The 226918-nt window shown below is 61.6% G+C and carries 211 protein-coding genes and 2 tRNA genes (2 of these 213 running past the window's edge); 100 read left to right on the top strand and 113 right to left on the bottom strand.

Translation table 11 applies throughout. From position 1 onward, the window contains the following. Positions 1-54, top strand: the end of a protein-coding gene (locus ACX3M4_RS19055) for a hypothetical protein (RefSeq protein ID WP_459354565.1). 432 nt of this gene lie to the left of the window's left edge; the window shows 54 of its 486 coding nt (coding positions 433-486); its start codon lies beyond the left edge, outside the window; it ends in the stop codon at positions 52-54. Positions 55-302: 248 nt separating this feature from the next. Here the strand turns inward: ACX3M4_RS19055 and ACX3M4_RS19060 are convergent, their stop codons facing one another. Next, on the bottom strand, positions 303-842 hold the full coding sequence (locus ACX3M4_RS19060; RefSeq protein WP_459354566.1) for a L,D-transpeptidase family protein: 540 nt from the start codon (positions 840-842) through the stop codon (positions 303-305). Between the two features lie 193 nt (positions 843-1035). Between ACX3M4_RS19060 and ACX3M4_RS19065 the strand changes: the two genes are divergently transcribed. Together ACX3M4_RS19065 and ACX3M4_RS19070 are read left to right on the top strand one after the other, a co-directional pair. Continuing rightward, the gene (locus tag ACX3M4_RS19065; RefSeq protein ID WP_459354567.1) at positions 1036-1719 is read left to right on the top strand and encodes a response regulator transcription factor; all 684 of its coding nucleotides are present in this window, start codon (positions 1036-1038) and stop codon (positions 1717-1719) included. Positions 1720-1744: 25 nt separating this feature from the next. Next, entirely contained in the window at positions 1745-2251 is a 507-nt protein-coding gene (locus ACX3M4_RS19070; RefSeq protein WP_459354568.1) for a Crp/Fnr family transcriptional regulator, read from the top strand. A 197-nt stretch (positions 2252-2448) separates the two neighbouring features. Here the strand turns inward: ACX3M4_RS19070 and ACX3M4_RS19075 are convergent, their stop codons facing one another. The 5 genes from ACX3M4_RS19075 to ACX3M4_RS19095 form a co-directional block, all read right to left on the bottom strand. Further along, complete coding sequence (locus tag ACX3M4_RS19075) at positions 2449-3318, bottom strand: protein-methionine-sulfoxide reductase heme-binding subunit MsrQ (protein WP_459354569.1); 870 nt, start codon at positions 3316-3318, stop codon at positions 2449-2451. Between the two features lie 161 nt (positions 3319-3479). Next, positions 3480-4379 (bottom strand): cupin-like domain-containing protein, encoded by a 900-nt coding sequence (locus tag ACX3M4_RS19080; protein ID WP_459354570.1) that lies wholly within the window; start codon positions 4377-4379, stop codon positions 3480-3482. A 240-nt stretch (positions 4380-4619) separates the two neighbouring features. Next, a complete protein-coding gene (gene leuD, locus ACX3M4_RS19085) occupies positions 4620-5225 on the bottom strand; it encodes a 3-isopropylmalate dehydratase small subunit (protein ID WP_459354571.1) in 606 nt (201 codons plus the stop codon). A 22-nt stretch (positions 5226-5247) separates the two neighbouring features. Then, positions 5248-6198 carry an N-acetyl-gamma-glutamyl-phosphate reductase gene (argC, locus tag ACX3M4_RS19090; RefSeq protein WP_459354572.1) on the bottom strand — a complete coding sequence of 317 codons (951 nt, stop codon included), beginning with the start codon at positions 6196-6198 and terminating at the stop codon, positions 5248-5250. An 83-nt stretch (positions 6199-6281) separates the two neighbouring features. Further along, positions 6282-6848 carry a peroxidase-related enzyme gene (locus ACX3M4_RS19095; protein ID WP_459354573.1) on the bottom strand — a complete coding sequence of 189 codons (567 nt, stop codon included), beginning with the start codon at positions 6846-6848 and terminating at the stop codon, positions 6282-6284. 107 nt (positions 6849-6955) lie between these two features. Here ACX3M4_RS19095 and ACX3M4_RS19100 point away from each other — a divergent pair, with 107 nt between their 5' ends. Together ACX3M4_RS19100 and ACX3M4_RS19105 are read left to right on the top strand one after the other, a co-directional pair. Continuing rightward, positions 6956-11767, top strand: coding sequence for an NAD-glutamate dehydrogenase (locus tag ACX3M4_RS19100; RefSeq protein WP_459354574.1), 4812 nt, complete (start codon positions 6956-6958; stop codon positions 11765-11767). Positions 11768-12011: 244 nt separating this feature from the next. Continuing rightward, a complete protein-coding gene (locus tag ACX3M4_RS19105) occupies positions 12012-13388 on the top strand; it encodes an MFS transporter (protein ID WP_459354575.1) in 1377 nt (458 codons plus the stop codon). Between the two features lie 665 nt (positions 13389-14053). Here ACX3M4_RS19105 and ACX3M4_RS19110 read toward each other — a convergent pair. The 5 genes from ACX3M4_RS19110 to htpX form a co-directional block, all read right to left on the bottom strand. Then, a complete protein-coding gene (locus tag ACX3M4_RS19110) occupies positions 14054-16165 on the bottom strand; it encodes a methyl-accepting chemotaxis protein (protein WP_459354576.1) in 2112 nt (703 codons plus the stop codon). A gap of 269 nt (positions 16166-16434) precedes the next feature. Then, on the bottom strand, positions 16435-18051 hold the full coding sequence (purH, locus tag ACX3M4_RS19115) for a bifunctional phosphoribosylaminoimidazolecarboxamide formyltransferase/IMP cyclohydrolase (protein WP_459354577.1): 1617 nt from the start codon (positions 18049-18051) through the stop codon (positions 16435-16437). Between the two features lie 197 nt (positions 18052-18248). Further along, on the bottom strand, positions 18249-19934 hold the full coding sequence (locus ACX3M4_RS19120; protein WP_459359462.1) for a heparinase II/III family protein: 1686 nt from the start codon (positions 19932-19934) through the stop codon (positions 18249-18251). 209 nt (positions 19935-20143) lie between these two features. Then, positions 20144-21520, bottom strand: coding sequence for an RsmB/NOP family class I SAM-dependent RNA methyltransferase (locus tag ACX3M4_RS19125; protein WP_459354578.1), 1377 nt, complete (start codon positions 21518-21520; stop codon positions 20144-20146). 505 nt (positions 21521-22025) lie between these two features. Next, positions 22026-22988, bottom strand: a complete 963-nt coding sequence (gene htpX, locus ACX3M4_RS19130) for a zinc metalloprotease HtpX (RefSeq protein ID WP_459354579.1) — start codon at positions 22986-22988, stop codon at positions 22026-22028. Positions 22989-23140: 152 nt separating this feature from the next. Between htpX and ACX3M4_RS19135 the strand changes: the two genes are divergently transcribed. Continuing rightward, entirely contained in the window at positions 23141-23404 is a 264-nt protein-coding gene (locus ACX3M4_RS19135) for a DUF1674 domain-containing protein (protein ID WP_459354580.1), read from the top strand. 9 nt (positions 23405-23413) lie between these two features. Then, positions 23414-23935, top strand: a complete 522-nt coding sequence (locus ACX3M4_RS19140) for a hypothetical protein (RefSeq protein ID WP_459354581.1) — start codon at positions 23414-23416, stop codon at positions 23933-23935. Here ACX3M4_RS19140 and ACX3M4_RS19145 read toward each other — a convergent pair. Beyond that, positions 23928-24584 carry an SGNH/GDSL hydrolase family protein gene (locus ACX3M4_RS19145; protein ID WP_459354582.1) on the bottom strand — a complete coding sequence of 219 codons (657 nt, stop codon included), beginning with the start codon at positions 24582-24584 and terminating at the stop codon, positions 23928-23930. The genes ACX3M4_RS19140 and ACX3M4_RS19145 overlap by 8 nt on opposite strands. Positions 24585-24644: 60 nt before the next feature. Continuing rightward, positions 24645-25175 carry a DUF922 domain-containing protein gene (locus ACX3M4_RS19150; RefSeq protein WP_459354583.1) on the bottom strand — a complete coding sequence of 177 codons (531 nt, stop codon included), beginning with the start codon at positions 25173-25175 and terminating at the stop codon, positions 24645-24647. 209 nt (positions 25176-25384) lie between these two features. On the opposite strand from ACX3M4_RS19150, the gene ACX3M4_RS19155 reads away from it, so the two are divergent. The 8 genes from ACX3M4_RS19155 (at position 25385) to ACX3M4_RS19190 (ending at position 35503) form a co-directional block, all read left to right on the top strand. After that, positions 25385-26608, top strand: a complete 1224-nt coding sequence (locus tag ACX3M4_RS19155) for an aminotransferase class I/II-fold pyridoxal phosphate-dependent enzyme (RefSeq protein WP_459359463.1) — start codon at positions 25385-25387, stop codon at positions 26606-26608. Further along, on the top strand, positions 26605-29400 hold the full coding sequence (locus ACX3M4_RS19160; RefSeq protein WP_459354584.1) for a DNA translocase FtsK: 2796 nt from the start codon (positions 26605-26607) through the stop codon (positions 29398-29400). The genes ACX3M4_RS19155 and ACX3M4_RS19160 overlap by 4 nt, the downstream gene beginning before the upstream one ends. Positions 29401-29528: 128 nt before the next feature. Further along, complete coding sequence (locus ACX3M4_RS19165) at positions 29529-30182, top strand: outer-membrane lipoprotein carrier protein LolA (RefSeq protein ID WP_459354585.1); 654 nt, start codon at positions 29529-29531, stop codon at positions 30180-30182. Further along, entirely contained in the window at positions 30179-31159 is a 981-nt protein-coding gene (locus ACX3M4_RS19170) for an ATP-dependent carboxylate-amine ligase (protein ID WP_459354586.1), read from the top strand. Before ACX3M4_RS19165 ends, ACX3M4_RS19170 begins: the two co-directional genes overlap by 4 nt. A 377-nt stretch (positions 31160-31536) precedes the next feature. Next, the gene (locus tag ACX3M4_RS19175; protein WP_459354587.1) at positions 31537-32361 is read left to right on the top strand and encodes a hypothetical protein; all 825 of its coding nucleotides are present in this window, start codon (positions 31537-31539) and stop codon (positions 32359-32361) included. 14 nt (positions 32362-32375) lie between these two features. Beyond that, positions 32376-34358: a vWA domain-containing protein gene (locus ACX3M4_RS19180; RefSeq protein ID WP_459354588.1), complete on the top strand. Its 1983-nt coding sequence runs from the start codon at positions 32376-32378 to the stop codon at positions 34356-34358. Continuing rightward, the gene (locus ACX3M4_RS19185) at positions 34355-34984 is read left to right on the top strand and encodes a hypothetical protein (RefSeq protein ID WP_459354589.1); all 630 of its coding nucleotides are present in this window, start codon (positions 34355-34357) and stop codon (positions 34982-34984) included. Before ACX3M4_RS19180 ends, ACX3M4_RS19185 begins: the two co-directional genes overlap by 4 nt. A gap of 111 nt (positions 34985-35095) precedes the next feature. Further along, entirely contained in the window at positions 35096-35503 is a 408-nt protein-coding gene (locus ACX3M4_RS19190; protein ID WP_459354590.1) for a hypothetical protein, read from the top strand. A 49-nt stretch (positions 35504-35552) separates the two neighbouring features. Here the strand turns inward: ACX3M4_RS19190 and ACX3M4_RS19195 are convergent, their stop codons facing one another. From ACX3M4_RS19195 to ACX3M4_RS19210, 4 genes are all read right to left on the bottom strand, one after another. Then, complete coding sequence (locus ACX3M4_RS19195) at positions 35553-37358, bottom strand: serine aminopeptidase domain-containing protein (protein WP_459354591.1); 1806 nt, start codon at positions 37356-37358, stop codon at positions 35553-35555. Between the two features lie 152 nt (positions 37359-37510). After that, positions 37511-38536, bottom strand: a complete 1026-nt coding sequence (locus tag ACX3M4_RS19200) for a hypothetical protein (protein ID WP_459354592.1) — start codon at positions 38534-38536, stop codon at positions 37511-37513. Next, on the bottom strand, positions 38533-39108 hold the full coding sequence (locus ACX3M4_RS19205; protein ID WP_459354593.1) for a LemA family protein: 576 nt from the start codon (positions 39106-39108) through the stop codon (positions 38533-38535). Before ACX3M4_RS19205 ends, ACX3M4_RS19200 begins: the two co-directional genes overlap by 4 nt. Before the next feature lie 117 nt (positions 39109-39225). Continuing rightward, positions 39226-39936, bottom strand: coding sequence for a helix-turn-helix transcriptional regulator (locus tag ACX3M4_RS19210; protein WP_459354594.1), 711 nt, complete (start codon positions 39934-39936; stop codon positions 39226-39228). A 151-nt stretch (positions 39937-40087) separates the two neighbouring features. On the opposite strand from ACX3M4_RS19210, the gene ACX3M4_RS19215 reads away from it, so the two are divergent. Together ACX3M4_RS19215 and ACX3M4_RS19220 are read left to right on the top strand one after the other, a co-directional pair. Beyond that, complete coding sequence (locus ACX3M4_RS19215; RefSeq protein ID WP_459354595.1) at positions 40088-41413, top strand: SLC5/6 family protein; 1326 nt, start codon at positions 40088-40090, stop codon at positions 41411-41413. Positions 41414-41527: 114 nt separating this feature from the next. Beyond that, positions 41528-41995: a hypothetical protein gene (locus ACX3M4_RS19220; protein ID WP_459354596.1), complete on the top strand. Its 468-nt coding sequence runs from the start codon at positions 41528-41530 to the stop codon at positions 41993-41995. Between the two features lie 144 nt (positions 41996-42139). On the opposite strand, the gene ACX3M4_RS19225 is transcribed toward ACX3M4_RS19220, so the two are convergent. Further along, complete coding sequence (locus tag ACX3M4_RS19225) at positions 42140-42673, bottom strand: hypothetical protein (RefSeq protein ID WP_459354597.1); 534 nt, start codon at positions 42671-42673, stop codon at positions 42140-42142. Positions 42674-43020: 347 nt separating this feature from the next. After that, positions 43021-43893, bottom strand: a complete 873-nt coding sequence (locus tag ACX3M4_RS19230; protein WP_459354598.1) for a LysR family transcriptional regulator — start codon at positions 43891-43893, stop codon at positions 43021-43023. 158 nt (positions 43894-44051) lie between these two features. Here ACX3M4_RS19230 and ACX3M4_RS19235 point away from each other — a divergent pair, with 158 nt between their 5' ends. The 8 genes from ACX3M4_RS19235 to ACX3M4_RS19270 all read left to right on the top strand — a co-directional run bounded on the left by ACX3M4_RS19235 (position 44052) and on the right by ACX3M4_RS19270 (position 51354). Continuing rightward, on the top strand, positions 44052-45269 hold the full coding sequence (locus ACX3M4_RS19235; protein WP_459354599.1) for an aminotransferase: 1218 nt from the start codon (positions 44052-44054) through the stop codon (positions 45267-45269). Then, positions 45256-46314 carry an agmatinase gene (gene speB, locus ACX3M4_RS19240; protein WP_459359464.1) on the top strand — a complete coding sequence of 353 codons (1059 nt, stop codon included), beginning with the start codon at positions 45256-45258 and terminating at the stop codon, positions 46312-46314. The genes ACX3M4_RS19235 and speB overlap by 14 nt, the downstream gene beginning before the upstream one ends. A 91-nt stretch (positions 46315-46405) precedes the next feature. Next, the gene (locus ACX3M4_RS19245) at positions 46406-47494 is read left to right on the top strand and encodes an extracellular solute-binding protein (RefSeq protein ID WP_459354600.1); all 1089 of its coding nucleotides are present in this window, start codon (positions 46406-46408) and stop codon (positions 47492-47494) included. A gap of 63 nt (positions 47495-47557) precedes the next feature. Further along, a complete protein-coding gene (locus tag ACX3M4_RS19250) occupies positions 47558-48601 on the top strand; it encodes an ABC transporter ATP-binding protein (protein ID WP_459354601.1) in 1044 nt (347 codons plus the stop codon). Next, complete coding sequence (locus tag ACX3M4_RS19255; protein WP_459354602.1) at positions 48601-49461, top strand: ABC transporter permease; 861 nt, start codon at positions 48601-48603, stop codon at positions 49459-49461. Before ACX3M4_RS19250 ends, ACX3M4_RS19255 begins: the two co-directional genes overlap by 1 nt. Then, positions 49458-50255 carry an ABC transporter permease gene (locus ACX3M4_RS19260; protein ID WP_459354603.1) on the top strand — a complete coding sequence of 266 codons (798 nt, stop codon included), beginning with the start codon at positions 49458-49460 and terminating at the stop codon, positions 50253-50255. The genes ACX3M4_RS19255 and ACX3M4_RS19260 overlap by 4 nt, the downstream gene beginning before the upstream one ends. Further along, positions 50252-51067, top strand: coding sequence for a nitrilase-related carbon-nitrogen hydrolase (locus tag ACX3M4_RS19265; RefSeq protein ID WP_459354604.1), 816 nt, complete (start codon positions 50252-50254; stop codon positions 51065-51067). Before ACX3M4_RS19260 ends, ACX3M4_RS19265 begins: the two co-directional genes overlap by 4 nt. A 98-nt stretch (positions 51068-51165) precedes the next feature. Then, positions 51166-51354 (top strand): hypothetical protein, encoded by a 189-nt coding sequence (locus ACX3M4_RS19270; protein ID WP_459354605.1) that lies wholly within the window; start codon positions 51166-51168, stop codon positions 51352-51354. A gap of 273 nt (positions 51355-51627) precedes the next feature. Here ACX3M4_RS19270 and ACX3M4_RS19275 read toward each other — a convergent pair whose 3' ends face one another. Then, on the bottom strand, positions 51628-52158 hold the full coding sequence (locus ACX3M4_RS19275) for an invasion associated locus B family protein (RefSeq protein WP_459354606.1): 531 nt from the start codon (positions 52156-52158) through the stop codon (positions 51628-51630). A 118-nt stretch (positions 52159-52276) separates the two neighbouring features. Beyond that, entirely contained in the window at positions 52277-63412 is an 11136-nt protein-coding gene (locus ACX3M4_RS19280; RefSeq protein ID WP_459354607.1) for an autotransporter-associated beta strand repeat-containing protein, read from the bottom strand. A gap of 264 nt (positions 63413-63676) precedes the next feature. Between ACX3M4_RS19280 and ACX3M4_RS19285 the strand changes: the two genes are divergently transcribed. After that, complete coding sequence (locus ACX3M4_RS19285; protein WP_459354608.1) at positions 63677-65392, top strand: tetratricopeptide repeat protein; 1716 nt, start codon at positions 63677-63679, stop codon at positions 65390-65392. A gap of 159 nt (positions 65393-65551) precedes the next feature. On the opposite strand, the gene ACX3M4_RS19290 is transcribed toward ACX3M4_RS19285, so the two are convergent. Then, positions 65552-65773 carry a dodecin gene (locus ACX3M4_RS19290; RefSeq protein ID WP_459354609.1) on the bottom strand — a complete coding sequence of 74 codons (222 nt, stop codon included), beginning with the start codon at positions 65771-65773 and terminating at the stop codon, positions 65552-65554. Positions 65774-66133: 360 nt separating this feature from the next. Between ACX3M4_RS19290 and ACX3M4_RS19295 the strand changes: the two genes are divergently transcribed. Next, positions 66134-66976 (top strand): alpha/beta fold hydrolase, encoded by an 843-nt coding sequence (locus ACX3M4_RS19295; protein WP_459359465.1) that lies wholly within the window; start codon positions 66134-66136, stop codon positions 66974-66976. A gap of 47 nt (positions 66977-67023) precedes the next feature. On the opposite strand, the gene ACX3M4_RS19300 is transcribed toward ACX3M4_RS19295, so the two are convergent. The 3 genes from ACX3M4_RS19300 to ACX3M4_RS19310 are packed head-to-tail and all read right to left on the bottom strand — an operon-like array spanning position 67024 to position 70157. Further along, positions 67024-69120 carry a PAS domain S-box protein gene (locus tag ACX3M4_RS19300; RefSeq protein ID WP_459354610.1) on the bottom strand — a complete coding sequence of 699 codons (2097 nt, stop codon included), beginning with the start codon at positions 69118-69120 and terminating at the stop codon, positions 67024-67026. Positions 69121-69133: 13 nt separating this feature from the next. After that, a complete protein-coding gene (locus tag ACX3M4_RS19305) occupies positions 69134-69484 on the bottom strand; it encodes a response regulator transcription factor (RefSeq protein ID WP_459354611.1) in 351 nt (116 codons plus the stop codon). Positions 69485-69494: 10 nt separating this feature from the next. Beyond that, a complete protein-coding gene (locus ACX3M4_RS19310) occupies positions 69495-70157 on the bottom strand; it encodes a response regulator transcription factor (protein ID WP_459354612.1) in 663 nt (220 codons plus the stop codon). A gap of 162 nt (positions 70158-70319) precedes the next feature. On the opposite strand from ACX3M4_RS19310, the gene ACX3M4_RS19315 reads away from it, so the two are divergent. Beyond that, the gene (locus tag ACX3M4_RS19315) at positions 70320-71180 is read left to right on the top strand and encodes an alpha/beta fold hydrolase (protein WP_459354613.1); all 861 of its coding nucleotides are present in this window, start codon (positions 70320-70322) and stop codon (positions 71178-71180) included. 225 nt (positions 71181-71405) lie between these two features. After that, positions 71406-71858, top strand: coding sequence for a DoxX family protein (locus ACX3M4_RS19320; RefSeq protein WP_459354614.1), 453 nt, complete (start codon positions 71406-71408; stop codon positions 71856-71858). Between the two features lie 89 nt (positions 71859-71947). On the opposite strand, the gene ACX3M4_RS19325 is transcribed toward ACX3M4_RS19320, so the two are convergent. Next, entirely contained in the window at positions 71948-72340 is a 393-nt protein-coding gene (locus ACX3M4_RS19325) for a VOC family protein (protein ID WP_459354615.1), read from the bottom strand. A gap of 87 nt (positions 72341-72427) precedes the next feature. Then, positions 72428-73432 carry a GlxA family transcriptional regulator gene (locus tag ACX3M4_RS19330; RefSeq protein WP_459354616.1) on the bottom strand — a complete coding sequence of 335 codons (1005 nt, stop codon included), beginning with the start codon at positions 73430-73432 and terminating at the stop codon, positions 72428-72430. A 66-nt stretch (positions 73433-73498) separates the two neighbouring features. Between ACX3M4_RS19330 and ACX3M4_RS19335 the strand changes: the two genes are divergently transcribed. Both ACX3M4_RS19335 and ACX3M4_RS19340 read left to right on the top strand, forming a co-directional pair. Then, a complete protein-coding gene (locus tag ACX3M4_RS19335; RefSeq protein ID WP_459354617.1) occupies positions 73499-73813 on the top strand; it encodes a DUF1272 domain-containing protein in 315 nt (104 codons plus the stop codon). A gap of 72 nt (positions 73814-73885) precedes the next feature. Next, positions 73886-74920, top strand: coding sequence for an LLM class flavin-dependent oxidoreductase (locus ACX3M4_RS19340; RefSeq protein ID WP_459354618.1), 1035 nt, complete (start codon positions 73886-73888; stop codon positions 74918-74920). 23 nt (positions 74921-74943) lie between these two features. On the opposite strand, the gene ACX3M4_RS19345 is transcribed toward ACX3M4_RS19340, so the two are convergent. Beyond that, positions 74944-75144 carry a hypothetical protein gene (locus ACX3M4_RS19345; RefSeq protein ID WP_459354619.1) on the bottom strand — a complete coding sequence of 67 codons (201 nt, stop codon included), beginning with the start codon at positions 75142-75144 and terminating at the stop codon, positions 74944-74946. 330 nt (positions 75145-75474) lie between these two features. On the opposite strand from ACX3M4_RS19345, the gene ACX3M4_RS19350 reads away from it, so the two are divergent. Continuing rightward, the gene (locus ACX3M4_RS19350; protein WP_459354620.1) at positions 75475-76146 is read left to right on the top strand and encodes an exopolysaccharide biosynthesis protein; all 672 of its coding nucleotides are present in this window, start codon (positions 75475-75477) and stop codon (positions 76144-76146) included. Positions 76147-76268: 122 nt separating this feature from the next. Here the strand turns inward: ACX3M4_RS19350 and ACX3M4_RS19355 are convergent, their stop codons facing one another. Beyond that, a complete protein-coding gene (locus ACX3M4_RS19355) occupies positions 76269-77270 on the bottom strand; it encodes a TerC family protein (RefSeq protein ID WP_459354621.1) in 1002 nt (333 codons plus the stop codon). 209 nt (positions 77271-77479) lie between these two features. Next, positions 77480-78040 (bottom strand): hypothetical protein, encoded by a 561-nt coding sequence (locus ACX3M4_RS19360; RefSeq protein WP_459354622.1) that lies wholly within the window; start codon positions 78038-78040, stop codon positions 77480-77482. On the opposite strand from ACX3M4_RS19360, the gene ACX3M4_RS19365 reads away from it, so the two are divergent. Both ACX3M4_RS19365 and ACX3M4_RS19370 read left to right on the top strand, forming a co-directional pair. Continuing rightward, positions 78039-78335 (top strand): hypothetical protein, encoded by a 297-nt coding sequence (locus tag ACX3M4_RS19365; protein WP_459354623.1) that lies wholly within the window; start codon positions 78039-78041, stop codon positions 78333-78335. The genes ACX3M4_RS19360 and ACX3M4_RS19365 overlap by 2 nt on opposite strands. Positions 78336-78646: 311 nt before the next feature. Beyond that, complete coding sequence (locus tag ACX3M4_RS19370) at positions 78647-79327, top strand: hypothetical protein (RefSeq protein WP_459354624.1); 681 nt, start codon at positions 78647-78649, stop codon at positions 79325-79327. An 89-nt stretch (positions 79328-79416) separates the two neighbouring features. Here ACX3M4_RS19370 and ACX3M4_RS19375 read toward each other — a convergent pair whose 3' ends face one another. The 3 genes from ACX3M4_RS19375 to yddG all read right to left on the bottom strand — a co-directional run bounded on the left by ACX3M4_RS19375 (position 79417) and on the right by yddG (position 81571). Then, on the bottom strand, positions 79417-79623 hold the full coding sequence (locus ACX3M4_RS19375) for a DUF1737 domain-containing protein (protein WP_459354625.1): 207 nt from the start codon (positions 79621-79623) through the stop codon (positions 79417-79419). An 18-nt stretch (positions 79624-79641) separates the two neighbouring features. Continuing rightward, positions 79642-80526: an HpcH/HpaI aldolase/citrate lyase family protein gene (locus ACX3M4_RS19380; protein WP_459354626.1), complete on the bottom strand. Its 885-nt coding sequence runs from the start codon at positions 80524-80526 to the stop codon at positions 79642-79644. Positions 80527-80623: 97 nt separating this feature from the next. Further along, positions 80624-81571 (bottom strand): aromatic amino acid exporter YddG, encoded by a 948-nt coding sequence (yddG, locus tag ACX3M4_RS19385; RefSeq protein WP_459354627.1) that lies wholly within the window; start codon positions 81569-81571, stop codon positions 80624-80626. A gap of 165 nt (positions 81572-81736) precedes the next feature. Here yddG and ACX3M4_RS19390 point away from each other — a divergent pair, with 165 nt between their 5' ends. Beyond that, positions 81737-82198: a GNAT family N-acetyltransferase gene (locus tag ACX3M4_RS19390; protein ID WP_459354628.1), complete on the top strand. Its 462-nt coding sequence runs from the start codon at positions 81737-81739 to the stop codon at positions 82196-82198. A 12-nt stretch (positions 82199-82210) separates the two neighbouring features. Here the strand turns inward: ACX3M4_RS19390 and ACX3M4_RS19395 are convergent, their stop codons facing one another. After that, positions 82211-83299 (bottom strand): DUF2125 domain-containing protein, encoded by a 1089-nt coding sequence (locus ACX3M4_RS19395; protein ID WP_459354629.1) that lies wholly within the window; start codon positions 83297-83299, stop codon positions 82211-82213. A 139-nt stretch (positions 83300-83438) separates the two neighbouring features. On the opposite strand from ACX3M4_RS19395, the gene ACX3M4_RS19400 reads away from it, so the two are divergent. Then, complete coding sequence (locus ACX3M4_RS19400; RefSeq protein ID WP_459354630.1) at positions 83439-83969, top strand: gamma-glutamylcyclotransferase; 531 nt, start codon at positions 83439-83441, stop codon at positions 83967-83969. Positions 83970-83993: 24 nt separating this feature from the next. Here ACX3M4_RS19400 and ACX3M4_RS19405 read toward each other — a convergent pair whose 3' ends face one another. Beyond that, the gene (locus ACX3M4_RS19405) at positions 83994-84899 is read right to left on the bottom strand and encodes a polyprenyl synthetase family protein (protein WP_459354631.1); all 906 of its coding nucleotides are present in this window, start codon (positions 84897-84899) and stop codon (positions 83994-83996) included. 148 nt (positions 84900-85047) lie between these two features. Here ACX3M4_RS19405 and ACX3M4_RS19410 point away from each other — a divergent pair, with 148 nt between their 5' ends. The 4 genes from ACX3M4_RS19410 to ACX3M4_RS19425 all read left to right on the top strand — a co-directional run bounded on the left by ACX3M4_RS19410 (position 85048) and on the right by ACX3M4_RS19425 (position 87986). Beyond that, on the top strand, positions 85048-86268 hold the full coding sequence (locus ACX3M4_RS19410) for a class I SAM-dependent methyltransferase (protein WP_459354632.1): 1221 nt from the start codon (positions 85048-85050) through the stop codon (positions 86266-86268). Beyond that, positions 86255-86998 carry a monofunctional biosynthetic peptidoglycan transglycosylase gene (mtgA, locus tag ACX3M4_RS19415; RefSeq protein ID WP_459354633.1) on the top strand — a complete coding sequence of 248 codons (744 nt, stop codon included), beginning with the start codon at positions 86255-86257 and terminating at the stop codon, positions 86996-86998. The genes ACX3M4_RS19410 and mtgA overlap by 14 nt, the downstream gene beginning before the upstream one ends. A gap of 181 nt (positions 86999-87179) precedes the next feature. Then, positions 87180-87365 carry a 50S ribosomal protein L32 gene (rpmF, locus tag ACX3M4_RS19420; RefSeq protein ID WP_094072957.1) on the top strand — a complete coding sequence of 62 codons (186 nt, stop codon included), beginning with the start codon at positions 87180-87182 and terminating at the stop codon, positions 87363-87365. Positions 87366-87563: 198 nt separating this feature from the next. Continuing rightward, on the top strand, positions 87564-87986 hold the full coding sequence (locus tag ACX3M4_RS19425) for a hypothetical protein (RefSeq protein WP_459354634.1): 423 nt from the start codon (positions 87564-87566) through the stop codon (positions 87984-87986). 215 nt (positions 87987-88201) lie between these two features. Here ACX3M4_RS19425 and ACX3M4_RS19430 read toward each other — a convergent pair whose 3' ends face one another. After that, positions 88202-88843, bottom strand: coding sequence for a septation protein A (locus ACX3M4_RS19430; RefSeq protein WP_459354635.1), 642 nt, complete (start codon positions 88841-88843; stop codon positions 88202-88204). A gap of 158 nt (positions 88844-89001) precedes the next feature. Here ACX3M4_RS19430 and ACX3M4_RS19435 point away from each other — a divergent pair, with 158 nt between their 5' ends. Further along, positions 89002-89745: a DUF3299 domain-containing protein gene (locus ACX3M4_RS19435; RefSeq protein ID WP_459354636.1), complete on the top strand. Its 744-nt coding sequence runs from the start codon at positions 89002-89004 to the stop codon at positions 89743-89745. A gap of 45 nt (positions 89746-89790) precedes the next feature. Here ACX3M4_RS19435 and phbB read toward each other — a convergent pair whose 3' ends face one another. Both phbB and ACX3M4_RS19445 read right to left on the bottom strand, forming a co-directional pair. Next, positions 89791-90519, bottom strand: a complete 729-nt coding sequence (gene phbB, locus ACX3M4_RS19440) for an acetoacetyl-CoA reductase (RefSeq protein WP_459354637.1) — start codon at positions 90517-90519, stop codon at positions 89791-89793. Positions 90520-90640: 121 nt separating this feature from the next. After that, positions 90641-91822, bottom strand: coding sequence for an acetyl-CoA C-acetyltransferase (locus ACX3M4_RS19445; protein WP_459354638.1), 1182 nt, complete (start codon positions 91820-91822; stop codon positions 90641-90643). A gap of 296 nt (positions 91823-92118) precedes the next feature. On the opposite strand from ACX3M4_RS19445, the gene phaR reads away from it, so the two are divergent. Further along, entirely contained in the window at positions 92119-92703 is a 585-nt protein-coding gene (gene phaR, locus ACX3M4_RS19450) for a polyhydroxyalkanoate synthesis repressor PhaR (protein ID WP_459354639.1), read from the top strand. Between the two features lie 18 nt (positions 92704-92721). Further along, entirely contained in the window at positions 92722-93225 is a 504-nt protein-coding gene (locus ACX3M4_RS19455; protein WP_459354640.1) for a GNAT family N-acetyltransferase, read from the top strand. Between the two features lie 698 nt (positions 93226-93923). Here the strand turns inward: ACX3M4_RS19455 and ACX3M4_RS19460 are convergent. Further along, a complete protein-coding gene (locus tag ACX3M4_RS19460; RefSeq protein ID WP_459354641.1) occupies positions 93924-94358 on the bottom strand; it encodes a GlcG/HbpS family heme-binding protein in 435 nt (144 codons plus the stop codon). 225 nt (positions 94359-94583) lie between these two features. On the opposite strand from ACX3M4_RS19460, the gene ggt reads away from it, so the two are divergent. Both ggt and ACX3M4_RS19470 read left to right on the top strand, forming a co-directional pair. Further along, on the top strand, positions 94584-96179 hold the full coding sequence (ggt, locus tag ACX3M4_RS19465; protein ID WP_459354642.1) for a gamma-glutamyltransferase: 1596 nt from the start codon (positions 94584-94586) through the stop codon (positions 96177-96179). A gap of 99 nt (positions 96180-96278) precedes the next feature. After that, on the top strand, positions 96279-97664 hold the full coding sequence (locus ACX3M4_RS19470) for a multicopper oxidase family protein (protein WP_459354643.1): 1386 nt from the start codon (positions 96279-96281) through the stop codon (positions 97662-97664). A gap of 13 nt (positions 97665-97677) precedes the next feature. On the opposite strand, the gene ACX3M4_RS19475 is transcribed toward ACX3M4_RS19470, so the two are convergent. The 6 genes from ACX3M4_RS19475 to ACX3M4_RS19500 all read right to left on the bottom strand — a co-directional run bounded on the left by ACX3M4_RS19475 (position 97678) and on the right by ACX3M4_RS19500 (position 102688). Further along, the gene (locus tag ACX3M4_RS19475; RefSeq protein ID WP_459354644.1) at positions 97678-97992 is read right to left on the bottom strand and encodes a hypothetical protein; all 315 of its coding nucleotides are present in this window, start codon (positions 97990-97992) and stop codon (positions 97678-97680) included. Between the two features lie 249 nt (positions 97993-98241). Beyond that, on the bottom strand, positions 98242-98574 hold the full coding sequence (locus ACX3M4_RS19480; RefSeq protein WP_459354645.1) for a hypothetical protein: 333 nt from the start codon (positions 98572-98574) through the stop codon (positions 98242-98244). 245 nt (positions 98575-98819) lie between these two features. Then, a complete protein-coding gene (locus ACX3M4_RS19485; RefSeq protein WP_459354646.1) occupies positions 98820-99461 on the bottom strand; it encodes a 3'-5' exonuclease in 642 nt (213 codons plus the stop codon). 18 nt (positions 99462-99479) lie between these two features. Then, the gene (locus ACX3M4_RS19490; protein WP_459354647.1) at positions 99480-100007 is read right to left on the bottom strand and encodes an MAPEG family protein; all 528 of its coding nucleotides are present in this window, start codon (positions 100005-100007) and stop codon (positions 99480-99482) included. Positions 100008-100182: 175 nt separating this feature from the next. Then, a complete protein-coding gene (locus tag ACX3M4_RS19495; RefSeq protein ID WP_459354648.1) occupies positions 100183-101721 on the bottom strand; it encodes a M48 family metalloprotease in 1539 nt (512 codons plus the stop codon). Beyond that, a complete protein-coding gene (locus ACX3M4_RS19500; RefSeq protein WP_459354649.1) occupies positions 101714-102688 on the bottom strand; it encodes a hypothetical protein in 975 nt (324 codons plus the stop codon). Before ACX3M4_RS19500 ends, ACX3M4_RS19495 begins: the two co-directional genes overlap by 8 nt. 316 nt (positions 102689-103004) lie before the next feature. On the opposite strand from ACX3M4_RS19500, the gene ACX3M4_RS19505 reads away from it, so the two are divergent. Both ACX3M4_RS19505 and ACX3M4_RS19510 read left to right on the top strand, forming a co-directional pair. After that, positions 103005-103081 (top strand) — tRNA-Arg (locus ACX3M4_RS19505). A 261-nt stretch (positions 103082-103342) separates the two neighbouring features. After that, on the top strand, positions 103343-105697 hold the full coding sequence (locus ACX3M4_RS19510) for a P-loop ATPase, Sll1717 family (RefSeq protein WP_459354650.1): 2355 nt from the start codon (positions 103343-103345) through the stop codon (positions 105695-105697). A 241-nt stretch (positions 105698-105938) separates the two neighbouring features. Here the strand turns inward: ACX3M4_RS19510 and ACX3M4_RS19515 are convergent, their stop codons facing one another. Further along, positions 105939-106085, bottom strand: a complete 147-nt coding sequence (locus ACX3M4_RS19515; RefSeq protein WP_459354651.1) for a hypothetical protein — start codon at positions 106083-106085, stop codon at positions 105939-105941. Between the two features lie 350 nt (positions 106086-106435). After that, complete coding sequence (locus tag ACX3M4_RS19520) at positions 106436-107167, bottom strand: FadR/GntR family transcriptional regulator (protein ID WP_459354652.1); 732 nt, start codon at positions 107165-107167, stop codon at positions 106436-106438. Positions 107168-107305: 138 nt separating this feature from the next. On the opposite strand from ACX3M4_RS19520, the gene ACX3M4_RS19525 reads away from it, so the two are divergent. Genes ACX3M4_RS19525 through acuI form a run of 5 tightly spaced genes read left to right on the top strand, consistent with a single transcriptional unit; the run spans position 107306 to position 112526 of the window. Further along, positions 107306-108106, top strand: coding sequence for a DUF2182 domain-containing protein (locus ACX3M4_RS19525; protein ID WP_459354653.1), 801 nt, complete (start codon positions 107306-107308; stop codon positions 108104-108106). A gap of 12 nt (positions 108107-108118) precedes the next feature. Then, complete coding sequence (locus ACX3M4_RS19530) at positions 108119-108745, top strand: DUF1326 domain-containing protein (protein WP_459354654.1); 627 nt, start codon at positions 108119-108121, stop codon at positions 108743-108745. A 16-nt stretch (positions 108746-108761) separates the two neighbouring features. Beyond that, positions 108762-109883: a dimethylsulfoniopropionate demethylase gene (locus ACX3M4_RS19535; RefSeq protein WP_459354655.1), complete on the top strand. Its 1122-nt coding sequence runs from the start codon at positions 108762-108764 to the stop codon at positions 109881-109883. 1 nt (position 109884) lies between these two features. Then, the gene (locus tag ACX3M4_RS19540; protein WP_459354656.1) at positions 109885-111519 is read left to right on the top strand and encodes an acyl-CoA synthetase; all 1635 of its coding nucleotides are present in this window, start codon (positions 109885-109887) and stop codon (positions 111517-111519) included. A gap of 14 nt (positions 111520-111533) precedes the next feature. Beyond that, the gene (gene acuI, locus ACX3M4_RS19545) at positions 111534-112526 is read left to right on the top strand and encodes an acryloyl-CoA reductase (RefSeq protein WP_459354657.1); all 993 of its coding nucleotides are present in this window, start codon (positions 111534-111536) and stop codon (positions 112524-112526) included. A 27-nt stretch (positions 112527-112553) separates the two neighbouring features. Here the strand turns inward: acuI and ACX3M4_RS19550 are convergent, their stop codons facing one another. Further along, on the bottom strand, positions 112554-113462 hold the full coding sequence (locus tag ACX3M4_RS19550; protein WP_459354658.1) for a LysR family transcriptional regulator: 909 nt from the start codon (positions 113460-113462) through the stop codon (positions 112554-112556). A gap of 98 nt (positions 113463-113560) precedes the next feature. On the opposite strand from ACX3M4_RS19550, the gene ACX3M4_RS19555 reads away from it, so the two are divergent. The 4 genes from ACX3M4_RS19555 (at position 113561) to ACX3M4_RS19570 (ending at position 116661) form a co-directional block, all read left to right on the top strand. Then, a complete protein-coding gene (locus tag ACX3M4_RS19555) occupies positions 113561-114178 on the top strand; it encodes an FMN-dependent NADH-azoreductase (RefSeq protein WP_459354659.1) in 618 nt (205 codons plus the stop codon). Positions 114179-114436: 258 nt separating this feature from the next. Beyond that, complete coding sequence (gene rpmI / locus ACX3M4_RS19560; RefSeq protein WP_459354660.1) at positions 114437-114634, top strand: 50S ribosomal protein L35; 198 nt, start codon at positions 114437-114439, stop codon at positions 114632-114634. A gap of 26 nt (positions 114635-114660) precedes the next feature. Beyond that, entirely contained in the window at positions 114661-115020 is a 360-nt protein-coding gene (rplT, locus tag ACX3M4_RS19565; RefSeq protein ID WP_459354661.1) for a 50S ribosomal protein L20, read from the top strand. Between the two features lie 210 nt (positions 115021-115230). Then, the gene (locus ACX3M4_RS19570) at positions 115231-116661 is read left to right on the top strand and encodes an alanine/glycine:cation symporter family protein (RefSeq protein ID WP_459354662.1); all 1431 of its coding nucleotides are present in this window, start codon (positions 115231-115233) and stop codon (positions 116659-116661) included. Between the two features lie 381 nt (positions 116662-117042). On the opposite strand, the gene ACX3M4_RS19575 is transcribed toward ACX3M4_RS19570, so the two are convergent. The 5 genes from ACX3M4_RS19575 to ACX3M4_RS19595 form a co-directional block, all read right to left on the bottom strand. Beyond that, entirely contained in the window at positions 117043-117906 is an 864-nt protein-coding gene (locus ACX3M4_RS19575; protein ID WP_459354663.1) for an RNA polymerase factor sigma-32, read from the bottom strand. 282 nt (positions 117907-118188) lie between these two features. Next, positions 118189-118773 (bottom strand): CarD family transcriptional regulator, encoded by a 585-nt coding sequence (locus tag ACX3M4_RS19580; RefSeq protein ID WP_459354664.1) that lies wholly within the window; start codon positions 118771-118773, stop codon positions 118189-118191. A gap of 457 nt (positions 118774-119230) precedes the next feature. Continuing rightward, entirely contained in the window at positions 119231-119563 is a 333-nt protein-coding gene (gene fdxA / locus ACX3M4_RS19585; RefSeq protein WP_459354665.1) for a ferredoxin FdxA, read from the bottom strand. A gap of 222 nt (positions 119564-119785) precedes the next feature. After that, positions 119786-120187 carry an RNA-binding S4 domain-containing protein gene (locus ACX3M4_RS19590; RefSeq protein WP_459359466.1) on the bottom strand — a complete coding sequence of 134 codons (402 nt, stop codon included), beginning with the start codon at positions 120185-120187 and terminating at the stop codon, positions 119786-119788. Beyond that, positions 120187-123321, bottom strand: coding sequence for a helicase-related protein (locus ACX3M4_RS19595; protein ID WP_459354666.1), 3135 nt, complete (start codon positions 123319-123321; stop codon positions 120187-120189). Before ACX3M4_RS19595 ends, ACX3M4_RS19590 begins: the two co-directional genes overlap by 1 nt. A gap of 800 nt (positions 123322-124121) precedes the next feature. Here ACX3M4_RS19595 and pyc point away from each other — a divergent pair. Beyond that, a complete protein-coding gene (gene pyc, locus ACX3M4_RS19600; protein WP_459354667.1) occupies positions 124122-127562 on the top strand; it encodes a pyruvate carboxylase in 3441 nt (1146 codons plus the stop codon). Positions 127563-127998: 436 nt separating this feature from the next. On the opposite strand, the gene ACX3M4_RS19605 is transcribed toward pyc, so the two are convergent. From ACX3M4_RS19605 to ACX3M4_RS19615, 3 genes are all read right to left on the bottom strand, one after another. Further along, positions 127999-128517, bottom strand: a complete 519-nt coding sequence (locus ACX3M4_RS19605; protein WP_459354668.1) for a DUF1697 domain-containing protein — start codon at positions 128515-128517, stop codon at positions 127999-128001. Positions 128518-128884: 367 nt separating this feature from the next. After that, entirely contained in the window at positions 128885-129640 is a 756-nt protein-coding gene (locus tag ACX3M4_RS19610) for a glutamine amidotransferase (RefSeq protein ID WP_459354669.1), read from the bottom strand. Positions 129641-129757: 117 nt separating this feature from the next. Further along, positions 129758-130234 carry a tellurite resistance TerB family protein gene (locus ACX3M4_RS19615; protein WP_459354670.1) on the bottom strand — a complete coding sequence of 159 codons (477 nt, stop codon included), beginning with the start codon at positions 130232-130234 and terminating at the stop codon, positions 129758-129760. Positions 130235-130540: 306 nt separating this feature from the next. On the opposite strand from ACX3M4_RS19615, the gene ACX3M4_RS19620 reads away from it, so the two are divergent. The 5 genes from ACX3M4_RS19620 to ACX3M4_RS19640 all read left to right on the top strand — a co-directional run bounded on the left by ACX3M4_RS19620 (position 130541) and on the right by ACX3M4_RS19640 (position 138664). After that, positions 130541-131803, top strand: a complete 1263-nt coding sequence (locus tag ACX3M4_RS19620; protein WP_459354671.1) for an imelysin family protein — start codon at positions 130541-130543, stop codon at positions 131801-131803. Positions 131804-131886: 83 nt separating this feature from the next. Next, positions 131887-133416: a di-heme oxidoreductase family protein gene (locus ACX3M4_RS19625; protein ID WP_459354672.1), complete on the top strand. Its 1530-nt coding sequence runs from the start codon at positions 131887-131889 to the stop codon at positions 133414-133416. Next, positions 133416-134489: an imelysin family protein gene (locus ACX3M4_RS19630; protein WP_459354673.1), complete on the top strand. Its 1074-nt coding sequence runs from the start codon at positions 133416-133418 to the stop codon at positions 134487-134489. The genes ACX3M4_RS19625 and ACX3M4_RS19630 overlap by 1 nt, the downstream gene beginning before the upstream one ends. Next, a complete protein-coding gene (locus ACX3M4_RS19635) occupies positions 134479-135645 on the top strand; it encodes a DUF1513 domain-containing protein (protein ID WP_459354674.1) in 1167 nt (388 codons plus the stop codon). The genes ACX3M4_RS19630 and ACX3M4_RS19635 overlap by 11 nt, the downstream gene beginning before the upstream one ends. Before the next feature lie 127 nt (positions 135646-135772). Continuing rightward, complete coding sequence (locus ACX3M4_RS19640; RefSeq protein WP_459354675.1) at positions 135773-138664, top strand: AsmA family protein; 2892 nt, start codon at positions 135773-135775, stop codon at positions 138662-138664. 62 nt (positions 138665-138726) lie between these two features. On the opposite strand, the gene ACX3M4_RS19645 is transcribed toward ACX3M4_RS19640, so the two are convergent. From ACX3M4_RS19645 to phnG, 10 genes are all read right to left on the bottom strand, one after another. Beyond that, positions 138727-139548, bottom strand: a complete 822-nt coding sequence (locus tag ACX3M4_RS19645) for a hypothetical protein (protein ID WP_459354676.1) — start codon at positions 139546-139548, stop codon at positions 138727-138729. 341 nt (positions 139549-139889) lie between these two features. Further along, the gene (gene phnN, locus ACX3M4_RS19650; RefSeq protein ID WP_459354677.1) at positions 139890-140468 is read right to left on the bottom strand and encodes a phosphonate metabolism protein/1,5-bisphosphokinase (PRPP-forming) PhnN; all 579 of its coding nucleotides are present in this window, start codon (positions 140466-140468) and stop codon (positions 139890-139892) included. Further along, positions 140461-141606, bottom strand: coding sequence for an alpha-D-ribose 1-methylphosphonate 5-triphosphate diphosphatase (locus ACX3M4_RS19655; RefSeq protein WP_459354678.1), 1146 nt, complete (start codon positions 141604-141606; stop codon positions 140461-140463). The genes phnN and ACX3M4_RS19655 overlap by 8 nt, the downstream gene beginning before the upstream one ends. Then, on the bottom strand, positions 141603-142352 hold the full coding sequence (locus tag ACX3M4_RS19660; RefSeq protein ID WP_459354679.1) for a DUF1045 domain-containing protein: 750 nt from the start codon (positions 142350-142352) through the stop codon (positions 141603-141605). The genes ACX3M4_RS19655 and ACX3M4_RS19660 overlap by 4 nt, the downstream gene beginning before the upstream one ends. A gap of 105 nt (positions 142353-142457) precedes the next feature. After that, complete coding sequence (gene phnL, locus ACX3M4_RS19665) at positions 142458-143162, bottom strand: phosphonate C-P lyase system protein PhnL (protein WP_459354680.1); 705 nt, start codon at positions 143160-143162, stop codon at positions 142458-142460. An 8-nt stretch (positions 143163-143170) separates the two neighbouring features. Then, positions 143171-143959 (bottom strand): phosphonate C-P lyase system protein PhnK, encoded by a 789-nt coding sequence (gene phnK / locus ACX3M4_RS19670; RefSeq protein ID WP_459354681.1) that lies wholly within the window; start codon positions 143957-143959, stop codon positions 143171-143173. Beyond that, complete coding sequence (locus tag ACX3M4_RS19675; RefSeq protein ID WP_459354682.1) at positions 143956-144876, bottom strand: alpha-D-ribose 1-methylphosphonate 5-phosphate C-P-lyase PhnJ; 921 nt, start codon at positions 144874-144876, stop codon at positions 143956-143958. Before ACX3M4_RS19675 ends, phnK begins: the two co-directional genes overlap by 4 nt. Continuing rightward, on the bottom strand, positions 144873-145997 hold the full coding sequence (locus tag ACX3M4_RS19680) for a carbon-phosphorus lyase complex subunit (protein WP_459354683.1): 1125 nt from the start codon (positions 145995-145997) through the stop codon (positions 144873-144875). Before ACX3M4_RS19680 ends, ACX3M4_RS19675 begins: the two co-directional genes overlap by 4 nt. 4 nt (positions 145998-146001) lie before the next feature. Then, on the bottom strand, positions 146002-146643 hold the full coding sequence (phnH, locus tag ACX3M4_RS19685) for a phosphonate C-P lyase system protein PhnH (protein WP_459354684.1): 642 nt from the start codon (positions 146641-146643) through the stop codon (positions 146002-146004). Continuing rightward, positions 146643-147131, bottom strand: coding sequence for a phosphonate C-P lyase system protein PhnG (gene phnG / locus ACX3M4_RS19690; RefSeq protein ID WP_459354685.1), 489 nt, complete (start codon positions 147129-147131; stop codon positions 146643-146645). Before phnG ends, phnH begins: the two co-directional genes overlap by 1 nt. Before the next feature lie 134 nt (positions 147132-147265). Between phnG and phnF the strand changes: the two genes are divergently transcribed. After that, positions 147266-148003, top strand: coding sequence for a phosphonate metabolism transcriptional regulator PhnF (gene phnF, locus ACX3M4_RS19695; protein WP_459354686.1), 738 nt, complete (start codon positions 147266-147268; stop codon positions 148001-148003). A 362-nt stretch (positions 148004-148365) separates the two neighbouring features. After that, entirely contained in the window at positions 148366-148716 is a 351-nt protein-coding gene (locus tag ACX3M4_RS19700) for a hypothetical protein (protein WP_459354687.1), read from the top strand. Between the two features lie 24 nt (positions 148717-148740). Here the strand turns inward: ACX3M4_RS19700 and ACX3M4_RS19705 are convergent, their stop codons facing one another. The 3 genes from ACX3M4_RS19705 to ACX3M4_RS19715 form a co-directional block, all read right to left on the bottom strand. Next, positions 148741-149784, bottom strand: a complete 1044-nt coding sequence (locus ACX3M4_RS19705) for a fatty acid desaturase (protein WP_459354688.1) — start codon at positions 149782-149784, stop codon at positions 148741-148743. A 76-nt stretch (positions 149785-149860) separates the two neighbouring features. Then, positions 149861-150097 (bottom strand): hypothetical protein, encoded by a 237-nt coding sequence (locus tag ACX3M4_RS19710; protein WP_459354689.1) that lies wholly within the window; start codon positions 150095-150097, stop codon positions 149861-149863. A gap of 116 nt (positions 150098-150213) precedes the next feature. Continuing rightward, positions 150214-150423 (bottom strand): cold-shock protein, encoded by a 210-nt coding sequence (locus tag ACX3M4_RS19715; protein WP_459354690.1) that lies wholly within the window; start codon positions 150421-150423, stop codon positions 150214-150216. 371 nt (positions 150424-150794) lie between these two features. On the opposite strand from ACX3M4_RS19715, the gene ACX3M4_RS19720 reads away from it, so the two are divergent. Beyond that, complete coding sequence (locus tag ACX3M4_RS19720) at positions 150795-151751, top strand: phosphoribosylaminoimidazolesuccinocarboxamide synthase (protein ID WP_459354691.1); 957 nt, start codon at positions 150795-150797, stop codon at positions 151749-151751. 248 nt (positions 151752-151999) lie between these two features. Here the strand turns inward: ACX3M4_RS19720 and ACX3M4_RS19725 are convergent, their stop codons facing one another. Beyond that, positions 152000-152887, bottom strand: coding sequence for a hypothetical protein (locus ACX3M4_RS19725; protein WP_459354692.1), 888 nt, complete (start codon positions 152885-152887; stop codon positions 152000-152002). Between the two features lie 961 nt (positions 152888-153848). Here ACX3M4_RS19725 and ACX3M4_RS19730 point away from each other — a divergent pair. Continuing rightward, positions 153849-154607, top strand: coding sequence for an isocitrate lyase/PEP mutase family protein (locus ACX3M4_RS19730; protein ID WP_459354693.1), 759 nt, complete (start codon positions 153849-153851; stop codon positions 154605-154607). Positions 154608-154832: 225 nt separating this feature from the next. Here ACX3M4_RS19730 and ACX3M4_RS19735 read toward each other — a convergent pair whose 3' ends face one another. The 3 genes from ACX3M4_RS19735 to ACX3M4_RS19745 all read right to left on the bottom strand — a co-directional run bounded on the left by ACX3M4_RS19735 (position 154833) and on the right by ACX3M4_RS19745 (position 157516). Further along, positions 154833-155957 carry a helix-turn-helix transcriptional regulator gene (locus ACX3M4_RS19735; RefSeq protein ID WP_459354694.1) on the bottom strand — a complete coding sequence of 375 codons (1125 nt, stop codon included), beginning with the start codon at positions 155955-155957 and terminating at the stop codon, positions 154833-154835. A gap of 106 nt (positions 155958-156063) precedes the next feature. Then, a complete protein-coding gene (locus ACX3M4_RS19740; RefSeq protein ID WP_459354695.1) occupies positions 156064-156426 on the bottom strand; it encodes a MerR family transcriptional regulator in 363 nt (120 codons plus the stop codon). Positions 156427-156751: 325 nt separating this feature from the next. Continuing rightward, positions 156752-157516: an SDR family NAD(P)-dependent oxidoreductase gene (locus ACX3M4_RS19745; RefSeq protein ID WP_459354696.1), complete on the bottom strand. Its 765-nt coding sequence runs from the start codon at positions 157514-157516 to the stop codon at positions 156752-156754. A gap of 268 nt (positions 157517-157784) precedes the next feature. Here ACX3M4_RS19745 and ACX3M4_RS19750 point away from each other — a divergent pair, with 268 nt between their 5' ends. The 6 genes from ACX3M4_RS19750 to ACX3M4_RS19775 all read left to right on the top strand — a co-directional run bounded on the left by ACX3M4_RS19750 (position 157785) and on the right by ACX3M4_RS19775 (position 163053). Next, positions 157785-158603 carry a DeoR/GlpR family DNA-binding transcription regulator gene (locus tag ACX3M4_RS19750; RefSeq protein WP_459354697.1) on the top strand — a complete coding sequence of 273 codons (819 nt, stop codon included), beginning with the start codon at positions 157785-157787 and terminating at the stop codon, positions 158601-158603. Positions 158604-158664: 61 nt separating this feature from the next. Further along, positions 158665-159636, top strand: a complete 972-nt coding sequence (phnD, locus tag ACX3M4_RS19755; protein ID WP_459354698.1) for a phosphate/phosphite/phosphonate ABC transporter substrate-binding protein — start codon at positions 158665-158667, stop codon at positions 159634-159636. 60 nt (positions 159637-159696) lie between these two features. Then, complete coding sequence (gene phnC / locus ACX3M4_RS19760) at positions 159697-160512, top strand: phosphonate ABC transporter ATP-binding protein (protein WP_459354699.1); 816 nt, start codon at positions 159697-159699, stop codon at positions 160510-160512. 29 nt (positions 160513-160541) lie between these two features. Then, positions 160542-161333, top strand: coding sequence for a phosphonate ABC transporter, permease protein PhnE (gene phnE, locus ACX3M4_RS19765; RefSeq protein WP_459359467.1), 792 nt, complete (start codon positions 160542-160544; stop codon positions 161331-161333). Continuing rightward, on the top strand, positions 161333-162148 hold the full coding sequence (gene phnE, locus ACX3M4_RS19770; RefSeq protein WP_459354700.1) for a phosphonate ABC transporter, permease protein PhnE: 816 nt from the start codon (positions 161333-161335) through the stop codon (positions 162146-162148). The genes phnE (ACX3M4_RS19765) and phnE (ACX3M4_RS19770) overlap by 1 nt, the downstream gene beginning before the upstream one ends. Then, a complete protein-coding gene (locus ACX3M4_RS19775) occupies positions 162145-163053 on the top strand; it encodes an HAD-IIA family hydrolase (RefSeq protein ID WP_459354701.1) in 909 nt (302 codons plus the stop codon). Before phnE (ACX3M4_RS19770) ends, ACX3M4_RS19775 begins: the two co-directional genes overlap by 4 nt. A gap of 11 nt (positions 163054-163064) precedes the next feature. Here ACX3M4_RS19775 and ACX3M4_RS19780 read toward each other — a convergent pair whose 3' ends face one another. Continuing rightward, positions 163065-163928 (bottom strand): LysR family transcriptional regulator, encoded by an 864-nt coding sequence (locus ACX3M4_RS19780; protein ID WP_459354702.1) that lies wholly within the window; start codon positions 163926-163928, stop codon positions 163065-163067. A gap of 128 nt (positions 163929-164056) precedes the next feature. On the opposite strand from ACX3M4_RS19780, the gene ACX3M4_RS19785 reads away from it, so the two are divergent. The 3 genes from ACX3M4_RS19785 (at position 164057) to ACX3M4_RS19795 (ending at position 167036) form a co-directional block, all read left to right on the top strand. Further along, the gene (locus tag ACX3M4_RS19785) at positions 164057-165379 is read left to right on the top strand and encodes an aspartate aminotransferase family protein (RefSeq protein ID WP_459354703.1); all 1323 of its coding nucleotides are present in this window, start codon (positions 164057-164059) and stop codon (positions 165377-165379) included. A 221-nt stretch (positions 165380-165600) separates the two neighbouring features. After that, positions 165601-166221: a phytanoyl-CoA dioxygenase family protein gene (locus tag ACX3M4_RS19790; protein WP_459354704.1), complete on the top strand. Its 621-nt coding sequence runs from the start codon at positions 165601-165603 to the stop codon at positions 166219-166221. Beyond that, positions 166218-167036 (top strand): methyltransferase domain-containing protein, encoded by an 819-nt coding sequence (locus ACX3M4_RS19795; RefSeq protein ID WP_459354705.1) that lies wholly within the window; start codon positions 166218-166220, stop codon positions 167034-167036. Before ACX3M4_RS19790 ends, ACX3M4_RS19795 begins: the two co-directional genes overlap by 4 nt. Here the strand turns inward: ACX3M4_RS19795 and ACX3M4_RS19800 are convergent. From ACX3M4_RS19800 to ACX3M4_RS19810, 3 genes are all read right to left on the bottom strand, one after another. Then, positions 167016-168065 carry a hypothetical protein gene (locus ACX3M4_RS19800; RefSeq protein ID WP_459354706.1) on the bottom strand — a complete coding sequence of 350 codons (1050 nt, stop codon included), beginning with the start codon at positions 168063-168065 and terminating at the stop codon, positions 167016-167018. The genes ACX3M4_RS19795 and ACX3M4_RS19800 overlap by 21 nt on opposite strands. Then, on the bottom strand, positions 168062-169411 hold the full coding sequence (locus ACX3M4_RS19805; RefSeq protein WP_459354707.1) for a B12-binding domain-containing radical SAM protein: 1350 nt from the start codon (positions 169409-169411) through the stop codon (positions 168062-168064). Before ACX3M4_RS19805 ends, ACX3M4_RS19800 begins: the two co-directional genes overlap by 4 nt. 238 nt (positions 169412-169649) lie before the next feature. Beyond that, on the bottom strand, positions 169650-170495 hold the full coding sequence (locus tag ACX3M4_RS19810; RefSeq protein WP_459354708.1) for an SMP-30/gluconolactonase/LRE family protein: 846 nt from the start codon (positions 170493-170495) through the stop codon (positions 169650-169652). A 124-nt stretch (positions 170496-170619) separates the two neighbouring features. Between ACX3M4_RS19810 and ACX3M4_RS19815 the strand changes: the two genes are divergently transcribed. Next, a complete protein-coding gene (locus tag ACX3M4_RS19815) occupies positions 170620-171360 on the top strand; it encodes a helix-turn-helix domain-containing protein (protein ID WP_459354709.1) in 741 nt (246 codons plus the stop codon). 7 nt (positions 171361-171367) lie between these two features. Here ACX3M4_RS19815 and ACX3M4_RS19820 read toward each other — a convergent pair whose 3' ends face one another. Beyond that, a complete protein-coding gene (locus ACX3M4_RS19820; protein WP_459354710.1) occupies positions 171368-171745 on the bottom strand; it encodes a nuclear transport factor 2 family protein in 378 nt (125 codons plus the stop codon). After that, entirely contained in the window at positions 171720-172724 is a 1005-nt protein-coding gene (locus ACX3M4_RS19825; protein WP_459354711.1) for a DMT family transporter, read from the bottom strand. Before ACX3M4_RS19825 ends, ACX3M4_RS19820 begins: the two co-directional genes overlap by 26 nt. A 105-nt stretch (positions 172725-172829) precedes the next feature. Between ACX3M4_RS19825 and ACX3M4_RS19830 the strand changes: the two genes are divergently transcribed. After that, a complete protein-coding gene (locus ACX3M4_RS19830) occupies positions 172830-173762 on the top strand; it encodes a LysR family transcriptional regulator (protein WP_459354712.1) in 933 nt (310 codons plus the stop codon). A gap of 60 nt (positions 173763-173822) precedes the next feature. Here the strand turns inward: ACX3M4_RS19830 and ACX3M4_RS19835 are convergent, their stop codons facing one another. Continuing rightward, complete coding sequence (locus tag ACX3M4_RS19835) at positions 173823-175388, bottom strand: CYTH and CHAD domain-containing protein (RefSeq protein WP_459354713.1); 1566 nt, start codon at positions 175386-175388, stop codon at positions 173823-173825. A 116-nt stretch (positions 175389-175504) separates the two neighbouring features. Next, the gene (locus ACX3M4_RS19840) at positions 175505-176038 is read right to left on the bottom strand and encodes a cupin domain-containing protein (RefSeq protein WP_459354714.1); all 534 of its coding nucleotides are present in this window, start codon (positions 176036-176038) and stop codon (positions 175505-175507) included. A 279-nt stretch (positions 176039-176317) separates the two neighbouring features. Between ACX3M4_RS19840 and ACX3M4_RS19845 the strand changes: the two genes are divergently transcribed. The 5 genes from ACX3M4_RS19845 to ACX3M4_RS19865 all read left to right on the top strand — a co-directional run bounded on the left by ACX3M4_RS19845 (position 176318) and on the right by ACX3M4_RS19865 (position 178514). Next, a tRNA-Leu gene (locus ACX3M4_RS19845) sits at positions 176318-176402 on the top strand. Positions 176403-176583: 181 nt separating this feature from the next. Beyond that, positions 176584-177162, top strand: coding sequence for a YqaA family protein (locus ACX3M4_RS19850; RefSeq protein ID WP_459354715.1), 579 nt, complete (start codon positions 176584-176586; stop codon positions 177160-177162). 15 nt (positions 177163-177177) lie between these two features. After that, positions 177178-177702, top strand: a complete 525-nt coding sequence (locus ACX3M4_RS19855) for a disulfide bond formation protein B (RefSeq protein WP_459354716.1) — start codon at positions 177178-177180, stop codon at positions 177700-177702. Continuing rightward, entirely contained in the window at positions 177699-177965 is a 267-nt protein-coding gene (locus tag ACX3M4_RS19860; RefSeq protein ID WP_459354717.1) for a hypothetical protein, read from the top strand. The genes ACX3M4_RS19855 and ACX3M4_RS19860 overlap by 4 nt, the downstream gene beginning before the upstream one ends. Positions 177966-178079: 114 nt before the next feature. After that, positions 178080-178514 carry a metallopeptidase family protein gene (locus ACX3M4_RS19865; protein WP_459354718.1) on the top strand — a complete coding sequence of 145 codons (435 nt, stop codon included), beginning with the start codon at positions 178080-178082 and terminating at the stop codon, positions 178512-178514. 239 nt (positions 178515-178753) lie between these two features. Here ACX3M4_RS19865 and ppa read toward each other — a convergent pair whose 3' ends face one another. After that, a complete protein-coding gene (gene ppa, locus ACX3M4_RS19870; protein ID WP_459354719.1) occupies positions 178754-179293 on the bottom strand; it encodes an inorganic diphosphatase in 540 nt (179 codons plus the stop codon). 340 nt (positions 179294-179633) lie between these two features. On the opposite strand from ppa, the gene ACX3M4_RS19875 reads away from it, so the two are divergent. Then, on the top strand, positions 179634-180200 hold the full coding sequence (locus tag ACX3M4_RS19875) for a hypothetical protein (protein WP_459354720.1): 567 nt from the start codon (positions 179634-179636) through the stop codon (positions 180198-180200). 434 nt (positions 180201-180634) lie between these two features. On the opposite strand, the gene ACX3M4_RS19880 is transcribed toward ACX3M4_RS19875, so the two are convergent. After that, the gene (locus tag ACX3M4_RS19880) at positions 180635-181153 is read right to left on the bottom strand and encodes a GNAT family N-acetyltransferase (RefSeq protein WP_459354721.1); all 519 of its coding nucleotides are present in this window, start codon (positions 181151-181153) and stop codon (positions 180635-180637) included. Positions 181154-181699: 546 nt separating this feature from the next. Here ACX3M4_RS19880 and ACX3M4_RS19885 point away from each other — a divergent pair. Then, the gene (locus tag ACX3M4_RS19885) at positions 181700-182089 is read left to right on the top strand and encodes a DUF2794 domain-containing protein (protein ID WP_459354722.1); all 390 of its coding nucleotides are present in this window, start codon (positions 181700-181702) and stop codon (positions 182087-182089) included. Positions 182090-182221: 132 nt separating this feature from the next. Here the strand turns inward: ACX3M4_RS19885 and ACX3M4_RS19890 are convergent, their stop codons facing one another. From ACX3M4_RS19890 to ACX3M4_RS19905, 4 genes are all read right to left on the bottom strand, one after another. Continuing rightward, the gene (locus ACX3M4_RS19890) at positions 182222-183004 is read right to left on the bottom strand and encodes a Bax inhibitor-1/YccA family protein (protein ID WP_459354723.1); all 783 of its coding nucleotides are present in this window, start codon (positions 183002-183004) and stop codon (positions 182222-182224) included. 170 nt (positions 183005-183174) lie between these two features. After that, on the bottom strand, positions 183175-183948 hold the full coding sequence (locus ACX3M4_RS19895) for a hypothetical protein (protein ID WP_459354724.1): 774 nt from the start codon (positions 183946-183948) through the stop codon (positions 183175-183177). A 167-nt stretch (positions 183949-184115) separates the two neighbouring features. Further along, positions 184116-186698 (bottom strand): ABC transporter permease, encoded by a 2583-nt coding sequence (locus tag ACX3M4_RS19900; RefSeq protein ID WP_459354725.1) that lies wholly within the window; start codon positions 186696-186698, stop codon positions 184116-184118. Then, positions 186695-187411 (bottom strand): ABC transporter ATP-binding protein, encoded by a 717-nt coding sequence (locus ACX3M4_RS19905; protein ID WP_459354726.1) that lies wholly within the window; start codon positions 187409-187411, stop codon positions 186695-186697. The genes ACX3M4_RS19900 and ACX3M4_RS19905 overlap by 4 nt, the downstream gene beginning before the upstream one ends. 122 nt (positions 187412-187533) lie before the next feature. Here ACX3M4_RS19905 and ACX3M4_RS19910 point away from each other — a divergent pair, with 122 nt between their 5' ends. The 3 genes from ACX3M4_RS19910 to thpR all read left to right on the top strand — a co-directional run bounded on the left by ACX3M4_RS19910 (position 187534) and on the right by thpR (position 190127). After that, positions 187534-188163 (top strand): arylesterase, encoded by a 630-nt coding sequence (locus tag ACX3M4_RS19910; protein ID WP_459354727.1) that lies wholly within the window; start codon positions 187534-187536, stop codon positions 188161-188163. Positions 188164-188236: 73 nt separating this feature from the next. Next, the gene (locus tag ACX3M4_RS19915; protein ID WP_459354728.1) at positions 188237-189289 is read left to right on the top strand and encodes an aldo/keto reductase; all 1053 of its coding nucleotides are present in this window, start codon (positions 188237-188239) and stop codon (positions 189287-189289) included. A 301-nt stretch (positions 189290-189590) separates the two neighbouring features. Next, positions 189591-190127: an RNA 2',3'-cyclic phosphodiesterase gene (gene thpR, locus ACX3M4_RS19920; RefSeq protein ID WP_459354729.1), complete on the top strand. Its 537-nt coding sequence runs from the start codon at positions 189591-189593 to the stop codon at positions 190125-190127. A gap of 227 nt (positions 190128-190354) precedes the next feature. On the opposite strand, the gene ACX3M4_RS19925 is transcribed toward thpR, so the two are convergent. Continuing rightward, a complete protein-coding gene (locus ACX3M4_RS19925) occupies positions 190355-191014 on the bottom strand; it encodes a DUF922 domain-containing protein (protein WP_459354730.1) in 660 nt (219 codons plus the stop codon). Between the two features lie 290 nt (positions 191015-191304). Between ACX3M4_RS19925 and ACX3M4_RS19930 the strand changes: the two genes are divergently transcribed. After that, positions 191305-191793 (top strand): CHASE3 domain-containing protein, encoded by a 489-nt coding sequence (locus ACX3M4_RS19930; RefSeq protein ID WP_459354731.1) that lies wholly within the window; start codon positions 191305-191307, stop codon positions 191791-191793. Next, complete coding sequence (locus tag ACX3M4_RS19935; protein ID WP_459354732.1) at positions 191754-193259, top strand: methyl-accepting chemotaxis protein; 1506 nt, start codon at positions 191754-191756, stop codon at positions 193257-193259. The genes ACX3M4_RS19930 and ACX3M4_RS19935 overlap by 40 nt, the downstream gene beginning before the upstream one ends. On the opposite strand, the gene ACX3M4_RS19940 is transcribed toward ACX3M4_RS19935, so the two are convergent. Further along, positions 193256-194491: a glycosyltransferase family 4 protein gene (locus ACX3M4_RS19940; RefSeq protein ID WP_459354733.1), complete on the bottom strand. Its 1236-nt coding sequence runs from the start codon at positions 194489-194491 to the stop codon at positions 193256-193258. The genes ACX3M4_RS19935 and ACX3M4_RS19940 overlap by 4 nt on opposite strands. Before the next feature lie 41 nt (positions 194492-194532). Between ACX3M4_RS19940 and ACX3M4_RS19945 the strand changes: the two genes are divergently transcribed. Beyond that, positions 194533-195306, top strand: coding sequence for an alpha/beta hydrolase (locus tag ACX3M4_RS19945; RefSeq protein WP_459354734.1), 774 nt, complete (start codon positions 194533-194535; stop codon positions 195304-195306). A 54-nt stretch (positions 195307-195360) separates the two neighbouring features. Here ACX3M4_RS19945 and ACX3M4_RS19950 read toward each other — a convergent pair whose 3' ends face one another. Further along, positions 195361-196002, bottom strand: a complete 642-nt coding sequence (locus ACX3M4_RS19950) for a DNA-3-methyladenine glycosylase family protein (RefSeq protein ID WP_459354735.1) — start codon at positions 196000-196002, stop codon at positions 195361-195363. A 121-nt stretch (positions 196003-196123) separates the two neighbouring features. Here ACX3M4_RS19950 and gluQRS point away from each other — a divergent pair, with 121 nt between their 5' ends. Then, on the top strand, positions 196124-197008 hold the full coding sequence (gluQRS, locus tag ACX3M4_RS19955) for a tRNA glutamyl-Q(34) synthetase GluQRS (protein WP_459354736.1): 885 nt from the start codon (positions 196124-196126) through the stop codon (positions 197006-197008). A 9-nt stretch (positions 197009-197017) separates the two neighbouring features. Here the strand turns inward: gluQRS and ACX3M4_RS19960 are convergent, their stop codons facing one another. Then, a complete protein-coding gene (locus ACX3M4_RS19960) occupies positions 197018-197992 on the bottom strand; it encodes an AEC family transporter (RefSeq protein WP_459354737.1) in 975 nt (324 codons plus the stop codon). A 171-nt stretch (positions 197993-198163) separates the two neighbouring features. Here ACX3M4_RS19960 and ACX3M4_RS19965 point away from each other — a divergent pair, with 171 nt between their 5' ends. Continuing rightward, positions 198164-199297, top strand: a complete 1134-nt coding sequence (locus ACX3M4_RS19965; protein ID WP_459354738.1) for a hybrid sensor histidine kinase/response regulator — start codon at positions 198164-198166, stop codon at positions 199295-199297. 9 nt (positions 199298-199306) lie between these two features. Here the strand turns inward: ACX3M4_RS19965 and ACX3M4_RS19970 are convergent, their stop codons facing one another. Further along, entirely contained in the window at positions 199307-199858 is a 552-nt protein-coding gene (locus ACX3M4_RS19970; RefSeq protein ID WP_459359468.1) for a DsbA family protein, read from the bottom strand. A 205-nt stretch (positions 199859-200063) separates the two neighbouring features. On the opposite strand from ACX3M4_RS19970, the gene ACX3M4_RS19975 reads away from it, so the two are divergent. Next, positions 200064-200921 carry a phosphatase PAP2 family protein gene (locus ACX3M4_RS19975; protein ID WP_459354739.1) on the top strand — a complete coding sequence of 286 codons (858 nt, stop codon included), beginning with the start codon at positions 200064-200066 and terminating at the stop codon, positions 200919-200921. 104 nt (positions 200922-201025) lie between these two features. Here ACX3M4_RS19975 and ACX3M4_RS19980 read toward each other — a convergent pair whose 3' ends face one another. Beyond that, positions 201026-201286, bottom strand: a complete 261-nt coding sequence (locus ACX3M4_RS19980; protein ID WP_459354740.1) for a hypothetical protein — start codon at positions 201284-201286, stop codon at positions 201026-201028. Between the two features lie 56 nt (positions 201287-201342). Then, complete coding sequence (locus ACX3M4_RS19985; RefSeq protein WP_459354741.1) at positions 201343-201831, bottom strand: low molecular weight protein-tyrosine-phosphatase; 489 nt, start codon at positions 201829-201831, stop codon at positions 201343-201345. Between the two features lie 116 nt (positions 201832-201947). On the opposite strand from ACX3M4_RS19985, the gene ACX3M4_RS19990 reads away from it, so the two are divergent. Beyond that, positions 201948-202238 (top strand): 4a-hydroxytetrahydrobiopterin dehydratase, encoded by a 291-nt coding sequence (locus tag ACX3M4_RS19990; RefSeq protein ID WP_459354742.1) that lies wholly within the window; start codon positions 201948-201950, stop codon positions 202236-202238. 15 nt (positions 202239-202253) lie between these two features. Here ACX3M4_RS19990 and ACX3M4_RS19995 read toward each other — a convergent pair whose 3' ends face one another. Next, positions 202254-202484 (bottom strand): sulfurtransferase TusA family protein, encoded by a 231-nt coding sequence (locus ACX3M4_RS19995; protein WP_459354743.1) that lies wholly within the window; start codon positions 202482-202484, stop codon positions 202254-202256. 304 nt (positions 202485-202788) lie between these two features. On the opposite strand from ACX3M4_RS19995, the gene ACX3M4_RS20000 reads away from it, so the two are divergent. From ACX3M4_RS20000 to ACX3M4_RS20020, 5 genes are all read left to right on the top strand, one after another. Further along, the gene (locus ACX3M4_RS20000; RefSeq protein ID WP_459354744.1) at positions 202789-203613 is read left to right on the top strand and encodes a substrate-binding periplasmic protein; all 825 of its coding nucleotides are present in this window, start codon (positions 202789-202791) and stop codon (positions 203611-203613) included. Between the two features lie 54 nt (positions 203614-203667). Next, positions 203668-204219 (top strand): DUF924 family protein, encoded by a 552-nt coding sequence (locus tag ACX3M4_RS20005; protein WP_459354745.1) that lies wholly within the window; start codon positions 203668-203670, stop codon positions 204217-204219. 538 nt (positions 204220-204757) lie between these two features. Beyond that, positions 204758-205096: a P-II family nitrogen regulator gene (locus tag ACX3M4_RS20010; protein WP_459354746.1), complete on the top strand. Its 339-nt coding sequence runs from the start codon at positions 204758-204760 to the stop codon at positions 205094-205096. A gap of 20 nt (positions 205097-205116) precedes the next feature. Beyond that, complete coding sequence (locus tag ACX3M4_RS20015) at positions 205117-206478, top strand: ammonium transporter (RefSeq protein WP_459354747.1); 1362 nt, start codon at positions 205117-205119, stop codon at positions 206476-206478. Positions 206479-206787: 309 nt separating this feature from the next. Continuing rightward, on the top strand, positions 206788-208008 hold the full coding sequence (locus ACX3M4_RS20020) for an ammonium transporter (protein ID WP_459354748.1): 1221 nt from the start codon (positions 206788-206790) through the stop codon (positions 208006-208008). Positions 208009-208080: 72 nt separating this feature from the next. Here ACX3M4_RS20020 and ACX3M4_RS20025 read toward each other — a convergent pair whose 3' ends face one another. The 18 genes from ACX3M4_RS20025 to ACX3M4_RS20110 all read right to left on the bottom strand — a co-directional run bounded on the left by ACX3M4_RS20025 (position 208081) and on the right by ACX3M4_RS20110 (position 225994). Further along, positions 208081-208764, bottom strand: coding sequence for an HAD family hydrolase (locus ACX3M4_RS20025; protein ID WP_459354749.1), 684 nt, complete (start codon positions 208762-208764; stop codon positions 208081-208083). A 64-nt stretch (positions 208765-208828) separates the two neighbouring features. Further along, positions 208829-209653 carry an ABC transporter permease subunit gene (locus ACX3M4_RS20030; RefSeq protein WP_459354750.1) on the bottom strand — a complete coding sequence of 275 codons (825 nt, stop codon included), beginning with the start codon at positions 209651-209653 and terminating at the stop codon, positions 208829-208831. 25 nt (positions 209654-209678) lie between these two features. Beyond that, positions 209679-210572, bottom strand: coding sequence for a cation diffusion facilitator family transporter (locus ACX3M4_RS20035; RefSeq protein ID WP_459354751.1), 894 nt, complete (start codon positions 210570-210572; stop codon positions 209679-209681). A gap of 241 nt (positions 210573-210813) precedes the next feature. Continuing rightward, entirely contained in the window at positions 210814-211587 is a 774-nt protein-coding gene (locus ACX3M4_RS20040) for a DUF1223 domain-containing protein (RefSeq protein ID WP_459354752.1), read from the bottom strand. Between the two features lie 154 nt (positions 211588-211741). Continuing rightward, a complete protein-coding gene (locus ACX3M4_RS20045; RefSeq protein ID WP_459354753.1) occupies positions 211742-212347 on the bottom strand; it encodes a DsbE family thiol:disulfide interchange protein in 606 nt (201 codons plus the stop codon). Then, a complete protein-coding gene (gene ccmD / locus ACX3M4_RS20050) occupies positions 212344-212523 on the bottom strand; it encodes a heme exporter protein CcmD (RefSeq protein WP_459354754.1) in 180 nt (59 codons plus the stop codon). The genes ACX3M4_RS20045 and ccmD overlap by 4 nt, the downstream gene beginning before the upstream one ends. A 4-nt stretch (positions 212524-212527) precedes the next feature. Next, on the bottom strand, positions 212528-213295 hold the full coding sequence (locus ACX3M4_RS20055; RefSeq protein WP_459354755.1) for a heme ABC transporter permease: 768 nt from the start codon (positions 213293-213295) through the stop codon (positions 212528-212530). Positions 213296-213376: 81 nt separating this feature from the next. Continuing rightward, positions 213377-214048, bottom strand: a complete 672-nt coding sequence (ccmB, locus tag ACX3M4_RS20060) for a heme exporter protein CcmB (protein WP_459354756.1) — start codon at positions 214046-214048, stop codon at positions 213377-213379. After that, a complete protein-coding gene (ccmA, locus tag ACX3M4_RS20065) occupies positions 214045-214707 on the bottom strand; it encodes a heme ABC exporter ATP-binding protein CcmA (RefSeq protein WP_459359469.1) in 663 nt (220 codons plus the stop codon). Before ccmA ends, ccmB begins: the two co-directional genes overlap by 4 nt. Before the next feature lie 247 nt (positions 214708-214954). Further along, positions 214955-215737, bottom strand: coding sequence for a hypothetical protein (locus ACX3M4_RS20070; protein ID WP_459354757.1), 783 nt, complete (start codon positions 215735-215737; stop codon positions 214955-214957). Between the two features lie 224 nt (positions 215738-215961). Beyond that, positions 215962-216819, bottom strand: a complete 858-nt coding sequence (locus ACX3M4_RS20075) for a hypothetical protein (protein ID WP_459354758.1) — start codon at positions 216817-216819, stop codon at positions 215962-215964. Beyond that, positions 216794-217717, bottom strand: a complete 924-nt coding sequence (locus ACX3M4_RS20080; protein ID WP_459354759.1) for an RDD family protein — start codon at positions 217715-217717, stop codon at positions 216794-216796. The genes ACX3M4_RS20075 and ACX3M4_RS20080 overlap by 26 nt, the downstream gene beginning before the upstream one ends. Next, on the bottom strand, positions 217714-218724 hold the full coding sequence (locus ACX3M4_RS20085; RefSeq protein WP_459354760.1) for a stage II sporulation protein M: 1011 nt from the start codon (positions 218722-218724) through the stop codon (positions 217714-217716). Before ACX3M4_RS20085 ends, ACX3M4_RS20080 begins: the two co-directional genes overlap by 4 nt. Continuing rightward, entirely contained in the window at positions 218724-219920 is a 1197-nt protein-coding gene (locus ACX3M4_RS20090) for a DUF58 domain-containing protein (RefSeq protein ID WP_459354761.1), read from the bottom strand. Before ACX3M4_RS20090 ends, ACX3M4_RS20085 begins: the two co-directional genes overlap by 1 nt. Before the next feature lie 98 nt (positions 219921-220018). After that, positions 220019-220975: an AAA family ATPase gene (locus ACX3M4_RS20095; RefSeq protein WP_459354762.1), complete on the bottom strand. Its 957-nt coding sequence runs from the start codon at positions 220973-220975 to the stop codon at positions 220019-220021. After that, positions 220965-222290 carry a hypothetical protein gene (locus ACX3M4_RS20100; protein WP_459354763.1) on the bottom strand — a complete coding sequence of 442 codons (1326 nt, stop codon included), beginning with the start codon at positions 222288-222290 and terminating at the stop codon, positions 220965-220967. The genes ACX3M4_RS20095 and ACX3M4_RS20100 overlap by 11 nt, the downstream gene beginning before the upstream one ends. After that, a complete protein-coding gene (locus tag ACX3M4_RS20105) occupies positions 222287-223003 on the bottom strand; it encodes a DUF4129 domain-containing protein (RefSeq protein ID WP_459354764.1) in 717 nt (238 codons plus the stop codon). The genes ACX3M4_RS20100 and ACX3M4_RS20105 overlap by 4 nt, the downstream gene beginning before the upstream one ends. A gap of 198 nt (positions 223004-223201) precedes the next feature. Then, complete coding sequence (locus ACX3M4_RS20110) at positions 223202-225994, bottom strand: bifunctional aconitate hydratase 2/2-methylisocitrate dehydratase (protein WP_459354765.1); 2793 nt, start codon at positions 225992-225994, stop codon at positions 223202-223204. 675 nt (positions 225995-226669) lie between these two features. Between ACX3M4_RS20110 and acnA the strand changes: the two genes are divergently transcribed. Next, positions 226670-226918, top strand: partial view of an aconitate hydratase AcnA gene (gene acnA, locus ACX3M4_RS20115; protein ID WP_459354766.1) — the beginning only. 2427 nt of this gene lie beyond the right edge of the window; the window shows 249 of its 2676 coding nt (coding positions 1-249); it begins with the start codon at positions 226670-226672; the stop codon falls past the right edge of the window.

Raw genomic sequence — 226918 nt, forward strand, 5'->3', positions numbered from 1 at the left:
ACGGTCAGCGGTAGCTTCATCATCTACCGGCCGCAGGTCGCCGCCAATCCGTGATCGGAAATGGAAATACGGTGTCACCCCGGACAAGCGAAGCGCCGATCCGGGGCCTACTCGCGACGCAACTTGCCGCAGCAGAAGATTGTCTATTGCGTCGATGGCTGCTGACAAGGTCTCTGGAAACGAGTGGGCCCCGGGTCTCCCTATGGTCGCCCGGGGTGACGCCGGCTTCCAGGCAAGCAACTGCCAAATCCGATAGGCTCGACTGACAGCGACGCAGCCAAGGTTCAGACCGAGGGTTGGGCTCAGGCGCGGATCACCATGTCCGCGCCGGTGCCGATTTTCTGAAGAATCAATCGCATGTGTTCCGGCGAGACGGCGACACAGCCTTCCGTCGGACTGTAGCCTTCGCGGGCGATGTGAAAGAAGATGGCGCTGCCGCGTCCCTTCACGGCGGGGTACAGATTGCAGTCCAGCACCACCACGACATCATAGAGCCGGTCGTCGCGCCACATCTTCTCGTGGCCGGCGGCGAAAGGCAGGCGCACGGGCCGGTTATAGAGCGGATGGGCCGGGTCGTCGCACCAGCCGGCATCGGGCGTCAGCGGTTCGATCGGCAGCAAGGTCGGCGGCGGCAAGCCCCTGTCCGGCCGGTAATAGACATAGAGCAGCGCAAACCGGCCTGCCGGTGTGCCGCCATCGCCCTCACGCTTGCGCGTCACGATGCCGGACCGGCCAAGTGCGCACGGAAGCGTGATCTGCCCGAGACGCAGGATGCCCTTGCGCCTGTCCGAGGGGCAGGCACGAACTTCCAGCATTCCCGCGGGTTTTCCGGTCGATTTCATGGTGTCTCCGTCGCTGCCGCCGCATCTTTTCAGAAGTTCTTGATAAACCAGCCCTAAACCCCGCGTGAAGAAGAATTGACGGAACGGTGCTTGTGCGGGAACAATTTCCCCCGCACATAAGGCAGGAACAGGCTTGTGTTCCTTTCACAAGTTGACGTGATCCGGTTTGAGGCATTTGGCGAGGACCCCAACGATGACCGCCCGCACACTTTTGATTGTCGACGACGATACCGAACTGCGCGAGGCGCTGGTCGAACAGCTGTCGCTCTATGACGAGTTCGAGACGATCCAGGCGGATTCGGCGACGACCGGCATTGCCATGGCCCGGGAAGAACATGTCGACTTGCTTCTGATGGATGTCGGACTGCCGGATATCGACGGCCGGGAGGCGGTCAAGCTCCTGCGCAAGGGCGGGTTCAAGGCACCGATCATCATGCTGACCGGCCATGACGGCGACAGCGACACGATCCTGGGGCTGGAAGCCGGCGCGAACGACTATGTCACCAAGCCGTTCAAGTTTGCCGTCCTGCTCGCCCGTGTGCGCGCGCATCTGCGCCAGCACGAACAGAGCGAGGACGCGACCTTCGCCATCGGCCGTTATTCCTTCCGCCCCGCCGCCAAGGTGATGCAGGACGATGCCGGTTCCAAGGTGCGGCTGACGGAAAAGGAAACCTCGATCCTCAAATTCCTCTACCGCGCCGGTGAAAAACCGGTGACGCGCGACGTGCTGCTGCACGAGGTCTGGGGCTACAATTCCGGCGTCACCACGCACACTCTGGAGACCCATATCTACCGGCTCCGGCAGAAAATCGAGCGGGACCCCTCCAATGCCGAGCTTCTTGTCACAGAAGCCGGTGGATATAAGCTTGTGCCCTAACCGGGAATTCGCGTAAATCTGGGGCATGAGCCTTGCCCAAGACATTGCGATTCTCAAACAAATCCCGATGCTTTCGGACTTTCAGGACGATCAGCTCCGCCTGCTCGCCTTCAGTGCCGAAAGCATGGACTATAGCCGTGGCCAGCGCCTGTTCGATCAGGGCGAGCGCGCCGACGGCGGTCTTGTGATCACCAGCGGCACGGTCAGCCTGCAGACCAAGGGCAAGGACGGCTACGAGGAGATCGAGCGGGTCGGCCAGGGGACGCTGCTGGGCGAAACGGCGCTTCTGGCGGAAAACAAGCGCCCCTGCCGGGCAGAGGCCGTCGAGGCCGTGCGCATCATCCGCATCCGCCGCGCCCTCTTCAAACGCATGATCCAGGAATATCCGGAACTGGCGCAGCGCATGCTCGACCAGCGCGTCAGCCGCTTCCGCCACACCGTCGCGGCGCTCAAGCCCATTGGCGACAAGATGGCCGAGCTTGAACAGCTCAATGCCGAACGCCGCGTGCGAAACGACAAGAAGCAGACTTAAAGCGCATCCATTTTCGTTCAGCCGTGATTCCGGACAAGCGCAGAAACTGCGCAGCCATGTCCACTTGGTGTCATCCTGGGCGGAGCGCAGACCCGGGACCCAGGACTCCCGGGCGAAAATTGTTTAAATCCTGAAACAGCTTATGAAGTTTCCTGGGTCCACGCTTTTGCGGGGATGACACCGGGGAGAGTCGGGTCTTACACCCGCTTCACCCTCAATTTCGGACCCACCAGCCCGCCGACAAGCTGCAACAGCGCCGCCGCGGCAACGCCGAGCCCGACAATCCCGACCCAGATCGCCGGTCGGATGGTGAGGGAAACATCGAAATTCGCCAGAAACACCCGGTCGGCCGGAATGCCGGTGGCAATGGCGTACCAGGCATATTCGATGCCTGCGGTGGCTGCCGCACCGAAAGCCGCGCAGACCGCAAGCACAAGCGGATTTGCGAGCGAAAAGCCAGCCTTGACTGCAAGCCGGTAGAGCATCAGCAGGAAAAAGCACCCCGACATCAGCGTTGCCTGGGTGACGTCCGATTTCGACTGTAGGAAGAAATGGAAGAGCGCCAGCACGCCGACGGCATAGACAAGGCTGTGCAGCCGCTGCCAGTTGCGGCCAAGCCTGCGGATCGCCGCATCGAAGGAGGTTGCGCCCAGTATCGCAAGGCCAAGAAGGGCGACAAAGCCTATGGTCAGATAAAAGCGCAGCACGATTTCCGAACCGACCTTCAGAAGGTCCCAGTGCTCCTGTGCCGTGTAAAGACCAAGATGCAGCAGGGCATAACAAAGCACCGAGACACCCAGCATGCGGCGGACGCCGAGTATGCGGTTCCAGGAGAAGATCCGCCTGAGCGGCGTCACCGCCAGAGTGATCAGCAGCAGCCGCACGGTCCACTCGCCGGCCATGTGCAGTTCCCGTTCGAACGGGTCGGCCTGCTTGGGGCCGAAGGCTAGGCTGTAGAATATGGAGGCCGCGGGCAGCAGCAGGGCTATGAAAACGCCAAGTCGCAACGGGCTGAGCATGCCGCGCCGGTCGGTCCAGGGGAGGTAGGAAGCAATCGCGTTCATCATTCCGGACTATCGCACGGATCGCCGCAAGGCACTGAAAAGCTTTTCAAGCCTACGTGAAGTGGTGGAGCGCGATGGCGCGACAAGGTGTTGCCGGATCGATTTCCGGACGGAGCCTGGCGCCGGTCTGCCTTTGCAAGGTCAATGCTGACCTTAAACGCTCGTCACGTCTTGTCGACTTTCCGGAGCGTGGCGCGCACCGCGGGAAGCGTCATCAGCGTTCCCGGGATCTTCGACAGTTCAACGAAGAAACGCCTGACCATGGCGAACCGGCCAGGTTTGTAGGGCGAATCGATGAACGACTTGAGCCCCCAGCCGATCCCGCCCACCTTGGGCAGGGCGTCGATCACCTTCTTGTAGCAGGAGCGAACCAGCGACGACTTGCTGTGTTTGAACGTGTCCAGCAGTTCGCAGCGCTCGACTTCCCGTCGGAACTCGCGGGACACCACGGAGGTCCGCTTTTTCGTGAACGTCCAGTTGATGTTTATGTTCTCTTCTTCCCTGGCGACCGCGCGGTGATACCAGAACGGCGGCACATAGAGCAGATCGCCTTCTTCCAGGTCGAATTTGTAATAGTCCTTGTTCCGCAACAGCTTTTCTTCAGGTCTCAGCAGCGCGAAATTGGTGAAGGGATAGCAGGGCAGCGGTGAGTTGGGTGAGACGAGAACCCACTCCTTGCGCCCCTTCACCTGAACGGTGATGACGTTTTCCGCATTGGTGTCGAAGTGGAATTCCGTCCGGTTGTGCTTCTTGTTGATCCAGAACCGCCAGGCGACGGAATCTTTCATGATCTGATCCGAAGTCAGGATTTCCTGAAGGAAGGCCGGAACCTGGATGTCCTGCTCGAGCACCGGCTTGCGACTGAGGAAGAAGACGCCTCTATCCTTGACGTCGGGATTTCCATGCAGGTCCGACCGCAAGCTTTCCCGGCTCCACCTCCGGTTTGCAGGCCAGTGTTTCGCCAGTCCCTTGATGAGCAGAGGACGCTCCGGATCAACATGTTCTTCGAGAAACGCGGTCCGGCCCGGAATATGTCTGACGGTGGGTATGGTTGCATTTTTCACGAAGTCCCCACCTCATTTCCAAGACTTGTATAGTCTTTTGAGTAGCCGGCCCGATCAATAAATTACGTTTGGTAAACTCACGCTAACCGGCAAGTTGCCGGGTATCAACCCAAAGGACCTGGTAACTCCAGTCACCTCAGTCTGGTCCGAATGAACAACCTGTTGAGAGCTCACATCCAGGTCTTGAAACAAAAAAGCCGGATCGATTGACCCGGCCTTTGATGCATCTGACATTGAACCTCAGACCCAGGGGCGGCTTTCGCCCATCTTGCCTTCGAACGAGTCGATCTGCTCGGCCTTTGCCATGGTGAGGCCGATGTCGTCGAGACCGTTGATCAGGCAATGCTTGCGGAAGTGGTCGATCTTGAAGGCGATGTCGCCGCTCTCCAGGCCCTTGATCTCCTGGTTTTCCAGGTCGATCGTCAGGGTGAAGTTGGCGCCGCGCTCGGCCGCGTGCATCAGCGTGTCCAGCTCGTCCTGCGAGACCTGGATCGGCAGGATGCCGTTCTTGAAGCAGTTGTTGTAGAAGATGTCGGCAAAGGACGTGGAGATCACGCAGCGGATGCCGAAGTCGAGCAGCGCCCACGGCGCGTGTTCGCGCGAGGAGCCGCAACCGAAATTGTCACCGGCGACCAGGATCTTGGCATCGCGATAGGCGGCCTTGTTCAGAACGAAGTTTTCATTCTCTGAACCGTCGTCGTTGGTGCGCATTTCGTGAAACAGCGCCGTGCCGAGACCGGTGCGCTTGATCGTCTTCAGGAACTGCTTCGGAATGATCATGTCCGTGTCGATGTTGACGATCGGCAACGGAGCGGCAACGCCGGTCAGGGTCTCGAATTTTTCCATTTTTTTCTCCTGAAAGCGGGTCTCAAGCGGCCAGGCTTGTGGTCTGGTCGACGCCGAGCATCAGATTGAGGTTCTGCACGGCGGCGCCCGACGCGCCCTTGCCCAGATTGTCGTAGACCGCGATGAGCGCGGCCTGTGCCCGGGCGTCATTGGCAAAGACATGCAGACGCAGCTTGTTGGTGTCGTTGAGGGCCTGAGGATTGAGGCTGTCTGCGCGCTCGAGTGCTTCCAGCGGTGCGATCTCGACGAAACCGTTGCCGGCATCGGCAAAATGATCGGCGATCGCCGCATGCAGCTCTTCCCCTGTCGGCACCTTGGCAAGGCCGGCGAGGTTCAGCGGCACCACAGTCAGCATGCCCTTGTAGAAGTTGCCCACCGTCGGCGTGAACAGCGGCGCTGCATCGAGCAGGCCGTATTCGGTCATTTCCGGCAGATGCTTGTGGTTGAAGCCGAGGCCGTAGGGCGCAAATTCGTTGGCGTCGGTGCCGGAAGCTTCATAATCGGCGATCATGCCCTTGCCGCCACCGGAATAGCCGGAGATGCCGAAATAGGTCAGGTTGAAGTCCGCAGGCAGCAGTTCGGCCGCGATCAGCGGCCGGACGGCGGCAATCAGACCCTGCGGCCAGCAGCCCGGATTGGCAACGCGCATCGCGGCGGCAATGATGTCGCCCTGATCGGGGTCCATTTCCGCAAAACCATAGGCCCAGCCTTCGGCGACCCGGTGCGCGCTGGAGGCGTCGATGACACGGGTGGTGTCGTTCTCGATCAGGGCAACGCTTTCCTTGGCCGCCGCATCGGGCAGGCAGAGGATGGCAATGTCGGCCTTGTTGAGATAGTCGGCGCGGGCAGCCGGGTCCTTGCGGCTTTCGTCCGGAATGGAGATCAGTTCCAGGTCGCGGCGCATGGCGAGACGCTCGCGGATCTGCAGACCCGTCGTACCGGCTTCACCATCGATAAATACGCGCGCGGCCATTGCCCGCTCCTCTCCTTTGAAATTTCGAATGCGTCATACACCCAATCGCCGGGCTTGTCACCGCCGCGCCGCATGGCAAGAGCTCAACGCGCTCTTGAGTGATACTCATCATTCGGGCGCATGTCGGAGGCCGCCGCCACCCGGTTCGACATGTTGTAGAAGCCTGTCACCGAGGCGATGTCCCAGATGTCGCGGTCGGAAAAACCGGCGTCGCGCAATGCCTGCCGGTCGCTTTCCAGGATCTCAGCGGGCTTCTCGGTCAACTTGACGGCAAAGTCCAGCATGGCCCGCTGGCGCTCGGAGAGGTCGGCCACCCGGTAGTTCATCACCATCAGTTCGCCGAGCACCGGATCGCCGGAGAGCTCGCGTACGGCTGCGCCGTGGGCGGTAAGGCAATAAAAACAACGGTTGACCGCCGATACCGCAACGGCAATCATCTCCCTCTCAAGCTTGGAGAGCCCACACTCCCCCAGCATGAGGTCGTTATACATGTCGGTGAAGGCACGCAGCTTCGTTTCGTCGAAGGCATAGGCCTTGAGCACGTTGGGCACCAGACCCAGCTTCTCCTGGCACAAATCGAAATAGGCCTGCGTTTTTTCACTCAATGTTACATTTGAATCGATTTGCAAGGCCGTGACTTTACTTGACAATTTTCGCCTCCCGTCATGAAACCGTCTATGTCGCGCAAATATGAACTTAAGTCTAAAACCAATGGTGCGACAGAGCCAAACCATACGATCGCCTAAGGGGATGGAAAATGCCGGACAAACACGACGTCGAGAAACTGAAACTCATCGACGCGGTCCAAGCAACCCTGGCAAAGGAAGATCCGGCGCTCGCCGAATTCTCCCGCGCCTTCTATGACCGGGGGGCCGCGGAAGACCTCGTGGCCTATACGGCCGAAGAGCTCACCGGCTTCGTCCGGGATGCCTGGCAGGATTTTCAGACCCACGACCTCGGCACGCACCGTGTCAGCATCGCCGACCCCGCCTTCAAGGCGCAGGGCAGCAAGGTCAAGGGCGTGACGGTCATCGAGATCGTCAACGACAACATGCCCTTCCTGGTCGATTCGGTGATGGACGAGTTGCAGGAGAGCAAGATCGAGGTGCATCTGGTCCTGCACCCGATCTTCATCGTCGAGCGCGACGGCAAGGGCAAGCTCACCTCCTCGACAGCGCGCAAGAAGCCGCCGAAACGCACCGACCGCCAGGAAAGCCTGATCCATATCCATGTCACGCGGATCGATGCGGACGAGGCGCGGGAGGCCTTGAAGGCGCGGCTCGACAAGGTCCTGACCGACGTCCGCTCCGTTGTCGCCGACTTCAAGCCGATGCAGGAGCGCCTGGCGGAAGCCATCGACACCTACAAGACGACGCAGATCCCCGGCAGCAGCGACGAATTGTGGGAGGCGATCCACTTCCTGGAATGGATGGAAAACGACAACTTCATCTTCCTCGGCATGCGGGAATACACCTTCAAGGGGGGCGTTGAAGAAGGCGAGCTGTCGCCGCATGAAGGCACCGGCCTTGGACTGCTCTCCGATCCGGATGTGCGCGTCCTGCGCCGCGGCGCCGAGTTCGTGCAGATCACGCCGGAAATCCGCGAGTTCCTGAAGAAACCCGAACCCCTCATCATTGCCAAGGCCAACGTCAAGAGCACGGTGCACCGGCGTGTCCACATGGATTATGTCGGTGCCAAGCTTTATGACGACGAGGGCAACATGGTCGGCGAGCTGCGCATTGTCGGCCTCTTTGCCTCCACCGCCTATACCGAGCCGACCAGCACAATTCCGTTCCTGCGCCGCAAGGTTGCCAGCGTTCTGGCCCGCGCCGGCTATGGGTCCGAAAGCCATTCCGGCCGGGCGTTGCGCAACGTGCTGGAGGCCTTCCCGCGCGACGAGCTGTTCCAGATCGAGCGCGATCGGCTCTACGACTTTGCCATCGCCATTCTGCAGCTGGACGAGCGCCCGCGTATCCGCGTCCTGTCCCGTCCGGACAAGTTCGACCGCTATGTCTCGATCCTGGTGTTCGTGCCGCGCGACCGTTATTCGACCGAGGTCCGGCTGAACGTCGGCACATACCTTGCCTCCGTCTACGAAGGACGCCTGTCCGCCTGGTACGTGACCTATCCGGAAGGCCCGCTGGCACGGGTGCATTACATCATCGGCCGCGACAAGGGCGAAACGCCCAAGCCCGCCCAGGAAGAACTGGAAGCCGCCGTTGCCGACATGGTGCGCACCTGGTCCGACAGCGTGCGCGACGCGCTGAACCATGAGTTTACCCCGGCCCAGGCCCGCAAGCTTGCCGACCGTTATGCGCTGTCCTTCCATGGCGGCTACAAGGAGGTCTACAACGCCCAGTCGGCGCTGTTCGACATCGTCAAGCTGGAAACCCTGTCGGACAAGAACGAGACCACCATCACCTTCCACCACAGTACCGGGTCCAAGGACAACCGGCTGTCGCTGAAGGTCTACCACCGTGGCTCGCCCATCCCGCTGTCGGCCCGCGTGCCGCTTCTGGAAAACATGGGCTTCCGGGTCATCAACGAACGCACCTACCGGATCACCCCGGCCGATGCGCCGCTGTCCTATCTCCACGAAATGACGCTGGAATCGCGCGGTGGCGAGGACATTGCCTTTTCCGACCAGCTGCAGTCGCGGCTGGAAAGCATGTTCATGGCGATCTGGACCGGCAAGGCCGAGGACGACGGCTATAACCGGCTGGTGCTGACGGCGGATCTCGCCTGGCGCGATGTCGCCGTGGTCCGTGCGCTGTCGAAATACCTGCGTCAGGCCGGCATCCGTTTCTCCGAAGACTATATGTGGACGACGCTGAACAACTATCCGGCGATCACCGCGCGGCTGGTGGAGCTGTTCCACCTGCGCTTCAACCCGGATGTCACCGAAAAGGATCGCGTCAGCGGCACGGAGCGTCTGGAGGGCGAACTCACCGCCAGGCTGGAAGATGTCGCCAGCCTCGACGACGACCGCATCCTGCGGCGCTTCCAGAACGTCATCGAGTCGATCCTCAGAACCAACTTCTACCAGCTCGACAAGAAGGGTCAGCCGAAGCCGACCTTCGCGTTCAAGATCAACAGCCGTCAGATCGACGATCTGCCGCAGCCGCGCCCATTCCGCGAGATTTCCGTCTATAGCCCCAGGGTGGAAGGCGTGCATCTGCGCTTCGGCATGGTCGCCCGCGGCGGCCTGCGCTGGTCCGACCGGCCGCAGGATTTCCGCACCGAGGTGCTGGGCCTCGTCAAGGCGCAGCAGGTCAAAAACGCGGTGATCGTGCCGGTCGGTTCCAAGGGCGGCTTCGTACCGAAGAACCTGCCGCCGATGAGCGACCGTGACGCCTGGTTCAAGGAAGGCACGGAAAGCTACAAGATCTTCATAAACGCCTTGCTCGATGTCACCGACAATCTGGACGAGGACAAGATCCTGCCGCCGGAACGGGTGCAGCGCTTCGACGGCGACGACCCCTATCTGGTGGTCGCGGCCGACAAGGGCACGGCAACCTTCTCCGACACCGCCAACGGTATCTCGGAAAGCCGGCATTTCTGGCTGGGCGATGCATTTGCGTCCGGTGGATCGGCCGGCTACGACCACAAGAAGATGGGCATCACCGCCCGCGGTGCCTGGGAGGCGGTCAAGCGGCATTTCCGCGAGATGAACCGCGATATCCAGACCGAACCCTTCACAGCCGCCGGTGTCGGCGACATGTCGGGCGATGTCTTCGGCAACGGCATGCTTTTGTCCAAGGCAACGAAACTGGTGGCCGCCTTCGACCACCGCGACATCTTCCTCGACCCGGATCCGGACCCGGCCAAGACCTGGGTGGAGCGCAAGCGCGTCTTCGATCTCGGACGTTCGTCGTGGAAGGACTATGACGAGAAGCTGATTTCCAAGGGCGGCGGCATCTTCTCGCGCCAGCTGAAATCCATTCCGCTGTCGGCGGAAATCCAGACGATGCTGAAGCTTTCCAAGTCCAGCGCCACGCCGCAGGAAGTCATGACCGCCATCCTGAAGATGGATGTCGACCTGATGTGGTTCGGCGGTATCGGCACCTATATCCGGGCAAAGTCGCAGAGCGACGCGGATGTGGGCGACCGTGCCAATGATCCGATCCGCATCACCGCGTCCGAAGTCGGCGCGAAGGTGATCGGTGAGGGCGCCAATCTCGGTCTGACCCAACAGGCCCGTATCGAGTTCAACAAGAAGGGTGGCCGCAGCAACTCCGATGCGATCGACAATTCCGCCGGGGTGAATTCCTCGGACATGGAGGTCAACATCAAGATTGCGCTGGGCGCGGCTGTCAAATCCGGCCGGCTCACCATTGAAGAGCGCAACGTGCTGCTGGCGGAAATGACCGACGAGGTTGCCGAGCTGGTTTTGCGGAACAACTACCTGCAGACCCTCGCCATTTCCATCACCGAGCTGCGCGGCATGGAGGATTTCGGCTACCAGGTGCGCATGATGCGCCAGCTGGAACAGGCGGGCCTGCTCGACCGCGTGGTCGAACAGCTGCCGGACGAGGCGACGCTCGACGAAATGCGGAAAGCAGGCCAGATCCTGACCCGTGCCGAACTCGGCGTGCTGCTGGCCTATGCCAAGATCACGCTCTATGACGCGCTCCTGGAAAGCTCGGTGCCGGACGACGACTATCTCGCCCGCGAGCTCTTCCGCTATTTCCCCGACCAGATGGCGGAGGCCTACAAGGACGAGATCAGCGGCCACAGGCTGCGCCGCGAGATCATCGCCACCATGCTGGCCAATTCCATGATCAACCGGGGCGGGGCGACCTTCATCACCCGTCTGCGTGACCAGACAGATGCAACCGCGACTGAAATCGCGCAAGGTTTCGTTGCCGTGCGCAACAGTTTCGATCTGACTGACCTCAATACCGAGATCGACGAGCTCGACACCAAGATCGACGGCGCCCTGCAACTGGAACTCTACGCCGAGATCCAGTCACTGCTGCTGGAGCGGGTGGTCTGGTTCAAGCGCAACGTTTCCTTCGACAAGGGCCTGTCTGCGGTGGTCGAGCGGTTCCGCACCGGCATCGCGGCACTGCGCGGCCGGCTGGAAACGGTTCTGCCGGAAGAACCCGCTGCGGTCCTTGCTGAACGCACCGTCGCCTTCGTTGCTCAAGGCGTTCCGGAGGCGCTCGCCCGGCGCATCGCCTGGCTGCCCGCCGAGCGGGCCATTCCGGATGTCGTCATCGTGTCGGAGGAAACCGGCGCGGATCTCGACACGGCGGCTAAGGCCTATTTCGAGGTTGCGCATCACTTCCAGCTCGGTGCGATCCTGGAACTCGCCAACGATCTCGATGTGCGCGACTACTACGACGGTCTCGCCCTCGACCGGGCCCGGGCAACGCTGGTCTCCGCGCAGCGGGCACTGGCGATCGCGGCGGTCCGCTCCGGCGGATTTGCTGCCTGGCTGGAGGAGCACGACGCGGAAGTCGGCCGGCGCAAGCGCTCGGTTTCCGAAATCCTCGACGGCGGCCTCAGCGTCTCGAAGTTCTCCGTCGCAGCCAGCCTGCTGGCGGAGATCTGCGGCACGGCGTGAGGCCAGCAGATCGAAACAGTTGCGAGGGCCGGCATCCGTTGCCGGCCCTCGTGCAATTCTGGCCGTCGCCCCTTACTCTTCCCTCATCCTGAGGAGGGCAAAGCCCGTCTCGAAGGATGGGCCCCAAGTCCGGGAGTTTGCAGCCGATCCTTCGAGACAGCGCTACGCGCTTCCTCAGGATGAGGCCGAAGAGGTGGAAAGCCCAGATCAACCCCATTTCCGCTCCCTGGAAGGGCTATCGAGAATGACATCCATCGCCAGCGCTCTTCCTAAGAAAACCGACCGCCGCGCCGTCCTGTCCTGGGCGTTGTTCGACTGGGCGGCACAGCCGTTTTTCACGCTGATCACCACGTTCGTCTTCGCGCCCTATTTCGCCTCCGCACTGGCGGCTACTCCGGCGGCAGGCCAGTCGCTCTGGGGCTTTGCGACGGCGGCGGCCGGGCTCGGCATTGCGGTGGCCGCGCCGGTCCTGGGGTCGGTTGCGGATGCGACCGGCCGGCGCAAGCTGTGGATCTTCGCCTGTTCGGTCCCTTTCGTGATCTGCTGCTGGGCCTTCTGGTTTGCGGCCCCCGGAAACCCGCATGGTATCGCCATCGCGCTTGTCGCCTTTGCTATCGGCACGCTGTCCATTGAAATCGCGACCGTCTTCAACAACGCGATGATGCCGTCCCTTGTGCGGCCGGAGCAGATCGGCCGGCTGTCCAGTTTCGGCTGGGCACTCGGCTATGTCAGCGGCCTGGTGACCCTGGTAATCGCGCTGGGCTTCCTGGCTGCAAGCCCGGAAACCGGCGAGACGCTGCTGGGCTTCAAACCCATCCTCGGACTTGATCCGGCAACAGGGGAAGGCGATCGGGCGACCGGTCCATTCTCCGTGCTCTGGTATCTCATCTTCGTGCTGCCGATGTTCCTTTTCGTGCCTGACGTACCGCGTCAGGCAAAGCTCGGGCCGGCGATCGTTTCCGGCCTCAAGACCCTTCTGGCGAGTCTGTCGCAGGCGCGGGCCAACCGGAACATCTTCCGGTTTCTGCTGGCGAACATGATCTTCAAGGACGGTCTGGTCGCGCTTTTTGCCTTTGGCGGTATCTATTCCGCCGGTCAGCTCGACTGGGGTTCCATCGAAATCGGCACGTTCGGCATCATCCTGACCATCACCGGCACGCTCGGGCTTCTGCTCGGCGGCCCGATGGACGACCGCTTCGGCGCCAAGCCGGTCATCGTGGTCTCACTGATTGTCCTGATGATCTGCGGCCTCGGCATGATCTCCGTCGACCGGACCACGGTCTTCTTCGTGGTCAAGACCGCTGCTGCCCCTGAAGGCAAGCTTTTTGCCTCCCTGCCCGAACAGGTCTTCATCGGCCTTGGCGCGGTCATCGGCGCCGTCTCCGGACCGCTCCAGGCCGCCTGCCGCAGTCTTCTGGTGCGCCTCGCCCCGGCCGATCACATGACCCAGTATTTCGGCCTGCTGGCGCTCTCGGGCAAGGTCACCAGCTTCCTTGCCCCGCTCTCGGTCGGTCTCGTCACCGCCGTCACCGCCAGCCAGTCAGCGGGCATGTCGGTCATTCTGGTATTCTTCGGGCTGGGGCTGGTGCTGCTGCTGAAGGTGCGGGAACGGGGCGTTTGAACACTGTTCGCATGACAGTTTTGCCCTCAAGTCAAATATCTGCGTTGGAACAGGCTGGGCATCGGCTTCGCGTAGCTTCCCTCCTCCTTGAGGGCAGAGCGATCGCATATAGAATTTTTCCTTAGAGCGTGTCGCGTTTAACTGGAAATGTCTTGCATCGCTTTTTGCGTTGAAATCTCTGATTTCAGACAGCGAAAAGCGATTCCGATAAAACGCGATTTGCTCTAATCGGTGCGTTTGACAGATCACAACGGTGTCACCCCGGACAAGCGAAGCGCAGATCCGGGGCCTACTCGCAAAGCCACTTGCCGAAGCAAGCAAGGCTTCATGAAGTAGTTGCCACCATTCCAGCTCTCTGGAAACGAGTGGGCCCCGGGTCTCGCGTTGCTCGCCCGGGGTGACACCAGTGTTTTCTTTGTCACTGTTCCAAATGCGATTGCCCCGCCCTTGTAGGGAGGGGATGGGGTGGGGGTAACCTAATTCCTCTGAATGTGTAACGGCTTCGCCGTGTACCCCCATCCCTAGCCCTTCCCCACAAGGGGGAAGGGGACTTGCCGTGTCGACCGTGAGTTTGATCCGCATAAAAAGAGCTTTCCTGCGCCGCCCAAACAAAAACGCGCCGGAGATGCTCCGGCGCGTTTGATTTGAAGTCCTGCGATAGAGGGTCAGGCGACCTGGCGAACGTTGGCGAGGAAGCCTTCGACTTCCTGTTTCAGCCGGTCGGCTTCCTGCTGCAGCACGTTGGCGGAGGCGGAGACCTGGCGGGCGGCATTGCCGGTGTCGTCGGCGGACGCCGCAACCTTGACGATGTTCTGCGCCACTTCCTGGGTGCCGTTGGAGGCTTCCTGGATGTTGCGGGCGATTTCGTCCGTGGCAAGGCCCTGCTGCTCGACGGAGACCTGGATGGAAGAGGAGATCTCGTTCATCCGCTCGATGGTTTCCGAAATGCCCTTGATGGCCTCGACGGAGCCGGCGGTTTCGGTCTGCACCGACTGGATCTGCAGCGAGATTTCCTCTGTCGCCTTGGCGGTCTGCGTGGCCAGTTCCTTCACTTCCGCGGCAACCACCGCAAAGCCCTTGCCGGCTTCTCCGGCACGTGCCGCTTCGATGGTGGCGTTGAGGGCAAGCAGGTTGGTCTGTTCGGCGATGTCGGTGATGAGCTTGACCACTTCGCTGATGCGGTGCGCGGCCTTGGCCAGTCCTTCGATCTTGTTGTTCGTGGACTGGGCCTGCTCGACGGCATGGGAGGCGATTTCCGTCGACTGGGTCATCTGGCGGGAAATCTCGCCCACCGAGGCCATCAGTTCTTCGGCGGCCGAAGCGACGGTCTCGACGTTCGAGGAGGCTTCTTCGGATGCAGCGGCGACCGCGGTGCTCTTCTCGCTGGTGTCGTCGGCGCCGGCCGTCAGCGTCATGGAGGCGGTGTTCAGATCCTGCACCTGGTTCATGACCGTCTGGGTCAGTTCGGAAATCTGGCGGTCGAAATTCTGCGACAGGTGGCTGATCCGCTCCGCCCGCGCCAGCTGCTGGCGCTGGGTCTCTTCCTGCTCGGCGGCCAGCGCCTCGGCCTGGCGGGCCTTGTCGCGGAAGACTTCCAGCGCCTTGCTGATCTCGCCGATTTCGTCGTGCCGATCCGTGTCGTGGATCGGCTCGTCATAGCGGCGGTCTATCAGCGCCTGGATGCTGTGCACCGCCCGCTCCAGCGGCCGGCGGACGATGGTGTTGCCGACAACGTAGATCGAGAGCGCCACCACGATCAGCAGCACGATACCGACACCGATGATCAGCGAGGTGATCTGCCTGGAAGCCGCGTTCATGGTGTCGAGCGGAACGTTGACGACAACGGCGAGCTTGGCATCGGTTCCGGTGACGGTCACCGGCATGACGATGCGATGGACACCGGTGCCGAGCGTGTTGGAGTAGCCGTCATATTCGAAGGGCTTGCCCTCCTTTACCGCGGCCAGAAGCTTCTCCTGAACGGCAAGGTCCGCTTCGGAGCGGCCTTCTGCCCAGGGCTTGCCAAGAACGGCCGGATCCGCGTGAGCGATCCAGACACCGTTCTGGGAAAGAAGATGCACGGAGCCGGTGTCCAGCGGCTTCTGCTTGGCCAGTTCGTCGGAGAGCGGGGTCAGCAGGATGTCGCCGCCGGCTACACCAATCACCTTGCCGCTGTGGCGGATCGGCACGGAGAAGGAAACGCCGGTTACCGTCTTGCCGTCAGCTTCCCAGCTATAGGGCTCGGTCATGTAGTCCTTGCCGGAGACATAGGCGCCGTTGAACCAGAGCTCGTCGGTCGCCGACATGTCGCCGATGGAAATCTTCTCGATCGGACGGTAGGCGAGCGTGCCGTCGGCCTTGCGGAAGTAGTAGGGCTGCCATTCGCCGTCCTCGGCCCATTTGGCGTCACCCTTGAGTTCTGCGTCTTTGCCGTCGAGCTGGTTTTCGGTGACAACGCCCCAGGCGCCGGAGAGATCCTTGTTGGTGAGCGCGAGGTTCTCGACAACGGCATTCCAGGCCTCGCGGTCGACCGCCTCGGCTTTCTTCATTCCGCCGAGCGTGCTTGCCAGTGCCTGGGCGGATTTGAGACCCTTTTCCAGGCCACGCTGCACGAATTGTGCCTGTTCACGGGCCACCGTCGCAGCTTCCGTCCGGGCGAGATCTCCCGTGATCCGGGAAGCTTCCCAGCCGATGAAACTGATGCCGACGACGAGGGCGGCCGTCAGGGCAATCGCGCTAGCCCCGATGAGCTTTGTAGTGACCTTCGCTCTCTTAAACACCGAGTAATCTCCGCAAATCGCAAGTCAATGGCAGGGGAATATCTGCCTCAGGTTGCGCAAGACTATCTTCGGGGCGTTAACAAGGTCTTCAATGGGTGAATTTTTTCTAAACCTATCATGTCAGTTTTTACAATAATCGCAGCAAGTTAACTCGCTAATCTTTGGCGCGTCCCGCTGAACGCCCGCAGGAGGAAAGCAATACCCTCCCGCGATTGCCGGATTGCGGGAGGGTTCGGTATGCCTCAAAAGGTTATCGGGCAAAGGGCAGGTCAGTGGCGGAAGTGGCGCATGCCGGTCAGGACCATGGCAAGCCCCGCTTCGTCGGCGGCGGCGATGACATCGTCGTCGCGCATGGAACCGCCCGGCTGGATGACCGCCGTCGCACCGGCTTCGGCGGCCGACAGAAGACCATCCGCAAACGGGAAGAAAGCGTCGGAGGCGACCACGCAGCCCTTGGTCAGCGGCTCGGAAAGGCCAGCTGCTTCAGTCGCGTCGAGAGCCTTGCGCGCGGCAATGCGGGACGAATCCACCCGGCTCATCTGGCCCGCACCGACACCGACCGTCGCACCGTCCTTTGCATAGACGATGGCGTTGGACTTCACGTGCTTGGCGACGCGGAAGGCAAACTTGAGATCGGCCAGTTCCTGCGCGCTCGGCGCCCGCCTGGTGACGACCTTCAGGTCGAGATCATCGACGACGCCGTTGTCGCGGGACTGGACCAGAAGACCGCCGGCGACGGACTTGACGAAAAGTCCCCTGGAGCGCGGATCCGCGAGGCCGCCGGTCACCAGCAGGCGCAGGTTCTTCTTGGCCGCGATGATTTCCCTGGCGTCTTCGTCCGCATCCGGCGCGATGATCACTTCGGTGAAGATCTTGACGATTTCCTCAGCCGCTGCGGCGTCGAGCTTCTGGTTGAGCGCGACGATGCCGCCAAAGGCGGAAACCGGGTCGCAGCGCAGGGCCAGTTCATAGGCTTCCTTCAGGCTGGTCCCTTCAGCAACGCCGCAGGGGTTGGCGTGCTTGATGATGGCGACGGCGCTGGTGCGTGCCGGGTCGAACTCGCTCACCAGCTCAAAGGCGGCATCGGTGTCGTTGATGTTGTTGTAGGAAAGCGTCTTGCCCTGCAGCTGCTTTGCCGTTGCCACGCCCGGACGGTTTTCGCCGGTCTTGTAGAACCCGGCGGTCTGGTGCGGGTTTTCGCCGTAGCGCATGACTTCGGCCAGTTGCCCGCCGACGGCGCGGTGGGCGGGCGTCGCCTCGTCCAGCTGATCGGCCATCCAGTTGGAGACCGCCGCGTCATAGGCGGCCGTGCGGGCAAAGGCCTTCAGGGCCAGCTTCTTGCGCAGCGCCAGCGGTGCCTTGCCGTCATTGGCATCAAGCTCGGCGACAACCGTCTCATAGTCGGCCGGATCGGTGACGACGGTCACGTAGGCGTGGTTCTTGGCAGCCGCGCGGGTCATGGCCGGGCCGCCGATATCGATGTTCTCGATGCCGGTGGCGTAATCGGCGCCGGAAGCAATCACCTGTTCGAACGGATAAAGATTGCCGCAGAAGAGGTCGATACCGACGATGCCGTGATCGCGCATGGCCACCTGGTGATCGGCGTCGTCGCGGATCGACAGAAGACCGCCATGGACCTTCGGATGCAGCGTCTTGACGCGGCCATCCATGATCTCAGGAAAGTCCGTGACTTCGGAAATGTCCAGAACCGTCAGCCCTGCATCCTTCAGGGCCTTGTAGGACCCGCCGGTGGAGACAAGCTCGACACCTCGCTCGGAAAGCGCCTTTGCAAAGTCGACAAGACCGGTCTTGTCGAAGACGGAAAGAAGTGCGCGTTTGACGGGAACAAGGTCGGGAACGGGTACGGCTTTGGACACAATGGCCATGGATTTGCCTCGCGAAGTAGACGGTCCGGAACATCGTGCGTTCTGAAGAACGCGCATAAGATGCTCCAGCACCTAAGGGCCGATCAGCATCTGGCGGTTCAACAGGTTCCAGCCGGGCCGCCGCTGATCTGGAAGAATCGCGCTCGCCCTATCACGTCTGCCGGCAAATCGGAAGATACCGCGCCCTGAGAGAGTGCCTATTCTTCGAGCGGGAGCTCGTTCGGCTCGTCCATTTCGTCGAAATCGCTGGTGCCGCGGCGGCTGAGCTTGGCCGTGGCGGTCTTGCGGAACTGCCAGCCGACATGGGGCGTCTCCAGCAGTGAGCCCGAGATGACGATCTGTTCCGTCTTGCGGTGGCCGTAGACGTCGGAGAGGTAAATGCTCTCCTCCAGCATCAGGTCGAGGCCCGGCGCATCGAATTCCCAGGCCTCTCCGTCCCGGCACACCAGCAGCACTGCAGCGCCGCCGCGGATAAGCGAGGAGCGCAGACCCGGATGCAGATGAAACCGGATCGCGTAGCGGTGTTCCGGATTGATCTCTCCGGTTGCCTTGAACGTGTCGACCCCGTCCAGCACGGTGCCGTCACCGGCCAGCCGCAGGTCGCGTTCGTGCAGGACGTGGAATTCATGCGCATAGCCGTCGTGCGACGCGGTGATGCGGCTGCCGGTGGCATCGTCCTCCCGCTCCAGCGGAACGTGCGCCGGGCCGGAAAGAATGGGTGCGCCGAGGATATGGCCGAAGGGCTTGTCTGACAGGAAGTGGCAGGAGGACGTATCCTCGATCGTCGCCGTGGAATGGGCCGCCGTCGAGCGGCTGACGCGGCGCCAGGCCGGATTGGATTTCGGCGACACGCCGCAATTGACGACGATGCGGTTGCTGCCGGAGGAAAATTCCAGCGACAGGCAGCCCGCATGGGCATCCCGGGAGATACCGAGGGCAGGTGCCGGGCCGGTGTCCACAAGCACCACCGAGGCACCGCAGTTGAGGCGCTGATAACCGGAATGGGGCGCATTCACCGGGGGTGCACCGCGGGCATCGTCATAGGCCAGGATCGTCGCGACCAGATCGCTCGGGGTGGAACCCATGCCGTTGAAATGGGCGAGCGCTCCGTCGCCGTGACGGAAGAAGCGCAACAGCGGCATCATCCTGTCGACCGATTGCAGCATGGCGGGCGGGATCTCCAGCCCCTGCGCGACAAAGGCCTGCCGGATCGGCAAAAGGTCGGCAAGGATGTCGATCAGCGCCCTCGGATTGCGCGAGATATGGCCGCCGTCGGGCAGGATCTGGCGGGTCAGTTCCTGGTCGAGGCGGCGAATGCTCTGGCGGGCGAAGCGGCCCTGGCCGGCCATGGAGATGCAGGCCGAGGCCATGGCGAGCGCCGCATGCAGCCGCTCGACGCCGTCCTCGGTCTCGTTGATGGTCTGGCGCAGGTAGCGCACCTGGCGGGCAAGCGAGCGGACGAAACTGCGGTAGAAGTCGTGGTCGCCGTCCTGAAGGATGAAGGGCGAATGGGCGAGCCAGGAGAGGATGCGGCGGGTGACGACGTCGGCTTCCCAGCCGATGTCATGCCAGCGGCCGCAATACCGGATCCAGTCGTCGACCAGAGCGCGGGCGTTCTGCCGGGCAATCTGGCTGTCGGAGGCGCGCAAATCGCGCAGCCAGCCGAACCCGTGCAGCTCGCGCTGCCAGTCCTCGTGCACGGCTTTCAGCTCGAAGGGCGACCTGCCCTGCGTTTCCACCAGGTGACCGGAAAAGAGAAACCGTCCGCCGTAGATATCGGCCGCATTGGTGGCGTCGGCCGTGCGCAGATCCTGCGGCGCGATCAGGAGACGCGCCGGCACAGCCGAAAACGGCTGCATGCGGAACAGGGGGCCGCCATGCATCCATTTCAGGGATCGTTGCCAAACATGCAGGGCCAAAAGCCGCCAGATCCGGCTTCTTTCACTCAGGCTTGCACTATTCACCAAACCATCCCCAACACCGATGGTTTCTGCGCGTTTATTGGAGGTCTCCGGTCGTTAATTCAGGAAACGAAGCATTAAGGTTAGCATTTCATTTAAAGAATCATTGCAAGTGAACAGTTTATGCCGCGTTAAAACCGGCGGAATCTTGCGGCGAAAAAGCCGTCCATGCCGCCGGCCCCGTCTCCCAGGCTGGCATCATGGCAGGGCAGACAGCGAAGATAACCCTCTTCGGTGACCGTTTCGGTAAGGCGGCCGACCTCTTCAGCCATCACCGGAACCAGCTCCACCTTGTCTGCCTGCCGGTCCAGGAAGTCACGGGCCTGGGCTTCCCCTTCCGCTGCCTCCAGCGAACAGGTGCAATAGACAATGAGCCCGCCGGGTTTCACCCAGCCAAGCACCCTGTCGAGCAGCTCGCGCTGGATTTCGGACAGTTTTTCAATGTCGTAGGCCTGCTTGATCCAGGGTACGTCCGGATGGCGGCGGATGGTGCCGGTGGCGCTGCACGGCGCATCCAGAAGGATCGCGTCGAAGGGCTCAATCGGCGTAAATTCCCGGAGGTCCGACGTAACGGTGCGCACGCTCAGCCCAAGGCGGGTCATGTTTTCTTCAAGCCGTTTCAGACGGCTGCCGGAAATATCGACCGCCGTAACGTCGGCGCCGGCTGCCGCCAGCTGGGCCGTCTTGCCGCCGGGCGCGGCACAAAGGTCTGCGACTTTCAGACCGCTGACATCGCCCAGAAGCCGCGCCGGCAGGGCGGCCGCCACATCCTGAACCCACCAGGCGCCGTCGCCGAAGCCTTCCAGTGCCTCGACGGCACCTTTTTTGACCAGCCGTACGCTGCCGGCACCGACGACCCGGCCGTCAAGCTTCGCGGCCCAGCCTTCAGGGTCCGCCTTGACGGAGAGATCGAGCGCGGCCTCGTGCTTGTGGGCGGCGGCAATGGCCCGGGCCGTCCCGGGCCCGTAAGCCCCTTGCCAGCTTTCCATCAGCCAGGCGGGCGTGTTGAGGAGATCGGGATCGAGATCGCCGGTGACGTCGTCGCGTTCGCGGCCGAGGCGGCGTAGCACGCCGTTGACGAGGCCCTTGTAGGGACGGGCGCGCCGGTCGAGCCCTGCATGATCGACGGCAAGCGACACCGCCGCGCGGTCCGGAATATCCAGAAACAGCATCTGGGCGATCGCCACATGCAGGATATCGAGCACACGGCCGGTCTTTTCCGGGATCGGCCGGTCGAGCAGACGTTCCAGGATCTCGCCAATCTCGCCGCGATGCCTCAGGGCCGCGCCGACGATTGCCCGAACAAGAGCACGGTCGTTGGCGGCAAGGGCCCGGAACCCGGAATGACCGGCGCCGGCCTCCAGCTCGCCGTCAAGCGGCCGGCGCTTGTGCACCACATTGCCTAGAATGTCGGCAGCAACTTTGCGCGCGGCAAAGCCGGGCTTTTCGGTTCTTTCCGCGTCCGGTTTGCCTTTGGCGTCCGGTTTTTTGTTCGCCCGTTTGGTCAAGCGCTGGTCCAATCGCATCGCCGGTTCGCTGCTCCGGCAGGTATCAAAATCAAGCGCCGCAGACCGGGCCTCCGGTCGCGGCGCATCTGGTCAGTGTAAAGCCGGGCGATTGTCCGGCAAAGCGGATTCTGCCCTGTACCCTTTGGGGCTGATCTCAATCCACGTCCGAACCACTATTCTTCCGGACCTTACCGCTTGCTCCCCTCTCCCCCTTCCCGGCACGGTAACCGCATTTGGAATAGGCCCGCAAAAAACACGCCGGTGTCACCCCGGGCGAGCATCGCGAGACCCGGGGCCCACTCGCTTCCAGAGAGCTGGCGTGGTGGCGACTTCTTCATGGAACCTTGCGCGTTTCGGCAAGTGGCTCTGCGAGTAGGCCCCGGATCTGCGCTTCGCTTGTCCGGGGTGACGCCATAGTGATCTGTCAAACGCACCGAACAGGAAATGTTTCTGTTTTTCCAAGCTCCTGTGAGCTTTCAAATCGATAAAGACGTGTTACAGCCATTTATCCCCAGGGACCCTTGGGGTGGCGCGGCATGCCGGTGGACGACGGGCGGGCGGTGCCGCCCCAGGGACCGGAAGACGGGGAAGGGGCCGTGCGGCCGGCGGTGGCGCGGCCTCCGGTGCCGAGACCCGCGTCCGACAGCTTGCGCAGTTCGTTGATACGGTTCTGCGTGTCCGGGTGGGTGGAGAAGAGATTGTCCATACGCTCGCCCGACAGCGGGTTCATGATGAACATGTGCGCGGTTGCCGGATTGGCTTCCGCATCCGGGTTGTGGATCTGTTCCACGCCGCGGGAAATCTTGGCAAGCGCCGAGGCCAGCCACATCGGTTCGCCGCAGATCTGCGCGCCCATGCGGTCGGCGGCATATTCGCGTGTCCGGGAAATCGCCATCTGCACGATCATTGCGGCCATCGGCGCGACGATCATCATCAGGATGACGCCGACAATGCCGAGCGGATTGTTGCGGTTGCCGCCGAAGAAGAACGCGAAATTCGCCAGCATGGAGATGGCACCGGCAATGGTCGCCGTGATCGTCATGATCAAGGTGTCGTGGTTCTTCACATGGGCCAGCTCATGCGCCATCACCCCGGCGATTTCTTCCTGCGTCAGCAGGTTGAGCAAGCCGGTCGTCGCCGCAACGGCGGCATTTTCCGGATTGCGGCCGGTGGCAAAGGCGTTCGGCTGCGGATTGTCGATCAGGTAGACCTTGGGCATCGGCAGGCCGGCATTTTGTGCCAGCCGTTGCACCATGCGGTAAAACTCGGGCGCAGTGCGTTCATCCACCTCGCGCGCATGGTGCATGCGCAGCACCATCTTGTCGGCGTTCCAGTAGCTGAAGAGGTTCATGGCAGCGGCAACGGCAAGGGCAATCAACATGCCCGACTGTCCGCCGATCATGAAGCCGATACCCATGAAAAGGGCGGTCATCGCCGCCAGAAGCATTGCCGTGCGGATGTAGTTCATCGCAGCTCTGTTCCGTTTCGTCCTGTGTCGTTAGGCCTATCAGAGGCCTTGAAAGCCTCCGGTTCCGTCTGAAAGATGGGGAGTGCTGCCATTCTTGGCAAGATTGGCCTATATACGTGACAAACCTGTAATCTCTCAAAATCCGAAGAGCCATGACCGACAAGCCGGACAGCCCGACCAACGCCTACAGCCAGAGCGAAGCCCCGTCCCTGAAGACGGAGATCGCGGATGTTCCGAAGAAGAAGTTCGAGGATCTGCCGCCGGCTGCCCAACGTGCTTTGCTTGAAGCCGAAGAACGCCGCCGCGAGATCGACGCACGCCAGAAAGAGATGCCCGAGGAAGTCAACGGCCGCGGCGGGCTGGAGCCGACGCGCTACGACGACTGGGAGATCAAGGGTCTGACGGTGGATTTCTGAGGTAGGGCCATGACCGGCACGCTGCGCGAAGTTCTTTCCGGCTGGGACGGCAGGGACACCGGCGTTCTGGAACAGCTCTTCGAGAGCGAGTGTTCTTCTCCCGTCTTTCTGGATCAGCTCGTTGCGCTTTCAGCCCTGCCCGATTGCCAGCGCAGCGCCACCTGGCTGCTGAAGCACCATTTCGACGGCAAGGGTCAGACGTTATCGGAGACCCAGACACGGGACCATCTGGCGCACCTGGCGCAGGTCACCGACTGGCAGGCCCGCCTGCATGTGCTGCAATACCTGGAGCACCTTGCCCTGCCACAGGATGCGGAAATCGTGCTCTCAGCTTTTGTCGATGATGCGATTGCCTCGAAGAACAAGCTTGTCCGTGCCTGGGCATATTACGCCCTTGCCCTGCTTGCGTGCCGGTACCCGGAACGGAAACATCAGGCTCTCACGGTCCTGCGGCAGGCCGGGGAGATGGAAACGGCCGGGTCGGTCAAGGTCCGGCTTCGCAAGGCGCTGGAGAAGCTGGAGCTCAGCTGATCTCCACAGATAGCCTGCGGACCTCCTCCGCGATTGCCTTGGCCAGATCCGCCTGAGGTTCCGGATCGAAATGGACGGCGTCAACCGGGCTTGAGGAAATGACCGTACCCGTATCGAAAAAGGCAACGCCGTATTCGGCGGCCTTTGCCTTGTAACAGGCTGCAAGCTTGTGGGATTCCGCCTCGGCACTGGGGCCGAACTGGGCCTCGTAGATTGTGCCTGCCAATGGCGCCAAGGGAGGAGGTGACATCAGCAGGACTTTCGGTGCCCTTCCCTCGACGTCGTCGGTCGGCCGGCGGGCGAATTCCAGAAGCCGGCCCATCGCAACTGCGATCGTTTCGGCATTCATGGCGAAGCGGCCCTGCAGGTCGTTGGTGCCGAGCATGATGATCAGGATATCGATCGGCATGTTCGTCTTGCGCACGGTCGCCAGGTGCTGAAGTCCGTTCTTGTCGCCCTTGACCGGGTCTTCGAAAACGGTCGTACGCCCGTTGACACCTTCCTCGACCACATAGAAGTCCGGCCCGAGCTCCTTCTGCAGGCGCCGGGTCCAGCGGACGTCATGGCCGTAGCGGGACTTGTCGGTGGGATTGAAGCCCCAGGTCAGGGAATCGCCGAAACAGACGACGGTCAAAGGCAGGCGTGTCACATATTCCTCCGTACAGGTTCTCGCGTTGCCGCGCTGACCCTACACAAAGGTGCAATTTGCTCAGTCGCGCAAGGCCGGGATTTCATCTGCCTTGCGCAAGGCCTCCTCATTCCTGCTCTGCAGTTCCTTCACGAGGGCGTTTCCGATCCTGTTGGCATCGGCTTTCAAACGCTCGCAGCTGATAATGGCAACCATGTTCGTCAGCGCGCGGTCAATCTTCCTCGCGGTTTCGATCGCCATCTCCGATCGCGCCTGTTCGCGGGCTTCCAGGGCGCGCATGGCAGCGCCCCAGGACGACCGTAGCGCCGGAGTGGCTCCAGACTTTTCCGTCCACAGGGGATAGACGACCTCAAGCTTGAGGTCGGTCCACACCTCCGACATGTCGCAGCCGTCCAGTCCCCGGTTTCTGTAGCGGAATTGCCATGAGATCAGCCAATTCGTCATGGCGCGGTATCTTTTCGACGTGCCGCCCGGCGATGGACCGAACTCGCTCATCTGGTTTTCCAGCTCCCAGGCGCTGGCGCCGCGGACCTCGTAGGTCACCGTCTTCCGCTTGACGCTCACAGCGGCAAAACCGGGCATCGATGTCATAACAAGGGCCAGAAATAGTCCGATCGGAAGGCAGGGCCGAATCGCAAGCCGCATGAAATTTCCCGTTCTGATTGTGCGGCTTCCAGAAAACAGGTTCGGCCTGTGGACGCAACCGGGAAATTGTACGCGGGCGCCCTTGGTTAATAAGGGATTTACCAAGGCGGGGATAGGTTCGGGGCAAAGTTATGCGTAACGATGCCGGAATGTTCATGGTGGCCAGCCAAAAAGCCTATCAGCGCGGTGTGTCCCTGCCGGGCTCCAATCCCTTTCAACGCCTTGCCGAGCTTCTTGCCGGCGAGACCCCCGGTCTCGATCCGATCATCATGACGATCGGCGAGCCGCAGCACGCAATTCCCGATTTTACCGCTGCCGTCCTGGCCGAGAACATGGCCGGTTTCCGCCGCTATCCGCCGATCGAAGGCACGCCGGAGTTTCGTGCGGCCATCGCCGCGTGGCTGGACCGGCGCTATTCCCTTGGCGGCTCGATCGATGCCGATCACGGGGTTCTGCCCTTGAACGGGTCGCGCGAAGGCCTTTCCTTCGGCGCCATCGCCGCGCGCGATCAACTGGACAAGGGGATCGACCACCCGGTGGTGATTCTGCCCAATCCGTTCTACCAGACCTATGCGGCCGCAGCCCATGTCGCGGATTGCGAGGCGGTGCTGCTTGATGCGGTCGCTGGCAACAACTTCCTGCCCGACCTCGACAGCCTCGATGCGGATCTGTTGTCCCGAACCGTCGCCTTCTATGTCGCCTCACCGACCAATCCGGAAGGTTTCGTCGCCGGTATGGACTATTGGCAGCGGCTGATCGGCCTTGCCCGCCGCTACAACTTCTTCATTTTCGCCGACGAGTGTTATTCGGAGATCTACCGCGACACGCCGCCTGTCGGCATCCTGGAAGCTGCAAAGGCGATGGACGGGGATTTTTCCAACATCATCGTGCTCAACTCGCTTTCCAAACGCTCCAATCTCGCCGGCCTGCGCTGCGGTTTTGCCGCCGGTGATCCGGTTTTCCTTAAAAAATGGTCCAAGTTCCGCGGCCTGGCCGCGCCGCAGGTGCCGCTCCCGGCCCAGGCCGTGGCGGTCCGCGCCTATCAGGACGAAGCGCATGTGGCGGAAAACCGCCGCCTCTATAACGAAAAATTCGCAGCAGCCGAACGCCGGCTCGGACCGATCCTCGGCAAGGTCACGCCGGAAGCGGGTTTTTTCCTTTGGCTCGATGTCAGCCGCTGGGGTGACGGTGTTTCGGTGACCAGGGCGCTCTGGCGCGATGCCGGGGTCAAGGTGCTGCCGGGCAGTTTCCTCGCCTCCGACCAGTCCGACGGCAGCAACCCGGGCCGGTCCTATATTCGTATCAGCCTGACCGCTCCGCTGGAGCAGGCGGAAATCGCCCTCGACCGTTTGGCAAACTGGATGGGAGACAAAGCATGAGGCGGGCCAGCGCGGTTCGCGGCAATGGCCGCAGGGGCTCGGTCGATCTTCTCGACACGGAAACCCCGCTCAAACGTTTCCTCCGCCGCAATCTGGTCGGCGCGTCGGGCCTTGCCATCATCGCCGTCGCGGCCATGCTGGCGGCGGCGCTCGCCACCTGGTCGGTCAGTGACCCGAGCTTCAACCATGCCACCGGCGAGCCGGTGCGCAATGCCCTTGGTGCTCCAGGTGCCATCCTCGCCGATATCCTCATGCAGACGATCGGCCTGGCAACCGCCGTCTTCCTGGTGCCGCTGGTGCTGTGGGGCTGGCGGTTGCTGACCGGCCACGCCCTCGGTATCGGCCGCAAGCGGCTGCTCTTCTGGCTGGCCGGCACGAGCCTTGCCGCCGGTGCCCTCGCTTCCCTGCCGTTGCCCGAGAGCTGGCCGCTGCCGACCGGTCTCGGCGGCTTCTTCGGTGATACGGTTCATCGCATTCCGGCGCTGATCACCGGCAACATGACCGAAGGCGCCGCCACCATTGTCGGCGGCCTCGGTCTCGGCGTTCCCTCCGTTGTCCTGCTGCTGGCCGCGGCCGGCTGGCTGGGTTCCGTCGGTGCACCGGCCCCGCGCATCGAACCCGTCGCCGGCCCAAGCGGTCACGGCAAGTCCATCGAGGACGATCTCGGCCTTGATGACGAGGAAGGCGAATCGCGCCTCGGCCTCTTTGCCAGTGCCCTTGTCGGCCAGGTTGCCCATGTCGCCCTGCAGGGCGGCGCGCAGCTGCGCCGCCTGACGGGGTTCAGGCGCAGTCGCGCAGAGGCTGACGAAGAGGCCTGGTATGAGGACGACGAGGACGGCGATTTTGATGCCGACGACGAGACCGACTACGAGGCAGGTGGCCAAGCTGCCCGCAAGCAAAGCCGGTTCAAGTCCATCGGCAAGGCGCTGACCGGTCGCCTGATGGCCGGTCATGACGACGACGACGGTCTCGATGAATTCTACCAGCGCGGCCGCACCGGTGACGCCGACGACCACGACGGTCCCTATATCGACGATCCTTACGATGAAGAAGGCGAAGGCTTCGAGCCGGATGAACTGATGATCGACAAGGGTCCGGTTTCCGGCCGGCCGGCGGTTCCCGTCGGCATCGCTTCTCCGGAACCTGCCCGTGCCGCTCCAGAGCCACAGTCTCCTTCCGCGACAGGCCGGGTGATCCCGCAGGCACCACGACCGAAACAGAGCAAACGGGCGATCGAGGAAGCGCAGCCGTCGTTCCTCGGCGCGCCGGAAGAATACGAGCTGCCGCCGTTGCGGCTTCTGTCCGAGCCGAAGACCGTTGGCAAGGTGCCGGGTCTTTCCGCCGATGCGCTGGAACAGAATGCCCGCATCCTGGAAGGGGTTCTGGAAGATTTCGGTGTGCGCGGCGAGATTATCGAGGTGCGCCCGGGTCCGGTCGTCACGCTTTACGAGCTGGAGCCCGCGCCGGGCATCAAATCCTCCCGCGTCATTGGCCTCGCCGACGATATCGCCCGCTCCATGAGCGCGATTTCCGCCCGCGTTGCCGTGATCCCGGGGAAGAACGCCATCGGCATCGAACTGCCGAATGCCCGCCGCGAGACCGTCTACCTGCGTGAACTTCTTGCGGCCCAGAATTTCGAGAAATCCAAGTGCAAGCTGGCGCTGGGACTGGGCAAGACCATCAACGGCGAAAGCGTCGTCGAAGATCTGGCCCGCATGCCGCACCTGCTCGTCGCGGGAACGACCGGCTCGGGCAAATCCGTCGCGATCAACACCATGATCCTGTCGCTGCTTTACCGGCTGAACCCGGAGCAGTGCAAGATGATCATGATCGACCCGAAGATGCTGGAACTGTCCATCTACGACGGCATTCCGCACCTGCTGACGCCGGTGGTGACAGACCCGAAAAAGGCCGTTGTCGCGCTGAAGTGGGCCGTCCGGGAGATGGAGGACCGCTACCGCAAGATGTCCAAGATGGGCGTCCGGAACATCGACGGCTACAACACCCGCGTCAAGCAGGCGCTGGAAAAGGGCGAGAGCTTCACCCGCACCGTCCAGACCGGTTTCGACCGCCACACAGGCCAGCCGATCTACGAGGAAGAGGAACTGCCGCTCGAAGCCATGCCCTACATCGTCGTCATCGTCGACGAAATGGCCGATCTGATGATGGTGGCCGGCAAGGACATCGAGGGCGCGATCCAGCGTCTGGCGCAGATGGCGCGTGCCGCAGGCATCCATCTGATCATGGCCACCCAGCGTCCGTCCGTGGACGTCATCACCGGTACCATCAAGGCGAACTTCCCGACCCGTATTTCCTTCCAGGTAACGTCGAAGATCGACAGCCGCACGATCCTGGGCGAAATGGGCGCCGAGCAGCTGCTCGGCATGGGCGACATGCTCTACATGGCCGGTGGCGGCCGCATCCAGCGTGTGCACGGGCCCTTCGTGTCGGACGACGAGGTCGAGGAAATCGTCAAGCACCTGAAGGTCCAGGGCACGCCGCAATATCTGGAAGCCGTGACCGAGGAAGAGGACGACGTCGGCGACAGTCCCTATGACGGCGGCGGCCTGGCGAGCGGCGACGAGGGCAACGACCTCTACGACCGGGCGGTGGCGATCGTGCTCAAGGACAAGAAGGCCTCGACCTCCTATGTCCAGCGGCGTCTTTCCATCGGCTACAACCGCGCCGCTTCCCTGATCGAGCGCATGGAGAACGAGGGGCTGATCAGCTCTGCCAACCATGCCGGAAAACGGGAAATTCTCGTGCAGAACGGCAATGACGAGGACTTTTGATACGCCTTCCCCGGTTTTTATGGAATGATGGCCCGGGATGCCAAAGCTTTGCCACACACGGTCCCTAGCTAGGGACTGACGCTCCAGAGAGACCGTGTCACAGAGATAACGACTTGGGACATTGCATCATGCTGAAACGCCTCGCCCATCGTCTGGTCAAACCCCTGCTGGCGGCAGGCCTTGCCGCCGCCTTCACGGTTGCGGCACTCGCCCCGGCCCAGGCCTTGACCGACCAGGAGCAGACGACACTCAAGAAGCTGAACACCTACTTCAACTCGGTGAAGACCATGAATGGCGACTTCATCCAGTTCGGTCCGGACGGCAGCCAGTCTGACGGCAAATTCTACATGGCCCGCCCGGGCAAGGTGCGCTTCTACTACAACAAGCCCTCGGTGCTGGACATCGTCGCCGACGGCAAGTCCGTTTCCGTGCGCGACCGCAAGCTCAACACCCAGGACATCTGGCCTCTCGGCCAGACGCCGCTGCGCTTCCTGCTGTCCGACGATATCGACCTGCAGAAGGACACCAACGTCACCAACGTGCTGGTGGAAGAGGACCTGATCACCGTCACCATCTTCGACAAGACCAAGTTCAATTCCGGTACGCTGACGCTGATTTTCGATGCCGAGGATTTTGCCCTGAAGCAGTGGACCGTCACCGACCAGCAGGGCTACGACACATCCGTCGCCGTCTACAACGTCGTCTCCAACGGTCCGACCAATCCGGATCTTTTCAAGATCGACTACCTGGCAAACCAGCGTCAGACCGAAGGCAAGAATTGACTGCTTCCGGCGGGGTGCCCGGCTCCGCGAAGCGGGCGATCGCCTTCGAGCTGCTTGAAAGATACTGCGGGCAGAGGGGCTTCCGCCTGACCGCCGGCGACACCCACGGCCATGCCGGCTGCGTTGAAAGCCCCGGCGGCCGGCGCTGGTTCTTCAAGGGCACGCGCTTCGATCTCAACACGCTTGGCGCGACGGAAATCGCCAATGACAAGGCCTATGCCGGTTTTTTCCTGAAAGAAGCCGGTTTCGCCGTCCCCGCCGGGCACCTTGTCTTTTCGTCAGATATCCGCGACGGCAAACGCCCGCCGGACCCCGTGCTGGACTTTGCCGAGGAGCAGGGCTTCCCGCTCTTCGTCAAACCCAATTGCGGACGCGAAGGCCGCGACGTGATGAGGGTCGACACCTATCACACCCTGCAGAATGCGCTGCATCTTCTGGCCAAGCGCAACGACCAGATGCTGGTACAGGAAGAGGTCAGGGGCACCGAGTTGCGTGTGCTCGTGCTGGACGGCGGCATCCTCTGTGCCATCGAACGACGCCCTCCACAAATAATTGGCGACGGCGTGCGCAGCCTCGCGGAAATTATCGATGCCGACCCGCGCATCGATGCCACGGAACCCCGCCTCGATTTCGAATTGTCGCAACAGGGCCTGATGCTGGAGACGGTTCCTGCCGCCGGCCAGACCGTCACGCTCCTCCCCGTCGCCAACCTCTCCGTCGGCGGCACCGCGCGCATCGTCACGGCAACGCTTCCGGAAAACCTTGCCACCCTCGCCCGTCTCACAGCCAAGACCCTGTCCCTCCGCTACGCCGCCGTCGACCTGATCCTGCCCGAGACCCCGCGCGCGGACGCCGAAGCCGTCGTGCTGGAAGTCAACGCCGCGCCGGGGCTGGGCAACCTCTACCGCCAGGGACCGGAGGAAGCTCGGGTGGTGGAAGAGGTGTATGAGCGGGTGTTCGGGGCGATGTTCGGCTGAGGAGCGGCACTTTTATTGCCGCAGCGAATGACTGAAAGGGGCCGGGAGGAGACTGACGGGTTGTGGCGGTGAGATGTGGAACAACCACATCAAATTCTCGATCAAAACCAACCCGACCAGCAGGTGTAGAGAATAAAGTAATTACGCCGAAACCTGTCCAACGAATGGGGAGGCGCTCTGAGGCTCTTTATTTCAGGCATCTCTCCCATTTGAGGGAGGGCTGATCCTCTGTCTCCCGATACTTTTCCAGCCATCGACCACGGTTGGAGCATTTTCAAATGGCCGGATGCACGAGGGCTTCGTCACCCTGGCGGGAGCTGCTGCTAATTTCAGAGAAATCGGGACGCACGTTTCTTCAGGCAACCGCTGTTTTTCTGGTGAGCACATTTTCCCTGCAGGCCCAGACGGGTTTGTCGGCCGAGGAACAAGCGAGGCTCGCTGCCGCCGACAATGGTGAGGAAACGCTCGCCCAGGCAGTCGATCTGCCCTTTGAAGAGCCGTTTGACGGCAAGGACCTTGCCGCACACTGGCAACTCCTAAATGGGGACAAGGACACGTTCGTCATCGAGGACGGGATTCTGCTGGCACTCACGAGCGGCGGCAAGAACACTCTCCTCAACCCGGCTGCGAGCAACATTTTCGAACTTCAAGCGCTGCCGCCGGAGGGGGATTTCGATCTTTCGATCAAGGCCAAGCTCGATCCGAAGACCGGCTACGATGACGTCTGGCTCGGGCTTCGGGAAAGCCCGGATAATTTCATTGCGGCGCATCTCTACGTTTTGACCAAGGGCTGCGGCCCCGCGCTGTTCCTGCGAACGGTTGCCACTCAGCCGGTCATGCCGGAAGGTGATCCGGTCACGACCGCCGCCAATCACAGTCTGTTCGACGGCCCCATCATCGGCACGATCTGCGACAAGGCCGGGGCTCCCCTCGGCCAACAGATCCTGTCTGATCTGTTTGCCGAGGGCTTCGTTCTGACGCTTTCCAGGCGAGGTCTGCGTTACCGGACCTCTCTAACATTGAACGTTCCGGACAGAGGGGCGGACAAGCCTGCCGGTCTTGAAACCGTGCACACAGACTGGCTTGCCCGCATGGCGCCCTTCGGAAAGCCGGTCTTCCTGCTTGGCCAGGGGAGCCGCGCCGGAAATGGCGAAACGCTCGCCGAGTTCGACCACTTCAGCATCCGCCGCCCGCAACAATGAGCCCGGAGGTTCCCATGACTGCTCATCTTCTTCGGGCGCGCGTGCTGCGGCTCGTGGTTCCTGTCGCCATTGCCCTCGGAGCGGCGGTCCCATCTCATGCACAGCAAGCCGATACCGGTGCTGCGGAGAACCTGGTGCGCCTGTTCTTCGCCGAACATTCCAGAAGGTTCAACGACGGCAGCACACCGCTTTTGAACGATGTCCCGGCCGCCAAGGAGTTCCTGGTCGATGGTCTTGTGCAGGACGAGCTTCAGGGCCTGCTGCAGTTCGACCCCGTTTACGATGCCCAGGACGCGAATATTTCGAACTTGAGCATCAAACCGGACCCGGAAGTTCCGATCCTGCGTGGAGCGGCTCAGATCCGCGTGTCTTTCAGGAATTTCGGAACGCCGATCAACCATGTCTACACGCTGGTAACCGTTGAGGACGGCTCATGGCAGATCAGCGATATCTATTCCGAGACTAACGATTGGTCACTGGCCGATCTCCTGCAATCAAGCGGATTGAATATCAGGACGGATCCCGGGGCTGAAATCACGCTTCAGGGCAACGCGCCGGGGGGCGGAGCCCAGACACAGGTTGCGGAAGGTGGACAATCGGGCAACGAGACCATCGTCCCGGGAATGGAAGAGGGCGACCTCCCCGGAAACGGACTTTCCGCAAATGGCAGCGATCTTCTGTTCATTCTTGACGGATCCGGCTCCATGTGGGGGCAGGTTGACGGTGTCGCGAAGATTGCAACTGCTAAGCAAACGCTTGCCGGACTGATCGGAGACCTGCCGCCCGAGACCAATGTCGGCTTGATGGCCTATGGGCACCGCAGGGAGGGCGACTGTGGCGACACGGAAATCCTCTACCCTGTCTCGAACTTCGACACCGAACTCCTGAAGCCGGTCATCGAGGCGATCACACCGCGTGGAAAGACCCCCATTGCGGCCGCGCTTCAACAGGCCGCTACCGCAATGCCGGTTTCCGACCGGCCGGCAAATGTGCTGTTGATTTCGGATGGGCTGGAGACCTGCGGGGGCGACCCGTGTGCTGCCGCCAAGGCTCTGGGGGACCTGGGCATCGATACGCGCGTCCATGTGGTCGGCTTCGATCTGACGCAGGAAGAAAACGAGGCTCTCCAATGCATTGCTGAAAACGGTGGCGGCAACTACTACGCTGCCAACGACGCCGAGAGCTTTACGGATGCCGTCAAACAGGCTGTCGCGGATGCCGGTACCCGGGAAGAGCCGACGGCACCGACACCCGAACCGGAGGGGGTCCCGGCGACCTCCGTGGTCTTCGAGGAAAATTTCGACGGTCCGGACCTTGCCGGCGCTTGGCAGACATTGAATGCGGCTGATCGCCTGGCACAGTTCACCGGCAACGGCACCCTCTTCGTTTCAGCCCTGGAAGGGGAAACGATCTATGACAACAAGAATGCGCTGAACCGCCTTGTTCTCGATGAGGCCTTGCCCGAGGTTGATTTCGACCTCAGTCTTGAGTTCAAGCTGCACGTCCAAAGCGGCCGGGAAAGCGTGATGCTGTCGCTTTTCGAGGATCCGCATAACCAGATCGTCGCGATGGCCTGGATCGGGACCAAAGGATGCGGCTCCTACCTGAACCTCTCTCTCGTCCGGGTCTCGGGAGATCCTGAGGGCAAGCCGGAGGAGTCTCGTTTCGACGTCAACCTGTTCGACAAGAAGATCGTCAAACGCCTGTGCGACAAGGCTGGTCGTGCCTATGGCAGCCAGGTGCTGGAAACGCTTTCAACAGATGGCGCCTTACTGCGGTTGAAGCGGCGCGGACGCGCCATATCCGCAGCCATCGAAATGGACCTGCCTGCCTCGGATAAGCAGGACGGTGGGGACTACGTCTACGAGACCGATCCGATCACCGTGCTGCGCCTTTCCGGAAAACCGAGTGTTCTTGGCGGTCAGTGGAGCAAGGCGAAACCCAAGGAAAGCCATTTCGAATTCGACAGGTTTGCTATCGAAACGGTAACGCAATGAAGCTCCTTCTCCTGAACGCATTCCTTGGAACACTCGTCACGGCCGTCCTCGCGACCTCAGTGATCGCGCAGGAACCCGAGATTGCACATCTGCAATGTGCGGCTGGTTATGGCTGTCAGGATACGGGGTCATCGCAGTGCGAGATGCTTGATCTACTCGGTTTGGCAAATGGCGGCCAGGCCAGGGACCGGTTCGCGGAGGTTTACCCGGCCGAATTTGTCGAAGCCGCCCGCGCTTCCACCCGCCCTCCTGTCGAATGCCTCCGGGCCGCTGCGGGATCAGGCGGCGCGAACGACGTTGCATCGCCGGAGGGAAATGGGGGAACCCCCTTGCCCGAATTTGCTGGCCTCGACGGCTATGCGGAAGCGCCCTGCCCCGGGAAACTGGCTGTTGACCCGATCTTCGTTCAGGGGGCGCCGGACATCCGGGTTCTGGCCTGTTTCAAGGGCGCCGACAATCTCTACCAGGAATGCGGGGCGGCACCGGCGAGAGCTTATTGCCTCAAGTTCGGCAATCCGGACGTTGCCTGTTTCGGCGACATCAAGCCTGCCGCGAAGGCTGCCAACATAGATGCGTACTGTGAGACCGGCGAGTGCCCCGCATTCGGCTTCATCGTGTGCAAATAGACGCCGTTTCAGCGCGATACGCCAAGTTTCTCACCCAAATGGGAGAGGCATTAAGCAAACCTGCAAGCCACTCTTCGATCATCACTTTTTCTCCTGATGGAAGGGAATACAATGCGTATGATTAGGATGGTCTTCTTGTTGGCGCTGGGTGCGGCCTTCATGATCCCCTCGCTGTCCGCCGAGGCTGCGACAATCTGCACGATCAAGGCCCAGAGCGCTTTCAGCACCGGCCACAAGACCAGAGCCGGGGCCGAGGCGAGGGCCTGGGCAAACTGGCAGGGCACGATGAGAAACAGCCATGGCCGCCGCTTTGCCGTTTCCATGGCACGCACGACCAAGGGGTATCCGAAATTCGGAGGAACGCGATTCAATAACAGGGTCGTCGTGAGGGCACAGGGCTGCTACGTCAAGGGCGTGTCCTGCGTCACCGGTTCCGGCATCACGCCCACTTGCGAATGCCAGACAGACCGCCGTGCAGCCTTGCAGCAGGGCTGTTCCGTCTATGCCGCGGGCCGCTGACAGGTCTTCGCACGTTCAGACCTGCGATGGGCAAAGAAAAGGAAGGCACTTACTTCAACCAGCCGATCGGTCCGGCCATCAGCCGGGCCGCCAGTTCCGACTGGCTGTGAACACCGATTTTCTGAAAACTCTTTTTGAGATGCCCGCGCGCGGTGCTCACCAGGATACCCATCTTGTCCGCGATGTCGTCAAGGGAGCGTCCCTCGGCGATTTCCAGCGCAATTTCCGCTTCCTTGCCGGTCAGGCCATAGGCCAGTTCAATCAGTGTCCTGCGGGTCTCGGACGTGTCTTCGCCCATCTGCACCCGAAGCAGCAACAAGCTGGCAGGGCCCTGCCGTTGCAGGCTGGTTTGTTTGAGCGCGGCGGGAAAAAACTGAAATCCGACCGGCCTGCCGTCATGAACGATCAGTCTTTCCCCATTCCCGCGCGCAACTTCCGCAGCTTCATTCTCCTTGAGCAGTTGATGGACATTTGCCTTCGGGGATGTTTGTCCCTCCGCAGTGGCATCTTGCGGAAACAAGCCGGCAAGCGCGGCCTCGAAGGCACCGTTGGAATGCAGTAGATCATTCTGCCGATCCAGCAGAGCAACGCCGATTTGCAAACGCTCGATGACACTTTCAAGCAGCACGCCGAGCGTGGCACTCATCATGACCTGCTTGTTCAGATTGAATGCCCGTTCCCAGTGGGGCATCAGCCGGCTGATGCGCTCGTGCAATTCCTCTTCGTTGACGTCGCCGGAGCGCTCAGCCTCGTGGATCATCCGGTAGATGATTTCGGTCCAGCGGCTGTCATCCTCGATCGCGTTGTAACAGAGTTCGACGAGTTCATCGGGTTCCAGCTGCCGGGCTCCGGTTTCGCTGATCCGGTTGAGAATGTCCGAGGCAAGTTCCTCAACCCCGACCTCGCTGATTTCTGTTTCAGGGCGCCGGTCTTTCTGAACCCAGTCCAGAATGCGTTTGCTGATCGAGAACTTCTCTTCTTCCAGGAAAAGCGCCGATCGGGCACCATCAACGCGTTCGGACGCGATATCTTCGATACCGATCCTGGAGAGGAACCTCTGGATAGGTGGGAAGAAGCCGCCGTCGCGAAGCATCGCGTCTTCGCCGCCGAAAACCACGAGGCACCGGGTGCCCGGTTTCATGACGGTTTCTCGCGGCCATAACCATGAACTCAGCATGCCCTCGAATATCTGTTTCCAGTAGGCAGGTGTCGGTGTCGGCCAGCCGTGCGGGTCCTCCAGAACCTGCTGAATGACGCGATGATCCGTGCTCATGACATCAGCAAGGTGTCTGCGATCCTTCAGGTGAGCACCGAGAAAGGAATAGAGATGATGCAGGATCTGCTCGTCTGGAGTGTCCGCGCCTTTCAGCCGGATGCGAACCTCGGCAAAGGTATTTCCGAAAAGCGCCAGTGTCTTCTGATTGGGAGGCGGTGAAATGAAGACGATGTGCTGGGCAAGGTCCGGCCAGGTCTTCATCACCTCCAGCGTGAGCAGGGCGGTGATGTTCGGCACGACGATCAGGCGGTCCTGCCAGGGTATGTCGGCGAAACTTCGCTCGAAAAGATGGCGCATATCCTCGACAGCCGATTTCCAGCCATCTCGAGGATCCAGATGGCCGGCGGCGGAGTTCCTGTCGAAGCTTCTGCCGTGTCCCCGAATGTCACCGGAATGAACGTCCCATCCGCAGGCCCGAAATCCCGCGGCGAGGGGCTGAAGCATTCCGGAATGCGTTGGCTGGCTATGGCCGAGGAATACCGATTTCTTTGCCGAAGAGAGGCGGCGCGTCATGTTGACGGGCCAATGACGATAGTAGAGCGAAGGCCCGTCCGGTCTCGGTAGATATTTGGCTTCCATGCGCAGATCTCGTCTCAGAACCACATCTGCCCAATGTGCGAATACTCCCTTTGCAGACGCCCGAAGGGAGACTGCAGCAGAAATCTGCCGCTGCAAACCTATGAAAATCCATAGGGTTTGACGCGAAAAGCGATGGCGCACGCCTGCTCTCCCTATTCGACACGTTCCTTCAAGGAGAATTTTGCGGCTTCGAACTCGGCCAGGATGCCAGCAAGAAGCATATCGATCCGGTCCGGATGGGCATTTGCACCGACGAGCTCGTCCTGGGCCATGAAGAAGAGAACATCGTCTTCCACAACGAAACCGACGGTGTGGTAACGCTCCCGGAGATCGAGGAGGGTGACCTGGGCGGCTGGCGTCAGGATCCTCAGGACTGCGAGTTCAGGTTCGTCGCCTTGAGGCGTCGTCGCTGTGCCGGAGACATGAAACGCCTCGTTGAAGGAAATGGATTCAGTCTTGATATCCCTGTCCAGCGGTCCGGTATTGAAGAGGTTTTCCGGCCGGATAACCGCACGAACACCGGTTTTGCGGCCGATCCTGTAGGCTCCCAGCAGGGAAAAGAATACGCCGAAGCCGCCGGCACCGCCGCGCGCGTCCCGCCGCAAGGCCGCGTTGGCCGCCACTCCGGCCTCCATGTCCATCGCTCCGATCGCGACCCAGAAGGGCAGTCCGTCCTTGCTGCTTGTTCCCCAGAACTCGCCATCAAATTGCGCACCGACAAATGATCCGACCTGGAGCCTGGTAAGCTCCGGCACCTGCTTCTCGACGGCAAGGGCCCTTTCGGATTTCACCAGATGTGTCCGGCGATCGGCACCATCCGATGTCCTGACAGTGCCGAATTCCCGTACGCGCTCCATCAGCTTGCCGGTGTAGCTCCAGCCGTTCTTGCGGGCGAGTTCGACCCTTCGCTTCGTCTGCCGGCCGTCCCGGTTCTCAAGTTCTCCGGCAATGAAGAACAGTGCGAACATGACAGTCGTGACCGCTACCGGAACGAAGGGAAAGGCGTCGGTCCAGATCGCCTGCACCATGGTCCAGAGCAGTGCAGCGATCGCTCCGATCGGCAGGAAACGCCGAACCGGAGCCGGTAGCACGACGCCGGCCCGAATGTCCGAAACATCGGGGGTATCTATGGAAATTTCGCCCTTGATCGGGTCCCAATGTGTTGCAGAAGCGTTCATGTTCCGGCTCCCGGCAGGTCAATGAGCGGTGCGGTTTCAGCCGATTTCAGTTGATCCGCGTCGAGGGCGAAGAAATCCGCCCGTTCGAACTTCAGCAGTGAGCCGATCCAGTTGGAAGGAATGGAATCCAGGAGCGTGTTGTAGCGGTCGACATTGCCGTTGTAGAGCCGGCGGGCGGCACTGATCTGGTCTTCGGTTTTCTCCAGCTGTTGTTGCAGCTGAAGGATGTTTCCTGTCGAGGTGACATCGGGATGGTCTTCCGTGTAGCCGAGAAAGGTGCTTAGTCCCGCGGTCAGTTTCCGTTCGGCGTCTTCGATATCTTCAAGACTGCCCTGCCGAACCGAAATCGCCCTCTCCCGCACGTCCAGCAGATGATCGAAGATGCGGTTTTCCTGACTAATGGCCGAGCGGACCGCGCTTACAAGCCCCGGCACCAGGTCATGCCTGCGCTTGAGCTGCACCTGAATTCCCGAGCGCCCGTTCCGAACGGCATTTCTGGCGGCCGCCAGCCGGTTCTGCAGGTAGATGAACCCGCCAAGTCCGATGAGGAGGATAATGATAGCTGTGGTCATGCCTGTTCCCGAAAACGAAATTCAGGCGACAGGAAATCAGGCAGCACGACTATCGGCCTCTCCCATTTAAGGGAGCTGGCACAAGCCGGTGTCGACCAGAGGAACCGAAGTTCTCGATTACGGGGAAATAAGACCGTTGAGCAACGCGATGGCGATTGCCTGCTCGCGGGTCGACGCCCGAAGTTTGGTACGGGCGTTCTTCAGATGGAGCTCAACGGTGACAGGCTTCAGTCCGAGTTTTCCCGCGATCTGCTTGCTGCGAAGACCTTGCGCAACCCACAGCAGGCATTCCGTTTCGCGTGGACTGAGCTCGATATCCCGTTGCTCGACTTCAAGCGCGGCCTGAAGCTTTTCATGTGCGAAGAAAGCCGCAAGCCGAAGAAGATCGCCATGCTCTGAAAAGATCTTTTCAATGTCGGTGCGCGGCAAGCTGGACCCGAAGTTCCAGCCTCCGGCGCCACTGGCGCCGGCCTTTCGGACAGTACATGTCATGCCGGCCCGCATGCCGGTTTCGCCCGCCTCATGAATAAGCCGGCGCTCGGGAGCAGACAGGAAAGGATAGTCTGAAAGAAAGTCGACACCCGTCCCCATCGGCATGGACGTTGCGCAACAATAGGCGAAGAACGGGTCGATCTTTTCGTAGCCGGAGGCCCGGTAATGCGACGTCCAGCTTTCCGGAAATGTCGTGAACATGGACAAACCGGCTAACGACTGATCGATATAGATTAGTTTGTCGAAGCCGAAGGACTCGAAGAAACGCGAACTACCGACCCAGGCATCGCCTGAAGAAATTCCGTCCGGCAATTTCTCAATCAAACTGGCTGGCACTGCAGAGATCCAAGCAAAAACTATGGTTTTTCATATATTGGAAATCATAGTGCGCTGCGTTACGTCAGACAACGGTTAGAGTTCATCTGGATTTTGTCTGGGCATTTCAACCGGAAAATCGAACCGGTCTGCCGGAAGGAATATTTCAGCGGTGACAAACACGGGAATTCAGGCGTTTGCCGTCGGCGCTCTCCTGATCGGACCTCTTGTTTATGCATTTTGGAGAAGTCGAAAGGCGACGCGGGCCGACTACCTGTTCAACTCCGGCCGGACCGGTCTTGTCGCAACGGTGGCCGGGATTGTCTGCGGCAATATCGGTATCGGCACCTTTGTCGCACTTGTGCTGTTTTCCGCGGCGAGCCCCGTTATCGGCCTGTCGCTTGCCCTTGCCTATGGCACGGGGCTGCTGATCTGCGCCCTTGTCGCGCCCAAAGTCCATAGACTGTCGCGCCAACATGGCGTCAGAGGCCTGATCGACCTCCTCGTGGTGACGCACAGGGTGCAGCATCCGTTGTTGATCTGGGCGCCGATTGCCTTCGTCTTTCTGCTGCGGGCGTCCGTACAGCTGATCGCGCTGTCGGTCATACTCGCCGCGATCCTTCCGGTCCCGCCGACGGTCGCGGTCATCTTGGCGACGGTTTTTGCCGGGGCTTATACGGCAATAGGCGGCTACCGGGTCGCAACGGAAACCGATATCCCGCAGGCGGCCGTGATCCTGGCCGGCCTCGCAACGCTCGGTCTGGCCAACTGGCAGGCTCTTCCGGGCGACCTGGTTTTTTTCGACCTCGGTCCCTACCGTTTTCCGATCCTGATCGGCATCTGGCTTTTCATTCCGGCAAGCGCGGTGCTGGCCGTCGACAACTGGCAAAGAATGGCAACCGCACAGCAACCGTCGGTCGCCCGGCGTGCCTTTCTGTTCGGAGCCCCTTTGTGCCTTGCCTGTTATCTTGTCATCGTCTGGCTGGGACTTCATGGGCCTGAGGGTGACGATGTCTTGCAGATCCTGCATGCATCGGTGCCTAGGCCCTGGACATGGCTGATCAACCTGATGCTGATCGCGGTGGTGATGTCGACGATGGACACATTTGTCATGCCGCTGATGACCGGGCTGGAGCGCACCGGCATTCCGCTTGCAAGAATTCAGCTCGCCGTCGCCATGCTGTTTACGGCGCTCGGCCTGTCGGCGGCGCTGTTCGCGGATGTCCTGAATTCGATAATCGCTGCCTTCAGTTCCCTGGCTGTTTTCCTGCCCGTTGTCTGGGCTGCCGTGCGCGGCAGAGGCATCAGCGCACCGGCGGCAATTGTCTCCCTGAATGCCGGCATCGCGGTGACCCTTCTGCTGACGGCCGTGGACATGAATTCAGCAGCGTTGTTTGGGTGCCTGTTGTCGTTCGTGCTGTACCAGACGGTGTCACGGATTGTTCCCGATAGCGCCTTCGCCAGCCAGGGAGCCGGCGACCGCGACAGGAGCGCCTGAGGCGAGGCGAAGACGTTCCCAAGCGCATCAGATCGAGAAGCTCCCCCAAATGGGACATTCGGAACCTGTCTCGCTCGTCTAGATCATCCCTTTCTGCACTAAGGAGATGATTTCATGAAATACACGCTAGCTCTTTCAGCCTGCCTTCTTCTCGGCCTCGGCGCCGACCTTGCGACGGCACAATCCAGTTCCAATCGCGGCGCGACCGGTCAGCCGCAAGCATGCCCCTTCAACCATCCGATAGGCTGCTTCATCAAGACGGGCTCCAAGGGACCGGTGAAGTACGTGTATTTTTTCAACGACTACAACAAGAACAGATGCGGGTCGCATACGCAGATCTGCCCTGAAGGCCGCAAGTGCTTTACCCGCACGGAAAAGCTTTCGTTGAACAACGCGACAGGCGAGTTCTATGCGAACCGGATCAATGGCACGGTTACGGTGACGACCAGCTACGGCTTTTCCACCAAGACGCTCGGCGGCGGTATCCCTGCCTTCATGCGGGCGAAAGTCAAATATGTCGGCAAAAACGGCAAGGCCAGAACCAGCACGTTGTCCTTCAAGGCGTCGTCCGAAGGGTGCTGACGACAATTGCAGAATGGTGAGTTCTGGAACGGAGCTGCGCAGCGCCATTTTTGGCGCAGCGCGCTGGCTCCTCAGTCCGGCTTGATCGGGGGTGCCGGGTCCCAGCTTGTTGTCACGACAGAACCCGCCGCGATCCGGAACAGGTCATATGTTCCAGATCAATGAGACGCCGGAGCTGGACAGCTTTCCGCTCCTGTCCAGAACGGCCAGGAAAGTGCCTGTTTTGGTCTTGCTCCTCACAATATCCGCTGCCGCCACTTTTGCGATCGTGAGTTCAAAGGGTTTGGTTGCCGCGAATGACCGGCCCGGCATCAGATTTTCACCTGGTGAGAAACTGTCGCCGGGAAAGAAACTGTCACCGGGGAAAAAGCTGTCGCCGGGAAAACGCGATTTTCCTTGGGCGAGGGAAAAGGGATTGGACAGGAAAATCGATTCCGTCCGCCTGTTCACGACACGCGCCGCTGCAAACTGCACTTCCGCAGGTCCGGCTGCTTCCGAGTAGAGGATAATCGATTTCATAATCGCACCCGGCAGCTCAGGCCCTCCCGCCTTCAGCAGCGCTTCCGTGTTCTCAAACCCGATATGGAAGGATGGACTGCCTTGAGCAAATACGTTCGATGTGGCTGCAACAAGTGCCGTCGCCGTCAACGATAGTCCAAATTCTCTGCGGTTGAGCATAGGTCTCTCCTCAAGCTAAGGGTCTTCCTGACACTCGCGCGCATTCCTGGATCATCGCCTCACCCATTTGGGAGAGAAGATCGCACTTGCCGGAGACGTGTCTGATCCGCTGTGGATGTGCTTCTTCAGCACAAAATCCAGCACGGAGCTGCAACGTCTGCTTTCAAAATTTGATTGAGGACAGGTGGACGTCCGAAATGGGAGCGCGAAATCGAGTAAACTAAAGCGTGTCGCGTTCATTTGAATTCATGCGACACGCTTTATCTCCTTTTTGGCGCACGTCTTTTTGCGAAAAACCGGAACCCACTTTTTCGCGACGTGCTCCAGTTTGATCTTCGCCAGGGCACTCAGGGCAGCTTCCATGCGTTACGGACAGCCTGGATCAGAGCCGTGACCAGGCTGGAGTTCCGGTTGTCCCGAGCCGTGAACAGAAAGAACTGAGCGGAATAGGTGAAATCAGGCAGCTCGAAACGGCGCAGTTCACCTTTTTCGCACCAACGCTCGGCCAAATGGTCAGGAAGGAAACCCACATACTGACCCGAGCGAATGAGCAGAAGCTGAGGTTCAATTTGAATCACGGTTGCGGCAACATCCCGGAAGGCGTTTTGACGGGAGGTTTTGTTTCGCAAGTACCCCCGTTGCACAAACGGCAACTCCAGAACTTCCGCTTGAACAAGCTCCGTCGAAACTGTCCTGAACAGGGGGTGCGTGCGGCCGCAATACAAGCTATGCGTTTCCGTGTATAACGGTATCTGATCGAGACCGTCGACAGGCGACAGGTCGACGCCGATCCCGCAATGATAGGTTCCTTCACGGACCTTCTGCTGAAGATCTTGCGCAGGTTCTTGCGCAACCACAACCTTCACGTCGGTGGCAACCGCGCGAAATCTTGCCAGAGCTTCTGGCAGCAGGTTTTGAGGATCGTCGGACACCGCATCCAGGATGCCGACACGAAGCTCACCGCTGATCTTCCCCTTGACCGTGCCGACGTCCGCCGAAAAGTCATTGAGGGCGGCGTTAAGCCGGAATGCGGCCTCATGAACGGCCCGCCCTTCGTCCGTCAGCTGAAATCCGCCGCGCCCGCGCCGGCACAAAACGAGGCCCAGGCGGTCCTCCAGCGCCGACATGTGGTTGGAGATTGTCGATTGGCTGAGGTTGAGCTCCGCCTCGGCAGCGGAAAAACCGCCGTGACGCACCACGGCATCAAAGACTTGCAGCAATCGGAGGTCAGCTCCAGAGGGGCGCATATGCATTCCATTACATGGATATTTCTCAATGTTTTGATTGATAAGTTTCTATTTTACAAGTTTACGCGAACGCTATGATCATTTTTTGCGCGTGCACAATCGATAGGCGCGCCATTCGTTCCGAGGCGAGCGTGGCATATTCGAAGTTGAACCGGAACCTGGTCGATACGGGCACACCGCCAATTCCTGAGGCGGCGAACTGGCTCTCTGCCTACGATGGCCGGCTTGGGCCTGCGCTGAACCTCAGTCAGGCGGTTCCCGGCGATCCGCCTCCCCCGAAATTCCTTGAACGCATCGCTTTTGCCGCCCGGTCTGCGGACGCAACCCGGTATGGCGACATCTTCGGCGACGAAGGCCTTCGCACTGCCTACGCCGCCGAATGTTCGAAGGTCTATCAAGCGCCGATCGCCTTTGACGAGGTCGCAATAACCGCGGGATGCAATCAGGCCTTTTTTGTCTCCGTCATGGCTTTGGCGGCCGCTGGAGATGCCATCCTTTTGCCGTCACCCTGGTACTTCAATCACAAGATGACCCTCGACATGCTGGGGATTGAAGCCCGGCCCCTGCCGCTGCATGCGGAGAAGGGGTTTGTTCCGGCGGCGGCCGATGCGGCAGCGTTGCTGGACGCCAAGGTCAAGGCGATCGTGCTGGTAACGCCCAACAACCCGACCGGCGCGGTCTATCCGCCCGAGGTAATCAGCTCGTTTCTGGACCTTGCCCACAATCATGGCATCCATCTGATCGTCGATGAGACCTATCGCGATTTCCGCCTTGATGAGGCCGCGCCGCACGGACTTTTCAAGGATCCCAGGTGGCGCGAAACTGCCGTCAGTCTTTACAGTTTCTCCAAAAGCTATGCCATTCCAGGCCACCGGCTCGGGGCGCTGATCGCCTCCGAAGCCGTCGTGCAGGAGATCGGCAAGGTTCTGGACTGCCTTCAGATCTGCCCGGCGCGGCCCGCTCAAATGGCCCTTCCGTGGGCCCTGGAAAATCTGCGCAACTGGCGTCTGGAGACCGGAGCAGAGATCGCCATAAGGGCGGAAGCTTTCCGTGACGCGCTCTCGCCGTTTCCGGCGTGGCGGATCGATCAGATTGGCGCTTACTTCGCTTATGTGCGGCACCCCTATCCAGGGGTGAAAGCTTCCGGGGTGGCGGAGCGCCTTGCAAAGGAATGCGGCCTGCTGGCGCTGCCCGGTACCTATTTCGGACCTGGACAGGAGCAGCATTTGAGACTGGCCTTCGCCAATGTCGGCCGCAGCACAATTGAACAGATCCCGGATCGCCTTGCAGCTTTTCCGCAAACGGCCTTCGGCAATGATTTCGAACGGAAAGACTATCGACATGGATAAGGACAAACTGGCAGCCATCCGCGCCAAATTCGGCGGCGAAAACGAAAGCGTCATCTACGATCCCGAATTCCGGGCGGTGGCGGACAAGTTGTTCGATCCGGCCGGAACGCGGGTCGCTCCCTATGCCGGTCTTCCAACTTTCCTGGACTTGCCCTACAGGCCGACGGACTGGAAGAACCCGGATTTTTCCGGCCTCGACGTTGCCCTTGTCGGCGTGCCCATGGATCTTGGCATCACCAACCGCAACGGCTGCCGTTTCGGCCCGCGGGCAATCCGCGCCATGGAGCGGGTCGGTCCGTTCAATCACGTGCTCAAGTGCATGCCCGGATCGGACCTGAGCGCCGCGGACATCGGCGATGTCGCTTTCCGCAGCCGGTTCGATCTTCAAAAATCGCATGAGGATATCGAGTCAGCGATTTCAATACTGATGGCGGCAGGGGTCGTGCCGCTTTCGGTCGGCGGCGACCACTCCATTTCGCTGCCCATTCTGAGAGCGCTTGGCCGCAACAAGCCGGTCGGCATGATCCATATCGATGCCCATTGCGACACGTCCGGCCCGTTCGACGGCAGCCGTTTCCACCACGGCGGACCGTTTCGCCAGGCCGTGCTGGAAGGTGTTCTCGACCCGGAGCGCACGATCCAGATCGGCATAAGAGGTTCTTCCGACTATCTCTGGGAGTTTTCCGAGGAGACCGGCATGACCGTGATCCATGCGGAGGAAATCTCCGGGCTCGGATGTGAGAAAATCGCTGAGCTCGCGCGTGCAAAAGTCGGCGAAGGCGCCGTCTACCTGTCCTTCGACATCGACAGTCTCGATCCGGCCTACGCACCAGGAACCGGCACGCCGGAAATCGGCGGGCTCACGACGCGCGAAGCACAGGAAATATTGCGCGCGCTCAAGGGAGTGAACCTGATCGGCGGGGATGTCGTGGAGGTCGCCCCGCAATATGACGCAACCACGAACACTGCTCACGCGGGCGCACAGATGCTGTTTGAAATCCTGTCGCTCATGGTGTTCAGCCCCGCGCTGAAAACCGGCAGCTAGCGCTCAATCGGCAGGCGAGCCCCATCAAGAACGGGCAGCCTGCGATGTCTCTGACCGTTTCAGGAACGGTCAGCAAAAGAGGGGAATTGCAATGACTGACAAAATGAACTTCACGATCTCGAGACGTTCCGTCCTGGCGGCCGGCCTCGCCGGCGCTTCTGCATTGGCAATGCCAACCGTGTTGCGCGCGCAGGACCGTTCCCTGAAGGTTGGCGTCTATGGCGGCTACTTCAAGGACAGCTTCGACAAGCACGTTTTCCCGGAGTTCACCAGCGCGACCGGAATTGCGGTTGAATCGATCGCCGAGCCGACCGGGGAAGCCTGGCTGGTTCAGCTGGAACAAGCTGCCCGCGCGGGTGCTGCCCCGGCCGATCTTTCCATGATGTCTCAGGTCGCCATGCTCAAGGGCCAGTCGACCGACCTCTGGGCGCCACTCGATCTTTCCAAGATCGCCGACGCGGACAAGGTCCTGCCGCAGTTCATCAACAGCTACGCGGACGGCAGAGTGGCGGGTGTCGGGGCCGTTGCCTGGTACATCACTCTTGTTTCCAACACCGAGAGCTATCCGGATGCGCCTGATAGCTGGGCGTTCCTGTGGGATACGGTCAACGCGGACAAGCTTGGTCTGCTGGCTCTTGTCTCCAACTCATTCCTGCTGGAGGTCACCGCCAAGACTTTCTTCGGCGGCACCGAAATCCTGGATACCGAAGAAGGCATCCTGAAGGTGATGGAGAAACTGGCGGAACTGAAACCCAACGTCCGGCTGTGGTACCGCGATGAGGCTCAATTCGAGCAGGCCTTGAAATCGGGCGAAATCCCGATGGGCCAGTATTATCATGACGTGACGGGCCTTGCTGCCGCCGATGGTTTCCCGGTGCGCTCCACTTTCCCGAAAGAGGGTGGCATCCTGGATTCAGGTTGCTGGGCGCTGTCCCGTGCATCGGACAAGAGCGACGAAGCGCATGAATTCATCAGCTACATGACGCAGCCGTCCATGCAGAAGCTGATGTCGCTGAAAGTGGGGACCGCGCCGACGTTGAAGCGCGACACGCTCGATATGACCGACGCCGAATTCGCGTCCGTTTCGTCGGACATCGATCCGGTCATTCCGCGATACGATCTCTATACCAGCAAGTCCGACTGGCTGAACCAGAAGTGGACGGAACTGATCGTCGGCTAAGCTCCAATTCCGGGCCGGAAGTAATCGTGTTTCCGGTCCGGCGTTCAGGTTCAGGAAGTACATATGTCCGGTCTTCAACTGATTGACATCACCAAACGCTACGGGGCGGTAACGGCTGTCGACGGCATCTCGCTCGATGTAGACGACGGCACGTTCGTCTGCCTGCTGGGCCCGTCGGGCTGCGGGAAAACAACCCTCCTGCGTATGATCGCGGGCCTTGAGGACCCGACTGCGGGAGAGATCCGCCTGCAGGGCGACCGCATCAACGAAACGCCCGCGCACAAGCGCAATCTGGGTATGGTTTTCCAGTCCCTGGCCTTGTTCCCGCATCTTTCCATCGGCGAGAACATTTCCTATCCTCTCAGGATCCGCGGCACCAGCCGCGCCGATTGCGAGGCCCGGGTGCGCGAATTGCTCGACATGGTCCAGCTTCCCGGCGTCGAGAACCGTGCCATCACCCAGCTCTCCGGCGGCCAGCGCCAGCGTGTGGCCATCGCCCGGGCGCTTGCAGTCTCGCCGCAACTGTTTCTGCTTGATGAACCGCTTTCCGCGCTGGACGCCAAGCTGCGGGAAGCCATGCAGGTGGAGCTGCGCCAGCTGCAGCAGCGCCTCGGCATCACCACGATCGTCGTCACCCACGACCAGCGCGAGGCCATGTCGATGTCCGACCAGATCGTCGTGATGTCCAACGGCAAGGTCGAGCAGATGGCGACGCCGATCGAGGCCTATAAGAGACCGGCCAGCCCGTTCGTGGCCGACTTCCTCGGCCAGGCAAACCTGATCCGCGTGCAAGGATCTGAAGCGGGTGCCGCTTTTTCCGGCGGCCACATCCCGGGACTTGCCCTCCCTGACAGCGGTCAGACGCTCATTTCCATCCGGCCGGAAGACATTATCGTGACTGCCGATGAAAGCGGACCTGTGAAAGCCGGTATCGTCTTCATTCGCGAGATGGGGTCGACCATCGAGATCCATCTTGACGCGGGCAACGAGCGTATCATCGCGCTGGCGCCGCCAAAATCGCATTGCGATCTGCGTGTCGGATCGTCGGTCTCACTCACCTTGCCGCCCGAAGCCTGCGTCGTTTTCGACGCAGATGGAGCGAGCTGATGCGACGGAGCCCCCCTCAAAGACTCGCCGACTATCTGCCGATTGCCTTCCCGGCGGCCATGCTGGGGCTGTTCTTTGTCATCCCGTTCGGCATCATGGTGGCGATTTCCGTCTTCAAGCGGGTTCAGGGCGGATTTTACGAACCCTCTTTCACACTCGCCAATTACGCCCGGTTCCTGACGCCGTTTTTTGGTGAGGTTCTTTCCTTTTCGCTCGCCCTTGCCGCACTCGTTTCGGCCCTTTGCCTGCTTATCGGTGTTCCCTTCACCTATATGCTCACCCGGCTTGGCCGCCGTGCCCAGGTGTTCTGGCTGATCGCGCTTCTTGGCGTGCTTTCTCTGTCCGAAGTCATTATCGGCTTCGCCTGGTCGACCCTCTTGAGCCGCACGGCCGGTCTCAGCAATCTCTTCGTGTGGCTGGGCCTGATGGAGAAACCGGAAGCCTGGGCGCCAGGGCTCGGCGCGGTTCTGACCGGCCTCGTCTACCAGGCGTTTCCCTATACGGTTCTTGTGCTTTATCCGGCATTTTCGAGATTGGACCCGTCGCTGATGGAAGCCGCACAAACGCTTGGCTGTTCCCCGCGGCGCGCCTTTTTGAACGTCGTGCTGCCGGTCATGCGCAAGACGTTGCTGGCGACCTTCATCATCGTCTTCATTTTTGCGCTTGGCGCCTATCTGCTGCCCCAGATCCTCGGACGGCCGCAGCATTGGACCTTGTCGGTTCTGGTGACAGATCAGGCGATCTACCAATCCAACATGCCCTTTGCCGCTGCCATGGCCGTGTTCCTGGTCATAGCCAGCCTGCTGCTGGTCGGGTTGTCGGTGATGATTTCGGGCCGGAAAGGGGTCGGTGAACAATGAACAAGGCCGCCGGAAGATTGTTCTTTGCCTGTGTGGCGCTTTTTCTGGCCCTGCCGGTGATCGTCGTCGCCGGCGTTGCGCTCAACGCCAAGAAGACGCTCGCCTTTCCGCCTCAAGGCCTGTCGGTGGACTGGTATCTGAGTGTTCTGACCGATCCCGCCTGGCGCTCCGCCCTGACCAACTCGGTGATGGTTGCCCTGGCTGCCTCCACGATCAGCGTCGCGATTGCGCTGCCATTGTCCTGGTTTCTTTGGCGCAGGGTTGCGCCCTGGGCCCGGCTGGTCCAGATGCTCGGCTTCTCGCCCTTCGTCCTGCCACCGGTCATCACCGCGCTTGGAGCGTTGAGTTTCTGGGCGACGACCGGCTTTTACGGTCAGGTCTGGACGGTTGTCATCAGCCACGGAATATTCTTCGTCAGCTTGCCTCTGGTCACGATCACGCTCGGCTTTGCGACCATCGACCGCGAGATCATTGAAGCGGGCATGACCATGGGCGCCGACGATAAAACGCTGATGAAAACGGTGATCTTTCCGCTGATCCGGCCCTATGTGATTTCCGGCTTCGCCTTTGCCTTCGTCCTGTCGCTGAACGAATACATCGTTGCCTACATGACAGTAGGCTTCACCCTGGAAACCATCCCGATCAAGGTGTTCAACGCGCTGCGCTACGGCTATACGCCCACAATGGCGGCGGTCTCGGTGTTCTTCATTCTGATCGCGGTCCTCGTGTTCGGCACTGTCGCCCGTTTCGGCGACCTACCAAAGCTGATGGGCGCCTGGAGCAAGGGTGAATGACGATGCGGATCGCCGTTGCGCAGATCGACGCGGCTCTGACCGTCCCTGAGGAGCGAAAGGCCGCAATTGCGGCGGCGGTTGAAGACGCGGCAAAGCAAGGAAGTGAATTGACTGTCCTGCCGGAACTGGCGCTGACCGGCTACGGCGCCGGACCGGGTATTCCGGCGAACGCCGATGGACCGGATGGAACGGAAGTTCGCTGGCTGAAGGATCTTTCCGCGCGAACAGACTGCGCCCTGGTTGCGGGACTGGCGCTGAAACTGGGTGAGGACGTCTTCAATTCGGCACTTTTCGCCGCGCCGGATGGCCAAAGCGCCAGTTATAACAAGATCCACCTTTATGGCGAATACGAGAAAGCCCTCTTTTCCCGGGGAAGAGCGCGGCCGCCCATAATCCGGTTCCGCGGCCTCAAGCTGGGGCTGCTGGTTTGTTTCGATGTGGAATTTCCGGAAAGGGTGCGGGATCTGGCTATACGCGGTGCCGACGCCGTTCTCGTGCCAACGGCACTTCCCAGGAGCGATGGCGGTTCGTTCATCGCGCAAAACGTCGTGCCTGTACGTGCCTTTGAAAACCAGCTTTTCCTGGCCTATGCCAATCACTGCGGGATGGACGAACGCTTCACCTACCAGGGACACTCCTGCATCGCGTCTCCAGACGGAAGCCTCCTGGCGCAAGCTTCCCGCGACCATGCCGGCCTGATCCTGGCCGATATCGATCCGGACGCGTTTGCAGGCTGTCGCGAGCAAAATCCCTATCTGGAAGAAGTGCAACTCACGCAGTATCTGGAAGACGCCACCATGGCGAAACTTTAGGGGTCTCAGCTCGTCGCGACATTCCGGTTTCGTTCCGAGTGCAATCTTAGATCCAAACTTGAGGTAAATGTTGGCGGCTGGTTCTTCGGAAAAGTTGCTTGACCTATCACAACAGCAGCCTGGTGGACGTTGCAGCCTTTGAACATTTGAACGTCAAAACCGGTTGTTTGTCTTATGCACCTTTCAATCTGGAGCGAATTGAAGGTCTGCTTCTGGAAAAAGGGTTTGCATGGCTGAACGTCCGAAACGAGGGTGCAATTCCGCCGGTTGGCGGCATTCATAAGTAAGCTCCGTTCACGGTGTGATCTTTGTTGGACTGGGTTGCAAATTCGAATGGGGTGCGCCCGTCAAACTCGTATGCGACCGGTTCAGATTGTAGTCCATCCTCCAGTTTTCGATGATGTCCCGGGTCTGGCGATTGCTTCGGAACAGGTACACTCCAAAACCCTTGGTCAAAGGCTCCGGCACAAGCGTCACCCAAGGCTCGGGCACGAGTTTGCGGGCTGGAAGAATGCCTAACACTGTCATTCATCCAACACTGAAGATGACAATCTGAGCTGCTAATTTACCAGCATTTGCATGCGGTCGAGGGCGAGAGAAAAGCCTTTGAGGGGGACCGTGAGGTTCACGGCCCTGGCATCGATTGACTGAGTCTTCAGGTGAAGGACAATGCCGTTGCGAAGAGCGGAGACCATCGCCGCGTCGAATTTCAGCGGCACGATGCAGCCGGCAAGCATGCAGGTCGAAAACTCCCAGGGTTCGCTTAGCGCTTCCTCGTCGATCTGCGACATGACGCCTGCGTTGAGCTTCAGACCGAAAGGCAACAGCAGCGTTCCCATAAGCGCATCGCTGCCGTCTCTTCTGATTTCTATCGCCATCAGACGCTGTCCGTTCTGCTGGTTTTGCACCTGTTCAACGGCACAGATGGTACTGGCGGCTTCACTGCGGCAATTCAGGCGCCAATCCTGATAAGTCTCCTGGAGCGAGGACGCACCGCCCGGTAACATTGAAACATTCTCCTGAGCAACCAGCGAGCCGGCTGCAACAAGCGAAAGCGTCGCAACAAGCATCATGGTGGGGATGTATTTCATGAAATTCTCCTGTTACGCGATGAATCTGGCGAACCCGGCGGCTCATCGCATTGCACTAAACAATCGAGCCGCCGCGGCCCACTCATCGCGTTGCTGCGCAGACTGCCGCCACGCCGGGTCACCAGTTGAAACCGACCCTTGCATTTCCCGACAGGCTCTGCAGATTTCCGGATAGTTCGCTGTGAATGACGGCCGTGGCAAAGAAACCCGTAGGCGCCCGGTATTCGAGACCTGCGTTGAGCAGTGCGGAGAAACGGTCCGGTTCGGCCCCCAAGATCGTGAAACTGCTTCCCGGCAGGGTCTGAAACGCGGCGTTGAATCGTGGCGCGCCGCCGCCATTGATCGCCAGCTCCGCACCGCCCCGCACGGCCAAGACAGAACCGTCGGCAAGGTGAGCGATGCGTTCCAGCCTGGCCCCCAGAGAGGTCTGCAGGGCGGTCGTGGTGCCGTCCTCATAACTGAGCGCGAAGGAGCCGCTACCGGTTTCGTCGTAAGACGGCAGACGATAGCCGGTCGCCTGGAAGGACGCGAAGGGCGTGACCGTGGCGAGGGACGTGGCAATGCGATATCCCGCCTCGATACGGCCGGCGATCGAGTGTCCGTCGAAGTCGGCCGACAGGGAGTTCCCGAAAACGTCACGGCCGGTTTTCACGGCATGGTAGCCGTAGGCGGCGGCCCCCAGCAGATAGGCATCGCCAATGTCCTGGTGCGCGAACGCACCGGCGTTGAGCGTATCGGCGCTGCCGCTGCCAAGGCCATTTGAGAGCGAGAAATTGGATGAGCCTATCCCGAGGGCCATGCCGAGGGCGGTTCCGTCCCACCGCCGGCCGATGCCGCCAACGGTGCCGAATATGTCGGCGCTGACGTCATGCGATCCGGTATCCGCGTCGCCTTCGATGTCGGCCAGACGCCCATAGGCGGAACCCCAGAGCTGCCAGCGAGCCTCTATCACGCGGTCGACATCGCCCTGCCCAAACGCTGTTTCCCCATTGCTGGATCCGGAAAGCGCCTGATCTGAAACCACTTCCAGGAACTGATCCGTGCTTTCGATCCCCGCCCTGATGGCGCCGGCCGCGATTTCACCGGAAACTGCAGTCAACCCATTTGCATCAAGAGCGGCAAACTCCGCCGGAAGTCCGCCATTGGTGTCGAAATAAGTAACGATGGCATCAGCGACGCTTTGCTGATTACGATTGAGATTGCTGAAGGAAGGTCCGCGCAGCTCAAGATCCAGTACGAGGGAAACCTCTCCGGAATTATAGTCGAGGCTTTGGGTGAAGCCCGTTGGAACCGTACCGGTCAGGCCGGCAAACGTCGTGCCGCCAAGTCCGCCGTCCGCGCTGACGATCGTGTAGCTGCGCTCGATATAGCTGCCGGCTTCATAGCTCAAGGCCACAGTGGCACCTGTCAGATCCGCAACACCGGTAACATTGGTGCGATCGGCTCCGCTGGAAGAAACTTCCACCAAATAGGTCGAGCCTGCTCCAAAGGTGAGATTGCCCGAGACGGTGACCGTACCGATGGAATTGCCCGGAGCAAGCGTTCCGCCATTGACAACGATTGATGGCAAAACCCCCGAACCGCCCAGAGTTCCGCCCGTCCTTACCGTCAACAGCGACGATGACGATAGATCTCCATTCACCGACAGCAGCCCGCCATCCACGAAGGTTTGACCAGTATAAGTGCTGGTTCCGGAGAGAATGAGCTGGCCGGATCCGGTCTTGGCCAGCGATCCGCCACCGGATATCACTCCCTGAAACGCCGTTGTAACGGTTTGATCCACCGTCAGCCCCGCCGAGCCCAAGGCGACCTCCCCCCCATTTCCCGAGAGCGAAGACATCGTCAGGTCGAAACCATTGAGATCGAGCGTGCCGCCGTTCACCACATAACCGGTGTTGTCGACGAAGGCACCATCTGCTCCTGCCCGTAGCGTACCGGCGGAGACCGTTGTACCACCGGAGTAGGAGTTGTTCCCGGAGAGAACGAGTGTTCCGTCCCGGAATTTCGCCAGTCCGCCTGTTCCGGAGATGCCCCCGGCATAGGTGGTGTCGACTTTCTGTATGAGCGTCAGTAGCGCGTCACCGAGAACAACTTCGCCTCCCGCGCCTGACAGCGAAGCCATCGCCACATCGAAACCGCCAAGATCCAGCGTGCCGCCGTTCACCGTGAAGGCACTGTTCGAGGAGAACGCGCCCTCCGCCCCGGCCTTCAACACACCGGCTGCGACCGTCGTACCACCAGACATGTTGAGCAAACCGGTAATCGTAAGCTGGCCGCTACCTGTTTTGACGAGACCGCCAAACCCGCCGACATCGCCCGCGAAACTTGTGTGCGTGTCCTGATCCACGGTGAGGGTCGCGGTGCCGAGCGACACAACGCCGCCACTTCCGGATAGGCTTGACATGGTCAGGTCGAAACCATTGAGATCGAGCGCGCCGCCGTTTACCGAATAGGCGGTGTCGGCGACCAAGGCACCGTTCCCCCCTGCCCGGAGCGCACCGGCCGTGACCGTGGTGCCGCCGGTATAGCTGTTGGAACCGGAGAGCGTAAGGACGCCTGTTCCTGTAACGTTGAGCGATCCGGCGCCGGTGATTGCACCGGCGAAGCTCGTTACGTCGCTCTGGCTGACCGTGAGGGCGGCAGATCCGAGCCTTATCTCTCCGCCGTTTCCTGAAAGCGAGGAGATTGTCAGGTCGAAGCTGTTGAGGTCGAGGATACCGCCCGCCACCGCATAGGTCGTGTTGGCAGCGAAGCCTCCTGAGGCACCGGCTTGCAGGGTACCGGCAGAGACTGTTGTACCGCCGGTATAGCTGTTGTTTCCCGAGAGGATCGTGGCCCCGGAACCAATCTGCTGCACAGAACCGGTTCCCGAAATGTTAGCCTTCAGCTGGAAATTGTTGGCCCGGTTGAACGCCAGGATGCCGTCGTTGACCACATCGCCCTGGATAGAGCCGGAGGAACCGCCGTCACCAAGTTGAAGCGTGCCACCGGAAATCGTCGTGGTGCCGTCGTAAATGTTGTTGCCGGTCAGCACCAGTGTCCCCGCGCCCAGTTTGTCGAGACCGATCCCTGATCCTGTAAGCACGGCTTCGATCGTCACTCCAGCATCCGCAGTGACAAAGCTTGCTGCGGTGTTGCCATAGGCGTCGCCGGTGAGCGTCAGCGCATCGCCGGTTACGACATACCCGTCCGTTGAAAATTGCAGCCCCTGAAATGCGATCGGGCCGCTGACCGTCACGGTCCCGGCGGTCCCGGCGAAAACGCCGACCTCGCCCTGCCAATCGCCATTGATCTCCGCCTGACCGGGGGCATCGGTCCAGTTGGTTGCTCCTGCGGTCCAAGTAGCGGTACCGCCGTCGACAGTACCGTTTCCGGCCGTATCGGTGCCGTCCCAGAATTGCAGCAGTTGGCCGTTGTTGCGGACGAGTAGATCGACCTGGCTGGCGACGCCTGTCAGCAAGGTCGCATCCGTCGGCATGGTGTCGAATGCGCCGCTTACCGAGCCGCCCACCGTGAACAGGCGGTAGTATCCGGACGTGGCGCCGGGCGTCTGCAATGTCCCACCCAGGGTGAGATCGCCGGTGACGTTGACCAGGTCGTTTGAGGCACCGCCAACCACACCCGGCCGGCCAAGCTCGAAAAGGCTGACGGACGTGGAACCGAGCGTCAGGTTGCCGTCGACCGTCAGTGTGCCGGGGCTGTTGCCCGCCGACAGGGTGCCGTTGACGATGGTTCTGGAGATCGTTCCTGTACCGCCGATCGTTGCTCCTGTGTCCACCGTGACGCCTGAAGACGAAGCGATCGAACCGTTGACCAGCAGTGTGCCTGCTTCAACGAGGGTCTCGCCCGTATAGGTGTTTGTGCCAGACAGGGTCAGAGTGCCGGTCCCGGTCTTGCGCAAGTCACCGGCATCGCCGCCGTCGGCGATATCACCGCTGATCGACATGGTATGGCCGTTGCTGTCGAACGTTCCGACAGTCGGGCCCACGCTGAAGTTGTTGCTGAAAATGAGTCCGTCGGTACCGGCCTGCAGGACACCACTTCCATTGAACGAAACCGTTCCCGTGCCCAGTGCGCTGCTGTTTCCCACGACCAAGGTCGCAGCGCCAGGCATCGAGAAGTTGCCGATGGTCGTGCCGCCGGTATAGGTGTTAGCGCCGCTCAGCGTCAGCGTACCGCTGTCAAGGGTCAGGCGGCCACCGGTTCCGCCCCCATAACAGGAATATCCGCCGCTGCCGCAGTCGCTGACCGTGCCCGAAAAGGAACCGCCGCCGGAAAGGCGCATCTCCCGGCCGCCCAGCCAGACCTCGCCGCTGCCGGTCAGCGTCTTGATCGATGCGCTGACCCCGCTGGTCAGCCCCGATATATCGAAGATACCATTGGTCGAGATGCCGCTTGAAGCCGCCAGACTGCCGGCGTCTGCCAGGATCAGTTCGCCCCCCGCGTTGATCGTCGTCGATCCCGTAAAACTGTTGTAACCGTGAAGCTGCTGCGACGCGCCGTTGGCGATCACCAGACTGCCCCCGGTACCCCCGCCGATGCCGCCATCCTGGATAGACCCGGCAAAATACGATCCGCTGGTGATCGTCAGCGTCTTGCTGCCGAGCGCGACGACAGCTGAGCCGAACGGCTCGTACAGGCCGCCGACGCTCGCGCCATCGGTTGTCTGGGAAATGTCCAGGGTGCCGTCCAAATAGAAGCCGACATAGCCCGAGTTCGCGATCGAGCCGCCGTCCTTCAGCGCGAGCGTCGCCCCGCTGTTGATCTGCGTGCCACCGGTATAGGTGTTGACGCCCGACAAGGTCTGCGTGCCGCCTGAGATTGTGAGGCCGCCCGATCCGCCGCCATCGACGATCGACCCGGCGAAGTCTGTGGATCCGGAGTCGATCTGCAGGAGGTAGGAGCCCAATCGGACCGTCCCGGAAGAATTCCCGGCCAGGGTCGCAAATTGCTGGTAACTCGTCGGTGACAGATCCAGCGTAGCGTCGTTTACGGTCACAGCGCCGGACAAGGACAATGAAGACCCGAGCGCCAGTGTCCCGCCGGTGATCGTCGTTCCGCCGGAGTGGCTGGCGTAGCCATCCAGGGTGAACGTGCCGCTGCCGGACTTGACCAGGGCGCCATCGCCCCACATCCCGCCCGAGAGCGTCGTGTCTGTCGCCTGGTTGATGGTGAGGGTCCCGGTCCCGAGACTGACGTATCCGCTCGTTCCGGACAGTTCGGACACCGTCAGGTCGAAACCGTTGAGATCGAGCCTGCCACCCCCGTTGACCGAGTAAGCGGTATCGTCGACCAGCGCTCCGGCGCTTCCCGCCTGCAAGGTGCCCCAGGTGATGGTGGTGCCGCCGGTGTAACTGTTGTTCCCGGTCAGCGTCGTTGTCCCCGAACCAACCACCTGGAGGTTGCCGGTTCCGGAGATATCGCCGGAGAGGGTATTGTTATTGGAGCGGTTGAAGGTGAGCGTGCCGGTGTTGACGACATCGCCGGCGATCGAACCGGAATTTCCACCATTGCCGAGTTGCAGCGTCCCGCCGCCGATCGTCGTCACGCCGTCGTAGGTGTTGTTGCCCGTCAGCACCAGCGTGCCGGCGCCGATCTTGTCGAGGCCGATGCCCGAAGCGCCCGTAAGCACGGAGGAAATTTCAACACTCACGCCGTTATTGACGTTGACGAAACTCGCGGACGTATTCCCGGCGCTGTCGCCGCTCAAGTTCAGGCCGCCGCCGGAGATAACATAACCGTCGCTGGAGAATTGCAGGCCCTCGAAAGCCACCGGTCCGCTGACTGTCACCGTTCCGGCTGTCCCTGCGAAAACGCCGACTTCACCGAGCCATTGGTCGTTGATACCGGCAGCGCCGGGTGCTCCGGTCCAGTTCGTGGCGGACGCATCCCAAACGGCCGAGCCGCCGTCCACGGAACCATTGCCCGAAGTGTCTGCACCATCCCAGAACTGAATGGCCTGACCACCAGTTGAAACCAGCAGATTGACCTGGTTAGCCACGTTGGTCAGCACGGCCGTATCGGTGGGAATGATCGCGAAACTGCCCGAGGTCGTGCCGCCCACATTGAAGAGCCGGTAGTAGCCGGACACCGCATCCGTGACCTGCAGCTCTCCGCCGAGCGTCAGATTGCCGGTGACGTTGACAAGATCGTTCCCCGATCCGCCAGCCACCCCGGCGCTTGTCAGTTCGAAGAGGCTGATTGAACTCGCTCCGAGGGTCAGGTCTCCGTTGATCGTCAGCGTGCCCGGGCTGTTGCCGGCCGAAAGGGTGCCGTTGATGATCATGCCGGGCAGCGTTCCGGTCCCGCTGATCGTCGCGCCCGCCTCCACCGTCAGGAGCGACGGGGAGGCAATCGAGCCGTTGACCACCAGCATACCGCCGCTGACCGTCGTCGCGCCGGTATAGGTGTTGGTTCCCGACAGAGTGGTGGTACCGGACTGGAACTCGAGCGAGCCGGCGCCGGTGATGTTCGAGGCGAACTCATAGTCTGTTTCGGTGTGATTGAAGACGATCTTGCTTCCGCCGGCGACATTTACTGAAGACACATCGAGCGTGCCGGCGCCCGTCGCGGTTTCTCCCGCAGCCGCACCGATGTTGAGGGTGCCAATGCCATAGAAACCCACATTCACGGAGCCGGCGGCGACGGTCCCGCCATCGGCGATAGTGAGTGTCCCTCCTCCGGCATTGTATCCGATGTACAGGGCGCCGGTGTTCTGCCACTCTGACCCTGTGCCGGTGACGACCGCCGTCCCTGATCCGGTATTGGTGCTCAGGAAAGCAATGGTGCTGTTGACAGTCCCGCCGTCTTCGACGCGCAGGCTGCCTGCGCCATCGGTGCCGATCGTGAGTTCGCCGATGCCTGTCCAGGCCGACCCCGCTCCCGAAACGGTCGCAGTCCCATTCCAGGACGTTCCGATACTGCCCAATTGAGCATCCTGTCCGGAATTGTCGGCGGTTCCTCCGCTCTCGACCGTTAACGCACCATCACCGAACAAGCCGATATAGAAATCCTGGCTGGTACTGAAGCGTGCCCCTTCCTTGACGATCATGACGCCACTGTTGATGGCGCCGCCGCCGCTGACGAGCTCACCGTGATCGGCGATGGTGAGCGTGCCCGTGCCGCCAGAGTAATTGCCGACGTGAAAATACGTTGTATTGACCCAGCGCGACCCTTCGCCGGTCAGAAGCATTTCGCCCGAGCTTCCGGAATTCCCTCCGGCATTAAAAGAATCGGTGTGGACAGCGGCGCCGTTCTCGACCGTCAGACGACCGGCTCCGATATATCCGACATAGAGTCCGTTCCGTGCCGTCCAGGCCGCATCCGGGCCGCTGACGGTCACCTCGGCGCCGTTGTCCACCTCCGCACCGCCACCGATGACACCGGTGAGGGCAATGCTTCCGCCCCGCGCGAAGAAATAGCCATCGAAGGAGCTGCTGTCGCCGTCGATCGTCAGAGTGCCAGCACCCGTTTTTGTCAAGAGACTCGAACCGGAAATGCCCTGCGAAAGAGTGGTTGAAAATCCGTTCGTGTCGAGTGTGCTATTCTGTTCGATCCTGACTGCCCGCTCCGCCATGTCGAACGACGCACCGAGGCGCAGCGTGCCGCCATTGAACGCCAGTCCGCCGGAAGCGGCGCCGAGACTGGCGTCGCTCGACACCTCCAGCGTGCCGCCAGAAACCGTCGTACCGCCGGAATAGATGTTGGTGCCGGTGAGCGTCAGCGTGCCGTCGCCGGTCTTGGTCAGACCGCCGCTGCCCGAAACGGCCTGCGCCAGAGTGGTATCGAAGCCATTGGTGTCGATGGTGCCGGCGGACGCCAGCGTGACCGCACGTGTTGCCGAGAGATCGAACGACGCGCCGAAGCGGAGCGTGCCGTCATCGAGGGTGAGGCTGCCTGAGGTATCGCCCAGGTTGGCATCGCTCGCTACGGCCAGCGCACCGCCGGAAATCGTCGTGCCGCCGGAATAGATGTTGCTTCCTGCGAGCGTCAGCGTGCCGCCGCCGGATTTGGTCAGACCGCCGCTGCCCGAAACGACCTGCGCCAGTGTCGTATCGAAGCCGTTGATGTCAATGGTGCCGCCGGAGGCCAGCGTGACCGCACGTGTTGCCGAGAGATCGAACGACGCGCCGAAGCGGAGCGTGCCGTCATCGAGGGTGAGGCTGCCTGAGGTATCGCCCAGGTTGGCGTCGCTCGAAGTGGCCAGCACGCCGCCGGAAATCGTTGTGCCGCCGGAATAGGTGTTGCTTCCTGTGAGCGTCAGCGTGCCGCCGCCGGTCTTGGTCAGCCCGCCGCTGCCCGAAACGACCTGCGCCAGTGTCGTATCGAAACCGTTGGTGTCGATGCTGCCATCGGATGCCAGGGTGAACGCGCGCGTCTCTGCGAGGTCGAACGCGGCGCCGAACTGGAGCGTGCCGCCATCGAGGGTCAGGCCACCAGAGGCGTCACCAAGACTGGCATCGCTCGAGGCGGCCAGCACGCCGCCGGAAATCGTCGTGCCCCCGGAATAGGTGTTGCTTCCGGTCAGCGTCAACACGCCCTCGCCGATCTTGGATAGACCGCCACTGCCCACAATCGCCGAAGCAAGTGTCGTATCGAAGCCGTTGGTGTCGATGATGCCACCGGACGCCAGCGTCACCACGCGCGTCGCGGCGAGATCGAATGCGGCGCCGAACCGGAGCGTGCCGCCATCGAGGGTGAGGCCGCCAGAGGCATCGCCGAGATTGGCGTCGCTCGAGGCGGCCAGCACGCCGCTGGAGACCCTCGTCCCGCCGCTGTAGGTATTCGTCCCGGACAGCGTCAGCGTGCCGGCGCCGACCTGTGAGACTGCGCCGCTGCCGGAGATCACGCTGCCGAAGGTGACGTCGTCCGAACTGCCGAAGGCGAGCGTTCCGGCCGAAATAGACGTGCCACCGGTAAAGGTGTTGCTTCCAGAGAGGGTCAGCGTGCCGAGGCCCGTCTTGACCAGTCCACCCGTACCGCCAATGGCGCCGGAGAAGGTCGAGGTGGCATCGCCGTTACCGGCGGTCAGCGTGCCGCTGCCGAGCGTCACGATACCCGCTCCCGAAAGCGCGCCGACGGTTTGGTCGTTGCCGTTGAGGTCGAAGGTCCCGCTTGAACCAATCGTCACGTCGCCGCTGGCGTCGAGACTTCCTCCACCGCCGAGCCGCAACGTGCCGGCGCTGATTGTCGTGCCGCCGCTATAGGTATTCGCGCCGGTGAGCGTTGTCGTGCCGGCGCCGAGATGGCTCACGGCACCGCTCCCCGAGATGATCCCGCCGAACGTCACATCGTCGGACCGGTTGAAAGCGAGCGTGCCGCTGTTGTCGACGTCACCGGCGATGGAACCACTTGTTCCGCCCGCGCCGATCTCAAGAGTTCCGGCGGAGATCACGGTGCCGCCGGAATAGGTATTCTCGCCGCTGAGCGTCAGCGTGCCGGAACCGAGCTGCCTGAGCGATCCTGATCCGGAAGTACTTCCACTGAAGGTGCTGTCGTCCGAACGGTTGAAGGCGAGGATGCCGTCGTTCGTCACAACGCCGAGCATGACGCCGCGGGTTCCGCCGTCGCCGATCTGCAACGTACCGGCCGAGATGGTCGTGCCGCCAGAAAAAGTGTTTTCGCCGGTCAGCACCAATGCATCGCTACCGGTCTTGGTCAGCGCGCCCGTTCCGACCAGCGTCAGACCGATCGTGCCGGACGACAGGTTGAACGCCGCCGAGGCGTCGATCGCGCCCTCGCCGGTCAAGGTACCTCCGGTCACGGTCAACGTGTCGACACCGAGCGTATAGCCTGAAGAAATACTGATCGATGCGTTGTTCTGGTTGAGCAGCGTGCCGATTCCGGACATGTTGCCGCCAGACAGCAACAGCGTACTGTCGTAGCGGTTGGTCACGTTTCCGGAGACGGCGACGTCGCCGGCCAGGACGTTCATTTGGCCGTCATTGTAGATATTTCCGCTTCCCGAACTGAGCGTCGCGGTACCGTCCGGACCGATGAAATTGAAGGTGGCGCCGATAATGTTTTCGATGTCGCCAGCGCTCTGCAGCGTCGCGCCGCCACCAAAGTCGATCGTTCCGGCATTGTAGACAGAGTCCACGGAAAGGATCCGGTCCGTACCGATCGAAACCGTGCCGCTGTTCGTCAACGCGGTGATACCTGTGACATCCTCGTCGGAAGTGGCGCCGCTAATGGTAGCAGTGGCGCCGGCATAGACAGTCAGCGCGCCGGTAATTGCCCCCGCGAGCGCTGTGACGCCGCCGCCGAGCACGATCGAGCCGGTCGTGCCGCCGGCAAGCGTGGTGATGCTGTTGGTGCCACCGTCGATCAGGATCGCGGCGTTCGTCCCGCCCGAGGGCGTCAAGCCTCCGGCGATGATGCCGCTGTTGACAATGGTGAGGTTCCCCCCGGCCACGCCGTAACCGCCGCTGCCTTCAGTGCCCACTATCGTGTAGATGGCGCCATTCATCACCCCACCAAGGCCACCATCTCCGCCGCGGATCGTGCCCTGGTTCAGGATTGTCGTGCCCGTGGAGCTGAAAGCGGAAATGCCAGAACCGCCCTGGCCACCATAACCGTTGGCTGTGTTCGACAAGCTGGATTCAAAGAATAATTGTGTATCCGCCGCGCCGCCTTGCCCGCCCTGTCCGCCGGTGACAGTAACGCCCGCCTCTATGGTGACCACCTGATCCGGCTGAGATCCGAGCACGATACCGCTGCCCCCGCCGCCGCCGCCGCCGCCGCCTCCAATGAAGGGGCCGAAGGTGTCTTTTTTCGCCAGCCCGTCTCCACCGTAGCCGCCAGCACCGCCGGTGATATCGGACGTGACCGATTGGGTGGCATTGATCACCGTGCCCGCACCACCCGCACCGCCGCCGCCGCCGCCCTCTCCCGAAAAGGGCTCGAGGTTAAGGTAAAAGGTGGAGGAGCCCCCCTGTCCGCCGGAATCGGCCTCGCCACCCACGCCGCCGATGCTGCCAAAACGGTCTCCCCCGTCCTGGCCATATGTGCCGGTCGTCGACCCATCGCCCGCAAGACCTGGTGCTCCGCCCAGGCCGGGTGCAAGCACAGCACCTGAAAAGACGTAGGCATCGCCGCCATTGCCGCCTGCGCCGCCGACGGTCTGGGCGAGTGCCGGGACAGGGGCGAGCGGCAGCGCGACCGGTGCCACCAACGCCGTACAGGCCAGCAAGGCGATCCGCAGCCGCCGATGCGAGATCGACGTCTTCCGCGAACGGTCTAAAACCGAACCCACTCCGGCACCCGTTACTGCCAATTGGCCGTTGCCGCAAAAAAGCACCCAACACCCCGCCACGAATCTGCAGGCCCGCTCAGCTTTCCCGTGCGGTCCTGAATCCCCTCAACTGCACTAATCCTTGTCAGTTCCTGCAGTCGAAGTCCTGACGGGGGGATGATGACTTTCTGAAAGTTTTCTGATATCCGCGTGGTTTGAAGGGGCTACGGGGATTTTCGACGCCAATGCGGGAAGGCGGCGGACCGGGCCGGGGATGGTGGTGTGATGCTGCGGTTCGCGGGTTTCGAGCTCGACGAGGATCGTGCCGAGTTGCGCAGCCCGGAGGGGCATTCGCTGCGCTTACGGCCGAAAACCTTCGAACTTCTCCGCGTGTTTGCGGCAACGCCCGGGAAAGTTCTCTCAAAACACGAGTTGATGACGGCGGTCTGGCCCAACGTTCATGTCGGCGATGACAGTCTGTTTCAATGCGTGAAGGAACTGCGGTCCGCGCTCGGCGACGAGACCCGCCAGCTGATCAAGGTCGTCTCCGGCCGGGGCTACATGTTCGACGCGGACGTTTCGGAGGCGGAACCGGTAAAGGACGAGACGGCGTCTCCTCAATCGACTTCATCCGTTTCGCCGGCGGCCCCCTCAGACACCGCATCGGCCCAGTCCGCGCAGGTACAGTCCGCGCAGGTACAGTCCGCGATAGATAGAAATCGGTCGTGGTCCGCGGGCTGGCCTGTCGCTACGATCGCATTGTTTCTGATTGCAATTGTCGTCGCAGCCGGCGTTTTCGATCTTTTGCCAAGGCGCCTGTTCGAACGGCCCCTACCGTCGGTAACCCTCCAAGTCGCCGCCAATGACAGCGACGATCCGCAAGCCAAACGGATGGCCGAACGCGTCGCAGAAGTCTTGACCGATGGGCTGGCGTCGATCGGCACGATCCGGGTGGTCGCGCCGTCTGTCTCCAATCGGCCGGCCGACTATGTCGTCAAAGCCGATCTTGCCGGAGACGACCGGGCCTGGACGCTGAGAGCGCGCCTGACCGATACAATTGCCGGAGAAATCAAATGGACGACATCGCTGACGATCGACCGCGGCGGCAGCGACGCTGAACGGCAACCTTTTCGCCTCGCCGCCGGGTTGGGACATGATCTGGCGCTGACGCTCAACGCCCTTCTGAACGGGCCATCCCGCAGCCCTGACGACCTGCCGACTGGAAGCGCACGTGTCGCGATCGAACAAGCGACCGCCGCCATCAACCAGACCTCCAAGGAACGTTTTCGAGATGCGCAACGCATGCTCGAACGCGCGCTCGCCGAGGATAGCGACAGTGTCGAAATTCAAGTTGCCCTCGCCGCGCTGAAACTCCGGGGCGTTCAGATGGTCTGGTACGACCCCGGTGAACTGGCTGCCGCGCAGGCGAGCGCCCGGGCAGTGCTGGACAGCGCCCTCAAGTCCCGGCCGGACTATATTCCGACGCACGAGGCCTATTGCCGGCTGTTGAACGCCATGAACGAGTTCAATGAAAGCCTGGTCACCTGCGCCAGAACGCTGACCTTCGACCCCTGGAACGGTATCGCCCGCTATCACATCGGCCTTGCCCAGCTCCAGCTCGGACGTTTTGAGGACGCGCTCGGCTCTTTCGAAAAGGCAGAACTCTTTGACACGCCGCAAGTCTCGCGGTGGACCTGGCGCATCGGTGCCGGATGGGCTCTTCTGCTGCTGGACCGGCCGCAAGAGGCAATACCCTGGCTGGAATCCTCGATCGCAATCACTCCAGGCAGCGGGCGCACGCACATGCTGCTTGCCGCTGCCCTTCAACAGCTAGGCCATACGGACGATGCACGCACCGCCATGGCAAAAGGCCTTGAGCTCCGGCCGGGATCGACAGTTCAGAACGTGCCGCCGCCAATGAAGAATTCCAGCCCCCTTATGCTGGAGGCCACCATGCGCATCATGCAACTCATGGCCGATGCCGGTCTGCCCGAGACCTGACCTGCAACGCCAAACCGCGAGTCTTCCGGATGAGCCTGCAATCGCTCAACATCCGAAATGGGGAACCGCAAAGCTGTCACGTCGGCACAACCTGTCTGGTGGCCGGCAAGAGCTGCATTCCTGCATGTGTCAATCAGAGTTTCCCGCTTCTTGCCAGTGTCACTCCGATCCACCCCGCTCCAGCCGGAACCCAAGCTTCACCCCGACCTGGAAATGCCCGACTTCGCCGTCGGAGTTCACATGGCCGCGGATTTCGGTCACCTCGAACCATTCCAGATTGCGGATACTCTTGCCAGCGGCGCTGATGGCGTTGCGGACGGCCTGGTCGATGGAGTCCGGCGAGGAGCCGTAGACTTCGGTGACGGGATAAACGTGATCCATGGTTACCTCCCTTGGCTTTTACAGGCTTCAGCTTAAGCCGGATTCCGGAGGGATGCACCGGTTCGAGCCCAAAAAGGGTCAAATCCGTCCGCTCCCACACGCAAGTCTGAAACGGCCCATACCGAGGTATGAACTGCCGGACCGGACGTACAATGGTTCCCCGTTCCCCTTTCCCGCAGGCTGAAACCGTCACCGCAGGCACCGCCTGCATCAGCAACGGGGAACATCATGTCCATGAAATCAGTCACGCGACGCTTTGTCCTTGAAGGGCTGGCATCGGCCCCCGCGATCGGCGGGGCCGTATCCATCGCAATGCAACCGACACCCGCCGTGGCGGAAGACACCAGGGAAACCATCCAGATGACCGAGCAATTCGTTACCACTGCAGACGGCACCGAGATCTTCTACAAGGACTGGGGCCCGAAAACCGCGCAGCCGATCCTGTTCCACCACGGCTGGCCCCTTTCCGCCGACGACTGGGACGCCCAGATGATGTACTTCCTGGCGAAGGGCTACCGGGTGCTGGCTCATGACCGGCGTGGCCATGGCCGCTCCACCCAGACCTGGCACGGCAACGAGATGGACACCTATGCCGACGACGTGAAGGCTCTCGTCGAGGCACTGGACCTGCAGAACGTCATCCATGTCGGCCACAGCACCGGTGGCGGCGAGGTTGCCCGCTATCTTGGCCGTCACGGCACGGCCCGCGCGTTCAAGGCCGTGCTGCTCGGCGCCGTGCCGCCGCTGATGGTGAAGACCGGCGCCAATCCGGGTGGGCTGCCGATCGAGGTCTTCGACGGCTTCCGGGAGATTTTTCTCGCCAACCGCTCGCAGTTCTTCCACGACATTCCGGCAGGCCCCTTCTACGGCTTCAACCGGCCGGGCGCGTCCGTCAGTCAGGGTATCGTCGATAATTGGTGGCGCCAGGGCATGATGGGCGGTGCAAAAGCCCACTACGACTGCATCAAGGCCTTCTCGGAGACGGACTTTACCCAGGATCTGAAGGCAATCGATATCCCGGTTCTGGTGATGCATGGCGACGACGACCAGATCGTGCCGATCGGAGCGTCCGCGCTGGAAAGCATCAAATTGCTGCCGAACGGCACCCTGAAGGTTTATGAGGGCCTGCCGCACGGACTTGCAACGACCCATCCGGAGATCGTCAATCCGGATCTCCTGGCCTTCTTCACCAAGCCGGCCTGAGTATCAGGTTTCTGCCAATGACGGGGAGGGCGGAAGCGTCCTCCCGGTCAGGCCTGTGCTTCTCCGACGCCTGCCGGCAGCTCCACCTGGAACCGCGCCCCGCCGAGCGGGGAGCCATCGGCGAAGATCCTGCCCCCGTGGCCTTCGACAATGTTGCGGCAGATCGCGAGGCCGATGCCGAGACCGGTCTGCTTGGTGGTGTAGAAGCTTTCGAAAACCTGCTCCCGCATATCGGCAGGAATGCCCGGGCCGGTATCTTCCACCCTTATGACGACGCTGTCGCCCACATGGGAAGTCGTGACTTCGACCAGCGGGAAAGAGATGTTCTTGCGGGCGAGTTCCTGGGCGGCATTGAGTATGAGATTGACCAGCACCTGCTGGATTTGCACCCGGTCGACGACGACATCCGGCAGGCGCTCCTTGAGCGCGGTCCGGGTGTTCGTGCCATGTGCCTGCAGCTCGTGGGACAGGAAGCTCAGCGCCTCCTTGATGATCCGGTTGACGGATGCGCTTGCCTGACGGCTGTCGCGCTTGGCGGCCATGGACCGGATCCGGGCGACAATATCTGCTGCGCGCCGGGCATCGGCAACGATCGCCTCATTAATGGCCATGAGTTCGCCAAGATCCGGCTCGGGCCGCTTGAGCCAGCGGCCGGCAGCAGATCCGTTTGCACCGATGGCGGCCAGCGGCTGGTTGACTTCATGGGCAATGGAGGCGGCCAGTTCCCCAAGGACGGAAAGACGCGATGCATGGGCGTAGTCCGCCTGCAGCTTCTGCAGGGCGGTCCTGGCCTCGACTTCGTCGGAGATATCGACCAGGCCGACAAGTGTCATTTTCTTTTCCCGCAGGACCGGCGATGCGTTGACCATGAAAAGACTGTCGAATTCCGATCCGTCGAGGCGGCAGTTGCGGGCGCGGGTCTCATAGGCGCTGGCCGACAGGTAGCTGTGCTGCAACACGGCGCGGAAGGCCTCTTCTCCGGCGGGCGGCCAGAAGCGGGAGACCGTCTGGCCGATCAGATCCTCCGGCGTTTCCGCCCCGAAAACCTTCAAGGCAGCGGCATTGACCTCGACGATGACGCAGCCTTCCATCGCCCGCCTCAGGTCTTGCGGATGGCCGTCGAGATAATCGCCCATGTCGGTGACGCCGTCGGCGTGCAGGCAATCGTAGAAGGCGAGCAAACCGGTTGTGTCGAGCTGGAAGAGGGCCGTCGACATGGCCTGGAACAGGTCGCGGAACCGCAGCTCCGACTGGCGCAGTTCTTCCTCCGCCCTCACCCGGTCGGTAAGGTCGATGACGCCGACCAGGACCGATCCTCTTCCATGGTGTCCTTCGGGCCAGCAGACGGTGAACAGCGCGTCGATCAGCTGTCCGTCAAGTGTCGACAGGCGGGTTTCTGTCTGAAGGTTCGGTTCGCGCCGCAGGGCGGCCAGCAGGGAACGGGCATAGATGTGACGGCTTTCGGGCGGCCAGAAAGGGGAAACATTCCGGCCGATCATCGCAGCCCGGTCCGTTCCACCGAATAGCCGTACGGTCGCGTCGTTGACGTCGAGGATGGTGGTGCGGGAGATCGCCTCGTCGATGAACTCCGGATGATCCCGGAAGTAGGTGGCAAAATCCGTGACGCCGGATTGCAGCAGTCCGCCGATCATCTGGCGCACAATCGTAAAATCCAGCTCCCAGAACGAGGCAGCCATGGCCTGGAAGACGTTGGTGTATTGATGGGTGAGTGCCCGGACGGAGATTTCGGCGTCGCTGAGGGCCGTGATGTCGCGGCCATATTCGACAATCCATTCCGGCAGGCCGCCGCCGGCAGGCGCCCGCGCCCAGCTGGTTTCGACGGTCAGGGTGCAGCCGGAAGCCGTGGTGCGTTCCAGATCGCCATCCCAGGTACGATGCTCGGCGAATGTCTTCTGCAGGGCCGGAACCGGCTGGGCATGCCGGCTTTGAAGCAGCGCGTTCAGATCCTGCCCAAGCGCCTGGGCGGCGGTCCAGCCGTAAAGCGCTTCGCTGGCCCGGTTCCAATAAACGATGCGCCAGGATCCATCACAGAGCACGACACTTTGCGGCGCATGGTCCAGAAGGGCCGTTGCCGCCAAGTCAGGGCGCGGCACATCTGACAGGGGAACCGTTCCTTCCAGCATGCGGCATCCCTCCTCAGCCGGCCAGCGCCTGCTCGATCGTGTTGAGTAAGTCCTCGGTATCAAAAGGTTTCCGGTAGACGGAGTAAGCTCCCGAGGCCTCGGCCCGGTCAAGCAGATTCTTCTCCGTTTTGGCGGTGATCATGATGACGGGCACCCGGCAATCCAGACTGTCGAGCCGGTCCTTCAGCTCGATGCCGGACATGCCGGGCATTTGGATGTCGGTGATGATCAGATCGGTTTCGCCAAGCACCGCACCGCTGAGAAACAGGTCGGCGGTGGCGAAGGTCGAAACACGTATCCCGGCTGAACGCAGCAGGGAGGATATGGCGTTGCGCAGGGATTCATCGTCGTCGATGACCGCCACGCATGCCGTCTCACAGGTCATGATGGTCGAGCCTCGCCAATCCGGAGGCATCCACGAATGGGTCCTTCAGACCGAGGATCTGGGCCATGCGCACAAGGTCGGCCAGGGTTCTGGCTCTCATTTTTTTCATCATGGTACCACGATGGATCTTCACGGTGATTTCGCTGAGGTCGAGATCCGCTGCGACCTGTTTGTTGAGGCGTCCGGCGCACACGCGCGTCATCACCTGACGTTCGCGCCGGGTCAGGCTCTCGAACAGAACCTGCAAATGGTCTTTCTCCCGATTGTCGGTCCGGTTGCGCCCGTCGCGTTCGATGGCAAGCGCCACCGCGTCCAGAAGGTCCTGGTCCCGGAAAGGCTTGGGCAGAAAGTCGACCGCTCCCGCCTTCATTGCACTGACGGACATCGGAATGTCCCCGTGGCCGGTCATCATCACCGCCGGCATCCTGATGCCGAGGTCTTCCAGCTGGCGCTGGAAGTCGAGGCCGCTCATGCCGGGCAGACGCACATCGAGCAGCAGACATCCCGGCGCGTCGGCAATGCCGGCCTCCAGGAAAGCTGCAACGGACGCATAGGGTCTTGCCTCAAGGCCGACGGACCGGAACAGCCGGACCAGGGCCTCGCGAAGGGAAGCGTCGTCGTCGATGATGTGAACGATCGGGTCTTCGGTCATGATCCTGTCCTCGCACGCTGGCGCTTCCCCTACAATCATACGCCAGTATGAGCGCCGCACACCGGCGGATAATGGTTCTGCGCTTCGTTTCACCTCATCTTTCGGTCATCGGCCGGGAGGGCAATTCCCCTGGCTCAGACGGAAAGAGCTAAGGAGACGGACATGCTCGAGAAGACAGCAGACTACGACGCCCTGACGGCCCCGACCCAATTCATCGAGACCGGTGGCAGAACACTCGCTTATCGCTCCATCGGCGAAGGCAAACCGATCCTTCTGGCGACGCGCTTCCGAGGCACACTGGACCTCTGGGATCCGGCCTTCCTGAACGCGCTCGCAAGCAACGGTTTTCGGGTCATCACCTTCGATTATTCCGGCCTTGGTCAGTCGACCGGCACCCCCAGCTATAATCCGCTGGAGATGGCGGCCGATCCCCGCGACCTCATCCAGGCGCTTGGCCTTAAGGATGTGACGTTGCTTGGCTGGTCCATCGGCGGCATGGCGGCCCAGGTGGCGTTGACGCTCTATCCGCAGGAGATCACCAGTCTCGTGCTGGTCGGCTCAACGCCTCCCGGCGATCTCGTCAAGCCGGCCGAGCAGCTTTTCTATGACCTTGCCGGCAAGGAGGTGAATGACTTCGAGGATGTGGTCGCCCTGTTCTTCGAACCGAAATCCGCGGCCAGCCGCGCGGCAGCCAGCCGGTCTCAAACCCGCATCGAAGCGCGCAAGGGCGATGTCAGCGCGTCCGTTCCGGTCGACTTCGCCCGCAGGCGGATCGCAGGCGGCCCGGCCAATCCGGCGTTTCCGGCCCCGCCAGTGCTCGACATGCTGAAGACGACGAGTGTGCCGATCCTGCATATCGGCGGCGACCACGACATCATCTTCCCGGTCGAGAACTGGTACGCGCTGAACGAAGTCCTGCCGACGGTAACCCTGGTGACCTACCCCAGCGCCGGTCACGGACCGCAGCATCAGCACCCGGAGATGACCGCCGACATCATCGCCAGCTTCGTCCGCAACGGCTGAGCGTCATGGTAAGGCGCGTGAAGGCGATATTCCTTCACGCGCCCCAAGAAACGATCCTGCAGTTCTCCAGAATCGCCAGGTTGTAAGCAGACGCAAGACCATATTGTTCATGAATATCGAACAATATGGTCTTAGATCTCTGACTTATCACTATCTGAATAAACGTTATCTTGTACTCATCACCGGGCCACAAAGGAAACGGCCCGAACTCAAGGAGACTTTGAAATGGCAAATCTCGATGTAACTCATGCCGCGAATTCGGTCGGCACTTCACTCACCCGCAGCCTTGACGGCGCTGTGCCGCTGGCCGCCCGTCTGTTGATCGCGCCGCTGTTCCTGCTGTCCGGCATTTCCAAGCTGGGGTCTGCGGAAGCCACCATCGGCTGGATCGATGCGGCGGGCCTCCCCTTCGCAACGCTCGCCTATCTGGGCGCAGTGACGGTCGAAATTCTCGGCAGCCTGGCGCTGATCGCCGGTTTCCAGACCCGTCTTGTGGCAGCAGTCATGGCGCTCTTTACGATTGCCGCCGCGCTGGCATTTCATAACCAGCTGGGCGACCAGAACCAGTTCATCCACTTCTTCAAGAACATCTCGATCGCCGGCGGCCTGCTGCAGATCGTGGCTTTCGGCGCCGGCCGCTACAGCCTCGATGCGCTGATCGGACGGTCCCGCACGTAAGCCAGCACGACAACATCCAGACCAAACGCTTCACGGCCTCCGCTCATCCCGGAGGCCGTGCGCGTTTTCGGTCGGGAATTTGGCTGAGATCAACCGCCTGTCCGCGTCTTGATCGGCACGGAGACATTCAGTTTGTTTCCGTCAGGATCGCGCACATAGGCGCCGTAATAGTCCGGGTGATAATCGCGCGGTCCCGGCGCCCCTTCGTCGGTGCCGCCACAGCGCAGTGCGGTGGCGTGAAAAGCGTTCACCGCTTCGGCGTCAGCCGCATGGAACATCACCTGGGTGCCGTTGCCGAAGGTGGCCTTGCCGTCGTCATAGGGGATCAGCACGAACAGCGTGATGCGTCCGTCAGGCCCCGCATAGCCGCGTTCGCGCGGCTCGACAAAGACGCAGGTCATGCCGATGGTGGCTAGCACTGCGTCATAAAACGCGGCGGCGGCTTCAAGGTCGTTGGTGCCGATGCAAACTCCGGACAGCATTTTTGATTTTCACCTGCTGGGTTGGCCACCCCTGATCAGGGCGGCAGCGCGGTCAGGCGCCGCTCTTAGCACGGCCGGCCGCAGCCGCTAAGGCCTTTCCGCTGCCGGGCCGAAGCGGGTCTGATAGCCGGAGGGCGGGATGCCTCGGTTGCGCTGGAAAGCCCGGCGCATCTGTTCGGCATTGGAAAAGCCGGCAAGGTAAGGCAGTTCGGCCAGAGGCGCATCGCCGCGCTGCAGGATCTCGCAGGCATGGTCGACCCGCAGCCGCTCGACGAACCTTGCCGGGCTCATCGAAAAGCTGGCGGTGAAGACCCGCGAAAAATTGCGCTCACTCATGCAGGCCATCGCCGCAAGCCTTGGCACCGACAGATCCTGGGTGAGATCCTCCAGCATGCGCGTGACGAGACCGGAAAACCTGCCGTCTCCGGTCTTCATCTGGGTCTTGAGCGCGGCGCTGAACTGGCTCTGGCCGCCCGTGCGGCGAACCGGAAGCACCAGCGAGCGGGCGATGCGCAGGGCTTCCGTCCGGCCGAGGTCTTCTTCCACCATCGCCAGTGCCATGTCGATCCCGGCGGTAACACCCGCCGAGGTCCAGATGCCGCCGTCTTCGGCATAGATCGCGTTTTCCTGCACATCGACCTGCGGATGCGCTCTGGCGAGATGCCGGCAGCCCTCCCAATGGGTCGTCGCGCGCCGTCCGTCCAGAAACCCGCCGGCGGCGAGGATGAAGGCACCGAGGCAAATGGAGCCGACGCGCCGGCTCTTGCCGGCATTCTCCTTGAGAAAGTTCAGCATCTGCGGCGAGCGGGCAGCCTCCAGCGCGCTGTCGCCGCCCGAGACGAGCAGCGTGTCTGCAGGCCCTTTCGCGTAGTCGATAAAGGATACTGTTTCCAGGGAAACGCCTGTGTCGGTCACGACAGGTCCGCCCAGCTCCGAGACCAGGTCCGTGACATAAGCCTTTGCACCATCGGTCGTGCGGGCGTCGTTGAAAACCTGAAGCGGGCCGCAGACATCGAGCAGCTTTGTCCGGTTGAAGAGAACAAATGCGATCCGGATCGGGGTTTGGGAAGACTTGGCATAAAACGAGGGCATAAAGGCATTTATGCCAAAGGCGATCGCATGCATCAATAGCGGCGGACCATTTCCGGGAGTTGAGACATGCTCGAGCTGCGCCCCAATTGCGAACTCTGCGACTGTGACCTGCCGCCCAGTTCGCCGGAGGCCATGATCTGTACCTATGAATGCACCTATTGCACCACCTGTGTGGAGACCGTGCTGCACGATGTCTGCCCGAAATGCGGCGGCAATTTCGTGCCCCGGCCACTCCGGCCTGTAACGGCATGGCGCCCGGACCGGCGCCTGGGTCTCGGGCATCACCCGGCCGGTACAAATCGGGTGCACACCCCCTTCACCCTGGAAGAGATCAAGGCCTTTGTGGACCGCCTGCGCGTTCTGCCGCCGCAGGAGCGATAGCAGGGAGCTTGCGGCGCGGAGGCCTTGGCTGCAGCGGCTGCAGTTCCTAAATGGGGAGCAACGGAGATCCCCATGCAACGCTATTCCCTTCTCGATCTGTCACCGGTGCCGGAGGGCGGAACCGCCGCGGATGCCCTTGCCAACGCGGCCGATCTGGCGCGTGCCGCGGAAAAGGCCGGCTATCACCGCTACTGGCTTGCCGAGCATCACAACATGCCCGGCATTGCCAGTGCGGCAACCTCTGTCGTCATCGGCCAGGTTGCCGCTGCGACCCAAAGGATGCGCGTCGGTGCGGGCGGCATCATGCTGCCCAACCACGCGCCACTGGTGATTGCAGAACAGTTCGGCACGCTGGCGACGCTGTTTCCGGGCCGGATCGATCTCGGGCTCGGACGCGCGCCCGGCACCGACATGGCAACGGCAAGGGCCCTGCGCCGTCACCTTGCCGGAGAGGACAACTTTCCGCAGGACGTTCAGGAACTGATGGCCTATTTCGGCGATCGCCGTGAGGATACGCGCGTTCGCGCCTTTCCGGGCGAAGGCACTCATGTTCCGGTGTGGATCCTCGGCTCCAGCCTCTACGGGGCGCAGCTCGCTGCAGCCCTCGGCCTGCCATACGCCTTCGCGTCGCACTTTGCGCCGCAGATGCTGGGTGAAGCGCTCGACATCTACCGCAGCACCTTCCGGCCCTCCGCAGCATTGCCGGAGCCCTATGCGATGATCGCCGCCGGGGTCTTTGTGGCCGATACGGATGAAGAGGCGCGGTTCCTGCGGTCCTCGCAGATCCTGGCCTTTGCCCGGCTACGCCTGGGCAATCCCGGCAAATTGCCCCATCCGGTGAGGGATGTGAGCGCCGAGATCCCGCCGCAGGTGCTGTCCCAGGTGGACCTTGCCCTCTCCTGTTCGGCGACCGGGTCGCCTGCGACAGTCCGTGAGCAACTGAAAGGGATCGTCGGCCGCTACCAGCCGGACGAGCTGATGATCACGGGCATGATCCACGATCACAGTGCCCGCGTTCGCTCGTTCGAGCTTGCCGCAGGGGTGCTGAGAGACCTGGTGGAAGAGCAGGGAAATTCTTCGCAAGTCCGGCCGCAGGTGCTTGCGTGATGCACAACCGTGCCGCTCGTCTCCTAGATGCGCACAGGGTGCGGCGATGCTGAATCGGGCGGGGCGGACTGAAGCTTGAGCTCGGTCTCCAGATACCAGTCCCGAAGGTCGGTGGTGAGACTGCCGAGAGACAGGATCCGGACCAGCCCCTCGAAGAGGCAGATCAGGCCGAGCGCCAGGGCATGGCGCAGATGCCGCTGACGCGAGCGACGCAGTAGTTTCATGGTAGTGGGCTTGGTGACCTTTCTCAGCCCGACGAACCGGCCTTTGACTGCCGGCTTTGACTTCGTGAGCCTGACGCGATGAGATATGGCGATGGCAAAACCGACTTCAAGACGGACAACAACCCGACTGTAAATTTTTTTTCGATGCGGAAAAGGGTTGCCTTCCAGGAACTTAAGACAGCAAACGGGTGGCGGGAAATGAAGGGCGCTGCAGCAAAATCCGGCTCATAACCACAAAGCAGCAATTGAAAAGCCACAAACCTTCAGTATCTCTGGAGGTGACGGCGATGTGTTGCCGTCTCTAATTGGAGGCGGGCCTGGCCCCCTGACATGGACAACGTCAACGACAAGTCCCTTAGTCCCATCTCTATCCTGTTCCCGGAAAATGGACGCCGGTTGTCACGGATACTTGCCGACTTGCTTGAAGACGGCAGCCGAGAACGCGTTTCGGTTGGGGATATTCTGGCAGGGTGTGGGCAGCGCGCCTTCGGCGCGATGATATTCCTGTTTGCCGTTCCCAACCTGCTACCGGTCACTATCCCGGGGGTCTCGGCCCTGTTCGGGGCACCGCTCCTGTTTATCACATGGCAGCTGGCATATGGACGCGGGACCGTGTGGCTCCCGGCCTTTATCTCGAAGAGATCGTTCGCACGCAAGGACTTCGAGAAAATCGTCAATGCGACCCTGCCTTTCCTGAAGAGAATTGAAAAAGTCGCCAGACCCCGTCTGGCCCTGTTGACCACGCCAACCTGTGAGCGGTTCATCGGCCTCGTCGGCCTCCTGCTGGCGATGATAATCTTTTTGCCCATTCCCTTTGGCAACATGTTGCCGGGCCTGGCACTTGCGCTGCTGGCCCTTGGAATACTGGAGCGCGACGGCCTGGCGGTACTTGCCGGTCTGGTTGCCGCTCTGGCGGGCTTCGTCCTGGTTTCAGGCGTGGTCTACGGTCTCGTCTGGGCAGCGTTTTACCTGTTGCAGGATATTCTTTTGAAGTTTGCCTAGGGCGCTTCAATCGAACGGCGGCAAGTGCCGGTTCTGCATGCCTTGCCGGTTCTGCACGCCTTGCCGGGCGGGCGAAACCGCGCAAACGGCAAGCAGCAAGGACGTTTTGTACGGGTACCGGGTCAGTGCAGAGGGTCCGGATCGGGCCCCGCCTGGGTATTGGCAGCGTCAACTGGTCTGACCTTTCTGGACGACCAGAGAGAAACGAGTATTCCTCCGCCAATCAGCGTGAGCGTCACAGTCAGCGAAAGGGCCGGCGGGAATTTCTCCAGGCCAAACAGATCCGCGACGAATATCTTGCTGCCGATGAAGATCAGGACAAGCGACAGGGCGTATTTGAGATAATCGAAACGGTCGATCATCACGAGAAGCACGAAGTAAAGCGCGCGCAGTCCGAGAATTGCGAAAATGTTCGAGGTGTAGACCAGATAGGGTTCTGTGGTGATCGAGAAGATTGCGGGAATGGAATCGACGGCAAAGATAAGGTCGGCGATTTCCACCATGCAAAGGGTCAGAAACAAAGGTGTTGCGACGAGACGGCCGTCCAGGCGGACGAAGAACCTGCATTCATGCAGCCGGTCACTCAGAGGAAGCCATCGGCGCAGAAGCTTCAATGCCGGGTTGCACGCGACATCATAGTGTTCGCCTTGTCCCATGAGCATCTTTATGCCCGTGGCCACGAGAAAGGCCGCAAAGAGATAAAGCACCCATTCGAATTGGGTCACAACCGCGGTTCCCGCGCCAATCATTATGCCGCGCAGAACGATGACCCCAAGAATGCCGTAGACCAGGACCCTGTGCTGATAGGCCTGCGGAATGGCAAAGTAGGAAAAGATGCAGGCGATCACGAAGACGTTGTCGAGTGACAGGCTCTTTTCGACCACGAAACCCGTCAGGTACAACATGGCGGCCTGGGGCCCGATCATCTGCCAGATCCAGAGGCTGAAGAGAAGGCCGAGGCCGATATAGAAGCCGGAAAGCAGCAAGCTTTCCTTCAGGGTGGGTTTGTGCGGACGCCGATGGAGCACACCGAGGTCAAACGCCAGCAATGCCAGGACGAGGGTCAGGAACAACCCCCACATCCACACTGGCTCCCCCATCACTTTGATAAGCAACAGGTCCATTCGAGATATCCTAAAGCGCCGCCGTCGACACCTGGCACGGAAGGGCTGAGAGCGCGTGCAGGGTGCTCGCAGTGCGAGCCGACATCACATGGGAACTCGAAATCCTCTATGCAAGCCGCTCTTAAGAAAAATCTAGAGATCTATTTGCTTGATCTAAGTTAAGTCTCATGGATCTGCGGCGTATTCTTCTGAATCGCGTGCGCGTTTAACTAAATAGCGGCAAAATAGCGGCGGCGGATGCCGTGCCTTAAATATTTTTCGTCTAATTGCAAAGCGATATGGCGAAAAATATCTCTTGAGCAGGCGACGAAAACACAGGTGGAACAGTGTTTCGGCTCGCTTTCAAACATTCGGCAAAACGCTCGGATGTACTTCGGATTTAAACCATGCTTCCTGAACATCAAGGTGCAGTGATCGCACGCCAAACGCGTTTGATCACTTTCGGCAGTGTGTTCGCTGCCGTGTCGGCAACTGTCCTCATCGATACACTGATCCTGACTTTTGCTTTCCTCATCCTTTGGTCGCTCGGCGGGTACCTTGTCTTGTCCCTGTTGCCGTTCGCTGTCTTGAGCCTCCTGATCCTGGTTCCGACAGTCTGGGCCTGCGTCAAGGTTGCCATGCTCGCCTTCGACGCCGAAACCGACCCGGCCAATCACTGATGGGAGATCCGGCACGGGTCCCTGAGTCAGGTTGAAACGATCGCCTTGTGCACCGCAGGCGAGCCGGCAATGCCGGTTCGCTACCCCCGCAGAAAGATCAGGTGAAATCATGCACGCACTGCTCGGAACCTTTTTCATTGTCACGAGCGCGATCTATTTCGGTCTCGCGCTGCTGCTTCTTCGGAAGACCCGCATCGGGACAGGCGGTTTTAGCGAACCGGTCTCGACATTTCTTGCGTTGACCTGGACATTGCTCACAGCCTTTGCGCTCGCCGAGGTGACGCAGTTCGGGCTCGACTGGAAAATCGAGCTTGGCACTCTTGGTGCAAGCGTCCTCGCAGGGCTCGGTGCAACCTGTGTTGCGGCTTTCGCAGCGACGGGTTGGCTCGTCCGGCGGGCGCATTAGCTTGCGACAGTGGCGAATTGACTTCCCTGTGTCTTGCTCGGGCGGGTTCGTCCGTTCGAAAACCCGGCTCTCGTAAGGTGACGATTGTAAGTAGTCTCACTAATGTACGAGTGTCTCTTTGGATACTGTTGATGCAAAAATGCAACCCCGGAGGAGTAATTGTGGAGAATTTGGTGTAAAATTAAGTGTAATATTTCTTGTATCAACCTTTGGTTTTTAATGCAATTTCCCGCTCGGATTTGAGAGATCCTGATAAATCGGATATAATACTTGCCGATTAGAACCACTTCACGGATCGTCCGAGGTCGATCATGCTCCGGTTTGCAATTCTCATCGTCGTGACTGGGATGCTGGCGCCTGCTGCCTCCGCAGCTTCCTATTGCCCCGGTGCCATCGCGACGGTTACCGGTGCGGGCCTGAATTCAATCTTGCTTCCCAAACTGGAAACCCTCTATCGGCAGCTGGGATGCGAGCTGACCGTTCTGCCCTTTCCTGGCAGGCGCGGTGTCGTGGAATTCAACGCCGGCAACGTCAGCGGAGAACTTTATCGCCTTCCCGTAATCGAAGGATCCTATACGGTCGACTTCGTGCGTTCGGCAGTGCCGGTTCTGGAAGTTCAGCAATCCATCTGGACGCATCCGAAAAGGGAGCTGAGCGAAGACAGCGTCATCGGATACACGATCGGCAGGAAGTGGCAGGAAGATGTCGCCGCCAGTGAAAGTGATCGCTACCGGTTCGTCGAATATTCAACGAGCGGGGAAATGCTCGATGATTTTACCCGCTTTGGGCTGGACGGTTTTCTGGCAAGTCTGCTGGCGGTCGACGCGCTTGTGAAGGATGGCAACCTCTCGGAGATGCCGGTGATGGCACGGCTTATCGGGGTTACGCAGGTCTACCATTATCTCGAGGCCGGCCACACGCCCTTCATGACGGATCTGTCCGGCCTGATCGGGAACGGGTCCTCGGCCCTGAATACCGCCTCTACCAACTGATCGGCTTCGCAGGCACTTTCTGCAAGCGCACGCCCGGCCGGAGCCGGACGTGCGATGTTGTGGATCCTTTTCTGCCCCTCGGGACCGGCTCAGTATTCGCCGAGCTTGATGTCGCGTGAATATTCAGCGCCTTCGACTTCCTTCGTCACCGCCTGGCCGCAGATGGTCGCGCCACGCGTGGCGTCATAGGTGAGCGAAGGCGAACCGGCCAGCTGCCAGCCCTTGTTCAGCGCCTGGGTGACCCGGTGGCAGAATTCGCTGTCGTCGATGCCGGTGATGAAGCGGTAGAGTTTCATGAAGGTCTCTCGTAAATCTCAGGTTCGGGCGGCAATGGCATCGGCAATAGCGATGACCCGCTTGCCCATCTCAGCATGTAGCCTTTCCACCATCTTGCCGTCCACCTGGATTGCACCCTTGCCGGCATTCTCAGGCTCGTCGAAAAGCGCGTTGATGCGGCGGGCCCAGTTTACCTCGTCTTCCGAGGGGCTGAAGGCCGCGTGGCAGGGTGCGATCTGCTTCGGGTGGATCAGCGTCTTGCCGTCCATTCCCATCTCCGCACCTTGCGCGCACTCACTGGCAAAGCCTTCCTCGTCCTGAAAGGCGTTGTAGACCCCGTCGAGGATGTCGATGCCGCCGGCGCGGGCCGCGGCAACGCAGGTCATCAGCCAGGGCATCATCACCGCGCGGCCGGGGGTAAGCCTGGCACGGGTTTCCTTGGCAAGGTCGTTTGTGCCCATGACGAAGCAGGAAAGGCGCACGGCAGGGTCTTGTCCGCAGGCGCCGATGGCGCCGGCATTCAGCATTGCCAGCGGCGTTTCCATCATCGCCCAGATCTTCAGCTTGGGCGACGCGCCGAGAAGCGACAGTTTATGGGCGACGAGCTGCAGATCCGCCGGAGCATTCACCTTGGGCACCAGGATGGCATCGGGGTCCGCCTTGACCGCCGCGGCCAGATCGTCCTCGCCCCAGGGGGTCTCCATGCCGTTGATGCGGATGACCACCTCGCGTTCGCCATAACCGCCTGCGGTCACCGCGTCGACGATCTGCGTCCGTGCCAGATCCTTGGCATCGGGGGCGACCGCGTCCTCAAGGTCGAGCAGCAGGCAGTCCACATCCAGCGTCCGCGCCTTTTCCAATGCCCTGGCATTGGAGCCGGGCATGTAGAGGGCGGAGCGGCGGGGTCTGAGAGGTGCGGTCATGGAACGGTCCTGAGCTTCGGCGAAACGGAATTCCGGTTAAGCTAATGGAAGGGAGCGACAAGGGGAATTCGCCGAAGGGGGGAGGCCTGCGCTTCATTCAAGCAGGTTCCGTTTCCTTGCGGGCTTTTCCAGCGGACGGTCTGAACAGCATGTCCTTGGCCGCAATCACCGCGCCGAGCGTGATGGCAAGGCAGGCAATGCCGACTGAGATCGTCAGCGCGCCGAAGCCGAAGGCGATCAGCAGCAGGGTGGAGAGCAGAGGCGCGGAATATGCGGCCGCGCCCAGAACTTGGATGTCGCCACGCTTGACACCGATGTCCCAGGTAAAAAACGCCAGTCCGATCGGAAACACCGCAAGCGCCAGGACCGAAGCCCATTCCAGCGGCGCGGCGGGCCAGACCGTTTCCTCCAGGAATATGTGGCAGATACCGGAGAGCAGCGCCGTCATCAGGCAGAATCCGGCGACGGCTTCGGTCGGCACCTTGCCGAGGCGGCGCGAGAGAACCGAATAGCTGGACCAGAACAGCGACGAGGCGACAGCCGCGCCATAGCCGAGCGCTGAACCGCCGGAAAAGGAGAGGCCCTTGTCGCCGGCAATCAGCAGTGCCGCACCGGCAAGGCCGAGCACCGTACCGATAACGTGATGAAGGCGCAGCCGCTCGCCGGGCAGAAGTGCCGAGAACAGCACGATCAGCAGCGGCCAGGTGTAGTTGATGAGGTTCGCCTGCACCGGCGGCGCATTGCGGATCGCGGTGAAATAGAAGAAGTGGAAGCCGAAGAGGCCGATGGTGCCGAAGGCCCAGACGCCGATCGGCTGGCGCAGAAGCCTTGTCCGGCCGGTCGCCACAAGCCAGACCAGGGCGGCGGTTCCGGAGAAACCGAAGCAGAGCGTGTTCATGAGGAAAGGGGGAACGTTGCCCGATCCGGCTCCGAAAAGCCCGAGCGTTGCCCACATCAGCACCGCTGTCAGCCCAATCAGGGTCGCCCTCAACCTTTGCCTGTCCGCCATGACCTCTGCCTGTTTGTCGTTGCTGCTGTCGCTCATGGCATGAATAGCGGGTCCGCGAAAGGCCGGAAAACGAAAGTTCCGGCCGGAAGCCGCAGGCGAAGTCATGTCGCAGCCCGCCAGGAATTGAAGTCCTTGATCCGTTCACCGTTTTCGGGACATGGTGGGGAGAACACCTCAATCGATTTGCTTTCCGGGGACTTCATGACGACACCGCAAATCAGAGCCCTAAGGCTGGATGATGCCCATCAGCTTGCGCCGCTTATCGCCGAAAACGCCCAGGCGCTGAAACGCGGTGCGCCCCGCCGGCCGGACGACTATTATGCCGAGCGCATTCTCAGCGACAAGATTGCGGAAGTTCTGGGCGCTTTCGACGGCGACAAGCTGATCGGTTTCGCGGTCTTCTTCGACCTGCCGGAACTCATCACGGGCCTCAGGATCGGCCAGATGGACGATATCTATGTCCATCCGGACCACCGCAACCAGGGCATCGCCCGCAAGATGATCGAGACGCTGACCACCATGGGCAAGAACCGCGGCTGGCTGCATCTGCGCTGGATCGTGCCGGGCAAGAACACGCCGGCGGTCGCGCTTTACGAAAAGATCGCCGAGCCCGACCACCGCAAGAGCTATATCATCCCGATTGACCGCATCGCCGGCGACTGACGCCGGCTGGCATCAGATCCCGGCAGCAAATAGCGGCGGGATCTGGCCGACCGGCAGGAAACCGACTCGAACGAGGCCACGGTCGATGGCGACGGGCAGGGTAATCGTCTTGATGCCGTCGACCTCCGTTGCCGCCGGCTCGAGGCTCTTCACGATGTTTTCAAGCAGCGAATAGGTCCGCTCGTCCCGCGGCAGGAGCGGCTTCAGCGTTTGCAGCAGCTTGTCCGCATTGCCGATGTCGAGCTTGAGCGACCCGGTCAAGAGGCCGTCGCCGGCAAGCACCAGATCGCCACTCGCCACCAGGCGGCCGTCGCCGACAATTGTCTCCAGCAGAACCAGCTGAATCGGCACTTCTCCTCTTGCGAAGACCAGCGAGGCGAGGTTCGTTCCCGCCAACAGCGCCGTGCCGCCCTCGATGCGGGTGTGGCCGCGCAAGGAAATCGTCTGCTGCAGCTCGGGCAGGGACTTGAGGGCAAGATCCTCTACCGTCAGGAAGCCTTCCAGGGTCTCCGGCGCGTCCGGCACCGCGCGCAGGTGCAACTCTGTCTTTTCCGCCGCGAAGAGCCCTGCGGACACCTCGGTTTCGAAGGCCGCCTCGGGTTTTTCGATCACCGCAACCAGTGTGCCAAGGGCCGTGCTGCTGAATTTGACGCTTGCCCGGGCAGTCTCCCAGGTGAGGTCGCCCGCAATGCCGTTCACCGGAACCGTGAGCGAAGCCGGCGAGCCGGCCTCCAGGATGACGTGCCAGGGATTATAGATGAGCGCGACCGCCGCGATGCCTCCGAGCGACCCGCCGGCCCCCCAGCGGTCGGCCGATTGCAGACCGTCGCATCTGACCTCGAAGCGGAAGGGGTAGCCGGCAATGGCAAGATCGGTGCAGGTCACCTTGAGGCCCTGCGCCTCCAGCCGGATCATCTGCCGGTTGATTTCTTCTTCCAGCACCGAACGTCCATAGGCCCAGGCGGCTGACCAGCCAACGATTGCCAGCACGATCGCTGCCACCAGGAACCCGTAGCGGCGTCTGGAAGGCTTTGACGGTTTGGTCTTGGAGCCGTTTGCAATGTCTGTCTCGGTACCGGTCGCAGTGTCGTTGTCTGGCAAGGCGTCATACTCTCTGGTTTGGCCGCATGCGGCAGCCCGGACCGGGCGAAGCCAACAGGCCGGGGTGGCTGGACGTGCCATTGAATCGGCCGGTGCGGCTTGCTATCTCGGCATGTGCGGCAACAGAAGACAGGTCGATATGAGCGTTTTTTGGGTCTTTGGCTACGGTTCTTTGATGTGGAACCCGGGATTTGATCACTTGCGCGCGTCACCGGCGCTGCTCAGGGGCGCTCATCGGTCCCTGTGCGTCTACTCCTGGGTCCATCGCGGCACACAGGAACGGCCGGGTCTTGTCTTCGGCCTCGACAATGGCGGTGCCTGCCGCGGCATGGCCTATCAGGTCGCAGAAGAAATCTGGCCCCAAACCCTTGCCTATCTGCGCGCCCGCGAACAGACGACCATGGTCTACAAGGAACATTGGCACAGCATCGAGCTGGACGGCGGCGAGAAGGTCGAGGCGCTGGTCTACATGGTCGACCATGGCCACGAACAATATGCCGGTGCCCTGCCGCTGGAAGACCAGCTCGACATAGTCGTCAGCGCGGTAGGGAAGTCCGGCGCCAATCCGGAATATGTGATCAACACATCCGCCCATCTGGAAGAGATGGGCATCGAGGACAAGGGCCTTGCCTGGCTGGCGGACAAGCTCAAGGGCCTTTCTGTCAGCTGATCCGGCTTTCGCCCGTCCCGATTGTCAGTTGGTGCGGCTGACGACAAAGCCCGCGAGATCGGTCAGGACTGAGGCGCGTTTGCCGTAGGGAGCAAGCAGGCTTTCGGCCTCCTTCAGAAGGTGGCCAAGTTCCGCGCGTGTCTTCTCCGCGCCCCAGAGCCCGACCAGCGTCGCCTTGCCGGCTTCCGCATCCTTGCCGGTGGCCTTGCCCATGGTTTCCGCGCTTGCTTCCACATCCAGAAGGTCGTCGGCGAGCTGGAAGGCCAGTCCGATGACCTCGCCGAAGCGTGTCAGGCGGCTGACATCGGTATCCGGCGCATCTGCCAGGATCGCGCCCGCGCGGCAGGCATAGCGCAGCAGCGCACCTGTCTTCATCGATTGCAGCAGGCGGATCTCCGCTTCCGTGCGCTCCCGGTGCTCCGATTCCAGGTCCAGCATCTGGCCGCCGGCCATGCCGCCGATGCCGGAGGCGCGGGCAAGTTCCCGCGACAGCCGCAGGCGGACGGCGGCATCCGGATGCACCGCTTCGCCGGCAATGACGTCGAAGGCGAGGGTGAGGAGCGCGTCGCCGGCAAGGATCGCGGTGGCCTCGTCATAGGCCTTGTGCACCGTCGGCTGGCCGCGGCGCAAGTCGTCGTCGTCCATGGCGGGCAGGTCGTCATGGACCAGCGAATAACAATGGATCAGTTCCAGGGCGCAGGCCCCCTTGAGCACGCCCTCGTCCACCCGGCCGAACATCTTGGCCGTCTCCAGCACCAGCACCGGCCGCAGGCGCTTGCCGCCATTGAGCGCACCGTGGCGCATGGCGGCGATGAGGCGCGGCGGCCGCGCCGTTTCATCCACCAGGGTCTGTGGGCTGAGCAGCGTTTCCAGCGTCGCGTCGACGAACTTTGCCTGGGCGTTCAGATGCTGGTTCGGATCAAGGGTCACGGCGGGCTCCGGCACGGATCGGCAACAATTTCTACAGTCCGGGTTTCCCTGAAACCAATTCTCTGTATCGTCAAGGCTCGAATTTGAAAAAACAGCCGGAGCCGCCCGTCCAATTCTTTTCAGCCATTAAATTCCGGAGACTTTGCCAATGAGACTGCTGTCGAGCCTTTTGCGATCCTTCATCAAGCGCGGCCGCATGCGCGTGATCGACGTTGCCGGGTCCGTGCACGAATTCGGATCGGGTGAGGATGGGCCGACAGTCACCATCCGGCTGCATGACACAAAGCTCTACCGCTCCCTGTTCCTCAATCCGGAACTGGCGGCAGGCGAAGCCTATATGGACGGGACGCTGACCATGGAGGAGGGCTCGACCTGCTACGACTTCATGTTCCTCTTCTCCATCAACCGAGCCCCGCTTGGCGCCAATCCGGTCCAGGGGCTTCTGCGCAAGGGCTGGAAACTTTTCCGCCGCCGCCAGCAGCAGAACAGCGTCGAAAAGGCAAAGTCCCAGGCCCGGCACCATTATGACCTGTCGACGGATCTCTACCGGCTGTTCCTGGATGAAGGCCTTAATTACAGCTGCGCCTATTACACCTCCGCAGACGACATGCTGGAACAGGCGCAGGCGGCGAAGCTGACGCATCTGGTCGCCAAGCTCGATCTGAAGCCGGACATGGACGTGCTGGAAATCGGCGGCGGTTGGGGGTCGCTTGCCATCCGGATGGCGCAGGCGGGCGCAAGGGTGACCTCGCTCAACGTATCGCCGGAGCAGGTGAAGATCGCCGAGGAGCGCGTCAGGGCGGCAGGGCTTGAGGATCGTGTCAAATTCGTTTTGAAGGACTACCGGGAATTCGAGGGGCAATTCGACCGGATCATTTCCGTCGGCATGATGGAACATGTCGGCATCGGACACCTCGACGACTATTTCGGCCAGATCCGCAAGTGCCTGACGCCGGCCGGCTATGCGGTCGTCCATTCCATCGGCCGGATGACCCCTCCGGGAACGACCGGGCCCTTCATCCGCAAGTATATTTTTCCCGGGGGCTATGTTCCGGCGCTGTCGGAAGTCTTTGCGTCGACGGAGCGGCTCGGGTTATGGGTCTGCGATGCGGAAATTCTGCGGCTGCACTATTATTACACGATCAGAGACTGGCGCTTGCGGTTCGAAAACAACCGGTCGAAGGCGGCAGACCTCTACGATGAAACCTTCTGCCGCATGTGGGAGTTTTATCTTTATGCCGTGGAGCTGGGGTTTCTGCACGGGTCCAACATGGTCTTCCAGCTTCTCCTGTCCAAGGAGCGCGATGCCGTGCCGATCATCCGCGACTTCATTGTCGATAACGAACGGGAATTGAATGGCGAGGGTTAAACCTGCAACTGGCGAAAGGCCCGGCTCCGGCGGCGCGTCCAGACGCAAGCGCGGGCTCTATGGCACCATCCGCAAGCGCGTCCTGCAGCTGCTTCTGGTCATCGTCCTGTTGCCGCCGGTCCTCACCGTCATCTATTCCGTGGTCCCGCCCATCTCGACGCTGATGATCGCCCGCTACGCCCAGTTCCTGTGGGTCGACCGGCAATGGGTGCCGCTCGAGGAGATCTCGCCAAACCTCGTCAAAGCCGTCATCACCTCCGAGGACAGCGGCTTTTGTGAGAACCATGGCGTGGAATGGGACGCGCTGCAGGACCAGGTGGAAGCCTTGAGCGATGGCGAGAAGCCGCGCGGGGCCAGCACCATCACCATGCAGACGGCAAAGAACCTGTTCCTCTGGGGGGGGCGGTCCTACATCCGCAAAGGACTTGAGCTGCCGCTGGCGCTGATGCTGGACGCGATCCTCTCCAAGCGGCGGATCCTCGAAATCTACCTCAACATCGCCGAATGGGGCGAAGGCATCTTCGGTGCGGAAGCTGCGGCCCAGGCCTGGTTCGGCAAGAAGGCGAAGGACCTGACGGGCACCGAGGCCGCCAGACTCGCAACCGCCCTGCCCAATCCTATCGCCCGCAACCCGGCAAAACCGGGCTCCGGACACCGTCGCCTGTCGGCTACGAACCTGGCACGCGTAAAGGTCGCAGGGCCGATTTTCGATTGTGTTCTGGGGAAATAAGGGACGGCGGATGGCCTCCTGATCGGGACTGTTCTATTTAGACCAAGAATTTTTTCGCTATGGGGTGGCAAAACGTCGGCGTTGCCTGTATAACGCCGCGCATTCCAACACGCTGCGTGTCGCCACGCCCCGGGCTGACCCGGTCCGGGCCGCGCTGTTATGGACCACGGAGAAAAACAAAATGGCCGTTCCAAAGAGAAAAACCTCGCGCTCCAAGCGCGGTTTTCGCCGTTCCGCGGACGCCCTCAAGCAGCCGACTTACGTCGAGGACAAGGATTCGGGCGAACTGCGCCGTCCGCATCACGTTGACCTGAAGACCGGCATGTACCGGGGCCGTCAGATCCTTACCGCCAAGGACGAAGCATAATCCTCGCGCTCGGTTGAGCGCTGGATGACCCTTCGGTGGATCGCCGCATGGCAAACCAGATTGAGGCTGGCCTTGTTCCGACAGGCCGGCCTTTTTCTATTTTGCTGCCTTGAATTGGCTTTCAAGATCGTGTCAGCTCGCCGCACTCTGCCCTAACCTGGTCACCTCACCCTGGCCTGATTTTCCGGGAGTTGCCCAATGCGCCTTTTCTCCGCCATTCCCTTCACGCTGTTCTCGCTGCTGATCTACAACGCCCTGGCGTTCACGGCGGGCGCAAACGAGCCCGGCTTCTGGGCCCAGCCCATCATCACCATTTCCATGGTCTCCGGCGCAACGTTCGAGCTGCTGATAAGCGACGTGCTGATCACGGTCGGGCTGTTCTTCCTCTTCATCGAAATCCTGAAAGCGACCCGTATCGGCACGACGGCCCTTCTCGACCACATGTTCTCGGTGTTGGTCTTCGTTGCCTATCTGGTGGAGTTTCTGGTGCTGCAGCAGGCGGCGACGTCGCTGTTCTTCATCCTGATGGCGATTTCGCTGATCGACGTGATCGCCGGCTTTTCCATCTCCATCACCGGCGCCCGCAGGGATGTCTCTTTCGGGCATGGGGACATGCACTGAGCGCTTGTTTTAAGCAGGGCGCCGTCATCCCGGGCGCAGCGCAGCGGAGGACCGGGACCCAGGACACCGGGCGCCTGCGATTTGAACTGAGGGGATGAAGTTTCCCGGGTCCCCGCTGGAGTTTATGCCCGCGAAAGCGGGTGCGGGGATGACAACCGGGGAACAGCTAAAGTTCCGACGATCAGACGAATGAACTTCCGAAGCTCGCCCCAGCCTCAGGCGTCCTTGCCATCCTCGATGATTGCGTGTTTCTGGATCAGGGGCAGCTGGGTCAGGGTGAAGACGAGGGTGATCGGCATGATGCCGAAGACCTTGAAGCTGACCCAGAAATCGGTCGAGAAGCTGCGCCAGACGATCTCGTTGATGGCGGCCAGCACGAAGAAGAACACGCCCCAGCGGAAGGTCAGCTTGCGCCAGCCCTCGTCGGTCAGCTTGAAGGCACTGTCGAAGACATAGCCAAGCAGGGACTTGCCGAACAGGAGCCCGCCGAGCAGGACGGAACCGAAGAGGCAGTTGACGATGGTCGGCTTCAGCTTGATGAAGAGCTCGTCATGCAGCCACAGGGTCAGCGCGCCGAAGACCAGCACGACGGCGCCGGAGACCAGCGGCATGATCGGCAGGCGCCTGGTCAGCCACAGCGAGACCACCAGCGATAGGGAGATGGCCACCATGAAGGCGGCGGTCGCCAGGAAAATCGGCTTGCCCACCGCCTGCAGCAGCGGAAACATCTCGGCGATCTGCTCGCCGCGGGCATTGAAAAGGAAGAAGACGCCAAGCGGTCCCAGCTCCAGCACCAGCTTCAGAAGCGGCGACATTTCCTTGCGGGTGGGATCGTTCGGGGCGTGTTCGAATTCCATGTTTATACGTTATCCTGTTCAGGCGGTCTGATTCCGGACATAGGGGATGCAACGTGTCAGGGTCAAGAACTCTGGCTCGAATAGGCAGATAGAGCGTGCGCTTTTTGCGGCCAGACGCATTATTGCGCCTGAGTCCGGGCGCGAGGAGGCCTGAAACCATGAAACGCCTGAGCATTGTCTTCCTGGCGGTCCTGATGCTCGCATCCGGAGTGAAGGCTGCGGTGCCCATCCTCTGGGACGATCTGAAGGACCCGAAGGCGGCTCGGTTCGAGGACCCCTTTGCCGCCCTCAGCGGACCGCAGCTGCGCTCGCTCGGCACCGTGTTGCAGCTTCGTCAGCAGCTGAACGCGGCAGATGGCGGTGGAAACGCGCGTCCCGCAATCGAGCAGCGGTTGCGGCAGGAGGAGGCAAAGCTCGCGGCTGCTGGCGTCGCAACCGACACGCTTCTGGCCCAGCGGCTGGAAATCGGCAAGAAACGGGCAGCCGCAGCCCTGGCAGGCAATCCCGAGCTGGTGGGAAAAGAAATCGCGATTACCGGCTATGTCATTCCCGTTCAGGAGCCGGGCAGTGATCAGGTGGACACCGGCTACCTGGTGCCGGAACAGGGCATGTGCAGCCATGTGCCGGCTCCCGACCCGAACCAGATGATCCGCTACAGACTGCAGACAGACTGGCGGCCGGACCAGATCTACGAGCCGGTTCTTCTGACGGGCCGTCTGTCGCTCAAGACAACCAGGCAGGAAATCACGCTGCTGGACGGCCAGGTCGACATGATCGCGGCGTTCGAGCTGGAGGTGACCGATGCCCGGAGCCTTGACGAAGAAGAGGCACCCAATCCGATGAACCGGATCTGGAAGTTCTTCAAAGGTCCGGTGCCGGAGAATTCCTGGAAGCACCAATAAAAAAGGCGCCGCAGCGGGCGCCTTTTCCGTGCTGGTGACTTGGCCTCAGCCGTTGGCGATGTACTGGCCGCCGTTGATGGTCATCACGGCGCCGGTCATGAACGCGGCGGCGTCCGAGGCGAGGTAGACCACAGTCTGGGCGATTTCCTCCGGATGGCCAAGACGGCCGACCGGGATGCCGGAGACGATGGACTGCAGCACCTTTTCCGGCATGGCCGCGACCATGTCCGTGTTGATGTAGCCCGGGCACACGCAGTTGACGGTGATGCCCTTGAACGCATTTTCCTGCGCCAGGGCCTTGGTGAAGCCGATCACGCCGGCCTTGGCGGCGGAATAGTTGGCCTGGCCCATCTGGCCCTTCTGGCCGTTGATCGACGAGATGTTGATGATGCGGCCGGAGCTGCGCTCGCGCATGCCGTTGATCACCGGCTTGGTCATGGTGAACATGGAATCGAGGTTGGTGGACATCACCTCGCGCCACTGTTCGAAGCTCATCTTGTGGAACATGCCGTCGCGGGTGATGCCCGCATTGTTGACGAGCACTTCCACCGGGCCCAGTTCGCTTTCCACCTGGGCAATGCCGGCGGCGCAGGCATCCGGGTCGGAGACGTCCCACTTGTAGACGTGGATGCCGGTCTCGGCCTTGAAGGCCTCGGCCTTTTCTGTGTTGCCGGCATAAGTGGCCGCCACGGTATAGCCTGCGTCCTTCAGCCCCCGCGAAATCGATTCGCCGATACCGCGCGTGCCACCCGTGACCAATGCGACCTTGCTCATTCCCCTTCCTCCTGACTTCCAGTTCCGGCCCTGTGGGCTCTGTCACTCTTTGACGTTCTTGCAGTTATGGTTGAATCGCGTCCGGATGCAACCGGACGCGATCCTATCTGCTTGCGACCGATCAGCGCTCCAGGCACATAGCAACGCCCATGCCGCCGCCGATGCACAGCGTGGCGAGGCCCTTCTTGGCGTCGCGGCGGTTCATCTCATGCAGCAGCGTGCAGAGAATACGGGCACCGGAAGCGCCGATCGGGTGGCCGATGGCGATCGCGCCGCCGTTGACGTTGACGATGTCCGGGTTCCAGCCCATGTCCTTGTTGACTGCGCAGGCCTGGGCGGCGAAGGCTTCGTTGGCTTCCACAAGATCAAGGTCGGCAGCGGACCAGCCGGCCTTTTCCAGCGCCTTGCGGGAGGCCGGGATCGGGCCGGAGCCCATGATCGCCGGATCGACGCCTGCGGTTGCCCAGGAAGCGATGCGGGCGAGCGGCTTGAGGCCGCGCTTTTCGGCTTCCGCGGCGCTCATCACCAGGATGGCGGCGGCGCCGTCATTGATGCCGGAGGCGTTGGCAGCGGTCACGGAACCGTCCTTGGTGAAGGCGGGACGCAGCTTGGCAACGCTGTCGAGGGTGGCGCCGTGGCGGATATATTCGTCATCGGCGACAACGCGCTCGCCCTTGCGTTCCTGCAGGGTCACCGGGGTGATCTCGTCCTTGAACTTGCCGGCCTTCTGGGCGGCTTCCGCCTTGTTCTGGGAGGCAACGGCGAATTCGTCCTGCTGGTCGCGGTTGATCTGCCACTTCTCGGCAACGTTCTCGGCGGTCTGGCCCATGTGATAGCCGTTGAAGGCATCCCAGAGGCCGTCCTTGATCATGGTGTCGATCATCTTGTAGTCGCCCATCTTGTAGCCGGCGCGCATATGGGCGCAGTGCGGCGACAGCGACATGTTCTCCTGGCCGCCCGCCATCATGATGGTGGCGTCGCCGGTCAGGATCTGCTGCGCCGCAATAGCAACGGTGCGCAGGCCCGAACCGCAGACCTGGTTGAGCGTCCAGGCGGTGGCGGCATCGGAAATGCCGGCATTGATCGCTGCCTGACGGGCCGGATTCTGGCCCTGGCCGGCGGTCAGCACCTGGCCGAACACCACTTCGTCGACGTCGCCGCCCTCAACGCCGGCCTGTGCCATGGCAGCTTTCATGACGATGGCGCCCAGATCATGCGCCGGGGTATTGGCGAAAGCGCCGTTGAAGGACCCCACGGGCGTGCGGGTCGCACTGACAATGACGATATCGGTGAAAGCGCTCATCATACTCTCCAGGACTTATGGCCGTTTTGGCCGTAGTGGGCTGGCGCCGTTACGGCACCTGTTTCCCCCGTTTATGCTTGGACTAGAACTTGCGGTGCGATTTGTGTCAACCGTATCACTCCGTATCGGCGACCTCTTTTCGCATTTGCGGCATAATCCTTTCGTCGGCGCACATAAAATGCTGGCACGACCCGTTGCGATTGGCATAGTCTCATAGCCGGAGGAGATGACAGGCCTGCGAAAGCCTTGTCGTCAAATGGGAAACTAGCCACAAGGCTGACAGGCGGAACTCACGGATGGCAAAGACCAGCGAGCCGACAATCATCAAGAAATACGCCAACCGGCGGCTCTACAACACGGGCACCAGCACCTATGTCACGCTTGAGGATCTGGCGGTGATGGTGAAGGGGGAAGAGGACTTTGTCGTCTATGACGCAAAGTCCGGCGAGGACATCACCCGCTCCGTGTTGACCCAGATCATTTTCGAGCAGGAAGGCAAGGGGCAGAACCTGCTTCCGGTCACGTTCCTGCGCCAGCTGATCCGTTTTTACGGCGACAGCATGCAGGGGCTCGTGCCGAGCTTCCTGGAATATTCCATGACCTCGCTCACCAAGGAGCAGGAAAAGCTGCGCTCGCAGATGAGCGAAGCCTTCGGTGCCACCGCCTTCGAGGCGATCGAGGACCAGGTCAAGCGCAACACGGAAATGTTCGAGCGGGCGATGAAGATGTTCATGCCCTTCCCGACCGGTTCCGGCGAGCAGGCACCGTCCGCCACCGGGGCGGCGAAGCCCGCCAAGAGCGGCGGCTCTGACCTCGACGACATGAAGAAGCAGCTGGAAGAAATGCAGAAGAAGATCAACCAGCTCTCCGAAAAGTCCTGAAGACGGCCCTTGCCGTCCATGTCTGACCCTCGTGCGCCCGCGCCATCCGTGCGCCTTACTGCGTTGGGCGCCGTTCCGGAAGTGCTGGAGGAGATCGAGCGCTGGTATTGCGCGGAATGGCCCGGCTGGTATGGCCTTGCCGGGCCCGGCGATGCCCGCCGCGACCTGGACCGCTGCCTGAACCCTCCTGGGCGGTTGCCGCGGTGTCTCATGGCACTCAATGCCGACAATCAACCGGTCGGAACAGTTTCTCTGCGGGATACGTCCCCGGGCTCGGACCGTTATCCGGGAGCTTGGCTCACGGCGCTTCTGGTGCCTCAGGATCAGCGCCGGACGGGTATCGGCACGTTGCTGATCGAAGCCGCAGAGCTGGAAGCGATCAGGCTTGGTTTTCCGGAAATTCTGACGGCGACCGCATCGGCGCAGTCGCTCGTCCTCAAGCGCGGCTGGCAGCAGATCAACCTGCTGCAATCGGCTTCAGGTCCTTTGGGGGTTTACCGCAAGGTCCTGGGAGCTGATTGAGCCGGGTATATTGCCTTGCTTCGCGGGATCAATCGCCAGGTTCTGAAAACGGCATCTGCTTCAACCACAGCCTCATCCTGAGGAGCGCGCTTGCGCGCGTCTCGAAGGAGGGGCCGCTTGTTCAGGAGAATGCCGCCGATCCTTCGAGACGGGCCTTCCGGCCCTCCTCAGGATGAGGTCGGGGGGGAGGAGCCGATTTTGAAACAAGACTGGTCCAGACCCCTCACCCGCAGTCGGCGTCAAGGCCCGCAGCTTCGATACGCGGGATCAATCGTCAGGCCTTGAAAAGCAGCATCGGCTTCAACCACGTCCTCATCCTGAGGAGCGCGCTCGCGCGCGTCTCGAAGGAGGGGCCGCTTGTTCAGGAGAATGCCGCCGATCCATCGAGACGGGCCTTCCGGCCCTCCTCAGGATGAGGTTGGGGGGAGGAACCGATTTTGAATCAAGACTGGTCCAGACCCCTCACCCGCAGTCGGCGAGGAGGCCCGGGGCTTCGATACGCGGGATAATCTTCAGGCTTTAGAAAAGCAGCATAGGCTTCAACCACGCCCTCATCCTGAGGAGCGCGCTTGCGCGCGTCTCGAAGGAGGGGCCGCGGGCTCAGGAGAATGCCGCCGATCCTTCGAGACGGGCCTTCCGGCCCTTAGGATGAGGTTGGGGGGAGGAGCCGATTTTGAAACAAGACTGGTCCAGACCCCTCACCCGCAATCGGCGACGAGACCCGCAGCTTCGATGCCGGCGACAGCGCAGGCTTCGTCGTTGTCGGAGGTGTCGCCGGTGATGCCGACGGCGCCGACGGTCTGGCCCTCGCTATTTCTCACCAGAACACCGCCCGGAACCGGGATGATGGCGCCGCCCGAGGCGCCGTTCAGTGCATTGATGAAATGCGGCCGCGTTTCCGCATTGGCATTCAGCCACCTGGTGCCCGTGCCGACGGCGAGCGCGCCGGTGGCCTTGCCGGTGGCGATCTGCGGCCGCAGGATCGAAGACGCGTCCTGGCGCTTCAGCAGCACCAGATGGCCGCCGGCATCGAGCACGGCGATCGTCAGTGGCTTCAGTTTCAGCTCCGCCGCCTTTGCCAGCGCGGCGGAACAGATGGTCTCCGCCGTTGAAAGTCCTAAGCCGAGTGTCATGGAATTCCTCCCTGTCGAGTGGTCGAACCGATGCCGTGCCTCGGAGCCTCACCTGCAAGGGTTGGCCGGTTCCGCGTATGGGTTTGCGCATTGCGCAAGTTCTTCTTAAGGTGCTGCGCGCGATGTGGATTTGCTAACAGACCAGAGCGTTGGCGAATAGGCGGCATTGCCAAGAAGCTATTGCGGCATTTAGGAACAAATGCCGTTTCGGGCGGGAGGAATTCAGTGAAGCGTGATTTTGAGGCACCGGGCCGGTCCCCGGTCTTCGCGCGGGAAGGTGCGGCTGCGACCTCGCATCCGTTGGCCACCAGCGCGGCCCTGGAAGTGCTTCAGGCGGGCGGCAACGCGGTCGATGCCGCGATTGCGGCCGTCGCTGTCCAGTGTGTCGTCGAACCTCACATGACCGGTATTGGCGGCGACTGCTTTGCCATCGTCATGGAACCGGATGGACGCCTGACCGGCTTCAACGGCTCCGGTGCCGCGCCGCGTGCGGCAACGCCGCAGAAACTGGCTGAGCTCGGTGTCACCGAAATCACCGACACGTCGCCGCATGCGGTCACTGTGCCCGGCGCCGTCCGCGCTTGGGAGACGCTGCTGAAGGCGCATGGAACCCGGGATTTCAAATCGCTGCTGCAGCGGGCGATCCAGTATGCCCGAGACGGCTTTCCGGTGGCACCGCGTGTTGCCCGCGACTGGGCCGAGGTTGTCGGCAAGCTGCGCTCAGACGAGATTTCGGCCGCGCGCTATCTGATCGACGGCGAAGCGCCGAAGGCGGGAACGATCCTCAAATATCCGCGGATCGCCGAAACCCTGTCGATGATTGGAGAAGGCGGCGCGGACGCCTTCTACCACGGCAAGATCGCCGAAGACATCGTGGCTGCGCTGCAGTCCCGCGGCGGGCTGATGACCCAGGACGACCTTGCCGCCTGCCACACCACGGCAGTCTCGCCGGTGATGCGCGATTACAAGGGCTATACGGTCGCCGAGCTGCCGCCCAATGGCCAGGGCATTATCGCGCTGATCATGCTCGGCATCCTGGAGCGCTTCGGTCTTGAAAAGCTCGATCCGCTCGGACCGGAACGGTTCCATCTGGAGATGGAGGCGGCGCGGATCGCTTATGCGGTGCGCGACCGTTTCGTCACCGATCCAGGCTATATGGATGTGTGCCATTCCCGGCTGATCGGCGAGGACTATCTCGGCCAGCTGGCCGCAATGGTCTCTTTGGACAAGCGCATGGCCTCGGTGCCGGAAGCCGCGCTGGCACCGCAGACGGACACGGTCTATCTGACCGTGGTCGACCGGGATGGTCTTTCCGTTTCCTTCATCAATTCGCTCTTCAGCGATTTCGGCAGCGGCATCGTTGCTCCGGATACAGGTGTGCTGCTGCACTGCCGCGGCAAGTCCTTCAAGGTGGCGCCGGGACATGCCAATTCCATCGACGGCGGCAAGCGGCCGCTGCATACGATCATTCCGGCAATGGCGCTGAAGGACGGGTCGCCGTTCCTTTCCTTCGGTGTGATGGGCGGTCATTACCAGGCCTGCGGTCACGCACATCTGCTCACCAACATCATCGATTACGGCATGGATGTTCAGGCGGCGATCGACTGTCCGCGCATGTTCTTCGACCTTGCCAGCCACGACCTGCAGGTGGAAAGCCGCGTCCCGGCTGCGACCCGCAGCGGGCTGGAGGCACTCGGCCACAAGGTGGTGCCGGCGGCCGGCCCGATTGGCGGGTCGCAGGCGATCATGATCGACAGGGCACGGCAGTTGCTCACCGCCGGATCGGATCCCCGCAAGGACGGGCACGCGGCCGGGTACTGACCGGCCGCAGATGGCGGTGCCGCGTCAATTTGAACCTTGAGATCGCGGCGCTCCGGGTGTCTGGTGCCTGCGGACGCGCCGATATCAGATGAGGTAAAAATGCCCGGATTTTCGAGACGGGAGGTCCTGCTCGGCGGAGCCGGTGCGTTGACCGCCTTTGCGGCCGGTGCGTTCGGGGCCCGGCAGGCACAGGCTGCCGACCACGCGCTTACCCTTTCAAGGCTCAGTCACGGCATTCTGCCGGAGGCGGCGACCAAAAACATGATGAGCTTCCTGCCGGATGCAGCGCCGCCCGTTCTGCGGTTCAGGCAGGGCCGCAAGACCACCATTGACGTTACCAATGCGCTGGACGAGGCGACGACCGTACACTGGCACGGGCTCCGGATCGCCAATGCCATGGACGGCGTGCCGTATCTGACCCAGTACCCGATCGAGGCCGGCCAGTCCTTCCGCTACGAATTCACCCCGCCCGATGCCGGCACCTTCTGGTATCACCCCCATTGCAACACGCTGGAGCAGATCGCCCGCGGTCTGACAGGTGTCATGGTGGTGGAAGAAGAGGAGGATCCCGGCTTCGACCAGGACCTGCCGCTTAATATCCGCGATTTCCGGCTTGGTGGCGACGGGCAGTTCATTGCCTTCTACAAGGCGCGCAATCTGGCGCGCGGCGGCACGCTCGGCACGGTATCGACCGTGAACTGGCTGGTGGATCCCGTCTATGAATTGCCGGCCGGCAGTCTTGTACGCCTGCGGCTTGCCGTGACGGATCTCACCCGGATCGGCACCTATTCGATCGCCGGGGCCGAGGCGCAGGTGATTGCGCTCGATGCCAACCCGCTGCCAAAGCCGCTGCCGGCAAGCGGGATTGTGCTGGCACCGGGCCAGCGCGCCGATATCGCGCTCAGGGTGCCGGATGGCGAAAACGAGGTGGCGACACTGCTTCTGCAAAAGCCGAATGGCGACAAGGTGCTGGCCAGGTTCCAGCCGCGCGGTGCAAGTGCTGGCCGAACCCTCAAGGAGCTGAAACCCCTGCCGCCGAACCCGGTGCCGGAAGCGGATCTCGGCAATGCCGAGGTACTGGATTTCGTCTTTGGCTGGTCGCCTGAGGGAGACGCGCCACAGGCCAGCATCTGCGGTTCGCTTGGGTATACGTTCTGGTCGATCAACCGGGTGGCCTGGGGCGGCGACCGGCCAGGGCCGCTCGATCCGCTGGCAACGCTCCGTCACGGCGGATCCTATATCCTGCGGTTCCGCAACGAGACGCCGAACGATCACCCGATCCACCTCCACGGCCTGTCCTTCCGGCTGCTGCGCTCCAACAAGCGCACGCTGCCGCCACTTGTCACAGACACGGCGCTGCTTCTGGAAGAGGAAACGATGGAGGTTGCCCTCGTCGCCGACAATCCGGGCGACTGGGCATTTCATTGCCACGTGATCGAACACCAGAAAACCGGCCTGGCCGGTTTCCTGCGTGTTGCGGGGTAACTCGTAAGCGTGGTCAGGCCGACAGCGACACCGTATAGGAACGGTCGTCGTCTTCCGAGGCAGCGGCGTATTGTGCCAGGTGCTGCCGGCGCTCCATGTCCGTTTCATAACCGAAATCGCGGCTTGCCAGCAGCTGGGTCGCATATTCGGCATGCGAGCCGGAGTGCAGGTCGCGCTGCAGTTCCGCGTAGGCGATATTGGCGGGCATCCGGTCGACGCCGAAGGCGCCCATCGACTGTGCGAAGAGATCCGGGTTCGGAATATAATCGGGCACCGGCTTCTGCCGGATGCGCAGGGGGCGAAGCGCGGAAACGGGTTTCACTTGCATCTTGATCTCCGTGGCGGGCCAGTCCGTGGCCATCTGTCGGAGGTCCGGAGGACTCCGGATCTGTGTTTCAATATAGGGTGCCCGGCAACAGAAAAATGTGACGCGCGTCACACTTTTGCGGGGTCCGGGTCGGCGGTTGCTGCCTTGAAACGGCTGTGGGCCGTCGCAAGTTCCAAAAAAAACCCGGGGCAGGGCCCCGGGCTGAAGGTCTCCAGTGGTACTTCTGGATCTTGAATGAAGTCTCGCGGCCTAGCGCTCCGTCTTCAGGAGGTGCCCGGCGGCGCGGCGGCGCGGCAGGGCGGCTGTTGCGCGGTAAGAGTTGATCCCGGTCAGGGGTTCTGTTTGCCTGCGCGACCTTGTCTGGGGCTCACCATCGCGGGTGGCGATCAGGTGGGCGAGGAAAATCGAGTTCGGATGGTAGCGCGTGGAGAAGGAGCGTTGCTCGCGCTCCAGCTCGGGCTGAACCGGCACCGGCAAATAGGACGCGAAGTCGGCCTGGCGCTGGTTCTCTTCTTCTCCCGAAGAGAGACGCTGGCGCCTCACATTGGCACGGCCTGCAGATGTCACAGGGGTTACACGCACGTTTTTCCGCCTCGTTGTTTCAGAATGGCACGCTCAAACCTGCCTTGCCTGAAACGTCGCAATCACCGTGCCAGATTAACCTGTCGTTAACCTTTTGTCCGCAGAAATCCGCCAAATCGCATTAATAAAAGTTAACGTACTGGCGCGATATCGGACACATCACCGTTGAAACGGGGAAAGCGGTGGTAACCGGAAAAGAGGATTGAATTCGTTTTGGGACGTGCGAGTGAGTCGCTCCCGCCGGGTCAGGCGGGAACCGGACGGTCGACACTCAGGGGCAGGGTGAAGTCGCTTGCGCTGAGGTTTTTCGCTCGCAGCAGGTGTTGCAGGGTCAAGGCAACAGACATGGCATCGTCGAGTGCATCATGCTGCTGCCGTTGCGCGCCTTCTATTGCGTAGTAGTCGGCCAGGCGGCCGCTGGTGGTCTTCTTCAGATCCGCATAGGGCATGCCGCCTTTCAGCAGCAGCCCACAGGCATTGCCGAACCTTGACGCCGGGATCAGTCGCGGAACGCCTTCCACGTAGCAGCTTGTGCCGAAGAGCGTCAGCTCGTCCTTGCCCCACGACCACAGGGTCGCTCCTTGCGAGAAATCGTCGAAACGTTCCACCGCCTCGGCGAGGGAAATGCCGTCCCGGTCTATGGACATCTGGCTGATGCCCGTCAGTTCGGTGAAATAGGGATCAAGCGGCGTGTCGCTGCCGAACCGGTCCCTGGGTTTGATCAGGACCTGGAAAGTTCCGCTGATCGCGTGGTCCGGCTCGAGCGACAGCTTGACGGCACCGATCTGCGCGACATTGGGATCAGGATCGAACGGCCCGCACCACATCCGGTTCATGGCGCCCTGCGTGGTCAGGTATTCGCAGTCGAAGATGATCGCGTGGGACATGCTGAGGGAATCCGCTGGTTAGAATACGGTCAGAGCGACAGTTGCAAGGAACAGGAGTGCGGTGGAATAAAAGGTCAGCGCAAAGCCGAGCGCACGCGCGGCGGCGCCTTTTGCATAGCCGTGCCAGAAAAGGGCCCGCCCGACCCAGAAGAGGACGGCAGCGGCGGGCAGAGCGCCCAATAGTGCGGCCGGGGCGAGCAGCGCGAAGGCGAGATAAGTGAGCGCCGCCAGCACTGTCTGCTCCAGCGTGTTCTGCAGCACGGCCTGAAGCACCCTCGCCTTATCGGTGCCAGCCGTCAGGCCGCTGCCGTCGATATCGGCCGGCGTGAAGAAACGATGCCGCGCAAGCAGGCCGATGGCGGCAAGCAACCAGAAGGCGACGGTGAGCACGCATCGGCCGGCGAGCAACATCCTGCCTTCGAAATCCGCGTCAGGCAGCCAATCCACCGGCGCCAAAAAAGCGCCGTAGCCAAGGCCCGCGGCCGCCAGCACCACCGCGGCGATCATGCCTTTCAGGACACCGTGCTGTTTCTGGGACAGGGACATGGATGCTTCGGTCTCCGGTTCGTCCGGATCAGAGGATCACAGCGGAGGGCAAAAGAAAAGCGCGACCCTTGGGCCGCGCTTCTTGTTCTTGCCCCTCGATCGTCATCCCGGACCTCCGCTCCGCCGCGTCCGTGATAACGGCATTGAGGCAAAGCCAGGCCGGTCCCGAGCGCCGTCAGTCCACAACCAGCTTGATCGCCGTTCCTGTCGGGATGGTCTCGTCCGGGTTGAGGTCGTTGAGGATCGAGAAGAATTCGAGCCGGCGGGAAGGTTCGACACCGCTCATGCCGATGGCGAGCATGCGCGGCGTATCGCCGGACTTCGCCTCGACAACCTTGATCCGGAGCGAGCGCAGCCGCGCCCGTTCCGTCGGCGACAATTGCTGGAAGCTTTCGACGGTTTGCCGGAAATCCCGGTCGAACGTGTCGTTCGGAGACCGGCTGGCGAAGATGAAGCGGTAGCCGGTGCGGCCGATGCGCACGACGGCGATCCGGAAGGACCAGCCCTGGGTGATGGCCGACCCGGTGACGGCAGCAAGGCCGTTGATCGTCGTCTCGCGCACGCTTTCCGGCAGCAGCCCGTTGATCCAGCCCGAATTCATGTAGTCGCGAAGGCTGGAATAGCTGCTGACATCGGCGCCGTCGAACCGAATGGCGGTTCCCTCGCCGTTGCTGGCCAGCACCGCTTCGGGCGTGTTTTCAAGGATGTATCCGGCAGGAACCGTATAGCCGATGCCAAGCGCCTTGTGCAGGAACGAGCGGCCGCGCACGAACCCTTCCAGCGGATCGTCGCCGAATAGCATGCCGTTGATCATGCTGAGATACCGCTCGCGGTCACGCTCGCCGATACCGGGCGCACCGATCTGGCGGGCGGACCGCACGGCAATCTGCAGCCGTTCAGGCGTCGAGGGGTGCGAGGACAGGAAATCCGGCGCGGAGGAGCCTGACTTGTCGGCCGACTGATAGCGGGCAAAGGCCGCCATGGATCGCAGGAAGCGGGCCGCCGCGTAAGGGTCGAACCCGGCCCGGGCCAGGGTCTTCACGCCGATCGCATCCGCCTCAAGTTCCTGCACCTGGCTGAAACGGGCAAAGGAGAGCTGCGAGGAAATGATCGCCTTGCGGGCCTCTTCGCTGTCCTGCACCACATCCGTCAGGATACGGTTGGCCAGTTGTTTGGCTTCCGCCCGTTCCTGGCGCTTGATCGCATGGCTGGCGGTGACATGGGCCATTTCGTGTGCGAGGACCGCCGCCACTTCCGACGTGTCGTTGGCAAGGGCCAGCAGGCCGCGAGTGACATAGAGGTAGCCCCCTGGCAATGCAAAGGCGTTGATCGCCGGAGAATTCAGGATGGTGATCTTGTAGCTCTGGGTGGGATCCTCGGAGGCGGCGACGAGCCGGCCAACAACGCTGGCAACTGCCCGTTCCGCTCCGGCATCCTTGTAGACGCCGCCATAGGTGGCAACCACCCGCGGGTGTTCCCGCTCACCGATATCGGCGGCAAGGTTCGGCCGCAGCGTGCCTGGAGAGACGTTGCCGACAGAGGGGCCATCGCCGAGAAGCTGGCAGGACGCAACAAGCAGCGACAGACCGCAGGCGGCAAGGTTGCGCAGCCAGCTGTGCCGCGGTCCAGCGGTATGCGCCGCTTCCTGCCCGCCATGCGTCTTCCGCAATTGGCCGTATGCCGATTTGACCGCCACGTCCTGAGCCTTATTCATCCAGTACCACCAGTTGCTCCGGATAGCGGAGCGCCATCGACGGCCCGTCCTGCTCCTGGACATAGCCGCGCAACTCGACAAGTTCACCTGCAAGTGTGTCCAGCGTCCGGCCGGACCGGCCGAGGGCCGCGTCGAAGGCCGCTTCGTCCGAGGCGTTCAGGGTGACCGTGAAATCCGTTTTCCAGTATTTTCCGAAGTTCAGATAGCGGGTACTGCGGGTTTTTCCAAGGGAAACAACACGTCCACGAGCAATTACATAGCGCCCTTCGGCGCCTGCGAACAGATCCGGTGCCGCTGTTGCAAAGATCAGCCTCGGCTCCGCCATGCCCCAGGCTCCGGCTCTTGCCTGCCGCGCCGCCGCTTCTGCCCGGCGAAGCGCGTTGGCACAGGCCTCTTGCGCATGAACCGGTGCGAACAGCGCAAGCCCCCGCTCCAGCTGCTCCGCCTGCAGAAGATTTTTGGCACCCATCGTGCCCGAAACGATCCAGGCCGGGATCTCGCCCCAGCGGTTCTCCGGCCCGAGCGGCACGGCGAAATGGTGCGCCGCAGCCTTTTCGGTTTCATCGAGCGCCATCACACGGTCTTGCCCCGGCAGGTGCAGATCGCTGGCAAAATAGGCCTTGCCGCTCTCATCCACGAAGGTGCCGTCAGCCGGGCGATAGGTCACGGATATAAGTTCAGGCTCCGGACCGAGGCACGCGCCCAGGACATCATCCGGCTGCGCGGGCTCAGGCCCGGCAGGAGAAGACACGTGTGTGGCGATGCTCGGCCCAACGCGCAGGGCTTTTGAAGAAACGGCGGTGACGGCCGCACTTGCCGCCGCAAGCATGGCGGGTGCCGCCAGCATTTCCGCGCTTTGCGCCGTTGAGGAAAGCAGCAGTGGAGCTGCCATTGCCGCCAGGAGTGCCGCGAACAAGGCTGCCAGACGATGGACCGTGCCCGTACCGGCGTTTGCCAACGAAGCCAATATCAAACGCTTACCCTGCACCGTCTCCCCGTTCTGCCCCATTACCGCGCGCAGCCGCCTTTAAGGCCGCGGCAGATCACCTGCACCGCCCGCTCCCGGGCGCTCATTGGGGCGACGCCGAACGGCAAACGCTGACGCGTCCGCTGCCAGGTCTCCGGCCAAGCTTCAAGAAAGCGGTCACATGAATGTCCTTGCTACGCACGGAATACGGCAAGTCCAAGACAATCCTGCAAAATCCGGGAATGCGCTTGAGCTCCGCCATTCTTAAGGGTCGCCATGGCGGAAAAATCATGCTAATCGACCGAAGCCGATTGAGGGCCCCGTAGCTCAGCAGGATAGAGCATCAGATTCCTAATCTGAGGGTCGCGCGTTCGAATCGCGCCGGGGTCACCAGATTTTTTAAAATTCCAAAGTTTTGAATTTGAGCTTCCAAAATCATTGAATTTTCGGAGCTTTTGGTAACTGCCCAAAATATTGCGACCCAAAAGTTATGTAAGACAATAGCTTACGTGGAAAAGCTTTGAGGTTTCCACCTCGCCCTTGATATTAAGAAATGCTTGTTCTGGCAATCAACATCAAACCGATAGGTGCAGTGGACAAAATTACTCAATTTAGCAGATAATTGGTTCCGTGATTCTCGTAAGGACCATGTTAGTGACTAGCAAAGAAAACTCTTTCGTAGCATATTCAAGCCGCGATCCAGAAAATGCTGACCTAATATTAGAGGGTGTAAAGCGGGCAAATTCTGTTGATGCTTGTGAGTATCACTTTGAACCTTGGGCATTTAACGACATCACAGGTAAACCGCTGATATCACCTGTTTTGGAGAACATTGAAAAAGCTCCCTTTATTGTTGCCGATATTACCTTTCTGAACCTTAATGTCGTTTACGAAATAGGCTTTGCTATCGGCGCTCGCAAACGCGTTGTCCTTATTCGGAACGCCGAAATCGACGGTGATTTCGAGCTATCAAAGAGAGTGGGCATTTTCGATACTTTGGGATTTTCTAGTTATCACAGCAGCGAAGACATAAGAAACAAGCTCACTAGTTTCATTGAAAAGCAACCGTTGCCTATAAACGACACACTGGACCGAAGATCTCCTGTTTATATTCTTCCTAGTAGCAAAAATACTACCGCATCTACTAGCTTGATAGCCAGAATAAAAAGGGCTCGCTATCGTTTTCGCTCTTTCGTTTCTTCAGAAGACATTCGCCTTTCGGCAACTGACGCAATAAGCCAAGTCGCCAAATCCGCAGGTGTAGCAGCTCTACTGGATAACAATAACAACGAGCAAGATATTCGAGCTATGTTCGTCGCCGGACTTGCAGATGGAATGCAGAAGCCGCTGTTATTTTTATGCCCTTATTCGGAACTAGCGCCACTCGATGTACGCGACGAAGTAAAACTCTATAAGACAGAAGCGGATATCGCCGAGTTTGTTGCCGATTTTTGCCCGGAAATCAACGCAAAGATGCAAGAAGGCATCAGCTCTAACGTTGTAGCTCAGAATTTACTTGCCAGCGTTTCCGTAGGAGACTCGACTGCGGAAAATGAAATGACAACATTGGAAAAATATTACCTCCAAACTGATCAATTTCTGAGGTCTTCCAGAGGAGAGGTCAATCTGGTCGTTGGACGGAAAGGCTCTGGCAAAACCGCACTTTTTATTAGGCTTCGCGACACCATTAGGTCGGACAAACGCAATATAGTGGTCGATTTAAAACCAGAGAGCTACGAATTATTGAAGCTAAAAGACGAGATTTTGGACAAACTCGCCGAAGGATCCAAACAACACCTTATAACCGCTTTCTGGGAGTACCTAATTTTATTGGAAGTCTCCTATAAAATACTAGAAAAAGACAACAAAACTCATCGAAACAACCACCTCACAAGAGGTCTTTATGAAGACTTAAATGAAGTTTATCATGAAGATCAAGATATTGCTGATGGCGATTTTTCTGAGCGCGTCATGCAACTTAGCAATCGCGTGCTCGCAAGAAGTCATGACAAATTAAGAGGGAAAGGTGAAACAGCTAAGCTTTCGAACGCGGACATTACAGAAATTGTGTACTCACATGACATAAGAAAATTGAAAGACCTTTTACAAGACTACTTGGATCATAAGCAAAGCGTTTTAATACTTTTTGATAATTTGGATAAAAGCTGGTCTACGGTTGGTGTGGACAAAGCCGATGCGACGACTCTTCGCTGCCTAATTGACGCAGGGAGAAAGGTCGAGAGAGACATGCAACGACGAGGACACGCATTTCGGTGTATTATTTTCGTTCGCAACGATGTCTACGAACATCTCATGCAGAACTCTCCCGACTATGGAAAGGAAATGAGGGTTACACTTGATTGGAGCGATCATGATTTACTTAGAGAAATGCTGCGCCTTCGCTTGCTATCAGAAATAGATCAAGTGCCGGAAGATGCAAAATTTTCAGAAATATGGTCACTTATCTCCGCTTCCCATGTTTTCGGAGAAGAGTCTTCTAATTTTATCATCGATAGATCTCTAATGAGACCTCGTAACGTATTGAAATTCTTCAACCATGCTCGTGGATTTGCGGTAAATTTACGAAAAGAAAAGATTGATCAAGACGATTATTTGAAAGGTCTAAAAGCTTATTCACAAGATCTATTGATTGAATTGGACCGTGAACTAAGCGACGTTTATCCGGTCGCAAAAGATTTATTATATCACTTTATTGATTGTAAATCCGAGATTTCTGCAGAAGATCTTACTGACATAATGTGCAGTGCTGACATACCACGTGAAAAGCAAGATAATATACGTGATTTTCTTCTTTATCATGGTGTTTTGGGGTTAAACACAATTGATGGTGGACAGTATATTTTTGACGTAGGGTATGATCTAAAACAATTGGTTTATCGAATGAAGAGAATGGGAACCGAGTTGAGCTTTGTTATGAATCCAGCGTTTGGCCCAGCCCTTGAAATTAAAGATCGTCTTTTTGAAGGGCAGAAATCGTTGGTTTTTTGAGTTTTTTACTTCATTCGATTGCGAATAGATCAGGAAACATCAATATTTCCTAGAAAAATTGTAATTGCAGCAAAATATAGGTAACTTTTTCAACAGTGACGAATAGTTCTTATTATTAAACACGAACGGCGCGGGTTTTCACCAGCGCCGACGGATATATTCACGAACACTATCAATTATGCCGGCCCGCGGACGGCACGCGCCTGCGCGAAAACCTGCACCTGGCGGCTTCCGAAACCCCTTAGGGCGTAACGGGCGTGTGCAGCGTCGTTACCGGAAGACCTGAAGTGACGGTGTGATCGGTGAGTTGAAGGCTGGGGTTGGTGGCCTTGGTGGCGGCGACACCGGCGAGGACGAGGGTGACGACGGCGATGCTCCAGAATTTCATGGGTCTGCTCCATTCAGCTGATGCCGGACCTGCCGGGACAGGCGCCGACCCTTTGAGCCGATGAATCGCTCTTCGACTTTCGTCTATATTAGACTTTAGGATGACAGGGCGCAATGCCGTAAAGTTACTTATGTCTTAAGTAATTATTTTAAATAGCTTTTTCTATTTCGCCGCGACAACGAATTTGCCCGTTCGGCTGAATCTGCCCGTCCCCGCTGCAGAAACGCGGATTCTCTGGAGGAAAGCGGACATACGCGACGTCACATCTCATTCGACGCGGTCAGAGCCGGCCCCTGCGCGCGGGCATGACCCGTTCAGCGGCCGAATTCCTGACTGTCGTGGCGACCGGCTTAAGCCTGGCGTGGACGGCGGCGCTCTGCCGCCAGGTCCTTGGTGTAGGCAGCCAGTGCTTCCAGCTGGCGGGAGGCCTGCGAGGCGTCGCCTGCTTCGAGGGCTGCGGCCAGGGCAGCGTGCAGATCGGCGATGCGCTCGCGGTCGCGCAGGCGGTAGACCAGCATGTTCATGAGCGGCTGCATCGCCTCGAAGGCGGCCGCGAGCTGGAACGTCAGGATCGGATTGCCTGTTGCGCGCGCGATCGCCGAGTGAAAGGCAACGTCCGAGGCACAGAAGTCTTCGTCGCTTGTAAGCTTGTCGCGCTGGCGGACGATTTCCCTGGCAAGCTCATCAAGCTCGCTGCCGCCGCGCCTGGCGGCAGCCAGTGGCAGGGCCGCTGCTTCCAGAGCGAAACGGGCCTCGATCGCGTCTTCCAGCGGAATGTTGTTCATGCCGATAAGAAGACGGGTGGTGGTCATCAAGTGGTCCTGGGCGTCCGCCCAAGTCAGCCGGTTGACGAAAGCCCCGCCGGAAGAACCGCGTTCGCTGCGGATGAGGTTTTGCGCTGCGAGGCGCTTCAAGGCTTCGCGCACCGTCGAGCGGGAAACGCCGAAGCGCTCGGCCAGCTCGGCTTCACTCGGCAGGCGCTCCTCGCCGGCAAGGCGGCCTTCCAGAATGGCATCACGGATGGCATTGGCGATCTGGACCGACAGGCCTTCTCTTTGAATCGTTTGGAATTCGATCGCCAACACCAGCTCCAGATCTCTTTTCGACAGGCTGCCAAAGCTAATGAGGCGCGTCACATCGGTCAATCGAATTGTTTAAATGTCTGACAATTAAATGTTTGACTTTTGTCCGATCTCCTCGCAGCCTAGGAAGCATCAGATATGGAGGAGCGGGTGGAGACGGTTGAGCGGCTGTTGCCCGGCCACAGAACCCTGTGGCTGACATTCTATGCCGGTATTCTGACGGCCTGGGGCGCGCTGCTTGCCATGCAGGCGGCCGTGACAGGTGGAGTGGATTCCGGCCTGCCCGCAGCGTTGCTTTTGTTGTGCACGCAGTCGGCGGCGGAGGCAGGCCTTGGGTCCGCCGTCCTGATGTGGGCGCTCATGAGCCTGGCGATGATGGCCCCGACCGCCTTTCCCGCTTTCCGCACCTATGCGGACCTCACTCAGGCCGCCGCCTCCGGCAGCCGTCCGCTGGCCGCCCTGATCGGAGGTTACCTCGTTGTCTGGCTGGGCTTTGCCGCGATTGCGGCCGTGCTGCAGACCGCCCTGGCCGCACAGGGCCTCATAGATCCGTTTGGCCGGTCGACTTCGATCGGGCTCAACGGTCTGCTGCTGGTGCTAGCCGGGGCCTATCAGTTCAGTCCGCTGAAAGACGCCTGTCTCAGCTCCTGCCGCAATCCGCTGACCTTCTTCTTTGCCCACTGGCAGCCGGGCACCCGGGGCGGCTTCAATCTGGGCCTCAGGCTCGGCACCGTCTGCCTCGGCTGCTGCTGGGCCCTGATGCTGCTCGCCTTTGTCGCCGGCACCATGAACCTCGCCTTCATGGGCCTCGCCATGGTGCTGATGACGCTTGAAAAACTGCCCGCCATCGGCGCGAAACTCAGCGCACCGCTTGGCGTTTTCCTCATTCTGGCTGGCCTGGTTACCCTCGGCCTGCCGCTGACAACCATAAACCTCTAGGGAGAAACAAGAATGTCAGGCTGGGCCATACGCGGCGAACTGATCCTCAACTGCAACTGCACGGTCTTCTGTCCCTGCGTCGTCTCCCTCGGCAAGCACCCGCCGACGGAAGGCTACTGCCAGGCCTGGGCCGGCATCCGCATCGACGAAGGCCACTATGAGGGCGAGGACCTGTCCGGCCTTAATGTCGGCCTGGTTCTGGAAATCCCAGGCCTGATGGCGCGCGGCAACTGGAAGGCCGCCGCCTATATCGACGAGCGGGCGTCCGAGGCTGCCTATGAGGGCCTGCTCAAGATCTTCTCCGGCCAGGCCAAGGGCACGACCGGCCTCTTCAAAGTGCTGGTCAGCGAGTTCCTGGGCGCCGAACGCGCGCCTGTCTCCTATACCAATGAAGGCAAGAAGCGCCGGTTGATCGTCGGCAAGGCCATCAAGGGCGAAGTGGAACCCGTGCGCGGCGCCAATCCGGACGAGGATATTGTCGTCAGGAACACCGAGTACTGGATGGGTTCCGACATCACGGTCGCAACCGCGACGCAAGGGAGGGTGCGCGCCTATGGCCGCGTCTGGGACTTCGACGGCCGCAGCGCCGAAATCTGCCAGATCGACTGGTCCGGCCCTGCCGCTGAGCAGGCTGCATAAGGCCAAGGAGGTTGCCATGCAGGTTCCCGCAATTTCCATCTCGCGCCGCACGCGCAAGACACCGTTCTCAAGGCGTGTCCAGGCGGCCGGGGTCAAGGGCTACACGGTCTATAACCATATGCTCCTGCCCACTGTATTCGACAGTATCGAAGCGGATTACCATCATCTGAAAAAAGACGTTCAGGTGTGGGATGTGGCCTGCGAACGGCAGGTGGAATTGTGGGGGCCTGACGCTGCGCGTCTCGCCCAGATGCTGACGCCGCGGGACCTCTCCGGCATGACCGCGGGCCGCTGTTATTATACGCCCATGGTCGATGAAACCGGCGGCATGCTCAACGACCCGGTCACCACAAAACTTGCCGAGGACAAGTTCTGGGTGTCGGTGGCCGACAGCGATCTCCTGTTCTGGATCAAGGGCCTTGCCCATGCCTATCGGCTGGAGGTCGATGTCGACGAGCCGGACGTCTCGCCGCTCGCGATCCAGGGCCCGAAGGCGGAGGACCTGGTCGCCCGGGTGTTCGGCGAACGCATTCGCGCAATCCGTTTCTTTCACTTCGACTATGTAGAGTTCGAGGGCAAGAAGCTGGTCCTCGCCCGCTCGGGCTATTCCAAGCAGGGGGGCTTTGAGCTTTACGTGGAAGACTCCCGTCTCGGCGAGCCGGTCTGGGACGCCTTCATGGCAGCAGGGGAAGACCTTAACGTACGTGCCGGCTGTCCGAACCTGATCGAGCGCATCGAAGGCCAGTTGCTTTCCTACGGCAACGACATGACCCGCAACAACACGCCGCATGAATGCGGCCTCGGCCGGTTCTGCCAGACCAAGGATGCCATCGGCTGTGTCGGCCGCGACGCCTTGCTGCGGGTCGCGGTGGAGGGCCCGGTGCGGCAGATCCGCAGCCTTGCCATTGACGGCGATCCGGTGCCGCCCTGTGACGAGCTCTGGCCGATCATTGCCGGTGGCCGTCAGGTCGGCACCATCAGCTCCGCTGTCTATTCCCCCGATTTCCGCACCAATGTCGCCATCGGCATGGTGCGCATGACCCATTGGGACGACGGCACCAAGGTCCAGGTCGACACGCCGCACGGCATGCGGACCGCAACCGTATGGGAGACGCCGTTTTCCAATCAGGGAGCTTAGGATGAAGCAGCATTACGACGCCTTCGCCAGGGCGTCCGCCAACCACGTGCCGCTGTCGCCGCTGTCCTTTCTGGAGCGCACCGCCGCGATCTTTCCGGATCGCACTGCGCTCATCTACAATGAACGGCGTTTCACCTGGCGGGAGGTGATGGACCGTGTCCGGCGCGTTGCCTCCAGCCTGACACGGCTCGGCATCGGACAGGGGGACACGGTCGCCGTGATGGCGGCCAACACGCCGGAGCTGTTCGAGCTGCATTACGCAGTGCCGCTGACCGGCGCCGTGCTCAACACCATCAACACCCGCCTGGAGCCGGAAACGGTCGCCTATATCCTTGACCATGGCGACGCCCGGCTGGTGATCGCCGACACGGCCTTTTCCGGTGTCATCAAAGGCGCCCTTCAGCTGAACGGCAAGGCCCTCGCCACCATAGACATCGTCGATCCGGACGGGCCGGGCGGCGACAGGATCGGCTCTGAAACCTATGAGGAACTTGTCACGTCGGGAGATCCGGGATTTGCCTGGGCCGGACCGGACGACGAATGGGCCGCGCTGGCGCTGAACTACACTTCCGGCACGTCCGGCCGGCCGAAAGGTGTCGTCTATCACCACCGCGGCGCTTATCTGATGGCCATGGGAACGCCTGTTGCCTGGGAACTGCCCCGCCATCCGGTCTATCTCTATTCCGTGCCCATGTTTCACTGCAATGGCTGGTGCCATGCCTGGACCATGACCTTGATGGCAGGCACCATCGTGTTGATCCGCCAGATTACCGGGGAAGCCGTCTTCAGGCTGATAGCCGAGCACGGCATCACGCATCTCGGCGGCGCGCCGGTTGTCCTGTCGATGCTGATCAACACGCCGGAAGCGCAGACGGTATCCCTGCCGCGCAAGGTGAAGATCCTGACCGCTGGCGCGCCGCCGCCCGCCACCGTTCTGGCGAGCGTCAAAGAACTCGGATTTGAGGTGATGCAGGTCTATGGCCTGACGGAAACCTACGGCCATGTCGCCCAGTGCCTGTGGCAGGAGGATTGGGACCGCCTTTCGCCTGACGAGCAGGCCGAGCGCCAGTCCTGGCAAGGGGTCGGCTTCCCGATGACAGAGACCATCGACGTTGTCGACCGCGACAGCGGCAAGCCGGTTCCCCCTGACGGCGAGACGCAAGGAGAGATCGTCATTCGCGGCAATACGGTCATGAAAGGCTATTACAAGAACCAGGACGCAACCGCGGAAGCGTTTTCAGGCGGCGCCTTCAGATCGGGCGATGCGGCAGTGCGACATCCCAACGGCTATATCCAGATCCGTGACCGGCTGAAGGATGTGATCATCTCCGGCGGCGAAAACATTTCTTCCGTCGAGGTCGAGGGCATCTTGCACCGGCATCCGGATGTGGTTCTGGCGGCGGTGGTTGCCCTGCCGGACGAGAAATGGGGCGAGGTCCCCTGCGCCTTCGTGGAGCTGAAGGAGGGCAGCCTTGAAACCGAGGCGAGCCTGATCGCGTTCTGTAAAGAACATATGGCCGGGTTCAAGCGGCCCAAGAAGATCGTTCTGACCGAGCTGCCCAAGACGGCGACCGGCAAAATCCAGAAATACGTCCTGCGCCAGGAAGCCAGGGCAATGACCGAGACCACCAGATAACGGGATTGAGGCACATGACTTTCAAAGCGCTCATCGTAGACAAGGACGCGGACGGCAACACCTCTGCCGCCATCGAGGACATCGACGAGACCCGGCTGCCGGAAGGCGACGTGACCGTAGCCGTCGACTATTCCACGCTCAACTACAAGGACGGGCTCTGCCTCGGGCCGGGCGGCGGGCTCGTCCGTACCTATCCCCATGTCCCGGGGATCGACTTTGCCGGCACGGTCGAGGAAAGCTCCGACGACTGGTACAAGCCCGGCGACAAGGTGGTGCTGACCGGCTGGCGGGTCGGCGAGGCCTGGTGGGGCGGCTATGCCCAGAAGGCGCGGGTCAAGGGCGAGTGGCTGGTGCCGCTGCCCGAAGGCATTTCCACCCGCAACGCCATGGCGATCGGCACAGCGGGCTTTACCGCCATGCTGGCGGTGATGGCGCTGGAAGAACACGGTTTGAAACCGGAAAACGGACCGGTGCTGGTGACCGGCGCCGCCGGTGGCGTCGGTTCGGTCGCAACCGCCATCCTTGCCAATCTCGGCTATGAGGTTGCCGCGGTCACCGGCCGCGAAAGCACCTGGGACTATCTCAAGTCCCTCGGCGCGTCCCGGGTCGTGCCGCGCGACGATGTCGCCGAACCGGTGAAAAGGCCGCTCGAAAGCGAGACCTGGGCCGGCTGCGTCGACGCAGTCGGCGGACCGATGCTGGCGCGGATCCTCGGCCAGATGAAATACGGCGCCTCGGTTGCCGCGGTCGGCCTTGCCGGCGGCGCCAACCTGCCGGCAACCGTCATTCCGTTCCTGCTGCGCGGGGTCAATCTTCTTGGTATCGACAGCGTCATGAAACCCTATGACGGCCGCCTGAAGGCGTGGGAACGGCTGGCAAAGGACCTGCCGATGGACAAGCTCGAGGCGATGATCCAGCCGGCAACCCTGGCAGACCTGCCGCAGCTTGGCGCGGATATCCTGAAAGGACAGGTCAAGGGCCGCGTCGTTGTCGACGTGAACGCCTGATTGCAGACCTGAATGAATTTGGGGCGGTCAGTCCGCTGGCCGCCCGTAGTGCATCTTCAGAAAATCGATCATCACCCGCACCTTCTGCGGCAGATAGGACCGGCTCGGATAGAGCAGCCAGGCCGCCGTCTCGAATGATGCCGCCGCGCAGGCATGGTCCGGAAAGAGATCGACCAGGGTTCCGTTCCGGAGATCCCGCTGCACCAGCATGATCGGCAAAAGGGCAACGCCCATGCCGAGCCGCGCCGCCGAGCGGATCGACAAGGCATTCGAGATCACCGTCGCACCGCCGACGGGTACGCTGAAGGGCTCTTCATTCCCCTTTTCCCGAAACTGCCAGTAGGTGCGAAACCCCGGAATGGCGAACCGGATGCACTCACGTTCGGCGAGATCATTCGGGTGCGTAACCGGGCCGGTTTTCCTTAAATATTCCGGCGAGGCGACCACCCGGTAACTGGTGGTCATCAGCTTCGCGACGATCCAGTCGCCCTGCGGCATGGACCCGAACCGGACGGCAAGGTCGATGCCGTCCGCGGTAAGATCGAGATTCGCATCGGAGGCCAGGAGCTCGATATCGATCTCCGGATATGTGTCGCGAAATTCCGGAAGGACGGGTATCAGACATTCCTGCACGAAGGAAATGCTGGCCGTCATCCGGAGCGTGCCGCGCGGCGAGACCGCATTTGTGCGGGCTTCGTCCCCGGCGGCCTCCAGTTCCTCGACCAGCGGGGCGATACGGTTGAGATAGAGTTCTCCCTCGCCGGTCGGTGCAAGGCTCCTCGTGCTTCGCTGAAAAAGCCGGAACCCGACATCCTGTTCCAGCTGGGCAATCACGCGGGATACGCTGGACGCGTCGAGATCCAGAAGCCGGGCGACAGCGGCAAAGCTGCCGAGATCCCGGACGAGCAGGGCGGTTTTGAGTGTCGAGAGTTCCATTCATGCAATATGCGCACGAGTTCGATGCGTTGCGACCTATTTTTCGCAATCACGCAAGAAACTAGATCCAACCTGTCACCAGAACAGGAGGCAAGTTCATGACCCAGTTGCTCCGCATCAATTCCAGCTCGCGCCTTGAAGGCTCTCATTCCGCCGCCCTTGCCGATACTTTCGAGGCGGCCTACCGCCAAAAACATCCCGGTTGCCGGGTCGTGACCCGCAGCGTTGCCGACGGGTCGATCCCTTTTATCGGCCAGAAGACGATCGAGGGCTTCTATGCACCGCAGGATGCCTTGACCGCGGACATGGTGGATGCCACCGCGTTGTCCGATGAGTTGATCAGCGAATTGCAGGCGTCGGATACGCTGCTGCTCGCCGTGCCGATCTACAATTTTTCCATCCCGGCAGCCCTCAAGGCCTGGGTCGACCAGATCATGCGGATCGGCCATACCTTCTCCATGGGTGAGGCAGGCTTCAGCGGCCTTTTGAAGACGCGGCGCGCAATAATTGTCTGCGCCTATGGTGCGGAAGGCTATCTGGCGGACGAACCCTTTGCGGCGGCCAATTTTGTCCAGCCGTATCTGGAGTTCGTGCTGTCGTTTCTCGGCATCGCCGACATCGAGTTTGTCCATGTGCAGGGAACGGCAACCGCCGCGCCGGAGATCTTCGAAAAACGGCTGGAAGAGGCCAGAAACGCCGCAAGACTCGCCGCCTGACCCGCCTCCAGAAGCATGTCGGCAGCCGGAATCCCTGCAAGCGCGAGAAATCGGGCGCAAATGCCGGGATTCCGGTTGCTTTTGGCGGGAAGCTCCCATATAAGCGCCCGGTCCAGAGTCGTCCGGCTCGTCGTGGGCTGGTTTTCTGCATCCTGATGCGAACCCTCCCCGGCAACCAAGGGCATGCCGTGTCGGCTCTGAATGCACCAACAAAAGAGTATCTGCCGCAAGGCGGATGCACCAAGGAAAGGATGCAAAATGCCCAAGCTGAAGACGAAATCCGGCGCCAAGAAGCGCTTCAAGGTGACCGCAACCGGCAAGGTGAAAACCGCGCAGGCCGGCAAGCGTCACGGCATGATCAAGCGCACGACCAAGTTCATCCGCAAGGCCCGTGGCACGACCACGCTGAGCCCGCAGGATGCGAAGATCGTGAAGCAGTTCCTGCCTTACGCCTAAAGCCAGCCCCGAAGGAGATCACCTAAATGTCACGCGTCAAACGGGGCGTTACCGCCCACGCTCGCCACAAGAAAGTTATTAAAGCCGCCAAGGGTTACTATGGCCGCCGCAAGAACACCATCCGCGTCGCCAAGCAGGCCGTCGAGAAGGCAGCACAATACGCCTATCGCGACCGCAAGACCAAGAAGCGCAACTTCCGTTCGCTCTGGATCCAGCGCATCAATGCGGCAACCCGCATGCACGGCCTGACCTATGGCCGCTTCATCGACGGTCTGAACAAGGCCGGCATCGAAGTCGACCGCAAGGTCCTCTCGGATCTGGCCATCCATCAGCCGGAAGCTTTCAAGTCTCTGGTCGAAAAGGCACAGGGCGCTCTGGCAGCCTGAGGCTTTCGAAATACGTGAATTACAAAAACGCGGTCCCCGGGGCCGCGTTTTTTTGTTTCCGGCTGTCATCCGGCTAACAAAACAGCTCTGGAGAGTGGTGACGCAAGGTTCTCTTTTCTATTGCATTGGCCAAGACGCGAAGCTTAACCTGTCAGATCCGACAGGGCTCTCCCAACGGAATCCCTGCGGTTATTAAGGAGGGCTGGAGCCATGCACTATATCGAGGCGTTCTTTGCGCTGATCGGCGATCTGACGTGGGGATGGGCACTCATCCCGTTTCTGGTGGTCATCGGCGTTTTCTTCACCGTCACCACCGGCTTTGTCCAGTTCCGCTTCTTTTTGCGCATGTTCCGGGTTCTGTCCACCAAGAACCAGTCCGGCGATCCCAACGCGATTTCAGCCCGTGAGGCGCTGCTCCTGTCCGTCGGCGGGCGTGTCGGCGGCGGCAACATTGCCGGGGTGGCCGTTGCGATCACGCTCGGCGGGCCAGGCGCCGTCTTCTGGATGTGGGCCATCGCCCTTGTCGGCATGGCGACCAGCCTGATCGAATGTTCCCTTGCGCAGCTCTACAAGCGCTCCGCCGGCGACGGCACCTACCGCGGCGGCCCGGCGCGAACCATCATTCACGGCCTTGGCCGCGACTACCGCTGGCTGGCGGTGCTTTACGCCATCTGCCTGATGGCCTCGTTCGCGTTCGGCTTCAACGCCTTCCAGGGCAACACGGTGGCAGGCGCCGCGGAGGAAAGCCTCGGCATCGGACGGCTTTGGACCGGGATCGGCCTGACCGCACTCACCGGCCTGATCGTCTTCGGCGGCATCCACCGCATCGCCAAGGCGGCCGATATCATCGTGCCCATCATGGCAATCGGTTACATCGGCATTGCGCTGGTGATCATCGTCATCAACATCACCGAGATCCCGGCTGTTCTCTACACCATCGTCGCCAATGCACTCGGCTTCGAGGAAGTGGTCGGCGGCGGCATGGGCGCCGCGCTGGCGCAGGGTCTGCGCCGCGGTCTCTTTTCCAACGAGGCCGGCCTCGGCTCCGCACCCAACGTCGCCGCCACCGCGGACGTGCGCCATCCGCTCAGCCAGGGCATCACCCAGTCCTTCTCGGTCTTCATCGACACCATCATCATCTGCACCTGCACGGCCCTGGTCATTCTTCTGGGCGACGTCTATGTACCCGGCGCCGAGGGTGTCGACGGCGTCGTGCTCACCCAGCAATCCCTCGCCTCTCATCTCGGCGCGTGGACCAGCTACTTCCTCACCGGCGCTGTGCTGCTGTTCGCTTTCTCGTCGATCATCTACAACTACTATCTCGGTGAAAACGCGCTCAGTTCCATGACCTCCAGCACGATGGCGCTGCAGGTCCTGCGGGTGGCGGTCATGGGAGTCGTCTTCCTGGGAGCCACCGCACCCAATGCAACGGCGGTGTTCTTCTTCTCCGATCCGCTGATGGGCGTTCTGGCCGTCGTCAACCTGCTGGCGCTGATGATGCTGTTCCCGACAGCCAAGCGGATCCTGGAAGACTTCAAGCAGCAATTGCGCGAAGGCATTGCCCGGCCGGTCTTTGATCCGGACAAGTTCGCCGATCTCGACATCGACAGAACCGCCTGGACCGGCAAGGCTCCGGATTGATGCAAACAAGGGCTACGGAAATCAGATGCGCGGCCGCAAGCCGCGCATTGAAGTCTTAAGAAGGCGGTTCTTTTCATGCGTCATCCCGGACGCAGCGAAGCGGCGATCCGCGGCCGGAGAACCCGAGGGCTCCCGGTGTCAATTGCAGGTCATGTCAATGGGATGGCGGCGCACCGGTCCCGGCTCGCGCTGCGCTTGGCCGGGATGACGGTAGCGAGCGTTTAATGCGTGCGCGTTCATTTGAATTCACGTGACCCGCTTTATTTCTTTTTTGACGCACGGCTTTTTGCGAAAAACCGGAACCCACATTTTCGCGAAGTACTCCGGGTTCCCCTTCCATCAGATCGGACCTGAAGCCCGTCCTGTTGGGTCAGGAGCGTTTCACGAGCTGTAGACGGCCCGATCCGGCTGGGCGGCGAGCAGCGCCGATTTCAGTTTTTCCATGGCCCGGCTCTCGATCTGCCGCACCCGCTCCTTCGAAATGCCGAGCTTTTCGCCGAGGGATTCCAGCGTTGCCCCGTCTTCGGTCAGGCGGCGCTCGCGCACGATCCTGAGTTCGCGCTCGCTGAGCACCTCAAGCGCCGATGACAGCCAGCGGTGGCGGCGCTCTGAATCGATCTGACCGGTCACGATCTCGTCGGGAAGCGGGGCTTCGGAGACCAGAAAATCCTGCCGGTCGGCGCTGGAGCCCTCGCTGTCAGTCACCGGTGCGTTGAGCGAGGTGTCCGGCCCGGACAGGCGTGCGTTCATCAGGGCGACATCGGCCTGTTTCACGCCGATGGCATCGGCGATCTTCTGATGCAGCTCGCTGTCGGTGAGCGGGGTCTGGTTGCTGGAAAGCTTTGCACGCAGCCGGCGCAGATTGAAGAAAAGCGCCTTTTGCGAAGACGATGTGCCACCGCGCACGATCGACCAGTTGCGCAGGATATAGTCCTGGATCGAGGCACGGATCCACCAGGTGGCATAGGTGGAAAAGCGCACTTCCCGGTCGGGCTCGAACCGGGCGGCAGCTTCCAGGAGACCGACATGACCTTCCTGGATCAGGTCGCCGAGCGACAGGCCGAAGTTGCGGAAACGGGAGGCCACGGCAATCACGAGCCGCATATGCGACAGCGACAGCTTTTCCAGGGCTTTCTCGTCCCGGTGGTCCCGCCATCGGATCGCAAGCTCCAGTTCCTCCTCACGGGTGAGGTAGGGCGCTTTCATTGCGACCTGGACCAGCTGCCGTTTTTCGCTCATGGACATGATCGACGCTCCGATATTGGAATCGGGGAAATTACGTACCGGGTGACAGGTTAGATCACTTAGTGCTGCCGTTGGGGCAGTTTTTGTGCACTTTCGCGTGAACGGAGCGCGAGGACGCTGAGGGCGCTACCGGTGGGCAAGCGGGAAAAAACGACAAGACGGCAAAGACTTCTGCCGTTTCTTCGGGTCCATAGTGTCTCAGATGGTGGCAGGTGGGCGGAAATGAAAAGGGCCCGGATTGCTCCGGGCCCTTGACTGGTTCTGAACGAATGTTCCGCCGGATCAGGCGGCTTCTTCCTTGTCTTCGTCCTCGTCCGCGGCAGCATCCGCTGCTGCTTTGAGGCGGCTCGGAGACTTGGCGAGGTTCTGTTCGATCTGCTTGACTGCTTCGGTTTCGGAACACTTGTTCACCGCGGCAATCTCGCGGGCCATGCGGTCAAGCGCGGCCTCGTAGAGCTGGCGTTCGGAATAGGACTGTTCCGGCTGGTTTTCGGACCGGTAGAGGTCGCGCACGACTTCGGAGATCGCGATCAGGTCGCCGGAATTGATCTTGGCTTCATATTCCTGGGCACGGCGGCTCCACATTGTGCGCTTCACGCGCGGGCGGCCACGAACGGTTTCGAGGGCTTTCTTGACGGCTGCCGGATCGCCGAGTTTACGCATGCCGACGGACGCAATCTTGGCGACCGGGACACGAAGGGTCATCTTGTCCTGTTCAAAAACGATGACGAGCAACTCCAAAGAGTGACCTGCGACGTTCTGCTCTTCAATGGCGGTAATCTGGCCGACGCCGTGTGCCGGATAAACAATGTACTCGCCGGTTTTGAAACCTTGACGCTGCGCGGTCTTTTTGGTGTTCGTTGCCATACTCGTATTCTCTCCTGCGCAGTTGTCGGTCCGCTTGCGGGACCGGTGACGGACCGCGGCGCGGTCCCCTGTTCTTATGCGACACGAACCCCGCCGGGCGATCCATAGTGGAACGCCTGTTGATATGCGGCGTGTCAGGGCTGGTCAGTCGTCGTTTTCCACTCTAGAACCTTGATCAGTCATATGAGCTGCCGGGACCTTGATCTGTCCGGTGCTTCAAATCCGGAACAGAAAACCTAAAAGTCCATTTTGGGGGTTGTTCTCGTGGTTGGCGACTAACTTCTATACCTACCACACTTTTGTGGAAAATTAAAGTACTGAGCTTTCTTGGTGCGAAAACACAACAGCACACCTGCCGGAATGCCCCGGGCAGGTGTCTGAAACCCATGTAGAAATCGCCGTTTTCGACAGGCCGTACGCAACTTGCGTCAGTCTGCCGCACCAGCCTGAAAACGAATCAGGCAGGCGGATTCGGAGAAAAATACTTCTCGAACTTGTTTTCTTTGCCGTCAAACTCTTCGGCGTCCGGCAACGGATCCTTCTTCTCCGTAATGTTCGGCCATTTCTCCGAGTATTCGGCGTTGATCTCGATCCATTTTTCGAGGCCCGGTTCGGTATCGGGCAGGATGGCCTCGGCCGGGCATTCCGGCTCACAGACGCCGCAGTCGATGCATTCGTCCGGATTGATGACGAGGAAATTCTCGCCCTCGTAGAAACAATCCACCGGGCAGACTTCGACACAGTCGGTGTATTTGCACTTGATGCAGTTGTCCGTGACGACGTAGGTCATCGCTATCCTCATTCGGCGCCTGAACCTGGCTCGTCATAGCCCATCGGTCCAGCGGTCGGTTTCGTGCCGCTCTCAATGGAAGGCGCACGTAAAAAGTCTCATGCGCTGTTGGGTATCGCTTTTGTCAAAGCGGTGCAAGCGTTCCGGATGACGCAGTCCGGCCGAAGGAGAGAAAGTTTTTCCGAATTTCCGGCACTTGCTGAAATCTCGCGCCGCAGCGCTTTACTCTTCACCCCGAAGGGCGTCCGTCTTGCGCCGGTCGCGCTTGGTGGGGCGGCCGCTGCCGGCTTCCCGCTGGCCGGGAGCCGGCGGAGGCGGCGCTTCCTTCGGCGGAGGCGGGGGAGACAGATCCTCGTAGAGCTTGCGTGCTTCCTCGTAAGGTCCGCGCCGGGTGCCGAGCATCACCACCTTCAGAACGAGGATCCTGCGGTCGAGGGCAATGGTCAGGACGTCGCCCGCCTTCACGGTCTTGCTGGCCGAGGCGATCTTGTCCTTGTTCACCCGCACATGGCCGGATGTTGCAAGTTTCTGGGCAAGGGAGCGGGATTTGGTGACCCTGGCGTACCAGAGCCACTTGTCGATGCGCAGGCTGCCGCTGGCAGCTTGGGGATCAGGCGCTGTAATTACTTCTTGTCCTTGCTGTCCATATTCGCCTTCAGCGCCATCAGAGCGGCAAACGGCGAATTCGGATCGATCGGCTTGTCCTTCGGTGCCTTGTCGCGGCGGTTGCCGTCAAAGCCCTTCTGGCCATCCCGTGGGCCACGGCCGCGGCCGTCAAACTTCTGGCCGCCCTTGCCCGGACGCCGGTCGCCGCGGCCACCTTTCGGGCGGTCGCCCTGGTTTTCACGGTCCTGTTGACCTTGGCCATGCTGCCCCTGGCCCTGCTGACCCCGGCGGTTGTCGCCGCGGCGCTGGTCCGGACGGCCGCCGCGCGGGCGGCGGTCGTGCCGGCCCGGGCGCCAGATTTCGATGGTCACGGTTTCCGTTTCAGCTTCGCCTTCTGCAGGGGCACTTTCTGCAGCAACTGCTGCATCGCCTTCGACTGCCGGAGCGTCCGCGACAGCGGTTTCGCCAGCAGTTTCGGCAGAGGGCTCTGCGACTGCGACAGCCTCGATAGCTTCCGGCGCGGCAGCCGGTTCAGCCGTAACAGCTGTCTCGGTCACGGCATCTTCGGTGGCAGGTGCTTCAGCGCCGGTTTCGGCCGGTGCCTCGGCGGTGTTCGCCGGTGCAGCTGCTTCAGCGGGTGCAGACCCTTCCGCGGTCTCCGGCTTCGCGGTGACCGGGCGCTGGATTTCCTTCGTCTCGCAGCGATAGCCGAGCGACTTCAGGACAGCGGAGAAATCCTCGCCTGCACAGCCGAGCAGGGAGGTCATCGCAACGGTGACGGTAAAGCCGCCGCCGGTCGCGACCGCGCCGTCCGGCGGGCTCACTTCAGCATCCAGCGGTTTCCAGGCGATCAGCGGCCGGATCAGGTCGGCGAGGCGTTCCAGAATGTCGACACGCACGGCGCGCGGGCCGCAGACGCGGAAGCCGACGACCTTGTAAAGCGCCTTGTCGATGGTCTCGTCGACCGGAATGGAGGTGCGGCCGGAAGCGGAGAGCTGCGGCAGCTCGGCCATCCCGTGCATGTCCAGCGAGCCGTGCTTCAGTGCCCAGAGCTGGGCCAGCAGCTGGCTCGGAGCCGGTTTCAGGAGAGCGGGCACGAAAATCGTGTAGGCGCCGAAACGGACGCCGTGCTTACGTAGTCCGGCGCGCATGTCCTGGTCCAGCTGGCGGATCTCGTCGGCAGCTTCCTGGCGCTCCAGGATGCCGAGGCCTTCAATGATGCGGAACGCGATGCCGCGGGCAAGGCCTTCCAGCCCTTCGCCCGCTTTCAGGTCCATCAGCGGCTTCAATAGCGTGTCGATCTGGGCCTTGACCCAGAGATCGAGCCGGGTCTGGACATTGTCCCGTGCCGGGCCGGTCAGATGTTCGTCAGCCAGAAGCAGAGCTGTCGGCGCCAGCACGTCTTCACCGGCAACAAGCTTAGCCACCGGTTCGCCGCGCCAGCGGATCACAGCTTCGGACGTCAGCACGAAATCGGAATTCTCCGACTTGCCGAGCTTCTCGGCGCGGGCTTCGATTTCGGTGGTCAGGGCTTTTTGCGCGGCCGCGCGCACGGTCTTGCCGTCCGGGCCTTCGGCCGCCGCGTCGGGGGCAAACCGGAAGCCAAGCAGATTCCCGATGTGCTGACCTTCCACGAGCACATCGCCGCTCGATGTAATTTCTGCTTCCAGCATCGCGTTCTCTCTCAAACGTCGCATCAATACACTTGTCCGCCGATCGACGAAGCGCTGTGTCAGCCGCTCGTGAAGGGCGTCGGATAGTTTGTCTTCAATGCCGCGCGTCTCGCCCTGCCAGTGGGCCGGATCGGCCAGCCAGTCGGGACGATTGGCGACATAAGTCCACGTCCGGATATGAGCAATCCGGTTTGCGAGAGTGTCGATATCACCATCCGTGCGGTCTGCGAAGGCCAATTGACGCGTGAACCAGTCATCCGCGATCGCTTTGTCCCGCATCAGGTGCGTATAGATGGTGTTGAGCAGCTCTGCATGGTTTGCCGGCGCGATCTTACGATAGTCGGGGACCTGACACACGTCCCATAGCAATTCGATCGCTTTTTCGCCCCTGGCCATTCCGGATATTTCAGGATCGCGCAACAAATGTTCAAGGGCGGTGACGTCGTCGCTGACGGGTGCCCTTGCGAGACCCTCTTCCTTCGGCACGGTATCAAGGCTGTTGCGCAGGGCGTTAGCCGACGAAAAATCCAGCGCACTGTTGCGCCATTGCAGCACTTTCAGGCTGGCGAAATGGTGACTTTCGATTGCTTCGATCAAATCGTCGTCCAAGGGATCGACCCGGCCCGTCACCCCGAATGTGCCGTCCTTGGTATGTCGGCCGGCGCGCCCGGCGATCTGGCCCATCTCCGCCGGGGTCAGCTGGCGGTACTGGTAGCCGTCATATTTGCGGTTGCCCGCAAAGGCGATGTGGTGGACATCCAGATTGAGCCCCATGCCGATGGCATCGGTCGCGACCAGGTGATCGACATCTCCGTTCTGGAAGAGTTCCACCTGGGCATTTCGCGTACGCGGGCTCAGCGATCCCAGCACCACGGCCGCCCCGCCGCGCTGGCGGCGGATTAGTTCGGCGATGGAATAGACCTCGTCGGACGAGAAGGCGACGATGGCCGAGCGGGCCGGCAGGCGGGAGACCTTCTTCGATCCGGCATAAGTCAGCATCGACATACGCGGCCGCGTGACGACATTGAGCCCCGGGAGAAGCTTTTCCAGCAGCGGGCGCACGGTGGCCGCACCGAGCAGCAGGGTTTCGGACCGGCCGCGCAGATTGAGGATCCGGTCGGTGAAGACATGGCCGCGGTCGAGATTGCCCGCAAGCTGCACCTCGTCGATGGCGACGAATTCCGTATTGAGGTCCAGCGGCATCGCCTCGACCGTCGACACCCAGAAGCGCGGGTTCTTCGGAACGATCTTTTCCTCGCCGGTGACGAGCGCCACCGCTTCCGTGCCCGCGCGCTCTGCAACACGGGTATAGACCTCGCGCGCCAGAAGGCGCAGCGGCAGTCCAATCAGGCCGGAGGGCTGCGCCAGCATGCGCTCGATGGCAAGATGGGTCTTGCCGGTATTGGTCGGTCCGAGCACGGCCGTCACTGTGCGGGACCGGGTCGACGGCGGCAGCGGCAGGGTCTGGGGACGGGGCATGGGGAGGCTTGTGATCAGCTTTCTTCGGCGAGGCGCGATTGACCGGCGCCTATATCTGGTGCCGCGTGTCTAGCACAGGCATGGAGCCTGTGTCCCTAGTCTTTTGGCCAGATGGTCGGGTTTTTCCGGCACTCAAATAAGTTGTGGAGAACGACTCTGGAACAAACCGAAACCGAATCGGTGACTCCGGGCGATTCAGGATTTGTTCCCTACGACATGTGGTTTCCCGGGTGGGCGATGCCACGAAATCGTGAATCTGGCCAAGGGTTTGAGTCGTTCGCGGCAAGGCGTGGTGATTTGCCGCGAATCCGTGTCAATGATTAATTTTTGGAAAACGGCGTAAAGGCCTTGCGGGAGAGCTCCGTTTACCCTGGGACACAGGGGGAACGAATCCCGGACGAATCGCTGACTCGACGAGATTCCGGATTTGTTCCCACAAGATCTAGTGCCTTCACACTGCGAGACTTCTAGAGAATTTTTTGCTGCGTCAGCGGAAATCGTTTTGCGGCCGGGGGCGTGTGCCGAAACGGAGCAGCGGTCGCCGGGTCGCTTTCAGAGGGTATGCGTGTCGGTTTCCGCTCGGGAATTGCTGCAGTGCAATGGATCTGAAAATATTTCTCTTGCCGGGACTTAAATCAATTTGGCATTGATTTTCCGGCGTTTACGGGTGCAAACGCAAAAATATTTTCCAGGTTAAAAAAAGGACATAACGTCTGCCCCTTTTCAAGCGGGTCCGACCAAAGTAGAAATCTTGCCGAAACTGGCTCCGCGTCTTGCGTAAAATTAGGGGGAGAGGGCGTTTGGCGATAACAAAAATTCTCGTTGCTAACCGGTCCGAAATCGCGATCCGGGTGTTCCGTGCCGCAAACGAGCTCGGCATGAAGACCGTCGCGATCTATGCCGAACAGGACAAACTGGCCCTGCACCGGTTCAAGGCGGACGAGGCCTACCAGGTCGGCAAGGGACTGGGCCCGATCGAGGCATATCTTTCCATCGACGAGATCCTCCGCGTCGCCAAACTCTCCGGCGCCGATGCCATCCACCCGGGTTACGGCCTCCTGTCGGAGAGCCCTGAATTCGTGGATGCCTGCGAGGCGGCGGGCATCACCTTCATCGGTCCGAAGTCCGACACCATGCGCCGGCTGGGCAACAAGGTCGCCGCGCGCAATCTTGCCATCGAGGCTGGCGTTCCGGTGATGCCGGCAACCGACCCGCTGCCGGACGACCTGGAAGAAATCAAGCGCCAGGCGGCCGGGATCGGCTACCCGGTGATGCTGAAGGCCTCCTGGGGTGGCGGCGGCCGCGGCATGCGCGTCATTCCGGACGAGGCGACGCTTTCCAAGGAAGTTCTGGCCGCAAAGCGCGAAGCCAAGGCCGCCTTCGGTAAGGACGAGATCTACCTTGAAAAACTGGTCCAGCGTGCCCGCCACGTGGAGGTGCAGATCCTCGGCGACGGCGAGACCGTCGTGCATCTCTTCGAGCGCGACTGCTCCATCCAGCGCCGCCACCAGAAAGTCGTCGAGCGGGCGCCTGCGCCGTATCTGTCGCCGGAAAAGCGCGCGGAACTCTGTGAGTACGGCCTCAAGATCGGCCAGACGGTCGGCTATCGTGGTGCCGGTACGGTCGAGTTCCTGATGGATGCCGACACCGGCGCCATCTATTTCATCGAGGTCAATCCGCGCGTCCAGGTGGAACACACGGTGACCGAAGAAGTCACCGGCATCGACATCGTCCAGGCGCAGATCAAGATCTGCGAAGGCAACAAGATCGGCACGCCGGAAAGCGGTGTTCCCTCGCAGGACAAGATCCGCCTCAACGGCCATGCCCTGCAGTGCCGCATCACCACGGAAGATCCGGACCAGAACTTCATTCCGGACTATGGCCGCATCACGGCCTATCGCGGTGCCACCGGCTTCGGCATCCGCCTTGACGGCGGCACGGCCTATTCCGGTGCGGTCATCACCCGTTTCTACGATCCTCTGCTGGAAAAGGTCACGGCCTGGGCGCCGACGGCGGAAGATGCCCGCAAGCGCATGGACCGCGCCCTGCGCGAGTTCCGTATCCGCGGCGTTGCCACCAACCTGGTGTTCCTGGAAAACATCATCGGCCATGAGGACTTCAAGGCCAACAACTACACCACGCGCTTCATCGACGAGACCCCGGCGCTCTTCCAGCAGACCCGCCGCAAGGACCGGGCGACCAAGCTGCTGACCTATATCGCCGACGTCTCGGTGAACGGCCATCCGGAAACGAAAAACCGTGCCCGTCCACCGCAGGATGTCGCCGGTCCCGTCATTCCGGTTTTTGGCAATGACAAGCCGTCCGGTACCCGCCAGCTTCTGGATGAACTGGGTCCGAAGGGCTTCGCGGCCTGGATGAAGAACCAGACGCGCACGCTCGTCACCGACACGACCATGCGCGATGCGCACCAGTCGCTGCTGGCAACCCGCATGCGCACCCACGACATCGTCAACATCGCCGATGCCTATGCCTCCGGCCTGCCGAGCCTGTTCTCGCTGGAATGCTGGGGCGGAGCGACCTTCGATGTCGCCATGCGCTTCCTGACGGAAAGCCCGTGGGAGCGCCTGCACAAGGTCCGCGAGAAGGCGCCGAACATCCTCTTGCAGATGCTGCTGCGCGGCTCCAACGGTGTCGGCTACACCAATTATCCGGACAATGTGGTCAAGTATTTCGTGGCGGAAGCTGCGGAAAACGGCATCGACCTCTTCCGCGTCTTCGACTGCCTCAACTGGGTGGATAACATGCGCGTTTCCATGGACGCCGTCCAGGAAGCGAACAAGCTCTGCGAAGGCGTGCTGTGCTACACCGGCGACATGCTGGACAGCGCCCGGCCGAAATATGACCTGAAATACTATGTCGGCCTTGCCAAGGAACTGGAAGCCGCAGGCGCCCACATCCTCGGCATCAAGGACATGGCAGGCCTTCTGAAGCCGGAAGCCGCCAAGATCCTCGTCCGCACATTGAAGCAAGAAGTCGATCTGCCGATCCACTTCCACACCCACGACACGTCCGGCATTTCGGCTGCCACCGTTCTGGCGGCGGTCGAAGCAGGCGCCGACGCGGTCGACGCGGCGATGGATGCGCTTTCCGGCCTAACGTCCCAGCCCTGCCTCGGCTCCATCGTGGAAGCGCTGCGCGGGTCCGAGCGAGATACCGGCCTCGATGCGAAGACCATCCGCCAGATCTCCTTCTACTGGGAGGCTGTGCGCACCCAGTACCGGGCCTTTGAAAGCGACCTGCGCTTCGGGGCGTCGGAAGTCTATCTGCACGAGATGCCGGGCGGCCAGTTCACCAATCTCAAGGAACAGGCCCGTTCTCTGGGCCTCGAAACCCGCTGGCACGAAGTCGCCCAGGCCTATGCCGACGCCAACCAGATGTTCGGCGACATCGTCAAGGTAACGCCGTCCTCGAAAGTGGTGGGTGACATGGCGCTGATGATGGTCAGCCAGGGGCTGACGGTCGCCGATGTCGAGGACCCCGCCAAGGACGTCGCCTTCCCGGACAGCGTCGTGAAGATGCTGCACGGCGATCTCGGCCAGTCCCCCGGCGGCTGGCCGGCGGCGCTGCAGAAAAAGGTGCTGAAGAACGAGACGCCGATCACCGTGCGGCCGGGCTCGCTCCTGAAGGACGCCGATCTCGATGCGGAGCGGAAGGCTGCTTCCGACAAGACAGGTCACGGCATCAGCAACACGGAGCTTGCCTCCTATCTGATGTATCCCAAGGTCTTCACCGATTTCGACAAGGCCCAGCAGCAATATGGACCGACCTCCGTGCTGCCGACGCCGGTCTATTTCTATGGCCTGGAGCCCGGTGACGAGATCTCGGTGGATCTGGAAGCCGGCAAGACGCTGGTCATCCGCTGCCAGGCGATCGGCGAGACCGACGAGAAGGGCGAGAAGAAGGTCTTCTTCGAGCTCAACGGCCAGCCGCGCAACGTCAAGGTGCCGGACCGCGCCCATGGCGCCACGGGCGCTGCCACCATGCGCAAGGCCGAGGACGGCAACGCCGCCCATGTCGGCGCGCCGATGCCGGGCGTCATCTCCACGGTCGCGATCGCGAGCGGCCAGGACGTGAAGGCCGGCGACGTGCTGGTGTCCATCGAAGCCATGAAGATGGAAACCGCGCTCCATGCCGAGCGCGACGGCAAGGTCAAGGAAGTCCTGGTCTCGCCAGGCTCCCAGATCGACGCCAAGGACCTTCTGGTGGTGTTCGAAAGCTGATGTGAAAAGCCGCCCGGGTGTGAGCGTTCGGGCGGTTTCTTCCAGATAGATTGTTTGCTCTCCGCCCGTCATTCCGGACAAGTGAGGCGCAGCCGATCGCCGATCCGGAATCCAGACATATTTCGCGCTGCAAGCGCGTCACTATTCCAACTTGGGTGTTCGCTGCGCTCACGCTGACATCTGGATTCCGGATCGGCGCGCAGCGATGCTGCACTTGTCCGGAATGACGGTGGGGGGCACTGTCTGTCATCCCGGGCGGAGCGTAGCGCAGACCCGGGACCCAGGACTCCCGGGCGCTTGAATTTTGGATACCGGCTATGAGGTTTCCTGGGCCCCCGCTTTCGCGGGGGTGACATCAGCGGAAACGGGTCTCCCTTTGAAGTTTGGCTCGGAGGTAGTCCGGGTTTTCGGTCCTCTGCAGTCAGGGCCTTTTCGGCTAACCCACCTTTTCCCGCGCCATTTCCAGCAGCTTGCGGACCGTGTTGAGGTTGCGGCCGGTGCCGGACTTCAAGGCCGGAAGCTTCATTTTCGACCCTCCCATGCCATTCGGAAAGTGGACAAAGATCTCTCTGCCCCGGATGGCGGCCTCTTCTCCGCTCGGTGCAACCAGCCCGTCTAGGGCGTCGGCTGCGGCTTCTCCGGACAGAAACGTTATCAGCAGCTGATTGGGCAAGGCATCCTGAAAGGGCATGTTTGCATCAAGGTCTTCGAATTCGGCGGATGTGCGCAGGATTACACTTGCCGGCTTGCCAAGATAGGCGGTGAGTGCCTCGGTCAGCCGGACGTGAACCTCTTCTCCCGGCAAGTCGGAGCTGAAAACCAGGTTGCCGCTCTGGATATAGGTGGAGACCTTCTCAAATCCGAGCTCTTGAGCCATGGCACGCAGATCGGCCATCGGCAGTTTGCCGGTGCCGCCAACATTGACGGCGCGCAATAGGGCAATGAAAACGGTCATTCGGAAACATCCTGAAACTCAAACCAGTTAAGACGTGAGGTGCCGATCCTCAATACGCGGATTTCTCAAGTTGCGCCAAACACTCTGCCTCATCCTGAGGAGGCGCGTTAGCGCTGTCTCGAAGGATCGGCATCGAGTTCCGTCGCTAGAGCAAATCGCGTTTTATCGGAATCGCTTTTCGCTGTCTGAAATCAGAGATTTCAACGCAAAAAGCGATGCAAGACAATTCCAGTTAAACGCGACACGCTCTAATGGCCAATCCTTCGAGACGGACCTGCCGGTCCATCTCAGGATGAGGCTGCGGTTTGTTGACAAGTGATATGGCTGAAGCGGTCGGCAGCAGTGGGACTTGGGCCAAAGTCCCGGCTTATTCCGCCGCCTTCAGCATGCCTTGCTGCACCGGCGCGGCGGCCGTGCCGATCCACAGATCCAGGAACCGGTCGAGCCATGTCTTCACGGCCGGATCGTAGATGAAACGGCCGGCGAAATGGTCGCGGCGCTGCTGGGCGCCGGGCAGTTCCATGCGCGGCGCGCCCTTGGTGGTCCAGCGCACCATCATCTGGTGGGTGAGTTCCGGGTGGAACTGGATGCCGTAGGCGCAGGGTCCGATGCGAATTGCCTGGTTTGGATAGGTCGGGCCGGATGCCAGAAGGTCGGCTCCGCGGGGCAGGTCGAAGCCTTCCCGGTGCCACTGGTAGACCTTTTTGGGCCAGTCCATCAGTGACTTTCCGGCCTCTGTCGGCTTCAAGGGGTAATAACCGATCTCCACCAGACTGTCGTGATGGCCGCAGACCGTGCCACCCAGATGCTTGACCATCATCTGGGCGCCGAGGCAGATGCCGAGAAAGGGTTTGCGTTCCGCAAGCGGCACACCGATCCAGTCGATTTCCTTCTGGACGAAGGGGTCGGGATCATTGGCACTCATCGGGCCGCCGAAGATCACGGCGCCGGCATGCCGGTCCATCGTCTCGGGCAGCTTGTCGCCGAAACGCGGCTTGCGGATGTCGAGGGAAAAGCCGCGTTTCACAAGTTCCTGGCCGACCCGGCCGGGCGAAGAATGTTCCTGATGCAGGACGATCAGGATCTTCGGGCGGTTTTTGGCAGGTTCGTTCAGAAAAAGCATGGACTTAATATGAGGGAGGTCGGCAAGGAAATCGAGTCCCGTCAGCCCTTCCTCCTGCATAAATGCAATGCCATTGCTGATTACGCCTTGGGCTCTGCCGGGGGGCTCTGCCGGACCTCAGTCCAGCTCGCCCTCTTCCGGCGCGGTCTTGGCCACCTTATGGCGCAGTGTCATGCGGTCGCGGGTGGAAACACCGAGCAATTCGGCGACACGCCAGATGGTGTTGTCCTCAAACTCGTGGACATGCCCGTCGGCATAGACGATTTCCCACATCATCTCGACAATGGCCAGGCGCTCTTCTTCATCGGTGGTGCGTTTCAGAACCGAGGTGAAGCCGTAGAGATCGACCGCCTCCTCGTCCCGCTGGCGGGCAGCGGTGATGAGTTCGCTTGTCTCCTTGTCGGAGAGCTCATAGTGCTTTTGCAGGATCTCGCGCAGCTTGGAGCTTTCGCTGTCCTCGATGACGCCATCGATATCGATGAGATGAAATAGAAGCGCGGCCGCGGCCAGGCGCTTGTCGTCTTCTGCAAAGGTCTTCTTGCCACTGTCCCCGAAGGTCAATTCGCGGACAAAACTTTTCAGTGCGCTGAGCATCCCTGTCATTCCCATAGACCGGCCCCCCGACAGGCCTCCTCTATTGCTATACCATTCCCGTTTACCATCAAAGAGTTGATGTCGGCTTTAAGACTTTGAGGTGGGTTCGAATTCCGGCATAAAAAAGTCAGCTTTTTGGAATTGTTCTAAACTATTGATTTTTTTGAATTTAAAACTTGACTTACGGCTTCATGAAATGGTTTGACCTTGAGTGTAGGGCGTGCTTTTCACGCTGCAAAACATTCAAGGTTCGCCCAGTTGACGGTCCTCATGCACCGCGGGCGGCAACAAATTCGGGATGGATCGATGAATACTTTCAAGCTCGGCCTCTTGGCTGCGACCGCTCTTTTCGCAACTCCTGTGCTCGCCGCTTCGCCGGCGGACGTGCTGACCAACTACGGCGATATTGCCCAGGCCAAATATGCGGACTCGCTTGCGACCGCCAAGACGCTGAAAGCCGCCGTCGACAAGCTGGTGGCCGAGCCGACCGAAGCCAATCTCGAGGCCGCACGGGCAGCCTGGAAGGATGCCCGCAATCCCTACCAGCAGACCGAAGCCTATCGTTTCGGCAATGCCATCGTAGACGACTGGGAAGGTAAGGTGAATGCCTGGCCGCTCGACGAAGGCCTCATCGACTATGTCGACGCTTCCTACGGGGACGAGTCTGAAGAAAACGGCTTTTACGTCGCCAACGTGATCGCCAACCCGAAACTTGAAGTCGGCGGTGAAGCCATCGACGCCACCGAAATCACGGCGGCCCTCCTGGCCGATACGCTTCAGGAAGCCGGTGAAGTCGAAGCCAACGTCGCCACCGGCTACCACGCCATCGAGTTCCTGCTCTGGGGCCAGGACCTCAACGGCACCGATGCAGGCGCTGGCAGCCGTCCGGCAACCGATTTCGATCCGGCCAACTGCACCGGCGGCAATTGCGAGCGCCGCGTCCAGTACCTGCAGGCTGCGACCGATCTGCTGATCGCCGATCTTGAAGAAATGGCTGCCGCCTGGGCGCCGGACGGTGCCGCGCGCGAGGAACTGGCCGCCAAGGGTGAAACCGGCGGTCTGGCGACCATCCTGACCGGCATGGGCTCGCTCTCCTATGGTGAACTTGCGGGCGAGCGCATCAAGCTCGGCCTGATGCTGCACGATCCGGAAGAAGAGCATGACTGCTTCTCCGACAATACCCACATGTCGCACTACAACGACGTCGTCGGCATCCGGAACGTCTATTTCGGGTCCTATGAAAGCCCGCTCGGCAACTCCGTCTCCGGCGCTTCGCTGGCGGATCTCGTCGCGGCAAAGGACCCGGCACTGGCCGACGAGATGAAGACCAAGCTCGACGCGACCCTGGCAGCCTTCGAGGCCATGAAGGCGCGCGCCGAAGGCGGCGAAGCCTATGACCAGATGATCGGCGAAGGCAACGACGAGGGCAACGCTGTGGTGCAGGCCGCCGTCGACGCGCTGGTCGATCAGACCACTTCCATCGAACGTGTCGTCAAGGTGCTGGAGCTCGACGACATTGCGTTTGAAGGTTCGGACAGCCTGGACAATCCGGGCGCGGTCTTCGAATAAACCAAACGATTCATGAGGCGGCGATTGCCGCCTCATGGCTTTTTCGCGTATTGGGGCGCGCGGATCACAATCAGGATGCGAGTATGAAACCGGTCCCCAGACCGGGCGCCCTTGCCGGCGCTCTTTTGACTGTGTGCCTTGTCGCGGGCACTGCTGGTGCGGGCGATGTGTTGTCCCACCGGGACGACCTGTCGCCGGAAGACAAGGTCAAGGCCGCCGGGGTGTTGCAGCCCGCAGCAGACTTCGAAAAGGCCGAGCCTTTCGAGGCGATGCAGGGCGGTGCCGGAACCACCCGCAAACGCATCAACCGGGATATCTATTCCCACGCAAATGCCAATCTCACCTTTGAAGAACAGGTCACTTTCAAGGTCGGCAACGGTCTCTTCAAGAAGCTGTGGGCGTCCTCGCCCTCTTCGACCCAGGCTTCCGACGGTCTGGGCCCGCTCTATAACGCCCGCTCCTGCCAGGGCTGCCATCTGAAGGATGGCCGCGGACGTCCGCCGCAGGACGGCGACGAGGCGGTTTCCCTGTTTCTGCGTTTGTCGGTCCCGCCGCAGACGGAGGCCCAGAGGCAGGCACTGGCGGCTAAGGAGATCCTGGTTGTCCCGGAACCGACCTATGGCGGCCAGTTTCAAAGCTTCGCCGTGCCCGGGCTTGCCGGCGAGGGACACTTCGATATCGAAGTGGAGGAGATCGAAGTCCCGCTTGCCGGCGGAGAGACCGCCGTGCTGCAGAAGCCGGTCTACAGGATCCGGGATCTCGGCTACGGCCCGATGCATCCGGACACGATGATTTCGCCGCGCGTGGCCCCGCCCATGATCGGCCTGGGCCTCGTTCAAGCCATTCATCCGGGTGATATCGAGGCGCTGGCGGATCCGGACGATGCCGACGGCAACGGCATCTCCGGCAAGGTTAGCCGGGTGCGCGATCCGGCCACCGGGGAACCGGCCATCGGCCGCTTCGGCTGGAAGGCTTCCAACCCGACCATCAGGGCCCAGACCGCAGGGGCCTTTTCGGGCGATATCGGCATCTCGAGCCCGGACAAGCCCGACAATTACGGCGATTGCACCGCCGCGCAGACGGAATGCCGCAAGCTGCCCCATGGCGAACAAGTTCGGCTCGGTGTCTCGGAGGCGCCGGATCCGGTCATGGACCTCGTCACCTTCTATTCGAAAAACCTCGCCGTGCCGGCCCGGCGGAATGTGCAGGACCCGGCGGTTCTGAAGGGCAAGCAGGTTTTCCATGAAGCCGGCTGTCCCGCCTGTCACCAGCCGAAATTCGTCACCAGCCGGGCGGCCGCCAATCCGGCGCACCGTTTTCAGCTGATCTGGCCTTATTCGGATTTCCTGCTACATGACATGGGCGAAGGCCTTGCCGACGGTCGCCCGGTGGGCGACGCGTCCGGCCGCGAGTGGCGCACGCCCCCGCTCTGGGGCATCGGCCTTACCGAGACGGTCAACAATCACACCCGCTTCCTTCATGACGGGCGGGCACGCAATCTTCTGGAGGCGGTCCTATGGCACGATGGCGAAGCAAGAGAGGCCCGGGAACGGGTCGTTGCGCTGAAGCCCGCCGAGCGACAGTCCCTCATCCGTTTTCTGGAGTCCCTTTGATGCGCCGTTTGCTTCTGGCGGCCCTTGTGGCGGGTTTGATCCAGCCAGCTGCCGCCGCCACTGATTTCGAGCCGAACCTTGCCAATGTCATCGAAGCCTATATCCAGCCTGCCACCGGTGCCTTTGCCGATACGGCGGCGGCGCTTCCGGGGGCCGTGGAGGCAGCATGCCAAACCCCGGATGTAGTGACGGAACGGCAGTTCGAGACGGCCTTTTCCGAAACGGTCGGCGGATTTGCGCTTGTACAGTTCCTGCGTTTCGGTCCGGTTCTGGACAGCGACCGGCTCAGCCGGCTTGCCTTCCTGCCGGATCCGCGCGGTATCACCCAGCGCCAGTTGCGCAAGCTTCTGGCCGCCAGGGAGGCCGATGCGCTTGACGCTGAAACGCTGAAGAACAAGAGCGTTGCCGTCCAGGGCTTGACGGCACTGGAGCAGGTGGCCTTCGACAAGGAAGGCAATGTGCGCCTCGGCCAACAGGCCGGCAACGACTTCAGCTGCAGCTACGCCAAGGCGATTTCTGAAAATGTTGCCGCAATCGCTGCGGAAATCGCCGCCGAGTGGCAAGACCCGGACGGCTACAGCAAGCTGCTCCTGACCGCGGAGGCAGGCAACGAGCGCTTCCATACCTCCAAGGAAGCACTGGAAAGCGTATTCAATGCCCTTGTGACGGGCCTCATCATCGTGCGCGACCAGGACATCGAACCGGCACTCGGAGGCAGCAGGGAGAAGGCAAGGGCCAACCGCTTTCCCTTCTCCCGCTCCGGCAACAGCGCGGTCTATCTCTCAAGCGAGCTGTTGGGGCTGCATGACGCGATCGAAGGCCTCGACCTGAAAGACCTGACACCGGAGGAATTCACCTGGATCTTCGGCACACTCGATTTCGAATTCAAAAATGCGCAGACCCTTCTGGACGCACTGCATCCGCCCTTGCGCGAAACCTTCGAGGAAGGCGAGGCCTATGACAAGGTGGTGGTTCTGGCAATTACTGTGAGTTCGTTACAGAAAACGGTCGGACAGGAACTGGCCGGAGCGCTTGGTCTCTCCGGAGGTTTCAATTCACTCGATGGCGACTAGGCGAAATCTCTCATTGCCGGTGAAGCCGCTGTCCCGGCGCAGCTTTCTGGCAGCTCTCGGCGGTCTTGCGACCCTGCCGGCTTTCACCCGTTCGACTCTCGCCGAAAGCCTTCTGAGCCGGGATGCGCTTGAGGGCGTGCCGCTTTTCGTCAGTGCCTACAAACTGGAAAACGGCGATTACGGCGTTGGAATATTCGACGATCTCGGCCAGGTGCTGGCGCGCATTTCTCTGCCGGGCCGGGGGCACGGGGCTGCGGTCTCCCCGGACAAGACCCGCTTCGTCGCCTTTGCGCGGCGGCCGGGGACCTTCGCCGTCGCCGTCCGGCCCTTCGAGGATGCCGCACCCCAGGTCATCACCAGTGAACCTGGACGTCATTTCTACGGCCACGGCACTTTCTCCGCCGATGGCAGGCTGCTTTATGCGGTCGAAAACGACTATGCCACCACGCGTGGCGTCATCGGTGTCTATGACATGAGCGGGCGTGAGGTCCGCCGGCTCGGTGAGATCGGGACCCACGGCATCGGACCGCACGATCTGATGCTGACACCGGACGGGCGCAGCCTGATCGTCGCCAATGGCGGTATCGAGACGCATCCGGACAAGGGCCGCGAAAAGCTCAATCTCGATACGATGACACCGGCTGTCGTCTTTCTGGATATCGAGACCGGAGATCTCCTGGCCGAGCACCGGCTGGATGCTTCCCTGCACCAGCTGTCCTTGCGGCATATGGCAATGGATGCCAAAGGCCGTGCCTGGGTCGGGGGCCAGTATGAGGGCCAGGAGGGAGATTTGCCGCCGCTTGTCGGTGTTTTCTCGAGGGACAAGCCACCCGTCCTGTCGGAAATCCCGGGTGGGATCGCCTCCGGACTGCAGAATTATATCGGCTCGGTAACATCAAATGCCTCTGGAGACGTCATCGCCGCCTCCGCCCCGCGCGGTAACCGGACGCTCTTCTGGAATGCAGACAGCGGCGCTTTCCTCGGCAGCCAGGCGATCGATGATTGTTGCGGCATCGCGCCGATCGATGAGGGCAGCTTCCTGATTTCCGACGGCAACGGTGCGCTGTCGCTGGTCGGCGACCCGGCTTCCCCGGCCGAAATTCTGGCCCGGCCGGCCGGGATATCCTGGGACAATCACATGTTCGCCCTCACCTGACCCTGCGTCCGTGCCGAATTCGAAGTGTGAAAGGACGCGTCTTTTCCTGCTTTCGTCAAAATCGGCAGGCACTCTCTGAGTGGGAATGGTCTACATTGGGGCCGATTCGCGACGGGAGACATGGAACATGCGTCGGCTTTTGATCGGACTGGGCAGCCTGGTTTTTCTGCTGGTGACCGTCATCCTGGTGGTGCCGTTTTTCCTGCCCAAGGACGAAATCAAGCGTCAGGTGGTGGAGCAGGTGGACAAGCGCCTTGGCTGGCGCGTGCGCCTGGACGGCCCGGTGTCGCTGGCCCTGTTCCCCGGTTTCTCGCTGGTTGCGGAGAATATCGGCATCTCCGGCGAAGCGGGTGCAGACGGTATCGAATTTGCCAAGGCCGAACGCGTCGAATTCGGTCTCGCCTGGGCGGGCCTGCTCTCCGGCAACATCCAGGTTACCGGTATTGCTCTCCAGAAACCGGATATTTATCTGGAGATCGGCCCGAACGGCACCACCAGCTGGGAGCCACGCCGATCCCTGGGTGAGGTTCCGCAGGCGGAGACGGGCGATGCGGCCCCCGCCGAAACGGCCGAAACCGCGCCGCAGTCCGCGCAGCCTGCCGGTGAAACCGGCACGGTCGATGCGTCCGGCGGTTATCTCAAAAGTATCGGTGTCGACAGCCTGAAGATCAGCGGTGGCACACTCACCTACAAGGACCAGTCGACTGCGGAGCCGGTCCGTATCACCGATCTCGATCTCGATCTGCAGGCGCCGAGCCTCACGGGCGAGGTGGACCTCACCTCCAGCTTCACCTATGGCACTTTGCCGGTCGCCATTGCCGGGTCGCTCACCAACCCGCTCGGACTTGCCGGCGGCGAAGAGGTGCCGGTGGATCTGAAGGTTTCCAGCGGCGACAATGCCTTTACCGTCACCGGGAGCGGTGGCCTCTCGCCAATGAAGGCGGATCTGGCGCTTGCCGCCTCCGGTCCGTCGCTTCAGGCGCTGGCGGCCCTCGCCGGAAAGGATCTGGCAACTGATCCAGGCGCCTTTGCCGTGGCGGCCAAGGTTGCCGGCACCGAAGCTGCGGTCGCGCTGAGCGACCTCGACATTGCGCTTGGCGCGCTGAAACTCGGCGGTGCGGCGGATGTAAACCTTTCCGGCCTGGTGCCGGAAGTCTCCGGCCGCCTGCTGCTGAAGGACGGCTCCATTGCCGACCTTCTGAAGCTTGCCGGGCAGGACCTTCCCGCCAGCGGCAATCTCAGCGCCGATATCGCCTTTGAGACCGTAGGCCTTTCGGGCGAGGAGCTGATTGCGGGGCTCGATATCACCGGTTCGGTCCGGATCGCTCAAGGCGAAATCTCCGGTCTCGGCCTTGCCTCCGCCGTCGGCGGCGATCCGGAGGCCGACCGGATTACCAATCTTGCGATGGATGTGAATTTGCAGGGGCTGGAAAATCCGGTTTCCCTGAGCGGCGCGCTGTCCTGGCGAGGCGAAGCCTTCAGCCTGACCGGCGAAGGCGATACGGCGAGGCTGCTTGCCGGTGAAGCAGCACCTGTTTCCGTCACGGTCAAGGGCAACCGGGTGAGCGCCGGCTTCAATGGCCGGGCCTCCAGGACAGGCAATGTGGACGGTGCAGTGAGCGTGGAGACGGCGGACCTGCGCGGATTGATGGCCTGGATGGGCCAGCCGATCGGTGCCGGCGGCGGTCTCAAGCGCTTCAAGGCGTCGGGCATTTTCGGGGTCACGGGCGAGACCATTTCCTTCGAGGAAACACGATTTACCCTCGACGATACGTCGGGCGAGGCCAATGGACGGATCATGCTCGGCCACAAGCCCTCCGTCACGGCGCGGCTGGACCTTCGCGAACTGGTGCTCGATCCCTATCTCGGCAGCCCTTCGTCGTCCGGCGGCGGCAACGGCAATTCCTCCGGCGGCGGATCTAGCGGATCGGGTGGATCTGGCAATAGCGACCAGAAAGGCGGCGGCTGGAGCACCGCACCGATCGACTTTTCCGGCCTTGGCGCGATCGACGCGGACTTCAAGCTGACGACGCAGGAGATCCGCTGGGACAAGATCAAGATCGACCAGAGCGCGCTCTCGACCACCATCAAGGCCGGTGTCCTGACTGCCAATCTGGAAAACCTTGCCCTTTATGGCGGCACCGGCACCGGCAAAGTGACGCTGAACGGCGCGGCTGCGGTACCGGAAGTTTCGGCAAACTTCGCACTCGCCAATCTCGATGCCTATCCGCTTCTGCGCGATGCGGCCGATTTCAGCTGGATCGAAGGCAAGGCCGCGATCAACCTCAATGTCTCCTCCAAGGGTGGCAGCGAGCAGGCTCTGGTTCAGGCCCTGAAGGGAACCGCGGACTACAAGTTCGCCGATGGTGCCATTCGCGGCATCAACATTCCGCAGATGGTGCGCGGCCTGTCGCTCGAAACCCTGCTCGGCTGGCAGGCGAACCCATCGGCCAAGACGGATTTCAGTTCGCTCGGCGCAAGCTTCCAGATTCAGAACGGCGTTGCGACGACCGAGGACCTAGCCATGGTCGGACCGCTGGTGCGCATGACCGGCAAGGGCACCACCGACATGCCGGCGCAGCGTCTTTCCTGGCGGGTTGAGCCGAAAATCGTGCCGACGCTGGAAGGCCAGGCGCCGCAGCCGCGCCGCAAGGGCGAGGACAAGAAGCTCGCCGGTCTCGGCGTTCCCATCGTCATTGAAGGCTCGTGGAACGACCCGCGCATCTATCCGGACATCAAGGGCATCCTGGAAAATCCGGAAGCGGCCTACAAGCAGCTGCAGCAGACCGGCGGCGAGCTGATCTCCATCCTCCAGGGCGAGAAGGAGCCCTCGCAGGAACTGGTCGACCAGGCCAACAAGGTCATCAACCAGGCAACCGGCGGCAACACCCAGATCGACGTGCAGAAGGTGATCGAGGGCAAGGTCGAGGACGAGGAAGTGCTGAAAGCGGTCGAGGAAGGCTTCGGTCTGCCGCCGGGGCTGCTCGGCGGGGTGTTCGGCAACAAGAAGAAGAACTGACGGTTCGGCCGTCAGTTTGCCGGGAACCTGGCAGAGCGTCCGCTGATCGAACTTAAAGTGCTCTAGATTGCGATCTTTTCCTTGATGTCGCGGAGTTTGGAGACGAGCTGTTTCTTGGTGGCGCGAACCGCGTTGGAATAGGTTGGCGACTGCTCGTCCAGCCAGATGACGTTGACGGGCATGGAAGACATGGTCAGCTTGTCGGAGCGCAAGGGCGCTTCCGGGTCCACGACCTCATAGAAACACTCGTAGTCCGGCCATTGATAACCGTCCTCCCAGGTCCAGCAATTGTGGGCCTGATAGTGTTCCATCAACTTCTTTCCCAGTACCTTGTCAGTCTGCAGCAACTCGGACGCGGGCCCGAGCCGGGGGGTGTTGCGTTCCATGAAATAGAGCACGCGGTCGCTGGCATAGCTTGAGACAAAAAGCCTGACGCCCTTGCGGCGCTTCCACAGTTGAACCACCGCGCGGAACACCTGCACATGTTCCTCGTGACCGTATTCGCCCCAGGGATTATGGGTCACGACCACGTCGCCATCCTGAATGTGCTCCTCGAGCGCCTTCACGATTTTCTTGAAGTTCTTCTTGTATTTCTGCTTGTCCCGGCCGCAATGCAGACCGTAGCTGGTTTCTTCCGGCGAACGCCAGTCCGTGGTGCCGTAGCTATGAGATTCGGTGATCTTCAGGCTGAAGGCAGTCTCAAGCGGAAAATTGTCGAAGACCGTCTGCCGGCCCAGGGTCGTCTCGGCATCGTGAGGCGCTTCGTCGTAACACAGAATGACCTTGCGCGCACACGCCAGAATGGAACTGGCCCACAAGACCTCGTCGTCAGGATGCGCCATGACGATGACGGCCGACTTGAAATCATCCAGTTTCATCGTCATCAAGAAAGTCTCGGGTCTTCTGACCACTTTTCCATCAGACCACTCCCACTCTGATGTCATTGTCCAAGCGATCGGGGCATTGCCCCGGTTTTTTTATTTTTGAACGTTCTGCGAACGGTTGTTCGACTGAACCCCAATTTCCTTAAATGTTGGTTCAGACGGTAGATCTCATCAGTAGTTTTCGCAATCAACTTGAAATTCGGCAAAAAGCCGGGAAAAGAACGGCTCTAGGTATGATCAGAGGGGTTCGTGGACGGATCGAGACCTTCAGCCGAAGCTGTTTTGGCGCAGCGGCGTCGAGCAATGCCGCGACTGTTCGCCTGAAGCGGCGTGGCGACGATTCAAAGGTCCAGTGCGCTCATCATCTGACTGACGGCATCCGCCACCGTGCCGGTGTTCTCGATCCGGATCAGGTTGGGAACGTTGTCCGGCTCCAGATCGGCGCGCTGCAAGCGCTGCAGAATGTCTTCCCGGCTTTCCCTGCCACGCGCCGCCAGGCGCTCGGCGAGGATTTCGACCGGAGCGGTGATCAGCAGGACGATAGCCGTCTCGTATTTGTCGGCGGCCGTCTTCAGCACCTTGCGCGACCCGTTGGCGATAACCGTCCCGCCGGCCAGGATCGCCTCGTCGCAGCTTGTCGGCAGGACATAGCCGAGACCGTGGGCTTCCCAGGCAAGCGCAACCTCGCCCGCGGCGCACAGCCGGTCGAAAGTGCCCCGGCTCAGCGTGTCGTGGTCTTCCGCATTGGGGTCGGCGTCGCGGGTGATCGCCCGCCGCGCGAAGGTAATGCCGTCCCGGCCGGCGAGCCGGTCTCGCAACGCCTCCATCAGCGTGTCCTTGCCGGCGCCGCTCGGGCCGACGACAAGGACCATGCGTCCAGGACCGAGCTTGGCGGGTGAAGGTGTAGCCGCGTCAGGCAACGCGCTTGCCCTCGCGCCAGACGCCGCGCACCACCGGGATATCGCCGACCATCTTCACCTGGATGAGATCGGCCCTGAGGCCCGTTTCCAGCACGCCGCGATCATTGAGGCCGATGGCCCTGGCCGGGGTGGCGGTGACCATGGCGACGGCCTGGGGCAGAGAGATCGCCTCGATGTCCTTGGCCAACTGGAAGGATGCCTGCAGCAGGGAGATCGGCACGTAATCGGAGGAAAGCACGTCGAGATAACCGGCCTCGGCGAGATCTTTTGCCGAAATGTTGCCCGAGTGAGACCCGCCGCGCACCACGTTCGGCGCGCCCATCAGCACCGCCATGCCGGCCTCATGCGAGGCCTTGGCAGCTTCCAGCGTCGTCGGAAATTCGGCGATCCTCGTGTTGAGCGCGATGGCTTCGTCGACATGGGCGACAGTCGCATCGTCATGGCTGGCGATGGCGATGTTCCGCTTCCGGGCAATTGCCGAGAGCTGCTGGCGGTTTTCCGGGGCGAGGCTGCTGGCGCGGGCCTGGCGTTTGCGAATGAACTCCTCCATCTGCGCGTCGGTGAAGCCCTTCTTGCCCTGGTAATAGATCTTGTAGGCGTCCATGGAGACGAACTGGCGCTGGCCGGGCGTATGGTCCATCAGCGAGATAAGGCGGATGCTGTCGTCGTCTTCGAACACCTTGAAGGCGTCGAGCACATCCGGCGCGGAAACCTCGCAGCGCAGGTGGATGAAGTGGTCGGCACGCAGGCGGTTTTCCCGCTGGCCGGTCTCGATGGCATCCGCCAGCGTGCGCATGTCGGTATAGCGCAGGTCCGCATCCTCATCCATGCCGACGCGCAGGGCATCGAAGACGGTGGTGATGCCGGAACAGGCAATCTGGGCGTCATGCGCCTGCACCGCGGAGACCGCGTTCCAGCGCACCTTGGGGCGCGGGGCATAGTGGGTTTCGAGGTGGTCGGTATGCAGCTCGACCAGCCCCGGCAGCAGATAGTCGCCCTCGCAGTCGTGGCCGTCGGCATCGCTCGGCGAGCCGATACCGGAGATGCGGCCGTTTTCGTCGACCGTCAGGGAGCCGTCAAATACTTCGTCCGCCAGGATCAACGTGGCGTTCTTGAAGACTTTGGGATGCGTGCTCATGCGTGTTCCTCGTGGGAGAGACGTTCGATCTGTGCCAGCGCGTCCTCAGGTCGAACACTGCCGGTCAGCTGAAAGACGGTATGCACATGGAAGGGGGCGCCGCGCGCAGGCTCGACGTAAAGGGCGAAGTGGCTGCAGGTGCGTGCCTTGCCGGTCACGTCAGCAAAAAAGCCCTCGGCCGCATCTTTCAGCAGCGCCGCTTCGCCGTCGTTCTCCAGCTTGTTGGAGAGCGTCATGTGGAAGCGGAATTCGTCGAAGATGTAAGGATAGCCCCAGGCTGTCATATAGGCATCGAGCTTCGGGCTGAGATTGGCCTTGCGGCGGCGGTCGATATCGGCTTCGGAAAGCGGTGCGCGGAAGGGCTCGAAACGGCGGACGCACAGGGACGCGAAGGCCCGCAGTGCCGGTTCCTCGACCTCCGGCGTCAGTGCCAGGAACCTGCCAAGCCGATTGACGTCGAGCCTCTGGATCTCATAGGGCGCGATCTCGCGGGCAAAGTCTGTACAGGCCTCAACGAGCGTTGCTTCGCTCTGGTCTTCGTGGAGCGAAAACGGCGCCTTGAGCGTGCCGTGGAAGCCATAGCGGCGAGGATCGGTGGTGAGGTCCTGAAACCGCCCGGCGCCGAGACCTGGCACTTTTGGCTGGGAGAGCGTTGCTCCGGTGAAGGTGTCCCTTCCCAGCCAGGCATTGCCGAGCTGCATCAGGGGATCGGTCGCCGGTTCGGCGAAATAGAGAGCGTAGCGCATGGGCAGAATCGCATTTTCAAGGGTGGCCGATGATGGCCTAAAGGCGGGCGGTGACCGTTCTGTGACAGTTTCCGTCCGCCCGCAAGTCTTTCCGTCTTTCCCGGATCAGGCGGCGGCGTCCGCGCTGAAGCGGGTGACGTCGATGATGCGGTCGGCGATCTCCTCGCGCACATCCTGGTCATGCAGGATACCGACCATGGCAACGCCCTTTTCCTTCTTCTCTTCCACCAGCCGGACCACCACAGCCCGGTTGGCGGCGTCAAGCGAGGCCGTCGGCTCGTCCAGAAGCAGGATCGGGTAGTGGGCAATGAAGCCGCGGGCGATGTTGACACGCTGCTGCTCGCCGCCGGAGAAGGTGGCTGGCGGCAGCGACCAAAGGCGTTTGGGCACATTCAGCCGGGCCAGAAGGGCGCGGGCCGTTTCCACGCCCTCTTCCTCGCTGGCACCCTGCGCGATCAAGGGTTCGGCGACGACATCTTCGGCCGAGACACGCGGGATGGTGCGCAAGAACTGGCTGACATAGCCGATCGTGTTCTCGCGCAGTGCCAGAACCTTGCGCGGCTCGGCCCCAGCGACGTTGACGATCTCGTCGCCGGTGGTCACCAGGATCTGGCCCTCGTCGCAGCGGTAATTGCCGTAGATCATCTTCAGGATCGAGCTCTTGCCTGCACCGGAGGGGCCGCCGAGCACGACACATTCGCCGGCATTGACCGAGAACTCGACCTTGTCGACCACCGGAATGACAGCTCCACCCTGCAGATGCATGGTGAAGGACTTGCCGACATTGTTGAGATAGAGGCGTACGGGCATATCTGACCTCATACCTGGAGAATGGAAGAGACGAGGAGCTGGGTATAGGGCTCGCGCGGATCGTCGAGCACCTGATCCGTCAGGCCGGTCTCGATGACATTGCCGTGCCGCATCACCATGATCCGGTGCGACAGCAGCCGGGCAACAGCGAGGTCATGCGTGACGATCACCACGGAGAGGCCGAGATCGGCCACCAGACGGCGCAGCAAGTCCAGAAGACGCGCCTGAACCGAGACGTCGAGACCGCCTGTCGGCTCGTCCATGAAGACCAACCGCGGACGGGTGACGAGGTTCCGGGCGATCTGCAGGCGCTGGCGCATGCCACCGGAGAAGGAGCGGGGATCGTCGTCGATGCGGTCGCTGTCGATCTCCACCCGGCCCAGCCAGTCGTTGGCGGTGGAGCGGATGTTGCCGTAGTGGCGCTCGCCGACCGCCATCAGCCGCTCGCCGACATTGGCCCCGGCGGAGACGTTCATGCGCAGGCCGTCGGCCGCATTCTGGTGCACGAAGCCCCAGTCGGTGCGCATCAGCAGGCGCCGCTCTGCTTCAGTCAACTGGTAGAGATTGCGCATGGTGCCGTCGCGCATGCGGTACTCGATGGCGCCCGCCGTCGGTGCAAGCCGCGTCGACAGGCAGTTGAGCAGCGTCGTCTTGCCGGAGCCGCTTTCGCCGACGATTGCCAGCACTTCGCCGGGCCAGAGATCAAAGGAGACATCCGCACAGCCGATGCGGTCGCCATAGTAGCGGGTGACGTTGTGGACCTGCAGCAGCGGGTCGGAACCGGCAAAGGCGTTCATCGGGCAAACTCCTCTGCCTTGGTGCCGCCGAACTGGTGCGCGGCCGCCATCGGGCCTAGATGGCCCTCGGCGCGGCGTTCCTCGCAATAATCGCTGTCGGAGCAGACGAACATGCGCCCGCCCTTGTCGTCGAGGATGACCTCGTCGAGATAGACATTCTCCGCGCCGCAAAGGCCGCAGGGCTTGTCGAATTTCTGCACCTCGAAGGGATAGTCCTCAAAATCGAGGCTTTTCACCTTGGTATAGGGCGGAATGGCATAGATGCGCTTTTCGCGGCCGGCGCCATAAAGCTGCAGTGCGGCCATCCGGTCGATCTTCGGATTGTCGAATTTCGGCGTCGGCGAGGGATCCATCACATAGCGGTCGTTGACCTTAACTGGATAGGCGTAGGTCGTGGCGATGTGGCCGTTCTTGGCGATGTCCTCGTAAAGCTTCACATGCATGAGGCCGTAGTCTTCCAGCGCATGCATCTTGCGGGTCTCGGTCTCGCGCGGCTCAAGGAAGCGCAGGGGTTCGGGGATCGGCACCTGGAAGACGATGATCTGGTCTTCGCGCAGGGTCTTTTCCGGGATGCGGTGGCGGGTCTGGATGACGCTTGCCTCCGACGTCTCGTAGGTGGTGCGGATACCGGCGGTCTTCTCGAAGAAGCCGCGCAGGGAGACCGCGTTGGTGGTGTCGTCGGAGCCCTGGTCGATCATCTTCAGGCAATCGTCCTTGCCCAGGATCGCCGCCGTCACCTGCACCCCGCCGGTGCCCCAGCCATAGGGCATCGGCATTTCGCGCGAGGCGAACGGCACCTGGTAGCCCGGAATGGCGATGCCCTTCAGGATCGCCCGGCGGATCATGCGCTTGGTCTGCTCGTCGAGGTAGGCGAAATTGTATTCGCCCTGCTCATATATGCTCGCCGTGTCGTTCATTCTGCGGCCTCCTGGGCAGCACTGCCCTCTTCTTCTTCCGCGCAGCGGCGCTCAAACCATTCGGCGCGCATCTGGCGGACCAGTCCGAGCTCGGCCTGGAAATCGACGTAATGCGGCAGCTTCAGGTGTTCCACGAAGCCGGTCGCCTGGATGTTGTCGGAATGGGAGAGGACGAACTCGACGTCCTGCGCCGGGGCGCTCTGTTCCTCGCCCAGCTCCTGCCAGCGCATGGAGCGGTCGACCATGGCCATGGACATGGCCTTGCGCTCCACCTGGCCGAAGACAAGGCCATAGCCGCGGGTGAAGGTTGGTGCGGTCTTGGCCGAGCCCTTGAACTGGTTGACCATCTGGCACTCTGTCACCTTGATGGTGCCGAGCGTGACGGCAAAGCCGAGCTCTTCTGCAAAGAACTCCACTTCCACCTCGCCGTAGCGGATCTCGCCGGCAAAGGGATGGGTGCGGCCATAGCCACGCTGGGTGGAATAGGCGAGCGCCAGCAAGAAGCCCTCGTCGCCGCGGGCAAGGTTCTGCAGGCGCAGGTCCCGGTCGGCCGGGAAGGCCAGCGGCTCGCGGGTGAGGTCGCCGACTGGGGCGTCCTCGTCGGTCACGGGATCGGGCTCCATCAGGCCCTCGTCGCCGAGAAGGTCGGTGACGCGCGGCATGGAGGTCTCTTCCACGGCTGCAGTCTCGACGGGCATTTCCGCGCCGTCGTCTTCAGCTGCTAACGCGAAATCCAGCAGGCGGTGGCTGTAGTCGAAGGTTGGGCCCAGCACCTGGCCGCCGGGAAGATCCTTGTAGGTGGCCGAGACACGCCGTTCCACCAGCATCCTTGCCGTGTCGACGGGCCTGGAATAGCCGAAGCGCGGCAGGGTGGTGCGGTAGGCGCGCATCAGGAAGGCAGCTTCAATGAGATCGCCGCGCGCCTGCTTGATGGCAAGGGCCGCCAGCGTCTCGTCATAGAGCGAGCCCTCGCCCATCACCCTTGCAACCGAGTGGGAGAGCTGCTGCGCGATCTGCTCCAGCGTCAGCGCTGGGACGGAGGTATCGCCCCGGCGGCGCTTGGCCATGAGCTTGTGGGCGTTGCGGATGGCCTTTTCGCCACCCTTGACGGCTACATACATCGGGTCACGCCTCCGTTTGCAGGATACGGGTGGAACGCGGCAGTGCGGCGAGCGCCCTCTCGCCGGCGAAGATCAGGTCGATGCCGCGCGGGAACTGGCGGTTGTTGGCGGAAACCTGGTCCCAGAAGACCGGCGGCACCGGTTGGGCAGCAAAGGAAACCGTCGTCTCGATGCCGGGGCCGCTCAAGGTCACCGCCTGCGAAGCCCTGAATTCCTGGCCGGTCAGGATCACGGTCGTCGACCGGTCCGGATATTCGGCCGAGCCCTGGTTGAAGCCGGCAAGCGGGATGAGGCTGGCCGGGTTTGCGACCAGCGCGAAGGCGGCCTCGACCGGCTCGGTGACAATCGGGCAGCCGGTGTGGAAGCGCAGGAAGGCTTTCACGGCCTCGGACCCTGCCAGTTGCTTGTCGAGCCAGACGGGAGTGTCATAGTCGAAGAGCGTCAGCGCGATGGCGCTCGCCACCGGTGTCAGCGGCGCCGGTGGGGTCATGCCGCCGGCGGCGATCGTGTGGAGGGTGCCTGGCCTGGCCATGGCATTCATGATGGCGCGGAAGCAGTTCTGGGCGTCGTGCACCGGATCCTTGAAGCCGGCGGCGAGCGGGGCGGCAGCTGTCGTCGCTGCCGAAGATGAAGATGTGGTGGTCATCAATTGTCTCCCCGCACCATGGTGAAGAAGTTGACCTTGGTGGCCTCGGTCTCTTCCCGGGTTGTGGCCTTGGCGTCCTGCTGTGCCTCGGCCAGCGGTGCGATCACCTCCGCCTCGATCCGGGCCTTCATGGCGGGCTGCTGCCACAGGGCGTCGATCACGGCCGACTGCAGCGCCTTCTGCTTGTTTCGGCCGAGGCTGTAGCCGCTGCCGGTCTCGCCGCTTTCAAGACGGACGACGCACCGGGTGACGGTCACCTCGCCAAGGTTGAACGGGCTGCCGGTGCCGCCCATGCGGCCGCGCACCATCACCAGCCCGGTTTCCGGCTGGCGCACCAACTCATAGGGCTGTTCGGGCAGGCTTTCGAAGCGTTCGGCGACGGCCTCGGGCGAGCTGGCCGCCAGCGTTGCCATCACGTGCTGCCTGGCACTGCTACCGGCGCTGGCCGCCGCGCCTTCTGGAGAGGAGAGGGAAGAAAAATCGGTCATGAAGCGCGCCTTTGGGTTGGGCGGTCCTTCGGAAGGGGTGTTCAGAAAACGCCTTTGTCCTAGACCTGATTTGTCTATTTGTCTAGACAAATAATCCAGTTGACTCTTTGGTACCGAAATTTGATGACGGGCGCATGACGACGCACACAACTTTGGACCGCAGCGCAGGCATTGCCGTCTGGCGCCAGATCATGGAAACGCTGAAGGCGGAAATCGTCAGTGGCGCGTTCGAAAAGGGCAGCCGCCTGCCGCCGGAATCCGAGCTTGCCGCCCGCTTCGGCGTCAACCGCCACACCGTGCGCCGCGCCATCGCCGCGCTCACGTCGGAAGGGATTTTACGCGCCGACCAGGGCCGCGGCACCTTCGTCGCCTCCGCCCCGCTCAGTTACCCGATCGGGCCGAGAACACGCTTTTCCGAAATCGTCTCCGGCCAGGACCGTGCGCCCGCCGGCCGCCTCATCGGCTCGGCGCTGGAAGAGGCCGACGCCCTGCTCGCCCACCAGCTTCAAGTCGCCCTCGGCACGCTCCTCATCCGCGTCGAGACCCTGCGTGTCGCCGACGGCGTGCCGATGATCGTGGCGACCAGCTGGTTCGAACAGGCCAGGGTGCCGAATTTCGTCGCTGATTATGCCGACAGCGGCTCGATCACCGTCGCGCTCACCCGCGCAGGCATCACCGACTACCGCCGCAAGGAAACCCGTCTGACGGCCGAACTGGTGGAAGCCCGCGATGCCCAGCAGCTGGGCCTGGCGCTGGGCCAGCCGGTGCTGGTGATGGAAAGCGTCAACCTGGATATGGCAGGCAAGCCGATCCAGGTGACAAGGGCGCGTGTCGCGGCGGACCGGGTGCAGCTGGTGGTGAACGGGGAGTGAGGGATCTGCGGGGAATTCAAGAAATTCCTCCTGAAACTCCAAAAAACACGGGGTTTCCTGCTGAATTCCAGTTGTATTCTTTATTTATTTCAGTGGCCTGGCCCGTTTAAAAACTTGATATTTTCTTTTGGGTATGCGTAGCTATATTTGAGAGAGATTGATCCGCTTATGTATTATGAAAACAGTGCGCCGGTACTTTTCCGGCAACAGAGGCGGAAACCGGAAAATCCGGCAATAGAGAATTCCCTTCGATTGAAATTGCCCTGACTGAAACAGGCGGCCGCTGAAGATCGGTCCGGTGCACCGGGGTGCACCTGTGCCGCCCTACCTCCGTGGCCTGGTTCGTTCCGGCGTCAAACGTGATGGCAAGTCAATTTCAATTGCATCCTGACAACAAAGGAACACCCGCTGTGATGAACACCAAACATCGCTACCTCTATCTCGGCGATCGAGATCAAGGCGTTTCAGCAACACACCTTTTCGAGGTCGGTCAGTCCGTGAGGTTGAAGAACGGTTTGGGCGGGAAGAACATGTCCGTCGAGACCTACCGGATCACCAGCAAGGTGCCGGTCAGCGGCGGCTTCCCGCAATATCGGATACGCTGCGAAAACGAGCCTTACGAACGTGTGGCTGCCCAGGACCTGCTGGAGCCGGTTGGTGGCGGGGCTTCGGATCCGAATAGGTCGCTGATTGAAAAGACCTTCGGTTCTTGAAGGCAGGCAGCCTGCCGAAACCGGTCAGGCGGCGGCTGCGAGGCGGTCCGAGCGCTCCTCCTGAAAGGTGATCAGGCGTTTCCCGCTCTCGTCCCAAAGAACGAGCTTCACGCATTTCAGGCTCTCCTGAAACGTGATCCGGTTGACGTCCTTCAATTCGGGAAAATCCCTGAGCACTTCGGGCAGGCGGTAAAACGGGATCCTGGCTGCCAGGTGATGCACGTGATGGATGCCGATATTGCCGGTCATCCAGCGCAGCGGGCGGGGCAGGTCGTAATGCGAACTGCCGTGAAGGGCCGCGTGATGGAAATTCCAGTCCGCCTGTTCTGCCCAATGCGTGTCTTCAAACTGATGCTGGATATAAAAGAGCCAGACGCCGACGGTCGCCGCCATCAGGGTCACGGGGATCTGCACGACGAGAAACGGGCCTAGACCGATGAGCCAGATCAGCAGCGCGGCGGGCAGGGCGATGCCAAGATTTGTCAGAAGGGTCGACAGCCACGGCTGCGCTCCCGCGCGCATCAGGCCGAAGGGCAGGCGGTACTGGCAGACGAACAGCCAGGCGGGGCCGAGGCCGAACATGACGACCGGGTGGCGATAGAGCCGGTAGCGCAGGCGGTTCCATGGGGATAACGCCCGGAATTCGCGCACCGTCAGCGTATCGACATCGCCGATCCCGCGCCGGTTCAGGTTGCCGGTCGAGGCGTGATGGACTGCATGGGTGCGGCGCCAGTAATCGTAGGGCGTCAGCGTGAACACCCCGAGTAGGCGGCCGGTCCAGTTGTTCAGGTTGCGATCGGCGAACAGGGTTCCATGGCCGCAATCGTGCTGCAGGATGAAAATACGGACCAGGAACCCGGCTGCCGGTATCGTCAGGAGCGGTCCCCACCAGCTGACATGGACGACGACATAAGCCGCCGCAGCCCAGATCGCGAGGAAGGACAGCGCCGTCACGGCGATTTCGAACACGCTTCGGGCCGGGTCGGGCGTTTGGTAGGGCGTCAGGGCCTTGACCCAGGACCGCTCGTCCCGTGCCCGTGGTGCGTTTGCTTCGATATCGGTCGACAACTGAATTCTTGTCCTGATTGGATTTGCCGGAGGACCGCCTGTCGAGGATCGGACTAGCCGACCCCGGGGTGCGGGGTTAGGTCTCGGCCTTGCCGCGTTTCTTTGGCTTGCCGGCTTTGGAGCCGGCCGCACCAAGGGGTAACAGCGCCTGCATGGCCAGTCTTGCCAGCCGGAGCTTTTCCGTCTTGGCCTGGCGGTTTTCGGTTTCGGTCCGCTGGATCTCCTGCGAAATCCGCTTGGTTGTGTCGGCTTTGGATTCAGCGGTTTCCCGCTTCGTGCTGCCAAGCTTGTTGCGGCCGGTCGGGGAGGCCATGAGACTCAGTCCTTTCATGGAACGGAATGTAAAAAGGCCGGGACATGTCCCGGCCTCTCAACTTGTTCCGTCGGTCCGTGCCAGTACATCCGTGGTCAGGGACCGGGAAGAAGGATTTAGACTTCCTGCAGGTTCTCTGCGGCAGACTTGCCGGAGCGGTTGTCCTTGACGATCTCAAAGCCGACCTTCTGGCCTTCGACCAGAGACCGCATGCCGGCGCGCTCGACGGCGGTGACATGAACGAAAACGTCCGCTGCGCCGTCTTCCGGCTGGATAAAGCCGAAGCCTTTGGTGGCATTGAAGAACTTCACGGTTCCAGTGATCATGATGATTTCCTTTCATTCGGTCATGAGTTGTGCGCGGCCCGCGACATGCGTGCTGCTGCGATTATGTCGATGTTGAAAGGGAAGATCGTAAGGGCGCCGTGTGCGCAGACACAAAGTTCATCAAGCAAGATCGATGCTTCTATATAGGCTCTAACGGTGTCCGGAACAAGGCGGCCGGAAATTTCATTTCAGCCCATATATTTATGCGCCGTTGTTCACGCGCCGGTATCAATATTCCGTTCCGTGGGCCGAGGTTCCAACAGACTCGCGTTCCTGTATTGCTGCGGACAAACCGTCCCGGCGACATATCGGGAATTTTATGCTAGCGAACGCGAACCACCTGCTTCTCTTGCCAACAAAGAGCCTCGACCTTGCAAAACCGCGCCCTCGACCATGCCCGCATTCCGGAACTGCCCAACCCCTATTTCGGCAAGGTGCGGGATTGTTATGACCTGCCCGACAACAAGCGCATCCTCATCACGACGGACCGGATCTCGGCCTTCGACCGCATCCTGGCGGTGATCCCGTTCAAGGGGCAGGTGCTGACGCAGATGGCGCGGTTCTGGTTCGAGGTGACGGCCGATATCTGTGCCAACCACGTGCTCTCCTATCCGGACCCGGCCGTTGTCATCGGCAGGAAGCTGACCATCCTGCCGGTGGAGATTGTCGTGCGCGGCTATCTGGCTGGCACGACCGGCACCTCCATCCTGACGCGCTACAAGAAGGGCGAGCGGGCGATGTACGGGCATACGTTTCCGGACGGGATGCGCGACAACCAGAAGCTTCCCGAGCCCATCATCACCCCGACCACCAAGGCCTTCGACGTTGGCCACGATGAGCCGCTGACGGAATCAGAGATCCTTTCCCGCGGTCTCCTCACCGAAGACCAGTGGCGCACCGTTTCCACCGCGGCGCTTGCCCTCTTCAGGCGCGGCCAGGAAATGGTGGCGGACAAGGGCTTCATCCTGGTCGACACGAAATACGAATTCGGCATCGACGAGGCCGGCAACATCGTGCTGGCCGACGAGATCCACACCCCAGACAGCTCCCGCTACTGGCTGGCGGACGGCTACCAGAAGGCTTTCGACGAAGGCACCCGCCCGCCGTCCCTCGACAAGGACATCATCCGTGCCTGGGTCGACGCCCGATGCGACCCCTACAAAGACGAAATCCCGGAAATCCCCGAAGCGCTGATCGAGGAGACGAGCAAGGTCTATATCGACGCCTACGAGGCGATCACGGGACGGCCGTTCGAGCCGGACCTTGCCGGGGAAACGCCGCTGGTGCGGATCCGGGAGAGGTTGGCGGCGTATTTTGTGGCTGGGTGAGGGTGGGGTTGGCGGTCTTGGTGCTGCTGCCTCAGCAACTGGGTTGGGGTGGATTGTATTGAATCGGTAACGTAGAGCGATTGGTCTGGATTGGGGCCGCGAGGGGGGCTTTCCGGTTCCGGCCGCAGCGATTAGTGAAGCGGACATTGGTGCTCCGTGCAGCCAAGGTCTTGATCGTGTCAGAGAGTAGGTTGTCGGGAATTGCGCGCCTTCCCTCAGCAACTGAGATGACCCCACGCAACGTAAAGTCAATTCAATCCGTTCAAATAACCTGACGCAGAACCTCTTCCGGACATGGAGAAAAAGACACCGTTATCGCGCTCAGCGCTCTTTGGCTTCTGCCGGACCCCGTTCCTCAGAGCCTCTGCTGTAATGGATACCCCTACCTCAAGATTTGAATGGTGATCACCAAGGCTTGGATCAATCAGGCCATGCTGGTAACGGTCGACAAGCGCTTCGGGGAGGTCAACCAACCAGAAGTTTTCATCAGACTGGAACGACAGAAGGATCGTATAGGGGGCAATCCCGTGTTCTTTGATCATCGCCTCAATCAGAACCACGCCGTCATCAAGCGATAGGCCCACCTCCTCGCGAATGGCCTCGGGTGCTGCTGTGTACCGATAGGCGGGTGGCGCCCTGCGCGGCATTCGAAAGAACAATGGTGGCTTTTCTAGCAGGCTGGGGCAGAGAGCGCCGATTTTTTCGACAAAGACTTTTCCGACGCCGAATTCATCACCATGAAAGGCAATCATGTGTTCAACCGATTTGTAGGCAATGTGCTCGTGCCCAGCGAATTCGGCGGAATTCGCATCACCGATCCAAACGTCGTTCTGGTAATCGACATCCAAAAGCGTGAATTCACATCCGGTGATCCCGATGCTGAAATTCCATTGATGCTCAAAAAGACGACCTACGTCCCCCGGATTGCGCATCAGGATCTTGATCCCAATGACACCAAAGGGTGCTTCGCTTGAGATCATCTTTTGAACGGCGCCGTCTTGAATTTCAAAGACTGTGGAAGTGTTCCACAAGTCAATGAGATGAGACTGAAACTCTGCGCCAATCCTATCAATCAGTCTTTCAACGCGGCCCTTACTTGGTGACACCTCAGTCTCCGGTCTCTTTTGGTCACTCATTCTTCCAGACCAATATATGTGATCTGCGCATTGTCAGTAACTCCCTGCCTTTGAAAAGTGCGCACCTGAAGAGCTTCTGAGGGGCCGAGACACAACACCTTCGTCCAATGCGAAATGAACGGCCGTTCCATGGCCAACTTGTGAGTTCAATCCGTATGTGGTGATTGACGGCCTTCGGGAGCAATCGGAATGCCGAAACACATCGGAAACGACGGCAAATGACTGTCATTTTACAGGTTTCGCGAAAGCGTGGTTCAAAGGATGTTTCATGATACTCCACTGCCGCCGCTCCACCGCCACTGACGCTGAAACCGACCTCGGCCTTGTCTCGTCCGCCGTCTCGCGCCCGATCCCTATCCGCAGGCAGTGGTGGTGCTGGCGAAGGTGTTCGCGTCTGGCAGCGTGTGATTGGTGCCGGGCGTGTTGGGCCAGTCCCGGAGAAGCCTCGGTGTTGCCCCCTTGTCACCCAGGGAAATCGTATTTGGAACAGTCAAAATGAAAACACTGGTGTCACCCCGGGCGAGCATCGCGAGACCCGGGGCCCACTCGTTTCCAGAGAGCTGGAGTGGGGGTCACTTCTTCATGAAACCTTGCGTGCTTCGGCAAGTAGCTCTGAGAGTAGGCCCCGGATCTGCGCTTCGCTTGTCCGGGGTGACACCGTAGTGAACTGTCAAACGCACCCAATGAGGATAAACTTCAATTGCGATTGCCCTGCGTGTCACGCCGGGGACCGTTCTGCGCTTGCCCAGGTTGACGGCCGTGGTTTCCGTAAAGCGTTCCCCAATCGCATCTGCGGCCGCAAGGGAGGTGTCTTCCGCCCACCTGTCCGAAAAACCACAGGTCACGCCCGATTTCCGGCGGCATGGTCCTTTTGCCCGCGATAGGGTCCGCCCGATCCCGCTACCCGGTCTGCCCGGCCGGAGGGCCGGGAAGCCTGTTCTTTCAAGGAGTTGAGCTGCAGATGACACAGCGTGAGAAAGCCGATCTTTTCAGGTCCCTGCACCGGAAGGGCACGCCCCTGGTGCTCTATAATATCTGGGATGCGGGCGGGGCCCGGGCGTTGGAAAAGGCGGGTGCGAAGGCGGTCGCGACGGGGAGCTGGTCGGTTGCCGCCGCGCACGGATATGCCGATGGCGAGGCCATCCCGCTGGACTTCGTGCTGCAGATCGCCGGGCGCATTGCCGCCTCCACCAGCCTGCCGCTGTCGCTCGATTTCGAGGGCGGCTATGCGGAAGATCCGGCGGCTCTAAGCGAAAATGCCCGGAAGGTGATCCGCGCCGGCGTGATCGGCGTCAATTTCGAGGACCGGATCGTCGGCGGCACGGGGCTTTATTCCATCGCGCGGCAGGCGGAACGGATCGCTGCCATCCGCGCGGCCGCGCACGCGGAAGACATGCCGCTCTTCATCAATGCCAGGACCGACCTCTTTCTGGGGTCCGATCCGGCGGGTCACGAGGGCTCTGTCGCGGATGCCATAGCGCGGGCAAAAGCCTATGCGGCGGCGGGCGCCGACGGGTTCTTCATTCCCGGCCTGACGCAGCCAGCGCTTATTGCGCGGATCGTCGAGGCAACGCCCCTGCCGGTGAATGTCATGATGCGGGGAGACCTGACCTCCCTCAGCGATGTTGCCAGCGTCGGCGTCGCCCGCGCCAGCTATGGTCCGGGGCCGTATGTCAGGGCCATGGAAGACCTCGCCGCGAGGTTCACGGCACTGAGTTGAAGGGGCTGACCGGTTGCCGGGTGGCTATTACAGGAAAGTGGCCGGTCGGCCTTGTCCGGGACATTGCGATACCGCAGGCGTGCTTCCGAGAAAGTTCACGGAACGGCTCGGCGGCCGGGTTCACGTATGGGGTGCCACTATCCGGCCGGGCGGCGCGGGTACGGACCAGGCGAGGGGCATGCACACACGGTTCGCTGCCACGCGGTGTCCGGCTCCAGAGCCAGGTCACCGCACTGGCGGCGATATCCCGATCACCTTGCGGACCAGTTCCGCCCTGTTCCGGACACCCATTTTCAGGTGGATGGCGCGGCACTGGTTGCGGATGGTGTCGACGGCGACGGAGCGCGTTTCGGCGATTTCCGGAAGGCTCTTGCCTTCAAGCAGCAGCGAAACGACGGCCGTCTCCGCCGGGGACAGGGAAAAGACACGGGCCGCAGCATCAGGTGTCAGCGCCGGCGGGTCGGACGGATCGATGATCAGCATCAGGGCGGCGGCCAGGCTGTCGTTCATCTCGTCATCGCCGTCCCGCAGCGGCGAAATCTCCAGAAGATAGGGATCCTCGCCGTCGCGCTTGGGGGCGAGCAGGCTGTGTTCGAAGGACGGGTCCTGGCCGATGGCGGCACCGGCGCAGGCCCTGACATAGCCGTTTGCGGCAGAGGTCAGGTCGGCGGAGGACAGGCTCAGGCGGCTTTCACGGGTCAGGCCGATGCCGTTGCGATCGCTCAAGGTCTGCCGGGCCTTCCGGTTCTGCGCGATGACCTCGCCATTATGCAGCACAATGCAGATCGCAACGTCGATATGGTCCAGCGCGGCCAGAACCGCCCGGTAACGCTGGCGAAGCTGCGAGCAGAAGCGGTTGATTTCCAGCGCCTTGCTCAGGTGGCGGATGAGGAGGTCCGTTTCGGGGTCAAGCTCATGCGGCAATCGCTGCAGCGACCTGTCGAAATGGGTGACGACAAGCGCGTTCCAGCCCGGCTGGGACATGTTGTAGGCCGACCGCCGCCAGACGCCGTAATGCTGCCTCAGGTAGTCGAAGTCCTCCCGGCCGTCGCTGAGGACTTCGGCGGGAAAGAGTTCCTCGTCGGTGAGTTTCCTGAAGGCGGGCTTGCGGAAGGCGAGGCCGATCACATCCTCGTCGTAGCCGCGGTAATTCTCGAAATAGGTCTGAACGCAGTCGGGCTTTTGCAGGAAGTGGCTGTTGAGGCCCATCAGGTCAAAGACGAAATCGGTGTTGTTGGAGGCATAGATCGAGGCCCCTTTCGACCCCGAGGCCGCCGCGACATGGTCAAGCGCGATTGTCCAGTTGTTGTCGGATGTGGCGACATCATAAATGTACGGCAAACGCGCCAAGACATTCATTCAACACAAGTCCCTGATCAGGTGCGAGCCGGAGGGCAGTTCTTTTCACATATGATGTGAAGGCCGAACAAGCAACTGACAAGACAGGAAAGCCGGGTCACGCCGTTCTGGAAAGAGCGCCCCGAAGCCCGGCTAGACGGTCCAGAACCGCCTCCCGGCGGGTGTCGAGATCGGCGCGCAGGCGGTCGATATGGGTGAGCTTCTGCAGGAGTTGCTCTATGCCGCCTTCGCAGGGTCCGGCGCCCTCGTCCGAGAGACAGGCCGCCATGGCGCGGATCTCGCGGGTGGAAAAGCCGGTCGCGATGAAATCGGCAATGCGCCCGGCCCGGCGCAGGTCCGTCTCGGAATAGACGCGGTAGCCGTTGGCGGAGCGGCGGACTTCCATCAGGCCCTCCTTTTCATAGTGGCGCAGCATGCGCTGGCTGATCCCCAGCCTTTCGGCCGCTTCCTTCGCCTGCATTCCGGTAGTCTCCTGCGTGCTGGAACCCTGACGCAGATGTCGGGGTTCTGAAGCGGTATTCAAGGGGTGATGGGCGGCTGAAGGGTGTTGCGGCCATTCCGGGCCGGTAGACTTGCGCCACTGCAGTGCGACGCCGTTCCCCTCCGCGTCACCCCGGCTGACCGCAGGGAGAGCCGGGGCCTACTCGTTTCCGGAGGATCCAATTGCTGCGGCAAGTGGAACCGCGAACGGGCCCCGGATCTGCGCTGCGCTTGTCGGGGGTGACCCGGAATGCAGTGTCTGCTGCTGCGGTCCGGAGCCCGGGCGCGGGGACGCGCAATAGATCTCAGCCCCGCTGCGCCCAGCCTCCGTCGACCGTCAGCACCTGGCCTGTCAGCCAGTCGCTGCCGGTTCCGCCAAGGCGCAGGATCCAGGGCACGATGTCGGCGGGAAGGCCGCGCCGGCCAAGCGGGATCTGGGCCGCTTCCTGCTGTTCGACGGCCGCCGCCATTTCTTCCGGCAGGCCCATCATGCCGGTCAGGGCGCCGCTCTTGACCGGACCGGGGGAGACCGCGTTCACCCTGATGCCGTCGGTGGCCAGTTCCATCGCCCAGGAACGGGTCAGATGCTCCAGCGCCGCCTTGGTCGCGGCATAGTGGGCAAGCTGCGGTGCGGCATTGCGGGAGACAGCCGTGCCGATATTGACGATCGCGCCCTTCGTTTGCGCCAGGGCCGCGCGGGCTTCCTTCACCAGCAGCGAGGGGGCGGTGATGTTGACCGCGCAAAGAAGGGCAATCGTCTCCGCGTCATAGGCATCGACCGGCAGCAGCCGGCCCGCGCCGGCATTGTTGACGACAAGATCCAGCCGCCCCCAGGCCTGAAGTGCCGTCGCGACGATGCGTGAGGCACTCGCCGTATCGGCACTGTCCGCCTGAAGGGTTCTGATCGCCTCGGCCTTCGCCGCCACATCGGCCAACCGTGCCGCATCGCGCCCGGTGACGAGCACTCTCGCGCCCCGTTCCGCCAGCGCCAGTGCCGCTGCCTCGCCGATCCCGGAGCTGCCGCCGGTGACGATCGCGACCTTGCCCTGCCATTCGTTCTCTTTGCTCATGCTCTGCCTTTCACAGCCTTGAATGCCCGCACAGCTGCGCGCATGAGCCGGGTCTAGCGCCCTGACATTAGTGTCAGGGTCAAGGGTGAATTGAGGTTTGTGTGTTGCGGCAAGGGTGTTGGCGAACTCCACAAATCCGAAGGGCTTGCACTGGCAAAATGCTGCAATGCACGCGCGATATCGTTAAATTTCCCACATCCCGGCTTGCAAATGTTGGAAAAGCCCTCAATGATCGGGCGGTTGTGGATGCCTGGGTGGGGAAGCCTGCATGTCGAAGCATCAAGTTGCCGGCGATGCTGCAAGCGCGGAGAAGCCGCGGCTGCGCAAGGCCGAGCGGCGCGAGCAGATCCTGCTTGAGCTGAGGCTCAGGCCCCATGTGCGCATCAACGATCTTGCCGAACGGTTCGGCGTTTCCGGGGAAACTGTCCGGCGTGATTTCGAGGCACTGAGCGGCGAAGGCCTGATCAGCCGCGCCCATGGCGGGGCCTCGGCCATGTCGCACGGGCACTATCCGGGCCTCGACGAGCGCAGCAGCGCCAAGGTCGAAGAACGCGAGCGGATCGGCCAGTGCGCCGCCGCCCTGGTACAGGCCGGCGAGACTGTGATGATCGATTCCGGCTCCACGACGCTGCAATTTGCCCGCTTTCTGGCGTTCCGGGGAACGCGCTGCACGGTGGTGACCAACAGCCTGCCGGTGGCGATGACGCTTGGCCAGGGGCAGGCGGAAGTCATCCTGTGCCCGGGCGAATATCTGGCGTCCGAATCCGCTACCGTCGGCACCGATACGGTCGACTATCTGGAGCGGCACAATGTGGACCGCTGCATGATCGGCGCCTCCGGGCTGTCGGCGGACGGCCCGTCAGAATCGGTGCGCGGCTTTGCGGCGGTGAAACGGGCGATGATCCGGCAGAGCAGGGTGTCGCATCTGCTGATCGATTGCGAGAAGTTCGGCCGCAAGGGCCTGGCGAGCGTCGGCACGCTGAAGGATCTGCATTCGATTGTTGTGGACCGGGAACCGGAGGGGGATCTACGGTCTGCACTTGCCGCAGCGGGAGTTGAGCTGCTGGTGGCAACAGGAAGCCATTGAGAAGCTTCTGCCAGAGAGAAACCATTTGAGGAAATGTCTGCTTCTAACGGGAGGAAAGAAAATGAAACGGATCCTGGAATTACTTGCCGGCGCTGCGATGGTCTCGGTGCTCTCCATGACCGGCGCCCTGGCACAGGAATGCCCGCGCGGCGATCTCGACCAGAGATACTGCGACGCTGACGGCGACCTCATTGCCGATATCCCGGCGGACGAAGCCCAGTGGATCGATCCCGATACTCTGATCTTCGCCTATACTCCGGTCGAGGACCCTGCGGTCTACAAGACGGCCTGGTCGGATTTCCTGGAGCATCTGAAGGCTGAAACCGGCAAGGAGGTCGTCTTCTTCCCGGTCCAGTCGAATGCCGCCCAGATCGAGGCGATGCGGTCCGGCCGGCTGCACATTGCCGGCTTCAACACCGGGTCCAATCCGTTGGCGGTGAACTGCGCCGGGTTCCGGCCCTTTACCATCATGGCCTCCAAGGACGGCAATTTCGGCTACGAGATGGAAATCATCACCTATCCGGGCTCCGGCATCGAGAAGGTAGAGGACATCAAGGGCAAGCAGCTCGCCTTCACCTCGCCGACCTCCAATTCCGGCTTCAAGGCGCCTTCGGCGATCCTGAAGGCCGATTACGGGCTGGTGCCGGAGACGGACTTCGAACCGGTGTTCTCCGGCAAGCACGACAACTCGATCCTGGGTGTCGCCAACAAGGACTATCCTGCAGCCTCGATCGCCAACTCGGTCATGGCCCGCATGATTCAGCGCGATGTCATCAAGCCGGAGCAGGTGGTGTCGATCTACAAGTCGCAGACCTTCCCGACGACCGGTTTCGGCGTGGTCTATAACCTGAAGCCGGAGCTGCAGGACAAGATCCGCAACGCCTTCTTCAACTTCAACTGGGACGGCACGACGCTAGAGGCCGAGTTCTCCAAGTCGGACGAGGGCCAGTTCCTGGAAATGACCTACCAGGAGTTCTGGGAAGTCATCCGCAAGATCGATACGGCCAACGGTGTAAGCTACGCCTGCGAATGATTGATGCCGGCGGCGGGGCCATTGCGCCCGCCGCCGTCCACCTAACGGGCAGGACGGGACATGCTTCGCCTCAAGAAACTCATCAAGACATATAAAACAGGCGACCAGGCGCTGACGGGCATCGACCTCGAGGTTCCCAAAGGCCAGGTTCTCGCCCTGATCGGTCCATCGGGCGCCGGCAAATCCACGATGATCCGCTGCATCAACCGGCTGGTGGAGCCGACCGGTGGCGAAGTCTGGCTGGAGGACATGGAACTGACGCGGCTTGGCTCCGGTGCCCTGCGCCGCGCCCGCCGCGAGATGGGCATGATCTTCCAGGAATATGCCCTGGTCGAACGGCTGACGGTGATGGAGAACGTGCTCTCCGGCCGCCTTGGCTATGTCGGCTTCTGGCGCAGTTTCCTGCGCAAATATCCGCAATCGGACATCGACGAGGCCTTCCGGCTGCTTGACCGGGTCGGGCTGCTTCACATGGCCGACAAGCGCGCGGACGAGCTGTCCGGCGGCCAGCGTCAGCGTGTCGGCATCTGCCGGGCGCTGATCCAGAACCCGAAGCTGTTGCTGGTGGACGAGCCGACCGCCTCGCTCGACCCCAAGACCAGCCGTCAGATCATGCGGCTGATCACCGAACTTTGCCGCGAACGCGGTCTTGCGGCGATCATCAACATCCACGACGTGGCCCTGGCGCAGATGTTCGTGCAGCGCATCGTCGGCTTGCGCTTCGGCGCCATCGAATTCGACGGGCCTCCGGCGAAGCTGACCACCGATGTCCTCAGCACCATCTACGGCGAGGAGGACTGGGAGGCGACGATCCAGAAGGTCGAGGACGAGGACGAGGAAGCGCCCGCGACCCATCCGGTGGAGGCGGCGCTGTGACGGTCGCCACGCATCGCGAGCTCGACGACATGCTGGGCAGGGGCTGGCGCAAACCCCATTTCGTGCGCAACCCCGTGCTGCGCTGGGGGCTGCTGATCGGTTTCATCGCCTATCTGGTGGCGGCTTTCCTGACGATCGATGTCGACTGGGGCCGGGTCTATGAGGGGCTCGATCGCGGCTGGCAGTTCGTGCTTGCCTTCACCCGGCCGGATTTCCTGTCGCGCTGGGGCGATATCTGGGAAGGCCTCCTGGAAAGCGCGGTGATGACGGTTGCCGCCTCGGTCGTCGGGATCCTGATCTCGATCCCGATCGGCCTGGGGGCTGCCCGCAACATCGCACCGCTTCCCGTCTATTTCGTCTGCCGCGCCATTGTCGCGGTCAGCCGGGCGCTTCAGGAGATCATTGTTGCCATCCTGCTCGTCGCCATCTTCGGCTTCGGGCCGCTTGCAGGGTTCCTGACGCTGTCCTTTGCGACGATCGGCTTCCTGTCGAAGCTGCTGGCGGAAGATATCGAGGCAATGGACCGGTCGCAGGCGGAGGCGATCCGTGCCTCCGGTGCGCGCTGGCTGCAATGGATCAACTACGGTGTCCAGCCTCAGGTGATGCCCCGGCTGGTGGGCCTTTCCATCTACCGGGTCGACATCAACTTCCGCGAAAGCGCGATCCTGGGGCTTGTCGGTGCCGGCGGGATCGGTGCGACCCTGAACACAGCCTTCGACCGTTATGAATACGATACGGCCGCCGCGATCCTGATCCTCATCATCGGTATTGTCATGGCGCTCGAATATATCTCGGGTCTGGTTCGGGCGAGGGTGCAATAATGCCGGTCATCAAACAGGGCACGACAGCCACCTGGCGCCGCCGGACAACAAACGAGAGCCTTGTGCGCTGGTTCGGCTGGCTCATCGGCGTCGCCATCTTCCTCTATTGCTGGCAGCAGATTTCCGGCGCCACGACCTGGTTCTTCGTCTGGGACGCGCCGCGTATTGCCGGCGATATCTGGACAAGGGCAACGCCGCCGCGCTGGGAATATATCACCCAGCTCGGCCGGCCCATCTGGGACACGCTCAACATCGCGACGCTCGGCACGCTGATAGCGCTTGTGCTCGCGATCCCGGTCGCGTTCCTTGCGGCCCGCAATACGACGCCGTCTGCTGTCTTTATCCGGCCGATTGCGCTTCTGATCATCGTCTCGACGCGGTCCATCAACTCGTTGATCTGGGCGCTGCTCCTGATCGCGATCATCGGTCCGGGGGTTTTTGCCGGGGTGGTGGCGATTGCCATCCGCTCCATCGGCTTTTGCGCCAAGCTGCTCTATGAGGCGATCGAGGAGATCGACACCAGCCAGGTGGAGGCCATCACGGCGACGGGAGCTTCCCGCTGGCAGGTCATGGCCTACGGCATCGTTCCACAGATCCTGCCCGCCTTTGCAGGGGTTGCAGTGTTCCGCTGGGACATCAATATCCGCGAATCCACGGTGCTCGGCCTTGTCGGCGCGGGTGGCATCGGCCTTCAGTTGCAGGCCTCGCTCAACGTTTTGGCCTGGCCGCAGGTCAGCCTGATCCTGATCGTGATCCTGGTTGCCGTCGTCATCAGCGAATGGGTGTCTGCCAAGGTCCGGGGTGCGATCATTTGAACTCGATCACCGCAGAAAGCGCGCTCGCTGCCTATGAAGCCGCGCGCCACCGCCTGCCTGCAGCAGGAATGACCGGGCGAACTCCCAAAGCGGTCGCCAATCTCGGCGCGTTGGCAGACGAATTCGACGCCTTTTTTCTCGATGCCTTCGGTGTCCTGAATGTCGGCGAGGCGGCGATCCCGGGGGCGCCGGAACGCGTTGCGGAGCTTCAGGCAAAGGGAAAGCGCGTTCTCGTTGTCTCGAACGCCGCCGGCTTTCCGCATGAGCGTCTGATGGAAAAATACACCCGGCTCGGCTTCGACTTCCATCCCGAAGACGTGGTGACGAGCCGGAAGGCGATGGCCGCGGCCGTTGCCCGAGCACCTAAGCGGAAATGGGCGCTGATGGTCAGCGACGGCGTCTCCGCGGCGGAATTCGAAGGTCTCGATCATGTTCGGCTGCGCGATGACCCGCAGGACTACGAGAACTTCGATGCGGTCCTGATGATCGGCAGCGCCACCTGGACCGAGGCGCGCCAGCAATTGCTGGAGGCTGCGCTTCTGGACCGGCCGAGGCCGGTCTTTGTCGGCAATCCGGACATCACCGCGCCGCGCGAGGCCGGGTTTTCCGTCGAGCCCGGCTATTTCGCGCATCGCCTGGCGGACCGGACAGGCGTTCAACCGGAGTTCTTCGGCAAGCCTTTCGCCAACATCTATGACCTTGCCTTCACGCGGCTCGCACCGGATATCCTGAGGTCGCGTGTTCTGATGGTCGGCGACAGCCTGCATACAGACATCCTGGGGGCGCAGGTCGCCGGCATTGCCTCGGCTCTGGTGACCTCCTGGGGGTTTCTGGCCGGTCGGGACGCAGCAGCGGACATCGCGGCAACCGGCCTCGTGCCGGACTTTATCCTGCCGTCGCCCTGAAAATCAGGCTCTCAAACCTTCAGTTTGTCCTCGATGAAGGCTCCGAAGGCCTGTGCGGCTGCGGAGGGGTTCGGTGATGCATAGGCCAGCGTAATGCCAATGTCCGGCAAAGCCGGCAGGCCGTTTTCGATGATATGAAGGTCGGGCGGCGCGGCGGAGCGGGTGACGACGCTGATTGCCTGGCCCGAACGGGCGACCGCCAGAAGGCCGGCAAGACCGTTGGAGGCAAAGGCGATGCGGTAGGGTTGGCCGGCCCGGTCCATGGCGGTGCGGGCGGCGCGGTGATCCAGCGTGTCGGGCGCTGAGAGCGCCAGCGGCACGGCGTCCTTTTGCAGGATGTCCGGATGCGGCGCGCTGGCAACCCAGACGAAGCTTTCAGGCCTCAGGATTTTGGCGGAGGTGTCTTCACCGGGTACGGAAACCAGCGCCAGATCCACCCGCCGCCGCTGCAGCAACAGGTGCAGTTCGGTCGTCGGTGCGGACACCACCTCGATCTCGACATCGCCATGCAATGCGCCAAAGCCCTTGAGGAGATCCGGGAAGAAGGCTGTCAGATAATCTTCCGGACAGCCGAAGCTGATGAGACCGCGCAGGCTGGATGTTCCGGAGCCGCTGCCAGGCAGCGTCGCGACCGCATCATCATGGGCGCTCAGGATCTTCTCCGCATGGGCCAGCAGCCGGTCACCGGCAGCGGTCAGTTCCACGCCACCGCGGATGCGGCGGAGCAGCGGCTGGCCGGCGCTTGCCTCCAGCCGGCTCATCTGCATGCTGACGGCCGATTGCGTGCGCCCGACAAGGCGCGCGGCACTGCTGATCGAGCGGCTGCGTGCGACCTCGATGAAGCTTCTAAGAAGGGTGATTTCGAGAACCTGCATGGGGCATCAGTCTAATTGATTTTCAATATCTAGAATATGAATTTCGTTGAAGGTGTATGTGTCGCTAGGATCTTCCCAACACATCCGCACACTGGGCCGGCGAAACTGTCCGGCCGGGAGATCCCAGAATGGCATTTGACGCTTCCTTCAGCGAAACGACCGAGGCAGGTTTCTGGTCCGACGTCGACGCTCATGTCCTGCGCTATGGGCCGCAATTCGAGCGGCGCATTATCGACCGGGCGGAAGGCGCCTACGTCTATGACAGGTCCGGCAAGCCGATCCTCGACTTCACCTCCGGCCAGATGAGCTCCATCCTCGGCCACTCCCATCCGGATATCGTCCGGACGGTGCGCGAGCAGATCGGCCGATTGGATCATCTCTTCAGCGGCATGCTCTCAATGCCGGTCGTGGACCTGTCGAAACGTCTCGGGTCATTGGTGCCGGGTCTGGAAAAGGTGCAGCTGCTGTCGACTGGCGCGGAAAGCAACGAGGCGGCGATCCGGCTGGCAAAACTCGTCACCGGCAAACACGAGATCGTTGCCTTTTCCAGAAGCTGGCACGGCATGACAGGGGCCGCGGCTTCCGCCACCTACAGCCACGCCCGGAAGGGCTACGGTCCGGCCATCGCGGGCTCCTTCGCCATCCCCGCCCCCAACGCCTACCGGCCGCGGTTCAGGGACGACCAAGGAAATCTCGACTGGCGCACCGAGCTGGACGACGCTTTCGCACTGGTCGATGCCCAGTCGACCGGCAATCTCGCCGCCTTCATCGCCGAGCCGATCCTGTCCTCCGGTGGCATCCTTGAGCTGCCCGAAGGCTATCTGGCGGCGCTCCGGCAGAAATGCGACGAGCGCGGCATGCTCCTGATTCTGGACGAAGCCCAGACCGGCATCGGCCGCACCGGCCACATGTTCGCCTTTCAGCGCGACGGCGTGACGCCCGATATCCTGACCTTGTCGAAGACACTTGGCGCCGGTTTGCCGCTTTCGGCCGTGCTTACCAGCACGAAGATCGAGGAGGAAGCGCACCGGCGCGGCTTCGTGTTCCTGACGACCCATGTCTCTGATCCCTTGCCCGCCGCCGTCGGCCTGACGGTGATGGACGTGGTGGAACGGGATGGGCTGATCGAGCGGGCAAGAACGGCAGGCAAGAGACTGCGCGACGGCATGGAAGGCCTGAAGCAGCGCTTTGAAGCCGTCGGAGATGTGCGTGGACGCGGCTTGCTGCTGGGGCTGGAGATCGTCACCGACCGGGCCAGCCGCAAACCGGATCTTGAGATGGCCGACCGGATCGGAGCCGGAGCGATGGAACGCGGCCTCAGCATGAACATCGTCAAGCTGCCTGCGATGGGCGCCGTCTTCCGCATCGCTCCGCCGTTGACCATCACGGATCAGGAAATCGATATGGGTCTGGAGATCATGGCGGACGCGATCGAGGCGGCGCGGCAGTAGAGCGCCGTGCGTTCAGGAGAGCACACATAAGATGCCTTACCACTACAAGATCGATCACCTTATGGACGCTCAACCGTTTCCGGTTGTGCGTCCGCTGATCTGGAGCGCCCCTGGAGACGCAGCGCGTTCCGGACCATGATATCGTCTGACTTCCTTGAAGACTTCTGACGGGATCGGCGATGACCGCTAGGCGACATTCCTCAGATCCGGCGTGTCCGCAGTTGCTGCGGCACGTCCTCGACCGGGAGATGGTCGAGACGGTGGCGGCGCGTGCCAGGCAGGCAGCGCAAACGCGTGGCTGGATCGGGACGGACGGACGGGCCACGGCCTCAATGCACGGAAAACGGCTCGATCCCGTCGATCCCGCCCTTGTGGCCTTTCAAGCAGAGGTTCTGGGTTCGTTGGAGGTCGCCAATCTCAGGGCCGACAGAAGCTTGCACCGGGCGGTCGCAACGCACAGCGGCCGTTTCCTGACCCCGGCCGGGGCGGATATCTGCCGCATCACCTTTCCGGACGAACCTGAAGGCACGCCCGCGCATCAGGATGCCTGGTACTGCAAGGTGCCCGGCCTCTGCATTGCCTGGATCCCGCTCGTCGCCTGCTCCAGGAGGCTTGGGGCGCTGGAAGTGGCGGATCGGGAAAGGCCTCTGGCCGAGCATGATGCGGAGGGACTGATCGACGATGCCGCAAGCCGCTGGCGCAGCGTCCCATGTGGGCCTGGCGATGTCCTGCTGTTTTCCGGCCTGACACCGCACCGGAGCCTGCCCAATCGCAGTGCCGGCCGGGTGCGGCTGTCGCTGGACATTCGCTTCGGCGAGGACACCGGCGAGTATGGGGCATGACCCTGGATCTCTGGAACAATCCGGTGACCGCAGAACGGTACCGCCTTTTTACCGAGAAACATGACCGGTACCGGGTGGCTGCGCGCGAGCTTGCAGAAGCTGTTGGAATTGCCCCGGGTCAGCGGGTGCTGGACGTTGCTGGCGGCATCGGCTGCACTGCGCTTGCTTGCCTTGAGAAACTCGGCCCCGAGGACAAGGTCAGTGCCGTGGAGGCGGCCGGAGCCATGCGGCAGATCGGCAGGGACCGGACGGATGGTCTGCCGGTGGACTGGCGCGCCGAAATGCCGGTGGGCGAGCTCTTCGATCGGGTCGTCTGCGGCGCAGCGGTCTGGGCATTGGGGCCGTTTGAAGCGGTGATCGAGGACTTGGCGGCACATGTAGCGCCCGGAGGCGTCCTGGCGATCTCTTTGCCCGCGGCCTATCTCGGTGAAGCGGATCAACCTGGCGGTGGGGAGGATCCGTGGTTGACCGCATTGCCGCAGATGCTGGCGCAGATGGATCTTGGCGCTCCGCCTTCTCGGGCATCGGAGGATGGTGCCCCTGTGCTGAGTGATGGCCTGGTGCGGCGGGCCTTCGCCGCTCGCGGGTTCACGGTGACCCGCAGCGACTTCCGGCAGAGACTGACCCAGGCAGCCTATTGCGACTGGATGAGCCTGCCGCCGGTGAACGCCACCCTTCTAGGAAAGCTGTCGCCGCAAGATCGACCTGCTGCCGTCGCCCGGGCAGCAATGGGGCTCGATGCCGCGTCCTGGCGGTGGGAGGCCTGGGCCGTCTATGCGGGGACGCGGAAAGCGTCAAAAGATCATCGGGTTTAAAACCGGGGCGGTCGCCAGATGTCCAGGGGCGGCAATATTGGTGCCGCCTATCACCGGACCGACCGGGACATAGGGCGGCGCAAAGGATGGAACCGGGCCGAAACCGAGGACCAGCATGACCTGCGCCGCGGGGAGCCAGGTGGACGCCCCGAGCGCCAATCCGGCCGCGACCCGGTTGATAAAATCCGTCTCGCTGCGCAGCGATTGGGGAAGGGCCTGGGTGATGGTGTCGGCAAGCTCCGAGGCAAGCAGAAGCTTGTTGATCTTGGCCGAAACGCAACTGATCAGCGGTGTGGGGACGTTCGGTATCGGCGGGGCCGCAGGTCCCGGATAGGCGACAAAGGCGGGATACCAAGGCAGGCCCGGTACGGTAACCGCGTCCTGCCACAGGAAGAAGTTGTCGGAGAAACCTTCCGCGATGGCATTGGCCATCTCCCGCGCCGGTCCGGTCAGGCTCTGCACCTTGGCATGGCTGCGGATATGAGGTTCAAGCGAGGGGCCGTCGAGACAACCCGGCGTGCCAATGGCGCTGAGCGACATGATCTTCAGGTCGGTAAAATGCGCGGAGATCTTCCACATATCGACGGCGAACTTGACGCCCGATTTTATGGCGTCGATCACGGCGGCCTGATCCGCCGCGGTGAAGGAGGGGGCAGGTGCACTGCCGCCACCGGATGTTCCGCCGGACGACCCACCCGTGAATAACGCCATCTGCTCGACCGCCATCCAGGTCTCCGCCTGATTTGGCTGGTCGCTGCTGCCGGCCGGCTGAGCCTCCTTCGCGATCGCCTTGCTGATGTCGCCTGTCCAGGTCGGTGGGTTGCCGGATGTGGGGCCACCGGCCTTGCCGGGCCCTGCCGCTTTTGAAACGGCCCCGGCGGCCTTGTCGGCGGCGCTGGCAACCTGTTGGGCCATAGAGGCAAGGCCGCTACTTTTCTGGGCGGCCTTCTTGGCAGCGGATTTTCCGGCGGCACCTGCGAACTCGGCCGCATGTTTCGAAATTCTGGTGGGGCGCAAATTCGGTTTCATGTTCCAAATCTCCGTGCAAAATTTCCTGTCTCGCTTGCATCCGCCTGGCGGTTCGTCCAGGCGGCGTTGTGGCTGGCTTTCCAGGCAACGAGGTCCGCGATCCGGTTAGCGATTGCGAGTTCGTAGGCGAAGAAGTCCTTTGCGAGCGCCGGGTCATCGCCGAGGTCTTCACCGGGCGGTGCCGGGATGCGGCCCGGATCGAGCCACCAACCGGTAAAGCCGTAATCGGTGTGATACCGCTCGTAGATTGAGGTGCCCGGGAAGGGCACGAGCACGCCGAAATTGTTGAAGAAATCGGTGATGGGGGCGAGGCGCTGCATCAGGGCAGCCGTGTTGTCGAGCTCCGTCACGCCTTCCCCCGGAAAGCCGAACATGAAGTTGACCACGGTGACCATGCCGGCGGCCTTGGCCGCCTCCACGGCGGCGACGATTCTCTCCGGCGTCTGGCCCTTCTGAATGGCACGCAGGACGGTGGCGTCGCCGCTTTCGATACCGAAATTGATGGCAACGCAGCCGGCACGACGCATCCGCTCCAGATCGCGCGGCAGCACCATGTTGCCGGGGGTGATGCAGGTCCAGGTGATGCCGGACAATTCCGGCTCGGCAAGGATCGCGTCGCACAGGGCTTCCAGACGGGGGCGGCGGGCGGTGAAGGCGTCGTCCCAGAAAGGAAAATGGGAAAGGCCGAAATTCCGCCGCAGCGCGCGCATCTCGGCGACCACATTTTCCGGGCTGCGCCAGCGGTAGACGCGGCCGGTTACATAATTGGCGCAGAAGGTGCAGCGGGCCGGGCAGCCGCGGCTGGAAACGATCCCGCCCGCTATGCCGCGCTCTCTGCCGGTTCCCGCGGCCAGATGCGGAAACGGCAGGGCGTCGAGATCCTCGATCGCCTGATAGGGCGGGCCACGGCCGGTTTTCGTGTACAGGCCCGGAACGGCAGTGAGATCGCCGCCCGTTTGAAGTGTTTCCGCAATCACGACAATGGCGCGTTCACCTTCGCCGGCAAGCGACAGGTCGAAGCCGTGCCCGAGCGGTTCCTCCGGCAGCACGGTCGGATGCGGTCCACCGGCGATCAGAACCGCGCCTGTACCACCAAGACTTGCCGCCAGCCTGTATCCGGCGAGCGCATTGTAGGTGAAGAGCGTCATGCCGATAAGATCGGGCCGGAAGGCCTCAACGGCATCTGCCAGCAGGGACCGCGCCCTGGTCTCTTCGAGATTTGCCATATCGAGGCATTGCACGTCATGGCCGGCTTCCAGCAGCGACGCAGCCAGATACTGCTGCCCGAGATAGGGCGCGTTCATGGGTTGCGGCAGAGGCGGCAGAACCAACAATGCACGGACCAATTCGACGACCTCCAGATGCCGGCCCAGACAATCAATTCCCCCATTTGGCGATGCGAGGTTACGTTAAGTCAAGTTCTTTGGATCGCCTTTCCTGCCAGGAGAAGGTGTTGTTTCTGAAATACTTACCACTGGTTGTGGAGTGAGGTCGCTAGCGTTGGGGGAATGAGCGCCGCCGGCCACGGGTTTATGGCAGCCAGACCCGCCGCATGACTTGGCGGCGGGTCCATTACCGATCGTGTCAGTCCAGCGTGATGGCTTCGATCCGCCCTTCCAGCATATGCGGCAGATAAAGCACGTTGCCTGCAGCACCGATATCGGCAAGGCCCGCGGGTTCGCTCAGGACTTCGGTCACCGTGCCGTCCGGGCCGACCGCGAAGGCCTTGCCGTTGATCCAGTCGTTCAGCACCAGCTTGCCGTCCAGGCGGACGATGCCGTCGATATTGCCGATTTCGGCCGCGACGGTGCTGATTTCCTTCGTTTCCGGATCAATGCTGAGAAGGCTTCCCGGGGCTTCGGTGGTGAAGTCGTTCTTCAGACCCTTGCCCCAACTGCCGACGAGAAGCCGGCCATTGTCCCACAGGAGGCCGTTCGGGTGGTTGAGTTCAGGCGTTTCAAGCCACTTTTCAAGTTTGCCGTCCGCATAGCGCCAGATGGTGTCCGTCATCATGTCGGAGACGAAGACCTCATCGCCGTTTGTAGTGACGTCATTGAGGAAGACAGCGCCTTCCGCCGGCAGGGATGCGAGGAGGTCGCCGGTAGCCGCATCGACGATGCGCAGCCGGGTGAGATCGGCGGCAAAGACCTTGCCGCCGGTCAAGGCCAATCCCTTGGGAGCGTCAAGGCCTTTTGTCCAGTTGGCGTCAATCACCGTGCCGTCCCGCGACAGGAGTGCCAGGTGGCCGTTGCCGTCGGCGTCATTCGGCGCGCCGACCATGACGCTGACGATCAGCCGGTCGTTGTCCGCATCGAAGAGCACGGATTCGGGCATGTCGAAGCCCTCGGTTGACCAGAGCGTTCCGGCACTGGCGGGCAGGGTGGAAAGGCCGAGCAGGAGCGCGGCAGCGAGCGGTTTCAGGATCTGCATGGGATGTCCTTCTTGAAACGGTTGAGAGGATTTTCAGATGCAGAAATCGAACTTCTTTCGCAATTGATCTTCATCTGGTATCAAAAAACGATACGAAATGATGAAATTGAGGATCAGGAAGACCATGCGCGGCGATACATTCAAGATCCTGCAGGGTGTTTTGAAAGCCCGCGGCATGACCTATGCGGATCTCGCGGGACGATTGGGAACCTCGGAACCGACCGTAAAGCGGATCTTTGCCGGCCACGATTGCAAGATGAGCCGGCTTCTGGAGATCTGCGACATCCTGGAGGTGCCGCTGGCCGATGTCCTGCACCGGGCCGGGCGCATCTCGGAAGAGGCGAGCGTGCTGCCGGTGGCGACCGAAGCGCGGCTTGCCGCCGAACCGTCGCTGTTCTTCCTCTTCATTCTCTTGCGCGAACCGATCCCCCAGAAGGAGATCGAACAGCGGTTCGGGCTTTCGGGCGAGGACATGTTCCGCTACGGCCGGGCGCTGGAGGCGCTGGATCTGGCGGAGCTGCATCCGGGCAACCGCATCCGCATCACCCGCAAGGAACCGTTCCGCTTCCGCCCCGATGGTCCGCTGATCCCGCTTCTGAAGGAAATCAACATGCGCTTCCTCGCCCAGGTGATCGGCAATCCTGGCGGCAACCAGTCGCTGTTCTTCACGATTTCCCGGCGCATGCTACCCGATACCGGCGCCTTTATCCTGCGGGAGATCGAGGCGCTGAAGGAAACGATCGCCGAGCTCGCCCGCCAGGACCAGCTGATCTCGCGTGAAGAGGACCTCACCACCTTCAAGCTGACCGGCGCCTTCGCGCCGGTTTCCTTCCCGGATATTCTGGCGATCGAGCCGGGACGATGAGCCCCGTTCAGAGAGGTGAAACGTCGACATAGATGCGGTAGTCGGTCACCAGTCCTTCTTGCAGTTTCAGAACGGTCGCGAAGGGGACTGACAACTCGCTTTTGTCGTGCCGGGTGTAGTGAACCGAGCCGGTGCAGAATAAGGTGACGCCATCCGAGCCTATTTCCGTGATCGTGTGCGTCATGCCCGCAATCGTGCCGAAAAACGCCGCATTGGCATCGACGACCGCCTGTCGGTCGCGCAAGGTTTCGAAATTGCCCAGCCGGAAGCAAACGTCTTCCGCGAGATGGGCACCCACGCTCTCGGCATCGAGATTGTCTACCGCAGTATAGAGAGAGGCGATCAATGCCCGGTTCGCGTTATCGGTGAGGGTTGTGATTTGCATCGGTGTCTCCTTTGGCAAGGGATGGTTGGATATTTCCTTTCGGATTTTCTCCGGCACGGCGGCCGGGAAGGCCTGTGAGATGACCGTTGGAAATAGCCATGCCGAGAAAAAGCAGAAGGACCGAGAACGAAAACCAGGGACCGATTGGTTCATCGAAGACGAGAGCGCCGATAGCGATGCCGGATAGTGTCACGAAGTATCCGACCTGGCTGAAACCGACGCCGTCCGTTCGCCGGTAAAGCTCGAAAGTCAGCACATAGCTGAGTGCGGTCACCGCACAAAGGCAGAGAATCGCCAGTACTGTGTCGCTTCCTGTTATCGCGTCGAACCGAGCATCTGCTGCAAACACCATCGCGGGCAGAAACAAGACGGCCTGCGTCAGAAGCGTGCCGGCGGCCAGGACGGACGGGTCGGTTCCCGGGGGCATTGCCCGTTCGCGATAGACATTGCTTGCCGCCAGGAAAAACGGCGTGATGACCGCGGCTCCGATCCAGGGAAGACCACTTCCCTCCAGCGCCCCGCCGCTTGTGGTGGCGATGGTGACGCCCGCGAGGCCGATCAAAATTCCCAAAAGCCGGTGCCGCGGCAGCAATCGCCGGTTTGCCAGAGACGACAGGCAGAAGGTCAAGAGCGGCGACAGGGTAATCAGCAACGTGAACAGGCTCGCGGGAACCTGCTGCAGGGCGAAGTAGCTGAGCACCTGCGGAGCCGATACCCCAAGAAGCCCGTTGATCATGCAGTAACAAAACACCGGCCGGGTCCGGAGTGCGGCAAGACCCGAAACGCGCCGGATTGCAAGTGTGCCGGAGAGCAAAAGTCCCGCCCCCAGAACCTGCCATGCGAACAGGAGCAACGGCGAAAGTCCACCCAGGACGATGAACTTGGCCAACGCGAAATTCCCGCCCACCAGGGTGCCGACAAGAACGATCAGCGGTAACGCCTGTTGTCTGAGCGGCCGACAAGATGTGCTAATCGCCATGAGATCCTCCATGATTGATCTCGTGACAATTTATTGCTCGCCAACTTGTTTACTATCAGGTCTCAGATTGACTTTGTGTTGATCCAGGATCAACAATAAGGGGTAATGGAAACAATTCCCGACTTTGAGGTCTTTGTGGCCGTGATCGAGCAAGGCAGCTTCTCGAAAGCGGCAGAACGCCTCGGCCTAAGCAAATCGGCGGTCAGCCGCAGAGTAACGCAGCTGGAAAAGCGCCTGGGCGTTCAGCTCCTGCAGCGCAGCACCCGCAGGCTCGCGCTCACGGAAGCAGGCAACCGCTATTTTGCCCACGCGGCCGATGCTGCGTATCACGTCAGGACCGCCGAACAGGAAGCCGCCCTTTACGGCAGTGAGGCGATCGGTGAAATTCGGGTTTTGGCGCCGATGTCTTTCGGCAGTCGCCATCTTGTGCCGCATCTCCCCGGATTTCTCGGCATGCACCCGAAACTGAGCGTCGACGTGACGCTCGACGACCGGGCAGCAGCTCTCATCGACGGCACATTCGACCTGGCATTGCGGGCCGGCGACCTGCCGGATTCCGCTCAGATCGCACGCAAGCTGGCACCGCTTGCCAGTGTGATATGTGCCTCGCCGGACTATGTGCGCGAGCATGGCGCTCCGCACACACCGGCCGACCTTGCCAGTCGCAATTGTGTATTCTTTTCCTATTCGGACAACATGGATGTCTGGGAATTCAGATCCGGCCTGGGTCCCGATAAGGTTTCCGTCACGGGCAATCTGAAGGTGAACAACAGCGAAGCCCTTTGTGCAGCGCTTGTCGCGGGAGGGGGAATTGGACGGGTGCCGACATTCGTCGCGCATTCCCTGATTGCCAATGGCGCGTTATTGCGCCTGTTGCCGGGGTACGAGATGCCGTCCAAGCCGCTTTACCTGCAATTTCCGAGCCGCAAGTTACTTCCGCGCGCAGCACGATATCTGATCGATCATCTGGTAAAGATCTACGACCTGGAACGTCCTTACTGGGACAGGGAAATCGACGTTTCTGCGCCTCGGATCTGATGCCTCGAAATCAGGTGCGATCGCGCGAAGAATCCGCGTCCACAATAGATCGCGGCTTCCTCACGCCCAGAACTTCGGCACTTCCCGCGTTGCGTCCCAATAGCCCCTGGCATGCTGCCACATGGTCTGGCACTGGGCCTCGTGCCAGCCGATGACGAAGCCGATGGCCCGTGTCGCTTCTTCTGCCTTTTCTCCCGTCACCTTGCAGGTGTCCGGAAGCCGTTCGGCCATGGCGACATCGTTGAGATAGCCGAAAATGTCCTGCAGCTTCTTCATCCGCTTCAGGAAGGGCTTCACGGTATCGACCGGATAAAGACCACCGAAGAATTCGATGCCGTAGCGCATCTTCTTCATGGCCTTGCGCATTTCGTGACGTTCCGGAACGTCGAGCCTGTCGAGCCGCTTGCCGTATTTCAGAACCTTCTTCCACTGGTGGGCCAAAGCCTCGTCGGCGAAAGCGCGGACGGGCCTGGCGAGCAGCTCGCTCTGGCCGAAATTTTCCGGATCGAGCCAGCCCCGGCCTTCCGTATAGGCGGCAAGGTCAAGGAGAAATGCGTTGACTTCCGCCGATTTCAGGTGATCCACCAGCACCTTGCGAATGTCTTTATCACGCGAGGCGTTGAGATCTTCCAATAAGGCGTCGAAGGAAATGCTGTCAGGCGCCTTGCCGGAGAGCGGCGAGACGATTTCCTCCACCAGCACATCAAGATCGCGCAAGGCCCCGGCTTCGGTTGCAATGGTGCGTGCCAGGCCGTCCAGAGGCGCCGCCGAAGCCGGATTGAGGACGGAACGGAACAGGCGCAGGGCGCTGCGCAGGCGGCGCAATCCGACCCGGAGCTGGTGTGGGCCTTCCGGATCGTCGCTGGCAAGCACGACCAGCCGGTTCCCGGTTATCTGGGTCAGGCAGGAGCGCAGCACATCGCGGAAGGCGTGTTCGGTGGTAAGGCCGGGGTCTATCTTGACCGGAGCGGCGAAAACCGGCTGCCGCTCCGCTTCCGTCCGCCCTTCGGCAAAACGATAGCCGCGCTCGGCCTTGCTATAGGGAGAAAAGCGGAAGGGGACGTCCTTCAACAGAGCCCGTGCCGCTTCATAAAGGGCCTGGCTCGGTCCCGACTTCAGTTCCATCTCGAGTTCGGTGAGCGGCTGGGTGCCGCTGCCGGCGAGAATGTGGCCGGTGTCGAAGGCAAGTTCGATCAGGGTTCCGTCCGCTTCCCGCGCGAGGTTCCGGACGGTGCGTTTCATCACCGTTTCGAAGCATTCGGAAAGGGGAGCGTCGCCGAGGATCTCCAAAAGTCTGTCGCTGACCGTGCTGTCTTCGATTACGGAAAAATCGAGCGCCCGTCCCTTGACCGGGTGCTCGGCTTCAACGGGTGAGGAGAGACCGCCGATCACGCCGGTGCCAAGCTTCACTGTCTGGAGCCAGCTTCGGCCGGATTTCCTGACACGCAAGGAGATCTTCGCCTTGCGCAGCGCCTGGTCGGGGGTGTCGAAATAGATCGACTGCAGGGTCTTCGTCACGCCGCGGCTGGCAGTGAACCCTTCTATGGTGCCGGCGCGTTTCAGCGCGTCCTGGGCCCCCGTCTCCAACTCGAGCTTGAGCTCGATCTCACGTCCTGATTTGCTCATGCCAAATTTCTAGCCAAGCGGAAATCGCTTGTCTACAGATGCGCACATTTTGCGCTTTTGTTATCTGGCTAAGCAAATTTGCCCGCCGCAGGACAGGCGCCTGAGGGCCGGAGGCCTTATCTGAAGATCTTGCGGTGGATCTTGTTCACCACCTTGCAGAAGAGCCGCAGATAGGAAGGCACGGATTTCTGGTTGAAGGCGATCTTGCGGACATAGTCGGGCACGTGCCAGACGGCCGCCGTGCCATCCGGGAAGGACAGGGTCATGCCGGGGACCGCATGATAATTCACGCCGTTTTCATCCGTGATGAAGGCTTCACCTTCCAGGATGAGAATCGTCTCATCGAAGAAATACTGCCAGCGAAACTTGCCCGCCGTGCAGGACCAGTGATCGACGACCGTCCACATGTCGCCGATCTGGGAAAGGTTCCGGCACCTTGCGTCCGGCGATCCTTCAAGCACCCAGTCTGCATGGATCGGCGAAGACTCGAGCGCCTCCTTGTCGAGGCTGGCAAGGGAGAAGAGAGCCGCAGGCGGCAAGGCAGCCGCGCCGTCAACCGAGTAAAACCCCAGCTTGCCGGCAACCGGGTTGCCTTTGTGAGCGTTGGCCTGCTGCCGCGCGGTGCCTTCGCTGTTGTCGATATAGGTCATTCTCGGCCCCTTCCTCGCATGAGGGGGCAATCTGCGCGCTGGCGATTGCATTTGTCTTAAGCGTCTCGAAGTGTTGCACCCTGATAGGTAGAAATGCGAGGAATTTTCCCGCCAAAGTAAATTCCTGGTTAACGAAGCCGCTAAAATGCTTGCCGGGACGGGACGGCTAGCCGGCCGGCACGATCAACCATGTAGCGTCGGGCCGGCAGGAGGGGAGCGGCGCACGGAACCGCTTGCATCGGACTGGGGCCCATGATACGGACCCCTCCGGTGCCGGTCGCCCCCCTGGCGGAACTGGTAGACGCGCCGGATTCAAAATCCGGTTCCTTCGGGAGTGCCGGTTCGATTCCGGCGGGGGGCACCATGTATGCTTGCGCTACCGCCCATTCGGAAACCTTTAGCACGGGTTCGATTGCGCTACCGCACCTTGAGCGCCGGTTCCCCTCAAAATCCAGAACCGGCAATTGTTGAACGACACTATCTTGTGTCGAAACCGTCCTATTTTCCCCGATGACTTTTCGCAGTGCACCGGCTATGGAGGCGGCATGATCAGACGCCTTTATGACTGGACGCTGTCCCTTGCCGCCGGACCGCGCGCGCCTGCCGCGCTCGGAACGGTTTCCTTTGTCGAAAGCTCCGTATTTCCGATCCCACCGGACATCCTGCTGATCCCCATGGTGATCGCGCGGCGGGAAAAAGCCTGGTGGTATGCGCTGCTCTGCACGCTGACGTCGGTCGCGGGCGGTGTCGCGGGCTATCTGATCGGCATGTTCCTGTTCGAGCAGGTCGCCGTGCCGATCCTGACTTTCTACGGCAAGATGAACTATGTCGAGGAATTCAAGGGAATCTACCACCAGTATGGCTGGTGGTTCGTCTTCATTGCCGGCCTGACGCCCTTCCCTTACAAGGTGATCACCATCGCCTCCGGTGCGCTCGGGCTCAGCCTGCCGGTCTTTATCGCGGCAAGCGTTGTCTCACGCGGGATCCGCTTCTTCGCGGTTGCCGGGTTGCTCTATTTCTTCGGCCCGCCCATCCGGGATTTCATCGAGAAGCGCCTCGGTCTCATGTTTACCATATTTGTGGTGCTGCTGGTCGGCGGATTTGTTCTGCTTAGGTATATCTGACAATGCGAGGGTGACATGGCTGCTGACCGGATGGCGCGGAATTTGACGGGGCTCCTGCTGCTGGGCGGTCTTGCGGTGATCGGCACGGCCTGGGGGTTCCAGCTGATCGGCGGCTACGTGCCCTGCAAGCTCTGCCTCGAGCAGCGCGTTCCCTATTATGTCGGACTGCCGCTGACTGCATTGGCGCTGATCCTGATGACGCAGAGGCGGAACGGACTGGCGATGCTGGCTCTCCTCGCCATTGCCGCCGTCTTTGCCTATGGCTCGGGTCTCGGCATCTACCAGGCTGGTGCCGAATGGCAGTTCTGGGCTGGTCCCAACGATTGTGGCGGTGGCTCCGCGGCGCCGACGTCTGCCGCCAACATGCTGCAGGCTCTCAAGACGACACGGGTGGTCAGCTGCACGGAAGCCAGCTGGCGCATGCTGGGGCTTTCCTTCGCCGGCTGGAACGCCGTCGCCTCCGGCGGACTGGCACTCTGTGCGCTGCTCGCCGCTTTCATGTTGAACCGGCGCGGCAATCCGGCCAGTGTAGGTGCATGAGCAAAACCGAACATCCCAAGGACAAACAGCGCCGCGACGCCCTTCATGCCCTCGACAGGGTGGGGGCCGAAAGCGAGACCATTGTCGGCTCGACCTTCGTGCGCATGGCCGACAGGGCCAAGGATCACCTGAGTGCCGCCGACAAGGACGAGGACGACCGCATTGAGGTCTGGGGTTCGCGGATCGGCCGTGGGCTTGGTGTTTTGTTTGCGATCGGGCTGGTGATTTATCTCCTGGTTACCTACGTTCTGCCCAACAGCTGATTTCCGAAACCGGAGCCGCTTGAGACAGCATGACGGTGTCCCGGCTTCGCGACACGACCAATTTCGGGCGCAAGACTGCCAGCAAGCGAGCGCCCGCCGATCTAAGGAAGCGTAATGGCATCCATCCGGCCCATCAGCCACAGCGGCTGGTCCGACCGCAAGGCCCCCGATCTGCAAGACTTCGAGACCATGGCAGCGGAGGTTCTGGCCGGACTTCCGGACGAATTCCTGCAGCTCTGCGGCCATCTGCAGATCAGCCTGTCCGACTATGCTCCGGACGAGGTGCTGGATGTGCTCGGCATCGAGGACCCGCACGATCTGCTCGGCCTCTTCGAGGGCCAGGGCCTGACGGAAGGCGGCGACGCGATCCTGACCGGGCAGATGCCCAACCGCATCTGGCTCTACCGGCGTCCGATCCTGGACTACTGGGCGGCGATGGACGAGGCCCTGGGGGATGTGGTCGCCCATGTGCTCATCCACGAGATCGGCCACCATTTTGGCCTGTCGGACCAGGACATGGAGCGCATCGAGGCAGCAGCGGACCTCTGACCGGCGATCCTTAGAGCATGTCGCGAAAAAGTGGGTTCTGGTTTTTCGCAAAAAGACGTGCGCCAAAAAGGAGATAAAGCGTGTCGCGTGAATTCAAATGAACGCGGCACGCTTTAAGCACCGGCAGGCTTGGTTCCTCAAATCGAACGCCTGAAACGTGAAAGCCTCCCGCGTTCCGGGGAACACGGGAGGCTTTGCGTTCTTGGCCGCTCGTCATTGCGGCTGCCGGAGGACCGGCCTTATTCGGCGGCTTCCTTCTGGGCGCGGGCGATCGACTCGACGATCAGGCGCTTGGCGGCTTCCGCGCCTTCGACGCCGGTGATCTTCACCCACTTGCCCGGTTCCAGATCCTTGTAGTGTTCAAAGAAATGCTTCACCTGGGCGACGGTGATTTCCGGCAGGTCGGTGACGTCGTTGATATTGTCGTAGCGCTTGCTCAGCTTGCGGGACGGCACGGCAAGGATCTTCTCGTCCTGGCCGGATTCGTCTTCCATCAGGAGCACTCCGATCGGACGGCAGCTCATGATCGCGCCCGGCACGATCGGGCGCTGGTTGACCACGATCACGTCGATCGGATCACCATCGCCACAGAGCGTGTGCGGCACGAAACCGTAATTGCCCGGATAGCGCATCGGCGTATAGAGAAAGCGGTCGACATACATCGCGCCGGCTTCCTTATCCATTTCGTATTTGATCGGCTCGCCGCCAACGGACACCTCGATGATGACGTTGATGTCCTCCGGCGGATTCTTGCCAATCGGCACCGCGTCGATACGCATTGAGAAAACTCCTGTTGATCGTTGCAGCGTCTATCGCAATCCCGCCGGAGAAGTTCAAGTCCTTAATTTTTGCATTGCACCTAATTGATTAGCATGGCTTCATTCCGCGAGCAGTTACCTGCTAAAGCGTGTTGCGTTCATTTGAATTCACGTGACCTGCTTTATCTCTTTTTTGACGCACGTCTTTTTGCGAAGAACCGGAGCCTGCTTTTTCGCGACGTGCCCCAGATCAGCGGACGCATAACCGGAAGGGGTTGAGCGTCCGGAAGCTGATCGATCTTAACGCGGTAGAGCATTTATGTGCATTCTCCGGAACGCACGATGCTCTGGGAGACCGGCTATGAATAGGGTCAATATCTGTCTGTTCACCATGTTCGGTGTTGCCGCCGCCGCACCAGCCTTCGCCGCCGGGATCGACAGCGCCTATACCAAGATCCAGCTTCAGACCTGCGCGCAGACCGAAGCTGCGGAAGAAGACGAAGGCACCTTCGGCGGGTCCTGGGAATGCCAGGGCTACCAGGGCCAGCCCGTCTATGTCGCAGAGGGCGATCTGCGCATGTTCGTTTCCTTCGGTCCTGCAGCCGCGGATGAACCGGCGGCAACCCAGACCCTGCCGAGCTTCAACACCGTCAACGAAACCCTGGAATGGCGCCTTCGCGACGGCACGCCCTTTGCGACGATCCTTCGCTGGTTCCCGAGCATCGACGACGGCGCCGCCACAGGCAGCGTTCTCATCGTCACACAATTGCTTCCGGGCGGTGGCACCTGCCAGATCGCCCGCATCGATGCCCAGGCCAACAAGAACGCCAACGAGATGGCCCGCCAGGCGGCCGACACCATGGCCGGGACCTACGACTGCACGCGGGAACCGCAGATCCTGGGCAATCCGGGTGTGCTGCAGTGGTGAGCCGGGGCTAGCCTCTAATACCAAAGAGTGTTGATTTTGACCCATCAGATGGGTCATTTCCGGTTGTCGGCGAGGCGCATCGCGTAGCGCGGTCTGGTTGACCGGGCAAGCGGTGCAACGATGTCCGGCGGGCGGAAATGGCCCACCGGAGGCCGCCTTTGGAGGCTCCTCGGACTGCGTTGCACGTCTTGTCCGATAGCCGCGCATCGCCCTGCGACGCGCGCCTTGCCGAAAAGCCTCCAAAGGCGGTCAGATGGGTCAAAATCAACACTTTTTGGTATAAAGCGTGTCGCGTTCATTTGAATTCACGTGACACGCTTTATCTCATTTTTGACGCACGTCTTTTTGCGAAAAACCGGAACCCACTTTTTCGCGACGGGCTCTAGGTCTGGATCGTGCCCTCAGTTCGGTTGCCGTATCAGGCGCGTGCCGGTTCAGGATCGCGCAGGGGGCCAGGTATAGATGGACAGTTCCATCCGCCGGCCGCCCAGCCTGTACCAGGATTTTGCCGCCAGGCGGCCGCCGACGGCCTTGTAGAAGGCCCGGGCCGGGTCATTGTCGCTCAAGACCTGGACCGCAACGCCGGAGAGGTTTTTCGCCGCCAGCGTCTCGCGCACATTGTTGAACAGCAGCCGGCCGAAGCCGAGGCCCTGGTATTCCGGTTTCAGGTAAAGCTCGTAGACCTCGCCCTCCATGCCTGTGTTGCGCAGGCGGCAGGGGCCATAGGTGGCGTAGCCGGCGGGCACGTCGGCAATGGAAAGGATCTTGATATCGACACCGCGGGCAAGCGCGCCGCGCCACCAGCTGGTGCCCCGGCGGGAGATCATTTTCTGCAGGTCGACACCATGCAAAACGCCCCGGTAGGCGCCAAGCCAGGCTTCGCTGTGAATGCCGGCAAGGGCATCGCAATCCGCGGTCCGGGCCGCGCGCAGATCGATCAGGTCCGTAGTCATCCTGCTGAAAAGGATACATCAAGCGCCCGTTTGGAAAAGGGGCAATCGTGTGGGGTGTGCTGAAAAGTAACGCTGCGTTCCGGCGGGACTGGAAGATTTGCCGAGGAGGCACCTGTGGCCCAAATGAAAAGGGCCGGCATAAAGCCGGCCCTTCAGTTGCCTTGATGTTTGACTCATTAAATCTGGTTGACCTGTAAAAACCCCGGGGGGCTGGGGGGCTAATGCATTCCGTGATTTCTACCGGTCATACCCATCAAGGTATGTTAGGAATATGGGTGCCCAAAATGGCTTGCCAAGGGCTGGAATGCGGCAATTTCAAGGAAATTTGGGCTTTCTTTCTGGGCAAACTGCCGTAGCGTCCGTTTTTAATGTTTCCCCCAGATAATTTACCGTCAAAAATACGGAGAAAATCGCCGGGATTGCTCAATATGACGTTGCGGGCTTGCCATTCCGGCAAAAGGAGACGCATCATGACAGGGAGGTGACAGGCATCGTTGCCAAGCGATTCCCTGTCTGCAGCGAAACCGCGAACGGAATGGAGGCGGAATGAGCGAAGCCGACGAAAGCGCGTTTCAGCGCGGCACGGGCCTGGGCCCGCTGCCGCACAGCCAAGCGGCTCCCCCTCCCAAACCGATTGTTGCCTTCAACCGGCGCGAACTGGATACGATCCTCAGGCTCTACGGACGCATGGTCGCCGATGGCGAATGGCGAGACTATGCCATCGACCTTTTGAAGGACCGGGCCGTCTTTTCCGTTTTCCGCAGATCGTCCGAGATGCCGCTCTACCGGATCGAGAAGGATCCGAAGCTCTCCCGGCGCCAGGGGGCCTACGCGGTGGTGGCGACCGGCGGCATGATCCTGAAGCGCGGGCATGACCTTGCCCAGGTCCTGCGTGTGCTGGAAAAGAAGAAACACCTGCGCGTGGTCGAGGTTTGACCGGAGCAGCCGTGCGATCGTGACGTGGTGCCCGTCAGATTGCTTGCTGTGCCTGCGCGTGCATTCCTCGTAGGACCAAACAAAATGCCCGGCAGAGCCGGGCTTTCGCATTTTCGTCGGGATGCCGGAAGCTTATTCGCGGTTGCCGAACAGCTGCAGCAGCATGAGGAACATGTTGATGAAGTCGAGGTAAAGACGCAGGGCGCCCATCACAGACTTCTTGGTCGCGACTTCACCGCTGTCGCCTTCATAGTACATTTCCTTGATCTGCTGGGTGTCGTAAGCCGTCAGGCCGGCGAACACCAGGACGCCAATTACGGAAATGGCGAATTGCAGGGCGGACGACGCCATGAAAATGTTGACGATGGACGCGATGACGATGCCGATCAGCCCCATGAACAGGAACGAGCCCCAACCGGACAGGTCCTTCTTGGTGGTGTAGCCGAAGAGGCTGAGGGAGCCAAAGGCGGCGGCAGTAATGAAGAAGACCTGCGCGATCGAGCCCGGTGTGTAGACCAGGAAGATCGAGGACAGGGAGATGCCCATTACAGCGGCATAGACCAGGAACAGGACCCGGGCGCCACCGGCACTCATGGACTGGATGCGGAAAGACAGCCACATCACCATGCCAAGCGGCGCGAGCATGACGACCCATTTCAGCGGGCTGCCATAGATGGCGACGCCCAGCTGGGTCAGCATGCGGCCATTGCCGAGGCTGGCGACGGCGGCGTTCGGGTCGGTGGTGGTGGCCAGCATGACGGTTGCGAGCGCCAGGAACCCGGTCAGCGCAAGGCCGATGGTCATGTAGTTGTAGACACCAAGCATATAGGACCGGAGGCCCTGATCGATGCCGGCCTGGGCGCGTGCGCCAGCGACGGAATACGCGCCTTGTGATTGACGGTCAAAGGTCGACATGGTCGTGGAAATCCCCTTCTAGATCGAAATGCTCATGTAACAGTACATGTAGCACAACTCCCTCAACATATGGGTAAATACGGACCCAAGCACAAGCCGGTTTATCTGAAAAATTTGTAATCTTGCTGCCTGGGACCGCTTTTCATTTCCGCATGCTTAAGATCGAAGGACTATTTCATCGCCTTGAGGCGCGATTCGATCTGCCTGTCGCAGGTGCCGCCCGGATTGCGCACTATTTCCTCGGAAGCGAAATCCAGGATTTCACGCTCCGGATCGCGCATCTGTTCCACTGTCACACCGTCCTTGAACCATTGCAGCACAGCATAGTCACCGCCGGCATCGGTCAGAAACGCGATCGGCTTGCCATCCTCGGTGATGCCCATCCGACCGACCCTGACTTCCTCGATGGTGACCTTGCGGGCCTCGCCGTCGATGGTCAGCCGGTTCTTCGAGACATTCAGCTTCTTCAGCTTGGAGCCAGTCGTGCCGGCCCAGTTGCCGTAAAAGCGCTTGCCCTTCTTTTCGACGGACAGGCAGGAATTTTCGAAATTCGGGATGGAAAGGCGTACGGCAGATACCTCGACCGGATCCGCGTCCTTCGGGGCCAGCGTGTATTTCATCGCATCGTCGCCGGTGCGGTAAACCCGGATGCCCACCGGCGTGTAGCCGTTGTCGTTGATCGTGCGGGTGAAGAAGTCGAACTGGTTGGCGTCGTTGGTGCCGGCGCGGCGGTAGAGCCAGCGTTTGGGAAGGCCATCCTCGAAGACGAGCCAGTCGCTCACAACCAGGCCACGCGGGCCTTCGGGAGTGTTCAGCTGCCAGACACCGGTGTGAAACGGGCTTTCAGCGGTGGCCGCGGACGCGAAGGCGGCAACAGAAATGACGGAAACCGCCGCTGCTTTGGCAAAGGTTTTCAAACGAGATTTATCGAAGAATTGAAACATGCAGGGAGCCCCTTTAACAGTCTTGCCCGGACCTGAACCGGATAAACAAGATCTCTTCAGTATGCAAGTTGCGCGGGGCTGAAGTTTGACGCAACCTGCTCATGATTTATGAATTTTTCCTGACAGGACGGTCCCAGGTGACCTTTCCTGTCAGGAGGTAATTCCTGTCACAGATTTCGTAATACCGGCGCAGGTTTTTCACCCAGCACGCGCCACGTGCCGACCAGACCGAAACCGACGGTCAGCACCAGGGCGGCGAGGGCCGCACCCGCGGCCGTGACGGGCATCATCACGAAGGAACCGTCCATGATCTGCGTGATCACGTACCAGGCGGCGATGCCGCCGGCGACGAGCGCGAAGACGGCGGTCGAGAGGCCCAGGATGGCGTATTCCAGTGCATAGGCAAGGATGAGCCGCGTGCGGGTCGCGCCCAGGGTCTTCAGGATGACCGCGTCATAGATGCGGCTGCGATGTCCGGCGGCCAGGGCACCGGCCAGCACCAGCACACTGGCGATCAGGGTGATGGAGCTCGCCCCCCGGATCGCCCAGGCGAGTTGCGCGACCAGGTCGTTGACCTGGTCGATGGCGTCCTTGACGCGCACGGCGGTTACGGTCGGGTGGGCATTGGAGACGGTTTTCAAAAGGGCCAGCTCGGTTTCAGCGGGGACGTCATTTTCCCAGCCGAGCGTCATCAGATGGGCATGCGGCGCCCCGGCGAAGGTGTTGGGCGAGAACACCATGACGAAATTGATCGCCAGCGACTGCCATTCCACGTCACGCAGATTGGCGATTTCGGCGGTGAGCTCCCGGCCGAGGACGTTGATGGTGATCCGGTCGCCGATGTTCAGGCCGAGATCTGTCGCGGCTTCCGCATCGAAGGATACGAGAGGAAAGCCGGTGTAGTTTTCAGGCCACCAGGACCCCTCTACCAGCTTGGAGTTGGCCGGCAGGCCGCTTGAATAGGTGATGCCGCGGTCGCCGCGCAGCACCCAGCCGGAGCCTTCCTGCACCGGCTTGAAATCCTCCGCGGCAATGTCGTTGAGGCGAACGATGCGGCCGCGCAGCATGGGCACGCTCTGCAGCGAAGCGCCTGGAGCCTCCTGTTTCAGCAGCGCTTCGAAGGTGTCGCGCTCGGTGCTCTGGATGTCGATGAAGAAGAAGCTTGGCGCGCGGTCGGCAATGGTGGCGTTCAGTTCACGGCGCAGGTTCCCGTCGATGAGGGCAAGCGCCACCAGCAGGGAGAGGCCGAGCCCGAGCGACAGCACGACGGAAGGCGTCAGCGCGCCGGGCCGGTGGATATTGGCGATGGCAAGGCGCAGTTCGGTGGATCGGACGCTCGGCATGCGGCGGGCAATGGCCATGATGGCACGGGCAACCAGCACCAGCAGGAAGAAGGCTCCTGCCGATGCGGCGATGTAGACGCCCGCCATGCGCGTGTCGTGCGCAAGAAGCACCGCTATGGCGGCAAGGGTCAGAACCGTAACGGCGGTGGCGACAAGATAGCGCTTGCGCGGCTGTTTTCCTCCGCCGGTGACGATGTCGCGGAAGAGGGCGGTCGGGGGCACGTCATGGGCCCGGCCGAGCGGCCACAGCGCGAAGGCCAGCGCCGTCAGCAGACCGTAGATAAGGCCGAGGACAAGCTCCGACGGGTAGATGCTGGCAACGAGCTTGACCGGCAGAACGGAGGCGAGCGCCGCGCTGGCCGCAAAGGGGATCAAGGCCCCAATGACGAGACCGGCAGCGATGCCGATCAGCGCCAGCACCAGCATCTGCACCAGATAGATGCGGAAAACGAAGCCGCCGGTGGCGCCAAGGCATTTGAAGCTGGCGATGACATCGCGCTTGGTTTCCAGAAACGCGCGGATGGCGTTGGCGACGCCGACACCGCCGACGACCAGCGCTGTCAGGCCGACCAGAGTGAGAAACTGGGCAAAGCGGTCGATGCTGCGCTGGAGGCCCGGTGCCGCGTTGGCACGGGAGCGAATCCGCCAGCCCGCATCCGCCTGAGATGTCCTGGCGTCCTCGATGACCGCTTCAAGCTGCTCCATGCTCGGAAAGGGCGTCATTTTCACCCGGTAATGCCACCGGATCAGGCTTCCAGGCTGCACCAGGCCCGTTTCGGGCAGGGACGCATCGGAAATGAGCAGCCGCGGGCCGAATTCCATGCCTCCGGCCAGTTTGTCCGGTTCGGAGGCGATGGTGCCGGTAATGCGCAGGGTGGCGCGGCCAAGCGAGATCGTGTCGCCGACCTTGAGGTCGAGCCGGGCGAGCAGCGAGGGGTCGGCCACGGCGCCCCATTGGCCGTTTTTGCGCTCAAGGGCTTCGCCAAGCGCTTCTCCGGAGGCAAGTGTCAGCTCGCCGTAGAGCGGATAGGGCGTGTCGACGGCCTTCAATTCAACCAATGCCTGGTCGCTGCCGTCCTGTTTCCGTGCCATGGCGCGCAAGGTCGCCACCCGGGAGACATTGCCGAGGTTCTCAAGAAAGGCCAGCTGTTCGGGTTCGGCTTCGCGGTGAATGAGCGAGAAGTCGAGATCGCCGCCGAGGATCGCCTGGCCTTCCCGCGAGATGCCCTCCGTCAGGGCGCGCGAGACCGAAGTGACACCGGCAATGGCGGCAACGCCGAGCGCGATGCAGGCGATGAAGATGTAAAACCCCTTAAGGCCGCCGCGAAGTTCCCTGAGGGCGAAGCGGGCTGCCAGGCGGAAATCCTGCGCGTTCCCCTGGCCCTTGCCGGCAACGAAGCCGCTCATGCGCCGACCCCTTGTCCGGCTTCGTGGCGGGCAGTGAGCGGTTCTTCTATTTCGCCGGAGCGGACACGGATCACCCGGTCGCAGCGATTGGCGAGACTGGGGTCGTGCGTCACCAGAACAAGCGTCGTGCCGCGGGTTTTCTGGGCCGTGAACATCAGATCGACGATCTGGGCGCCGGTGGTCTCGTCGAGATTGCCGGTCGGCTCGTCGGCGATCAGGATTTCCGGTTCGACGACCAGTGCGCGGGCGACGGCGACGCGCTGCTGCTCACCGCCGGAAAGCTGCGCCGGATAGTGATGCATGCGCTGGCCGAGGCCAACGGCTTCAAGCTCCGCCTTTGCCTTGCCGAAAGCGTCGGTATCGCCGGCGAGTTCCAGCGGCACGGCGACATTTTCCAGCGCCGTCATGTTCGGGACGAGGTGAAAGGATTGGAAGATGATGCCGACATTGCGGCCGCGAAACCGGGCGAGCTGATCCTCCGAGAGCGGTCCGAGTTCGGCGCCCGCGACGTTGATCGCGCCTTCATCCGCCCGTTCCAGGCCTGCCATGACCATCAGCAGTGTCGACTTGCCGGAGCCCGAGGGCCCCACAAGGCCGACGGAAGCGCCTTTTTCGATCTCGAGGTCTATGCCTTTCAGGATATGCACCCGGCCGGCGCCCTCGCCGAGGGTCAGATGGACATTATTCAGGGCGATCGCGGGCGAATTCGTCATCGGCAGGCCTTAAAAAGGAGCGCACGATCGTCATCCCGACAGATGCGTGCCCTCGACAAGAGGTCGTTTTGCGACCATATGGGCCTGATGCAACGCGTCTTCCAGTGCGAAAGAGGAATAGCGTGAACAAGGTTCTTGCCGGTCTCTCCTTTTTGTTTCTGCTCCTGCTGCCTGTGGCAGTTCAGGCGGCCGAGCTGAAACTCGTCGTTCTCGGCGACAGTCTCTCCGCCGGGTTCCAGTTGCCAGCGGGTGCGGGCTTTCCGGAACAATTGCAAAAGGCGCTTGGCGAAAAGGGCTATTCGGTCGAGGTCGTCAATGCCGGCGTCTCCGGCGATACGTCCTTCGGCGGTCTTTCCCGGCTGGACTGGTCGATCGGCCCGGACACGGATGCGGCAATCGTGGAACTCGGCGCAAACGATGCCCTTCGCGGCCTGCCGCCGGAGGCAACAAGGGCCAATATCGATGAAATTGCCCGCCGTCTGAAGGAGCGCGGCGTCGAGGTACTGCTGACCGGCATGCTGGCTCCGCGCAATCTCGGTCCCGATTATGCCGAAGCCTTCGATCCGATTTATGCCGAGGTTGCAAAATCCCGCGAGACCTTGCTTTATCCCTTCTTCCTGGATGGAGTCGCCCTCAATCCGGATCTCAACCTCGACGACGGCATGCATCCGAATGCGGATGGCGTTGCCGTGATTGTTGAAAGAATTCTGCCGAAAGTCGAAGAGCTTTTGGCCAAAGCCCGATCGTCCTGATCGTCCACACACTGTTGGCGCGGAAGCCGTCCGGCTTTCGCTTTGCCCTGTTTTTTGATTGAAGGAAAGCCTGATGGAACACCGCCGTCTCGGCCGCACGGATGTGCAGGTTAGCGCCCTTTGCCTTGGAACCATGACCTTTGGCGAACAGAATTCGGAAGCCGAAGGTCACATGCAGATGGACCATGCCCTCGAAAAGGGCATCAATTTCTTCGATGCTGCCGAACTCTATCCGATCCCGCCGAATAGGGAGACGCAGGGGCGGACCGAGCGCATCATCGGTACGTGGTTCAAGAAGACCGGCAAGCGCAACAAGGTGGTCATGGCCACCAAGATCGTCGGCAGGACGGATATGGACTGGTTCCGCGAGAATGGCGGCAAGGCCAGTCTCACCCGTGCGCAGATCGAATTTGCGGTCGACCGCAGCCTGAAGAACCTGCAGACCGACTATATCGATCTGTACCAGATTCACTGGCCGGACCGGAACGTCTCGGGCTTCGGCTCCAACCCGACGCGCTGGGTGGATGTGGACCAGGCTGAGGACGAAAACAGCATTCAGTCAACGCTGGAAGTCCTTGGCGATCTCGTCAAGGCCGGCAAGATCCGCCATGTCGGCGTTTCCAACGAAAGCTCCTGGGGCACCATGCGGTATGTCGCCGCCTCCGAACTTCACGGCCTGCCGCGCGTCGCTTCGATCCAGAATGCCTATTCGCTGGTCAACCGGACGTTCGAGACCGGCCTTGCGGAAATCGCCCGGCGGGAGAATGTCGGCCTTCTCGGTTATTCGGCACTCGCGCAAGGCTACCTGACCGGCAAATACCGGGACGGTGCCCTGCCGGCCGGCGCGCGCAAGACGCTGTTCAACCGGCTGCAGCGCTACGAGCACCCGCGGTCCATCGAGGCGGTCGACGCCTACCTCGATCTTGCGAACGAGGCCGGGCTCGATCCCTCGCAGATGGCGATCGCCTTTGCCATGTCGCGTTCCTTCATGACGTCGGTCATCCTGGGCGCAACGAACATGGAGCAACTGGAGACGGATATCGGGGCGGCGGAGCTCACCCTCGGCAGTGACGTTCTGGAGAAAATCGACGAGTTGCACCAGACTTTCGGCAATCCGGCACCGTAAGTCCGGGCCAATGCCGAAATCGGAACGGTTTCCCTAAAGCGTGTCACGTTCAATTGAATTCACGTGACCCGCTTTCTCTCTTTTTTGACGCACGTCCTTTTGCGAAAAACCGGAACCCACTTTTTCGCGACGTGCACTAAGAGAATCATTTTCAGGCAAAGGCGGGACCGGCTTCAACCGGCCCGTCTTTTGTTGTTCACATCGAATTCGATGGCAATCTCAATATCTTGGTTTTTTGTCTTGCGATTTTCATGAAGTTGATTCCTGATGGGATTCATCAGCGACAGCGGAGGGAAAACCCATGCCGCGCCTATTTACAGGCCTTGAGATTCCGTCCCAGACGGCACTCATGCTTTCAATGCTCCGGGGTGGCCTTCGGGGCGCCCGCTGGATCGATCCTGAAAACTACCACATCACCTTGCGCTTTATCGGCGACATCGACGACCGCACCGCCTATGAGGTGGCCGAAGCGCTCGACCGGGTCCGCCGCGATCCGGTGGAGATCCGCCTGAACGGCCTTGGGTCCTTCGGCAACGGCAAACCGCACGCGGTGTGGGCCCGGGTCGAGCCGACCGCGCAGCTCGGCGAGCTGCAGGCGGAGCAGGAGCGCATCATCCAGCGGCTGCATCTGCCGGCCGAGCGGCGCAAATACATTCCCCATGTCACGATCGCCCGCTGCAGGACCTCGACCAACGAGGATGTGGCCAAGTGGCTGAGCGAACGCGGCAACTTCCAGGCCCAGCCCTTCATTGCCGGACGGTTCGTGCTGTTCTCGGCCAAATCCAGTGTCGGCGGCGGACCCTATCTGGTGGAAGAGGCCTATCCACTGGCGGCGTGAGCTGCCGGAGATTCGGCGGGCCTAGATCAGCAGGCGCACAACCGGAAACGGTTGAGCGTCCAAAAGCTGATCGATCTTAAAGTGGTAGAGCATCTTATGTGCGTTCTCCTGAACGCGCGATGCTCTAAAGCGTGTCGCGTTCAATTGAATTCACGTGACCCGCTTTATCTCTTTTTTGACGCACGCCTTTTTGCGAAAAACCGGAATCCACTTTTTCGCGACGTGCTCTATTCGCCAACATAAAACAGCACCCGGCCGGTGGCGCGGACGGTATCCGCCCGTTGCCGCAGTGTTGCACGCCGCCGGTCGCGCTCCCGGCGCGCCATTTCGAAGAAGCGGTGATAGGTCAGGCGCTTGAGTTCGCGCCGGTCGAAGGCGAGGTGTTTTTCCCGGCAGGCCTTTTTGCCGTCGTTGACAATCCGGCGGATCTGCCAGTCGATGCCACCGCAACTGCGCGGGCGCAATTTCATGACCTTCCGCTCCATGTCGCGGGCACAATCCAGATAGATGCGCCGATGCACCATCTCGTGCCGTCTCGTGAAGGACCGCAGGCTGCGCCAGGCACTGCGAGTGCGCTTGTCGAAGGCCTTCTCGTTGCGCGCCTTGGGCAGCGTCATGGTGAAATGGATCTGAAACCTGAATTGCGTGATCCGGCACTGAGCCTGCTTCTTTTCGGTTTTGAACGTATAGGAATAGCGCGGACGGATATTGGCGATCGCAGGGCCATAGTCGCCGCGAAACGGACGGTTGCGCATGAAGGCTGCCACTTCCATCGCCGAGGTTCCGCGGACGACATAACTCTTTTCCGTGAGATCGGAACGTATTTCAGCGCGAGAAATATCCCCCGATCCGAGGATCGGGCCAATGAGGACGATAAAAATCGTCATCCGGCGCACGGTCATCGGTCCTTGACTGGACAATTATGCAGATTGAACAGAGTAGCACGAGTTGAAAGCAGTCAAAAGGCGTTGCCAAATCAGCTTTTCAAATTAGATGGCTAATAAAGACCGGAATCTTTTTCTTTTTGATTGAGTCTTTATCCTGTTTAAACCTGTAGTTTAGAAAAAACACTGACCAAAAATTCAAGCTCTGTAAAGGAATATTAATCGCTTTTGTTTCATCTGGTGAGTCTGTGCAGCACTCGAAAAGAGTGACCCAAAACAAAAAAGAGACCCAGATGAAGTTTCTAGCCGACCTGCCCATCGCAGTGCGCGTGGGTGCGCTTTCCGCGATTACCATCGTCGCCATCGGCGTGCTTCTCGGCACGTCGTTCTACAGCCAGAAGATCGTGTCGACGGAGATCGACAATCTCGCCGAATATTCCCAGATGGACTATTACGTGTCGCAGGTTCAGGCGCATGCCCAGAACATGCGGCGCAGCCAGAAGGACTTCCTTTTGACGAAGGATCCGGCGTTCGTCGAGGAATACAATGCGGAATTCGACGAGGCCAAGACCCGTCTCGGCGATGTCGAGGCCAAGGACCAGTCGGCGCCGGTCAAGGGCAACATCTCAAGCCTGCACAAGGTGCTGGACGAGCATCAGGCGCAGTTCGTAATCCTGTCCGGCAGATGGGCCTGGACGAGAACAGCGGCCTTCAGGGTGCGTTGCGCACTGCGGTGCAGGATGTGGAGAAGAGGCTGGATGCCGCAAATCTCGACGCTCTGACGGCGAAGATGCTGATGATGCGCCGGCATGAAAAGGACTTCATGCTGCGCGGAGCCGAGAAATATATCGGCGACATCGACAAGCGCAGGGCCGAGTTCGCGGACCTGTTGCCCAAGAGCGGCCTCAACGACGGTGAACAGGGAGAAATCACCAAACTGCTCGACACCTATCAGGCCGCCTTCAAGAACTACGCAACCAAAGCCGGTGAAATCAAGGCCGCTCTCGAAAAGACGGAAAAGATCTATTCCAGGATCGCTCCCGAATGGTCGGCGATGTCGGAAGCCGCCTATGCCGGCAAACAGGCCGCGGAAATGGCACTTGCCGGCGCGCAGACCGCGTCCCGCATGACCTATCTGACCGTCTCGGCCATCGCCCTTGCACTTGCCATCGGCCTCGGCTGGCTCATCGGGCGCAGCATCACCGGCCCGATCAAGTCGCTGACGGGGACCATGCGTTCGCTCGCCGGCGGTGAAATCGACATCGACGTTCAGTTCACCGACCGCAAGAGCGAGATCGGCAGCATGGCGCGGGCCGTCGAGGTGTTCCGCACCAATGCCATCCGCACCCGCGAGCTGGAAGAGGAACAGACCGCCCAGGCCGCGCGGGCGGAGCAGGACAAGCGTTCCCTCATGGAGCGGCTCGCCAAACAGTTCGACGTCTCTGTCGGTGCCATCGTCCAGCGCGTCGCCAGCACGGCGGCCAGCCTGGACCAGAGCGCGCAGACCATGTCGCGCGTCTCCTCCAACACCAGCGAGCGTGCCGAGAACGCCGCGCTTGCCTCGTCGCAGACAACGGAAAATGTCAGCGTCGTCGCCTCTGCCGCAGAGGAAATGACGGCCTCCATCAGCGAGATCAACCAGCAGGTCATCCGCGCCTCCGCCGCCTCGCGCAGTGCTGCCCAGGACGTCGCCCAGACCGCGAACCAGATGGACGCGCTTGCAGGCATGGCCGATCGGATCGGCGAGGTAGTGTCCATGATCTCCGACATCGCCGAGCAGACAAACCTCTTGGCGCTGAATGCCACCATCGAATCCGCCCGTGCCGGCGAGGCCGGAAAGGGCTTTGCGGTGGTCGCCAGCGAAGTGAAGGCGCTCGCCAGCGAGACCGCCAAGGCGACCGAGAGCATTTCCGAGCTGGTGACCGAGATCCAGGCAGAGACCAAGACCGCGGTCGGCTCAATCGGCAAGATCGGCGATGTCATCCGCGATCTGGAACAGTCCTCCACCGCCATCGCATCCGCGATGGAAGAGCAGGGTGCAACGACGCAGAGCGTTGCGGAGAACGTCGCCCAGGCGGCCAACGGCACCCGCGATGTCTCCGACAGCATTCAGGTGGTGAAGGAAGCTTCGGTGGAAGCGAGCGACGCGACTCGGCAGGTGCAGGACAGTATCGACGAGCTGACGCAGCAGTCGGGCCTGCTCAGAGAGGAAGTCGGCCGTTTCCTGGAGCAGATCCGGGCAGCTTAAGCCGGAGAGTCTGTAGACCCCAGGACCTTGAGATAGACCTCAAGCGTCCGGTCGCACATGATTTCGACGGAAAAATTCTGACGGACATGGCCGAGCGCCCTGTCCGTCAGTTTCGTTTTTGCCGCCTCGTTCATGGTGAGCACGTTGCGGATGGCTTTTGCGAGAGCTTGCGCGTCGCCGGGTGGCACACGCCAGCCGGTACGCTGGTCTTCAGCAGCTTCCGGCGGGGCGAGCACGGTTTCAGGCACCGCGCCGAGATCGGAAACGATGACCGGCACACCGGCCGCCTGCGCTTCGACAGCGGCCCGGCCGAAAGCCTCTGGTTCGATGGAGGCGACAATGGCAAGGTCGGCCAGAGCGAGGGCAGCGGGCACGTCGGCGCAATGCCCGACCAGCCGCACCCGGTCCTGCAGATTGTGCTCGGCGATCAGTTTTTTAAGGTCGGCCACATAACCGTCGCGCCCCTGGGCGTCGCCGGCCAGGATGGCAATCGGGTCGCCGAGGCCTGCCTCCTTCAGGAGGTTCATCGCCTCGATCAGCACCCGCTGCCCCTTCCACGCGGTCAGGCGGGCCATGTTCAGGATCACCGGCCGCCCGGCCGGGAGGCCCCACTGGTCCTTGAGCGCCTGGCGCCGCAGGGCGCTGACATTGTCCGGATGAAGGCTCTTCAGATCCGAACCGCGCTGGATGACGGTGATCCGGTCTCTGGCAAAGGCATGACGGCCGGCAATCAGGTCGGCAATGAAATGGGAATTGGCAATCACCGCATCGCCGCGCGCCATGACGGAATTGTAAAAGGCCTTCAGCGCGTTCGACTGGTTATAGGTGCCGTGATAGGTGGTGACGAAGGGTGTCTTCGTGCGCCGGGCCGCCCAAAGTGCCGACCAGGCCGGGGCCCGGCTGCGCGCATGCAGGACGCTCACCTTGCGCTCCGTTACGATTTCGGCCAGGCGCGCAGCATTCTTCCAGAGCGTCACAGGGTTCTTGGCCTTGACCGGCAGTTGGATGTGCTCGGCGCCATAGGCTTCCAGCTCCGCCACCAGCTGCCCACCCTGGCTTGCGACCAGCGCCGTGCCGCCCCCGGCGACAACCGCCCGTGCCACATCAAGCGTCGTGCGCTCGGCACCGCCGGAATTGAGATCCGGGATCACTTGCAGAATGGTGGTCTTGGGCGGCAGGGCAACCAACGCGGAAACTCCGGGAAACTTTTCAAGACGGAATGTCTGTGCCAAATGGCTTGTCTGAAAACGATGAGCTGAACGAGAGACTTAATATGGGTGCGAGCGAACCGCAATTCATCCCTGTCGGAAAAAGCGGCAAGACCCGACGGATCGCTGTACGGGCGGTCCCGGGCGCACAGCCGGGCCTGCTCTGGCTGTCCGGTTTCAAGTCCGACATGTCCGGAACCAAGGCCGAGGCGCTTACCGGTTTCGGCGAAGAGGGGGGCCGGGCGGTGGTTCGGTTCGATTATTCCGGTCATGGTCTGTCGGACGGCGACTTCGAGGACGCCTGCGTTTCGGACTGGCTGGAGGAGGCGGAAGCCGTCTTCGACCGCTTTTGCCCCGGCGAAACCGTGCTTGTCGGGTCTTCCATGGGCGGCTGGATTGCGCTGCTGCTCGCTCTCAGCCGCAAGGCAAGCGGCCGGATCAAGGGCCTGGTCCTGATCGCGCCCGCCGTCGATTTCACCGAGGAACTGATGTGGAAGCAGCGGTTCTCGGAAGAGATCCGCAACGCGATCCTGACCGATGGCCGCTGGGAACAGCCATCGGCCTATAGCGAAGACCCTTACGTGATCACCCGCAAACTGATCGAGGACGGCCGCAAGCATCTTCTCTTCGGCAAACCGCTGCATCTCGGCGTGCCGGTGACGATCCTTCAGGGGGCAGAGGACCCGGACGTTCCGGCCAGCCACGCGCAACGGCTGGTCGAAGCCCTGCCGCAGGACGATGTCACCTATTCACTGGTGCCAGATGGCGATCACCGGCTGTCGCGGCCGCAGGACATCGATCTTCTGCTGCGGGCGGTGGCGGATATGGCGGAAAGCTGATCGATCTTTAAGTGGAGGAGCATCTGATATGCGTTTTCCTGAACGCACGATGCTCTAAACCGGCAGCGTCTCGCGTCCCTGCTTGCGCACCTTGTACCAGGCCCAGAACAGGCGGGCGGCAACGGCCCGATGTGGTGCCCAGGCTTCGGCGATGGTGTCGAGCGTCTTCGGCGCGGGACGCTCGGGCAGGCCGAGAGCGTCTTGCACCGCGATCTGCAGGGCCAGATCGCCGCTCGGGAAGACATCCGGGTGCCCGGCACAGAAGAGCAGGAAGATGTCCGCCGTCCAGCGGCCGATGCCCTTGATGGCGCAGAGGCGAGCATGGGCTTCGTCGGCGGGCGCTTCGGCCAGATGGGCCAGATCGAGGCCGCCAAGGCAGGCTTCGGTGACCGCGCGCAGGGTCCGGATTTTCGGCCGGGACAGACCGGCGCTGGCAAGATCCGCGTCGCAGAACCCGTCGAGCTTTTCAGCCGTCAGCGGTTCGACCAGCACTTGTAGCCTTGCGAAGATCGCCGAAGCGCTCGCCACCGACACCTGCTGCCCGGTGACAATATGGGCGAGCCCTTCAAAATCCGCCTTACGGCGTCTCAGGGGAATGGGTCCTGCCATATCGGCAATCGGCACCAGTCTCGGATCGGCCGCGAGGAGCGCCGTCAGACCGTCCTGAATGTCGTCGTCGGTGGCAATCGGCTTCATCGGTCGAACCGGCTGTCCGTTAGGGAGAGGCGGGCGAGAGGCACTTGCATGGCCGCCCGGGAGTGATAGGTAGGGTTTGAACGATCCCGTCCCGGCCCGTCAAGCGATACCTCACCAGAAGATGACCAAGCCCGTCCTCCGCTTTGCCCCTTCGCCCAACGGGCATCTGCATCTCGGGCACGCCCTTTCCGCATTGCTGAACGCCCGTGCCGCCGTCGCCCTCAGCGGCCGGTTTCTGGTGCGCGTGGAGGATATCGACCAGACCCGCTGCACGCCGGAGCTCGAGCGGGACATGTTCGAGGATCTTGTCTGGCTAAATGTCCCGCTGGATCAGCCGGTCATACGGCAGTCGCAGTGTTTTCCGTTTTACCGCGCCGCCTTGGAGCAGCTGCAGGACATGGGGCTGGTCTATCCGGCCTATCTCACCCGGGCCGAGATAAAGGCGCATGTCGCAACGGCAGAGGCCGAAGGCAAGGCCTGGCCGCGCGATCCGGACGGAGCGCCGCTCTATCCCGGCGACCGGGCCGTGCTTTCAGAAGCCGAGTGCAGGGACCGGGCCGAAAGCGATGCCCCCTTTGCGCTCCGCCTCGATATGGCGGCCGCCCTGGCCCGGCTTGGCAAACCGCTCTTCTGGCAGGAGGCCGGATCCGAGGGCGAAACCCTTTTTGGCCCGGCAGCGGCCATCGCGGCCGATCCGGCTGCATGGGGCGACGTGGTGCTGGCGCGCAAGGAAACACCCACCAGCTATCATCTTTCCGTCGTCGTCGACGACGCACGCCAGGGCATCACGGATGTCATCCGGGGACAGGACCTTTACCACGCCACCAGCGTGCACAGGCTGCTGCAGGAACTGCTCGGCCTGCCGGCGCCGGTCTACCGGCATCACCGGCTGATCCTGGGCGAGGACGGCCGCAAACTCTCCAAGTCCAATCAGGACACCAGCCTGCGGTCGCTGCGCGCGGCCGGGATGACCCATGCCGAGTTGCGCCGGCGGATCGGTCTGTGACCCGTCACCTCATCGCAGGCTGAGCCCGAACCACTGGTCCAGGAACCAGACCCAAAGACTGGTCGAGACGATTGCGGTGAGGGTGGTCATCGTAATGGCGTTGGCGGACATGGCATGTCCGGTGCCATAGCGGTTGGCGAAGATATAGGCGTTGACACCTGTCGGGCAGCTGGCGGTCAGGGTCGCCACCGCCGTCCACAATGGCGGCAGGTCAAAGACGAAGGCGCCGGTGACAAAGACGATTACCGGCATCACGGCGATCTTGATCACGCTCAGGAGCAGGCCCGGCAGAACGTTGCCGCGCATGCCGTATTGCACCAGGCTCATGCCGAGCGACAAGAGCGCCAACGGCAGCGCCGTACCGGCGATCCGGTTGAGCACGTCCATCCCGATCTCCGGGATCTGAAGCCCGGTCAGCCGCCAGAGGAAAGCGGCGATGATCGTGAGGACGAGCGGATTTCGGACCAGGCTTTTCGCAGCCCCTTTCAGCAGCGACCCGAGCGGCGGCTTTTGGGTTCCCTTGTCGGCCGCGGCAGCGCGTTCCATGGCGATCGCCATCAGGACCGTCATCACCGCCAGGTGGATTGAAATGATCAGGAGAACCGGAACCAGGCCGTCATCGCCATAGACCGCCGCGGCAAGCGGCAACCCGACCATGATCGTGTTGGCGAAGGCCGCGGATATCCCGCCGATGGCACTGGCCCTTGCATCCCGGCCGAAAAACTTGCGGATGAGCAGCGCTCCCATGAACCAGGCCGAGCCGACACCGATAAAATAGGTCGCCCAGAGGGACAGCGGCAGGCCGGAGCTCAGGTCCGCATTGATAAGGCTGCGGAAGATCAGGACCGGAATGGCGACCACATAGACGAATTGACCAAGCGCCTCGCTGGCGGTTTCGCCCAGGACGCGAAATTTAGCCAGGACGTAGCCGACGCCGATCAGCACGAAAACGGGAGCAACGATTGAAAAGGTCTGTACAAGCATGAAGAGCGGCAGCCGGAAGGCTGTTTCAAACAAGGGGTGAGCGGAGCGCAGGTGCGGACTGGATGGACAGCGGCCGACCGTCAGGGTAAGCACGATTCAGACCAACTTGGCTTTTTGGCGCCCGTCTGGCAAGGCCGGGCAGACTTAGTTTCGGTAAGGACAGTGGGCCGCATGGCAGATCAAGACGAGAAAAGCGTCGAGCTTGCGCTTCTGGCCCACGATCTCAGAACGCCCTTGGCGGCCATGCGCCTGACGGCAGAGCTGATTGGCTCGGGTGAGCTCAGTGACAGTCAGCAGGAGCAACTCTCCATCCTGATCCGCTCCATCGACGCGCTGACACAGATGACGGGAGAGCTGGTGGCTGCCGCCGATCCCGCCGCGGCGACAGACGGCGCGCCCGGACGCATCGGCGATATCGTTGCCGAAGTCGCGGATCTTTTCCGGGTCGCTGCCAGGGCCAAGGGGCTGGACTTCGACGTCTCGATTGCAGGAAGCCTCGGCGAGGTTCGGACCTTCAAGGCCGGAACCCTGCGCCGCGTCATCACCACGCTCATCGACAACGCGGTCAAATACACGAGCGATGGCGGCATTTCCGTCGGTCTTGCCGATTCCGGCCCGGACCGCATCCGCATATCGGTGACGGACAGCGGACCGGGCATCGATCTGGAAGAGCGCGCCCGTTTGTTCCGGCCCTTTGTGCGCGGCCGTCGGGGGCGTGAAGCAGGCCCCGGAACCGGGCTCGGGCTCTGGGGGACGGAGCAGATGGTGCGCGACATGAACGGCCGCCTGATCCTGTCCAGCCCGGAGGGTGGCGGCAGCCGGTTCGAAGTCGAGATCCCTGTCGATGCCGACGGCCTCGCGGGACAGCCCGACACCGGGGTGGCCGTCGAAGAAGGACGAAAGACCGGCCTGACCGGCCCGCTGTCGGCGCATGTCCTTATCGTCGACGACAACGAGACCAATTGCCGTCTGCTGTCGGCGCTGCTGGAATCCTTCGGCATCTCCTCGGATGTTGCACGGTCCGGCGAGCAGGCGATCGGCCTGGTGCAGAAAGACAGCTACGACGCGGTGCTGCTCGACCTGCACATGCCCGGCATGAGCGGACTTGAAACCGCGATGGAGCTGCGCGCCCTTGGGTCTGCTGGAAATGTGCCGCTGATCGCGGTGACGGCGGCGCTGGAATCGGTCGGCGACAAGCGCCTGCGCGAGGCTGGCTTTCAGGAGACCCTGACCAAGCCACTGTCTCCGGCGGCGCTCTTTCAGGCAATGGAGCAGGCGGTCAGGCCGCTGGGGTCTGCGGAATAGGCGTCAGTCCTAGGTGCCTTCCGGCTGTGCGCTCGCGGCTTCAAGCGCCTGTTCAAGACGGTCATCCCCCCAGAACAGGTCGCCGTTCGGGGTCACAAAGCTGGGCGCGCCGAAGATGCCGTGCTTTTCGGCTTCGCTCACTGCGGCGCGCAGGCTGATCTTAATTTCGCGCGAATGAGCCTCTTCCAGGATCTGCCGCGCAGGCGCACCCGTTTCCAGCAGCAGATCCGCCATCAGCGCTTCATCGGAAATATCCAGCCCCTGGCCGAATTCGGCGATGAAAACGGCCCTTGTGAACGCACCGATCCAGGACTCTTCCCGGCCTGCTTGTGCAATACGGGCTGCGAGAAGCCCGGCTTGCGGAAAGGGATCGGGCAACATCAGCGGCAGGCCGTAGCGTTCGCATTGGCGTTCCATGTCGCGCCACATGTAGCGCCCCTTGGCAGGATAAAGATTGAAGGGCGAAGTCTGCCAGCCCTGCTTCTTGAAGATCGGTCCCAGCAGAAAAGGCCGCCAGGCGATGGCGACGCCCTGATCTTTCGCCAGCGCCTCGATCCGCATCGCCGAAAGGTAGCTGTAGGTGGAGGCAAATTCGTACCAGAATTCCAGCACCGGCCTTGCGTCTGGCCGCAATGACACGATGTTCGTGCGGGCGGGATGCTCGGGCGGCAACTTGTCTGGCACGGTTCGAACTCCGCAAATTCCCGCGCCGGTCAGCCGCAAGGAGGGGATTGGATAGGCTTGCCGGATGCGATAAAGAGCAGCCATGAAGCAGACCCGTTCCGATCACCATAATGCGAAGTCGGCCTTGCGCAAATCAGCCCAATGGTGCGTCCGCCGCCCGATGGCCGCCACCGTAATCTATCTCTGCGCCGTGTCGCTGTTCTTCCTGAGTTTTCCGGGCGTCGATCCCTGGGCAAGCAGCTGGTTCCATTTCGGCAAGGACGGCTTCGCGGCCGAGAATGTCGCCTTCCTGCAGGATGTGCGTCATCTCGGGCCGTTTCTCATTCGGGTGATCGCGATCGTCTCGCTCGCCGTGCTGCTGATCAAGCTTCTCGTCCCAGGCCGTCCGCCCCTGATGCCGCTGCGCCAGCCGCTGTTTCTGCTGTCGACGCTGATCCTCGGACCAGGCGTCCTGGTCAATCTGATCCTAAAGAACAACTGGGGGCGGCCCCGGCCGCGCAACGTCGAGGAATTCGGCGGCGACCTGCCGTTTCAGCCTGTCTGGAAGATGACCGACTATTGCGACAGCAACTGCTCCTTCGTCTCGGGCGAAGCGTCGGGCGCCATGTGGCTGGTGGCGGTCGCGTTTCTGGTGCCCGCCTCCTGGCGCAAGGCTGTTCTGGCCTTCGTCCTGCCGTTGGGACTGATCCTTTCGGTCAACCGGGTCGCCTTCGGCGGACATTTCCTGTCCGACACGCTGATGTCCTGGGGGCTCACCCTGCTCCTGATCCTGGGCGTTCACTATCTGCTCTATCGCAGGACACCGCCTCTCGTCAGCGACAGGCAGCTGGACGAATGGTTCACGGTGAAGGGGCGCAGGCTGCAGCGGATCGTCCAGCGGCTTGCCGTGCGGCTGCGGAAAGCAACGCGAGGCGCGTTTCGGGTCTTTTCCGAACGCTGACCCAGATCAGCGGACGCGCAACCGGGTACGGTTGAGCGTCCAAAAGCTGATCGATCTTGAAGTGGTAGAGCATTTTATGTGCGTTCTCCTGAACGCGCGATGCTCTAGTCCTTGCGCGGCCGGGTCCGTTTCAGGATCCGGGCGAATTTCAGCGGTGACCGGTCTTCCACCCAGCTGATAGCATGGTTCAGCCGCGGCGTTCTGCGCCTGCGGCTACGCAACATGCGGGCCGCGCTGCGGCTGGTGCCGACGATAACGATCATGCCGAGTGCCAGAAGCGGAACGCCGGTCGGGATCGGCAACCAGACCGTCGCCAGGCCGGCGAGGATCAGCGCCGCCGCAAGGGACCACCACAGGAGTTTCATGTTTTAGCCAGGGAATCGACTGGGACAGCCACCCATACGCAGCCACTGAGACGGATTTATGAACGTGCCGGGCCGGCCGAAGGCGGTTCGTCCCGGGAAGCCTGGCTGGACAGCAACGCCTCTCCGCCGGACCTGATCATCCGGTAGACCTCCTCGAAGCCGTCCGGGCCGCCGTAATAGGGATCGGGCACATCGCGGGGCGGGTCGTTCAGAAGAAGCCGGATTGCAGCCGGTGCCGTGCCGGCCTTCGACCTGAGCGCAGAGAGATTGTCCCGGTCCATGGCGACGATGGTGTCGAAACGGTGGAAATCCTCCGCCACCACCTGCCGGGCGCGCTGAAATGAGATGTCGATGCCGTGCCGGGCGGCAACGTCGATCGAGCGGGGATCGGGTGGATTGCCCTGGTGCCAGGCGCCCGTTCCGGCGGAATCGATCTCGAACCGGCCGGTCAGGCCCGATTCCTCGACCAGCGCCCGGAAGACGCCCTCGGCCAGGGGCGAGCGGCAGATATTGCCAAGGCAGACAAAGAGGATTGATCGGGTCACGAGATTCTCCTGCGAACAGTTAGCGCCACCCTGGGGACATCCCGGGGCGAATGCAATCGCCTTGGGTCTGTAACGGCCCTAGATTAGGGTTGTCAGAGCGTTTGATGGAGGATCCGATGGCTGAGCGACTGAAACCCGAAGACCGCGCCGCGGGGCTGAAGCAACTGAAGGACTGGCACTTGTGTGAAGGTCGGGACGCCATCTCGAAATCCTTCCGCTTCCAGAATTTCCGCGAAGCCTTCGGCTTCATGACCCAGGTCGCGCTGGTGGCGGAGAAGATGAACCACCATCCGGAATGGTCCAATGTCTACCGAAGTGTCGACATCACGCTCGCGACGCACGATGTCGGCGGCCTCAGTCAGCTGGATCTGACTCTTGCGGCAGAAATCGACCGCATCGCCGGCTGATGACGCTGGCGGAGATCAGCCGCCCTTGGCGAGCAGGAAGCGATGACCGCCCTCGATGCGCTCTGCCTCCAGCAGCGTGTGGCCGTTTTCGCTGCAAAAATGCGGAATATCGATCTCGGCCATCGGGTCCGTGGTCAGCACTCTCAGCCGGTCGCCGCTCGCCAGCCGGGTGAGGGCCTTTCGCGTCTTCAAGACGGGCAGCGGGCATTTCAGACCCTTCAGGTCGAGCGTCGTTTCGTCTGTCACGCATGTCTCCCTGCAAATGCACGGTTTCCGGTCGCAAGCAGATTTCTTGCTGTCCCGGCAGGCACGCATTCATACAAGATTAGGAGTTCAAAACTAGTTTGATTTGCCAAGATAAGGCAGGTGGGTGCAGGACCGCGCGGAGGGATGAGCGGAAGCCGGAACTCCGGTTTCTGGATGGTCCCTGCCGGAAAGCTTTCAACAAGCCTCCAACGTCATGCTTTACTGCCTGAACCGCGCATTGCTGATTTTGTGCGGTTTTCAGGCGGCTTTCGGGGCGGCGTTTGCGACAGAACAGGGTAGGCAAATGAGAGTGGGATTTTGGAATTTCGCGGTGCTTGCCATGGCAGCGCTGCTTCTTCCATGCACCCCGGGCAGGGCGCAAGCGGCCGAAATCCAAATCGTCACCCAGAGTTTCGCGCCCCTGCAGTGGGACAATGAAGGCAGGCCCGACGGATATGTCTCCACCTACATGTTGGCCGTCACTGAGCGGGTGAACAAGACCTTGCCCGTCACCATCGGTGCCTATGAATTCCTGCCGTGGAAACGGGCGATGCTGCTGGCGGAAAGTGTTCCGAACGTCCTGTTCTTCTCCCTGTCGCGCACGCCTGAGCGGGAAGACAAGTTCATCTGGCTCGGTGAAGTGTCTCCTTACGGGCAGTATTTCTATCAGCTTTTGACCAAGCCGAAGATCGAGGCCAGCCGGATCGAAGACCTGCGGGATCTTGACGTCCGCATCGGTGTTCAGGATGGCAGCAACCTGCTGTCCTATCTCAATCAGCTGGGCTTCGAAGGCAGCGAGAACATCGTCCCGATCACCGATTTCCACCAGGGCATCGAGATGCTCTTTCTCGACCGGATCGACGTGTTGCCGCTGACGGGCTTCCTGGCGGAGGCGAGTGCCTGCAAGCAAGGATATGACGGCAGCCAGTTGCAGCCGGTGATCTTTGTCGAAGCGCTGGCGAACCCGCTCTGGGCCGTTTTCAGCAAGGGCACGGATCCGGAGCTGGTAGATGCCTTCAAGCGGGAGATGGCGGTGCTGAAGGCCGAGGGGTACCTGGAGGCGCAAACGCTGGAGCACCAGGTCAACTGGAAGACGCTTGCCTGCGGCGCCTTGACGGCGGGCAAATAATCCGGGCAGGTACCCCGGACGCTCCGTTCCTCCCCGATTCTCAAGGTGAATTTCATGACCGACCGGCCGATCTCGTCCCTCGATGTGCTCGATTTCTGGTGGCGGGCGGGGGCGTCGAAATGGTTCTCCGGCGGAGAGAAATTCGACAGCCATTGCCGAGAGATGTTTCTTGGGGCGATCGAGGACGCCATTGCCGGCAAGCTGGATCACTGGGCCGAAACCGCGGAAGGCACGCTGGCGCTCATCCTGCTGCTCGACCAGATGCCGAGAAACGTGTTCCGCGGCACGCCGAAGGCGTTTTCCGGAGATGCCAAGGCGCTGCCGATTGCCGAATATGCGCTGGCGCACGGCTTCGACCGGGCCTTTCCAACGGAAGTGCGGAATTTCTTCTATCTGCCGTTCGAGCATTCCGAAAACATGGCGCATCAGGAAAAATGCGTTGATCTCTGCCGTGTTCTCGGCGAGATGGAAGCCTATCACTATGCGCTGATCCATCTGGACGTCATCCGCCGCTTCGGCCGGTTTCCGCATCGTAACGCCATTCTTGGCCGGACGTCGACACCGGAAGAAACCGCTTATCTGGAGAGCGGCGGGTTCTCCGCCTGACGTATCGCGGTCAGCGCCAACCCTGAGACTTTCGGGCGAAAAGCCGCAGCAGTATCGGCCGGCGCGCGCCTTTGCGTCAGCTTCAGCATGTCTGCCACGCCCCCTGCCATCGGCCGGCGTTTATTCATGTTCCGTTAACGATTGAGCTCTCCCATCTGCCGCTATTTTATGCGACGGCAAGAAGTTTGGCATATTTGCATATTTTTTAATCTCAAATTTTCTGTCTGTTGAAATTTTGTGCAGAAAAACTGCCTCAAAAGCCATCACCCGAAACGCTGCTGCTTCCCGCAATGCGGGATCAAGCGGAGCGGAATCCCCGGGTTTCCGCCGATTGCCTGGCATAATCGCGGAGTTGGCACGGTCCTTGATTAGGAAGGGGCGACACCGGCCCGGAGTCACGCTGCAGCCACGCTGCGTGGTGCTGCCGAAGACCTGAGAAGATCCTTCCAGAGGGGGACGCAATCGGGCGCAGGTTCCGGGGTGGTTGGCCGAGCTTCTTCGACGGGAAGGGGCCTAAGCAAGGGGAATGGAACGAGCAATGAAAATAGTGATGGCCATCATCAAGCCGTTCAAGCTCGACGAAGTGCGTGATGCCCTGACCGGCATCGGCGTCCAGGGGCTAACGGTGACTGAAGTGAAGGGCTATGGCCGCCAGAAGGGGCACACCGAAATCTATCGCGGCACCGAATATGCCGTCAGCTTCCTGCCGAAGCTGAAGATCGAAGTCGCTGTGGATGCTGCCTCCGTCGAAAAAGTGGTCGAAGTGATCTCGAGCGCCGCCAAGACCGGCCAGATCGGGGATGGAAAGATCTTCGTCCACTCGATCGATCAGGCCGTGCGCATCCGCACCGGCGAGACCGACGCTGAAGCTCTGTGATTTAGGTAAGGAAACGTATCATGAAAAAACTAGTCGCTAAGGGCGCGACGTCGCTGGCCTTGCTGGGTCTCTCGGCTCTGCCCGTGCTTGCACAGGACGCAACAGCTGCTCCGGAAGTGCCGGCGGTGTCGCCGGAAGTCGCCTACATCTTCAACACGCTGCTGTTTCTGATCGGTGGCTTCCTGGTCATGTGGATGGCCGCCGGCTTTGCCATGCTGGAAGCCGGCCTAGTGCGGTCCAAGAACGTCTCCATGCAGTGCCTGAAGAACATTGCCCTCTATTCCATCGCGGGTCTGATGTTCTGGATCACCGGTTACAACCTCATGTATTCCGGCGTCGATGGGGGCTTCCTGGGCTCCTTCGGTCCCTACGCGTTCGACGCCGTCGGTGGCAACGCGCTCGATACCGGCTATTCCACGGCCTCCGACTGGTTCTTCCAGATGGTGTTCTGCGCAACCACGGCCTCGATCGTTTCCGGCACGCTTGCCGAGCGCATCAAGCTGTGGCCGTTCCTGATCTTCACGGTCGTTCTGACCGGTTTCCTCTACCCGATCACCGGTTCCTGGGAATGGGGCGGCGGCTGGCTCAACGGCGATTTCGTCAAGGGCATTGGCGGCGCTGAATTCTCCGACTTCGCCGGTTCCACGCTGGTGCACTCCGTCGGTGGCTGGGCAGCCCTGACCGGTGCGATCATCCTCGGTGCCCGTAAAGGCAAATACGGTGCGGACGGTTCCGTCCATCCGTTCCCGGGTTCCTCCATGCCGCTCGCAACCCTCGGCACGTTCATCCTGTGGCTCGGCTGGTTCGGCTTCAACGGTGCGTCCCAGCTTGCCATGGGTTCCATCGGTGACGTCTCCGACATCTCCCGCATCTTCGCCAACACCAACATGGCCGCTGCTGCCGGTGTCGTCGTCGCGATTGTCCTGACGCAGATCCTCTACAAGAAGGTCGACGTGACCATGGCCCTCAACGGTGCGCTGGCCGGTCTGGTCGCCATCACTGCAGAACCGCTGCAGCCGAGCGTGTGGGTTTCGGTCTTCGTCGGCGGTGTCGGCGGCGCCATCGTGGTCTTCGCGGTTCCGATGCTCGACAAGCTGAAGATCGACGACGTAGTCGGTGCCATCCCGGTCCACCTGCTGGCAGGTATCTGGGGCACGCTGATCGTTCCGCTGTCCAACTCCGACGCTTCCTACGTCACCCAGCTGATCGGCATCATCTCCATCGGTCTCTTCACCGTGGTCCTGAGCGGCGCCGTGTGGTTCGTCCTGAAAGCCTCCATGGGTATCCGGGTTTCCGAGGAGGAAGAAGCCCTCGGTCTCGACAAGGTCGAAATCGGTGTCGAAGCCTATCCGGAATTCGGAACCGGGTCCCAGCGCTTCTAAGGCAAGCGCTGAACCAAAATCTCCCAGGCGGTCTATTGGCTCAGACCGCAAACTTGGAAAGCCCGGGGGCAACCCCGGGCTCTTTTTTATGCGCGCGGTGCATCACCGTCCTGCTGCTTAAAAAAAAGCCTAATGATTAACAATTAAGCGGTCTGTTTGCAGGCAGCTCGCCTGCGCATCCGGGCGCTGCTTAAGAAATTGGCTAAAATCTGCGACTTTTTCGGACAATTGCCCGTTTGGCACGCAGTTTGAATACTTGTGGCTCCTGAGCGCATAAACAAACGGCAGATTGCCTAACTGGGGGTCAAAATGAATGCATCTGGGGTTGGCGGGGACGTCTTTTTCGTCCTCGTGGGGGCCATTCTCGTCTTCGCCATGCATGGCGGTTTCGCCTTTCTGGAAGTCGGTACCGTCCGGCAGAAGAACCAGGTCAATGCGCTGGTGAAAATCCTCGTCGATTTCGCCTTGTCGACGGTCGCCTATTTCTTCGTCGGTTACGCCGTTGCCTACGGCACCACCTTCCTGGTCAATGCCGCAACGCTGACAGGCGGCGGCGAGGGCTTTGAACTGCAGGGCCTGACCCTGGTGAAATTCTTCTTCCTGACAACCTTCGCCGCCGCCATTCCGGCGATCATTTCCGGCGGCATTGCCGAACGGATGAAGTTCTGGCCGCAGTGCCTGGCGACGGTCGCCCTGGTCGGCATTGTCTATCCTCTTTTCGAAGGCCTGGTCTGGAACGGCAATTACGGCTTTCAGGGCTGGCTGGAAGCGACCTTCGGTGCCCCGTTCCACGATTTTGCCGGGTCCGTCGTCGTGCATGCAGTCGGTGGCTGGATCGCACTCGGGGCGGTTCTGCTGCTCGGTGCCCGCAGGGGCCGCTACGACCGCAACGGCCGGCCCATCGGCATCCCGCCGTCTTCGCTGCCCTGGCTTGCCATGGGATCCTGGATGCTATGCGTCGGCTGGTTCGGCTTCAACGTGATGACGGCCGCCTCGCTGGAAAACGTCTCCGGCCTTGTTGCGATCAACTCGCTGATGGCCATGGTCGGCGGCATCCTCGTTGCCCTTTTCGTCGGGCGGGCCGACCCGGGCTTTGTCCATAACGGTGCGCTTGCGGGGCTTGTTGCCGTTTGCGCCGGGTCCGACGTGATGCATCCGATCGGAAGCCTTGCGGTGGGCGGCGTTGCCGGCGGCATCTTCGTCATCGGCTTCGAATTCTGCCAGAACAAGCTGAAGATCGACGACGTCCTCGGCGTCTGGCCGCTGCACGGCATCTGTGGGGCCTGGGGCGGCATTGCCGCCGGTATTTTCGGGCTGGAAGCACTTGGAGGTCTCGGCGGGGTCTCGCCGGTCAGCCAGATTATCGGCACGCTGCTCGGCGCGGCATACGCTCTTGGTGCCGGTCTGGTGGTCTATGGCCTTTTGAAGGTGTCGATGGGCCTGCGGCTTTCGCCGGAAGAGGAACACCGGGGTGCGGACCTGTCGATCCACAGGATCAGCGCCAATCCGGAGCACGACCTGGGCCGGTAACGGACTGCTCCAGATCAGCGGACGCACAACCGGAATCGGTTGAGCGTCCAAAAGCTGATCGATCTTAAAGCTCTAGGCCGCCGGGCTCGCAGCCAGAAGAAGCGCGGCGAGATTGTCATGGCTGTCGACGACCCTGTGGGCGCCGGCAGCCAGAAGTTGCTCGGCGTGGCCATCGTGGCTGTGGCCGCCGCCGACAAAGCCCCACACCGTCATGCCGGCCGCCAGGCCCGCCCTGACACCGTTGGAGCTGTCCTCGATAACGAGCGAACGGGCCGGGTCCACCTGCAGCTTCGACGCCGTGAACAGGAACAGGTCCGGTGCGGGCTTGCCGTTTTCCACCTGCTCGCCGGAATAGATATGCGGAGCGAAGTAGTCGTGCAGTCCGGTGTGCTGCAGCTTGTGGATCAGCCGATCCATGCGGGAGGAAGATGCGACCGCGCGGGGGCCTCTGTGAACGTCCAGAAGCTGCTTGATGCCGGCGATTTCCGTCAGCTCCCTGCTGATGCGCTCCAGCGTCGCCGCGTCGAGCTCCGGACCAAAGGTTTCGGGAAGCGGCCCTTTGCCAAGCGCACGGTGGTCGCCGTCAAGCGCTGCCCAGAAATCAACGCCGCTGAGACCCTGGAACCGGTCCATGAACTCCTTCAGCTCGTAATTCAGGCCGATCCGGGCCAGATGCTCGCGCTCCACGTCGACATAGATCTTTTCCGAATCGACCAGAACGCCGTCGCAGTCGAACAGGATCGCTTCAAATGACATGAGATATTCTGCCTTTCGGGCCGGATAAGAGACATTTGTGCCGGCGTGCCGGCGCGGGGGCAGGTCAGTGGGAGCCGTCGAACAGGCCTTTAACCACATGACGTTGAAACAATATGACAAGCAGGGCCGGCGGCAGGACCGCCAAGATGGCAAGCATCGCGCCGCGCGGGCTCGCGGTACCGAAAAACTGCATGCCGCGCACCAGCGTGTAGGCGCTTTCCTCGGATGTCACGATGACGGGCCAGAGATACTGGTTCCAGCCGTTGACGAAGAGCACCAGGAATAGGGCGGCGGCGGTCGGCAGCGACAGGGGCAGCAGGATATCCTTGAAGAACTTCAGCGGCCCGGCACCATCGAGCCTGGCCGATTCCAGCAGCGTGTCGGGAACGGTCATCAGGAACTGGCGGAAGAACAGCGTGCCGAGGCCGGAGGCGGCCAGCGGCAGGATCAGCCCGGCGCGGGTATTCACGAGGTTAAGCTCCGCCACAACGGCATAGGTCGGCAAAAACCTGGATTCCAGCGGCAGCAGCAAGGTCAGAAGCAGCACGGCAAAGATCGCGCTGGCATAGCGGACGCGGAAATAGATCAGGGCATAGGCGGCCAGAAGCGACAGCACCACCTTCAACCCGGCGAATCCGGCGCCGAGCAGCAGGGAGTTCCACAACATCGACAGCGCGGTGACGTCGCCGGAAAAGCCGAACCCGGCCTGCAGAAACGCGCCATAATTGTCGACAACACTGCCGCCGAGATCCAGCCGCGGCCTGACGGGACCGGATGCATGCGTTGTCGCGGCAAAAAGCGAATAGACCGGCAGCACCATGATCAGTGCCCCCGTGACGAGGATCAGGTGGTCGGCAAAAGAAGCGCGAAAGCGCCGCCAGGTGGGCATGCGGGACTTGTCCTGGGGTCAAACGTCAAAGCACGACGATGCCGGAATGTTTCGCCTTGTGCTCCGGCTCGACGTGAATGGTGATGCGGGCGCCGGGCACATCCCCGGCGATCGCCTGTTCTATACGGTCGCAGATTTCGTGGGCGGCGTCGACGGACATGGTGCCCGGAACCACAAGGTGGAAATCGATGAAGGTCGAACGGCCGGCCATGCGCGTTCTGAGGTCATGGGCTTCCAGCGCCCCCTCGCCTTGTTCGGAAATCTGCAGGCGGATTTTCTCGAGCACTTCGCCGGACGCCGCCTCGTCCATCAGGCCGCCGACGGATTCCTTGACGAGGCCCCAGCCGGACCACAGAACCGTCAGACCGACCAGCACCGCCAGTGCCGGGTCCAGCAATTTCCAGCCGGTCAGCATCACCAGGACGACGCCGGCAAGAACGCCGACCGAGCTGACCACATCGGTCATCAGGTGTTTGCCGTCCGCGACAAGAGCGGGCGAGCGGGCACTCTTGCCATAGCGCATGAGGTAGCGCGCCCACCCCCCGTTGATCAGGGCTGCCACCACATTCATGCTGATCCCCTCCGGCGAATAGACCGGACTGTCGCCGTGGACGAAGCCGATCCATGCAGCGCGGAAGATCGACAGTGCGGCGAGCACGATCATCACGCCGACGAGTACGGCGGCGAAATATTCAACCTTGTCATGACCATAGGGGTGATTGCTGTCGGCCGGCTTGGCAGCGAACCAGACGGCGGCCAGGGTCGCGATCGATGATGCGATATTGACGGTGGTTTCCAGAGCGTCGGAATAAAGCGCGACGGACCCGGTCAGGAGATAGGCGCCGATTTTCAGAGCCAGCACCAGAAGGCCGACAAAGATGCTGAAAAAGGCGATCTTGAGCCTGCGACTTAGGTCCATGCGTTCCCCCAGGGCCAATCAGCTTTCCCAGAAGGCTGGCAAAGCAGAGAACGTGGCCGGCGGAAGGGATGCGGATTCCGTGGTCGGGACGGCGTCCGGCCGGGCCGCGCAAGGGGTAACAGTTTTTCTGCTGCTTACAACCCGCGAGGCTGCCAGGAGATGCGATTTCCGGTGGGAATTGACTTTCGGCCACACCCGGAACGTTCGGCGCCGGGTGTGGCGGGGCATCAGGTGCAGTGGTTCAGGAGCCACCGGCCATGTCGAGCACGGCCGCGCCGATGATCTGCCCCGGGCCGTCCCGGTCTTCCAGCTGCACGAAAACCGCGCAGCGGACGTCTCCCTTCAGCATCAGTTTTGATTTGGGCATGCGGAAGGTCTCCTCGCCGCCCGACCACATGCCCATGGGTTGCAGATTGCGCACCACGTTGACATAGCGGATCTTGCGGCCGGCATTCTCGCCGCGGCCGATATCGACCAGGGCTTCGTCCTCGATCCCCAGGAAATAGATCGTCGCCATTCTGGCACTGGCCGGCAGGGATCCGCTCACCTTTGCCTGCACGACCATGTCGGAGATTTTCAGGTCGACGGTGGCGGTGAATGGCGCGGCGCGCGTCAGCGCATCACGCACGTCCCCCTCGCGGCTGCCGACCACGTGTTCCTCGCCATTGACGACCATCTGCGGCGTATAGACCGAGCGGTCGCCGCGCCGCGCCGCATAGGCGCGCTGGCGCTGGGAGTGGGCCGGGCTTGCAAGCGTGTCCTTCCAGCCGAGATAATCCCAGTAGTCGACGGGCATCAGCACGGTCAGGATATCCGCGTCTTCCTTGACGAGCCGTTCCGCCAGCTTGTCCGCAGGCGGGCAGGACGAACAGCCCTGGCTGGTGAAGAGTTCGATGACCTTTTCCGGCTGTGCGGAGGCCCCTTCCAGGGGGAGCGCCGAGGCGGCTATTCCCGCGGATATGACAAGCGCTGTTCGGAGGGCCCTGCCGGCCTTCCGGGAATACGATCCCACCATTTGGCTCTGTTCCTGTTTTGATTGAGCCCAAGATAGGCAAATGAGGGCTCAATCGCGAGTCACGAGGCGGTGACTATGGCGGCTTTTCGCTGTTTTCCCGTAAATGTGAGCAAGAGCCAACACGGCGTGTGCCAGCCTGCACGGATGCGCTCAGTCAGCCGCGCGGATCGGCCTTCACCTGGTCGAGCTGCGGCAGGAAGACCGAGCGGTATCTGGCGGGGTCCAGCGGGCCGATGAACTTGTAGCGGATGGTGCCGCCCGCATCGACGATGAAGGTTTCCGGAACACCGTAGACGCCCCATTCGATGGCCGTGCGGCCGGCCGTGTCGGCGCCGATGCGGGTGTAGGGGTTGCCGAGGCTGCCGAGAAAACGGCGGGCGTTTTCCGCCTTGTCCTTGTAGTTGATGCCGACAAGCTGGATGCCGTCGACCTTGGCGAGGTCTTCCAGCAGCGGGTGCTCCTGGCGGCATGGCACACACCAGGAGGCGAAGACATTGACGACGGTGACTTTGCCGATCAGGTCCTCACGGGTGATGCCGGGAACCTGCACGCCGTCCGCGGTCAAGCCTTCGACGGGCGGCAGGTCGAATTGAGGTGCGGGCTTGTTGATGAGGGCAGAGGGAATCTCCTGCGGATTGCCGCCAAGCATCAGTTGAAACAGGAACAGGCCCGCAAGGGCGGCAAAGACCACCAGCGGCAAGAGGACAAGAACCGGAAAACCACGTCTTGCCGGTTTGGGATCGGTTTCGGATGCGCTCATGATCGGCCTGAAGACGTTTCGGGGCGGGCCCTTGAAATGCCCTGGTCGGCAAGCTCCTTGAGGGCTTTCTCCTGCAGGGCCTTATCGATCCGCACCCAGGCGATCAGGCCGACGACGGTCAGGAAACAGAGCCCGTAGGAAGCAAGAATAAAACCTGCGTGGTTGCCGAGTTCCATGAACCTACTCCGCAAGCATGGCCGTGGCGGCCGCCGGTCCGGGCTGGGAGGCACTCGCCGCCCGCTGGCGCAGGGCCCGCACGCGCCGGCGCAGGATCTCGTTGCGCATGGCCATCAGGTGCAGCACGAAGAACAGCAGCGTGAAGGCGATGGCCATGACAAGCAGCGGCCAGAGGATGTCCGGATGGATGGTCGGGCCGTCCATGCGCACGACGCTGGCCGGCTGATGCAGGGTGTTCCACCAGTCGACCGAGAACTTGATGACCGGCAGGTTGAGCGCGCCGACCAGGGTCAGCACCGCAGCCGCCTTGCCGGCCTTGATCGGGTCTTCCATGGTGCGCCACAGCGTCATCAGGCCGAGATACATGATCAGGAGCACGAGGACCGAGGTGAGGCGGGCGTCCCAAACCCAGTAGGTTCCCCACATCGGCTTGCCCCAGAGCGAGCCCGTCACCAGCGCCATGAAGGTGAAGGCCGCGCCGATCGGGGCCGCGCTCTTGGCGGAAACGTCGGCAAGGGGATGCTTCCAGACCAGCGTGCCGAGGGATGATATTGCCATCACCGAGTAGCACATCATGGAAAGCCAGGCGGCCGGCACATGGATATACATGATCCGGACTGTCTGGCCCTGCTGGTAATCCTCCGGCGCCATGAAGAAGCTCATGTAGAGCCCGGCTGCGAAGGCGGCGACGCAAAGACCTGTAAGCCAGGGCAGCAGTATCTGCACCAGCCTCAAAAACCGCGTCGGATTTGCATAATCCCAAAATGCCATGGAACCGTTCTAATCGAGTGTCTCGTCCGCTTCAATGCACCAGTCTGCCGCAGCGCCGCATTGAGTTCGGTCAAGTCGGCTTCAGTCACCGGCAAACCTGAGCGCCGTTGCCGCCGCGACCGGGCCGATCACGGCGGCAATCAGCGACAGAGCACACAGGATCAGGAAGGGTGTCAGGAAGGGCACCGGGTCGTGAATGGCTGCATCCGCCGAACTGACGCCGAAGATCAGCACCGGGATGGCAAGCGGGATCACCAGCACGGCGAGCAGCAGGCCGCCGCGGCGCAGCGACACGGTGAGGGCAGCCCCGATGGCACCGATCAGGGTCAGGGCCGGAGTGCCGACGAGCAGTGTCAGCGTGACAGCCCCCATGGCGACCGGGTCGAGATTGAGGAAGATACCCAGCAGAGGCGCGGCGACGACCAGCGGCAGGCCGGTTGCCACCCAGTGAGCCGCGCATTTGATCAGCACCAGCAGCTCCAGCGGGCGCCCCGCCATCAGCATCAGGTCCAGCGTGCCGTCCTCGCGGTCGGCCTGGAACAGTCGGTCGAGACCAAGAAGCGTTGCCAGCAGGGCGCCGATCCACAGGATCGCCGGGCCGATACGCGCCAGGAGGTTCAGATCCGGGCCGACGCCGAAGGGGATGACAGTCACGACGGCCAGAAAGAACAGGACGCCGACCAGCGCGCTGCCGCCCACCCGGACGGCAAGGCGCAGGTCTCGCCGGAACAGCGCAACGGCCCAGCCACTCATGCTGCGTCATCCTCGTCCTGGGGTGCGGCCGGATCGGCGGCCTGCAGATGCAGCAGCCTGGTCGGTGCCAGTGCAAGCTCGTTGTGGGTCGCCGTCACGATCAGCCCGCCGGCCTTGAGATGTGCGTTCATCAGGCCGAGAAGCTGGGCTTCCGACGCCTTGTCGAGGGCGGAGGTCGGTTCGTCCATCAGCCAGAGAGGCCGCGGCGTCACCATCAGGCGGGCCAGCGCCAGCCGGCGGGTCTGGCCCGCGGAAAGAAAGCCTGCCGGCAGATGGGCGGTGTGGCCGATACCCAGAAGCTCAAGCGCGGCAAGCGGGGTCAGCGCCGTACCGGAAAACGCCGGAACATCGGCCGGGGCCATGAAACTCTGCCAGAAGGCAAGGTTTTCCAGAACGGTCAGCGCCTGCTTGACTGCATTCTGATGGCCGAAATAGTGCGCATGCTCCGGCGGTGTCCGGTCTGGTTCACCACCTTCCACCCGCAGCGCACCGCTTGCCAGGGGAACCAGCCCGGCCAGCGTGCGCAAGAGAGAAGATTTGCCGATGCCGTTGGCACCGGTCACGACGAGCGCGGTGCCGCTTTCCAGGGTGAAGGAAAGGTTCTGAAACACGCGGCGGCCGCCGCGGTCGATGGTCAGATTTTCTGCAATCAGCTTCAGGGAATGAGCTCCGGCGGCAGGGGTGAAGTCCCTTGTTAGTTGGCCGGACAGTTATGATGCAAGGAAAATTCCCCGCCTTGTCTTTTGTCAAAGGCGCGGGAATGCTTCCGGCGCGGCCCCGGTTCGAAACAGTTGATCTGAAACGGGACGTCCCGCGGTCTTGCGAACGCGGGAGGATTTTCAAGCCTACACCGCTTCCCGCCAATCTGACGGAAAGCGGATGTGTTCGGTGGTCGTTCGGATCCGCTTACTCGAAAACGGATGAGATCTGGTCGACGCTGACGCCTTCCTTGACCTCGCGCAGGCGGGCATAGATCAGGGCGACAAGGATACTGATGTAACCGGCGCCCAGGGTCGAGATCGCCGCGAACAGGATCACGCCGATCACCAGGCCGAAGGTGCCCGCGGTGGCGACGAGGCCGACGACGAACAGGGCGACGATATTGATGATCATCGCCAGGATGATCGCCAGGATAATCGCGCCGACGATCGGCCAGCGGTATTCCTTGGTCAGACTTGCGCTGCGGCCCATTGCGCCGAAACCAGCGCGCTCGATGACAATCACCGGTGCGATCACGGCAAAGACGGCATAGATCCAAAGGCCCGGGACGATCAGCAGCGCGAAGCCGATGGCGACCAGGATGGTGACGATGATGGTCACGATCGCGAGCGGAACGATGGCGCTGATCGCCGGGCCGACATACCGGCCGATTTGCACCGGACGCGACAGCTTGGCGTCATAAGCGAGCTGCACAAGAAGGGCAGTCGTGACGGCATAGACCACCATGTTGATAAGGAAACTCAGGATGGTGGCGACGACTGCGCCGGGGCCCGAGAAATCCTGCGGCTCCATGCCGAGCGCGACGTTGAAGCCGTTCAACGCGCCGGAAATCAGGAACCCGATCAGCGTCGGCACGAAACCGATGATGATAACCTGAAGAAACTTGCCGAAGAGGATCGAAAAACTTTCCCCGATGATGGACCCCACACCGAGGGGGGCCTTGGGCTGGCCCAGGGTTGCGTCAGTCATGAAATTGCTCCGTCCGGTTCAATAAAGATCTTAAATTGTGTAGTTCGAATTCCAGCCACGCCGTTCGGTCCGGCGTTCTTCTTGTTAATTCTCACCATAAATCCAATGCGATCGGCCTACAAGCACCGAGGTGTGAGCCTGCTGGCAGCAATTGCCAGGTACCAGGCCGGCCTCGGTAGGCCTTTCAATTCATCCAGGAAAAGCGCTGCCCCCTGTCAACGATATCAGTCGAACACCGCCACGATCTCGGCCATGCCGATGCCTTCCTTGATTTCGCGAAGCCGCGCGTAGACGAGCGCTGCGAGGATGCCAAGGAAGGCATAGCCGATGCCGGAAATGCTGACATAGACGAGGGATTCCAGCAGAGCGTTGCCGGCACTGAAGACGAGTTGGGAAAGAAATTTGGCCACACTGTCGACAATGCCGGAGAAGATGCCTGCCAGGAGGAGAGCCCCGGCGATCGGCCATCTGTAGTCTCGCGTGAGTTCGGCGCTGCGGCGCAGGGCCCGAAAGCCGCACCGTTCGGTGACGATGGCGGGAACCACCGCGATAAAGACCGCCTGAACCCAGAAGCCCGGAATGAGCAATGCAAGATAGGCCGGGATAAGCAGCAGGAGAACGACAAAACTCAGCACCAGAACGGGCAGAAGATTTGCGGCCAGGGTGCGCAGATATTTTCCGAACCTGACCGGCTGGCCGAGTTTCGCGTCATAGGCGAGCTGGGCGAACAGCGCGGTTTCCAGCGACAGAACAATGAAGCCGAACAACACGGACAGGGCGGTCGCAACGGCATTGTCCGAGCCGTCAAACAAGGAGGTGCCGTCCGTGAAACCCGTGGTGTTTTCGTTCAGATGGACTGTGAGCCAGTAGACCAGAAAATCCGGCAGGAAAAAAATCACCAGGATCGGAAGAAAGCGCGAGATGAGCACCGAAAAGCTGTCACTGATAAGCGCGCCGACGCCAAGGGGGATTTCCGTCGGCGTCTCGGGGGCGATTTCGGTCATCGGCAACTGCTCCTTGAAACGCTCCAGGTCCTGACCCCAGACCGGTCTTTTCTCACGCGTCTCCATCAGACTGAGCATAATGCTTGTTTTCCCGGCGGTCTCCAAAGAGCTGGCGCTGCTCCAGATGTTCGCGCTGGGCATTGTAGAAAGCCTGCAGGAATTTCAGCCGGTCCGCGGGCGGCACGGGATCCGCATACCCGATCTTCTTGCGGATCTTGTCCACGATCGCCTCGAAGGTCGCCTCTCTCTGCGTGGCGGCAAGGCCGGTCGGAACAGTGCTCTGGTTGCGCAGGAGCGTTTCCAGGGTTTGCAGTTCAAAGGCGCCGTAATGGTCGAGCTGATGGGTCAGGAAGACGAATTTCCGCTGCGTCTGGCTGAGGAGCGGAGCCTTTTCGGCGAGATCTGCCAGCAACACCGGCACGGGCAGGTGAATGACGTGGGTGCCGGCCATCATGTCCCCAAGCCGCTGGCGGTAGCGGTTCATCAGCGGGATTGCCAGCGCCATTACGATCCAGGCAAAGGAAGCAAGCGATTCCAGCGGGGTCGCGGCGTTCAGCGTCAACAGGAGTGTCGCCGGAAGGAAGATCTCAGCTTCCTTCATCAGGTTGCGCAGAACCAGGGCATGGGCCGTCAGCGGGCCACCGTCATGGGAGATTACCTTGATCTTCATCAGCTTCTTGCCGAGCGTCTGGCCGTTCCAGGCAAGTTCCGCACAGATGTAGTAAGGCACCCGGATCAGGAAAAAGAGCAGGGCGGCAACGGCGGTCCAGGTTTCAGGGCTCGTCAACTGAAAAGACCCGATGAGGATCAGCAGGCAAACTGCAGCAATCGTGGTCAGGATAATATCCGTGAGCTGCGCGGCGAAACGGACGCCGACGCCGGCAATCGGCAGGGTCAGCGCAACGCCTTCCGGCGGCAGCAGGATCGATGCCGACGGTCGGTCTTTTTTCTTTCGCTTCCAGAAGCGGAGCCTCATCGCCGTCCCCGTCCCTGTTTCTGGCCGCCCAGCAGGAACCAGCTCAGCCACAGGGCTCCGACGCCCCAGCCGATCAGAAGGCGCATGCCGAGATCCTGCACCAGCTGCCGGCCAAAGCCCTCCAGGAGGGCTGCCACGACCAGCATGAGCGCCGCGACGATCGCCAGCTTCACGGCATCGCGGCCGGCATGGCGCAAGGCATCCTTGCGCGAATATCTGCCCGGGAAAAGCACCGCCGACCCAAGCTTCAAGCCGCCCGCACAGGCAACGCAGATCGCGGAAAGCTCGGTCACGCCGTGGATGGAGAGCCAGCCGAAGAGATCGATCCCAAGGCCCCGGTCCACATGAAGGGCAAAGAAGGCTCCCAGAATGAGGCCGTTGTAGAAGGTCAGCACGACCGCCGGAGCGCAGACGAAGACGCCGAGACCAAAGACGAAGATCGCGATCCCGGTGTTGTGCGAAAAGAGATAGGTGGCAAAGGCGCCGAGCCCGCTTTGGTCGGGATCCGTCTGATAGATCACGGCGCGCAGGGATTCCGTTGTTGCGGCCGGAGACCGGCCGCCGGCCATTTCGGACGGCATGAAGACATAGAACCAGTCGTTGTTCTCGAAATAGAGCAGGTAGCCGGTCAGTGTACCGAGGGCCATGCACAGAAAGCCGAGCAGCAGGAAGAACCACGACCGCCGCATGGCCCGTGGCGCGCCCGTCGCGAGGAAGCGCTCGACCAGCCCGCCGAGCTGTTGCTGAGGAGCATAGACGCACAGATAGGCACGGGCGGTGAGGGCCTCCAGATAGCCGAGAAGCGCCTTGTCCAGCGAAATCTCGCGGGCAATCGCGAGCGACGTCGTTGCCTGCCGGTAGAGCGAGGCGAGATCGCGCGTCTCGGCAAAGGCCATTTTCTGCAGGCCTTTCTTCTCTGCGTCGCGAACTAGGGATTCAAGCCGGCGCCAGTCCGCCTCCCGTTCCTTGCGGAAGCGCGCGGAGCGCATGAGATCCTGATTGTCCATCAGATCAGCTCCCTGGCCTTGATTTCGAGATAGGCGGAAATGAGCCGGGCAGTCACATGGCCCGGCTTGGCATCGACAATCGTCACGCCCATGCGGCTGAGCCGTTCGAAGACGAGCCGGCGTTCGTTGATGGCCTGGTTGGCGGCGACCAGCCTGGCGGCGCCGTCGAGGTCTCCCGGGGCGGTGTCGACAAGGGCATCGAGGTCCGGGTCGCGCAAGGCAACGAAAATCAGAAGGTGGCGCTTGGCGAGGATGCCGATGTTCTCCACCAGCAGTTCGGCCGAGGTGGTATCGACGAAGTCGGTGAAGATGATGATCAGGCTGCGCTTGGGGGTCCGTGCATTGAGCTCCGTCAGGGCCAGGGTGTGGTTGGTCTCCCGGCTGACATAGTTGAGTCCCGCTGTCCAGCTGCGCAAGCGCGTGAAGGCGGTGCGGCCCGAGGTCGGCGCGGTGAAGGTGCGCGGCTTCACGTCATAGGAATAATACCCGACGAGATCGCCGCCGATGGCGGCTGCCCAGGCAGTGGCGAGCGCGGCGGTCACCGCATGGTCGATCTTCGGCAGGCCGCCGATCTCCTCGCGCATCAGATAGCCGTTGTCGAGCGCCACGATGACGTGGTGGTTCCGCTCCGCGCGCAGTTCCTTTGCGACGAGCGAGCGCCGACGGGCGGAACGCTTCCAGTCGATGGTCTTGATGTCCATGCCCGGCACGAAGTCGCGTAGCTGCTGGAATTCCGACCCCTCGCCGACTGCTCTGTTTTCCTTCACGCCATAGAGCGTGGAGAGAACCGTCGTGGTGATCTGGCCTGACTGGACCAGGCGAATGTTCGGCACCACGCGGATTTCCGCGCCGACCGTGAGCTTCGGCACGAATTCCAGAAGCTTCAGGCGGGACGTCCATATGAGCCAGATATTGTCGAGCTGCCACGTGCCGCGCCGCGCGGCCTTCACGGGGATTTCCGCGGCGGCGGTCCCCTCCGGACCGGGGCTGAAGGCAAATTCCTCCGCGCCGCGCAATCCCTCCGGCCATTCGAGCTTGGCTCTGAGGTCCAAAGGTGCCCGCTCGAGCTCCAGCCGCAGTTTGGCGGTCTCGCCGACGAAGATCTCGGCCGGTGCCTCGACCGCGAGCGACCTGGCTTTGCGGAAGGAGAGTGCCAGGTCCAGAACAGTCAGGACGCCGAGAGCCGCCCAGGGCACGATCGCAATGTCACGCGCGGCCCCGCCCGCGGTCAGGGCAAGGACCGACAGAACCAGGGCGCCCGCGCCGGCGGCGAGCAGTCTTTGCGATGGCCGGATCAGCGGGGGGCCTCGATCTGGTTGAGGATGTTTTCAAGAACCTGGGCCGGGCTGCGGCCCTCGATTTCCGCGGCAGGCCCGAGCACGATCCTGTGGCGCAGGGTCGGCACGAACAGCCGCTTGACGTCGTCGGGCAGCGCGAAGTCGCGGCCGTTGAGCGCGGCGGTTGCCCGTGCGGCACTTGCAAGCGCGTCGGCAGCGCGGGTGGACGCGCCGAATTCGATTTCCGAACTCTGCCGCGTCGCCCGGATGAGGCGCAGGATATAGGCCAGGATGCCGTCGTCCAGAATGACGCTGTCGACAAGGGCCCGGGATTCGGCCAGCGCGGCCGCGTCAAGCACCTTGGAGAGGCCTGCGGTTTCCAGACCGGCTTCCAGGGGCTTGGCGGCGTGCTGGCGCAGGATCGCCATCTCGGTCGCCTCCGGCGGGAAGTCGATCACCAGCTTGAACAGGAAGCGGTCGAGCTGGGCCTCGGGCAACGGATAGGTGCCCTGCTGCTCGATCGGGTTCTGGGTGGCGACGACGATGAACTCGCGGCCAAGGGAATGGTCGGTGCCGTCGATGGAAACCGTGCGCTCGCTCATAGCCTGCAGAAGGGCTGCCTGGGTCTTGGGCGGGGCACGGTTGATTTCGTCGGCAAGCAGCACCTGCGAGAACACCGGTCCCTTGGTCAGGACGAAGGCGTTGGTGCGGAAGTCGAAGATCGACGTGCCGAGCACGTCGCCGGGCATCAGGTCGGGTGTGAACTGGATGCGGCCGAAATCGAGATCGAGGGCAGCGGCGAAGCTGCGGGCGAGCAGGGTCTTGGCGGTGCCCGGAGGACCTTCCAGGAGCACATGGCCGCGCGCGAACAGCGCGACGAGGAGCAGCTCGATGATTTCGTCCTGGCCGAGAACGGTCCGGCCGATCTCCGCCCTGAGGGCGTCCGTCCGGTCGCGCAGCGCTTCAAGCGTCATGGGTTATCTGCTCCAAGATCAGTTCCAATTGGTCGATGTGATGAATGGCCTCGCCGGCAGTCAGCCGTGCGGGCAGTTTCCGGATGTTGTCCAGCACGCCCCGCAGCCGCGGCGCGAGCGCCGGATGCCGCCGCTCGGCATAGGTCACGAAGGCTTCCTCGCCGGAATAGTGACGGGCATGGCCGGGGCCGAACAGCGCCGAGGCGGTGGCGGCGATGCGCGCGCTGGCATATTCGCGGGTGAGGGCGCCGTCCTGGCCCGATCGGCGCATCAGCCGGGCGCGGGCGCGCACAGCCACATCCTTGCCGGCGCCGGGCGTGAGATCTTCGGACAGAACCGGGCCATAGCGGAGCGCGGCGCGCCAGACCGCGAGTGCCAGCAGGATCGCCGCACCGATCCACAGGGTCAGGAAAGGCGGGCCGAAAAAGCGGGCGAGATCGTCCCAGGTGCGTTTGCGCTCCGGCTGGGTCGTCGGGTCCCGCAGCCAGGAGGAGCGGCTGTAATCGATGATGATCGTGCGTTTGCCTGCGGTCGCGCCGATGAAATCGAGAGCGATCCTTGCATTGTCGCCAAGGCGAAGGCCGTGATTGTTGATTAGATCCGGATCGGACAGGATCAGGACGGTGTCTTGCAATGCATCCTCATCCAGATCGTCAAGCGGGCATTCGGCGAGCAGCATGGCATCGGCGGTGCCGATGACCGGAATGCATTCGTTGCTGCTGAAGGTCTGGGCCGCATAGATATCGGCGCGGAGGTCTTCCCCGTCTTCCGTGTCATAGCCAAACACTGTGAAGGGGACCCGGGCATCGGAGAGGGTCACTCTCTTGTCGCCCGTCAGCTTGCGGACAATCTTGTTCAACCGTTCTTTCTCGACCTTCAGCACCGGGTGGGCGAGGCCGGTCAGGCGCATGCCGCTGCGCCATTTCGGCAGCACCACAAGTGTCGTCACCCGCTCCGCCTTGCGGTTGATGACGCTGGCGGTCAGGTCGAATTCGTCCTGCTGCAGCAGCAGCTCTTCCTTGGTCTGCGGCGCGACGCGATCCGTTTCCGGCAACGTGTCATAGAGCGGGACGATCAGCAGGCCTACGGTTGTCTCGTCAATCGGCCAGCCTCCGGCGAAATTCTGCGCGCTGAGCCGGTTGGAGGCGAGCCAGACCTGCAGGCCGTCGAGCCCGGCGGGCGATTGGCGCAGGGTCTGCTGGCGCTGCGACAGCACATACCAGCCGCCGACAAGGACGACGGCACAGATCACCAGGATGATCGCCGTTTCCAGGCTTGGGCCACGCGGGCGGGTCTCGTGCGCCGTCTCGCTCATCGGGCTCCGGCTCCGAGCAGACTGCGGCAGCCGTCGACATGGTTGCGGAATTCCTCTTCGCTTACATCGCGGCCACCGAACTGAACCAGTTCGCAGGTCGTCACCAGGCGGCGCAGGACATCGCGCTGACCGGGCATGTCCGGGATGTGGCTGAGGGCGTCGCGTGCCGTCCAGCTGCGCTGCATCAGGATGCCGTGTGCGGCGACGGTCGTTGCAAGCACCTTCTGCGTCAGCAGCACCAGGGCCCGCCGCCGGTCCTGCATGCGCAGGATCTCCTCGAGAGAGGACAGCTTTTCCGCCCATGCCGGTGGTGTGCCGCTGCGCTGCGCCCGGGCGCTGTCCACGTTTTCACCCTCGCGCCGCAGCGAAACGGCCATTCTGCCGCCGTAGCGAAGAACGAGATAGGCTATGGCGGCCAGAACGGCCAGCACGACAAGGCGGGCGATCCAGGTGCCGGTGGTCACGGGGTCGTCCGCGGACTTGGTCGGGGCCTGAGGCTTGGGCGGTTCTTGCTTGGTGTCGAGCTTCGGCGGCGGCGCGGAAGGGTCGAAATAGGCAACATCCGTCTCGATGCCGCGCAGCCGCAGGGCATTCAGGTAGGCTTCGCCGGATTCGCCGATTTCAAGTTGTGTCCGGACCGCCTCCTGGGCACCCGGTTGAACCAGCGAGCCGGCGAGGAAAAATAATATACTGAAAAGAAATAACCGGCGCATGCCGGATTTCTTAGCGGCAACCCGGACCCCGCGCAATAGACAGCTCCTGCCAACGGGTTCGGGCCTTGAAATACAGCCGCGATTTCAGGTCAAGGCCAGCCGACAAACAGCAAAAGGCCGCCGGCACCAGCCTCTCCCGGCTTTCCAGCCAGGAAAGGTCAGGCACCGTCGGCCTTCAGAGGATCGGGTCAGGTTCTCCTAGAAATGAACCGACCGGCTGTCCGGGGACTTCTGCAGCGGCGGGGCGAACTTGGTGAGGTCGATCCCCTCCACGGCTTCCTTGTATTCCTCGATGCTCGGCGTGCGGCCGAGGATCGCGGAGAGAACCACGACCGGGGTAGACGCCAGCAGCGACTCGCCCTTCTTCTCGGCGCTGTCTTCCACGACGCGGCCCTTGAAGAGGCGGGTGGAGGTTGCCAGGACCGTATCGCCCTTTGCGGCCTTTTCCTGGTTGCCCATGCAAAGGTTACAGCCCGGGCGTTCCAGGTAGAGGATGTTTTCGTATTCGGTGCGGGCCGTCGCCTTGGGCGCGGCGTCGTCGAATTCGAAGCCGGAATATTTCTGCAGGATGCTCCAGTCGCCCTCTTCCTTCAGCTCGTCGATGATGTTGTAGGTCGGTGCGGCGACCACGAGCGGGGCCTTGAACTCGACCTTGCCGTTGGTCTTTTCCAGGTTCTTGAGCATCTGGGCGACGATCTTCATGTCGCCCTTGTGCACCATGCAGGAGCCGACGAAGCCCAGGTCGACCTTCTTCTCGCTGCGGTAATAGGAGACTGGACGGATCGTGTCGTGGGTGTAGCGCTTGGAGACGTCCTCGTTGTTGACGTCTGGGTCGGCGATCATCGGCTCGTCGATCAGGTCGAGATCGACGACGACTTCGGCGAAATATTTCGCATTGTCGTCCGGCTTGAGCGCCGGCTTCTCGCCGGAGCGGATTTCGGCAATGCGCTTGTTTGCCTTGTCGATCAGGCCCTGCAGCACCTTGGCGCCGTTGTCCATGCCCTTGTCGATCATGATCTGGATGCGGCTCTTGGCGATTTCCAGGGATTCGATAAGGGTGTCGTCGTTGGAGATGCAGATGGAGGCCTTGGCCTTCATTTCCGCGGTCCAGTCGGTGAAGGTGAAGGCCTGGTCGGCAAGCAGGGTGCCGATATGGACTTCAATGATGCGGCCCTGGAAGACGTTGTCGCCGAACTGCTTCAGCATCTGGGCCTGGGTCGCATGGACGACGTCGCGGAAGTCCATGTAGTCCTTCATGGTGCCCTTGAAGGTCACCTTGACGGATTCGGGGATCGGCATGGTGGCTTCGCCGGTCGCCAGTGCCAGCGCGACGGTGCCTGAGTCCGCACCAAAGGCAACGCCCTTGGACATGCGGGTGTGGCTGTCGCCGCCGATGATGATCGCCCAGTCGTCGATGGTGATGTCGTTCAGCACCTTGTGGATCACGTCCGTCATCGGGTGATAGACGTTCTTCGGATCGCGCGCGGTGATGAGGCCGAACCCGTTCATGAAGCTCATCAGCTTCGGGATGTTGGCCTGGGCCTTCAGGTCCCAGACGGAGGCCGTGTGGCAGCCGGACTGGTAGGCACCGTCGACGGTCGGCGAAATCACGGTCGCCGCCATCGCTTCCAGTTCCTGGGCCGTCATCAGGCCGGTGGTGTCCTGGGAGCCGACGATGTTCACCTTGACGCGGACGTCGGAGCCCGCGTGCAGGACCTTGCCGCTGGTGACGCCGACGGCGTTCTTGTTGAAGATCTTTTCAACGGCCGTCAGGCCCTGGCCTTCGTGCGAAACTTCCTTGTTGGGCGCAAAAACGGGCGCCGGTTCGACGCCGAGGGTCTCGGCGGCAAAGCTCTGCAGCATCTTGCCGAAGACGATGGCGTAGGAGCCGCCGGCCTTCATGAACTCGACCTTCTGCGGCGTGAAGGCGGAGGCAATGTCGGCCAGCTCTTCGTCGCCCGCGTCGTTGCAGAGCTTCCTGGTCCTGGTGTTGATGGTCAGCACCGTGCCCGTCTCGACGGAGTATTTCTGCTCCAGGATCGGGCTTTCGTCATTGTTCAGGATCGGCTTGCCGTCGTCGCCCAGTTTCTTGACCCAGTTCTTCAGGTCAATGCCGATGCCGCCGGTGACGCCCACCGTCGTCAGGAAGATCGGCGAAATGCCGTTGGTGCCGGCAACGACCGGGGCGATGTTGACGAAGGGCACGTAGGGGCTGGCTTGCTTGCCGGTCCACAGGGCGACGTTGTTGACGCCGGACATGCGCGAGGAGCCGACGCCCATCGTTCCCTTTTCGGCGATCAGCATGACGCGCTTGCCGGGGTGCTGCAGCTTCAGCGCCTCGATTTCCTTCTGAGCCGCTTCGGAGATCATGCACTTGCCGTGCAGCTCACGGTCGGAGCGGGAGTGGGCCTGGTTGCCCGGGGAAAGAAGGTCGGTGGAAATGTCGCCTTCGGCGGCAACATAGGTGACGACCTTGATCTCGTCCTCGATGTCCGGAAGCTTGGTGAAGAACTCGGCCGCGGCGTAGCTCTCCAGGATTTCCCGGGCGATCGGGTTGCCGGCGTCAAAGGCGGCCTTCAGGCGCGACGTGTCGGCATCATAGAGGAAGACCTGGGTCTTCAGCACTTCGGCGGCGTTCCTGGCAATCGCCTGATCGTCGCCCAGAGCCAGATCGAGCAGAACCTCGACCGACGGGCCGCCCTTCATGTGGAACAGCAGCTCGAAGGCAAAGGCCGGCGTGATTTCCGCAACCACTGCGCTGCCGAGAATGATCTCCTTCAGGAACTTCGCCTTGGCGCCGGCAGCGCTCGTGGTGCCGGGCAGCGTGTTGTAGATGAAGAAGTTGAGCGAGTCGGCCCGGTGTTCGTTGCCGGTGTCCTTGATCTGCGCGACGATCTCCTCGACCAGCGCAGCGTCCTCGATGGGCTTGGGATGCAGGCCCTGGCCTTTGCGGGCTTCGATCTCTTTAAGGTAGTCTGAATACAAGCTCATGATGGTCCCGGCGTCCTCAAGTTAGATGAAGCTTGCTCCCGGACGCCGTTACTCGGACGCACCGGATTAAGCTGGCTGTGCGCGGTCTTAATTCAGTATACAATGGTATGCAATATCTTTCCAAAGATTCTGTGAAGGATCGAGCCGGCTTGCCGTTCAAGCAGCTGCATGACATCAAAAAATCCGGCCTAGTGGAGCGAATTTGACATTTGAGTCCCGCTCGCGGTTAGGCTGATGCTCAAATGTCAAATTCAAAAGCTCCACTAGAACCATATATTTATCTAGTGGTTCTTATGATTCTGACATTTGCTCCAGCGCTCGCAGCAAGGGGATGCAAATGTCAGAATCGAACCACTGGAACCTTCAAGGTGCGGAAAGATTACCCTAAATAGCCGTCAGGTGGCAGGGCCTTTGCTGGTTTGGAATGCCAAAGATTGCTATAGGTGCGATGCACCAATTTGCGGCGGCGAAGGAGGGAGAGGCTCTCTGACGTGATCCCGCGGACAAGATCAGCGGACATTCGACCGGAATCAGTTGAATGCCCGAAAGCCGATCGGTCAAAAAAGTGGAAGAGCATCATGCCACTGGCCTGATGACCGGATGTTTTGAGAGTAGTGCCAGGCACCGGATCGATTGCAACCCGGGCCATACGGACAATGAAGGAGAACGCACGCCGTGACCCAGTCCCTCGACAGCTTCAAGTGCAAGAAAACGCTGACCGCCGGCGGCAAGACCTACACCTATTTTTCCATTCCCGAAGCGGAAAAGAACGGGCTGACGGGCGTCTCCAAGCTTCCCTTCTCGTTGAAGGTCGTCCTTGAAAACCTGCTGCGCTTCGAAGACGGGCGCACGGTGACCAGGCAGGACATCCTCGCCTGCGCCGAATGGCTGAAGACCCGCACCTCCGACCATGAAATCTCCTAC

This window comes from Roseibium sp. M-1 (genome assembly GCF_054515675.1).

Coding starts and splice junctions, on each gene's coding strand:
- ACX3M4_RS19060 (WP_459354566.1), bottom strand. CDS start 842: ATGAAATCGACCGGAAAACCCGCGGGAATGCTGGAAGTTCGTGCCTGC.
- ACX3M4_RS19065 (WP_459354567.1), top strand. CDS start 1,036: ATGACCGCCCGCACACTTTTGATTGTCGACGACGATACCGAACTGCGC.
- ACX3M4_RS19070 (WP_459354568.1), top strand. CDS start 1,745: ATGAGCCTTGCCCAAGACATTGCGATTCTCAAACAAATCCCGATGCTT.
- ACX3M4_RS19075 (WP_459354569.1), bottom strand. CDS start 3,318: ATGATGAACGCGATTGCTTCCTACCTCCCCTGGACCGACCGGCGCGGC.
- leuD (WP_459354571.1), bottom strand. CDS start 5,225: ATGGAAAAATTCGAGACCCTGACCGGCGTTGCCGCTCCGTTGCCGATC.
- argC (WP_459354572.1), bottom strand. CDS start 6,198: ATGGCCGCGCGCGTATTTATCGATGGTGAAGCCGGTACGACGGGTCTG.
- ACX3M4_RS19100 (WP_459354574.1), top strand. CDS start 6,956: ATGCCGGACAAACACGACGTCGAGAAACTGAAACTCATCGACGCGGTC.
- ACX3M4_RS19105 (WP_459354575.1), top strand. CDS start 12,012: ATGACATCCATCGCCAGCGCTCTTCCTAAGAAAACCGACCGCCGCGCC.
- purH (WP_459354577.1), bottom strand. CDS start 18,051: ATGGCCATTGTGTCCAAAGCCGTACCCGTTCCCGACCTTGTTCCCGTC.
- ACX3M4_RS19120 (WP_459359462.1), bottom strand. CDS start 19,934: ATGCATGGCGGCCCCCTGTTCCGCATGCAGCCGTTTTCGGCTGTGCCG.
- htpX (WP_459354579.1), bottom strand. CDS start 22,988: ATGAACTACATCCGCACGGCAATGCTTCTGGCGGCGATGACCGCCCTT.
- ACX3M4_RS19135 (WP_459354580.1), top strand. CDS start 23,141: ATGACCGACAAGCCGGACAGCCCGACCAACGCCTACAGCCAGAGCGAA.
- ACX3M4_RS19140 (WP_459354581.1), top strand. CDS start 23,414: ATGACCGGCACGCTGCGCGAAGTTCTTTCCGGCTGGGACGGCAGGGAC.
- ACX3M4_RS19150 (WP_459354583.1), bottom strand. CDS start 25,175: ATGACATCGATGCCCGGTTTTGCCGCTGTGAGCGTCAAGCGGAAGACG.
- ACX3M4_RS19155 (WP_459359463.1), top strand. CDS start 25,385: ATGGTGGCCAGCCAAAAAGCCTATCAGCGCGGTGTGTCCCTGCCGGGC.
- ACX3M4_RS19160 (WP_459354584.1), top strand. CDS start 26,605: ATGAGGCGGGCCAGCGCGGTTCGCGGCAATGGCCGCAGGGGCTCGGTC.
- ACX3M4_RS19165 (WP_459354585.1), top strand. CDS start 29,529: ATGCTGAAACGCCTCGCCCATCGTCTGGTCAAACCCCTGCTGGCGGCA.
- ACX3M4_RS19180 (WP_459354588.1), top strand. CDS start 32,376: ATGACTGCTCATCTTCTTCGGGCGCGCGTGCTGCGGCTCGTGGTTCCT.
- ACX3M4_RS19185 (WP_459354589.1), top strand. CDS start 34,355: ATGAAGCTCCTTCTCCTGAACGCATTCCTTGGAACACTCGTCACGGCC.
- ACX3M4_RS19190 (WP_459354590.1), top strand. CDS start 35,096: ATGCGTATGATTAGGATGGTCTTCTTGTTGGCGCTGGGTGCGGCCTTC.
- ACX3M4_RS19195 (WP_459354591.1), bottom strand. CDS start 37,358: ATGGAAGCCAAATATCTACCGAGACCGGACGGGCCTTCGCTCTACTAT.
- ACX3M4_RS19200 (WP_459354592.1), bottom strand. CDS start 38,536: ATGAACGCTTCTGCAACACATTGGGACCCGATCAAGGGCGAAATTTCC.
- ACX3M4_RS19205 (WP_459354593.1), bottom strand. CDS start 39,108: ATGACCACAGCTATCATTATCCTCCTCATCGGACTTGGCGGGTTCATC.
- ACX3M4_RS19220 (WP_459354596.1), top strand. CDS start 41,528: ATGAAATACACGCTAGCTCTTTCAGCCTGCCTTCTTCTCGGCCTCGGC.
- ACX3M4_RS19225 (WP_459354597.1), bottom strand. CDS start 42,673: ATGCTCAACCGCAGAGAATTTGGACTATCGTTGACGGCGACGGCACTT.
- ACX3M4_RS19245 (WP_459354600.1), top strand. CDS start 46,406: ATGACTGACAAAATGAACTTCACGATCTCGAGACGTTCCGTCCTGGCG.
- ACX3M4_RS19250 (WP_459354601.1), top strand. CDS start 47,558: ATGTCCGGTCTTCAACTGATTGACATCACCAAACGCTACGGGGCGGTA.
- ACX3M4_RS19255 (WP_459354602.1), top strand. CDS start 48,601: ATGCGACGGAGCCCCCCTCAAAGACTCGCCGACTATCTGCCGATTGCC.
- ACX3M4_RS19260 (WP_459354603.1), top strand. CDS start 49,458: ATGAACAAGGCCGCCGGAAGATTGTTCTTTGCCTGTGTGGCGCTTTTT.
- ACX3M4_RS19265 (WP_459354604.1), top strand. CDS start 50,252: ATGACGATGCGGATCGCCGTTGCGCAGATCGACGCGGCTCTGACCGTC.
- ACX3M4_RS19275 (WP_459354606.1), bottom strand. CDS start 52,158: ATGAAATACATCCCCACCATGATGCTTGTTGCGACGCTTTCGCTTGTT.
- ACX3M4_RS19285 (WP_459354608.1), top strand. CDS start 63,677: ATGCTGCGGTTCGCGGGTTTCGAGCTCGACGAGGATCGTGCCGAGTTG.
- ACX3M4_RS19290 (WP_459354609.1), bottom strand. CDS start 65,773: ATGGATCACGTTTATCCCGTCACCGAAGTCTACGGCTCCTCGCCGGAC.
- ACX3M4_RS19295 (WP_459359465.1), top strand. CDS start 66,134: ATGACCGAGCAATTCGTTACCACTGCAGACGGCACCGAGATCTTCTAC.
- ACX3M4_RS19300 (WP_459354610.1), bottom strand. CDS start 69,120: ATGCTGGAAGGAACGGTTCCCCTGTCAGATGTGCCGCGCCCTGACTTG.
- ACX3M4_RS19310 (WP_459354612.1), bottom strand. CDS start 70,157: ATGACCGAAGACCCGATCGTTCACATCATCGACGACGACGCTTCCCTT.
- ACX3M4_RS19315 (WP_459354613.1), top strand. CDS start 70,320: ATGCTCGAGAAGACAGCAGACTACGACGCCCTGACGGCCCCGACCCAA.
- ACX3M4_RS19320 (WP_459354614.1), top strand. CDS start 71,406: ATGGCAAATCTCGATGTAACTCATGCCGCGAATTCGGTCGGCACTTCA.
- ACX3M4_RS19325 (WP_459354615.1), bottom strand. CDS start 72,340: ATGCTGTCCGGAGTTTGCATCGGCACCAACGACCTTGAAGCCGCCGCC.
- ACX3M4_RS19330 (WP_459354616.1), bottom strand. CDS start 73,432: ATGCCCTCGTTTTATGCCAAGTCTTCCCAAACCCCGATCCGGATCGCA.
- ACX3M4_RS19335 (WP_459354617.1), top strand. CDS start 73,499: ATGCTCGAGCTGCGCCCCAATTGCGAACTCTGCGACTGTGACCTGCCG.
- ACX3M4_RS19340 (WP_459354618.1), top strand. CDS start 73,886: ATGCAACGCTATTCCCTTCTCGATCTGTCACCGGTGCCGGAGGGCGGA.
- ACX3M4_RS19345 (WP_459354619.1), bottom strand. CDS start 75,144: ATGAAACTACTGCGTCGCTCGCGTCAGCGGCATCTGCGCCATGCCCTG.
- ACX3M4_RS19350 (WP_459354620.1), top strand. CDS start 75,475: ATGGACAACGTCAACGACAAGTCCCTTAGTCCCATCTCTATCCTGTTC.
- ACX3M4_RS19355 (WP_459354621.1), bottom strand. CDS start 77,270: ATGGACCTGTTGCTTATCAAAGTGATGGGGGAGCCAGTGTGGATGTGG.
- ACX3M4_RS19365 (WP_459354623.1), top strand. CDS start 78,039: ATGCACGCACTGCTCGGAACCTTTTTCATTGTCACGAGCGCGATCTAT.
- ACX3M4_RS19360 (WP_459354622.1), bottom strand. CDS start 78,040: ATGATTTCACCTGATCTTTCTGCGGGGGTAGCGAACCGGCATTGCCGG.
- ACX3M4_RS19370 (WP_459354624.1), top strand. CDS start 78,647: ATGCTCCGGTTTGCAATTCTCATCGTCGTGACTGGGATGCTGGCGCCT.
- ACX3M4_RS19375 (WP_459354625.1), bottom strand. CDS start 79,623: ATGAAACTCTACCGCTTCATCACCGGCATCGACGACAGCGAATTCTGC.
- ACX3M4_RS19380 (WP_459354626.1), bottom strand. CDS start 80,526: ATGACCGCACCTCTCAGACCCCGCCGCTCCGCCCTCTACATGCCCGGC.
- yddG (WP_459354627.1), bottom strand. CDS start 81,571: ATGAGCGACAGCAGCAACGACAAACAGGCAGAGGTCATGGCGGACAGG.
- ACX3M4_RS19390 (WP_459354628.1), top strand. CDS start 81,737: ATGACGACACCGCAAATCAGAGCCCTAAGGCTGGATGATGCCCATCAG.
- ACX3M4_RS19400 (WP_459354630.1), top strand. CDS start 83,439: ATGAGCGTTTTTTGGGTCTTTGGCTACGGTTCTTTGATGTGGAACCCG.
- ACX3M4_RS19410 (WP_459354632.1), top strand. CDS start 85,048: ATGAGACTGCTGTCGAGCCTTTTGCGATCCTTCATCAAGCGCGGCCGC.
- mtgA (WP_459354633.1), top strand. CDS start 86,255: ATGGCGAGGGTTAAACCTGCAACTGGCGAAAGGCCCGGCTCCGGCGGC.
- rpmF (WP_094072957.1), top strand. CDS start 87,180: ATGGCCGTTCCAAAGAGAAAAACCTCGCGCTCCAAGCGCGGTTTTCGC.
- ACX3M4_RS19425 (WP_459354634.1), top strand. CDS start 87,564: ATGCGCCTTTTCTCCGCCATTCCCTTCACGCTGTTCTCGCTGCTGATC.
- ACX3M4_RS19430 (WP_459354635.1), bottom strand. CDS start 88,843: ATGGAATTCGAACACGCCCCGAACGATCCCACCCGCAAGGAAATGTCG.
- ACX3M4_RS19435 (WP_459354636.1), top strand. CDS start 89,002: ATGAAACGCCTGAGCATTGTCTTCCTGGCGGTCCTGATGCTCGCATCC.
- phbB (WP_459354637.1), bottom strand. CDS start 90,519: ATGAGCAAGGTCGCATTGGTCACGGGTGGCACGCGCGGTATCGGCGAA.
- ACX3M4_RS19445 (WP_459354638.1), bottom strand. CDS start 91,822: ATGAGCGCTTTCACCGATATCGTCATTGTCAGTGCGACCCGCACGCCC.
- phaR (WP_459354639.1), top strand. CDS start 92,119: ATGGCAAAGACCAGCGAGCCGACAATCATCAAGAAATACGCCAACCGG.
- ACX3M4_RS19455 (WP_459354640.1), top strand. CDS start 92,722: ATGTCTGACCCTCGTGCGCCCGCGCCATCCGTGCGCCTTACTGCGTTG.
- ACX3M4_RS19460 (WP_459354641.1), bottom strand. CDS start 94,358: ATGACACTCGGCTTAGGACTTTCAACGGCGGAGACCATCTGTTCCGCC.
- ACX3M4_RS19470 (WP_459354643.1), top strand. CDS start 96,279: ATGCCCGGATTTTCGAGACGGGAGGTCCTGCTCGGCGGAGCCGGTGCG.
- ACX3M4_RS19475 (WP_459354644.1), bottom strand. CDS start 97,992: ATGCAAGTGAAACCCGTTTCCGCGCTTCGCCCCCTGCGCATCCGGCAG.
- ACX3M4_RS19485 (WP_459354646.1), bottom strand. CDS start 99,461: ATGTCCCACGCGATCATCTTCGACTGCGAATACCTGACCACGCAGGGC.
- ACX3M4_RS19490 (WP_459354647.1), bottom strand. CDS start 100,007: ATGTCCCTGTCCCAGAAACAGCACGGTGTCCTGAAAGGCATGATCGCC.
- ACX3M4_RS19495 (WP_459354648.1), bottom strand. CDS start 101,721: ATGAATAAGGCTCAGGACGTGGCGGTCAAATCGGCATACGGCCAATTG.
- ACX3M4_RS19515 (WP_459354651.1), bottom strand. CDS start 106,085: ATGAAATTCTGGAGCATCGCCGTCGTCACCCTCGTCCTCGCCGGTGTC.
- ACX3M4_RS19525 (WP_459354653.1), top strand. CDS start 107,306: ATGGAGGAGCGGGTGGAGACGGTTGAGCGGCTGTTGCCCGGCCACAGA.
- ACX3M4_RS19530 (WP_459354654.1), top strand. CDS start 108,119: ATGTCAGGCTGGGCCATACGCGGCGAACTGATCCTCAACTGCAACTGC.
- ACX3M4_RS19535 (WP_459354655.1), top strand. CDS start 108,762: ATGCAGGTTCCCGCAATTTCCATCTCGCGCCGCACGCGCAAGACACCG.
- ACX3M4_RS19540 (WP_459354656.1), top strand. CDS start 109,885: ATGAAGCAGCATTACGACGCCTTCGCCAGGGCGTCCGCCAACCACGTG.
- acuI (WP_459354657.1), top strand. CDS start 111,534: ATGACTTTCAAAGCGCTCATCGTAGACAAGGACGCGGACGGCAACACC.
- ACX3M4_RS19550 (WP_459354658.1), bottom strand. CDS start 113,462: ATGGAACTCTCGACACTCAAAACCGCCCTGCTCGTCCGGGATCTCGGC.
- ACX3M4_RS19555 (WP_459354659.1), top strand. CDS start 113,561: ATGACCCAGTTGCTCCGCATCAATTCCAGCTCGCGCCTTGAAGGCTCT.
- rpmI (WP_459354660.1), top strand. CDS start 114,437: ATGCCCAAGCTGAAGACGAAATCCGGCGCCAAGAAGCGCTTCAAGGTG.
- rplT (WP_459354661.1), top strand. CDS start 114,661: ATGTCACGCGTCAAACGGGGCGTTACCGCCCACGCTCGCCACAAGAAA.
- ACX3M4_RS19570 (WP_459354662.1), top strand. CDS start 115,231: ATGCACTATATCGAGGCGTTCTTTGCGCTGATCGGCGATCTGACGTGG.
- ACX3M4_RS19575 (WP_459354663.1), bottom strand. CDS start 117,906: ATGTCCATGAGCGAAAAACGGCAGCTGGTCCAGGTCGCAATGAAAGCG.
- ACX3M4_RS19580 (WP_459354664.1), bottom strand. CDS start 118,773: ATGGCAACGAACACCAAAAAGACCGCGCAGCGTCAAGGTTTCAAAACC.
- fdxA (WP_459354665.1), bottom strand. CDS start 119,563: ATGACCTACGTCGTCACGGACAACTGCATCAAGTGCAAATACACCGAC.
- ACX3M4_RS19595 (WP_459354666.1), bottom strand. CDS start 123,321: ATGCCCCGTCCCCAGACCCTGCCGCTGCCGCCGTCGACCCGGTCCCGC.
- ACX3M4_RS19605 (WP_459354668.1), bottom strand. CDS start 128,517: ATGACCGTTTTCATTGCCCTATTGCGCGCCGTCAATGTTGGCGGCACC.
- ACX3M4_RS19610 (WP_459354669.1), bottom strand. CDS start 129,640: ATGCTTTTTCTGAACGAACCTGCCAAAAACCGCCCGAAGATCCTGATC.
- ACX3M4_RS19615 (WP_459354670.1), bottom strand. CDS start 130,234: ATGCTCAGCGCACTGAAAAGTTTTGTCCGCGAATTGACCTTCGGGGAC.
- ACX3M4_RS19620 (WP_459354671.1), top strand. CDS start 130,541: ATGAATACTTTCAAGCTCGGCCTCTTGGCTGCGACCGCTCTTTTCGCA.
- ACX3M4_RS19625 (WP_459354672.1), top strand. CDS start 131,887: ATGAAACCGGTCCCCAGACCGGGCGCCCTTGCCGGCGCTCTTTTGACT.
- ACX3M4_RS19630 (WP_459354673.1), top strand. CDS start 133,416: ATGCGCCGTTTGCTTCTGGCGGCCCTTGTGGCGGGTTTGATCCAGCCA.
- ACX3M4_RS19635 (WP_459354674.1), top strand. CDS start 134,479: ATGGCGACTAGGCGAAATCTCTCATTGCCGGTGAAGCCGCTGTCCCGG.
- ACX3M4_RS19640 (WP_459354675.1), top strand. CDS start 135,773: ATGCGTCGGCTTTTGATCGGACTGGGCAGCCTGGTTTTTCTGCTGGTG.
- ACX3M4_RS19645 (WP_459354676.1), bottom strand. CDS start 139,548: ATGACGATGAAACTGGATGATTTCAAGTCGGCCGTCATCGTCATGGCG.
- ACX3M4_RS19655 (WP_459354678.1), bottom strand. CDS start 141,606: ATGAGCACGCATCCCAAAGTCTTCAAGAACGCCACGTTGATCCTGGCG.
- ACX3M4_RS19660 (WP_459354679.1), bottom strand. CDS start 142,352: ATGCGCTACGCTCTCTATTTCGCCGAACCGGCGACCGATCCCCTGATG.
- phnL (WP_459354680.1), bottom strand. CDS start 143,162: ATGCCCGTACGCCTCTATCTCAACAATGTCGGCAAGTCCTTCACCATG.
- phnK (WP_459354681.1), bottom strand. CDS start 143,959: ATGAACGCCTTTGCCGGTTCCGACCCGCTGCTGCAGGTCCACAACGTC.
- ACX3M4_RS19675 (WP_459354682.1), bottom strand. CDS start 144,876: ATGAACGACACGGCGAGCATATATGAGCAGGGCGAATACAATTTCGCC.
- ACX3M4_RS19680 (WP_459354683.1), bottom strand. CDS start 145,997: ATGTATGTAGCCGTCAAGGGTGGCGAAAAGGCCATCCGCAACGCCCAC.
- phnH (WP_459354684.1), bottom strand. CDS start 146,643: ATGACCACCACATCTTCATCTTCGGCAGCGACGACAGCTGCCGCCCCG.
- phnG (WP_459354685.1), bottom strand. CDS start 147,131: ATGACCGATTTTTCTTCCCTCTCCTCTCCAGAAGGCGCGGCGGCCAGC.
- phnF (WP_459354686.1), top strand. CDS start 147,266: ATGACGACGCACACAACTTTGGACCGCAGCGCAGGCATTGCCGTCTGG.
- ACX3M4_RS19700 (WP_459354687.1), top strand. CDS start 148,366: ATGGCAAGTCAATTTCAATTGCATCCTGACAACAAAGGAACACCCGCT.
- ACX3M4_RS19710 (WP_459354689.1), bottom strand. CDS start 150,097: ATGGCCTCCCCGACCGGCCGCAACAAGCTTGGCAGCACGAAGCGGGAA.
- ACX3M4_RS19715 (WP_459354690.1), bottom strand. CDS start 150,423: ATGATCACTGGAACCGTGAAGTTCTTCAATGCCACCAAAGGCTTCGGC.
- ACX3M4_RS19725 (WP_459354692.1), bottom strand. CDS start 152,887: ATGAGTGACCAAAAGAGACCGGAGACTGAGGTGTCACCAAGTAAGGGC.
- ACX3M4_RS19730 (WP_459354693.1), top strand. CDS start 153,849: ATGACACAGCGTGAGAAAGCCGATCTTTTCAGGTCCCTGCACCGGAAG.
- ACX3M4_RS19740 (WP_459354695.1), bottom strand. CDS start 156,426: ATGCAGGCGAAGGAAGCGGCCGAAAGGCTGGGGATCAGCCAGCGCATG.
- ACX3M4_RS19745 (WP_459354696.1), bottom strand. CDS start 157,516: ATGAGCAAAGAGAACGAATGGCAGGGCAAGGTCGCGATCGTCACCGGC.
- ACX3M4_RS19750 (WP_459354697.1), top strand. CDS start 157,785: ATGTCGAAGCATCAAGTTGCCGGCGATGCTGCAAGCGCGGAGAAGCCG.
- phnD (WP_459354698.1), top strand. CDS start 158,665: ATGAAACGGATCCTGGAATTACTTGCCGGCGCTGCGATGGTCTCGGTG.
- phnC (WP_459354699.1), top strand. CDS start 159,697: ATGCTTCGCCTCAAGAAACTCATCAAGACATATAAAACAGGCGACCAG.
- phnE (WP_459359467.1), top strand. CDS start 160,542: ATGCTGGGCAGGGGCTGGCGCAAACCCCATTTCGTGCGCAACCCCGTG.
- phnE (WP_459354700.1), top strand. CDS start 161,333: ATGCCGGTCATCAAACAGGGCACGACAGCCACCTGGCGCCGCCGGACA.
- ACX3M4_RS19780 (WP_459354702.1), bottom strand. CDS start 163,928: ATGCAGGTTCTCGAAATCACCCTTCTTAGAAGCTTCATCGAGGTCGCA.
- ACX3M4_RS19785 (WP_459354703.1), top strand. CDS start 164,057: ATGGCATTTGACGCTTCCTTCAGCGAAACGACCGAGGCAGGTTTCTGG.
- ACX3M4_RS19795 (WP_459354705.1), top strand. CDS start 166,218: ATGACCCTGGATCTCTGGAACAATCCGGTGACCGCAGAACGGTACCGC.
- ACX3M4_RS19800 (WP_459354706.1), bottom strand. CDS start 168,065: ATGAAACCGAATTTGCGCCCCACCAGAATTTCGAAACATGCGGCCGAG.
- ACX3M4_RS19810 (WP_459354708.1), bottom strand. CDS start 170,495: ATGCAGATCCTGAAACCGCTCGCTGCCGCGCTCCTGCTCGGCCTTTCC.
- ACX3M4_RS19815 (WP_459354709.1), top strand. CDS start 170,620: ATGCGCGGCGATACATTCAAGATCCTGCAGGGTGTTTTGAAAGCCCGC.
- ACX3M4_RS19820 (WP_459354710.1), bottom strand. CDS start 171,745: ATGCAAATCACAACCCTCACCGATAACGCGAACCGGGCATTGATCGCC.
- ACX3M4_RS19825 (WP_459354711.1), bottom strand. CDS start 172,724: ATGGCGATTAGCACATCTTGTCGGCCGCTCAGACAACAGGCGTTACCG.
- ACX3M4_RS19830 (WP_459354712.1), top strand. CDS start 172,830: ATGGAAACAATTCCCGACTTTGAGGTCTTTGTGGCCGTGATCGAGCAA.
- ACX3M4_RS19835 (WP_459354713.1), bottom strand. CDS start 175,388: ATGAGCAAATCAGGACGTGAGATCGAGCTCAAGCTCGAGTTGGAGACG.
- ACX3M4_RS19840 (WP_459354714.1), bottom strand. CDS start 176,038: ATGACCTATATCGACAACAGCGAAGGCACCGCGCGGCAGCAGGCCAAC.
- ACX3M4_RS19850 (WP_459354715.1), top strand. CDS start 176,584: ATGATCAGACGCCTTTATGACTGGACGCTGTCCCTTGCCGCCGGACCG.
- ACX3M4_RS19855 (WP_459354716.1), top strand. CDS start 177,178: ATGGCTGCTGACCGGATGGCGCGGAATTTGACGGGGCTCCTGCTGCTG.
- ACX3M4_RS19860 (WP_459354717.1), top strand. CDS start 177,699: ATGAGCAAAACCGAACATCCCAAGGACAAACAGCGCCGCGACGCCCTT.
- ACX3M4_RS19865 (WP_459354718.1), top strand. CDS start 178,080: ATGGCATCCATCCGGCCCATCAGCCACAGCGGCTGGTCCGACCGCAAG.
- ppa (WP_459354719.1), bottom strand. CDS start 179,293: ATGCGTATCGACGCGGTGCCGATTGGCAAGAATCCGCCGGAGGACATC.
- ACX3M4_RS19875 (WP_459354720.1), top strand. CDS start 179,634: ATGAATAGGGTCAATATCTGTCTGTTCACCATGTTCGGTGTTGCCGCC.
- ACX3M4_RS19880 (WP_459354721.1), bottom strand. CDS start 181,153: ATGACTACGGACCTGATCGATCTGCGCGCGGCCCGGACCGCGGATTGC.
- ACX3M4_RS19885 (WP_459354722.1), top strand. CDS start 181,700: ATGAGCGAAGCCGACGAAAGCGCGTTTCAGCGCGGCACGGGCCTGGGC.
- ACX3M4_RS19890 (WP_459354723.1), bottom strand. CDS start 183,004: ATGTCGACCTTTGACCGTCAATCACAAGGCGCGTATTCCGTCGCTGGC.
- ACX3M4_RS19895 (WP_459354724.1), bottom strand. CDS start 183,948: ATGTTTCAATTCTTCGATAAATCTCGTTTGAAAACCTTTGCCAAAGCA.
- ACX3M4_RS19900 (WP_459354725.1), bottom strand. CDS start 186,698: ATGAGCGGCTTCGTTGCCGGCAAGGGCCAGGGGAACGCGCAGGATTTC.
- ACX3M4_RS19905 (WP_459354726.1), bottom strand. CDS start 187,411: ATGACGAATTCGCCCGCGATCGCCCTGAATAATGTCCATCTGACCCTC.
- ACX3M4_RS19915 (WP_459354728.1), top strand. CDS start 188,237: ATGGAACACCGCCGTCTCGGCCGCACGGATGTGCAGGTTAGCGCCCTT.
- thpR (WP_459354729.1), top strand. CDS start 189,591: ATGCCGCGCCTATTTACAGGCCTTGAGATTCCGTCCCAGACGGCACTC.
- ACX3M4_RS19925 (WP_459354730.1), bottom strand. CDS start 191,014: ATGACGATTTTTATCGTCCTCATTGGCCCGATCCTCGGATCGGGGGAT.
- ACX3M4_RS19930 (WP_459354731.1), top strand. CDS start 191,305: ATGAAGTTTCTAGCCGACCTGCCCATCGCAGTGCGCGTGGGTGCGCTT.
- ACX3M4_RS19945 (WP_459354734.1), top strand. CDS start 194,533: ATGGGTGCGAGCGAACCGCAATTCATCCCTGTCGGAAAAAGCGGCAAG.
- ACX3M4_RS19950 (WP_459354735.1), bottom strand. CDS start 196,002: ATGAAGCCGATTGCCACCGACGACGACATTCAGGACGGTCTGACGGCG.
- gluQRS (WP_459354736.1), top strand. CDS start 196,124: ATGACCAAGCCCGTCCTCCGCTTTGCCCCTTCGCCCAACGGGCATCTG.
- ACX3M4_RS19960 (WP_459354737.1), bottom strand. CDS start 197,992: ATGCTTGTACAGACCTTTTCAATCGTTGCTCCCGTTTTCGTGCTGATC.
- ACX3M4_RS19965 (WP_459354738.1), top strand. CDS start 198,164: ATGGCAGATCAAGACGAGAAAAGCGTCGAGCTTGCGCTTCTGGCCCAC.
- ACX3M4_RS19970 (WP_459359468.1), bottom strand. CDS start 199,858: ATGCGGATCGAGGCGCTGGCGAAAGATCAGGGCGTCGCCATCGCCTGG.
- ACX3M4_RS19975 (WP_459354739.1), top strand. CDS start 200,064: ATGAAGCAGACCCGTTCCGATCACCATAATGCGAAGTCGGCCTTGCGC.
- ACX3M4_RS19980 (WP_459354740.1), bottom strand. CDS start 201,286: ATGAAACTCCTGTGGTGGTCCCTTGCGGCGGCGCTGATCCTCGCCGGC.
- ACX3M4_RS19990 (WP_459354742.1), top strand. CDS start 201,948: ATGGCTGAGCGACTGAAACCCGAAGACCGCGCCGCGGGGCTGAAGCAA.
- ACX3M4_RS20000 (WP_459354744.1), top strand. CDS start 202,789: ATGAGAGTGGGATTTTGGAATTTCGCGGTGCTTGCCATGGCAGCGCTG.
- ACX3M4_RS20005 (WP_459354745.1), top strand. CDS start 203,668: ATGACCGACCGGCCGATCTCGTCCCTCGATGTGCTCGATTTCTGGTGG.
- ACX3M4_RS20010 (WP_459354746.1), top strand. CDS start 204,758: ATGAAAATAGTGATGGCCATCATCAAGCCGTTCAAGCTCGACGAAGTG.
- ACX3M4_RS20015 (WP_459354747.1), top strand. CDS start 205,117: ATGAAAAAACTAGTCGCTAAGGGCGCGACGTCGCTGGCCTTGCTGGGT.
- ACX3M4_RS20020 (WP_459354748.1), top strand. CDS start 206,788: ATGAATGCATCTGGGGTTGGCGGGGACGTCTTTTTCGTCCTCGTGGGG.
- ACX3M4_RS20025 (WP_459354749.1), bottom strand. CDS start 208,764: ATGTCATTTGAAGCGATCCTGTTCGACTGCGACGGCGTTCTGGTCGAT.
- ACX3M4_RS20030 (WP_459354750.1), bottom strand. CDS start 209,653: ATGCCCACCTGGCGGCGCTTTCGCGCTTCTTTTGCCGACCACCTGATC.
- ACX3M4_RS20035 (WP_459354751.1), bottom strand. CDS start 210,572: ATGGACCTAAGTCGCAGGCTCAAGATCGCCTTTTTCAGCATCTTTGTC.
- ACX3M4_RS20040 (WP_459354752.1), bottom strand. CDS start 211,587: ATGGTGGGATCGTATTCCCGGAAGGCCGGCAGGGCCCTCCGAACAGCG.
- ACX3M4_RS20045 (WP_459354753.1), bottom strand. CDS start 212,347: ATGAGCGCATCCGAAACCGATCCCAAACCGGCAAGACGTGGTTTTCCG.
- ccmD (WP_459354754.1), bottom strand. CDS start 212,523: ATGGAACTCGGCAACCACGCAGGTTTTATTCTTGCTTCCTACGGGCTC.
- ACX3M4_RS20055 (WP_459354755.1), bottom strand. CDS start 213,295: ATGGCATTTTGGGATTATGCAAATCCGACGCGGTTTTTGAGGCTGGTG.
- ccmB (WP_459354756.1), bottom strand. CDS start 214,048: ATGAGTGGCTGGGCCGTTGCGCTGTTCCGGCGAGACCTGCGCCTTGCC.
- ACX3M4_RS20070 (WP_459354757.1), bottom strand. CDS start 215,737: ATGACTGACGCAACCCTGGGCCAGCCCAAGGCCCCCCTCGGTGTGGGG.
- ACX3M4_RS20075 (WP_459354758.1), bottom strand. CDS start 216,819: ATGCTCAGTCTGATGGAGACGCGTGAGAAAAGACCGGTCTGGGGTCAG.
- ACX3M4_RS20080 (WP_459354759.1), bottom strand. CDS start 217,717: ATGAGGCTCCGCTTCTGGAAGCGAAAGAAAAAAGACCGACCGTCGGCA.
- ACX3M4_RS20085 (WP_459354760.1), bottom strand. CDS start 218,724: ATGGACAATCAGGATCTCATGCGCTCCGCGCGCTTCCGCAAGGAACGG.
- ACX3M4_RS20095 (WP_459354762.1), bottom strand. CDS start 220,975: ATGACGCTTGAAGCGCTGCGCGACCGGACGGACGCCCTCAGGGCGGAG.
- ACX3M4_RS20100 (WP_459354763.1), bottom strand. CDS start 222,290: ATGAGCGAGACGGCGCACGAGACCCGCCCGCGTGGCCCAAGCCTGGAA.
- ACX3M4_RS20105 (WP_459354764.1), bottom strand. CDS start 223,003: ATGCGCCGGTTATTTCTTTTCAGTATATTATTTTTCCTCGCCGGCTCG.
- ACX3M4_RS20110 (WP_459354765.1), bottom strand. CDS start 225,994: ATGAGCTTGTATTCAGACTACCTTAAAGAGATCGAAGCCCGCAAAGGC.